Genomic DNA, 225,081 nt, shown 5'->3' on the forward strand with positions numbered 1-225,081 from the left:
CGGCATCCACCTGTTCCGCCGTACGCGGGCAGGGCGGTCGGCTTCGCCCTGCCCGATTCGCCCTGCCTCATTCACCGACGAAAGGCACGCGCATGACCTCGAACCAGCCCTCCACGCCCCTGCGTGACGTCATCGGCCTGGACAACCGGCCGCCCCGGCTGAGCGACTCCGTCCTGATCATGGTCGACTACCAGAACACCTATCACACCGGCGTCATGGCCCTGGAAGGCGCCGAGGAAGCCCTCGCGGCCGGCGCCCGGCTGCTGGAGCGCGCCCGCGCCGCGGGTGCCCCGGTCGTCCACGTCGTCAACGACGACGGCCCGGACACCCTCTACGACATCCGCGCCCACATCGGGGCCATCAGCGACGAAGTCGCCCCGAAGGACGGCGAGCCGGTCGTGGTCAAGCAGTACCCCGACTCCTTCCACCGCACCGCACTGGAGAAGACCCTGGCCGACCTGGGCGCGGCCCCCGGCAGCGGCAAGGCCCTGATCATCGGCGGCTTCATGACCCACATGTGCGTCAGCCACACCGCCCAGGGGGCGTTCAATCTCGGTTACCGGCCCGCCGTCGTCGCCGAGACCACCGCCACCCGCGCCCTCACCGCCCCCGACGGCACGGTCCTGACGGCCGCCGCGCTGCGGGCCGCCGCCCTGACCACCGTCACCGATCTGTTCGGCACCGTCGTCCTCACCGTCGACGCCCTTCCCGCCTGATCCCGGCCCTGTCGGCTGCCGTGTGGTGGGCGGGGTCAGCGTCCTGACGACCGGCCGGTCGACCCGTGAAGGGCAACGGCCGCGCGAACCCGGGGGGGTGGGGTTCGCGCGGCCTCTCCGCGTCGGGCGGCGGGGGGAGGCCGCCTGACTGGGTGCTGTAGTGCTGGTGCCCCGTGGCCGGGATGTCATGCGCGGCAGATTCCTCCACTTGGACACACGCGTGCGGCCGGTGCGCCGAGCCGGATTCGCCGGCCGCTGACGCCCTCGTCGTACCGGCTGCGCGGCGGCGACGCGGGATCCGCGTCCGCTGCGAGGCATTGGGCGGCGGAGACGGTGGAACACGTGCGATGCGCACCCACCGCACCGGCTCGTCGAGGAGGCCCACGTGTCACCCACCACGGATTCCCTGTACGCCCGCGTCAAAGAGGAGGTGGCCGCCCGCGCGGACCGGCTCTGGGACGTGGCCCTCGCGCTGCACCGCGAACCGGAGACGGCCTACGAGGAGCACCGGGCGGCCCATCTGCTGGCGGGCGAGCTCGAACGGGAGGGCTTTCGCGTGGAGCGCGGCGCGGCCGGGCTGCCGACCGCCTTCGTCGCGCGTACGGGGACCGCCGCGTCGGCGGACGAAGGCCCCTGCGTGGCCCTGGTGATGGAGTACGACGCGCTGCCGCTGCTCGGGCACGCGTGCGGCCACAACCTGATCGCGTCGGCCGGCCTCGGTGCGGCGCTCGCCGTGCGGGCCGCGCTCGGCGAGGTCGACGGGACGGTGCTGGCCGTCGGGGCGCCGGCGGAGGAGCGCGGCGGCGGCAAGGTCGTGGAGGTGGAGGCGGGCCTGTTCGACGGGGTGGACGCGGCGCTGATGTTCCATCCGGGCGTCCGCGACTGGTCGTGGGCGCCGCTGACGGCCAGCGCACAGGTGCGGGTGGGGTTCCACGGGCGGGCCGCGCACCCCACCGGCAGCCCGACGGAGGGCATCGACGCGCTGGGGGCGCTGATCCAGCTCTTCAACACGCTCGGCGTCCTGCACCGGCGGCTTCCCGGTGGATCGCACATCCAGGGCATCGTGACGGACGGGGGGCGGGCCACGAACATCGTCCCCGAGTACGCGGAGGGGCTGTTCGGGCTGCGCGGTGGGACCACGGCGGCACTGGAGGACCTGGTGGAGGAGCTGCGCTCGTGCGCCCAGGGCGTGGCGCGGGCCACCCGTACGAAGGTGGAGGTGACCGATGTCGGCGGCCGGTACGAGCACTTCCGTGACAACGAGGTGCTTTCCGGACTGTTCGCCCGCCACCTGGACCGGGCGGGCATCCCGCTGTCGGAGCCCGAGCCCGGCGTGTACCTGGGCTCGTCGGACATGGGCAACGTCAGCACGCGGGTGCCCGCGATCCATCCGTTCGTCGCCATCATGGGTGCGGACGGCGCCGACCACACGCCCCAGTTCGCCGAGGCGGCCGCCGGGCCCCGCGCGCGGCAGGTGATGCTGGCCGCCGCCGAGGCGCTGGCGTGCACGGCGGCCGACGTCCTGCTGCGTACGGACGTACCGGAACGGGCCTGGGCGTCCTTCCGGCAGAAGGCGCGCGCAGGGCTGTGAAGGCCGCGTCGTGAGGCGCCCGACCGTCCGCCGCCCCGGTGGCTCGTGGGGCGGCGTACGTCAGTCCTCCAGGCTCACCCGTACGGACGTGACCGCGGTGTCCGCCGCGTCCGGTACGACCATGCCGGCCTCCACGCCGCTGCGCAGGTACCGCAGGACCTCCGAGTTGAGCTTCTCGCCGGGAAGGGCGGCCTGGATGCCGGGCGGGTAGGGCGTGAGCATCTCGGCGCTGACGCGGCCGACGGCCTTCTCTCACGGCACCTGCTCGGTCCGCCCGAAGAAGGCGTCGCGCGGCAGCAGGACCTGCTCCAGCCGCAGGTCGGCGGGGTCGGGGACGTCCACCTGGGCGGCGGGCCGCAGCTCGTCGACATGGTCGGCGACGTCGCGCAGCGCGGCGATCAGGGCGTCGGCGCTGTCGGCGTCGTCCGCGTGGGTCAGCTGGGCACTGGTGCGCCGGTGGTCGGACAGGTGCAGGTTGATGTGGTGGTGTTCGCGGATCCAGTCGGCGATGCGGTATCCCGTGGTGCCGAGGCGGCTGATGTCGACGATGACCTGGAGGGGGTCGAGGTCGGCGCCGCGTCCGGGGCCGCAGAAGTCCTCGCGCCCGTGGACGTGCATGCCGTCGATCTCGGCGATCCGTGCCCGTACGGTCTTCGCCAGGGTGAGCGCGTCGTCGTAGACGGCGTGGCCGTGCTCCACCATCTGGCGGCGCCATCCGGCGAAGGCGGCGTACACGAGCACGGAGGGGCTGGTGGTGCCCAGCAGGTCCTCATGGTTCTTGAGCACCTCGGGGTCGATCAGGTCGCCCTGGAGGTGAAAGACCGAACTCTGTTCGAGCCCGGAGCCCATCTTGTGGACGGAGGTGACGCACACGTCGGCGCCGGCGTCCATGGCCCAGGTCGGCAGGTCCGGGTGGGCGGGTGGGCGATGTGGCGCTCCGGATCCCACTGGGGGTCCACCCAGATCGGCACGATCCCGGCGAGTACGAGGCCGGACACCACCGCCTTGTGGGCGTCACGCCCCACGAGGAGTTTCTCGTGCGGCCCGGCCACGGACAGCATGGCGGCCTTGACCGACAGGGAGCTGCCTCAGGTCGAGAAGAAGGTGTGCTCGGCGCCGACGGCGTCGGCCATCAGCTCCTGCGCCTTCGCGAGGACCCCCCTGGACGAGGTCCGGTCGTCCAGGCCGCTGGTGGCGAGCACGTCGGAGCGGAACACGGCGTCACCGAGGACCGCGCGCACGCGGGGGTCGGTGCCGCGCCCCTGTCTTGTGGCCGGGCGGGGTGAAAGGAGTCTGCTTCTGAGCGTGGTACGCGGCCAGCGCGTCGAGCACGGGTCGTGTGAGTGGTCCATGGCACTGCGGGTTCCCCGGGAAAACGGGGCAAAAACCCCTGGCGACCACGGACGGGGCCGACACGCTCCCCCACTCGGCCGGGGCCCCGGGACGCGGCCGGGGGCCGGCCGCCGTCGGTGAGGTCGTCCGTCGGGCGGCGCAACCGGCCTGGTGGGGCCGCACCGCCTTCTGCCCGGGCGCCGCGCATGCACGCGGTGTGTCGGGGCATGCGGCCAGGACACCCTCGGACCAAGGAGCCACCCCATGATGATCGCCGGAATCGCAGCGGTCTGTGTCGTACTCGCTGTTCTCGCCTTCTTCGTACCTCGCCTGTCCCGTCACCCCGAGCGCGGTACGCAGCGCACGCTGGGAGCGGGATCGCGCGCCGGCGGCAAGGCGCCCGGAGTGCTGGGCCGGATGTTCAGCAAGCCCTTCCGCAGCAGCTCCAAGGCTGTGGGCCGTAGCGGCTCCGCCGGCCGGCGCGCCCGCGGGCGCCTGCCGTTCTGAGGCGGCACCCCTACCGGCCGCAGATCCCTTCGATGCCCGCTCCGGTCAGCCGGTGCGGGCATCGGTGTGCCCGCGGGGGGTCCGGGACGCCGTACGCAGGGCTGTGCGCCTGCCTCACACCCGGGAGGCCGCCTGGAGCTCGGCGCGCGGCGCGGTGCCCACACCGTCGGCGGTGAGCAGGTCGTACGTCTCGGTCAGACGCAGAAGCCCGGCCGGTTGCTCCCCCAGACCGGACAGCACCAGGTGTCCGGCTTCCTCGCGCATGCGGCGGCGCAGGCGCAGAAGGAGGTTGAGCCCGCTGGAGTCCATGAAGGACACCCCCACGAGGTCCACATGCAGCGCCTTGCCGCCGAGCGGGACGACGACGGTGGCTTCTTCGACCGCGGGGACGGTCGACATGTCCAACTCCCCGGCCACGGTGACGCGTGTCAGGTCGGGACGCTGTTCGACGGTTACGGTGAAATCCTTCACGGTTCGCCCCTCAATCCAGGGGTCGAGCCCATCACGGCGGCCGGCAGAGCGGCGGCGCCGTCAAGCGCGCGGCGTGGGCCGCGCACAGCCGAGTAAGACCACCCGTACCGCGCCCCGGCCACACAGTGACCACAAGGGCGGCGCGGGGCCTCCCACCAGACCAGGCTGGCGTCCCCTCACCCTCGCACACAACCGTTGCCCTCTGTCAACTCTTGCCGGAAGTGGTGGGGGGCCGGGCTCCTGCTGCCCGGTGCTACCAGGGCAGGAAGACGTGCACCGTCTTGCCTTCGGCCTCGGGCACCGAAATGGTCTGTTCGGCGAGCGTGTTGATGAGGTGCCAGCCCACGCCGCCGCGCCCGGCGAGGGAGACGGGGCGCGGCCGCGGTGGCGCCGGATTGGTGTCGGCGAGGGCGACGCGCAGCGTTCCCCCCATCACCATGCCCAGGGTGAGCACGAAGGGGCCGGGCGCGAAGGCGAAGGCGTTGGAGGCAAGTTCCGTGACGACGAGCAGCGCGTCGTCGTGCGCGTCCGGCGCCGCCGGCGGGTGCAGGCGGGCGAGTTCGTAGAGAAAGTCGGAGGCCCGGTCGCGGGCCGCTGTCACATCGCTCAGCACACCGTCGAACCGCCAGCTCTGTTCGACGGTGACAGCGGTCAGCAGTCCCTCTTCCGCATCATCCGGTTCGGCAGCCACATCTGCTCCTTCGTTCCTTGAAACGTGGAGTACTAGCGGCTTCCCGATCTTCCGGCACTCATGCGGCATCACGGCCTTCGTCACCCCAGATCAGCAGCACCGCCTCACCCCTTGCGCCTCCCGCACCCCCGGTAGCGGAATGATGAACACCGCGTGGCCTCGGTGCGACGGAAAGGAAACGGGATCGTAGGCGCAAACCCCCGCCCGTGGACCGACGTTGACACTCTCCGTGTCCGGAAGCTAACTTCACGGCGTCGTCGCCACACCAGGAGCACGAGGCTCCTTTGGGACTAGCGACGCGAAGGACCCCTTCCAGTTGACGACTGAGACCGTCTTCGAAAGCCAGCCCTTCACACCGCCCGCGTCGCCCACCGGGCTGTTCCAGATCCAGCCCTATACCGCCCACTGCCAGGTGATCTGCGCCGAGGGCGCCCACGCGGTCATCGGCGTTTCGCCCGGCAACAGTTACTTCTCCGCCCAGCGCGTCATCGATCTGGCCCGCTGGGGCATCGAGCACTTCCACCGGGTCGACTTCGTCTACACCGATCTCCACGTGGCCGAAATGTACGAGGCGTCCGGCTATCCCGCCGACGACGCCCGGCGCAAGGCCGTGAAGAACCTTCGCGGCGTACGGGCCAAGGTGTCCAACGCCGTGCAGACCGTCGATCCCGACGGCGTCCGGCTGCGCGCCCACCCCATGTCGGTGTTCACCACCAACGCGGCGTACCGCGACATCCACGACCACCTCCAGAACCGCCTGCGGACCGACGCGGACTTCCGCGCCACGTGCGAAGCGCTCGTCGACGCCTTCCTTTCCTCCAAGGTCCTGGACGGGAAAGCCGCCACCGAGCGGCAGCGCGCGGTGTGCCTGGAGTACGTCTGCGCCGAAGCGCCGCTGTTCCTCGACACCCCCGCCATCCTCGGCGTCCCGTCGTCGCTCAACTGCTACCACCAGCTTCTGCCGATGGCCGAGCTGCTCTACTCGCGCGGCTCAGGCCTGCGCGCCTCCCGCAACCAGGGACACGCCATCGTCACCCCCGCACAAGGAGAATCCGATGTCCGTTGAGACGCTGCCCGACGAGCTGATCGACTTCCCGTTCTCCTGGCGCGGCGACCACCTGCCCGACGAGATAGAGGTGTTGCGCAGGGAACCCGTCAAGCGGGTGCGGACGATCGCCGGCGACGAGGCATGGCTGGTCTCGTCCCACGCGCTGTGCAGACAGGTCCTGGAGGACCGGCGGTTCAGCCTGAAGGACACCTCCGCCCCGGGTGTGCCGCGCCAGTACGCCCTGACCATCCCGCCCGAGGTCGTCAACAACATGGGCAACATCACCGGGGCCGGGCTGCGCAAAGCGGTGCTCAAGGCGCTGAACCCGAAGGCCCCGGGCCTGGTCGAGTGGATGCGGTCGCAGGCGGCCGAGCTGGTCGACGGCCTCATGGCCGAGGGCGCGCCGGCCGACCTGCGCGGGCAGTTCGCCGACCCGTACTCGGCGGGCATGCACTGCCACATCCTCGGCATCCCGAAGGCGGACGCCCCGCGCCTGACGCGGAGCCTGGACATCGCGTTCATGAACTCCGCGTGCCCCGTCAGCGGGGCGAAGCTGAACTGGGACCGCGACATCGCGTACATGGTGGAGCGCCTCGACGACCCGGCCACCACCGGGCTGATGGCCGAGCTGGCGGCCCTGCGCGAGGACCCGGAGTACGACCACCTCACCGACGAGATGCTGGCGACGGTCGGCGTCACCATGTTCGGCGCGGGCGTGATCTCCACCTCGGGCTTCCTCACCATGGCCCTCGTATCCCTGATCCAGCACCCGGAGCTGACGGCCGAACTGCTCGCCGACCCGGGCAAGATCCCGGCGGCCGTCGACGAGTTGCTGCGCATCAACCTGTCCATCGGCGACGGCCTTCCGCGCCTCGCGCTGGAGGACGTCACGCTCGGGGAGGTCGAGGTGAAGAAGGGGGAACTGGTCCTGGTCCTGGTCGAGGGCGCCAACTTCGACCCCGACGCGTTCGCCGACCCGCACAAGGTGGACCTGGCGCGGGAGAACAACACCGCGCACCTCTCCTTCGGGGGCGGGCAGCACTACTGCCCGGCGACCGCGCTGGGCAAGAGGCACGCGGAGATCGCCCTGGAGACGCTGCTGGAGAAGATGCCGGACTTCCAGCTGGCGGTCCCCGTCGAACAGCTCGTGTGGCGGACCCGGTTCATGAAGCGGATGCCTGAACGGCTTCCCGTCATGTGGTAGCCGGCCGGAACGGCCCGCGAGTGGCCGCTGCCCCACAAGGGCCGGCGGCCCTCGCCCCGGGACGGGCGCCGTGGTGGCGGGCGGTCGCTCAGTGGGGTTCGCCCTTCCCGGGGCGGTCCTCGGACTTCCCCTTCGCCTTCGCCTTCTCCTGCCGCTTGTCGCCGTCGTCGCGCGGCGCGGAGCCCGGCCGCGTGCCGGTGCGGGCGGCGTGTGTGCCGTCCCCTGCCGGTGTCCGTACGGCGGGCCTGGCGCCCGGCTCGCCCGGCGTCCACCGGGCCTCCCCCACCGGGGCGGCGGGCGCGGGCGAGTCGGAGGTCCGCGGGGCCGGTCCGGAGGGGGCCGCGGCGGGTCGCCGTCCCACCGCGCCGGTGCCCTCGGTGGGCGCGGTGGTGGCGGGCGGACGCTCGGTGGCGACGCGGGGCGGCGTGGAGCTGGAGCGTTCGGCTCGGTCTCCCGGGCCGTCCGACGCCACGAGCGTGGCACCGAGGACCGCCGTGAGCACCGCGGTGCCCGTGGCCGCCATCAGGTGACGGGCCCGGCCCCGCCCGTGAGGTTGCCGCGCGGGGGCCCGGGCCCCGGCGGTCCTCAGCGTGTCGAGGGCGGACGCGCCGCCGACGGGAGCGGGCACGGCGGCAGGGGTCGGCGCCACGAGGTCCGGCTCGTAGCCGAGCGCGGACAACACGTGCGCGCACTCCTCGGCGTCCGGACGGGCTTCCTCCTCCAGGGCGGTCATCGCCCGCAGGAGGCGGGCCAGGCCCTCGGGCACCGAGTCGGGTATCTCCGGCAGGCGGTGCAGACGCGCCAGGGCCGCCTCCAACGGAGCGCCGTGGTACTCGAGTTCTCCCTTGAGGCATTCGAGCAGCAGCAGCCCGAGGGCGTACACGTCGGCGGCCGGTCCCGCTCCCCTGCCCAGGACCTGCTCGGGCGCCAGGTACGCGGCGGTGCCTATCAGCGCGCCGGAGGCGGTGTTCCTGGTGGAGTTGATCAGCCGCGAGATGCCGAAATCGGTCAGATGCGGACGGCCGGCGTCGTCCAGCAGGACGTTCGAGGGCTTCACGTCCCGGTGCACGATGCCGGCGGCGTGCACATGAGCGAGAGCGTGGGCCAGGGCGGCGCCCAGCTCGGCGACGTACGCCGGTTCCAGCGGCCCGGTCGCCGCGCGCCGGCGGAGCGTCTGACCCGTCACCAGCTCCATCACGAGGTACCCGCAGTCCTTGTGCCGGCCCGTGTCGTACACGGTGACCAGCCCCGGGTGCTGCAGCCGGGCGAGCAGGACGGCCTCGTCGGCGAAGCGTTCCTCCATCTCCGGGTCGGCGCCGGGCCGGAAGACCTTGACGGCCACGGGGCGCCTGAGGCGCAGATCCAGCCCTTCGTAGACGTCGGCCACGCCTCCCGTGCCGATCTTCGTACCCAACCGGTAGCGACCGGCCACGACTTCGGCGGACATCCGGAACGCCGGAGGGAAAGGCGATTGGCGGACCCTCATCTGGTCTCCCGTACTGTCACCACGAGCAGGCATGGACATGGACAACGCTGTGGATCGCGTACCCCGTGTGCGGTGCACCATCCACCTCGAATCGTTCGCCCTCCTGCCCGCGCCGCCTCCCGGCCCTCGTCAGGGCGCGGTCGTCGCGTCCCCGGCGGGCGTGCCGGGACCGTCGGCGCGCCGCATGGTGGCGATCGCGGCGAGCACCACGGCCAGGGCCAGCACGAGGAGCCCCCGGAGCCACACCTGGGCCTCGATCTGTGTGGCGAGGACGACACAGGAGAGCGCGCCCAGTACGGGCAGCGCGGTCGGGGCCCGGAAGTGGTCCGCCCGTCCCCGGTCGCGGCGCAGTACGAGAACGGCCGCGTTGACGACGAGGAACACGACGAGCAGGAGCAGGACGAGGGTGGAGGCCAGGGTGGCGACACCGCCCGTGAGGGCGAGGAGGGCCGCCAGGGCGGTGGTGGCCGTGATCGCCACCCATGGGGTGCGGCGTCCCGGGAGCACCCGGGCCAGTGGGGCGGGCAGCAGTCCGTCGCGTGCCATGCCGTAGGCGAGCCGGGAGGACATGATGCCGGTGAGCAGCGCGCCGTTGGCGACGGCGACGAGCGCGATGGCGCTGAAGAGCCACGTCGGCACGCCCCCGGCCGCCCTGACGACTTCGAGCAGCGGTCCGCCGGACGCGGCGAGTCGCGCGGTCGGTACGGCCGCGGAGGCGGCGATGCCCACGAGCACGTACACGGCTCCTGCCGTTGCGAGCGCGCCGAACAGGGCGCGCGGGTAGGAACGCCGGGGGTCGCGGGTCTCCTCGGCGACGTTCACGGACGTCTCGAATCCGACGAAGGAGTAGTAGGCGAGTACGGAACCGCTCAGGACGGCGGCGGCGGCGCCCTTGTCCGGTGTGCCGAGCCGGGTGAGGCGCCCGAGGTCGCCGTCGCCGCGCAGGAGCAGCCACGCGCCGAGGGCGACGATGACGAGGAGGCCGCCGACCTCGATCACGGTGGCGACGACGTTGGCGCGGGTCGACTCCTTGATGCCCCTCGCGTTGATCAGTGCGAGCGCCAGGAGGAAGCCCACCGCGACGAGGCCGACGGGCAGTGTCACGAACTCCGTCAGGTAGTCGCCGGCGAAGCCGCGGGCGAGCGCCGCGACGGAGACGACACCGGCGGCGAGCATGCAGAACCCCGCGACGAAGCCGGCGAACGGCCCGAACGCCCGGGTGGCGTAGTGGGAGGCGCCGCCTGCTCTGGGGTACTTGGTCGCCAGCTCGGCGTAGGACGCGGCGGTCAGCAGGGCCAGCAGGAGGGCGACGAGGAGCGGCACCCAGACGGCCCCGCCCGAGTCGGCGGCGACCTCGCCCACCAGGACGTACACCCCGGCGCCGAGGACATCGCCCAGGATGAAGAAGTAGAGCAGCCCCGTGGTGAGGGTCTGCTTGAGGGCGGGGCCGGACTGGGCGGTGGGCGGCTGTTGCTCGACTGTCGACATGCCGCTTCATGTCCCCGGAATCGTCCCCTCCACGCACGGGTCCGGGTCCGGTGTCCGCGCTCGGCGGTACCGGCCGGCGAACTCCCGCAGCGGCTCCTCGTACCGGCCGCCGAAGTCCGCCCGCGTTACGGCGCGCTGCGGTCCGGGGCGGTCTCGTGCGCTGATCCGCCGCGGCCGCGCGCGGTGGCGGCGGCCGGCGGCCCCGGATTCACCTCCGTGCCATGGCGTGCGGCCACCGTTGCCGGGCAGCAGGGAAGAAAGCCTGTCGGCAGCCGTGCGACGAGGAAGCGGCCGATGTGGGCGGCAGGGCCGGAACGGAGTGTGTTTCATGGCGGTCGGTGTCCCCGCGAGCGGTTCCGCGCACGGTGGCGAGCGGAGCGCGTACGCCAGAGCCCTGGCCCGTACGCCGGTCGCCGTGTGGGAGGACGACCTCACCGACTGGGCGGCCGCGTTGACGTACTACGCGGTGCTGGCGGTCTTCCCGGCCCTCCTGGTGATCGTCTTCGCCATCGCGCTGCTCGGCACGGGCTCGCCCCAGGAGGTCATCGCACAGTTCGGCGCGTTCGTACCGCGCACGGCCCGCCCGGTGCTCGAACAGGCCCTGGGCACCCGGCCGCAGGGGGCTTCGGGTCCCTGGCTCCTGGTCGTGCTCACCGGCGGCGCGGCGCTGTGGTCGTCCTCCAGCTATCTGGCCGTGTTCCGGCGCGCGCTGCACGCGATGTACGGCGTCGCGGACTGCCGCCCGGCGTGGCGGACGCTGCCCGCCACGCTGCTCAGGGCCCTGACCGTCCTGGCGCTGCTGGTGAGCGGCGTGCTGACGCTGACCGCCACCGGACGGATCGCGCGTGCCATCGGCCGGGGGACGGGCACCGACCATCAGGCGGCGCTCGTGTGGGCGGGCTTGAAGTGGCCGCTGCTGTTCCTGGTGGTCGTCGCCCTGGTCCTGCTCCTCTTCCGGTCCGGGCCGTCCGAATCCCGGGGGCTGCGGCAGACCGTGGCGGGCGGGGCGCTGGCGGTGTTGCTGTGGCTGGTGGCCTCGGCGGGCTTCGCGTTCTACGCCTCGCACATCGCGACGTACAACCGCCTCTACGGTTCCCTGGCGGGTGTGGTGGCCTTCCTCGTCTGGCTGTGGGTGTCCCACGTCGTTCTGCTGGGCGGGGCGCAGTTCAACGCCGAACTCTCCCGGGACGGACGCCCGAAGAAGCCCGATCCCTGCTCGCCGCCGATGTGACGCTGTGTGATGCGCACGTCATCACGGTTCACCCGGCCGCGACGGGCAACACGGGGGGCATGACGACGGGTAGCGGCGCGGCCGCCGGACGGACCAGACCCCTGCTGCTGTTGCCACCCCTGTGGGCACTGATGGTGGGAGCGGGGCTGCTGATCACCGGCCCGGCCGCCACCTGGTGGCCCCTGTCGGCGGAGGGCGGTGTCAACGCCTGGTTCGCCGGGCATCGCACCGGAGCGGCCACGGCGGTGTCCGAGTGGCTGACACTCGTCGCCTCCACCGAAAGCGTCATCGGCGTCACTGTCGTCTGCGTCCTCGCGCTGGTCGCGCTGCCGCGTGTGCCCCGGTGGCGGGAGGCGGTGTTCCTCGGCGGGTCGGTAGCGGCGCAGTCGGCGCTCTTCCTGCTCATCACCCTGTGCGTCCAGCGGCCGCGCCCCGTCGTGTCCCACCTCGATCCGGCCCCGCCGACCTCCAGCTTCCCCTCCGGCCACGTGGGAGCGTCGGTCGCCCTCTACGGCGGGCTGGCCGCGCTCGCGGTCACCCGGCTGCGCGGCCCCTGGCGGTACGTCGCCGCGGCGGCGCTGCTGGTGGTTCCGCCGGCCGTGGCCGTGTCCCGCCTGTACCGGGGGATGCACCATCCGAGCGACGTGGTGGGCGGCCTGGTCAACGGCGCGTGCGCCCTGCTCGTCATCGGGGCCGCGCTGCTGGCGTCGCGCGGGCGTCCCGCCCCCGCGCCCACCGTCCGTGAGGGCGGCCGCCTGCCCCTTCCCCGGCCCGCCGAGGGCGCGGTCGCCGATGCCCCGGTCGCCCGCCGCGTCGTCGTGGTGCGCCATCCGCTGGCCTGCACCGAGAAGGTGGCGCACCAGGTGCGCGACATCCTGGTCCGTCACGGCTGCACCGACGTGCGGTGGACGTCGACGACGGCCGAACGCCCCTGCGGCGACCTCGCCGCGTACACGGCGGCCGGACGGGTGGACCTGGTCGTGGTGTGCGGAGGAGACGGCACGGTACGCGCCTGCGCGGACGCGTTGGCCGGCAGCGGCACCGCCCTGGCGGTCGTCCCGTGCGGTACGGGCAATCTGCTCGCACGCAACCTCGGGTTGCCCGTGCGGCCCGCCGCGGCCCTGGAGGAGGCACTGCGCGGGGACCCCGTCCGTATCGACGTGGGGCGGGTGAGCGGCGACGGTCTGGCACCGACCCGTTTCACCGTCATGGCCGGCGCCGGATTCGACGCGGTGATGGTGCGGGACGCCTCACCACGGCTCAAGACATCGCTGGGGTGGCTCGCGTACGTCGTCTCGGCCGTCCGCCACCTCGGGGATCCCCCGATGCGGTTGACGATCCGGCTCGACACCGGCGATGTCCGCCGCCGCCGCGCGCGCATGGTCGTCGTCGGCAACGTCGGCTCCCTGCAGGGCGGCGTACCGCTCCTTCCGGACGCCCGGCCCGACAGCGGGCGGCTGGAGGTCGTCCTGCTCGATCCCCGCGGTGGCGCCGGGTGGCTCGCCGTGGCGGCGCACCTCCTGCGCGGCATGACGCGCGGTCGTTCCGGACGCCCGGCCGTGGTGTCGACGTCAGCCGGGACGCCCCCGGCCGCCGGGACGACGGAACGGCTCAGGGCGCGCGGCGCCCTGGAGTACTTCAGCGCGGCCCGGGTCGACATCCGCTTCGCCGAGCCACAGGCCCGCGAGGTCGACGGCGACTGCGCCGTCGAGGGCACGCGACTGGTCGCGGAGGTGGAACCGGGCGCGCTGCTGGTCCAGTTGCCCCGGAGCAGGCAGCCCGCCCTCGCCCCGGCCTCGGCGCCCGACCGCTCGGGCCCGCGTCCCGGACCGTCACCCGCACCCGCACCCGCCGCCGCACCCGCTGACGACGAGCACGGCGACCGGCACGACGGGCCTGCGGCGCCCGTACGTCCGGGGCGAGCGACACCGGCCGCGCCGGCGCCGCTCGGCCGGACCCGTGACGTTCTCTGAGAGGAGGCGCACCGCGCCATGGCACGACGACCCGAGGACCGGCGCCCCGCCGGCCCGCGACGACGCGTCGCACCGCTGATCTCCCGCCACTGGGGGCCGGACGTCACCTTCGGCATGAGGCTGGTCGGCACCGCCGTCGTCACCGTGGTGGCGGCCATGCCGGCGGCCCTGGCGCTGGTGCTGGTCGAGGCCCAGTGGGCGCCGTTGCGACGGCTCGACCGCGGCGCGGCCGCGGCGCTGCACCGACAGGCGCTCGAACATCCGGGCCTGGTACGCGTCCTCCACTTCCTCACGGACGTCGTGTGGGGGCCCGTGACGATGCGTCTGCTGGTGGCCGCGCTCGTCGTGTGGCTGCTGAGCCGCCGCGCCTGGCGGCTGGCGGCCTGGGCGGCGGTCACCGCGCTGGCCGGCGGTTGCGCCGGTCTGCTGGCGAAGAACGTCGTGGAACGTGCCCGTCCGCACCTGCCGGACCCGGTGGCGCACAGTCCCGGCTTCTCGTTCCCCTCCGGGCACGCGATGACGGCGACGACGTCCTGCGCCGTCCTGCTGCTGGTCCTTCTTCCGCTGGTGCCCCGGCGCCGGCGCCCGGTGGCCTGGACTCTCGCGGTCGTCCCGGTCCTGGGCGTCGGCGGTACGCGGGTGGCGTTGGGGGTCCACTGGGTCAGCGACGTGATCGGCGGCTGGTTCCTCGGACTCGCCGTGGTCACCGCCACGGCCCTCGCCTTCGAGGCCTGGCGTGCGGACACGGGGCGTCCGCTCACGACGCCGGCCCAGGGCTTGGAGCCGGAGATCGCCGACGCGGACCGTCCCGTCGCGCACGAGGCGCGGACCCAGGCGCTGTGATCGCGGCCGGGCGGGGCGGCGCGGCCACTTCATGAAGTCCGTCGGGCCGTGCGAGCTCCTTCGCCTTCAGGCGTGAAACCCGGGCCAAGATTCTTTTCGCGAGCCGGCCCCGCACCGCCGACCACCGCCGACCGTCAATTCGCCGTCCGAGCAGGCGGGTCCCGGACGAGCGAGGGTCGATCCGATGTCGTCGGGCCGCAACAGCGGTGCCCGGTGTACGGATTGACGCACGCGCCACGCGGGGCCGGGAGTGGCAGCGCGGTCGGAGCCAGGTGTCGGCCGCAGCCGCCCCGGACTGCGTACCGCATTCGATTTCCGCTTCCGGCACTGATTTCCGGGGCACAGGACCGACGAATTGCAGAACCCTCGTTCCGCACATGCGATTGCGCCGCGAGAAATGCTCCGCAGGGCGACATCGGCGCACAAACCAAGGGCTTGCCAGGCCGCGAAATGCGGAAGAAACTGTTGTCGCGGTGTTGCTTTTCGATCTACACTGCGCCGGCCCTCACCCCCGAAGGGAAATCCTCCGTGAACGTGAACGCAGAAATGACGATCCAGGGCAGCACGCACCTGAGCTGGGCACGCGTCATCCAGGTCGTCGTCATCACCATCCTGATCGTCCTGGCCCTGGTGAACAAAGGAGTCACGCCTCTGATCTGATCTCACCGATCAGGTGGTTCCATGCGCTTGAGGGGTTGCCCGTTGCAGCGGGCGGCCCCTCAAGTCTTTGTTGTGCGCGCATCGAGCATAGCGCTCGACAAACTTCGGGGAAACCCTCGCTCGGGAATTAGTGTGAAACCGATCGGTAAGCAGCTCCCGCGACTCGCGGCGTCGGTAATTCGAAGGAAGCTTTCATATACATGCCTCCGCCGACAGGGCGTGGGAGCGCGCTCACGATCGGCTTCCGCGCGATATCCGCAGGAACTCGCACCGAAATTGAACAACGAGCGGAACCGGGGAGCAGCTCGGGCCTTCATTCCGCAGAGCCGGGCCCGCCGCGGCGCGCTCAGAGCACCAGAACCCGTCGGAACGAGACGCGGTCGTCGGCTTCGTGACGCGTGACGGTCTCGCCGTCGATCTCCACCCAGGCGTGGAACCGGTACGGATCGTCGGCGCTGCCCAGGCACCAGTCGGCCGCGAGCCCGGCGAGCGCGAGCCCCAGCACCGTGCCGAGCGAGTGCTCCAGGCAGGCGGCCCGCCCGGGATACCCGTCCGCGACCCGGCGGACGACCGCGAGCATCGCCTCGGCCTGGTGCATCGTGGCCGGACGCAGGCGCGACCGCGGCCGCTTCAGTACGTCCACGGCCTGCGCGGGAACGCGGAAGGGGAGCCGCAACAGCACCAGCGCGAGGCACAGCCCGAGCCACCCGGCCGTCCTGAGCCACCGGACGCCGTCGGCCGGCGGCGCGCAGACCGCCTGCCCGTACGCCCTCCCCTCCCCCGCGTCCGGCCCCGCCCCCGCGTCAGGGGCCCGGTGCTTCTCGGTGGCGACGAGGCCGCGTTCGGCCAGGTCGCCGGCGAGCCTTTCGGCGTCCAGCCGTACGTGGTCGTACCGCACTCCGGGGAAGCGGTCGGCGACCGCCTGCACGCCCGTGTCGAAGTCACCGGTACGGCGCCACTCCTCCCAGAGGTCGCGCGCGGTGCCGTTCATCGCGTACCACTGCCCGGAACGGGCGTTGAAGAGCACGGTCCCGCCGTGCGGCGCCTCGCCGGCGTGGACGTGCGGGGGAATCCGGAGCTCGGTCACGAGCTGCCTCCATACTGCGAGTCGCCTGGCCACGACGTGTTCCTCAGCCACAACTCGACGCCGAGGAAGCGGTTCAGGGCGGGGAAGGGGGCGCGCAGCCCCATCAGGGCGCGGTCCAGTGAAGCCGTGACCGCGCGCGGCTCGATGACACCGAGGGCGGCAAGCCGGGACGTACCGATGATGTCCCGCAGCGTCCCGGCGGCACGCCGGGCTCCCTGGTAGTCCTCGTCGGAGTAGTCGCCCTTCGTCCGCCGGGCCAGCACGGGGGCGGGTACGACGCCCGCCAGCGCCGAGCCGAGCAGCGGTTTGAGGGCCGGTGGGCGGCTGCGGCGGTGGGCCGGCAGCAGCAGGCAGGCCCGGACGACGTCGTTGTCGAGGAAGGGGGCTTGTGGCCAGATGCCGAAGGGGGCTGCCAGGTGGGCCAGTTGGCGTTGCGCCGAGGCCGACGCGCGCAGCTCGTGGAGGGTCGTGCGGAGGTCCGGCGGGCCGTCCGTCCGCCGCTCTCGCGCGCGTCGCCCGGAGGCCCGCGTACGGGCCAGTTCGGCGAGTTCCCCGCGCGCGGAGGGTGTGAGCCAAGCCGCCTCGGGGCCCGGAGGCACCCACCAGCTCAGCGTGTCCAGCCAGTGCGGGGCGCGCTCCCCCGGTGATTCCAGCCGTTCGGCCGTCCGCCGCAGGGCGGTTGCCACGGGGGTACGCGCCAGGTGGGCGGCCCTGCCGACGACGTGGAGGGGCGAGGAGTGGCGCGCTCGCGCCAGCTGGTGCCCGTCGCGGAACAGTCTGCGCAGTCCGCCCGGCCGCGCGAGGCCCGCCAGGTAGGAGGGCGGCGGGCTCAGGAGCGCGTCGCCGCCCTCGCCGCCGAGGTGGAGGTCGCCGCCGTGCGCGGCGATGCGCTCCAGGCGGAGCCGTGTACGGGCCGCGCCCACCGCCGCGGGGTTGGGTTCCCCGTCGCATTCCCCGTCGTGCAGGTCTTGGTAGGGCAGGGTGCCGGCGGTCGTCCCCGTGACCACTTCGAGGCGGAGCCGTTCGTCGAGCCGCGCGTAGCCGCGGGCGAACTCCAGGTCGTCGCAGGACGTGTCCGCCCGGTGATAGGTGAAAACGGGCAGCGGGTCGGTCCGGTGGCGCAACGACAGGAACGCCACCGAAGTGGAATCGAGTCCGCCGCTGAAGTCCGCGGTCAGTGTCCGCGCCCGCGCGGCGCGCAGCCCCACGGACTCGTCGAGCGCCGCCCCGAGCGCCTCGGCCGCCGTCGCCGCCGACGCGTCGTCCCGGGGCCGGAGGGTCTCGTACTCCCACTGGACGGCCTCGCCGTCGGCGGTGATGCGCAGGGCGTGTCCGCCGCCCAGCCGCTCGACACCGGCCACCACGGACCGGCTCTCGGGCAGCAGGGGTACGCCGGGGCAGAAGATCTGCGCGGCCAGGACCTGCGGGTCCGGGCGGCAACCGCCGCCGGCCGCGACCGCCGTGTCCATCGGCCGCGAACCGATCCAGGTGCGGCCGGAGCGCCGCCGGTAGTACAGCGGGTACTGCCCGGCCAGGTCGACGAACGCCGTGAGGTCGCCGGGGCGTACGACGACGCAGAGGTAACTGCCCGCCCAGCGGGTCAGGGTGGTGAGCCGGTCCGTGGCGAGCGCCCGCTCGGCGTCCGCCGCGAACTGCCGCTCCCCGGCGAGACACTGCCCGACGGTGATGACAGTGCCGCCCGCGCACCGGTGGCTGCGCAGTTCGCCTTCCCGCCAGTGACCGGTCACCCGCAGGAGAGGAGCGGATGGGCCCGCGGGGAGTGGGAAGCACCCGGTGAAGCCCGGGTGGAGCCGCCGGTCGGTGCTGTGGTCGGCCGCGGTCACGTCGATCACCAGTAGTAGTGGGAGTTGGCGTCGGCGGTGCCACTGCTGGAGCTTCCTAGGGTCACCTCCCGTACGTGACCGAGGTCGACCAGCACCGGCGGGGAGTAGGAGTCGTCGCGGTCGGGATCCGCCGCCGCGCCGTGTTCCTGGGCACCCGTATCGGAAACAGAGGGCCGGACCGCCGACCGGTGGGCGTATTTTCTCAGCAAGGTCATATATCCACCTGATGTTGACTCAAAAGGCGCATGCAATTGCATGAACGAACACGTTTGGACAGAGTCTGCTATTCGACTTTAGCCGCACACCGGGTTTTCGCACCCCTGGCGTGGGCCACCATGGCAGGCGCGAGCGGCCGTTGTCCACGCGCGCCGGCAGGTGTCCGACCAGCGGAGGGGCGCCTCTCAGTGAAGAGCGTTCTGCCCGCGCGAAGTCCCTCGTCGCCAATTCGCAGAGCCGTCAGCCGACGGTACGGGCGGGGAGTTCAGCTCGTCGGTGCACGCCGTGCGGAACAGGAGCCGAGCTTCAATTCCCGCTCAGTCCTTGTCCACGTCCGTCCTCCGCAAGGAGGTCAGACCGAGCACCAGTGCCCCTTGCGCCTCCGACAGCGGATTCATCGCACTCAGCTTCAGGGCGAATTCGCTGTGCGGACCGACCGCACCCCGCAGCCCGAAGCGTGCCAGGGACTCCCGGCAGGGCTCCAGGACCAGGTTCTGCGCGGCGGCGAGCTGCCCGCCCAGGACGATCAGGTCCGGATTCAGGAGGTTGCAGACCAGCGCGAGGGCCTGGCCGAGCACACGCCCGGCGTCCCGCACCACCCGCTCGCACACCGCGTCGCCCGACTGGGCCCGCTCGATCAGGGAGGCGAGGGAGTACGGCACGTCGGCCACGCTGCCGGCCAGTGCCTCGCGGGCCTGACGGACGAGCGCGTCGGCACCGATGATCGTCTCCAGACAGCCACGGCCGCCGCACCGGCAGACCATGCCGTCCGGGTCGAGCACGAGATGCCCGATCTCGCCGGCCATTCCGTGGCCGCGAATGGGGTTGCTGCTGATGACGAGACCGGCGCCGATGCCGGTGGAGCCCTTGACGTAGACGACGATCTCGCAGTGGCCGTCCGTGCCGTACGTCTGCTCCGCCAGCGCGCCGAGGTTGGCGTCGTTGTCGAGCGCGCCCTGGACACGCAGCCACTGCCCCAGGTCGTCCGACGGCGCGTCCCCCTCGCTCCACGGGGGCAGGACGGGCGTACGGAACGTGCCGGTCCGGGGGTCGACCATCCTCGGGACCGCCACCCCGAGGGACACGACGTCCTCCAGTTCGCGGCCGGTCCTGGCGACCGCCTCCCGAACGGCCTGCTTCAGGGAGGGCATGATCTCGCCCAGCCCCCGGTTCGCACCGCTGCCCACGTGCTCCCAGTGCGTCTCGGTGACGGGGCGGTCGACCCGCCGGGCCACGACGGTCGCCTGGTTGAAGCCGAGGTGGACGCCGACCGCGACATTGCGCGTCGGGGCGAGGCAGACTCTCGTCCCGCGCCCGGGCTCCGAAACGAAGACCTTGGCCGTCTGCAACTCGCGGACGATGTTCGAAACGGTGGACTGGGCAAGTCCGGTGCGCCGGGCCAGACCGGCCTGACTGTCGCTCTTAATCATGACGGAGAGCAGGACATGCTTGAAGTTGATCGCTTTGGTTCCCCGGGCCGCGCTCAGGCGATCACGTAACTGGAGCATCGGACCCCCGCAATTCAGCGAATCAGTCCTCCGACATTAGCATGGTGATCTTCAAATTGAACGAGGGGTGTTTTCAAATGAATAGGAGTCAATAATTCCGCCACAGTCGTGAGATGCGCGGGGAAGCCGTTGCCCGTGAGGCCCCGCATTCGGGCCCGCACCCCGTTCACTTGACGAGGACGGCCCGCATGACCTCCCTGGCGATCGGGGAGCCGAGCTTGCCGCCGGAGATGTCGGCGCGTGAGATGTCCATGTCGGTCGGGTCGATGAAGACGGCCACCGCCACGGAGGCTCCGTCGGCGTTCTTCCCGTACGAGACGAACCAGCCGTACGGCACCTCGTCCTCGACGTCGACGCCGCGCTGCGCCGTTCCGGTCTTCCCGCCGACGGTGATCCCGTCGATCAGGGCCCCCTTCGCGCTGCCCTCGCGCGCGGTGAACTCCATCATCTCCCGCACACTCCTCGCGGTGTCCTCGGAGACCGCCCGGCTCTTGAGCTTCGGCTCGTGCTCCTCGACCGGCGAGAGTTCGGGGTCGACCAGCTTGTCGACGATGTACGGCTGCATCAGCTTGCCGTCGTTGGCGATGGCGGCCGTCACCATCGCCATCTGCAGGGGCGTGCTCGTCAGGCTGCCCTGCCCCATTCCGGTCAGCGCGGTCCCCGGCTTGTCGAGCCGGTCGGGGTAGAGGCTCTTGTACGCCAGCATGTCGCCGAAGTCCTCCGAGTAGACATCCGCGTTGAAGCCGAACTTCTCCGCCGTCTCCCGCATCTTGTCCGGGCCGATCCGGGACGCGGCGTCGAGGAAGACGTTGTTGCAGGAGAACTGCATGGCGGTCTTCAGCGAGGCCTTGGCGCACACCGCGTCGCCGGCCTCGCTGCCGATCTTGGAGGTGGAGAGCGGCAGGGGGTACGGGGACGGGGCCCCGGACGCCGCGTCGACGTCGGTGACCACGCCGTGCTCCAGCGCCGCGGCCGCCGTGAGGATCTTGAAGGTGGAGCCGGGCGGGAACGTCTCGCGCAGCGCCCGGTTCGCCAGCGGCTTGCTCTTGTCGGCGAGGAGCGCCTCGAACCTCTTGCTCTCCTTGAACGTCATCCCGGCGAACACGGACGGGTCGTACGAAGGCGCCGACGCCAGGGCGAGCACCTTGCCGGTGCTCGGCTCGAGGGCGACGACCGCGCCCCTGGCCCCGAGATCCGTCAGCCCTTTGTAGGCGGCCTTCTGCGCCTTGGGGTCGATGGTGGTGACGACGGACCCTCCGCGCAGCGGCTCCCCGGTCAGGACGCTCCGGGCCCGCTTGAACGCGAACCGGTCGTCCTGTCCGCTCAGGATCGAGTCGTACGTCTTCTCCAGCAGCGACATCCCTCGGGCCTGCGAGGCGAAGCCGGTGACCGGGGCGTACATCGGCCCGTCCGTGAAGGTCCGCTTGTACGTGAAGTCCTGGCCGGCGACTTCCTTCGAGCCGGTCACCGGCCGCCCCGCGACGATGATGTCCCCACGCGGTTCGGCGAACTGCGCTATCTGCACCCGCCGGTTGTTCTCGTGGTTGGCGAGCGTTTCCCCCTGGACGAACTGCACCCAGTTGATCCGCAGGAGCAGGGCCAGTATCAGCAGCCCACAGAAGATCGCCACGTGCCTCAGCGGCCTGTTCATTCGCTGCCCCACCCCTCCACGCCGCTCCACCGCATGCGTGCCCGACAAGATCCGTCCCCGTAGGGACGGTGTGGAGGGGTCCTCGGTTGCCCACCGGCCGGGTCGGCTTGGTCACGCCGGGCCGTTGGACCGCCGCGCGCCGCCCGGGTGGGGCCTACTTCGCCCGCGCGTCCTCCAGGCCCGGGCGTTCGAACTGGGTGCGGTGCAGCTCCTCGTAGCGGCCCCCCGCCGCCAGCAGCTCGGTGTGCGTCCCGCGTTCGACGATCCGGCCGTCCTCGACGACCAGGATCAGGTCGGCGGCCCGTACGGTCGACAGGCGGTGGGCGATCACCACGGCGGTACGTCCCTCCAGCGCCTCGGCCAGGGCCTCCTGCACGGCGGCCTCCGACGTGGAGTCGAGGTGGGCGGTCGCCTCGTCGAGGATGACGACGCGCTGGCGCGCCAGCAGCAGGCGGGCGATGGTGAGGCGTTGCCGCTCGCCGCCGGAGAGCCGGTAGCCGCGTTCGCCGACGATCGTGTCCAGGCCGTCGGGCAGGGAGGCCACGAGGCCGTCCAGACGGGAGCGGCGCAGGGCGTCCCAGATGTCGTCCTCGGTGGCGTCGGGCCGGGCGAGGAGCAGGTTGGCGCGTACGGATTCGTGGAAGAGGTGCCCGTCCTGGGTCACCATGCCGAGGGTCTCGCGGACCGAGTCGGCGCTCAGGTCGCGTACGTCGACGCCGTTCAGCCGTACGGATCCCGAGTCGGCGTCGTACAACCGCGGCAGGAGCTGCGCGATCGTGGACTTTCCGGCGCCGGAGGAACCGACGAGGGCCACCATGTGGCCGGGTTCGGCCCGGAACGAGATCTCGTGCAGGACCTGGGTGCCGCCGCGCGAGTCGAGCGTCGCGACGTCCTCCAGAGAAGCGAGGGAGACCTTGTCGGCGGACGGGTAGCCGAACGAGACCCGGTCGAACTCCACCGACACCGGCCCGTCCGGCACCCGCCGGGCGTCCGGCTTCTCGGCGATCAGCGGGCGCAGGTCCAGGATCTCGAAGACCCGCTCGAAGCTCACCAGGGCGCTCATCACCTCGACGCGCGCGCCGGCGAGCGCGGTGAGCGGGGCGTAGAGCCGGGTGAGGAGCAGCGCGAGAGCGACGACGGCTCCGGGGTCGAGGCTGCCGCGCAGGGCGTAGAAGCCGCCGAGTCCGTAGACGAGGGCCAGCGCCAGTGCGGAGACCAGGGTGAGCGCGGTGATGAACGTGGACTGCGCCATGGCGGTACGGATGCCGATGTCGCGCACGCGGCGGGCGCGGGCGGCGAATTCGGCGGACTCGTCGGCCGGACGGCCGAAGAGCTTGACGAGGGTCGCGCCGGGGGCGGAGAAACGTTCGGTCATCTGGGTCCCCATGGCCGCGTTGTGGTGGGCTGCCTCGCGCTGGAGCGTCGCCATGCGCACGCCCATCCGGCGGGCGGGCACGACGAACACCGGCAGCAGCGCGAGGGCCAGCAGGGTGATCTGCCAGGAGATGCTGAGCATGACGGCGAGGGTCAGCAGCAGGGTGACGAGGTTGGACACCACGCCGGAGAGGGTGTTGCTGAAGGCGCGCTGGGCGCCGATGACGTCGTTGTTGAGACGGCTGACGAGCGCACCGGTCCTGGTACGGGTGAAGAAGGCGACGGGCATCCGCTGGACGTGGTCGAAGACCGCCGTGCGGAGGTCGAGGATCAGCCCCTCCCCGAGGGTGGCCGACAGCCGGCGGGTCAGCAGGCCCAGCCCAGCCTCCGCGACGGCGATGACCGCGATGAGCAGGGCGAGCCGGGTGACCGTCGTCTCCTCGCGGCCTCGGACGATCGCGTCGACGACGCTTCCGGCGAGCACCGGCGTGGCCACCGCGAGGAGGGCGGTCACCACGCTGAGCAGCAGGAAGCGGTACAGCTGCCGGTGATGCGGCCGGGCGAACCGGCCGATGCGGCGCAGGGTGGTCCGGGAGACGGGCCTGCGGTCCTGACTGGCGTTGATCGCGTTGTGCAGCGATGTCCAAGCGGTGACTTCCATGTCCATGGGCATGACGCTAGGACCTCAAGCGGACTTGAGGTCAATTCGGTCCTCTCGGGCTCCCCCGTACGCGGTGGTGACGGACCGTCCGCGCAGAAGTGCGCACGCGCGATGAGAACAACACGCGTCCCGTGCGTATCAAGAGGCGGACGCGTCCCCCGGGTGCCCATCGGCAACCGGCTCCGTACCCCTACAGGAGGCGGCGAGTTGAGTCACAGGCGAATAACCAAGCGAAAGGCCGTTCTGGCGGGAGCGGGGGCGGTCGGCATTGCCGCGGCCGCCGTCCTGCTTCCGCAGGCCTACGCCGGGCAGGAAGGGGCCCGGTCCGACGCGTCGGCCCCCCGGAAGATGAGCGCGGCCTCCGCGGCGGAGCTGCTCCAGCAACTCGGCGAGCAGCTCGGCGAGTCCTACGGCGGCGCGTACTACGACGCCGGCAAGCAGCAGCTCGTCGTGAACGTCGTGGGCGACAACAACGCCATCGACGTCCAGGTCAAGAAGGCCGGCGCGGTGCCGCGGAGCGTCGACAACAGCGCGAGTGAGCTGAGCGCTGCCAAGAGCACGCTGTCCCGCGAGGCCACCGTTGCGGGCACGTCGTGGGCCATCGACCCGAGAAACAACCAGGTCCTCGTCACGGCCGACCGAACGGTCACCGGTGAGCGCTGGGACAGGCTCGAAGCGGCGGTGAAGGACCTCGGCCCCGGCATGGCGCGGATCCAGAAGTCCGAGGGCGAGTTCAAGACGTTCCTCGAAGGCGGCGACGCCATTTTCGGCGGCGGCGCGCGCTGCTCACTCGGATTCAACGTGACGACGCAGGACGGCAGTCCCGGATTCCTGACCGCCGGGCACTGCGGTGTGGCGGCCGAACAGTGGTCGGAGGAGGCCGGTGGCGCGCCGGTCGGCACCGTCCAGGAAGCGGTGTTCCCCGGCGCGGGCGACTTCGCGCTCGTGACGTACGACGACCCCGCCACCGAGGCCCCGAGCGAGGTCGACACCGGCGACGGGCAGACGGTGGCGATCGCCCGGGCCGCCGACGCGGCGGTGGGTCAGGACGTCATCCGGATGGGCAGTACGACGGGCCTCAGTGACGGCCAGGTCACCGGCCTCGACGCCACGGTGAACTACCCGGAGGGCACGGTGACGGGCCTCGTCCAGACCAACGTCTGCGCCGAGCCCGGTGACAGCGGTGGCGCGCTCTTCACCGCCGACGGCAGCGCGATCGGGCTCACGTCCGGCGGCAGCGGGGACTGCACGGCGGGCGGCGAGACGTTCTTCCAGCCGGTCACCACGGCGCTCGCAGCGGTCGGCGCCCGGATCGGTGACGGCTCGGGCGACGGCGCCGGCGACGACAACGGCGCGAACGGGGCCCAGGAGAACGGCGGAGCCGGGGGCGACGCGGGTGCCGACGACGGTGCCGGTGCGCAGGACGGCGGCGGCGTCGCGGAAGACAACGGCGGCGCGCAGGCCAACGCCGGTGCGAACGCCGGTGCCGACGCCGGTCCGGACGCCGGCAACCAGGGCGGCGCGGACGACACCGGCGCGGGCGGAGCCGGCGAGGCCGGCGGCGACGCGCAGGGCGAAGCGGCCGGCGACGACGGCGGCGCGCACAACTGAGGGAAGCGTCAGCCCAGGTCAGGTACGGTCCGCCGCGACGCCCGGGGGCGTCGCGGCGGACAGCCCGGCGCCCCCGGCAGCGGCGTCATGCGGAGGCCGCGATGACCTTGCGGACGTTCTCCAGGCTTCCGCACCCCTCCTTGAGCAGCCGCTCCCGTTCGCGGGCGAACGCCTCTCCCAGCTCCGCCCGCCGCTCGTCCGCGACGAGCTCCCTGGCGTGGTTGAGGAGCGTGCGTTCCTCCTCGTCCAGATGGTGGGTGATGGCCTCGGACAGCTCCTCCAGCTTCTCGTCCCAGTCCTCCGACCCCACCTCTGAGACCTCCAGCAGCGCCGCCAGAGCCTTGTTGCCCTCGGTGTGTTCCTCCTCGCCGTGGTCGACCTCTTCGTTGTCGACCTTCCGGTATCGACGCAGGGCGGGGTAGACCTCGGCCTCCTCGGCCTCACCGTGTGCGATCAGCAGGTCCGCGAACTCCCTGAGCGCGGCGGCCCGGTCCTCCTCCACGCTGCGCATCGCGCGGAAGAGGTCCTCCATCCGCCGGTGGTCCTGGGTGATCAGCTCTACCACGTCGGTCACGTCGCCTCCTGGGTTGTGCGAGTACGTAGACCCATCCCCTTCCCCGCAATCGGCACGTCACCCAGGGCTCCGCGCGCCTCCCGCGTCCGTACCCGCTCACACCTTCGCGGGGACCGGCCGCCGGAGCAGGTAGAGGGCCGCGGTGGAGACCAGGACGGCCATGCAGGCGATGAACACCAGCCCGGCGCCTTCCAGACCGACCGGGTCCGCCAGTACGCCGACACCGATCACCGGTACGGAGATCCCCGTGTACGCCACCACGAACAGGGTCGAGATCACCGCCGCGCGCCCGTCGGCGGGCGACGCCCCGGCCACCGCCGACAGCGCCCCCCGGAACGCCAGGCCCTGACCGGCCCCGCCCACCACGGCGCTCAGCACGACCAGCGCCAGCAGGTCCCAGTACAACGCCCCCGCCAGCAGCGCCAGCCCGGCGAAGAGTCCCGCGCAGCCCAGCGGCAGCGACCGGCCCGTCCCGACCCGGTCCACCGCCAGCTGCCCGCCGACCGAGGCGAAGAAGGCCAGCGCGACGACGAGCCCGCTCACGGCGTGGTCGGTCACGTGCAGGGACTGCGCGAGGAACGCCGGACTGACCGACGTGAACACCCCGAACAGGGCGAACCCCACGAACGAGGCGATGGCCGCCGGCACGAACACCGCCCGCACCTCGGCGGGCAGGCCCGGCCGCTGGGGCCGTACGGCGCTCAGCGGTCGCCGCTCGCGTACGGTCTCCGGAAGCCGCAGCAGGACGGCGGCCGAGACCGCCACCAGGGCGAGGTGCACGACGAACGGCAGGTGCAGCGGCCAGGGGGCGTACTGCGCGAGGACGCCGGCGAGCAGCGGGCCGCAGCCCAGCCCGCCCATGTTGGCGGCCGTCGCCACGAAGGTGGCGCGGGAGGCGCCCCGGTACGGCGCCGACTCCATCACGTACGCCGAGGCGGCCCCGGTGAACAGGCCGGCGGACAGACCCGACAGCAGCCGCCCCACGTACAGCCATTCCAGCCCGGTGGCGCACAGGAAACAGGCGGCGCTCGCCGCCGCGAAGGCCAGGCCGGCCAGCAGCACCGGTCGCCTGCCCACGGTGTCCGAGGCGTTGCCCGCGAGCAGTAGCACGCCGATGACCCCGAAGGCGTAGACGGCGTAGACGACGGTCACCGTCAGCTCGGAGAACCCGAACTTCTGCTGGTAGAGGCCGTAGAGGGGGGTCGGCAGCGTGGTGCCGGCCATGCACACGGCGAACACCGCCCCGCCGAGCACGCACCGGCGCCACCCTCGGCGCTCTTCGTCCATGTCCCGAAGGTAAGCCCCGCCCGCGCCCCGGTACGGCCGCAAGGTGCCCGGCGCGCCGCCGGGCGCCCGCCGCGTGCGTCCCCCCGTGTGCGGGCCACCGGACGTGCCACCGCGTGGCCGGCCCGCTGAGGAAGCGTGGGCGATCGTTCATACGGAGGAGTGAGGGCGACGATCTCCGGGCCTGCGGACGGGTCCGGCGCACTAGCTTGGGCCGACGGCAGGGCCGACACCGGGGCGGCACGTCGGCTTACCCTGGGGGGCTCGCATGGCGCCGGAGGCGGCTTCCCGCCGGCAGCGTATGCGGTACCGGTTCGACAACCTGGTGGCGCGCGGCACCGCAGCCCTGATCGGCTGGCTCGCCCTGGTCTGCCTGCTCGTCGTCATCCCGGCCAGCGTGGTGCTGGTGTGGGCGGACCGCCATCCGCCCGCCACTCTCTCCGGCCGGCTCGCCGCCGTGTGGGCGAGCGTGGGGCAGACGCTGAAGATCGGCGGCGCGGTCGGTTCGCCGGTCTACGTGCTGGCGTCGGTGTCGCTCGCGCTGGTCGCCCTGCTGTTCGTGTCGACGCTGGTCAGCCTGATCACGACGGGGATCAACCAACGGATCATGGCGCTGCGGCTGGGGCACTCCACCGTCATGGAGGAGGGGCACACCGTCGTACTGGGATGGGGCGACCAGATCTTCCCCGTGGTCACGGAACTGGTGGCGGCCAACGCCAACCAGCGCGGGGCGGCCATCGCCGTCCTCGCCCCCAGGGACAAGGTGGAGATGGAGGAAGAGATCTCCACCCACCTGCCGCGCACCGGCTCCACCCGGATCATCTGCCGAAACGGCCGCACCACCGACCCCGCCGACCTGGCCAGGGTCAGCCCGTGGACGGCGAAGGCCGTGCTGATCCTCCCGCCGAGCGGGGACGACGGTGACTCCCGCGTGGTGAAGACCCTGCTCGCGCTCAACTCCCCCGCCTCCGCCGCGGGCGGCGCCGTGGTGGTCGCGGCGGTCCGCGAGGCCGGCAACCATGTCGCGGCCACACTGGCCGCCCCGCCCGGCGGACACGTGCTGAACATCGACGACATCGTCGCCCGGCTGCTCGTCCAGACCTCCCGCCGGCCCGGCCTCTCCCTCGTGTACCAGGAACTGCTCGACTTCGACGGCGACGAGTTCTACACCGTCGCCGCTCCCGCGCTCACCGGCCTTACGTTCGGCGAGGCGCTCCTGTCGTTCACCGCGTCCTCGGTGGTCGGTCTCCTGAGTGACCAGGGCACCGTCGCTCTCAACCCGGACCCCGGCACCCTCATCGGTGCCACCGACCGGATCGTCGTCATCTCCCGGGACGACGACACCGCCACGGTCGCGGACACCCCGCCGGCCGTCGACGAGGACGCGATCGTCCCGGCCGGCTCCACGGCGGCCCGTCCCGAGCGCCTGCTGCTCCTGGGCTGGAACCGCCGAGCGGCGCTGATCGTCGACCAACTGGACCAGTACGTGAGCCCGGGAACGACCCTGGACGTCGTGGCGCTCGGCGACGGCCCGACCATGCGCGGCGCGTACGACCTCGCGGGAGCGAGGCGGCACCTCGAAGTCACCGTGCACCGCGGTGACATCACCGACCCGCGGACCCTGGCCGCGCTGGACGTGCCGTCGTACGACAGCGTGATCGTCATCGGCGACAAGGGCCCGGGTACGGAGGCGGAGGCGGAGGCGGACGACAGGACGCTGGTCGCACTGCTGCACCTGAGGGCCGTCGAGGAGGCCGCGCGCCGGGAACTCTCCCTCACCACGGAACTGTCCGACGACCGCAACCGGCTGCTCGCGCCCGTCCGGGAGGGCGCCGACTTCATCGTGAGCAGCCGGCTCATCAGCCAGCTGATGACACAGATCTCGGAAAGCCGCCACCTGGCCGACGTCTTCGACGAGCTGTTCAACGCCGAGGGACACGAGATCTACCTCAGAGCCGCCGGGCAGTACGTGCTGCCCGGCCGCCACGTCACGTTCGCCACGGTCGTCGCGTCCGCTCGTCGCCGGCAGGAGTGCGCCATCGGATACCGGGTGCAGGCCCGGTCGGCAATCGGCCCCGACTACGGCGTACGGATCAACCCGGACAAGCACCAGCGGGTGCGGTTCGCCGCCGGAGACCGGGTGATCGTACTGGCGCGATGACCGGCGCGGCGGGCCCGGTCCCCGCCGCGCTCCGGGTGCGCGCCGGGGGACGGCGGATCAGATTCCCGGTATGACCGGCATCAGGAGAACCCCAGGTCCGGAGCGTGCCGGGACGGCGAATCAGTGTCCCTGGCGCTCGCGGCGATGCTGTTCGCCGTGTCGATGACGTTCATCGACCAGACCATTGTGAGCATCGCCGCGCCCAGCATCGTCGACGAGCTGTCCCTGTCGTCGTCCGGCATGCAATGGGTGGTCAACGCCTACCTGCTCTCCCTCGCCGTGGTCATCGCGGTCTTCCCGGTGGACAGGCGCGGCCGGGCCCTCGCTCTGCTCTTCGGGCTGTCCGGAGCCCTCACCGCTGTCGGCCCGCCGGCATGGGGCTGAGCGTGCTCGGCCTGCAACAGGCGTCGGCCTGGGGGTGGAGCAGCCCCGCCACCTGGGGCTGTGTTGTCGGCGGGCTGCTCGTCCTGGCCCTGTTCTGCCGGTACGAGCTCACGGTGCGCCACCCCCTGGTCCAGCTGCGGGTGTTCCGTGACAAGGCGTTCACGGCGGACACCCTCGTGCTGTTCTTCGCGATGACGGCCTTCGTCCCGGTCTTCTTCTTCGCCTCGGTGTACGCCCAGGTGTCGCTGAGCGCGTCGCCCGACCAGGCCGCGCTGTTCCTCCTCTACTTCTTCATCGGGTTCGGTCTGGCGTCCCAGTGGGGCGGGCGGATCCTTGACAGGCGCGGGGCCCGTCCGGCCATGAAGATCGGCACGGCGCTGGGCGCCGCGGGGTTCGCGCTCTGGGCGCACAAGATGACGGACCTCTCGATGCACGACCAGTGGCCGTATGCCGCGATGGCGGGCGCGGGCATCGGGCTCCTGCTGGCGCCCGCCTCCACCGATGCCGTCAACCGGTCCATCGGCGCCTCGTACGGCGAGGTCACCGGCATCACGCAGACCGTCCGCAACTTCGCGGCGAGTGTGGGCCTGGCCGTGTTCGGCACGGTTCTGGCCCACGTCACGACCGAACGGGTGGGGGAAACCCTCCGTTCCAGGGGCGTCCCCGAGGACGCCTCGCGGGACGCGGCCCCGTGACATCGCGGAAGCGGTCTCCGGTAACCCGGACACCCGGCCCGCCACCCTCCCCCGGCACCTTCACCTGAAGGACCGCCCTGGCCGGGGGCGAACCCCGGACGTCAGCCCGCGTCCGGCCGTTCGCCCGGCGGGACGCGACGGACGCGGGCGAGCAGCAGGACCGTGTCGTCGGCGGGCGGGTCGGGCAGGAGGGTCGCGAGGATCCGGTCCGCGATCGCTTCCAGCGGTTCGGGGGCACGCCCCAGTTCGGCGCGCAGGGCGTCCAGGCCGGCTTCGATGTCCCGGCCGCGTGCCTCGACGAGGCCGTCGGTGTACAGGGCCAGGACGGCGTCCTCGGGGAGTTCGACCTCGATCGCCGTGTACGGGAAGCCGCCGACGCCGAGCGGGACGCCCACATTGCCGTCGATGGTCTCGACCCTGCCGTCCGGGTGGAGCAGGAGGGGCGGCGGGTGACCGGCGCAGGCGACGCGGGCGCGGCCGGTCTCCGGGTCGTACACCAGGCACAGGCACGTCGCCAGCTCGATGCCGGCCTCGTGGGCGCACTCGTCGAGCCGGGTCAGCAGCTGGTCCGGTTCGGGGGCGTAGCGGGCCAGCGCCTTGGTGGTGATCCGGAGCCGGCCCATGGACGCGGCGGCCGGGACGCCGTGCCCCATGACGTCTCCCACGACGAGGGCGACCAGGCCGCCGGGCAGGTCGATCACGTCGTACCAGTCGCCCCCGACCTCTGTGATCTTGCTGCCGGGTACGTACCGGTGGGCCGCCTCCACGTACGGGCTGGTCGCCAGCGCGCTGGGGAGCAGGGCGCGCTGGAGCGTGAGCGCGATGTCCGTCACCCGGCTGTAGAGGCGTGCGTTGTCCAGGCAGATCGCGGCGCGTGAGGCGAGCTCACCGGCGAGGCTCAGATCGTCCTGGGTGAAGGCCGGCCGGGCGGCGGACCGGCCGAACATGGCGATGCCCTGGACCGTGTCCCTGGCGATGAGCGGGGCGATGACGATGCAGGCCAGTCCGCTCTCGGCCAGCAGCCGGGCACGCGACTCCAGGGGAACGGTCCTGGCCACGAACTCCGCGTCCACGTCGGCCGAGATGGGGCGGCCCGTGCGCAGCATGTCGTGGATGACGGAGCCGGCGGGGTAGGTCACCGTGTCCACCCCGCCCACGAGCTCCGGCGCCGGGGGCGGCAGGACGGTGCCCGAGGCGATGCGCCGGGTGACCAGCGGCAGGTCCGGGTCGATCCGCTCGGTCTCGTCCCTCCACTCGACGACCTCCACGACCACGCCGTCACAGAAGTCGGGCATCGCCGTGTCGACCAGTTCCCGCGCCGTGCGGCCCACGTCGAGGGTGGTGCCGATCCGGGAGGCCGCCCGGTCGAGCAGGGCGAGCCGCCTGCGCCCCGCGGTGGCTTCCAGGATGGCCTGCTCCCGGTCGGTCACGTCCACCATCAGGCCGCCCACCCCGGGCCGCGTACCGGCCGCCTGGCTCAGCGGGAAGAAGCTCACCGACCGCACCTGGTCGCGGTCCGGATGCCCCGCGGTGCGCAGACCGACCAGCGCCCCCACGACGGGCCGCCCGCCCCCGGCGACGGCGCGGAGCATCCGGGCGTACGCGCCCGCGTCGGACGTGATCATGACCTCGTCGGTACGCCGTCCGAGGTGCGCCTCGATGGGCAGGCCGTCCATGTCGGCGAGCGCCTGGTTGAGGTGGACGTAGCGCAGCTCCGGATCGAGCATGACCAGGCCGATGGGGCAGGTCTCGAAGAGCGCGTCGAGGAAGGCGAGGTTGGTCTTCACACGGTCGAGCTCGTCACTGCGGCTCGCCAGCCCCATCACCACCGAACCGGCTCCGGCCCCGGCGACCGGGAAGACCCGGAAGCCGCACGCGAAGGCCGTACCGTCGCGGTGCCGCGCCGTCAGTCCGGCCCGCCAGTACCCCTCGGCCCGGCCGCGCTCCAGCATCCGCTCGCACGACGCGGAGACGCCGCCCGACTCGTCGGCGAACAGGAGGGCGCCCGGCTTCGACAGGACGGCGGCGGGTTCGTATCCGAACAGGTCCCGTGCGCCGGGCCCCCAGTGGCACACCAGACCGTCGTCGTCGATGCCGAAGACGGCCACGGAAACGTGTTCGAGCAACGTCCCCGGCTCGGACCGGAAGGGACCGTGCGTCCGCTCGCCCCCCGGGCGGTCCGATGGCACGAGACGCCCCCTTCCACCGCCGCGGCCCCCTTGAGGGCGCGCTCGCGGCTCACCCGCGGCCGGTCATCACAAATCTAGGGTCCCCCGCGGGCACCCGCCACTTCGCGACGAGGGCCCTGCGCCGGGCCGCCGGCGCAGCGCCACGCCGGGCGGCACATGCGGGGGCGCGGCTGAAACGTCGTACCCCCGGTGGAGCCATCGGGGGGAAACGCGGTGGCACACGGCTCGCGGAACCGGTGCGGGGCCGAAGTCTGGCCAGGCTCGCACCATGACGACAGACAAGTCCGCACCGCACGCGCGCCACGAGATCCGCCTGGCCCTGGTCATGAACGGTGGGGGTGAGCCTCGCCGTCTGGATGGGCGGAGTGACCCACGAGCTCGATCGGCTGTGTCGCGCGTCCCAACGGGCCGGGCATCCCCGCCCGCGGGCCGGGGAAGAACAGCGGGAGGACGACCCCGTCCAGGAGATCCGGGGCGAGGTGCTCGCCGCGGCCGGTGCCCAGGTGACCATCGACGTCGTATCGGGGACGTCCGCCGGCGGGCTGAACGGGATGCTGCTCGCGACGGCGATCGCGCGGGGCAGGGACCTGCCGTCGCCGCGCGTGACACGTGGGAGGTCCGCCGCGCTGGACCGGCTGCTCGAAGCGCCGTCGAGGACGAGTGTCTTCAACGGTGAGGTGTTCACGCGCGACGCGCTGGAGGCCATCAACGCGATCGAGCGGTCCGACGCACGCCCGTCGACCTGTTCGTGACCGCGACCGCTCTGGACGGCCGCGACCTTCCCCACAGCGACAGTTTCGGCAACCCCTTCGACATCGCGGACCACCGCCGGCTCTACCGGTTCCGCTACGGGACCCGGTTCGGCTACGAACAGCGGGACGACACCAGGTGGGAGTTCACCTCGGAGGAGCCCGACGACTTCTCCGCGGCCTGCACGGACGTACTGGCCCTGGCGGCCCGGGCTTCCGCCGGCTTCCCGGCGAATTGCGTGATGGGCGGGGGCGTGCTCAACAGCGCCCCGTTCGAGCCGGTGCAGGAGGCCATCACCGGCCGGGGGGGGTGGTGGACAGTCCCATCCGGCGCGTACGCGTCTACCGATCAGCGAGGCACTCGACGAGCAGTTGCAGACCCGGGTCGGAACGGCGGGTGACGACAGCAACGAGACACTGGCGACGCTGCTGGACGAGCTGTACGAGGACCTCGACGTGCCCGCGATGCTGGGCACGACGCCATGGGGCCGCTGTTCAACGTGGACAGCTTCGCCGAGCTGGGCGACCGCAAGCTCTACGGTCTGCGTCTCAAGCACTTCGGGGCCTTCTTCGACGCCCAGTGGCGCAGGTCCGACTTCGTCTGGGGGCGCCTCGACGCCGCCCACCACCTGCTGTCCCTCTTCAACCGGCTGACGTCGGAGCAACGGGAGAGCCTCGAGGAGCGGCTCCACTGGGCCATTCTCCGAGCGGAGGCCCCCGCCGAGGGCGGGGAGGCGGACGGGGAAGCCGAGGAGAAGGCCAGGGCACTGCGATGGACGAAACGCCAGCTCGCCCATCTGAAGAAGTCGGACAGCGACATCCTGAACCGTGTCGCCCGGTCCGACGACGGCCAGGGGAGCATGCGCCGCCTGGTGGAGGCGGTACTGCGGCTGCTCTCGGCCACGCCCCCTCCGGGCAAGGACGACGGCCGGGTGAAGCGCGTCTGGCGCACCACCGTGAACGTCGGTCGCACGGTCTTCGCCGGCACGGTCCCCTCCGAGCCGCAGCCCCGTCTCAGGACGAAGCTGTTGCGCGCCGTCACGTTCCATCTGCGTGCGAACGCGCGCAGGGCCCGCGCCGGGGACCCTCGGCAGCTGCCTTCCGCCGTGTGGGCGTCCGCCAAGCGCACGGTGGGCTGCCTCGCCGTCGCGGCGGCGTTGGTCCTGGTGGGCACGAGCGTACTGATCACGTGGCTGGTGGCGTCCTGACGTGCGGTACGTCGCCGAGGAACAGCGACCGGCGGCGTTGGCGGGTCCGCCCCGCCGCGGAGGACGGCGGGGGCGGACCGGTCGGAGTGGACGCAGTACGCGACCTAGCGGACGGTCCGTCACGGGTGGTCGCTCAGGACGCGTGCGGGCCCACGTCCGCCGCCGTGAGGGGGCGGCGCACGGGAGCGAGCGTCCCGTACTCGTCGGCGCCGATGTCGCGGGCGCTGCCGCGCGCGTGGCCGTCGATGTCCTCGGCCACGGACGCGCCGGTGAACGTCGCCGCGCCGATCGCCGGGCTGCCGGCCGCGAGCCGGAACACGCCGTCGGACCTCTGCTGGAGTCGGGGGTCGGTCCTGACGTAGCCGCCTGCGGGCAGGTTGCCGTTGGGCGCCGCCCCCCACAGGATGTTGCTCTGCCAGGTGAAGCCGGTGGTCTTCCCCATCGCGACGAGGCTGCCCGCGTCGCCGACGAGCAGGTTGTCGGCGACGACGACGTCCCGGGGTTCGTGGTCGCGGGTCTCGCCGGACAGGGTACGGGCATTGCCGACCAGGGTGTTGTGCACGATCACCGCACGGTCGCACGCGTCGTTGCCGCGCCTCTGCTCGGCCGTCTCGCCCGCGTGGTGGTCGCGGACGGTGCCGCTGCCGATCGTCAGGGCCCGGCCGGTCAGCCCGCCGAGGTAGTTGTTGACCACGAGGTGGTCGTTGCCGTACAGGCGCAGACCGTCGGTACCGCCGAGCAGGTAATTGCCGTCCACCGTGGAGCGGTTGCCGTGGCGCAGCACGATGCCGCCGAGGCTGTCGCGGATCGTGTTGTACCGGATCGTGTTGTCGGAGGACTTCACCGAGATGGTCTCGGGGTCTCCGTCGCACCGCTCGAACAGGTTGTACTCCACGACCGCGTGGGCGCTGGACAGTGCCCGGCTGCTGACCCCGAGCCGGATCGGCTCGCCGCCGTTGGCGCCGGCGAAGCGGTGGTCGGAGAAGTGGTTCTTGAAGACGTGCAGACGCTGGGCGACGGCGGTCGAGCCGGGGCCGTCGACGACCACGAAGATGCCCTCGGTCGTCTTCTCGTGGAAGTGGTTGCGGTCGATCTTGGCGTCGTCGCCCCGCACGACGACCCAGTCGAGACCGCTGATGTCCGCGAACCGGAAGTCGTTGCGGGTCAGCCGGATGCGGGAGCAACTCGCCGGGATCTCCAGGGTGGTGCGCTGCCGGAAGGAGAAGCCACTGACCGTGATGTCGCTCGACTCGGCGAACACGAAGCCGCGCTCGCCCTGGAGCACCGCGCCGCCGCGGGCTTCCGCCGTGATGGTGATCGGCTGGGTGGTGCTGCCCTTCTTGCCGAAGACGCTGATGGCGCCTCCCGCCGGAACGGTGTACGTGCCGTTGGCGAGCACGATCCGATCGCCCGGCGCCGCCCGGTCGATCGCGTCCTGGAGGCCGTCCAGGGAAGTGACCCTCGCCTCGCCCGCCGACGCGCCGGCCGGCAGCCCGGCGGCGAACGCCGCGCCCAGCAGGGTTCCGGTGAGAAATGTACGTCGTTGCACAGCGCCTCCTGTGAGGAGCGGATGGGGCCCGGTGCCGACGGCCGTAGCGGCACACGCCCGTGTGCGGGTACGGCGTCCCGGACACCGGGCCCGGGGACTGTTGGTTGGCGAGCACGCACACCCGCCCGGTCGGGGCAGGCGTACGCAGCTCTAGAAGTCGTCGGCGCCGTCGCGCAGCTCGTGCGTCCAGTAGCCGGTCTTCGCGGCAGCGTCGTCAACCGCGATGCCGCCCTTGGGCGCGGGGACGGTCTTGCTGCCTTCGGCCGGGCCGTCGGCGGCGAAGAGGTTGACGTAGAAGGAGGTGACGACGCGGTTGTTGTCGTCGACGCCGCCCTGGTTGACGCGTACGGCCGCGTACGCCGGCGCACCGGCGTTCAGCACGACGGGGGCGGCGGGCCTGCTCTTGGCCACGGGCGGGACGTCCTTGGCGGTCTGCGGTACGTCGCCGAACGCGATCACCGGGTACTGGAGCAGCGTGCAGGCGTGGCCCGAGACGTTCACGGCGGTCAGCGTGAGGTGCGTGGTCGGTACGCCGTCCTGCTTGGCCGCGGAGATCCTCACGTCGTCGACGGCGCAGGCCGGGGCTTTGGCGGCGCCCTTGGTCCTGGCCTTGTGCCGGGAACCGGCCTTGGCCTTGCCCCGCGCCTTGTGCCGGGAACCGGCCTGCGTGGCGGAGCCGGTGGAGCCGGACGCGCTCGAACCGGAAGTCCCCGTGCCGGAGGTGCCCGAACCGGACGTGCCGGTGCCGGCAGCGGCCTCGCCTCCGGTGGCCGCGTCCTCCTTCCCCCCATCACTGCCGCCGGCGGACGTGTCGACCGAGACGGACTCGGCGGCACCGTGGTCCTTCGTGCTGTCACCTGCGCCGCACGCGGTGAGCGTCAGGCCGAGGGCGGCCACGGCGGACGCGGCGAGTGTGGCAGGACGGTGGATGAAGGTACGCATGTGGTGCTCCCCGTGATGATGCGGTCGGTGCGGTTGCTGTGGTCGACGCCAGATGCGGGCACCTGGTCTGCTCACAGCTTCGGTTCCCGCGCTGCCGTTCCGCTGACGTACCACTGACGTACCGCTGACGCTCCCTTGCGATCGCCGCGAGCCAGAGTCCCGGGTGTGCGCGGCCAGTTCGCCCCGGGCCCGGACCTGCTCGGCCCTCGGAGGGTCCGGCAGCTCCGGTCTCATCTCCTCGCGTGTGCGGCCTTGTTCCGCCACTGGCGTCACGACCGCGCGAAGTCGTCACGCGGACATGTCTTCCGGACCGCATCCCCCCGATTTGCGCGTTGTAATGAACTTGTAATGCCCACGCTCATCTTTGGTATGCGCGGAGCCCGTACGCTCCGTAAGCCTCGCTCGAAACAGCTGCATCAGCTGCCACGTGAGGCGACACACTCATCACTCCCTGCCCCCCGTGGGGTGGCTCAGCCAGAACGGGCGGCAGGAAGCACAGCAAGCAAGTGGGGAATTTGATGTCCACCGACGTCCGCACGTCCGCGCCCGCCGGCGCTCCTGCCAGCCCGGTTGTCACCTGGCTGCTCACCCTGGTGACCTTCGGCATCTACTGGCTCGTCTGGTACTACAAGGTCAACAAGCAGGTGAAGGCGATCGACCCGACCATCGAGGTCAACCCCGGCATGGCGGTCGTAGCCCTCACGCTCGGCTCGTTCCTGATCGTCCCGCCGTTCGTCTCCATCGTGAAGACCGGCTCCCGCATCGCCCAGGCGCAGCGCGCCGCCGGCGTGACGGCCGACTGCTCCGGCGGTGTCGGCCTGCTGCTCGCCTTCGTCTTCGGTCTGACCCCGCTCTACTACCAGAGCAAGCTCAACACGGTGTGGGCCGACCGCGCCTGATGCACCGCCAGGGAAGGGGGCGGGGAGAGCGACGCGCTCTCCCCGCCCCCTTCCCGCGTTCAGGCACCCAGTGCCCCTGCGACTCCCGCTCCGGTTCCTCGGGGCCGAACTCCTCGCTCAGCCGGTCGAGCCGGCGGAACAACTCCGCCGGTCCTCCCGGCGAGATGAACGCACAGGGGCCGCCGGCACATCGGGCGCCGGCCGCCCGGTCGGCGGGCAGTGGTCACCACTGGGCCGGGACGCCGACCGGCATCAGGACCGCGTGGTGCTCGCGCCAGGCGATCGCGGCGCCCGGTGCCAGCCGCAGGTCCGGCATCCTGGCGAGCACGGCGTGCAGCGCGGCCTCGGTCTGCGCCTGGTTGAGGGCGGCTCCCGGGCAGTAGTGCTTTCCCTGCCCGAAGCGGAGATGGGGCGCGGCGTTGCGGTCGATGTCGAGGCGTTCCGGCTCGGGGTAGACCGCCGGGTCGCGGTTGGCGGCGTCCCTGGAGATCATCACGAGTTCCCCGGCGCGCACGCGGACGTGGCCGAGGGTGACGTCTTCGAGGGCGATGCGTGTGATGGAGTCACCGAGCAGCGGCGCCCACCGGTACATCTCGGCGACCATGCGCGGCACCAGGTCGGGGCTGGTCCGCAGGCGCTGCGCGAGGGCCGGGTCCCGGGCGAGGGCCAAGCAGCAGGCCGCGAGGAACGCCGAGGGGTTGGCGAGGCCGGAGAAGGCCAGCATGTGGGCGATCCCCGTGAGTTCGTCGGGGGCGAGCGGGCGGGAGGAACGCTCGTTGAGCCGCACCAGGTGGGGCAGGAGGCCCGGCGGTTTCAGGTCGTTCATCCATGTCTGGAACACGGCGAGGGACTGCGGCCACGCGGTGGGCAGGTGTGCGTCGGCGAGCGGTCCGACGGCCATCAGCCCGAACCAGCCGCCGAGTTCGGCGACCGCCTCCTCCGGCAGCCCCAGCAGCTCGCCGGTCACGCGTGCGGCCCAGGGCAGCGCGAAGTCCTCGACCAGGTCGCCGCAGTCGCCCCGCCGGATCATGGCGTCGAGGAGGTCGTCGGCGACAGCCCTTACGCGGTCCAGGGACACGTACGGCTGGCGCGGACTCAAGCCCCGGATCACTTCGTCGCGCAGTCCCGCCCGCCGGAGCATCGTCATGGTGCCCACGACGGCCAGGGGCGGCGCTCCGTTCTCCTCCTGGGGCATGGCCGGGTCGCTGACGGCGCTGCGGCTCAGGCGCGGGTCCTTGAGCGCCTCACGCGCCAGGGCGTACCCGGTGACCAGCCATCCGGGGTCGCCGGCGTTGGTCACGACCCGGGTGACGGGCGCCTGGAGCAGGAACCGTTCGAGGGCCGGTGCGAGGGCGTCTCCGCTGAATCCGAAGGGGTAGTGGGGGAGCGATCCGCGCGGGGTGCGGGGTCCAGCCCGAAGCGGTCGAAGGCGGCCTCCACGCGTCGCCGGGCGTGTGTGCTGGAGCGTGCGCGGACGGGGCAGTGGATCACGGCGTCGGTGTGGTGCACGAGCCGGTCCAGCAGGAACGCCCCGACGAAGCCGCTGGCGCCGGTGAGCAGCACGTGCCGGGGCCGGTCGGGCCGGGGGGCGGGTCCGGTGGCCTGCGGAAACGCGAAGCCCAGCTCGGCCTCCCGTGCGAAGTCGGTCCCCGACACCGTGCCGCGAGGAGCCGGGATGCCCTGATGGGCGGTGCGTCCGGCGTCGGTGAAGGCGGCGAAGGTGGGGTCGTCGAGCAGGCAGCGGGTGAGTCCGCTGCTGTGCTCGGCGTCGAGATCGAGGGCGCCGAGGGTCCGGGCGACCGCTTCCGCGGCGAGGAGCGAGTCGCCGCCGAGGTGGAAGAAGCTGTCCTCAGGATGGGGCCGTACACGCAGCACGACACACCAGATCTCCGCGAGCAGCGCCTCGATCGCCGTGGTCGCGGCCGGCGTGCCGGCGGTGGTGTGCGCGCCGGGAAGCGGCCGCCCGGGCGTCGTGCCGGCGGGTACGGTCGGGGCCGCCCGGACCGTCCGCGCTGTGGCGGACTTGAGCAGCGCCTGACGGTCGACCTTGCCGGACGCGGTGACCGGGAGGCGGTCGGGCGCGATCAGGCGGGGTACGGCCTGGGCGGGCAGCCACTGGGCGCAGTACTGCCTGAATTCGTCCAGCGGCAGCGTGTCGCCGGGGCGGAGCGGGGTGACCCAGGCGAGGAGTGTCTCGCCTGCGGCGTCGAGTTCGACGACCGCTTCCCCGACCCGGGGGTGGGTGCGCAGTCTGGCTTCGATCTCGTCCGGTTCGATGCGGTGGCCGCGCAGTTTCACCTGCCGGTCCATACGGCCCAGGCAGTGCAGCACTCCGTCGGCGTCCCGGACGGCGCGGTCGCCGGTGCGGTACAGGCGCTCACCCGAGGGGCACGGTCCCGGGACGAACCGGCGGGCGGTGAGTTCGGGGTCGCCGAGGTACTCCAGCGCGAGCCCGTCCCCGCCCACGGCGAGTTCGCCTTCCTCCCCCGCCGGCGTCTCGGTGCCGTCCCGGCGCAAGACGTAGCAGGTGGAGGCTCCGAGGGGGCGGCCGATCGGGACGGCGGCGGGGCGGCCGGCGGGGGTCAGCCGGTGGTAGGTGGAGGCCACGGAGTTCTCGGTGGGGCCGTAGAAGTTCACCACCGTGGTGGCGGGGCAGGCGCGTTGGACGACGCGGGCCAGGTCCGGGTCCATCGCCTCACCGCCCGCGGACAGGAAGCGCAGGCCACTGAGGGCCTGTGGCCGGGAGCGCGCCATGTGGTGGAAGACGCTGGTGGTCAGGTAGGCGACCGTCACCCCGCCCAGCTTGAGGCGTTGTTCGAGACCGGGGCCGGACAGCAGGTCCTCGCGGTCGACGAGTTCGAGCCGGGCACCGGTGAGCAGGCCGGCCCAGATCTCGATGGTGGAGGCGTCCGACGAGAGTCCGTACGCGTGCAGGACCACGTCGCCGGGTCCGGGCGGGGGCAGGTCCGGCTCGGACAGGATGAGGCGGACGACGCCGCGGTGCGGCAGGGCCACCGGTTTGGGCCGACCGGTCGATCCCGAGGTGAACATCACGTAGGCGCGGTCGGTGGGGCCGCCGGGTAAGCCCCGGGGCGCGGGCAGCCGGGCAGCGGTCGTCCGGCCTCGCACGGTCCCACCGGAGTCGTACGGGAGGCCGAGATCGACCCGGGTCCGGGACGCCCACGTGCACTTCCCCCCGGCGCCTTCCTGCCCCGGTCGGCACGGGACCCGACCACGCGCCGGGGCCGGTCACACCGGCGAGTGAATGACGAAACGCTTTTCCACCTGTTCGACCGAGCGCGCGTCGGTGGCAGACATCAGGCGTGAAACCGGCGCGCGCACCGGCGTTGCACGACTCGACACGGCACGCGTGTCAGCGCCTGGGCACCGCACCGCGCGCGCGAGTGTGCGCCTGGCGGCACGCGGAGCCACGCCAGGCGCACGGCAGGAGCCGACCGTCACCGCAGGTTGGCGCCGTACACGTTGTCGACCGTCATGGTGATCAGAACGCGTCGGTCGGACACCATGACCGACCGGTACTCGTCCCAGTCCGGGTGCTCCCCGGCGGCGATGCGGTAGTAGTCCACCAGCGCCTGCACCTCGGGACCGTCCGGGTCGGTGCCCGGCCCGACGAGCGTGACGGTGCCCTCGGCGGTGGCCCACTCCCGGCCGTCCGGGCCGGTCACCTCCAGCGCGGCGCGCGGGTCGCGCCGCAGGTTGGCCACCTTGGCCGTCCGCACGGTCGTCGACACCCGGATGACACCGGCGTCCCGGTCGTAAGCCGGCAACACCGGGGAAAGCTGGGGCCGGCCGTCGGCCTTGATCGTCGCGAGTACGCCGAGCCGGCTGCGCGCGAGCAGCGCGTGCGGGTCGAAATCCGTGTCTGCCATGTCGGCCCCAACCTCGTTCCTTGCGCCCTGTATTCCGCGCCGGACGGCGCGCCGGGGTGTGACCGGCCGGGCGGCTCCTCAAGGACAGGGCACGATGGTACGGCCGCAACGATTGTCGCAGCGCCTGTGGTTGCCCGCAGGTCCAAGGAGTCCCGTACATGATCAGTGACAGCGCACACGAGAACGCGCCCGGCTCGTCCGTCACGTTCTGACGGACCACCGGGGCGGGCGGCACATGAGGTGGTGCTGTGCGCGTCGTGCGGCAACGAGCCGCGCCACTCCCGGTTTTCGAAAGTGGGTGCGGGTACCGCCGGTAACAGTGGTCGAGCTCCATTTCCGGGCGAATGGAGATCACTCGCGCGCCTTGTTTCCCATGAGTCACTTGTGCGAGGGTGAACTTCCTCACCAGAGGCATTGGTCCAATCCATTCACCCCGCTCAGGAATTCCGCACCGGTCGACCTCATTAGTGCCTCACCGAGGAATTGGCCGGCGCCGGGCTGCCTTTTTCCGAGCGGAAACGCTGCGTTCCCGTCTGGCGCCCTGGAAGGAATTGGTACGTGTACACCCCCCACCCCCCTCGGCCGTCGTACCCCCCTCGCCCCGGTGCGGCTCCCCAGGAGTCCGACGAGAGCCTGGCCGCCCAAGCGGCGGGCCGTGCGCAGGGCGATGCCGCCCGCCCTCTCGCGCTGCTGCTCGCACGGCACTGGCAGCCGACGTACGACTACGCGGCCATCTGCCTCGGCACCTCGGGACATGCCGCCTCGATGGCGGCCGCGGCGACGTTCCGTCAGGTGCTGGAGCGCCTTCGGCAACGGGATGCGGGCGACGCGCTGCGCCCGCGGCTCCTGGTGGCCGTACGGGAAACCGTCACGGCGTGGTCCGGCGACGACCACGTGTCCGGGTTGCTGCCGGAACTGAGGAAGTCGGCCGGGGCACGCGGCATGCGGGCGGCCGCCCAGGCCGATGCGTCGCACCGCGCGCTCGCCGAGCGGTCGTTCCAGGCGCTCCCGGGATCCGCCCAGTGCCTGCTGTGGCACACCGAGGTCGAAGCCGAGCCCATATCCGTACCGGCCGGTCTGCTGGCCATGGACACCGGAAGCGCGACGGCCACACTGGAACAGGCGCGGGAACAGTTCCGGGCGGGCTGCGTACGGGCCCACAGGGACCTCGCGCCGGCCGCCGAATGCCGCTTCTACAACCGCCTGCTCGACATACCGATCCGTCGCGGCGGCGCCTTGCTGCCCGACGTGCGCGAGCACGTCCTGGAGTGCCGCTACTGCCGGCACGCCGCCGAGCAACTCGCGCTCTGCACCACCGGCTTGGGCGTCCTGCTGAGCGAGGCGGTACTGGGGTGGGGCGCCCGGCGCTACCTGGAATCGCGGCCGGGCCGGGGTACGCGGGGGGCGCGACCGGGTCTCGTACCCGGCCAGGCCGGCCGTCGCCCGGAGGGCGGACGCCACCGCCTGCTGTCCCGGACGAACGCGCCGGACGTGCGCCGCACTCCGTCGCGGATGCCTTCGATGTCCGTGATCGCCGGGGCCGGGCTCGCCTCGGCAGCCGTGCTCTCGGCCGTCCTCGTCACCACGCTCTCGTCGGACGAGGGCCGTGGCGCCGGGCCGGCGGCCTCCCCGGGGGCGACCGGCAGCCAAGCGAGCCCCCCGGCCGTGCCGCCACCGGCCACCTCCGCGGGCTTCCCCGGGGTCTTCGGCCACGCCCGGCTCCGGAACGCCGGGACGGACCTGTGCCTCGACGTCCGGGGCGGCGATGCGCGGTCCGGCGCGGGTACGACGATGAGCGGCTGCTCCGCCGGGAAGAACCAGCAGTGGTCGTACGGAACCGACGGTCTGCTGCGGAGCCTCGCGGACCCGCAACTGTGCCTCGACTCCCGAGCGGACGACGGCGCGGTCACCCTCGCCCGGTGCGTGGGCGCCAAGGCGGCGGACTTCCGCGGCCTGCGCTACGACCTGACCGTCCAGGGCCAACTGCTCCCCCAGCGGCGCGAAGGGCTCGCGGTCGTACCCGCGTCCCCGGAGAAGGGGGCGGACGTGGTGGTCAAGATCCGCGACGGCTCCGTGGAGCAGAAGTGGGTTCTCGACGCGTCGACGGCCGCGCCCGAATCCCGGCCGGACACCGGCACAGGCGCTCCGTCGGCGAAGTCCGCGTCGGACGTGCCACCGGAACGTGCGCGTGAGAAGGCCGAGCCGTGGGAGCGGAAAGCCGGGTAAAGGGGGCATGGGCAGCCTCTCTCCTGGCGTGTGACGAGGGAGCTCGGTGGGAAGTGCGGAAAACCAGTGGGAGCGCTCCCAAAGTTGCTCGGTGACAGAGGAGTGTCAAGAGCCGCAGCACGAATCGGCGTCGCCCGAACCAATTCCGCAGCGTGTTTTCAGAAAACTTGCGACCCATTCTGTTGCCCTGAGCAACTCAGTGCTAGCTTCCAGAACACCAGTGGGAGCGATTCCGTCAGTTGATCCCGACCGACAAGGACTCGCTCATGCGACACACCATGACGCGCCGCACCACCCCGCCTTCCGCACGGCACACCGCCCTGATCACGGCCTGCGCCGTGATCGCGGCGGCCGGCGGCACCGCGGCAGCCCTGACCACCCCGGCCGGCGCCGCCGCTGCCGGCTGCACCGTCGACTACAAGGTCACCAACCAGTGGAGCACCGGTTTCGGAGCCGCCGTCACCGTCACCAACACCGGTGACCCGGTGAACGGCTGGAAGCTGGAGTGGTCCTACGCCGGCGGCCAGCGGGTCACTCAGGGCTGGAACGCCGAGATCACCCAGGCCGGCGCCGCCGTCACCGCCAAGAACGTCTCGTACAACGGCACTCTGGCCACCGGAGCCTCCACCGGCTTCGGCTTCAACGCCTCGTACAGCGGCAGCAACGCCTTACCCACGGCGTTCAAGCTGAACGGCGTGACCTGCAACGCCGGTCCGACCGACCCGACCGATCCCACCGACCCCCCGGACCCGACCGACCCGCCCGGTGGCCGTGTGGACAACCCGTACGCCGGCGCCAAGGTGTACGTGAACCCCGAGTGGTCCGCCAAGGCCGCGGCCGAGCCCGGCGGCAGCCGCATCGCCGGGCAGCCGACCGGTGTCTGGCTGGACAGGACGGCCGCCGTCGCGGGTGGCAACGGCACCATGGGGCTGCGCGCTCACCTCGACGAGGCCCTGAGGCAGAAGGGCGCCGGCGAACTCGTGGTCCAGTTGGTCATCTACAACCTGCCCGGCCGCGACTGCGCGGCGCTCGCCTCCAACGGGGAGCTCGGCCCGACCGAGATCGACGCGTACAAGACGCAGTACATCAATCCGATCGCCGCCATACTCGGCGACCCGAAGTACGCCGGCCTGCGGATCGTGACCACCGTCGAGATCGACTCGCTGCCGAACCTGGTCACCAACGTCACGCCCCGGGCGACCGCCACCCCCAACTGCGACACCATGAAGGCCAACGGCAACTACATCAAGGGCGTCGGGTACGCGCTGAACAAGCTGGGAGCGGTCCCCACCGTCTACAACTACGTGGACGCCGGCCACCACGGATGGCTCGGCTGGGACGACAACTTCGGGGCCTCCGCCGAACTCTTCAAGCAGGCCGCGACCGCCGAGGGCTCCAGCCTCGCCAAGGTGCACGGCTTCATCGTCAACACCGCCAACTACAGCGCGCTGAAGGAGGATCACTTCACCATCGACGACAGTGTGAACGGGACGTCCGTGCGGCAGTCGAAGTGGGTGGACTGGAACCGGTACACCGACGAGCTGTCGTACGCCCAGGCCATGCGGGCCAAGCTCGTCTCGCTCGGCTTCGACTCCGGCCTCGGCATGCTGATCGACACCTCCCGCAACGGCTGGGGCGGGACGGCGAGGCCCTCCGCCCCCGGAGCGCGGACCAGCGTCGACACCTTTGTCGACGGCGGCCGCTACGACCGGCGCATCCACCTCGGCAACTGGTGCAACCAGGCGGGCGCGGGCCTCGGTGAGCGGCCCCGCTCGGCACCGGCGGCGGGCATCGACGCGTACGTCTGGATGAAGCCGCCGGGCGAGTCCGACGGGTCGAGCAAGGCGATCCCCAACGACGAGGGCAAGGGCTTCGACCGGATGTGCGACCCGACGTACACCGGCAACCCCCGGAACAACAACAACATGTCGGGCGCGCTGGGGAACGCCCCCGTCTCCGGCCACTGGTTCTCGGCCCAGTTCCAGGAGCTCATGAAGAACGCCCACCCGGCGCTGTAGCCCACGACCGGCGCGGCGCGCGATCCCGCCCGGTGACACGCGCCGCGAGACCGGCGGCAGCTGAGGTACGCCGTGCGTCGAAGGACCCCGGTGCCGTGCGGCACCGGGGTCCCGGGGGTTGCAACACCATCTGCCGGCTACTGCTGGGCCGGATTCATGTGTCCGCATCGCCGCCGAAGTGACGGGCGGGGTGCGGGGATCGCGGATGTGTGACCGGTGACCACCTTTCGTTCCGGGGTCTTCGGTACCCGGGCGGACTCGTCCTCACCCGGGCGATCCTGATGGCGTCTGCCTCCTTCTTCCGTGCGTTCAACCTGTCGTACCGCTGGAACCGCGGAACTTCTCGCGGCCCCTGTGGGCCGCCGGCCCGGCGACCAGCGACAGGACCCCTTGATGCGTCCGGCCCTGCTGCTCCACCGCCGTGCCACTGCTCTTTCCCACCCGCGTGCGCGGCAGTTCATCCCTGCCGCGCCTCACTCGTTGTCCTGGCTACGAGGAAAACCATACCCCAGGAAGCGCCAATGTCTACTACCGCCATGACAGATTTATTCATGGCGCGGAAAGCGGGATTCTGTCGCGCCCATACGGTGGAAACCACGTCGGAGAAGCGTTCGGTGGTGTATCGGCGTACGCCCGCCGCTTCCTCACGACCACCGATGCCGAGCCCGGAGCCGCGCGGCACCACCCGACGGCGGCCCGACCCCCGAGGTTGGCTATGGTCGCGCCTTGGCTGGGCTACGAAGGACGGGGGACGGTACATGCCGACCGGTGACGACAGGATGGCGCTGCGGCCGTGCAGGTGGTGCGGCCGGCCTTTCCGGCCGACGACGGGGCGCAGGTGGTCCCGCGCCTACTGCAGGCGAACGCACCGGTGGCGGCAGCGCGTGTCCGACCTCGTCGAGTTGGTGTCGAGCGCCGTATAGACGCCGTCGCCCCGGCCGGCTGACGGCCGGAGCGCTCTCGGTTCCCTGACGCGCGACCTCCGGCGCTGACAGGGCACGTTGACAGGGCGCCCTACAAATACGTTTAATGGGCACGTGCCGCGTGGCACCGACCAAAGAGCAGTGGGCCGGTCGGTGACCGGGCGAGCACCTTGCAGTCAAAGGGTCCGTCATGAGTCCGTACTCCGCGCCCTGTACGTAACCCCGGGCAGCCGCACCGCGTCTGCGGCTCCTCTCGCCCCGGCACCCGCGCGTGCCGGCTCTCGACGCCCGGACACCGCCCCGCCCTGACGGCTCGCGCACCCGCGTTCACCGCACGGCCCGGTGTCCGGCCGCGTCCCGCGCACCTCACCACCGGCCATGTGCCGCACACTCGCGGACACACCTGCTTTCCGGAGACACCACACCGTCATGCCCACGTCGTTCAACACCTCTGTCATCGAAGAGTTCCGTGCCAACGCGGGAAAGGTGGGCGGCCCCTTCGCGGGCTCGGACCTGCTCCTGCTGACCACCACCGGCGCCAGGTCGGGGGCGGAGCGGACCACGCCGCTCGGCTACGTCCGCCACGGAGACTCGCTCCTGGTCATCGGGTCCAACATGGGGGCCCCGCAGCACCCCGACTGGTACCACAACCTGCTCGCCCACCCGCTGGTCCAGGTGGAACTCGGCACCCGGACCTTCGAAGCCTTGGCGGTCCCGGCCGAGGGGGTGCGACGCGAGGAACTGTTCGCGCACGTCCTGAGCGTGGAGCCCGGGTACGCCGAGTACCAGGCCCGAACCAGCCGCCCTCTCCCCGTCGTCGTCCTGGAACGCGCCGAGCCCGACGCCTGGGACGGACCGCGCCGCATCGACAACCTCGCCGACAAGCTCACGGAGGTGCACACCTGGCTGCGCGCACAGCTCCGCCAGGTGAGCGCCGAGGTGGAGGCACACTTCACCGCGCGGGCCGTGCACGACGGCCCGGGTGAACCTCCCGCCCCGAGCCTGGGGCTCCAGATCCGCCAGCGGTGCCTGGCCTTCTGCCAGACGCTGGAGTTCCACCACACCAGCGAGGACGCGCACCTGTTCCCCGGGATCGCGCACCACCACCCCCACCTGGCCGGCACGTTCGAGCGCCTGCACGCCGAGCACCGTACGGTCGCCCGCATCCAGGGCGAGTTGGCGTCGCTCCTGTCCGGCATCGGCGTCGCCGAGCCCCGGCGCTTCCGCACCGAGCTCGCACGGATGTCGGCGGAACTGAACGCACACCTCGACTACGAGGAGGAAGCACTCCTCCCGCTGCTGGCCGACGTACCGTGGCCACCGGCTCCCCCGGAGGGGACGGCCGAGAACAGCCGCCCCTGAGATCGCGCGAGGCGCGTCGGGCCGGTGCCCGCGTCCGGCCGGGGTCCCGGCCGGACGCGGGCACCGGTGGGTACTTGGCCCGGTGCGACGCTCGGCTCGCGCCGCCGGCCCGGGCCGCCGCTCCCGCCCGCACGGCCGGTCGTCAGTCCGGCGGCGGCCGGTCCTGCAGCCGGCCCAGGCGGGGCCCCAGAGCCGCGGCGCCCACGGCCGCCACCACGACGACGGACAGGGCCACTTGGAAGGTCGAGACCCCCAGCAGGCCGCCCACCAGCAGCGGCGCCGCCAGGAAGCCGATGCGTGAGACGAGCGACACCGTGGCGATCCCCGCGCCCGGGAGGACCCCCGGCACCCGGCCGACCATGCTGAAGGCCACCGGGAACATCGGGCTCGCGCCGAGGCCGGCCAGCGCGAAGCCGATGATCGTCGCGAGCGGCGAGGCGACGAGGAGGGCGATCCCGAAGGCGAGGGCGACGAGCAGCCCTCCGCCCGTGACCACCACCGAGGGGCCGAGGCGCTCGACCATCCGGTCACCGACGAGGCGGCCCGCCGTCATGGACACCGAGAAGGCGACGAAGGCGAGACCGGCCGTCCCCGGCCCCGCTCCGAGGTCGGAGAGATAGACCGCGCTCCAGGACTGCGGGACGTCCTCGATCTGGGCCGCGAACACGACGATCAGACCGAGCAGCAGGAGTGCGGGCGGCGGCCGGGTGATCCCGCGCCGGCGCTTCGTGCCCGTGTCGAGCGCGTCGGCTCTCTCCTCGTCGTCGATCAGGCGGTGTCGTACGACGAGAGCCACCGCGCCCAGGACGGCGCCGGTCGCCAGGAAGTGCGGCGCGGGCGGCACCCGCAGGGCCGCGGCCGCCGTGCCGGCGAGTCCGCCCGCCACCGCCCCGACGCTCCACGAGGCGTGGAAGCCGTTGAGCAGGGGCCGCCCGGACCGCTGCTCCACCAGGACGCCCTGGGCGTTCATCGCGACGTCCATCGCGGCGTCGGCGGCTCCCAGGACGACGAGCGCGAGGCACAGGGCCCACCAGGTGGGGGCCAGGGCGGGCAGGACCAGTCCGGCGCACAGCGCGGCGGTGGCGGCGAGCAGGACCCGTCGGCTTCCGACGCGGTCGACCAGGGTTCCGGCGGTGAGGGTGAAGAGCAGGCCGCCCGCTCCCAGCCCGGTGAGGGCCACACCCAGCAGCGTGGCGTCGATCGCCAACCCGCTCTGGACGGCGGGGATGCGAGGGGCCCAGTTCGCGAACAGGGCGCCGTTGGCGAAGAAGAGGGCGAGGACGGCGGTTCGGGGACGGGTGAGGTCCGCGCTGCTTTTCGTCGGCAGGTTCACCGGCCCTCCCCCGGCGGCCCGTGCGGTGTGCCGCGCCCATCGCCCGGTGGGGCCGCCCGGGCGCCCGGCGGTTCGCCGCCGATCACGGCGCGGGCCTGGGCGTGCAGGTCTGGTGATGCCGCCGCGACGACGGTGGAGGAGCGTGCGGTGACCGGGCCGCCCGCGAAGTCGGTCAGTGTCCCGCCGGCCTCGCGCAGGATGAGCGCGCCTGCCGCGTAGTCCCACCTCTCGCCGTCGACCTCGGCGAAGACGTCCGCGGACCCTTCCGCCACCTGGCAGAGCGCGCCTGCGCCGCAGCCGGTGATCCGGAGGTCCAGGACCGCCCCCCACAGCCCGTCGAGGATTCGGCGGGCCGTGTCCCGCCACGGCGGAGCGGAGGCCGAGCAGATGGCCAGGGACTCGGAGAGGTGCGGCGCGGGCCGCACGAGGAGGCGGTGTCCGTCGCGGTACGCGCCGCCGTCCCGGGTGGCGGCGTACAGGGTGCCGGTGGTCGGGGCGTGGAACACTCCGGTCAGCACCGTGTCGCGGTAGGCGTAGGCGATGCTGACGCCCCAGTCGCGCCGTCCCCGCAGGAAGTTGTGCGTACCGTCGAGGGGGTCGACGATCCAGGTGTGGTCGGACGCGGGTCCGCACGCTCCGGACTCCTCCGCGACGACGCGGTGTCCGGGCAGCGTCGTCAAAATGGTGCCGACGATGTACCGCTCCGCTTCGGTGTCCGCCGCGCTGCCGCGCTGGCCGGGGCTCTTGGTGACGGGGCGGGTGTCGCCGCGGGCGAAGAGGTCGAGCAGGCGGGCGCCGGCCGTCCGGGCCATGTCGGCGGCCAGGGCGAGTGACAGGTCTTCGCCGACGGGGCCGGGACCGGCGCCGGGTTGCCGCCGGGCGGCTCGCGGCCCGATCACGCCAGCCTCCCGGCGTCGAGGTCGCGGAAGAACTCCCGCAGTACGTCGCCGTCCTCGTACCCCAGCGTCAGTCCCCACAGGGACGGCCGGGAGTACAGCCGGACCGCCTGACCCTCCGTGAGCCCGATCCGGGCGACGTCCACGTCCCGGCGCAGCCAGAAGGTGTGCTCGAAGCCGTAGGTGCGCCGGCGCGAGAACAGGTGCCGCACGTCGCCCGGGTCGACGGACCACTGCATTTCCTCGCGGAGTTCGCGGACGACGCAGTCCAGCGGCTCCTCGCCGGGTTCCAGATGCCCGCCGGGGATGCACCAGGTGCCGGGGAAGGGGATGAGCGGATCGTCGTCGCGCAGGTGCAGGAGGACTTCCTCGGACGGGGTGAGGACGATGGCCTGTACGCCGACGGTGCCGTGGGACCACTGCTGTGTGCTCATCGGTCAGGCCCAGGCCTTCCGCAGCGCGTCGAGGACGTCGTCGACGTCGCGGTCGTTCATCAGGGGGAAGAGCGGGAGCGAGAGGATGCGCCCGGAGAGCGAGGTGGCGACGGGGAGGTCGCGGCACGCCTGATCGAGGGTCTCCCGGTAGAACGGCTGGAGGTGCGTGGCGCGGAAGTGGACGCCGGCGCCGATGCCTTCGGAGCGGAGGTGGGCCAGCAGGCGGTCCCGGTCGGATTCGGGTGTGCCTTCCGCCAGGGCGACGACGAACAGGTGCCGTGCGTGCCGGTCCTGCGGGCGCGCGGTCCGCAGTGGCGTGAGCCCGTCGATGCCGGCGAGGCCCTCGGTGTAGAGCGCGGAAAGGTGCTGGCGGCGGTCGATGTACCCGTCGAGTTTGGGCAGTTGGTGCAGTCCGAGAGCGGCCTGGACGTCTGTCATGTTGTATTTGAAGCCCGGCATGTGCAGGTGCCAGTGCGGTGAGCCGGTGGCGCTGTCGCGTTTCCACGCGTCGCTGGAGATGCCGTGGAGGGTCAGCATCCGTGCGGTGCGGGCGAGTGCGTCGTCGTCCAGTACGAGCATGCCTCCCTCGGCGGTCGTCATGTTCTTCGTCGGGTAGAAACTGAACGCCGTCGGGTTGCCGCGCGAGCCGATACGGCTCCCCCGGTACGTGGCGCCGATCGCGTGGGCGGCGTCCTCGACGACCGCCAGGCCGTGCCGGGCCGCGATGCTCTCCAACGCCTCCATGTCGCAGGCCTGTCCCGCCATGTGCACGGGCACGATCGCCTTGGTACGGGGTGTCACGGCCTTCTCGACGAGCGAGGCGTCGATGTTCAGGGTCCCGGGTTCGACGTCGACGAACACCGGGCGGGCGCCGAGGTGCCAAATGACGTTGGACGTGGAGGGCCAGGAGACCGGGGTGGTGATGACCTCGTCTCCCGTCGTCACGCCCACCGCGGCGAGTGCGACGTGCAGGGCTCCGGTGCAGCTGTTGGTGGCGATGGCGTGCCGGCTCCCGACGTACTCGGCCACCATCGACTCGAACCTCGCCGTCTTCGGACCGGTGGTGAGCCATCCCGACCGGAGGGTGTCCAGCACCTCTGCTTCCTCCTCGGGTCCGATGTCGGCCTTCGCGAGGGGCAGGAAGTCGCGACGTACGGGTTCCCCGCCGTGCAGGGCCGGTTTCCTCGCCTGCGTCAGGAGGGTCCGCACGGTGTTGGCGCTCTCGACCTCCTCGGGGGTGAGCCGGCCGGCGACGGCCGAGTCCCGGACCTCGCGGATGCCGTCCGCCGGTTTGCGACGCGGGGCTATGCCGGTGTCGCGGCCGATCGCCGAGGAGTCGGCGGCGTAGTCGCGCGCGTCCAGGCCCTTCGCGGTGGTGGCCAGGTCCGCTTCGGGTACGGCGGCCACCACTTCCTCGGCGACATCGCGAACCGAGGCGTTGATGCTGACGAGGTTGTAGACCGCCGACGCCTTCGGCAGGCGCTCGGCGTCGGTCACCAGCCGCACGTACGCGTCGGCCGCGTCCGCCACGTGCAGGAGCGGCCGGCGCTGCTGCCCGTCCCCGTCGACGCCGACCTCCTTGTGCAGCACGGCGGACGCGGTCATGGCGTTGACCATCAGGTCGTACCGCATGCGCGGAGACGTGCCGAAGAGGGTGCCCATGCGTAACGACACGGTGGTGAACCCGGGGCCCGACTCGGCGGCCACGGCCCGTTCGGCGGCCACCTTCGAGCGGGCGTACGCGGTGAGGGGGCGCACCTCGGCGTCCTCCCGCAGCGAGCGTTCCTCGCCCGCGCCGTACACGCTGCAGGACGACGCGAAGAGGAACGCCCTCGCCCCCGCCTCCTTGGCGATCCGGGCGAAGTGGACCGTGGCGTCGACGTTGATGGACTCGGTCCACGACTCGTCGATGTCACCGGCCGGGTCGTTGCTCAGCGCGGCGAGGCAGATCGCCGTGTCGATGCCGTGGACCACTTCGGGCGACAGGCCCCGGACGTCCTCGACGACCACCCGTAACCGAGGATGGTCCTCGCTGCCCTCCAAGGTCTTCCTGCCGAAGTAGAACGTGTCCACGGCGGTGACGTGGTGCCCCGCCGCGAGCAGTTTCGGTACGAGTACGGAACCGAGGTAGCCGCCGGCACCGGTCACCACGACGCGTCGGCGGAGAGGGTGTGCTGTCGTCCTGTCTGGGGCCGAGCCCCATGATGCGGCCACGGAGTGCTCCTGACGGTTGGGTTGCCGGTACCTTCGCGGGGGTCATCGGCGGCCCCGCCCCCGGGGGTGGGTTACGGGCCGGTTCTGAGGGGAATGCCGCCCCGGGCCGCCGAATCGGCGATGAGTTGGCACAGGTGCAGGTCGAGGATCGCGTCCTCGGGAGGGTTCGCCACGCTCTCGTGGCCCCTGACGGCGCCCACGAAGGCCCGGGCCTGCGCGTGGAAGGCGGTGTTGTGGTCGAAGGTGTGGGCGCGGGGGCCGCCCCGCCGGGGGTAGTGCAGCAGATGGCCCGGGTCGTCGTCGCCCGGCATCATGTCGAGGGCTCCGGCCGAGCCGAGGATCCGTACGCTCCAGGCCGACAGGGCGGTGGGTTTGACGTAACCGGCCGTGGCGGTGCAGAGCACGTCACCGGCGAAGGTGAGGGTGGCGACGCAGGTCTCGTGTGCCACGGCCCCCGGATGGGTCCGCACCTTGCGGTTGGTCACCGCGGCCACCGTCGACGGCATGCCGAACAGCCACCGCAGGGGGTTGAGGAAGGCGTAGCTCAGGTGGGTGGCGATCATTCCGCCGCTGGCGGCCTCGTCGTAGTACCAGGAAGCGGGATCCTGATCGACGAGAGCGGTGCTCTGGACGCAGAGCACTTCTCCTACGGCGCCCTCCCCCACCAGCTCGGCAGCCCGGTGCCACACCTCCTTGTACCGGGCCTCATACCCGGCCTCCACGACCAGTCGCCGGGCGGCGGCGAGGCGTCGTACCTCCCGGGCGGCGGGGAGGTCGGCGGCGAGGCAGCCACCCACCAGTACGTGCAGTCCGCTCTCCAGGGCCCAGCGCACCACTTCGTCCTGGACCCGGTGGGGCGCTTCCACGAGTACGGCGTCGGGTGCGGTCGTAGCCAGCTCCTGGTAGCGGTCCGTGCTGAATCCGGCGTCCCATCGGGCGGCGAACGCCCTCGCGCGCTCCGGGCGGCGCGAGGCGGCGCCGCAGATCTCGACCCCCTCGACGTCGGCGAGGGCCCGCGTACGGACGGCGGCCATCCGGCCCGCGCCCACGACTGCCACCCGCATGCTCACCCTCCCGCCGGCGGCGCGGCGCACCACCGTGCTGGGGGCCGCGCGCGTACCGCCGGGGCGGGGGTCCGCCGCGCCGTCACGTCGACGGCCCGTCACCGGCCAGTCGGCGGTAGAGAGCGCGGGATCTTTCGTAGTTGCGGCTCTGGTCGAAGTCCCGCACGACCGCGGCGCGCGCGGAAGTGGAGATCCTGGCCGCCGTCCCGGGTTCGGTGAGAAGCCTGATGACGCACTTCGCGGCAGCGGCGGCGTCACCCGGGGGCGCCAGCAGACCTGTGTCCTCGTCGCGGACGATCTCACCCAGACCACCGGTGTCCGCGGCCACGAGAGGCGCTCCGCACGCCATCGCCTCGACGGCGACGAGCCCGAAGGGTTCGAGGCGCGAGGGCATGACGACCACCGAGGCCCTCCGGTAGAGGGCGCGTACGGTGTCCAGGCCGGAGAACGGGTGCCAGGTCACCCGGTCCCGCAGGTCCAGCTCGCGCAACCGCCGGCGAACCGGCGCTTCGAGCTCTCCCACACCCATGATCTCGAAACGTGCCTCGGGCCGGCCCTCGCGTACGGCGGCGAAGATCTCGGGCAGCAGATCGAAACCCTTCTGCTCGTAGAAGCGGCCGATGTACGCGACGGTCCCGGGCTCGCGCGTCGAACGGTCCGGCGGCGGACGGAAGAAGCCGACATCGGTGCCGTGGTGGATCACGTGCGTCTTGCCGGCGGTGAAGGGGAAGCGGGTGGCCAGTTCCCCTGCCACCGAGGCGCTCACCGCCACCACCGCGTCGGCGTGCGCCAGGGCGGAGAACTCCATTTCCCGCGAGAACGCGCACGGGACGTCGTCGAACTCCCCGATGTCCCAGGTCAGAGGCAGATGGCAGGTGTACACCAGAGGGACGCCGTTCTTCCACAGCTCCTGCGAGACGACGATCCCGGGCCAGTCGTGGCACACGACGACGTCGTAGCGGCGTCCACCCGAGCGGCGCGCCAGTTCCCCGGGGGCGTACGTCAGCGGCTGTTCGCCGTCGAACGCCGGCAGGTGTACGGACTTCGTCGAGAGGGGGGACGGGCCGAGGTAGAAGAGGTCGACGTCGTCGCCCCGGCTCCGCTGATGGGTGATCAGGGCCTCCATGTACGTCCCGAGGCCGCCGGTGGTCTCGGGCGGGTATTCGTTGGAGAAGTGCGCGACGAGCATGTGTACCTACCCCGCGGTGGTCACGGTGTCCGGTGCCTACGGACCCTCCGGAGGCGGGCCGCCGCACCAGGCAAACACCCGTTCGTCCGCAGCGTCAACGCCGCCCCGGTGGGCCGTGGCCGGAACGCGGTGGGTCGGTGCGCGAGGCGGGCGAGCGGGCGGGGGGCGAGGGGGGAAGGAGCGGCCTCGGCCGGTGCCCCGCCCGTCGCCGCCAGCAGGAAGTCCGTGTGCGGGCCGGTCTCTTCCGCGAGGAGACGGCGTGCGGGAGGGGCTGGTCCGACGGACGGGGCCGGCTGGCGGGATCCCGCCCGTACGAGCACCCGGCTCTCCCGGCGGTCGCACGTCGGGGACCGGTGCGGGCAGGTCAGTCTCCGGGCGGGAGCGCGGTGGGCTCTTCCTCGACGGGCGGGAGCGCGGGGGGCTCTTCCTCGACGGGCGGCAGCGCGGGGGGCTCTTCCTCGACGGGCGGCAGCCCCTCGTGCACCCGGGCCAGTTGCCGACGTACCGAACTGATGGCGCCCGACCAGGCTTCCGCCACGCCGTCCACCGCCTGGTCACGGCCGGTCGGCACGGTCGTCGCTTCTTCGCTGCCGACCGGCTCATGGTCCTCGTTCATGAGCGTCGTCTGCCCAGCCTGCCGACCGGCACTCACAGCGACGAAACTTATTTGAGTACCCACCTCGACCTTCACCAGTCATCCCAATTTCGGTGAACCTGATGTAGTCGTACGGTGTGCTCGGAGCAGCACCGCCCGGCCCCGGGAATGGCGGAACAAGCCATGGTGTTACGACGTCCATGACCTTCTCCGTCGACGTGACAGTGCGTGGCTACGAGCTCGACACCCAGGGACACGTGAACCAGGCCGTCTATCTGCAGTACGCCGAGCACGCGCGATGGGAACTGCTACGGGCGGCGGGGCTGCCGCAGGAGAAGCTCCTGGCCGACGGCGTGGGGCCCGTACAGCTGGAAGTCACGGTGAAGTACGCGCGTGAGCTGCGCGGCGGCGAGCGGGTGCGGGTGACCTGCCAGTTCGTCTACGGCACGGGAAAGACCTTCGGGATCGTGCAGCAGATCATCAAGGAGGACGGAACGGTCGCCGCGGAGATCTCCGGCGTGGGCGGCATGCTCGACCTGTCCGCGCGGAAACTGATCGCCGATCCCGGAGGCCGTCTCGGCGCGCTGGCCGACAACCCGGACCTGCTGAGCGGCTGAACGCGAGCGGGTGGGTGGCGACCGCGCTCCTGGACCGCGTCGCGGCCGCCGGTTCGCCGTCGCCTGTGCGTCGCCGCCGGTTCGTACAGACCTTTCCGGGCCAAGTCTCCTCGCGGAGGTGATTCCGGGCCTGAGGGGGTACTCGCCTGTGCAGCCACTGGTGGACGAGATTCCGGGAGCATGCCAAATGAGCGTCAAGGCGAAAGGGTGGGCCCACACCTTTCCGGCGGGCCAAGGGGTGCGGGCGGGGCGGGAGTGGACGCGCCGTCAGCTGAGTTCCCTCCCGTGGGCCGCCGAGGCGCCCGAGACGGTGGACGAGATCGTCCTCGCGGTGTCCGAGCTGCTCACCAACGCGCACGTGCACGCCCACAGTGACGCCCAACTCGTGCTGACGTGGGACAACAGCTGTCTTCATGTGAGCGTCCATGACGAGGCCGCCACCATGCCCGCGCCCAGGACCCCGGACGCGGGCGCCGTGTCGGGCCGGGGTGTCAGCATCGTGCAGTCGCTCGCCGACAGCTGGCAGACCCACGCGCAGCAGCACGGGAAGACCGTCACCGCCTGTTTCAAGCCCCACCTGCCCGAACGGACAGCGCACCCCTGACGACCGGTGGGGGCGCGCTGTCCGTCACGCGGCGTGGGGTCAGTTGGCGAAGCGGTCGCCGAAGTACGACAGACCGGCGGGACCACCCAGGGACGTCGAGCCGAAGCTGGTGGAACCGGTGGCGGTGATCCCGCTCGTACCGGCCTTGAAGAGCCAGACCGCGCCCGCGCCGTCGTTCTCGGCGAAGGCGCCCGCGACCAGTTCGGCGCGGCCGTCGCCGGTGCTGTCCGTGAGGTGCCCGGAGCCGCCGAACTGGTCGTGCGACTCGGCGGCTCCGGGCACCCCGGCCGTGTCCTGGGAGAAGGTTCCGACCGGTGCACAGAGGACCGCTGGAGGTGCGCGAAAGTTGTACGGGTCGCGGAAAAGCCGGGGCACCACTTCTTACCGCCGCAGAAGCGGGACACCGGCCCCCTGGGGGAGGCCGGTGTCGTGGTGCGGTCGGTGTACTGGTGCAGTCGGCGTGTGGTCGGGTCGGTCGGATCCGGTCGGTGCGGCGCGAGCGCGCTAGGGCGCGTTCCGCACCGAGCCGGTGACCACTGGGCCCGGCCGAAGCTCCCAGGCCTGGTCGTAGACCATCATCTGCGCCTTCAGCGCTTCCTTGGGCTCCCTCACGCGGTCCGTGACGGTGGACACGGTCACCTCCGTGCTCAGCTCGCCCGCGGGAATGGTGACCGGCAGGTACGGCCCTTCCACGGCCTTGGACAGGGGCCGGGCCGGGGTCGGCGACGCGCCGAGGGACTCCTCCAGCCAGCTCCTGCCGACGTCCAGGGTGGACAGCTCCTTGCCGTGGTCGACGGGCCGGAACGTGAACTCGCCCATGACGTCCGCGTCGGCGGCCTTCGCCAGCGACACCCGCCAGGTCAGGTTCCGGCCCTCGGTGACTTCACCCGCGACCGGCTTGACCCGGACCGTGGGCACCGGGTCGTCGTTCCGTGCGGTCACGCCGCCGCTGTGGGAGCCGACCGCCGCGCCGCGCACCGCCTTGACGTACACGTGATGTGCGACGTCGTTGCCGTACCGGGTGTTGCCGGGCACCAGCACCGGTACGTTGATGGCGTTGCTGCCCGGGCTCACCGTCACCGTCCGGTGCGTGACCTCGTCCGTACCCGCCCTGGCGACGAACACCCGGACCTGGCCGCTGCCCTGGCCGGATATCCGTACCGGAACGCGGTAGGTCCGTACGCCGGAGTTCCCTTCCTTGACCGACAGCCGGCCGATGTCGACGCGCGGCAGTTCGGCCGGGCGCACGTCCGGTGTGCCGGGGCTCCAGCCCCACGCGTCCATCAGCCAGGCCCGGCCGGACCGGTTGCGCGGGGTCAGTTCCAGGGCCTTCACCTGCTTCAGGTCGAGTCCGGACCGGACGGCGGCGGACAGGGGTACGCGTATCTCGCGCCCCCAGTGGGAAGCCGTACGCTCGCTGCCCGGCAGTCCGTCGACGCGTGCCCGGCCGAGCGTGGCCCGCCGACCTGAGGCGTCGACGAGGGTGATGTCCAGCTGGGTGCCGGTGGTGTTGGGCGGGACGATCACCCGCAGCGCCAGCGCTTCGGCGCCCTCCAGGGAGACCGGGTCCGCGGGGCGCACCGAGACGGCGGATCCCGGGCTCGACCAGCGCATGGCGACCGCGTCGCGGCCCGGTTCCGGCGATGTCTCCCAGGAGGCGAAGTGCGGTGACCGGCCGCCCGCGCCGTTGGGCGGCAGGCAGGAGCGGGCCGGATCGGGATCGACCTGCCCGCAGAGCCGGCCTCCGGAGACGACCGCCGAGGGTCCCGGCAGGAAGGCCGTCGTACGGTTCGCGCCGACGGCGTGGGTGAGGACGCGGGCGGGGTCCGCCGAGGGCGCGCGGCGCTCGCTCCCGTCCAGCAGGGGGCGCACCCGGTCGTCGGCCTCGACGAACAGCCGGGCGGCCGCGGCGATGTACGTGGCGCCCGCGGTCTGCTGCCGGGTGGCGGTCAGGCGGGTCGCCGTGCCGGGGGAACAGACCGGGTCGGGTGTCTCCCCGGACCAGAAGTCGTCGTCGGCGGGTGCCTTGGCCTGCCCCGGGGTCCATTCGCTGTTGAAGAAGTTGTGGTTGGCGCCCACCATGTACACGGCGCTGTGCAGTGCCGCGCCGCGGCTGACGCCGCGCGTTCCGTCGACGTAGATCTCGCCCTGGAGGTCGGAGACGTCGCCGTCGCAGCCGGGCAGGATCGTCATGGACGGCACCTCGGGGGCGGGGTTCTGCCCGAAGACGGTGGGCCCTATCAGGACGGTGCCGCGGATGTTCCACCGCGCTTCGCCCTGGTGTCCGTCCTGGTCGGCGGGCGGCCGGTAGAGGCTGTCGAGCGCGGCCCGGTTGACGCCCTCTCCGCCCCGCGAGTGGCCGACCAGCAGCACGCGGGACAGGTCCGCCGGGGAGGCCGCCCGCACGGCGGCCGGTGCGGCGGCCGGGTCGGCGGCCCAGTCCGCCCAACGGGCCAGGTGCTGCCGCACCAGGGACGAGCGGGCCTGCGCGCCGCCGTCCTCCGCGAGGTGGTCCTGACCGTTGATGCCGTTGGCCGCGATGGACAACGTCACGTAGCCCTGCGAGGCGAGGAGTTTCTGCGCCCGCAGATAGCCCTGGTGGCTCGGCACCGGGCGGGTGCCGGCCTTGCAGGGCCAGTCGCCGCCCTGGTCGTCGCTGCCGGCCTTGAAGCACGTGTAGTGGCGGCCGTGCAGGAACAGCGCCACCGGCCGCTTCCCCGGGGCGTCGGCCGGTCCCACCACCGCGGCGCGCATCTCCACCGGGGCGGGGAAGCCGGGCAACCGCACCGGGTTCAGGGCGTATTCGCCGCTCACGGTCCGGTAGGGGCCCGGCACTCCCGGGTCGACCTCGTTGGCGGGGAGGGGCGCGGCTGCCCGCCGCGCCGGGGGCGGGGAGACGGTCCCACGGGCCGGGTCGGGGCCGGCCGCGTCCAGGCGGCGTCCGCCGGCCATCACGCGTAGCTCCTTCGCCGGGCCGATCCGTGCGCCGGCGGAGTCCAGCCGGAACGAGCGCCCGTCCTTCGCGGCGACCGGCCGGCCGAGCAGCCGGTCGCCCGCGTAGAACTCGACCCGGGCGTCGCCCATGGGCACGTGTCCGCGCGACGTCCAGACGAGTTGTCTTCCGGCACCCGTGCCGGTGAGTTCCCAGTTCGGCGGGAGCTCTCCGCCGGTCCTTCCCGGTGGCGCGTCCGACAGGGAAGCGGCGGACGGCAGCGCGTGCGCCGTCCCCGGTGCCGCCGCCGCCAGCGCGAGCAGCGCCGTGGCAGCGGTCACCACGCGTGTGACACGTATCAAGGTGGCCTTCCTCAGCATCGGTCTCGTCGGGACGCCCCGGGAATCCCCGGTGCCTCCCTCGCCCCGGGAGGACGACAACTGACGGCCGTGGGTTGCCTCGTGGGACGCACGGGATGGCGGGCGGACCGGGCGTCGCTCCCCGGGAAGACCGTTCCGGGGGCCGCCGGTCCCTCACTGCCGTGCGGCGGCCACGGGACGGAGGGTCAGGAACAGCACGTCCTCGGCACCACAAGCGCGTTGTCGACGTACAGGCGCGACGCTCCGTCGAGCGGACACCGCAGGCCGACCGACAGACGGCGGACCCGGCCGTCGTCGGCGAGCGTGTACGTGACGCCGACCTGGAACAGGTCGTGTCCGGCGGGGCACCTCACCATGTCCGCCGCTGTGAGCGAGTCCCCTTCCGCGTGCGGGAGCGGAGCGCCGGACGGCACGAGCTGCCACATCGGGGCGCCGGGGACCACGTCGCCGTCCGCGATGCCGAGTGGCAGGCAGCAGCCCTCGCAGAAGCATTCACCGGCGGCCACTTCGTACTGGTGCCAGTCGCAGTGCCGGCACACGACCGGGGCGGTCACCACCCGCTCGCCAGGCTGCTCCGCGCCGCCCGCCCGGCGCAGCAGCGACACGAGGCCGCCGTCCGATGTCACCGCTTCGCCCGCCGGTCCTGTGCTCCACATGTCCGCGCCTGCCACGGCGGAATCCTCGCACGGCCCGGGCGTCCGCCGGCTCCAGGGAGCCGGGCCGCTCACGCCCCGCTGACCAGGCGGTCCACCGCCGCGGTCCCCGAGGTGTAGCCCTGCGGCCGCACCGGCCCGAGGTCCCGCGCGGACGTCGTCTCCTGGTAGCCCCGGGTGAGCATCGCCGTGGGGGCATGCCGAGGTCGCTCCGCGGTGAGTGCGGGAGGCGCCGCCGGTACGGGCTCCGGTGCGAACTGCCGCGGCGCCTGCGTCCACGACGCCGCCTCCGGCGCCGCCTCGTACAACACCTGCTCCAGCGCCCCGATCAGGCGGTTCACATCCTGCTGGGGGCGCACCACGAGGCGCAGGAAGCGGCTGGAGCTGCCGACCTTGTTGGCGCAGTCGCGCACCAGCACGCCGTGCTCGGACAGCAGCCGGTCGCGCAGCACGATCCCGTCCGCGCCCTGCGGCAGCCGTACGTACACGAAATTGCCCTGCGACGGATACACGGTGAGGCCCGGCAGCCGGGACAGGCGCCAGGTCATCTCCTCCCGGTCGCGGCGCGAGCGCGCGATGCTGTCCGCGTACTCCTCGCGGTGTGCCTTGAGCATGAACACCACGGTTTCGGCGAAGGAGTTGAGGTTCCACTTCGGCAGGGCGGCGCGTACTCTCCCCGCGAGTCCGGGATTCGCCACCAGGTAGCCGAAGCGGACGCCGTGCAGCCCGAAGTTCTTGCCGAGGCTGCGCAGCACGATGACGTTCGTCCGCAGGACCGCCTCGGCCGCGACGCTCGGTTCCGGTTCCGCGTCGGCGAACTCCAGGAAGGACTCGTCGACGACCACCAGGTCGAGGTCCTGCAGGGCGTCGAGGAGCGCCAGGACCCGCTGCTTGGGCAGGAAGCCGCCGTCGGGGTTGTTCGGGTTGCAGATGACGGCCGCGCGGGAGCCTCTGGAGCGGATGAACCGTACGAACGCTTCCGGATCCAGCCCGAAGCCGTGGGCCTCGGGCAGCAGGAGCATGTCCACGCGCTTCCCGGTCTCCATCGGCTGGTCGGTCCACCGCCCGAAGGTGGGAACGGGCACGGCCAGGGACTCGTGGACGAGCAAGTGGTCGATCCAGGTGATGAGTTCGGTGGAGCCGTTCCCCATGGCGACGGTCTGCGGGTTGAGCCCGAGCACCTGGCACAGCTCGGCGGTGATGGTGTCGGCGCCGCTCGGGTAGTACGTCAGGATGTCGCGCAGCCGGCTGCCCAGCTCGTCGAACATGGCGGGGGTGGGGAAGTAGGGGTTGCAGGGGATGCAGAAGTCGGTGATCCCGCCGGCCGCGCCGGCCCCCGCCCGGTCGAGGGTGAAGTACGAGGGGCTGTGCGCGGTGGACGCGTTGAAGAGCTGCGTGACGTTGCTGCCGGCCATGAGTGCCTCCCCTGCCTGCGAGGGCCCGTATCCGTACTGATCGGGCCGCCCCGGTATACGGACGGCGGTGAGGTGGCGTTCATCGCGTGGGGCGCGTGGGTGGTGTGCGGTGGGTGCGGCGTACCGGATGAGCGGAGCGCGTGCAGGTGGGTGAACGTGCCCGGTCGGCGGGCCGTATGGAAGGGGGACCGCTCCCTGCGGCCCGACGTTGTGACGTCGTGTCGGAACTGCTGTGAGGTACGGATGAGGCACGCGCGACGCAGACTGCAGAGGCTGGCGCAGGTGGCCGCCACGGGCGGCATACTCTGCGGCGGCCTGATGATCACGACCGCGACGGCCGGCGAGCCGTCCGCCCCGGCCGGCCGCGAAGCGGGCGGGGGCAGCGCCACCGCCCGGCCCGACGAACTGGGCGCGAGCCTGGTGGCGCGGCTCGGCGCCGCCCGTACGGCGGGCACCTGGATCGGTTCCGACGGGCTTCCGGTCGTCGCGGTGACCGACGCGCAAGCGGCGGCGGAGGTCGGGCGGGCCGGAGCCCGCGCCAAGGTCGTCCGCCACAGCATGCGGCAACTACGCTCGGCCACGGACGCGCTGCGCTCCGCGCCCCGGGTGCCCGGCACCGCGTGGGTGATGGACTACGCGTCCAACAAGGTCGTGGTGCACGCCGACAGCACCGTCTCGTCCGACGACTGGTCGCGCATGTCCGGGCTCGCCGAAGAGATCGGCGGGTTCGTGGAGATGCAGCGTACGAAGGGGTCCTTCACCACCAGAGTGAGCGGCGGCGCCCCGGTCTTCGCCGGCAACGGACGCTGCTCGGCGGGCTTCGACGTCACCGACGGCCGGAGGAACTTCATCCTGACGGCGGGGCACTGCGGTCCCGTCGGCACCACCTGGTTCCAGGATCCGCAGGCCGCGGGGCGGGTCGGCACGACGACCGCGAGCAACTTTCCCGGCAGTGACTTCTCCCTGGTCGAGTACGAGGACGGCGCCGCGTCCAGGGGTGGCAGCGTGGTGGGGATCGGCGGTGGCCGCGAGATACGCATCACCGGTGCCGCCGATCCGTTCGTCGGCCAGCAGGTCTTCCGCAGCGGCAGTACGACGGGCGTGCACGCGGGCCGGGTGACCGCGCTGAACGCGACGGTGAACTTCCCCGAGGGCACGGTGACCGGGCTGATCGAGACGACGGTCTGCGCCGAGCCCGGCGACAGCGGCGGCCCGCTGTTCGCGCGGGGAGTGGCGCTCGGCGTGACGTCGGGCGGCAACGGTGACTGCACCACCGGGGGCCTCACGTACTTCCAGCCGGTGACCACGGCTACGGCGGCGCTCGGAGTGCGTGTCATCGGCGCCACCACGGCGGCCGAGGACGGCCCGGGCGTCGCCGTGCCGCCGCCGGGCGCCGGCGGGACCACCGTGCCGGAGGCGGCGGGAGGTGTACGGCTGCCTGCCTGGATCGGCGTCCCGCGCGGCTACGTTCCGGGGTTGCTCGTCGCGGCCGTGAGCCTCGTGGGCCTGGTGGCGACCCGGTGGATCCGGTCGGCTCACGACCGCAGGAGCTACCGTCGGCAGTACTCCCAAGTCTGGGGCTGACCTTCGGCGGGGGCGGGTGGGCGGCGGTCCGCCGGTCCCCCGTCACCAGCGACACAGGGCTACTGGCAGGCCGTTCCCGCCAGTACCCCTGTGTCGCTGTACCGCCCGCCCGCGCCGGGCCGCCTTCTCAGCCGAGCGCTGTCGCGGCCCCTCTGAGCAGCAGTCCGCATCCCAGCACGAACACCACGGCAGCCGTGCCGAGCGGGGCGGCGCGCTGAACCCGTGCGAGCAACCGGCCTCGCGGCCGCCGCGTCAGCCTGCGCGTCGTCGTCTCCCTCAGCCGGACAGCCAGGAACCCGGCGCCCGTCAGGGTGAGGGCCAGACCGGCTCCGTACGCCAGGACGAGCAGGAACCCGAACCAGGCCTGGCCGAGGGCGGCCGCGCCGACCAGGACGACGACGGCCGAGGGGCTCGGGACCAGCCCGCCCGCGAAGCCGAGGAGCACGACTCCGCGCAGGCCGGGGGCGGGAGGGGGGTGGGAGTGCGTGTGGGGATGGCGCGGGTGGCTGTCTCCGGGGGGCGCCTCGTGACCGGCGTGTGCACTCCCCCGGTCGTGCGCGTGACGGGGCTTCGCCGGCGGCTGAAGGTCGGCGGCGTGGCCGGTCGCACCGTGCGCGGACGCGGAGGAAGCCACTGACGTGAGCGCCCGTTCCTCGACGTGGACCGTGTCGGCGTCGGCGGTGTGGCTGTGCGCCGGGCTGTGGGCGTGCCCGTGCGCATGACCGTCGCTGTGCCCACGCGCATGGTCGTGCCCGTGCGCATGACCATGACCGTGGCTGTGGCCGTGCGCATGGTCATGGCTGTGGCTGTGGCCGTGCGGGCTGTGGCGGCGGCGCCACGCCCTGCGCAGCAGCAGTGCGCCCGCCACCGCGACCAGGGCGCCGCTCGCGATGCCCAGCCACGAGACGACGGTGGGCGCCGCGGCCGACCCCGCCGTGATCAGGGCGCCCAGCGCGAAGACGCCCAGGGTGTGGGTCATCGTCACCGACAGCCCCAGGCCGACCATGTCGCGCACCGAGCTGCGGCCGCCCGCCGCGGCCGCCGCCGCCATCATCGTCTTGCCGTGCCCCGGTGCCAGCGCGTGCATGGCCCCCAGGAACAGCGACATGCCGAGTGCGAGTGCCGCGAAGCCCGCGGTCAGTTCGTGCCGGGCCACGAGGCCGGTCAGCGCCTGCGCCCAGCGGTCCGCCCCACGCGGCAGCACGCCCGCTGCCGGGGAAGGGCCGCCGTCGTTTCCGCCCGGCACCAGCGCCGGTCCCCCTGCTCGTACCGTGAGGGCGGCCGACCGCACTTCGGGCGGCGTGGAGAGCACGTCGCCGGGGTACGCGGTCAGCCGGCGCGAGAGGGACTTCCCCGGCACGTCCGACGCGGAAAGCGTCATGCGGTCGCCCCGGGCGGTGATCTCCCGCCACCCCGCCGTCGTCGTGACACCTCCCGGGCGGTACGCCAGGCGTACGCTCTCCGCACGCGGCAGCGGGGCCGTCAGCGCGCACGTCACGCGCAGCGTCTCCAACCCGGCTTGCCCCGGCCGCACTTGAGCCTTCGCGCTGTCCGCAGAAAGGGGTACGGTTTCGCCGCCCGCCGAGCCGCCACCCGCGACCGCGAGCGTCAGCCGGGCGTCCCGTGCCGCCGCGCCGCACCGCGTCCCGGCCCACGCGGACAGTTCGGCCGGCCCGAGTGTGTCGTCTCCGTCGGCGTCGATGCGGCGGCGTTCCCGGGCGGCCGGGATCTCCGCCAGATCCTCGACGTGGTCCACCGCGAGCTTGCCCGGGGTCACGACGAGGCCGTCGTACTGACTGACGGTGAAGTTCCCCAGCGGGTGTGCCTGAGCCGCCCCGGCGGGCAGGACGGCGAGTGCCGCGCCCGCCGCCAGCGTGGCGAGGGCGCAGGCGGCGGTGCGGCGCTTCACGACGTCCCCCCGATCCGGTTCAGCACGGATCTCGCCTCGCGTGCCCCCGTGGGTGAGAAGCCGGCGTTCAGGTCGAGCGCGGCGCGCAAGTGCCGCCGGGCGGCCCTGGCGTCTCCGAGGGCGTGCTCGATCATGCCCCGGTGAAAGAGGAACGAAGCATTCCGGTATCCGGGTTCCGGGGCCGTCGCCTTCTTGGCGTACTTCAGCGCCTGCCGGTCCTCGCCGTTCGCGTGCAGGGCCCAGGCCAGCGCGTCCGCCGTGTGGACGCTCTCCCGGCGCGACCATTCGGCGCGCGCCGCCTTCAGCGCCCCGGCGGCGTCGCCGTGGTCCGCCTCCACGAGCGCGGACTCCAAGTCGGTGGCGACGCCGTGGGCGCGGGCGAGCCGGGTCCAGGTTCGGACGAGTCCGTACTGTTCCTCGGCGCGCTCGCGCCGCCCGGCCGCCTCGTGCAGTTCGCCGAGGGCGGCCAGTTGCCCGGGCAGCGGGTATCGACGTACGACCTCTTCGAGATCACCGAGGGCCCGCTTCGTATCGCCCTCGGCGGCGTACGCGCGTCCCCGCCCCTCCCGCGCCGGTACGTACCCCGGGTCGGCGCGCAGCGCCGTCGCGTAGTGGGACCGTGCTCGCCCGTACTGGCCCTGGGACCAGGCCAGGTGCCCGAGCGACGTGGCCACGTACGCCACATCGGGCGGAGCGGACGCGGACTCCAGCGCGCGCAGCAGCACCCGGCGCGCGCCCTTCGCGTCGCCGCGCAGCTCCCGTACGTACGCGTACCGGGTGAAGGCCGGGATGCCCGGCCGGCGCCGGTCGGCGAGCTCGACCGCCCGCCACGCCTCGTCGTACCGGCCGAGCTCCACCAGGGCGTCGACCCGGCTGCACAACGCCCTTTCGCTGTACGGGTTGACGCGCAGCGCCCGGTCCGCCTGGCTCAGCGCGGCGGCGAAGTCGTGCCGGGCGGCGGCGAGCGCCGCCCGGCCGGAGAGGGCGGCGTCGTTCTCGGCGGCCGGGCGCAGTCGCAGCGACCGGCCGAACGCCTTCTCCGCCCGTGGGTAGAGCGTCGGGTCGCCGCTGGTGCGGGCCTGTTCGACGTACGCCGCGCCCAGGCCGGCCCAGCCGGTGGCGTCCTTGGGCTGCTCGCGCAGGTGCCGGTGGAGGGCGTCGATCCCGCGCCCGAGGTCACCGGCCGCCAGCCGTTCGGCGGACATGTCCGCCGCGAGGACCGGCGCGTCCCGGCCGGTCCGGTCCGGGCCGCCGTCGGCTCCGATCGCCACCGAGGTGGCGGTGAGGCCCACGGCCATCGCCAGGAGCGCCGCGATCCGCCACCGCCGTGGCCCACGCGGCCCGTCGGCCGGTCGCTCCCGCCCTCGCTCGTGCCGTCGCGGCACGAACCGCAGGTTCCCTACGGGCATCTGTCTCGCCTTCCTCGGCCTTCAGGGGGTGTTCTCCGCGGGGCGGCCCCGGACGGTTCCGCTGCCGCCCCGCGGACGGGGTTCAGCCGAGCCAGGACCGGCGTGCGGGCCGGCGCCGGGAGCGCGCGTACGACATGCCGAAGCCGACGAGCAGCACCCCCACGGCACCCGCCAGGGCCGAGGCGAGCATCACCGTGTTCTCGCCCCACGACGACGTGAGGGCGGCCGCACCGCCGGTCAGCCCGGTGGCGTCGGTCTTGGTACCGACGTCGGCGCCCTTGCGGGTGTCGGAGCCGGCGGTGGGCAGGGCGACGTACGGGAAGGTGTCGCCGAACTTCTTGTCGTTGGCGTCGACCGCGTCGCCCAGGTCGTTCTTGGCACCGACGAGTTCGCCCTCGACGGTCTGCAGCGCGATGTCCAGCACGTCGTCCGTGAGCCGGCGCCCGTTCGGGAAGCCCGCGTTGTCGCCGTCCAGTACGCCGAGCCGCTTGGGCTCCGCCACCGGCTTGACGGAGGTGTTGAGGCGCAGCATCTCCGACGGGGTGACGTTGGGCGGCTGGTTGAGGTCCTTGACTCCGGTCAGGAACACCGAGACGAGGTCGTCGCGGGGCTCCTGGGGAGCCTTGATCTTGTGGATGGCCTCGACGAGCTTCGGCAGCTCCGGTTCGGTCACGTTCTTGAGGAAGTCGCCGTCGTTCTCCGGCGAGGAGGCGTTGAACTTGTCCTTGTCCTTGACCGGGTTGACGACCTCGTTGACCAGCGGCATGCCGAGCCGCGACACGCGCGTCCAGTGGCCGGAGGCGCTCCTGCGTTCGGTCGTCGCGTAGATGCCGACGACCGGCTGCTCCTCGGACTCGCGGATGTACGAGGTCGGCACCTGGAGGGCGATGGTGTTGACGTTGTAGCCCTTGAGCGTGTCGTTGCCGACCTCCGACAGGTCACCGCCGTACAGCAGGTCGAAGACCCGCAGGTCGAGGAAGAACGGGTCGTCGGCCTGGCCCGCGAAGGCCTTCAGGCCGCCGGGCACCTTGCGGACCGCCTCGTCGCGCAGCTTCTGGTAGTCGGGCATCGACGCCTTGCCGACGTTCGAGGGGGCGACGGGGAGGTTCTTCGCGACCTTGTGGCGCGAGACCGTCTTGCCGCCCTCCTTGCGGAGCAGCTCGATGTCGTACGTCTGCGTGAAGTTGAGGTCCGGATCGTCCAGGCTCTCCACGGCGCCCGTGTTGTAGAGGAAGGTGTTCTCGTTCTTCCGATGGTCCTTGAACGTGAACCGGTACAGCAGTTCGTCCTGCGCGTCACCGTCGCTGTCGATGTGCAGGTCGTAGCGCGCGTCGGTGGCGAAGGGGTAGAAGTTCGGTCCGCCCGCCGGTTCCTGGAACGGCAGCAGGTTCGCCACCAGAGTCGTCGAGTCGGGGTGGTCGGGGCTCACGAACGCGTACACGTCCGTGGTGTCGAACTGTGGCTGCCCCGAGATCAGCGGCGCCTCCCGGTGGCTGGAGGCGTTCGCCGTCCGTGGCTCCAGTACGGCCACACCGGCCGCCGCGAGACCTCCGCCGGCCAGTGCGCCGCAGGCGAGCAGAGCGATGCTCCCGCGCCTGCGCCACGTCCACACGCTTCTCCTGATTACGCCCATCTCGCCCGTCCTTCATCCGTCGTCTCGTCCGTCCCGGCTTGCTTGTACGTCCAGTACGTGCGGGGCGGCCGTCTTGTTCGGCTCGACGGCTGAAAGATCGGCGGGTTTCTCCGCCGGCACGCCGCGGGAGGGCCGCCCGGGCGCCCCGGGGGCCCTCCCGCGACCCCCGCGGACCAGGCGGTTTCCGCCTCCGGCCGTGCGCGGTGCTCACTTCACGGCGTAGTCGCCGAGCGAGCCCTCCAGCAGGTCGAAGACGCGGTGGGCGGCGACGGACACGGTCGCCGCGATCCGTTCGGTGCTCTGCCCGTCGAGGGTCAGGTCCAGGATGCGCTGGAACAGGACCCGGTGCGCGCCGCCCAGTTGGGCGGCGGCGGCCCGGGGGGTGATGTCGTCGGGGGCGGCGGCGGTCTCGGCGGCGAGGAGGCCGGCGAGCGCGTCCTCGCGCCGGTCGTGCAGATCGCGCAGCCGGCCCAGCAGCGTGGGGCTGTCGGCGATCATCCGGGCGAACACCTCTCCGGAGAACCCGATCACCGGGTCGTGCCGTTCGACCCCACCGAGGAACTCGCGCCGCAGGGCCGCGAGCGCCGACTCGCCCTCGGCGCGGGACGCGACGGTACGGGCCAGGCCCGCGGCGAATTCGTCCTGGTGGTCGAAGGCCATGTCCTCCTTGCGCGCGAAGTAGTTGGTGACCGTCTTCTTCGCGACCCGGGCGGCCGCGGCGATCTCGGCGATCGTCGTGGCCTCGAAGCCGTTCTCGATGAACAGCCTGGTCGCCTGGTCCGAGATGAGCTGCCTGGTCTCCTGCTTCTTGGACTCACGAAGTCCCATCGGTTCGATACCCATGCGGCAACCTTACACTCGTCGCAAGTTTCGCTTGACGCGCTTCGCACAATGAGGCTAAGTTTACGTCCGTCGCAAATTTCAACTCGCGGCGCACTCTCCTTCACCGCCTGCAGAAAGGCACCCGTGCAGCACTCCCGCAAGGCCGATCTCGCCGCAGCCCTCGACCGGAAGAACGCCGTACAGAACCGCGGGACCCAGCGTCCCATCCGCGACCTGTTGCCCGCCCCGGCACGACGCGGGGGCAACTTCCGCGCCGCCAACGCCCCGCGCAGGGGGTCCTACTGACCCCGCACAGCTCGTCCGCTCCCCGACCGCCGTACGCAGGAAGGCTTCACATGACCGACTTCGACGCCGCCACCGAGTTCGACCGCCAGGTCACGACGCTCGTCGGCCTGGGGTACCCGGCCCTCGCCGGGATGACGGAAAGCGCGTTCCGCGACCTCGTCGAACCGCTGCGCGCCGCCGTCCTCGGCCGCCGGGCCACCATGGAGCCGCCGGCCGAGGGCCGCGTGCCCTTCCTGCTCGTGGTCACCAGGTCGCTCGTACCGCTGGAGGAGTCGGTGCCCCTCACCACGCTCGCCGGCAAGACGAAACCGGGCGTGATCGAACGCTTCTACGCCGAGGGCGAGCTGGAGCGGTTCGTGTCACTGAAGGAACTCGCCCTTCCCGAGGGCGAGGTGTACGTGGCCTTCGACATCGACCGGGGCGAGGAGTTCTGCGACGTCGTGCCGCTGAACGCCCTGGCGACGATCGCGGAGCGGGACCGTACGCCGCTCACCATCGAGGAGGGCCTGGCGTTCGTCACCCAGTACCCCGGTGCCCTGGCCAAGAACAAGTGCTTCTCCCTCGGCGGCAGCCGCTTCGGGGACCGCAGGGTGCCGGCGCTGTGGATCAGCAAGGGCGCCCCGAAGCTGGGCTGGTGCTGGGAGGGCAACCCGCACACCTGGCTCGGCTTCGCCTCGGCCGGCGACCGCGACGCCTGAGGCCCCCGCCTCGACCGCTGGGACCTGCCTCGTCACGACCGTGGCTCCCCACGGCCACCGCCGGTCAGGCCGTCCGTACCACCGCCTTGTGGACGGCGCCCAGTTGGCCCGGGGCGATGCGCAGGCTCAGCGAGGAGCCCGTCGACACCACCTGCACGGAGGGGTCCTTGGACGTCACGGAGGAGACGGGCCGCCTCCACACCACGTCGATCACGGCGCCGTCGCGCAGCGGCCCCGAGACGCACACCGTGGCCGAGCCCGCGCTCTCACGGATCAGCACGCTCGCGGGCGCGGACGCGGAGACGGCGCCCACGGTCCCGGCCAGCCAGAAGTTGATCGCGGTGAAGCCGAGCGAGGGAACACCGACGCCCTGCTGGCCGGTGGTGTTGGCGAGCACGTCGAGCCAGGAGGTGTCGGCGGCGCGGGCGGAGGTCTGCTGCGCGGTGGCGCCCGGCATCAGGACGTACGCGTACGTCGCCGAGGTCGGGTCGGTGCCGTGGTCGAACCACAGCGTCAGATAGCGGCGGGTGACGGGGGCGGTCGACCCGCCGCCGTTGATGTCCGACCAGGCCCCGGTACGGGCCTGACGCAGCGCCTGGACGGTCGCGCCGCCGGGAAAGACGTAGCCGGCGTGACCGGCGAGGTGGGCCCAGCGGGTGCCGGTGAGGGTGGCGCTCCAGCCCGGCGTGGTGGGGCGGGCCGAGCCGTCGACGGTGAACGCGTGCACACCGGCCGCCCCGAGGTTGCGGTTCTCGACGACCGTTTCGACCCCCGCGCCGTCGCGTCCGTGGATCCCGCCGCCGAGGCAGATCACGGCGTCGTCGAGGAAGAACCACGACTTCTTGGCCATGAGGGTGGAGGACAGGCCCTTGAGGTACTGGCCGGCCACGCCGAACGTGCCGTCCGTCGCCCCGCCGACCCAGCGCACGTCGGGCCGGGTCACTCCCCAGGCCTCGCCCTCGCCGTCGGCGAGCGGCTTGCGGGAGGCGGTGGTGCCGGGCAGCCGCCCGGGGTCGACGGTCGGCCAGAAGTCGTCGCTGTACTGGCCGTTGGCGAAGTCCTTGCCCCACCAGTAGAGCATTCCCGAGCCGGTGTGCCAGCCCCGGAGGTTCTCGCCGTTCCCGTTCTCGTAGTACGTGATCCGCCGGGAGGCCATGGACAGCCCGGCCGCCCAGCCTGGCCTGCGGTGCACGGCCCGGTCCATGCAGGGGAAGAGCCGGTGGCCGACGGGTTCGGCGGCCGGGGCCGTTGACGAGCTGTCGATCGCGTGCAGCCGCGCCAGTTGGGCGACACCGAGTGCGGGGCTGGTGAGCACCGGGCTGAAGTCGTCGCGGGCGATCCAGCCCTTGACCATCGCGTCCCAGCGGGCCTTCTCGGCGGCCGACGCGCTCCGCGCGAGCAGGGCCACGCAGGCGATGATCGTGTGGCCGCGCAGGTGGTCGTCCTGGCGCAGCCCGCGGGTGTCGGACTTCTGCACGCCGCGGCTGATCGCGCGTCCCGCGACGCCGTCCATCACCAGCCCGTTGAAGAGGAACGGCGCGTACGCCGTGTCGACGGAGTCGAGGACCACGTGCCGGCCGCTGTCGGTCACTTCCCATGCGGACCCCTTGAGCAGGGCGAAGAGCAGCGACAGGCCGCCGAGCATGACCTGGCCGTACGAACCGGCGTAGGGCACGTAGGTGTGCTGGACGAAGCTGCCGTCGGCGTAGAGGCCGTCGCCGGAGGTGACGTACGGGAAGACGGGCGAGAGGGCGTCGCGGGCGAGGGCGAGCTTGCCGGCGCTCCTGCCGATGACACCGCGCAGGGCGAGCACGCGGCACAGGTCGACGCGGTTGGCGCCGGTGGAGGTGCCGGTGTAGGAGGCGACCACGCTGTCGGGGACGAAGTGGTCGACCGCCGCGCAGTGGTCGACGACGCGGGCGGCGCCGAGGTCGGCGTACAGCAGGGCGTCGATGTCCAGGAGGGCCTGCGGGATGCCGATCTGCCAGCTGTACCAGTTGCCGTAGCGGGTCTGGCCGGCGTGGTACGCCTGGTCGTGCAGGTGGTCGAGGCCGCTGAGGATCCCGGAGCGCAGGGCGGGGTCGCCGGTGAGGCCGGTGCCCGGCTGGGCGTACGCCTCGGCGAGGGTGCGCAGCCGGTGGTAACTGGTGGTGAGGTTGCCGGAGTACGTGTACGACTCGGCGTCGGTGTCGGGTTCCGGGTCGGCGTACGGAAGGTCGGGCCACAGGGAGCCGGCCGCCGGCGCCATGGTCGAGCGGAGGCCGGCCGCGGTGGAGCCGAGGGCGGCCAGCTTGCCGGCGAAGGGCTCGGCGTCCGGTGCGAAGCCCGTGCCGAGGAGGAGGTCGCGCCAGGCGAGGCGCAGGGTGTCGTAGGCGTCGGCGGCGTGGGCCTGCGGCGCGGACGTCCCCACCGGGGCTCCCGCCGCGAGGACGGCGGCGGCGCGCAGGAGCGTGCGGCGGGAGATGAGGAGGGCAGGGGGCGGGGAGTCCATGCGGAGAGACCTCCGGTTTCGGGACGCGAGTGACCCAGAACCACGCTCGGGGTAAGCGGTTTCTCCCACAGGGCCGAACACGGCGTCAAGAGACCTGACGTACGGACCGGATCGGCCCGACGGCACAGCCCGCGAGCTCCGGAAGCAGCGCCCCGGCCGGCGGCCGGTCGTGCGGCGTCGGCGCGGGCGCGCAGCGCGAAGCCCCCCGGAGCGTGTGCTCCGGGGGGCCCGGTGTCCCTGGCGTCGGGTCAGGCGACGGTGATGTTCTCCGCCTGCGGGCCCTTCTGGCCCTGGGTGACGTCGAAGGTGACGGTCTGGCCTTCCTGCAGCTCACGGAAGCCGGAGGAGTTGATGTTGGAGTAGTGAGCGAAGACGTCCGGGCCGCCGCCGTCCTGGGAGATGAAGCCGAAGCCCTTTTCGGAGTTGAACCACTTGACGGTTCCGCTGGCCATGCTGGTGCCTTTCAGTCGATATCGGATCCGCACCGCGCGAATCCGGAGGTGATCGCCCTGGTTCTTTGGCACTGCACAGCAAAGCGCCCACGCCATAGCGCGGGCAGGAACTGCGAACCACGACATCTGCGAGCGACGTTACACGGCGGAACCGCCTCTCACCAGAGAGCAACGTCCAATCGGCGACATGACAACCACCGGTCGGCGGCCTGTCCGGGGCCGCCCTGCGGCCCCGGACGGGCGAGGTGGGCCCCGGTGCCGGGTGAATCGGGCCGAGGCGGCGTCGTACCGCTAGGTGTCGATGCCGGTCACCGCTGTCGGGCCGAGCGGGGCGTCCTTCTCGGTGAGCCCCGCGTTGCGCAGCGCGGTGGCCGCCACCTCCTTGGCGTGCGCCTCCGCGCTGCGGCTGTCGTCCGCGTCGACCTCCAGGTGGATGCTGAACGTGCCGTTGTCATTGACGGTGAGGATGTCCAGGTCCTCCGACTGGCCGAGCGAGGTGTGCTGGGGGTCGGCCGGGCGCAGGTGCCGCACGAGGGCGGTGCGCGCCTCGTCGGGCACGTCGCGCAGGAACGTGCCCGGGATCGAGATGACGTAGGTGGTCATGCGGACTCCTCTGTCGGAACGGGTACGTCACGAGTACCCAAAGCCGGCCCGATTCTTCCGGCGCCGCCGAACGGGCGGGGCGGACTCGGCCGACCGGGGGACCCGTACGGTCTCGCGACCGGACGGGCTGACGACCGGTCAGCAGCCCGCCGCGCCGTCGCCGTACGGGAGCCGCCCCCGGCCGGGCCGCGCCGTCAGGGCACCGCCGGTGCGCGCGTCGGGTTCGTCGCAGTCCGGGTTCAAGGGTGCGTCGGGTTCAGGTACTCGGCGATGCGGTGCCCCCAGGTGCCGACGTCGGCGCGCGTCCGGGACACGTGCAGGTCGGCCTGCGGCAGGGCGTCGGCCAGGGCTTCGGCCGTCGACAGCGGGTGGCCCGGGTCGTCCGCCCACGCCAGGATCAGGGCCGGCCGGCGCAGCGCGGCGAGCGCCGCGGGGGCGGGCAGGTCGGACGCGGCGAGGCCCCGCAGTACGGACGGCAGTACGCGCTCGGGGGGTGTCGGCGGGAACGCGGGGACGTCGGCCACCACCGCGGGGCGCGGCCGGTCCTGCCGGGCGGCGATCCAGGCGTCCGCCCCGTCCCGTTCGACGACGCCGGCGGATGCCAGGGAGGTCCGCGCGTACGCCTCCCGCGTCGCCCAGGCGGTGGGCGGGACGAGCAGCACCAGCCGGGAGAAGCGGCCGGGCGCGCGGACGGCCGCGTGCAGCACGGTGCCGCATCCCATCGACGCGCCGACGGCGTCGGCGGGACGCGTGGCGCCCAGGTGGCCGAGCAGGCCCAGCAGGTCGTCGGCGAGCGAGGGATACGTGTAGTCGGTGTCCACGGGGTCGCCGGTGGACCGGCCGTGGGCCCGGGCGTCGTAGCGGACCAGGCGATGACCGCTGTCCAGGACGGGCGTCCAGTCGAACAGGCCCATGCGGTCCTCGACGGCCCGGCTGACGAAACCGCCGTGCGCGTGGACGACGAGCGGCCCCTCACCGGCGTCCTCGTAGACCAGGTCCGCCCCTCGATGACGGAAGCGGCCTTCCGTGACCGCGCGCCTTCCCACAGCCGTCGCACCCCGTCCCGGCTCTGCCTGTTCCGGCTCGGCCCGTTCCGATCGCGCGGGCCGCGTGGGCCGCGTACGCCGTGTGTCCGCACCCCACGATCCGGCCGCCGGACCGGACCCGCCGGCGAACGCGCCCCGCTCCCCCGCCGCTCTCCGGTACGCCTCTTTCTCCAGTACGCCACCGGGGCCCGTGCCGCGCGCGTCGACCGACCCGAACCCGGTCCGGAGCGCCGTTCGGCGCTTTCTCCAAGGAGGCTCGCATCTGCCATGGAGCTTCGCACCGAACCTTGCAGATGCCAGGCAATCAGCTCTATCTTGACGCGCATGCAGTCCTACACCATCGGACAGGCGGCGCGTCTGCTCGGCGTGAGCCCCGACACCGCGCGCCGCTGGGCAGACGCCGGCCGGGTCGCGACCCATCGCGACGAGAGCGGTCGTCGCCTCATCGACGGCCGTGACCTGGCGGCGTTCTCCGTCGAGGTCGGCCAGGCCGGCGCCGGCGAGGAAGAACCCGGCTACACCTCCGCCCGCAACGCCTTTCCCGGCATCGTCACAGCCGTGAAGCTCGGCGACGTGGCGGCGCAGGTGGAGATCCAGGCCGGTCCGCACCGGCTCGTCTCCCTGCTCACCCGCGAAGCCGTCGAAGAGCTGGGGCTGGAGGTCGGCATGCAGGCCACCGCCCGCGTGAAGTCGACCAGCGTGCACATCGACCGCACCTGACCCCGCCGCCCGCCCCGGTTCCTTGCTCGTCACACCGGCGTCGCCCGTCCTCGGCGCGGCTCGTCACCATCCGCCCGGACGGCGTCCGCCGACCGTGTCCCCAAGGAGTTCCGCCCATGTCCCTCGCTCTGCCGATCAGCGGGCGCCGCGCCGCCGCCGCGCTCGCCACCACCGCCCTCCTCCTGCCGCTCGCCGCCTGCGGCAGCGGCGACGACAGCGAGAAGAGCTCGACGGCGGTCCAGTCCGGCAAGGCCGCGACCGGCGCCGATCTGACCGTGCTGGCCGCCGCCTCGCTGACCGACGTCTTCAAGACGGCGGGCGCCGCGTACGAGAAGGCCCACCCGGGCACGGAGATCACCTTCTCCTTCGCCGGCTCCCAGGAACTCGCCGCCCAGGTCGACCAGGGCGCCCCCGCGGACGCCCTCGTCACCGCCGACACCAAGACCATGGACGCGCTCGGCGGTGAGACCGGGACCCCGACCGTCATCGCCAGGAACCGCCTGGTCATCGCCACCGGCGAGGGCAACCCCCGTGACGTCCGGGGCCTCAAGGACCTCGCGGACAGCGACCTCAAGGTGGTGCTGGCGGCGCCCGAGGTGCCGGTGGGCCGCTACAGCCAGAAGATCCTCGACGCCCAGAAGATCACCGTGAAGCCGGTGTCGCAGGAGCCGAACGTCCGCGCCGTACTCAGCAAGGTCGAACTGGGCGAGGCCGACGCCGGTCTCGTCTACAAGACGGACGCCGCCACCGCGACCGACAAGGTCGACGCGATCGAGATCCCCGACGCGCAGAACGCGATCGCCGCGTACCCGGCCGCGACACTGAAGACCTCCGAGAACCCGGCGGCGGCCGAGGCGTTCGTGAAGTGGCTGTCGTCGCCCGAGGCCCGGAAGATCTTCAAGGACGCGGACTTCCAGCAGCCGTAATCACCAGCCGTACGCACGCGTACGGGGCTGCCCGGCCCGCGCCGGGCAGCCCCGCCTCCGCACGACGCGCCCCAGGGACCTGACGATGAACCCACTCCGCAACCGCGCGGCCGGCCCGCGCACCCCCGTCCTCCTGGGGATTCCCGCCCTGCTGGCCGTCGTGTTCCTGCTGCTCCCGCTGATCGGGGTACTCGTACGCACCCCGTGGAACGACCTCGGGCAGCATCTGGGCGAGCCGGCGACCACCGAGGCGCTCAGGCTGTCGCTCGTCGTGTCGTTCTGGGCGCTGGGACTGTCCCTGCTGCTCGGCGTCCCGCTGGCCTGGCTGCTCGCCCGGGTCGCCTTCCCCGGCAAGGCGTTCGTACGTTCCCTCGTCCTGCTGCCCATGGTGCTGCCGCCCACCGTCGGCGGCGTGGCGCTCCTCCTCGCCTTCGGCAGGCGCGGGCTCCTGGGCGGGTGGCTGGAGGACACGTTCGGCGTCACCCTGCCGTTCCACACCTCCGGCGCGGTGCTGGCGGCGACGTTCGTCGCCATGCCGTTCCTCGTCATCAGCCTCGAAGGAGCCCTCGGCGGGCTGCGGCCCCGGTACGAGGAGACCGCCGCCTCCCTGGGAGCGTCCCCGGTGCGCGTCTTCTTCACCGTGACCCTGCCGATGGTCGCCCCGGGGCTCGTCGCCGGGGCCGCTCTGACCTGGGCGCGCGCGCTGGGCGAGTTCGGGGCGACGATCACCTTCGCCGGGAACCTGCCCGGCACGACGCAGACCCTGCCCCTCCAGGTGTACCTGCTCCTCCAGGACGAGCCGGCGGCCGCGACCTCCGTCTCCCTGCTGCTGCTCGCCATCGCCATGGTGGTGCTCATCGCGCTGCGGGGCCGCTGGACGGGCACCCCGGCCGGCCGTTCGCACACGTCCGCGCCGCCGGCGGACGAGCCGGAGCCGGCCGGCGCCCCCCTGCCCGCCGTCCCCGAGCCGGCCGGCCCGAAGGAGCACTGGGCGCTGCACGCCGAGGTCACGGGCTTCAACCGCCTCACGCTCGACGCCGCGCCCGGCACCACCATCGCCGTGGTGGGCCCCAACGGCGCCGGCAAGACCACCCTCCTGCGCGCGCTCCTGGGACTGACCCCGCGCGCCCACGCGGATCTGCGCCTCGGCGACACCGACGTGACCCGGCTGCCGCCGCACCGGCGCGGTGTCGCCTGGGTGCCCCAGGACGGGGCGCTCTTCCCGCACCTCACCGCCCTCGCCAACACGGCGTACGGCCTGCGCGCCCACGGGGTCGCGCGCGCCGAGGCCCGCCGCAGTGCCCAGGATTGGCTCGACCGCCTCGGCGTCGGCCACCTCGCGCACCGCAGACCGGCGCAGCTCTCCGGCGGCCAGGCGCAGCGGGTCGCCCTGGCCCGCGCACTGGCGGCCCGGCCGCGCCTGCTGCTCCTCGACGAACCCCTCGCGGCCCTCGACCAGACCACCCGCGCCCATGTCCGCCACACGCTGCGCAACCACCTCGACGGCTTCGGCGGCGTCTGCCTGATCGTCACCCACGACCCCGTCGAGGCCGTGTCGTTGGCGGACCGCGTCCTCGTGCTCGACGACGGCCGCGCCCTCCAGGACGCCCCGCCGGCCGAGGTCACTCGCCACCCCCGCTCGCCCTGGGTCGCCCGGATGCTCGGCCGCAACGCCTGGCCCGGCACCGCCACCGCCAAGGGCCTCCTCCTGGCCGGCGGGCAGACGCTGGTGGTCGCGGACCCGTTGCCCGCCGGCGCGGACGCGCTGGCGATCATCGCGCCGGAGGCCGTCTCCGTACACCGTGAGAAGCCCGGCGGCAGCCCCCGCAACGTCTGGCCCGGAACCGTCCGCGAGATCACCGCGTCGGGCAGCCGGCTGCGCGTACTGATCACTTCGGAGCACGCGCCGGACCTCGTGGCCGAGATCACTCCGCAGGCGGCCGCCGAACTCGGGCTCGCCGACGGGACGTCCGTGTGGACCAGCGTCAAGGCGACCGAGACGACCGTCGTGGCCCTGTAGCGCCGAGCTGGTCCGCGTCTCCACGGGTGCCCCCCGGCGACGCGGCGCACCGGGGACCCGGTGGGCCGCCGACCCGCGCTTCGCGGTCGACGGGCGGCACATGGAGCGGCCGCGGGCCGGGGGACGACACCTCCCCGGTCCGCGGCCCGTTCAGGGACCGGCCGGCCTCAGCAGTAGAGGTTCGAGCCGGTGGGGACACCCAGGATCTGGGTGAACTGCTGGTACTTGGTGACCCGGCTCTGAACCTGCGCCGGGTTCTTGCCGTCGCATTCGAGCGAGCCGTTGATCGATCGGATCGTGTGCCCGAATCCCGCCTGGTTGACCATGGCGTTGTGGCCGGTCATCGTGCCGGGGCCGTTCTGGGTGTTCCAGTACCACAGGCCCGTCTTCCAGGCGACGGCCGCCTCGTTCTGGACCCGCCACGGGTTGTTCAGCAGATCGATGCCGAGCGCGTCGCCCGCGGCCTTGTAGTTGAAGTTCCAGCTGAGCTGGATCGGGCCACGCCCGTAGTAGGCGGCCTGGCCGGCCGGGCAGCCGTACGGCTGGCTCCAGTCGCAGTAGTGGGGGTAGTTGGCCTGGTTCTGCTCCACCACGTGGACCAGACCGCCGGTCTCGTGGCTCACGTTGGCGAGGAAAGCCGCCGCCTCCTGCTTCTTCACCGTGTCGCTGCCGGTGTTGGCGAAGCCCGGGTAGGCGCTCAGGGCGGCGGTGAGGCCGCTGTAGGTGTAGAAGGAATTCCGGTTCGGGAACATCTGGTTGAACTGCGCCTCGCTCACCACGAAGCCGGACGGTGACGGGGTGCCGCCGCCGCTACAGGTGTGCGGATTCCAGTACCAGGTACTGATCGTCGGGTCGTAGCCCGGGTTGTCGTGCTCGGCGATGTAGTAGGCGCCGTTGTATCTGACAACGTTGCCAGCCGTGTACCAGGCGCCCTGCTGCCAGTTCGGCGCGGTGTCGCAGACGGTCGCGGCGGGCGCGGCCGACACCGAGGGCGTCAGCGTCACGACGAGACCGGTGGCGACGAGGAAGGCCGCGAGCAGGGCCATGAGGCGTGTTCTCAGCACTCGATCACTCCTTTTGAGCGCAACGGCCCGTCCGGAGCGCGCACTTGGCCTCCGGCGAACGGCCGTGGTGGGGGGCTGCCCACACTCAAGCGCGATGTCATGATCAAGTCAAGGTATAGACCAATGCGAAGCGGGAGCGGAACGGAAGTCCCGGCACCGCGGCGGCGTGCGGCCGAGGCCGCCGGAGCGCGGTGGGCTGATCGCGTACGCTCGCCGGATGGCGAAGTATTTCGACGTGCACCCCGAGAACCCTCAGCGGCGCACCATCAGCACCGTGGCCGACAGCATCCGATCCGGCGCGCTCGTCGCGTACCCGACGGACTCCTGTTACGCCCTCGGATGTCAGCTGGGCAACCGGGACGGCCTCAGCCGGATCCGGTCGATCCGGAACCTCGACGACCGGCATCACTTCACCCTGGTGTGCCAGGACTTCGCGCAGCTGGGCCAGTTCGTCCACGTCGACAACGACGTGTTCCGCGCGATCAAGGCGGCGACGCCCGGCAGCTACACCTTCATCCTCCCCGCGACGAAGGAGGTGCCCCGCCAGCTGCTCCACCAGAAGAAGAAGACCGTCGGCGTACGGATCCCCGACCACGCCGTCACCCAGGCCCTGCTCGCGGACCTCGGCGAGCCGCTGCTGTCCAGCACCCTGCTCCTGCCCGACGAGGAGGAGCCGCTGACCCAGGGCTGGGAGATCAAGGAACGGCTCGACCACGTGGTGGACGCCGTGATCGACTCGGGCGACTGCGGCACCGAGCCGACCACGGTCATCGACTTCTCCAGCGGCGAGGCCGAGATCGTACGCCGGGGAGCGGGCGACACGGCGCGGTTCGAGTAGCCGGGCCGGAGGCCGGAGACCCCGCCGGGCGCTCTAGATGATTGATCCCAAGGGATAGCTGCGCGGATGCAGGCTCCTGTTCCTGGTGGCGGAAGCCCCATTGGGGCGACGCGATGGCAGCCGTCGAAGCGGGATGCGAGGCGGTTGCCCTCAGCAGTGCAGCGTGAACGAGGCTTCCCCGTGGGATCGGCCGTTGACCTGGAGCTGCACCAGATGGACACCCGGGTGGTAGCGCCGCGTGCTGATCGGCTTGAAGGAATGTCTACGGGTCGCGCGCCACGTCTCGCCGGGAGCCAGGGACCGCGTGGTGAGTTTGAAGACCTTGGAGGTGCGGGTCCCGTTGGCCTTCATATGGAGGACGACGTAGTCGACGACGAGGTGAGCGGTCTGATCGTGAGTGTTGGTCACCGAGTAGTCGAACAGCAGATAGTCGCCCACCCGGATCTCCGGGGTGTGCACGTGCGGGCCCTCGACAGCGACGGGACTGTCCGGAGAGTGACCGAGCAGCGTAAGGGCCCCCGCGTGGCCGGACTTGATCAGGGTCCGCAGGCCGTGCCGTACCAACCGGGTCGTCGTCGGCGCCGGGTCGCTCAGCCAGCGCGCCGCCACACCAGCGGCGAGGTCGGGGTGGTCACGGCTGATGTCGTTGAGGTGGTTGGCCACTGATCTGCGGACGTACTCGGAGTCATCCCGGTACAGCGCGTCGAGCAGGGGCAGCGCGGGTGCCGGATCCGCGATCAGCTCCGGAAGCTGGGGCGCCCAGGGCAGTCTTGGCCGCGTGCCCTCACTGGCCAGTCGGCGGACGTGGAGGTCGGGATGCGCGGTCCACGGCGTCACGACCCGCAGCGCGCGTTCCAGGTCAGCACGGAGGAAGGGCCGGACGGCGATCTCCGCGGTCAGGCGCGGGGTGAGTTCTGCCAGCAGGGCGAGCGCCGGTTCGAAGGCGTCCCGGCCCCGTACGGCGACGGCCTCGGCGACAGGGAAGATCATCCATCCGGTGAAATCCCTGTCCCGCAGTGCGGCGCGCAACACCGTCGCGAAGACCGGGTAATCCGCCGGAAGATCAACCAGGACAGCATCTCTGATCAGGGCGACACGCTCGGTGAAGCTCAGCCCGGCCAGGAGGGCGCCGCACCCCCGGGTCTCAAGCGCCGTGATCCCGCCACCGGCTCGCGTAAGGCATCGGGCGAGGTCGGCGACGGTGTCCGCGCTGAGCAGTTCGTCTGCCGAGGGCACAGCGTCATTCTCCTTGATCTCGGGGGCTACGCGGTATGCAGTACCTGAGCGTGCCGCATCTCGTGCACCGTGCCGATCCGGCTGAAGAAGCCCTGGGCCCGGGGGTCGGACGGCATCTCCTTGGCCGCGCGCTCAGCGACGGCGGCGGACGACCAGACGATGAAGTCCAGGACGGTGCCGTCGTCGAACTGGGCGAGGTGGGCGCCCTGGAAGCCGTCACCGTACTGCTCCTTGAGCAGCTCGACGAGCTGCTCCCGGTGGGCGGTGAGGGCGGCGAGGTCGTCGGTGTCGAACCTTACGTACTCGATGGTTGCACTCATGGCATCACCCTTCGTCGATTACGTGACTCACGGAGTTAGTGGATCAAACACGTGAGATGAAGTTATCACGGGTTCGCTGCCCTGAATCCAGTAGATTGAGGGGCATGACCATCCGGGACCTGCAGGAAATGCCGTGGATCGGCGAGGACCTGGTCCTCGACCTGGCCAACACCGTCGTCGTCGGCGCAGGCCCGGGGCGCGGCGACGTCGACTTCCTCGCCGACCGGGAACTCACCAGGCGATGGCGCGCCCGCGCCGCCGACCGCAGACTGGCCGCCCTCTCCTTGGAGGAGCTGGAACGGCTGCGTGGGTTGGTCCGCGACGCGCTGGACGCCACGGCCGGACAGCGGCCGCTCACCGACAGCCTCCGGAGCCGCCTGAACGAACTCGCCTCGTCCGCCCCCGTCGTCTTCCGGATAACCGGCGACGGCCTGCTCGCACAGCAGGAACAGGGTGGCGGCGCCGACGCCGTCGTCGCCCGCGAGACGCTCGTCCTGGCCGCGGGTCCAGACCGTCAGCGGGTGCGGCGCTGCCACGCCCCCAGTTGCGGCATGTTCTTCCTGGCCAGGCGCCGTGACCAGGCATGGTGTTCCCTCGGCTGCGGCAACCGGGCGAGGTCCACCCGGCGCCCGCCACGAGAAGCGGGAACCCACAGCTGATGAGACAAGGGAACCCAAAGTCAGGTTGTGACAACAGACTTGGACTCCCTCGCGACCGCACTCTATGCGGAGACCGACGACCTGCTGAAGGGTTCGCCGCAGCTTGCTCCGTGGCAGCCGGCGGTGGGTACCGCCCCGAAGCTCACCGACGCCGAGCTGGTCACGCTCGCGATGATGCAGGCCATGCTCGGCTTCACCTCCGAGGCCCGGTGGCTCCGCCATGCCCGCTCCCACCTGCGGCATCTATCCAGCCGACCCGGCCAGACACTGCTCGGCGACAAGAGCTCCTTCGGCCGTGACTTCGAACATCACCTGGCTGAGCAGGACATCCGGCTACTGCGGCCGGCCCGCAAGGGCGAGCCGGAACGGCCCGGCGCACCCCTGTTCAAGCCGTTGCGGCAGGTCGTCGAGTCAGTCAACGAAACCTTCAAGGGACAGCTCGATCTCGAACAGCATCGAGGACGCACGCCCGGCGGGGTCATCGCCCGCGTCATGCAGCGCCTCCTCGCGCTGACCGCAGCGATCTGGCACAACGACTACACGGGACAGCCCGTCCTGCGCTCACTGACCGCCTATGACCACTGACCCCTTGGAATCGATCATCTAGACGTCCAGGGGGCCGGGAGGCGGGGCGGGGTCCCGGGCCGTCGACGCGGCGGCGGGGCCCTCGTCGTCCTCCCGGCCGCCCGGGAACATCAGCCAGGCGCTCGCGGTGATCAGGCCCATGGAGGCCAGCCCCAGACCGAAGCGCAGCAGCCGCAGGCCGCCCCTCCATCCGAAAGGATCGCCGTAGACGATCCACAGGCCGAGGGACACCCCGGCGAGGAGGACGGCCACGGCGCAGATCCGACGCATCACCACGTTCATGACCCCATGTTCGCAGGGGACTTGACGGGCGCCGTCAGCGGGATGCGCCGAAGACCTGCGTCCACCAGGGACCGCCGGACGCGTCGTGCATGCCGACGCCGATCTCCTTGAAGGAGCAGTTGAGTATGTTGGCGCGGTGTCCGGAGCTGTTCATCCAGGACTCCATCACCTGGGCCGGGGTCCGCTGCCCCATGGCTATGTTCTCGCCGTACGTGCTCCACGCGTAACCGGCGTCGGTGACGCGCTCGCCGGGGCCCGCGCCGTCGGGGTTGGTGTGGTCGAAGAAGTCACGGGCGGCCATGTCCGCGGAGTGGCGCTGGGCGGCTGTGTCCAGTCGGCTGTTCTGGCTGACCGGGCCGCAGCCGTTCTTGCTCCGCTCGGTGTTGACCAGAGCGGTGACCTGCTGCGCGAAGGACGAAGGGGCCGCCACCGGCCGGGCGGGCGAGCTGGGCTTCGGCGGTACGGGGCGCGGAGACGGCTTGGCGGCGGTCCTGCTCGGGGTCGCCCGGGGTGTCTTCTTGGACGCCTTCTTGGACGGCGAGGCCGAGGCGCGGGGGGAGGCGGAGCGTGTCCTGGGCGGCGCCGACGTCGGCGAGGCCGGTGGCGTCGGGGCGACCACGGGCGGCAGGGCCGCCTCGGCCGCCGCCTGGGAACGCGTCGTTTCTCGTGCCTCCCCGGGCTCCAGCAGCGTGAGGACGGTGTATCCCCCTCCGCCCACCAGCAGCACCGCCGCCGACGCCGCGACAGCGCGCCGGCGCCGCATCCGCCGGCTGTGCCGCTCCTGGCGGCGTCCGGCGGGCCCGAGCCGGACGGGAGCGTCGCCCGGGAACGAGGCGGCGGCGCCCTGCGAGGAGGAGTCACCGTGCGCGGCGGCGAGGCCGACGGTGTGATGCTCGCCCGAGAGGGCCGCTCCGGCCAGCGCGGCGCTCACCGGAATCAGCGCCAGGCCGACCAGGAGTTTCTCCGCCGGCACCAGTTCCGCGCCGTACCCGGAGCAGATCGTGCAGTCGCGGGCGTGGCGGGCCAGCCGCTTGCGCCACAGCGTGGACGGCACCCCGTCCCAGGCGGCCAGGGCGTCGTCCAGCAGGACGCAGCGGGGCGCCGCCGCCAGGGCCCGTACGACCACCCGGGCCGTCTCCAACTGGGCCTTCATCCGCTGGACCCGCACCGCCGTGTGCTGCGGCGAGAGTCGCATCGCGTCGGCCACCTCGGCCCTGGTCAGCTCGCCCGCCGCCTCCAGCCACCACAGCGACAGCAGGGCCCGGTCGTCGGTGTCCAGCCAGCGCGTCGCCTCCGCCACCTCCCGGCGCTGCCCCGAAAGACCCAGGCGCACGATCGTCAGGTCCACGAAGTCAGCGCCGGGATCGGCCAGTTCGTAGGCCTCGTCCAGCTCGCCCCCGGTCCGGTCCGCCTGCCGGGCCTGCCAGCGGTCGCGTATCTGGTTCATCGTGATGGCCACCAGCCACGACCGGAAGTTCCCGGGATCACGCAGGGACCCCAGGCCGCCCAGCGCGCGGATCAACGTCTCCTGCACCACGTCGTCGACGTCGGCGTGCCCGCTCAGCGCCCGGCCCACGATGTTGTAGACGAGGGGCAGGTACGCGGTGACCAGCTCGTCCTGGGCCCGTTGGTCACCGCCCTGCGCCGCCCGGACCGTCGCGGCTTCGCGTTCGCTGCCCACACTCGGCTCACTTCCTCGGGCTGCGCCCGTTGCTCGTCTGTCCTGTCCGACACCAGGGAGACCTGGGCTGCGGGCAGCGGATAACAGAAAAGCAGACGCGATCCGGGACGGTTTACCGGGCCCGACCCGTGCCCCGGGGGGGGTCAGTCGTCGATACGGTCCATGACCCGGCCGAGGTCGACGAACTTGAACCCGGTCGCCTCGCGCCCCTCGGGGACCGACGGGGTGTCGTGGCCGTCCTGGACGACGAGCAGGCCACGCGGGTACCTGCTGCCGAGCGGGGCGTTGAGCACGGCCGCGCCGTCGCACTCCTCGGAGCCGTCGGCGGTGCGTCCCGCGGTGACGCGGAAGCCTCCCTCGTACTCGTTGTCGTCCTCGGGCTCCCGGTCGTACAGGGCGAAGGTGTCGTCCCCCTGGCTGGAGGCGAGGACGTACCCGTCGCCGTCGGGCTCGGTGAGCAGGGTCAGCCCCTCGACGTCGGCCGCCAGGCGCGTGCCGCCGAAGCCGGGGTCGGCGCCGGGGGCGCACTCCTCGGTCTCCTCGTCGTACACGCCCGGGACGCCGTACTCACGGACCTTGTCGACGAGCTTCGGCGTGCCGCTGAGATCGGCGCGCACGCGCCAGACGCCGACGTCCTCCTGGCCCGCGTAGAGCATGCCGTTGGCCGGGTCGACCACCATGCCCTCCACCTGGGGCAGCTCGCCCGGTTCGGCGCACGGCGTCCACGAGGTGCCGTCGGGGAGGCGGAAGGCGGACGGCAGGGTGAGGCTGCGGACCTTCCGGTAGGTGACCGTGCCGCCGGGGGTGGCGAGGAGCTCCAGGAGGGCCACCTCGGTGCGGTTGCGCCGGCTGGCCAGGGCGTAGGAGCGGCCGGTCGCCGGGTCGGTCCAGGTCGCCAGGCCGTACGCCGTGTGCTGGTCGTTGACCTCGTCCTGGCCGGCCGAGAAGACGCGGGGGGCGGCGGCGTCGGTGACGTCGGTGAGCGGGCCGCCGGGTCGGCGGCGGTCGATGCGGTAGACCCGCAGCCGGTCGTGGCCGCGGTCGCTGACCACCGCCAGGTCGGCGCGTCCGGCCGGCAGCCGCAGGCCGTGGACGAGGTCGACGTTGTTGAACCGGCCGGGCGCGTCGTCGGGGCCCGGCGCGGCGGGCGCGGGCACCGACTGCACCTGCCGGGCGTCGAGGTCGTAGACCCGCAGGCCGCCTTCCTTGGCGGTGGCGATCACCAGGCTGCTGTCCGGGTCCGCCGCGTCGCGCCAGATGGCGGGGTCGTCCGCGTTGGCGCTGCCGCCCGCCTCGTCGTCGTACAGCGTGGGCGTCTCGGCCTTCGGAGTGACGGCGGGCAGCGGCTCGGCGGCGTGCGTGCGGGCCTGGGCGGGCGCGAGCGCGGCGACCAGCGCCAGCGCCGTACCCACCGCAAGGGCCGCCGAACGGGCGGGACGGTTCGTGGTCACGAAGAGCTCCTCACTGTCGGGTACATGACGATCGCGGCGTGAGCATCCAACCACCGGGTGACCGCGAGCGGTACGGCGCACGGTGCCCGCGTGTGCGGGCGGTGAACTCGTCACGCCGCCGGCACGGGCCCGCGGTCCGGCCGGTCGGCTCGTCGCGGAAGACAACCGCCCGCGAACTGGTACATGTGAGATCTCGCCGATCGATATGACCCTTGTGTGGGGAGATGACGACTTGTCAGGGAGTTCCGTGAGTCCTCCGCGTCCGGCCCGGCGTGCGGAGCCCTTGCAGCGGCTGCTGTTCGGCGGTGTGTACGGAACGGTTCTGGCCAGTGCGCTGGCCGCCGCCCTGGAGAACGACAGCGGCCCGCCCAATCCGGGGTACGACGCCGCGTGGATCCTCGTCGCCGCCGTGGCCGCCGCCGCGTCGCACGGTTACGCCCACGCCCTCGCCCACCGGGTGGCCCACGACCCGGCGGTCACCAGCACGCTCCGGTCCGTCCTGGCGGAGTGGCCCCTGATGGTCGCCGTCCTGCCCACGGTCCTGATGCTGCTCACCGCGCAGGCGCGGTGGTGGAGCGAGAGTTCCGCCCTGGCTGCGGCGCTGGTGATCAACACCCTGGCGCTGTTCTGCTGGGGGCTGTGGGCCACCCGCGTGGCCGGGCGCGGCTGGGCGGCGGCGTGCCGGTCGGGCTGCGTGGACATGCTGTTCGGCCTGTTCATCATCGGCGCGAACACGCTGAGCAAGTGACGGCGGCACCCGGCCTTCCGGCGTCATGATGAACGCCCCATTGCGCGGGTGTGACAGGAGATTCGGAATGTGAGACGCCGGCGGAAGACGTACCGGCCGGGGTCGACGGCACGCTCAGCCGCACCGTGGAGGGCGACGACGCCTCGCACTACACACCCGCCGCTGCCTGATCCCGGCCGCCGGGGGCGGGCGCCGGACGTCCGGCGCCCGCCCCCGGCCGGTCCGCCGCGGTGCGCTGCGATGCCCCCGTGATGGGATGTACCGCATGATCGAGACGTCCCCGCGCGACCGCGTGGAGCGGTACTACGCCACCGTGCCGCTGCTGTTCGCCGAAGCCGAGGACTTCGGCTCCCTGCGCCTGTTCGTACGGAGGAAGCCGGGCGCCCCGTACTACGGCGGCCCGTCGCACGCCCGCCCCGCGCCGGCCGGCGCCCCGGACATCACCGACGCCGACATCGCCCGGGTGCGGGCCCGCCAGCGTGAACTCGGTGTGCCCGAGTCCTTCGAGTGGCTCGCGGAGGTCAACCCGGCGCTGCGGGCCCGTATCGAGGCGGCCGGCCTCCCGGTGGCGGAGCGCCCGCTGATGGTCCTCGACCCGCACCTTCCGCTGCCCGCGCCGACGCTGCCCGAAGGGGTCACGGTCCGCGTGGTCGACGCCGACGACCCGGCCCTGCCCGCCGTACTGGCCATCCCCCACCTCGCCTTCGCCGCCGAAGGCACCGCTGCGGGCACGGCGGGCCGGGCGGAGCTGACGGCGGTCGCCGCGCGGCTCACGGCGGACGGCACGGTGGCGACGGCCCTTCCCTCGCTGTACGCCGGCCACAAGACGCTCGTCGCCGCCTTCGACGGGGACGGCACCCCGCTCGCCGCCGGCCACTACCACCCGGCGGGCGGCGCCACCGAGATCGGCGGCATCGGCACCCTCCCGGCCGCCCGCCGCCAGGGTCTCGGCGCCGCCGTCATGGCGGCCGCGGCCGCCCACGCCCGGGACAACGGCGTGCACACCGTCTTCCTCGCCTACGCCGACGAGGCGGTCGCCCGCATCTACGCCCGTCTGGGCTTCCGCCGCGCCGGTGTCACCCTGCTGATCGCCGACCAGCCGGCCCGCGGCCAGTAACGGCGCCCCGGCCGCGCCCCGCGACGCGCACGCGGTGCGGTGGGCGTTCAGCCGGCCACCGGTCGCTGCTGGGTGGCGCAGTGGATGCCGCCGCCGCCCTCGGCGAGCATGTCGATGCCCACCTGGACGACGGTCCGCCCCGGGTGGAGGTCGCGGACGATCGACGCGGCACGGTCGTCCGCCCGGCGGTCGCCGAAGCGCGGGAGGATCACCGCGTCGTTGACCACGTAGTAGTTGACGTATGAGCTCAGGAACTCCGGTCCCCGCCGGCCGAGTCCGGCCGGCTCCGGCTCGGGCAGCTCGACGATCTCCAGACGCCTGCCGCGCGCGTCCGTCGCCGACTCCAGGACCGTGCGCGCCTGTGCGTGGACCCGCGTCCACACGTCCGGCCCGCTGCCGGAGGCAGGCCGGCCGAGCACGACGACGCCGGGCGCGGCGAACCGTGCCAGCGCGTCGACGTGGCAGTCGGTGATGTCCTCTCCGCGTACCCCCTTGAGCCAGATGACCTTGTCGACGCCGAGCAGTTCCCGCAGCGCGGCCTCGACGTCGGCGCGGGAACGGCCGGGGTTGCGGTTGGGGTTGACCAGCGAGCTCTCGGTGACGAGCAGCGTGCCCGCCCCGTCGGTTTCCAGCGAGCCGCCTTCCGCGGTGATCGGCGCGTCGGTGCGGGTGACGTGCTCCCGGGCGAGGAGGCGCCGCGCCACCCGGCCGTCGCGCCGGTGCTCCTGCTTGCCGCCCCAGCCGTTGAAGTGGAAGTCCACCCCGGCGAGGGCTCCGTCCTTCCCGGTGACGAAGGTCGGGCCGGTGTCGCGCATCCACAGGTCGTCCACCGCGACGGGCACGACTTCGACGGACGCCCCGCAGGCCCGCGCGGCCCGCGCCACGTCGCCGGGGGCCGCGAGCAGGGTGACCGGCTCGTACTCCGCCACGGCCCGTGCGATCCGGGCGACGTCCCGCCGGACGGCCGGGACGTCGTCCCGCCACGGCGAGTCCGACGGCGGCCACGCCATGTACGTGCGCGCGTGGCGCCGCCACTCGGCCGGCATCCGGTGCCCCGCCGGACCGGGGGCCGGTGCGGTGCGCCGCCCGTCCGGACCGTGGCCCGGCGGCGGCGCGCAGGCCGGTGTCAGGAAGCCGGCTCCCGCGAGTGCGGCGGCCGTACCGGACCTGAGCAGGGCCCTTCGCGAGCGCTCCGTCACCATGGTCTCCCACCCCAAGAGGTATTCCCGGTTCGTCGCCGGGGCGATTCCTGACTGAAATTTCAGTCAGGACGGTCAGGCTAGCACTCCCCTGCCGGTACGGTGAGGGACTGTGCCAGACCGCCGAACCTTGATCCTTCAGGCCGCCACCCGCGTCATCGCCCGGCGCGGCGTGCGTGGCCTGCGCGTGGAAGAACTGGCGGCGGAGGCCGAGGTCTCGACCGCGCTCATCTACTACCACTTCGGCGACCGCGCCGGGCTGATGCGCCGCACGCTGGAGTTCATCAGCGGGCGCGCCGAGCGCTACACCGAGCCCTCCGCGTCCGTGGACCGCGATCCGCGCGCGCGTCTGAAGCAGATGCTGCTGCTCGAACTGCAGGAAGTTCCCGCCGTGGTGGAGAACAGCATCGCCTGGGGCGAGCTGCGGGCCACCGCCGTCTTCGAGTCCGAACTGCGCGAGCAGATCCGGGACTCGACGCAGGAGTGGAACGCGTACGCCGCCGAGCTCATCGGCCGGGCGCAGGAGGCCGGCACCGTAGACCGCGAGGTGAGCGCCGCCGACGCGGCCGAGCGCCTGACGACCCTCGTGGAGGGCCTCAGCGAACGCTGGCTCAGCGGCTCGCTCTCCCTGGAACGCGCCCGCGCACTGCTGCGGGGCGCCTTCGCCGCCGAGCTCCGCCCGCCGGTACGACCGGATCCGGCCACCGCCGACGGCTAGGACACGACCCCCGCGCTCAGGTCTCCGCCAGCGGTACGTCGTCCACGGCGGCCGCACCGGGAGCCGGCCCGGCCGCCGGGTGCGTGACCCGGATCTTGGACTGGCCGTGCGGCAGCCGCTCCCAGTCGTCCATGAAGCGGGCGTCGAGGCCGTGTTTCGCCGCCAGCCGGACCAGCGTCCCGGTGCGGTAGTAGAAGTCCTCGCGCAGCACCTGGTGTTCGGCTCCCTCCGTACGGTCGAAGGTGAAGTCGAAGAAGCCGCCGGGCGCCAGCACGCGGCCGACGTGCGCCAGGCATTCGTCGATGACCTGCGGCGGGGAGTGCGAGAAGACGCTGTGGGCGTGCACCACCGTGAACCAGCCGTCGGGCAGGAAGTCCAGCTTCAGGTCCGCGACCGGCGTCAGGTACGGCAGCTTCGCCTGGAGCCCGTAGGCGACCAGGGTCTTCTTGGCCTCCATGAGGATGTCGGGCGAGATGTCGATCCCGTAGTAGTGGCCGGGCTCCAGGTACTCGATGAACCGCCATCCGGCGCGCAGGTTGCCGCAGCCGATCTCCAGCATCCGGTCCCGCGGCTTCAGTCCGTGCCCCACCAGGTAGTCGTACTGCATCTGCCCGATGGCCAGCCAGCGGTCGCGCGAGGGACCGCCGCCGACGGCCGCCTCCGGGCTGCGCGCCGTGTCGGACGCCATCACCGCCCGGTAGTACGCCACATGGCTCCCCCGATGCCGCAGCCGCAGCCAGCCGTCCCGCCCCGCCCGGCGCAGATGGGGAACGACGCGCTCCGGGTGCCTCAGGGCGTACCGCACCTGGTGGGCGAGACGTGAGCGGTTCGCCGACAGACGTGAAGCGGGTGTCTGCTGCATGACGGCCTCCGTGCCATCGATGGGCCTGCCCCCTGTCGGATGCTAACCACGGCCGCCGGACCGCGCCGCCTCACTCGTTCGGGAGAACCGCTGCGCCGAGTGCCTCCCCCGCGTGGTGGCCCGGGTGCGACCGCCCGCAGCGTGAGGGAGACGGGGCCGGGGAACCGTCAGCCGCCGTACCCCCGAGCGAGGCCAGGTCATGTACGAGAGACGCTTCGTCACCGGCACGCCGGTCCGTGTGCCGGTCGAAACGCACGAGCGCCGCTCCCCGGACGGCGCGTCCGCGCGGCCGCTCCCCCTGCTCGCCGCCGTCGCCACCGCCTTCGCCCTCGTCCACCTCGCCCTGGTCGCCCCCGGGCTGGGACTCGGCTGGGACGAGACCGTGTACGTCAGCCAGGTGAGCCCGCAGGCACCGGCGGCGTTCTTCAGCGCGCCCCGGGCCCGGGGCATCACCTACCTCGTCGCGCCGGTCGCGGCGGTGACCACCTCGGTCGCGGCGCTGCGCCTGTACCTGGCCGTACTGGCCGGCGGCGGCCTGTTCCTGGCGCTGTGGGTGTGGCGACGGCTGCTGCCCGCTCCGGTGCTCGCGGTGGCGGGGGCGCTGTTCGCGAGCCTGTGGGTCACGATGTTCTACGCCGCGCAGGCGATGCCGAACCTCTGGGTCGCTTACGGGGCCCTCGCCGCCACGGGGTGCTTCCTGCGGGCGGCCCGCGACCCCGGCGACCGCCGGGCGCTGCTCGGCACGGGCGCCGGGGTGGCGTTCGCCGCGCTGATGCGGCCGACCGACGCGGTGTGGCTGGTGCTGGCCCTCGCCGTGGCCGCCCTGGTGCTGCCGCGTGCGCGGCGCAGGGTCTTGCCGGTCGTGGTGGCGGCCGCGGGCGTGGCGCTCGGCTGCGCCGAGTGGGTGGTGGAGGCGTACGTCCACTACGGCGGTCTCGGCGCCCGGCTGCGGCGGGCCAGTGAGATCCAGGGGCACCTCGGCTGGTACTTCGCCGTCGACGACCATGTGCGGGCCCTGGGCGGCCGGGCGCTGTGCCGGCCCTGCGACGTGCCCTGGCGCCACCCTCCGTCCGCGCTCTGGTTCTTCGCGCTGCCGCTCCTGGTGGCCGGCGGTGTGCGGGCCGCCGGGCGCGCCGGGCGGCGGGTGCCGATCGTGCTGGCCACGGGGGTGGGCGCGGCCCTCGCCGCGCCTTACCTGTTCACCGTCGGGTACGCGGCTCCGCGCTTCCTGCTCCCGGCGTACGCCCTGCTGGCCCTGCCCGTGGCGCAGTGCCTGGCCGACGCCTGCAGGCCCCGGGCGCGGTGGCGGCGTACCGCGGCCGGGGTCGTCGCCGTGGCCGTCGCCGCCCATCTGGCGGTCCAGTACGCGGTGGTCGACTCGGTGGCGGACCGGGTACGCCGCGACACCCGCGACCTCACCCGGATCGCCGCGGAGCTGCGGGCTCTGGGGGTGCGTCCGCCGTGCGTGGTCAGCGGCGAGGAGGCGGTCCGGGTCGCGTTCCGGACGGGGTGCGCCTCCCGCCAGCCCGGCGGTCACGACGGGAGCACCACCCCGCGCGCCCTGGCCGCCACGGCGCTGCGCCGGCCCGTCGCGGTCCTGGTCTCCGCCGGGGCCCGGCCCCCGGCGTACGCCCGCGACTGGCGCGTCCACCCGCTCCCCGACCTGGGGCGGCGGACCGGCTTTCGCGCGTACGTGGCGGGCGCGACGCCGCCGGCCCCGGGGTGGCGCCCGGCCGGTGCCACGCGCTGAGCGCTGCCGGCCTCGGCGGCGTCCGTCCCCCCGCTTCCGGGCGGGCCAGGACTCAGGACACATCCATTGCCCGGTGCCGGCCGTTGTACGAGCGACCGGATTCCTCACCTGGCCGCCCCCTGGGGCGTTTGGAGTATCCATTGAAAACCGACATCGGGGCCGTTCTGCGCGTCGCGGGAGTGGCGGTCACCGCCGGAGCCGTCCTGACGGCCGGGCCGCTCTCCGCCGCGGCGCAGGCCGACACGCCCGGGCCTCCGACGATCGCCGCGAAGGGCGGCTTCGTGATGAACAACGGCACGGGCAGGACGCTCTTCGCCAAGTCCGCCGACAAGCGCCTTCCGACCGGGTCCACCGCGAAGATCATGACGGCCCGGGTGGTCCTCGCGCAGCGGAACCTCAACCTGGATGCCAAGGTCACGGTCCAGAAGGCGTACAGCGACTACATCGTCGCGAAGACCGCCTCCTCGGCCCGGCTGATCGTCGGCGACAAGGTCACCGTCCGTCAGCTGCTGTACGGCCTCATGCTCCCGTCGGGCTGCGACGCGGCGTACGCCTTGGCCGACAAGTTCGGCAGCGGCCCCACGCGAGCGAAACGGGTGCAGTCGTTCATCGGCCGGATGAACGCGACCGCCCGGACCCTGGGGCTGCGCAACACGCACTTCGATTCGTTCGACGGCATCGGGAACAAGGCGAACTACTCGACGCCGCGCGACCTCACGAAGCTCGCCTCCGACGCGATGAGGTACCCGCTGTTCCGCACGGTGGTGAAGACGCGGTCGACCAAGCAGAAGGTCACCACCCGCAACAACGGCTACCGCTACATGGCGTGGACCAACACCAACCCCCTCCTCGGCACCTACGCGGGCACCATCGGCATCAAGACCGGCTCGGGCCCCGAGGCCAAGTACTGCTTGGTGTACGCCGCCACCCGGGGCGGCAGGACGGTCATCGGCACGGTCCTCGCCTCCACCTCCCAGGCCAACCGCGCGGCGGACGCGAGGAAGACACTGGACCACGGCTTCAAGAAGTAGCCGGGGCGGCGGGGGCGGCAGCTGCGCCCCCGCCGCTTCCGACGTCCCGGTTCCGCGCCCGGCTGCGTACCCTGGGAGCAGGACGTCCTGCTCCGCCCGGGGAGGTTCGCATGGCCGGCGGTCACCGCTTTCACCTCGATCGGGACGGGCATTCGATCACCGTCCAGGTCGGGCGGCCCCACGAGGGCATCGAGCTCCTGGTGGACGGCAAGGTCGTCGCGTACCAACGGGGCCGCGTCAAGAGCGTCATGATCCTGAGCGCCGAGCTGCCGGAGGACCCGCCGCGGCCCTTCCGCATCTTCCTGGAGGACATGGGCGGCGAGCTGTTCTGCGCGATGGAGGTCTCCGGCTCCCGGATCCTCATGCCGCAGGTACCCCTGTGGCAGCCGGGCGCCCCCCGCTCGGCGGGCCCACCGCCGCCGGCCCGCGCACCACGTCCGCTGCGGCGCCTGCGGAGGTTGCTGCGGCGCCTGTGACCGGTCCGGGGGCGCGTGTACGGCGGGAATGCCGGCGGGCGCGGTGCGCCCGCGCCCTTTACGGAGCCGTGGATTCCAGCAGGGCGACGAGGCCGCGGGCCGCCGGGCTCGTGGCCTCATCGTGCGGGAGCGCGGTCACGCTGCTGTACGTCAGCCGTCGCGCGCCGGCCAGCGGAACGGCCCGCAGTCCCGCCGCCTCCGGCTTGCGGGTGAAGTGCTGGGGGACGAGCGCGACGCCCAGCGACTCCCGGACCAGTTCCAGCAGGCTGTGGACGTCGTTGACCTCCAGCGACACCTGCCGCCCGACCCCGGCGGCGGCGAACGCCGCGTCACCGACCCTGCGCGGTCCCCAGTCGGAGTGGAAGTCGATGAAGGGCTCGTCGCGCAGCTCGTGCCAGGAGACCTCCTCGGCCCCGCCCAGCACGTGCTCCGGGTGGCAGAGCAGCAGCATCGGCTCGTCCGTGAGCGGCAGGGTCCGTACGTTCCGGGGCGTGTCCCCGCAGTCGATGGCGAAGGCCAGGTCGAGCCGCCCGCTGCCGACCTCCTCGATGAGCTGCGCCGAGCCCGCCTGCCGCAGCCGGATCTCGACCTGCGGATGCCGCTGGTGGAAGCGCGCGAGGAGCCCCGGGACGTGCACCCCCGCGATGCACTGCTCGGTGCCGACGGTGAGCGTGCCGCGCAGCAGGCCCTGGACCGCGGCCACCGCGTCCCTGGCGGCGCGGGCCGCCGCGAGGGTGCGGCGCGCCTCGGACAGCAGGGCGCGCCCCGCGTCCGTCAGGCCGACCGAGCGGGTGGTGCGGGCGAACAGCGCGGTGCCGAGCTCCCGCTCCAGCTCCCGCACGGACGCCGAAAGGCCGGACTGCGACACCATGAGCCGTTGCGCGGCCCGGGTGAAGTGGCACTCCTCGGCCACGGTGACGAAGTGCTCCAGGTGTCTCAGCTCCATATTCAGAAGAGTAGCTTCTCAAAGTGTTCGGATTCTTCTGTTGGACGGGATGGCGGGGGCCCGGCAGGCTGGGAGGGCGCACGCGCGCCGCGCGGCGTTCCCCCGCCGAAACCGCACTCCTCAGAGGAGACCCTTCGTGTACTCCGCACACTCCGGCCGCTACGACGCCATGCCGTACCGCCGGGTCGGCCGCAGCGGCCTGAAGCTGCCGGCGCTGTCGCTCGGCCTGTGGCACAACTTCGGCAGCGACCGCACCCTGGACACCCAGCGCGAGATCCTGCGGTGCGCCTTCGACCTCGGAGTCACCCACTTCGACCTCGCCAACAACTACGGGCCGCCGCCCGGTGAGGCCGAGCGCGTCTTCGGCCGGCTCTTCGCGGAGGACTTCGCGCGCCACCGGGACGAGGTCGTCGTCTCCACGAAGGCCGGGTACCTGATGTGGCCCGGCCCGTACGGCGAGTGGGGATCGCGCAAGTACCTGCTCGCGTCCCTCGACCAGAGCCTGCGCCGGACGGGTCTCGACCACGTCGACATCTTCTACTCGCACCGGTACGACCCCGACACCCCGCTCGAAGAGACCATGGGCGCACTGCACTCCGCCGTCCAGCAGGGCAAGGCGCTGTACGCGGGCGTCTCCAACTACCCGGCCGAGCAGACCCGTGCGGCCGCGACGATCCTGCGGCAGCTCGGCACGCCCCTGCTGATCCACCAGCCCCGCTACTCGATGCTGGACCGCGCTCCCGAGGACGGCGTGCTCGACGCGCTGCGGGAGGTGGGGGCCGGCGCCGTCGCCTACTCGCCCCTCGCCCAGGGCCTGCTCACCGACCGCTACCTGGAAGGGGTCCCCGAAGGCTCCCGCGCCGCCGGTACGAGCCCGTTCCTGACGGCGGACGCGGTGACCGCTCCGCTGGTGTCGCGCCTGAGGTCGCTGAACGAACTCGCGGCAGAGCGGGGCCAGTCGCTGGCCCAGCTCGCGCTCGCCTGGACGCTGCGCGACGAGACGGTGGCGTCCGCGATCGTCGGGGCGAGCAGCGCCCGGCAGCTGCGCGACAGCGTCGAGGCCGCCGGCCGGCTGAAGTTCGGCGACGACGAGCTGCTGCGGATCGAGGCGATTCTCGCCGAGGACTGAGCCGTCGCGGGCGACGAGGGCGCGGGTCAGCTCCCTCAGCCGCTCCCGGGCGCCGGGGCCGTACGCCTGCTCGTGCGCCCGGCGGGCCCCGTGACCCGGTCGGCGCGGCTTCGTAACGCTCACCGGGTGCGTTCGTTGACCGTCGGGAACGTTCCTGCAACAGAGGTGGGCACATGAAACTCCGGTCAGCCGCCGCGGCCGCGGCACTCAATCTCCTGGTATTCGGCAGCGCCGCCTCGTCGGCCCAGGCCGCGGGCCCCGAGCAGGCCGCTCTGGGGGCTTCGGAGGCGCTCACCAAGGCCTCGCTCGACCTCGGGTTCTGGGCGGACCGGCAGACGTCGGCGGTGCTGGGCCCGGGGCCGATCATCGACGAGAAGACGTCCAGGAACACCGCGTCGGCCCTCGGCCTGGACCGGCGGAAGGTGGAGTAGGAGCGTGGCCTCGGCGGCCGCGCCCCTCCGGGGGGAGCCGCGACCGACGGCGCCACCGGTCGCCTGCCTGCGCTGCGCCGCTCGCACCCGCCGGCGCGGCCCGGCGGTCGCGGGGACGGGACTACCCTGGGTGCAGGGGTCCTGCGGCACGGGAGCAGCCGATGCGCGAGAACACACGGGGCCAGGACGAACGGCAGCGTCCCGGGGCCGCCCCTCCCTCGCCGCAGGCCCGGCGCCGCGCGTACCGGCTGAGGCATCTGCTGGCGTCGGTCCACATGCCGCTGTACCTGGCCCTCGCCGTGCTGTTCGGCGTATGGGCGTGGGGCTCCCAGGCAGGCTTCGCACCGAGCCCGTGGGCGCTGGGAGCCATCGCGCTGCTGTTCGCCGTGCTGGCCCTGCTGGCGCTCGCCGACGCCGCTGTCATCAGGGACCACCGCCGTCGCCGGGGCGTGCGCCGCTGACGCGTCCGGGGCGGCGCGGCCGATGCGTCCGCGAGGCGCCGTAACCTGCGGCGGATCGGCGCGCCTCGGCCATGGAATGTTCAAGACCGCGCCAACAGATCACAAGCGTGAACCTCGGGCCAGAGGTTGACCGTTACGTTCCCCCTCGTGACCTTCAATCGACACGCACCCTCCGCGCCGGTGAGCACCGTGCGCCGCTCATTCCTGCGAGCCGCGGTAGCCGCAACCGCCCTCGTCGGCACGGGACTTGGGGCAGGCGCCGCGTCCGCCGCCGACGCGTCCCCGGCCAGGACGACGAGCACGCCGCGCACCCCCGACGAGGTGCTGCGCGCGCTGGCCGCCGGCAACCGCCGGTGGCGGACGTTCCAGCAGCGGCATCCGCACGAGACGCCCGCCGTGCGCCGGTCGCTCGCGTCGGGTCAGAGCCCGTTCGCCGTGGTCCTGGGGTGCGTCGACAGCCGTGTGCCGCCGGAACTCGTCTTCGACCAGGGGCTCGGCGACCTCATGACGGTGCGCTCGGCGGGCGAGGTCCTCGACGAGGCCGTCCTGGGCAGCATCGCGTACGGCGCTCTGGAACTGGACATACCGCTGATCCTGGTGCTCGGCCACCAGTCGTGCGGCGCCGTGTCCGCCGCCGTGCACGCGGACGAGACGGGAGAGGAACTACCCGCGCACATCCAGTACTTGGCCGATCAGATACGTCCGGCCATAGACCACGGGCAGCACGGCGCCGCCCGTATCGACTCCACCATCACCCGCCACGTAGGCATGGTCCGCTCGCGGCTCGCGGCCGACCGCGACCTGGCGGAGCGGGTCGCCACCGGCAGGCTCGCCATCGCCGGGGCGCGGTACGAACTGACCACACAGCGCGTCCACGTCCTCACCTGACAGCGGTCGCCCGCGCGCTCACCGGTACGGTGAGAGCTTCCCCGCAGGGAGGTTCGAGCCGTGTCCCCCGACAGCGTGTTGAGCATCGGCGAGCTGGCCGAGCGTGCGGGCGTCACCGTCAAGACGGTCCGCTTCTACTCCGATCGCGGTCTGCTGCCCGAAACCGCCCGCAGCTCCGGGGGGCACCGCCGTTACGGCCCCGAAGCCCTCGACCGGCTGCACCTGATCCGCTCCCTGCGCTCCCTCGACGTGCCGGTCACGGACGTGGGCCGGATCCTCGGCCAGGAGGGCGCGCTGGAGGACGTCATCGCGGGCCGGCTCAGCGAAGTCGGCTCGCAGTTGACCGCGCTGCGCTGGCGGGAAGCCGCGCTCCAGCTGCTGCGGGACTGCGCCGCCGAGGAACGCGCCGACCGGCTGCGTCTCGTCGGCTCCATGGCCTCGCCGCCCAGCACGGCCGCCCTCGTGCGCTTCTGGCGGCGCTGGCTGCCGCCGCGCCTCCCGGCGCGCCTGGTCTCCGCCATCCTCGAACAGGCCGTTCCGCAGCCGCCGGCCGACCCGGCCCCGGCCCAGGTGCTCGCCTTCGCGCGGCTGCACGCCTTCGCCTCCGGCGTCCATCCCGGCGCCGGCCACTGCCAGCCGGCGGCGCACCGGTCCGGCCCGGGCTCGCGCCCCGCCGTGCTCTACGACGGCCTCCGGGAGGCGTACGCGCTGGCGGCGCCGCACGTGCGGGCACGGCGCCCGGCGCGGGAGGGCGAGGCGCTCGACTGCTTCGTGGCCTCCTACGCCCGGTCGAGCGGTGCGCGGGACACCCCGGCGTTCCGTCGCGGCCTCGCCCGGCAGCTCGCCGCCGAGGCCCGCATCGACCGTTACTGGCAGCTCACGGCCGAAGTCTCCGGCTCGCCGGAACCGACCCCCGGCGCCGCCGACGACTGGCTCCGTACCGCGCTGTACGCCGAAGTCTCCCGTACGGACCTCTGATCGGGCGTCCGGGGGGCCCTCACGCGTCCACCGAGGGCGGTCGGTCACGGCAGTCGGCCGCCCCGTATCTTCGCTGTACCACAACTGGCGCACCGAGCGGCGAGAGCGACCTGCAACGGCTGGAACTGGGCGCCCAAGGGCTGTTTTCGGACAACGATGTGAGTCTCACGCGTCCCGAGACAACCCGTGCGGCCCTCCACCGACTCTCACCGACCGGAGCCAGTTCGCAGCACGCACGCGGAAAACGAGGGACGATGACCAGATTCCACCAAGCCCGCCCATGGCGTTCACTGATCGCCGCCGCGGCGGCGATCACCGTGACCGCCGGCGCCGTGGCGGCCGCACCCGAGGACGAGAAGGCCGCCGAGAGCACGCCGAAGCTCAGCCTGATCGCCGCCTCGAAGTCGGTGACGCTCGACTCGTACAAGGAGAACCCGGGTGTCTACCTGGACCTCGGTACGTACGTCACGGCCGAGAACGGGCCGCTCGAACTCAGGGTGTCCCGCAAGTCCTACAAGGACCCGGTCGTGGCCACGCAGGTCATCCGCGAGGGCGCACAGACGCGGAGCAAGACCCTTCCCGCGGGCTTGGTGAAGGACTTCTCGGGGCTGCCGGGCTTCGCCCACGTCACCCTCACCGACGCGAACGGCAGGAAGGTGATGGACAAGACGGAGTCGTTCTGTCCGAACAACGCCTCCGGCCGGATACGTCCCGACGCACCGGCGAAGTCGAAGTACCCGGAGAGCTGCCCCGTCAACCCGTTCACGCTCGGGTCGGTGTGGGGCGTGGAGGACGGCTGGGCGTCCAACACCTACGCGGGCTACTACTCCGAGCCGGTCCGCGTGCCGGCCGGCAAGTACACCGCCAAGGTGTCCGTCGCCAAGCGCTACCGCCTGGCGTTCGGCATCGAGAACAAGCCGCAGACCATCAAGGTGACCATCCGCGAGCGCAGTTACGACGACATGGGCGCGGGCGCGGCGAGCGCCATGAAGCACGGGTCGCACGCGGCCGGGCACGCCGGTCACGGCGCGATGCGCGCACCCGCGCCGGCCGCGCCGACGAGCGGGGCCGGCCCCTCGTACAACGTGGGTCACGGGCCGCACACGCCCGCACCGCCCGCCCTCCCGTGGGCGCTCAAGAGGGCCGCGCTGAAGGCGGGTGCGGCCGGTGACGAGCCCGGGCAGACCGACGGTTCGCGCAAGGCTCCCGCCGTGGATCCCGCCGCGAAGCGGCCGACCGGCGCGCCGAACGTCCCGGACGTGCCGAAGCCGGACCTGCGTTCCCTCCCGGCCTACGGCATCCAGGCCACCAAGGGGCAGGGCAGCACGCGGGGCAAGGACTACCTGGCCTTCAGCGCCAACGTGTGGAACGCGGGACCCGCGCAGCTGGTGGTCGACGGCTTCCGCTCCCCCGGCAAGAAGCTGATGGACGCCTACCAGTACTTCTACGACGCCGACGGCAAGCAGGTCGGGTACACCCCGACGGGCACCATGGAGTGGGACCCGCGCGCGGGCCACGAGCACTGGCACTTCACGGACTTCGCCAGCTACCGGCTGCTGAAGGCCGACAAGAAGGAGACGGTCCGCAGCGGCAAGGAGGCCTTCTGCCTGGCCAACACGGACGCGGTCGACTACACGGTGGAGAACGCCAACTGGCACCCCGACAACACCGACCTGTCCACCGCGTGCGGCCAGGAGAACTCGATCTCCGTCCGCGAGGTGCTCGACGTCGGCTCCGGCGACACGTACACCCAGGACCTTCCCGGGCAGTCGTTCGACATCAGCAACCTGCCGAACGGCACGTACTACATCCAGGTGCTGGCCAACCCCGAGAAGCGCCTCAAGGAGACCAGCCTGACGAACAACAGCGCCCTGCGGAAGGTCGTGCTCGGCGGCCGGGCCGGCGCCCGTACGGTGAGCGTGCCGGCGCACGACCTGGTCGACGCCAACTGACGCCCCTCGTGTGATCACGGCATCCGCTGCCGCTCGCTGTGCCCCGGGACGGGTTCCCGGGGCACAGTGCTGTGCGGACCGGCCCGCCAAGGCCCTCGGTCGGCGACGCGGGCGTGATCGTCCTCTACGATCCGGTCCGTACGCCGCGACATCACCGCCGAACAGGGGCTCGCTGTGCTGATCGATCTCACCGGGAAGACGGCCCTCGTCACGGGGTCGACGCAGGGAATCGGCGCCGCCATCGCCACGGGACTCGCCCGTGCGGGGGCGCGGGTCGCGGTCAACGGTCGTACCCGGGAGTCCGTCGACGCGGCGCTGGACCGGTTGCGCGGCGAGTCCCCCGAGGGCTCGTTCCTGGCCGCGCCGGGTGACATCGCCGACGACGGCGGCGCCCGGCAGGTGCTCGGCGCGCTGCCCGAGGCGCGCGAGCACCGCCCGCAGTCGCTCCTCCAGCGCCTGATCGAGCCGGAGGAGATCGCCCACATGGTCGTCTACCTCAGCTCGTCCTTCGCCTCGGCCACCACGGGCGGCGCGCTGCGGGTCGACGGCGGTTACGTCGACTCGATCCTCCCGTGACCCGACCGGGCGCGGCCCGCCGGCCTCCCCGGCGTGACCCCTACGGCGCGAGGCGCAGCAGGAACAGCGCCGTGTCGTCCGTGCGGTCGGCCGACCGGCGCGACGCGCGCCGCGTGAGCGTGGCGGCTCATCACGGCCGACCGGTAGCGGTCCTCGAACACGGGGTCGTCCAGCCAGGGCAGCGCCTCCCAGGGCCTGGTCCCCAGCAGCGCCGGGACGCTGCTGCCGACCAGGTCCGCCCCGTTGGGGGTGATGAAAGTGATCCGTCCGTCGAGATCGAGCGCGCAGCAGCCCTCGGGGAGCCTCTCGGTGAAGTCGACCGCCGCCAGCGACTCGGCCTGCGTGACCATACGCCGTCGCGGCACCGGCATGATGCGCGGTTCGGGGGTGGCCACGATCGGACGGCCGCTCTCCTCCGCCCGGCGCAGGGCCGCGCCGACGTATCCGGAGGCCTTCTCGATCGCCCGTTGCCACTGCGGCTCGATCACCAGCGGATGGGAGCCCGGCCACAGCAGCAGCCCGCCCCAGGTCCGCTGCGCGCTGACCACCGGAGCCGCCGCGAGCGCGAACGAGTACGGCAGCGCGAGACCGATCCGGGGATAGCGGCGGGCGAGCTCCCCCTCGGCTCCGACCCACACCAGGCGTCCTTCGCGCACCGCCTCCGCCAGGGGCCCCGAGGCCGAGATGCCCACCCTGGCCCACGGCATCGCGAGGGTGGACGGCACACCGGCGAGCACCATGGCGGACAGCACCTGGCCGCCCGCCGTCAGTACGTAGATCCCGCCGCCGTAGGCGTCGGACTCGCGCAGCACGCGGGACAGCAGCCGGTCCAGTACCTCCGGCTGCCCGGACTCCTCCGTCGGCGGGACCATGGCTAACGGCTTCTCGTCCGACGCATCACCAGACACATCATCTCTGGACGTTACGCCCGGGACAGGCGGGCGCGCACCCGCGGCGCGGGGCGCTAGATCCCGGCCAGCAGCATCCCGCCCATAGTGACCATGGTGGCGGCGACCAGGCCGTCGAGGACCCGCCAGGCGGCCGGCCGGGCCAGCAGACCGCTGAGCAGGCGGGCGCCGTACCCGAGGGTGACGAACCAGGTCAGGCTGGCGAGCACGGCGCCGGTTCCGAAGGCCCAGCGCTGGGAGCCGTGGTCGGCGGCGACGGAGCCGATCAGCAGGACGGTGTCCAGGTAGACGTGCGGGTTGAGCCAGGTCATGGCGAGGCAGGTCAGCACCGCCTTGCGGGCGGACCCGGTGGTGGCGCCCTGCGCGCTGAGGGCCGCGCCGGGCTCGGGCCGCAGTACGCGCCGGGCGGCGAGGACGCCGTAACAGATGAGGAACCCGCCGCCGGCCAGACCGACCACGGTCAGGGCGGCGGGCCACGCGGTGACCACGGCTCCCACGCCCGAGACGCCGAGCGCGATGAGGACGGCGTCGGACACGGCGCAGATGGCGACCACCGCGAGGACGGCGTGCCGCCGGACCCCCTGGCGCAGGACGAACGCGTTCTGCGCGCCGATGGCGACGATGAGGGAGAGTCCGGTGCCGAAGCCGACGAGGGCCGCCGTGATGATTCCGTGGTTCATGCCCCTGACGTTATGGATCAACAAGTCTTCAGTACAGCTAAAGGTTCTAACGTACCCTTAGCGTTCGTGATGGACGAGCTTCCTCTTGACCAGGTACGGACCCTGCTCGCGGCGGTGGACGAGGGCACGTTCGACGCCGCCGCGGCCGCCCTGCACGTGACGCCGTCGGCCGTCAGCCAGCGCATCAAGGCGCTGGAGCAGCGCACCGGCCGGGTGCTGCTGACGCGTACGAAGCCGGTGCGCCCCACCGAGTCCGGGCAGGTGGTGGTGCGCTTCGCGCGCCAGCTCGCCCGGCTGGAACTGGACGCCCGGGCCGAGCTGGGCATCGCCGACGGGCGGGGGCCGGCCCGGCTGCCCATCGCCGTCAACGCGGACTCGCTCGCCACCTGGTTCCTGCCGGCGCTGACCCGGGTGCCGCAGGACCCGCCGGTCTGCTTCGAACTGCGCCGCGAGGACGAGGCCCACACCACGGCGCTGCTGCGCGAGGGCCAGGTGATGGCGGCCGTCACGTCGTCGCCCGATCCGGTCGCCGGCTGCACCGTACGCCGTCTGGGTCTGGCCCGGTACCTGCCGGTGGCCACCGCCGCCTTCGCCGCCCGCCACCTGAGCGGCCCCCTGGAGAGGGATCTGCGGGCCGCCCCGGTGATCATCTTCGACCGCAGGGACGACCACCAGGACGCCTTCGTACGGTCGCTCACCCACGGCGGGTCGGGCGCGGGCCCTGTACGTCACTACGTGCCGACCTCGGAGGGGTTCTGCGACGCGGTGGCCGCCGGCCTCGGGTGGGGCCTGGTGCCGGAACCGCAGGCCGAACCGCTGCTGCGGGCCGGCGCCTTCACCCTGCTCGCGCCCGGCCGGCCCGTGGACGTACCGCTGTTCTGGCAGCAGTGGAAGCTGGACTCGCCCGCGCTGTCGGCCCTGGCGGAGGCGGTCGCCGCCACGGCCGCCGAGGCACTTCTGGCCCCGGCCTGAGCGCCGGGCCCCGGCGGCCCCCCGGGCACGTACCGGATGGACGACCGCGCGGGCGGACTTCCGGCCGTGACCTGATGCTGAGTCATGGGCGCCCGGCACCGACGGGGCCCCGGCCCACGTCACCAGGAGGAACCCGCCATGCTGCCCACACGTCCCGCACCGTCCCGCTCCCGCCGGCTCCGGCTGTCCACCGTCGCGCTCGTGGCCGGCGCGTGTGTCGCCGGCCTGGTGTCGGCGCCCGCACAGGCGAAGGAACCGAGCCCCGGCGAGCGGGAACTGCGGCAGCGGCTGTGGGGGCTGGTGCGCGCGGAGGGCGGGCCGCCCGGGGCCATCGCCGTGCTGCGGCGCGGTGACGACGTGCGGGTCGTGCGCGCGGGGGTCGCCGAGCTCGGGACCGACCGGTCGCCGCAGCCCACCGATCACATGCGGATCGCCAGTACGGCCAAGGCGTTCACCGGGGCCGTCGCGCTCCAGCTCGTCGACCGGGGGAAGCTCCGGCTCGACGACACCATCGGCAAGCGGCTGCCCGCGCTGCCCGCCGCCTGGCGGCGGGTGACGCTGCGCCAGCTGCTCCAGCACACCAGCGGACTGCCGGACTACACCACCGCTCCGCAGTTCGTGCGCCTGCTGTCCGAGGACCCGCGCCGCCGGTTCGACTCTCGCCGGCTGCTCGACTTCGTCGCGGGCGAACCGCTCGCCTTCCGTCCCGGCTCGCGCTACCGCTACTCGAACTCCGACAACATCGCGGTGGCTCTCATGGCGGAGGCGGTGACGGGCCGGCCGTACGAGGAGCTGCTGCGGACGACCGTCTACCGTCCGCTGAATCTGCGCGACACCAGCCTCCCGCAGGGCTTCCGGTTGCCGGAGCCCTATCTGCACGGCTACGAGGTCGCTCCGCAGGAGCCCCCGGAGGACGTCAGCACCGTACTGAGCGCGTCGGGTGTGTGGGCGTCCGGTGGGATCGTCTCCACCCCGAAGGACCTGACGTCGTTCATCCGCGCGTACGCGGGCGGCCGCCTGATCTCCAAGGAGACCCGCCGGCAGCAGCTGAAGTGGGTCGCCGGCGGTTCGGAACCGGCGGGACCGGGCCGCAACGCCGCCGGGCTGGCCCTCTTCCGCTACACCACCCGCTGCGGCGTCGTGTACGGGCACACCGGCAACTTCCCCGGCTACACCCAGCTCGCCGCCGCCACGGCGGACGGCAGCCGTTCGCTCACCTTCTCCCTCACGGCTCAGGTGAACAAGGAGAACAAGCCGGAACTCCTGGAACGGGTGCGCGACGTACAGGAGGACTTCGTCTGCGACCTGCTCAAGCGCTGAGCGCTCAGCGGCTCGTGATCCAGCGGTGCTCGGTGGCCGAGTACGCGTAGCGCGGCATTCCCTTGGCTCCGCTGGTGCGGAAGGGGCGCCCATTGTCACTGATGCGGACCGTGCCGGAGCGCGCACCGCTGCTCCACACCAGCTCCAGGTACCAGCGGCAGTCGCAGCCGGCTGTCCTCGCGTTCACCAGCAGGACCTCCGGGTCCGTGACCGACACGGTGTACGGGAACGCGACCGCCGGGATCGGGGTTTCCGCCACGCCGTCGAAGCCGGCGACGGAGCGGGCGACGGGACGCGGGGCGTCGAGGTCGACGGCGATGTGGCGCGGACTGAGCGCGCCTCCGCACCCGTCGCTCATCCCGTAGACGTTTCCCCGGGCGGGCGCGTCGCGTTGGGTGACGCGCACCCGCAGCGCTTCCAGTACGACCGCCCGCTCGGACGTGCCCCGGAGCGTGACGCGCACGTTGGTGTCCCCGGCGTGCAGCGCGTCGAGGGAGCGGGCCCAGGGCCCGGCGTCCTGTTCGACCGGCGGCGGAGGGACGCGGTCCGGGCCGCGGGCGACGAGATAGCCGTGGTCGCATCCGCTCTGCCAGACGTCGGAATCGACGGTCCAGCCGAACGGGACACCGGCGGGCGCGCCGCCCGGCCTCCGGGCCGGGCGCGGGGCGCGGGTGGTGGGCGTGCCGCTCCTCTTCGGCTCCGCGGTCGCTGAGGGCGTACGGGAGGCGGAGGGGCCGGACGTGCCCGGGCGCGCGCCCGGGGCGCCGGCCGGCGACTGCCGCGTACGGTCCTCGCCGGCTCCCCGGGTCGCGTCGGCTCCGTCGGACCTGCCCGCCGAGGCGGTGGGGCCCCGGCCCTCCGCGCTCCGTGCCGTCGGCGTCCCCGGCCCGGCGAAGGCCAGCGCGGCCACCCCGGCGGCCAGCACGGCGACGGCGGCCGCCGCGAGCACCACCCGGCGCGGGCGAGGCGGGCGCGGCGCCGGGACGGTGGCGGCCGGCCCGGGAGAGGTGAGCGGCGTCGGGGCGGTGAGCGGCGTCGGGGAGTACGCCCTCCGGGGCCGCACCGCACAGCCGAGCCAGGCGCTCGACCGGCGCGAAGTGGGCCGGTACGGCCTCCCCCGAGCAGTAGCGGTGCAGGGTCGAGGCGCTGACGCCCAGGCGGCGGGCCAGAGCGCCGTAGCTGCGGCCGGAGCCGTCCTTGAGCGCGCGCAACCGCCCGGCGAACCGCTCGACTTCGGCTTCCCTCGACGCACTCATCCGTTCCCGCCCCTCCACCCGTCCCGGGCGGCGTACCACCCACCCGCAAGTCCCCACGTCAGCGGGGGTGGAATGGTTCCACCGTCCCGCACCGCCGCGTCCTGCTTGTGCCGCGGGGCGTCACCCGCCCAAGCTGATCGGTGTCTTCGTCAACCACCGCAACGGGGGATGTTCCGTCCATGCCTGCTCTGCGCACCGCACTCGCCGCCTCCTGCACCGCCGCCGCCCTGGTGCTGGCCGCCGCCCCGCTCGCTCCGGCTGGCGCGGCCTCCGCGCCCGCCGCCCCGGCGTTCCTCGACGCCCGGCAGATGCCGGCGTCGTCCACCCCGTGGTCGGCGGGGAAGGTCACCAAGGGCCTGCCGGAAGGGAGCGCGTTCTGCGCACCGGGCGCCCTGCCGGCCAAGGGCACCAGCCACCGCGTGTTCCGCACCGAGCTGGACACCGGCGGTCTGCAGATCAACACGGTCGCCCCCACCGCCTCCCGGGCCGCCGAACTCGTCACCAAGCTGCGCCGGGGGTTCGCCGCCTGCGCCGAGCGCGTCGAGCGGCGGTACCCCGGCACGGAGGCGAGCAGCGCCTACCACGGCAGGCTGGCCGTCGAGGAGGGGGCGTACGTCTACAGCCTGGACACCCGGGACCAGGAGGTCGGCAGCACCGACATCCACCTGTTCTCGGCCGGCCGCGACGGACGCACCGTCACCTACGTCCAGTGGGGCCGGCTCGGCGACCTGCCGGACGCCCCGGTGCAGGGCTTCAGGACCACCACCCGCACCGCGGTGAACAAGCTCCACCGCTGACCCGCCCGGGGCGGCGCGCCGGAGGGAGCGGCGCGCCGCCCCGGCGAACGCGACCTTTGGGGTGATCCCGCGCAACCGGCGGGGGCGGTCCGCGTTGATCAGCCCGCGTGATCAGCCTCCGCCCCACTGCCAGGAGTCCACCCCATGCTGTACGGCAACGCCCTGCGCGACGAGATCGCCTCCGCCGGGACCACCCCGCTCATCGGCGTGTACGACATGTACTCCGCGTCGCTCGCCGCCGGGCACTACAACGGTCTGTTCGTGTCCGGCTTCGGCTTCGCCGCCTCGTACTACGGGCTTCCCGACATCGGGTTCATCGCCTGGCCGGACATGGTGGCCTTCGCGGAGCGCCTGCGCGGCGCGTTTCCCCGGCACCACCTGCTCGTGGACATCGACGACGGCTACGTGGACACGGAGCTGGCCTGCCACGTGGTGCGGCGCCTGGAGCGGTCGGGCATCTCGGGAGTGGTCCTGGAGGACCAGCAGCGGCCGCGCCGCTGCGGCCACGCCGACGGGAAACAGGTCCTGCCGCTGGAGGACTACCTCGTGAAGCTCGACCGGGTGCTCGCGAGCCGCACCGACCTGCTGGTCGTCGCCCGGACCGATGCCACCGACGACGAGGACATCATGATCCGCGCGAAGGCCCTGGCGGCTACCGACGCCGACGTGGTGCTCGTCGACGGGGTGCGCGACGTCGGGGCGATCCGACGGATCCGGGAGGCCGTCGGAACCAAGCCGCTGCTGTTCAACCAGATCGCCGGCGGCAAGTCACCTCGGCTGTCGCTGACCGAACTCGCCGCGCTCGGCGTCGACGTGGCCGTCTACAGCACGCCCTGCCTGTTCGCCGCGCACCGGGCGGTGGAGGACGCCCTGACCCGGCTCAAGACCTCGGACGGGCTCCTGCCGGACACCGGCGCCACGGGCGGCGCCGGTGTCGCCGAATCGACCGCCCTGCTCGTGGACAACCTGCGCCGCCACAGCACGCGCTGAACCACGGGGCACCGGCGGCGGCCCGTCGCGGCCGGGCGCGTACGGTCAACCCGGCTCCCCCGCGACGGAATCCAGCCTGCGCCGCACCTGCCCCTCGTGGACGAGCCGTCCGACCAGCGCGCCGCCGTACACCACGAACCCCACGCCCACCAGCCAGGACTGCAGGACCAGTACGGTGCCGAACGGCCCGTACGTCACCGCGTTCGACGCGATCAGCGGCGAGAAGACGAACTGCGAGAAGATCCGCAGCCCGAGCAGGCCGACGGCCGTCAGGGCGGCCCCGGGCGCCAGCGCGCGCCAGCGGATCCGGCCGCAGAGCAGCACGCGCTGCGACCACCAGAAGAAGAAGAACAAGCCGATGACGTCACCGGCGGCGACGAGCATCGTCACGATCGCCGGGGACTCCGCGGGGGTGGGCGTCTTGACGAAGAGGAGGAGGGCGGCGATCAGCACGGCGAGCCACACGACGTGCCGCCACATCGTGTGCCAGCGCGCGGTCGGCAGGTCCCACACGCGTTCGTAGCCGGTCTGCACGGCGGATCCGAAGGTCACACCGAACGTGGCGAGCGCGGCGAGACCGAACGCGGTGGTCCGCTGCAGTGCCTGGCCCGGCCGGCCGAACAGCTCCTCGACCTCGGCCTGCGACACCTCGGAGACCCCGAGCCCCGCGACCAGCCACCGGGCGAAGCCCTGTCCGCTCGCGAGGTCGGCCGCGGCGACGACGACGAGCAGCGGCACCAGGGTGAGGAAGCTGAGCGCCGCGAAGCCCATGGCGCGGTGCATCAGCTCGATCGCGCGACCGCGTTCCCAGGTCAGTACGACGACCGAGCTCCGCAGCCGGTGCAGCCGGTGTCCGTGCTGTGGGCGGCCTTCGTGCGGCGCACCGGATTTCAGGGGCATGTCCCGTCGAGTACCCGCAAGCGCTCCTGTCCCCTCCGGCGTGGGGCCGAACGGGTGCGCCGGGCGTCAGGCGCCCGGCGCACCCGTCCGGGTGGTGCTCTCACCAGTAATGCTTGCGTCCACCCACCGCGCGCCCCACCGATCCCAGGATCCAGAGGACGGCGCCAATGGCGACCAAGACGATCCCAATGGTCCACAGGATGGAGATGCCGGCCACGAAACCGATGATGAGCAGGATGATTCCGAGGACGATCATGGAGTCCTCCGATCTCGCTGAGAACGATCCTTCACTCAGCCTGTCCCCACCCGTCATCAGGTCAAACCTGCGGACGCCGGCACGTCGCCACGCGGGCGTGAGGGCACGTTTCCGGACCGCCTACCGCATCCACCACGCGGCGGAGGCGTCGCGCAGGGTGTTGGTGCCGCAGTGCACCTCGCCGGCGCCGAGGTGGTAGGTGTACCAGTCGTCGAGGTACGACACCTTCATGCCGGCCCCGGCGTACGCGGCGTCGACGGCGGAGGTGAAGATGTCCTTGCCGCCGATGACCGGCCCCCACTGGCGGGGGGCCAGGTAGCGGTTCCCGCCCAGGACGATCCCGTTCACCGCGCCCGGGACATAGGCGCTGGTCATGACCGTTTCCGGCGGCGCCCCGGCGCGGTCGGCGTGTCGCGCCAGCTCCTTGTGCTGTCCGTACTCGCGGACCACGTCGGGCACCTGGCCGGCGCCCATCCGCGACAGCCGCGGCATGCGCTCGCCGCTCTCGCCCTGTTCCGTACCCCGCGTGTAGAGCGCGGGCACCCGTACGACCTCGGCGTCGGTCGCACCCGTCTCGCGCTTGAGGACCTCCAGGTTGGCCTTGATCCGCTGCGCGGCCATGGTGTTGTCGGCCACCAGCCACTTCGACGCGAGCGCCTGGTCGATGGTCTCCTTGGGGGCCGGCATGCCCGGGGCGCCCGGCACCGAGAACATCCGGGTCCCGCCGTGGCCCGCCTCCTGCGCCTCGCGCAGCAGCCGCAGGCCCGCCTCGGGATCGGCGATGCCGATCTTCCAGCCGCGCGGTGTGTCGGCGGGGAGGAACTGGACGAACTCGTCCACGTGGCCGACGTGCAGCCACGAGGTGTCGAGGAGGAGCGGGTCCTGCAGACCCTGGGACTTCAGCAGGGTCCGCATCACCCTGGCGGGCTTCGAACCGTTGTCCTTGCGCTCGCCCATGATGATGCGTCCGGCCGGGAAGGACCGGCCGCCGTGGGTGTACGGAGGGATGGTCTCCAGGTTGCCCATGGAGTTGAGCGTCCACTCCTCCGTGTCGCGGACCCCGGAGACCTGCACGACGCCCACGCCGTTGCCACGCAGTTTCTCGAACAGTTCCCGCCCGGCCTCGCGGTCGGCCTGAGCCGACCGCAGCATCACGCGCATGGTCCGGCGGCTTCCGGCGGGGCCGGCCATGCTCACGTAGCCGGGTTCGACGAAGTCCTGGGCCCAGATGTCGCCGTACTTGTCGAAGGTGACCAGCGGCTTGTCGATCCCGGCCGCCTTGACCTCGGTGGCGAGGCCCTTGACGAACGCCTGCTGCCGGCGCGCGTAGTCGTCCCTGCCCGGCACCTTGCTGACCATCATCTGCTGGGCCTTCTGCAGGTGGTGGTGGGTGAGCAGCGGTGCGACGCGCAGGGTGACGTCGTCGGAGGTGCTCCTGCCGCCGGAGGTCACGGTCAGGCGGACGACGGCGCGGCCGTCCCACACCGCGCTGTCGCGTATGACGTCGGTGCCCTCGACGCCGAGCTCCGCTCCGGCGCGCAGTTCGGCGGCGGTCAGGCGCGTTCCGGCCGTGACCACCGCCCAGCCGGAGGAGCGCTTGACGAAGACGCGCGCCTTCTTTCCGCCGGTGACGACCTTCAGGGTGCCGGTCGCCGTGGCGGGCAGGTGCGTCATCGGTACGGACCGCACCCGGGCCAGGTCGGCCGCGTCACCGGCGCCGTTGACCTTGGCGTCGGACGCGTCGTTGCAGGCGGCGAGCTTGGCGTCCGACAGGCGCCGGCCGTCGGGTCCCTTGACGGGGCAACGCCTGGTGTCGTCGTCGATGTTGGGGAGGAAGACCGCTCCCCGGCGGGCGGACCAGCTGTCCTCGCCCTCGGTGTCCGTGGCTCCGGTGACGTCCGCCCGCCCGTCCCGGTTCACGTCGGCCCGCAGGTCGGCCCGCGGCGGATCGGCGGCGAACGCCGGTGACACGGGCGCCAGTACGGCACCTATGACGGTCAGGGCCACTGCCCCGTGTCTCGCATGGCTCGTACCCAAGATACGTCGTCCCTTCCTGATGATCGGCTCTCAGGGCGGAAGAGGACGGGAGCGGGCGGTGCGTTGCCTGGCGGCGCCGGGATCATCCCGCAGGCGGGGCGGCGTGCGACCGGTGGAGGAGGCGGTGTCAGTCCGGGGCATGACGAAACGCGGGGCTTGGTCGGGTATCGGCGGAGCGGGTGGCTGCCCCGCCGCAGGGGCAGCCCTCATGGCCGGTCCGCGAAGGTCACACCGCTGGGGCCTCCTGCGCCGCCGGGGTGGTGTGACGCGGCCTCAGGACGCCGGCCGTGCAGGCGGCGACGACGCAGAAGGCCACGGGCAGGAAGAACGTGAGGTTGAGCGGGACGAGGTGGGTGAGGGGCCCGATGACGGCGGGCCCGGCCAGCATGCCGAGGTAGCCGAGGCCGGCGACCCGGGAGACGTTGGCCCCGGCGGCGTCCGGGTCGGCGTGTCCGGCGGCGCTGAAGAGCTGCGGAACGCAACCGGACAACCCGGCTCCGAACAGGGTCCAGCCGACCAGCGCCAGGGGGATCCAGGGGGAGAGCGCGGCCGTGGTGAGGCCGAGGGCGGCCAGGGACGCGCCGTACCGGACGACGGCGACCGGGCCGCAGCGCGCGGCCACCCGGTCGGCGAGCAGGCGCCCGACGGTCATGGCGGTGGCGAAGGCGCCGTACGCGAGCGCGGCGGTGGCGGCCGGTGCGTCCAGGACGTCTTCGAGGTGGAGCACGCTCCAGTCGTTGGCCACCCCTTCACAGAGCATGAGCATCAACGCGAGCGCGGCCAGCAGCCGGATGCGCCGGGGCGTCCCGCGGCCTGTCCGCACGGCGGCGGTGAGGTCGTCGGCGGTGCGCGTCGGCTCGGCCCGCAGCAGTGCCGGCGCGGCCGCCACGGCGGCGACGAGGCCGAGGAGCGCCACCGCGCCCAAGGTCGCGGCCGGACTCAGGCCCCAGCTGAGCGTACGGGCGCCGACGAGTGCGGCGAGTACGCCGCCGATGGAGAACGTGGCGTGGAAGGCGGACATGACGGGCCGTCCGTAACCGCGCTCCACCTGTACGGCATGGGCGTTCATCGCCACGTCGAGGCAGCCGTTGCCGAAGCCGAGGACCAGCAGCGCGGCGCCCAGCGTCCAGGTGTTCGTGGCCAGGCCGGGCAGTACCAGGGCCGCGCTGCACAGCGCCGCGCCCAGCGGTACGACGGTCCGGGCGCCGGCGCGGTCGGTGAGCGGACCCGCGAGCCGCATGCCCGCGAAGGCTCCCGCACCGAGCAGCAGCAGGAGCCAGCCGAGCACGGCATGGCTCGTCCCGGCACGGTGTTCGACGGCGGGGATGTGGACGATCCACATCCCCATGAGGAAGCCGTTCAGGGCGAAGTACACGAAGGTGGCCGACCGGCCGGCCCGCAGGGATCTTTCCATGCCTATGAACATAACGAACATCTGTCATGTTCGAAAGATTGTGTTCCGGACTTTACTCGTGTTCAATTGCGCGCATGGGAAGCACAGACCGCTGGCGGCAGATCACCGACGCCGTACGCGAGGCGGGCCGCATGGGCGTCGCGGAACTGGCAGCGCTCACCGGCGCCTCGGAGATGACCGTCCGCCGGGACCTGGAGGTCCTGGCCGAGCAGGGCGTTCTGGAGCGCTACCGGGGCGGAGCGAGAAGCCTGCTGCTCCAGGGCGAGGAACCACCGTTCGCCCTGCGGGCCCAGGAGGGGTCGGAGACCAAGCGGCGGATCGCCGCCGAGGTCGCCGCCCTGATCGCCGACGGTGAGTCCGTCGTCGTCGACAGCGGCACCACCTGCCTGGAAGTGGCCCGCGCCTTGGAGCACCGCCGCCTGACCGTGATGCCGCTGTCCCTCCACGCCGTGAACGCGCTGACCTCGGCAGCCGGCCTGACGCTCCTGGTGCCCGGCGGGCGGCCGCGGCCGGGCGAGCTGGCACTGACCGGTCCGCTGACGGCGGCCTCGCTGGCCGCCCTGCGCTTCGACACCGCCGTGATCGGCTGCTGCGGACTCACCCCCGCCGACGGCCTGACGGCGTACGACCTCGAAGACGCCGCCGTCAAGCGCGCCGCGATCGCCTCGGCCCGCCGCGTCGTCGCCGTCGCGGAGTCCGCCAAGCTGTCCCGTACCGCCCTCGCCTTCGTCGCGCCCGCCTCCGCGCTGCACGTCGTCGTCACCGACGACGGCGCGTCCGAGGAACAGACCGCGGCGCTGGTCGCGGCGGGCGTGACCGTACGCACGGTCTGAGCGCGACACCGGGGGTCTCCTGCCGCGCCGAGCATCGTCGGCCGGACGGGCCTAACGTGGAAGGAGGGTGGCAACCTCCTCTCCTTGGGAAGGAACGACCGGCCATGACCGAGACCGGACAGAATCTCAGCGGGAAGCACGGCGACCCCGGAGGCCGCGGACGGACCACCATCGCCGACAGTGTGGTCGAGAAGATCGTCGGGATGGCGGCCCGGGACGTGTCGGGCGTCCACGCCATGGGCAGCGGGATCTCCCGGGCCTTCGGGGCGGCACGCGAGCGCGTGCCCGGCGCCGCGAAGTCCGTTTCGCGGGGGGTCAACGTCGAAGTGGGCGAGAAGCAGACGGCGGTCGACCTCGAGATCGTCGTCGACTACGGCGTCTCGATCACGGAGGTCGCGGGCTCCGTGCGCGAGAGCGTGATCTCGGCGGTCGAGTGGATGACAGGGCTCGAAGTCGTCGAGGTCAACATCACGGTCAGCGACGTGAAGCTGCCGGACGAAGAGGACGAGGAGCCGGAGGAGCAGCCACGGCTCCGTTAGTCCGGACCCGCAGCACGGTCCCGGGACGGACGCTCGATGACGGACCAATCCGCCCGGTGACCGGCTGCGAATAGGGGGCGTGAGGATCTCCCGTACGGCCCTGGTCCGCGGCGGGCTCGCCGCCCTTTCCGGCCTGCTCTCCGGTTACACCGCGCTGGCGGCGGCCGAACTCGTGTCGGCGACCGTCCGGCCCGCGGCCGGGCCCGTCACCGCCGTGGGCGGTGCGGCCGTCGACCGCACTCCCGCGCCCGTCAAGGACTGGGCGATCCGCACCTTCGGCGAGAGCGACAAGCTCGTTCTGCAACTGGGCATCGTGGCGACGCTCGCCGCCCTGGCGCTCGCCCTGGGCGTACTGGCCCTGCGCCACCGGCGCGCCGGGTCGGCCGGTGTGCTGGCCTTCGGCGCGGTGCTCACCGCCGCGGCGGTGAGCCGTCCGGACGGCGACCGGCCCGGCGGACGGGCTGCCGTCGCTGCTCGGCGCGGTGGCCGGCGCGATCGTCCTGTACGTGCTCATCGGCACGCTGGACCGGCCAAGGGCCCTGGCCTCCCGGGGCCGGGAAAGCGGCTGGAACCGGCGCGGGTTCCTGATCGCGGCGACGGCCGCGGGGATCGCCGCGACCGGCGCGGGCGCTCTCGGCCGGACCCTGGGCAGCCGGCGCGGCCAAAGCGCCGTCGCCTCACGCGCCGCGGTGCGGCTGCCCCGGCCCGCTTCTCCCGCGGCCCCGGTCCCGCCCGGCGCGCGGTTGCGCGTCCCGGGCATCAGCGCCTTCACCACGCCGAGCGAGAAGTTCTACCGGGTCGACACGCGCTGGATCGGCGTACCGCTGACGACCTCCTGCGGGAGGCCGGTGTGAAGCCGCCGTCACGCGGTGGTCCCGCCGACCAGCTGGTGGCCCGCTCGGTGGACGGCATGACGCTCGGCACACCGGTCGAGGACGTGATGGACGGCCGCGACGCGATGCTCCCCGTCGGCATGAACGGCGAACCGCTCTCCTTCGCGCACGGTTTCCCGGTCCGCATGCTCGTCCCGGGGCTGTACGGCCATGTCTCGGCCTGCAAGTGGATCGAGGACATCGAGCTGACCACGTGCGCCGACTACGACCCGTACTGGGTGAAGCGGAAATGGGCCCGCAAGGCCCCGGTCAAGACGCAGTCCCGTATCGACACTCCCAAGCCGTTCGCCCGGCCCAAGGCCGGCACCGTCATGGTCGCCGGCGTCGCGTGGGCCCACCACCGGGGCATCGAACGCGTCGAGGTCCGGGTAGACGACGGGCCGTGGCGGCCGGCGGACCTGGCCGACCAGGACACGGTCGACACCGGGCGGCAGTGGTCCTTCCCCCGGAAGGCCACGCTCGGCGGCCACACCCTCACGGTGCGCGCCACCGGCCGTACGGGAACCGTCCAGACCGGGAAGCGGACGCGCACCGTTGCCGACGGGGCGAGCGGACGGCACTCGGTGGTGGTCACCGTGGACTGACCGGCCCCGCCCCCTGTTCAGGAATGCTTCGCCGAGAATGCGGTGACGAGTGATGAGTACGAGAGCTGCCGTGTCCCTCGCGCCCGGCTGCGCCACCGGGGCGCGGGAGGCGATCCGCCGGCAGCTGGCGTGGTGGCGCCTGGAGGACCTCGGCGACGACGCCACGCTCATCGTGAGCGAGCTGCTGTCGAACGCCGTCCGCCACGGGCGGCCGCCGTGGCGGGCCCGCATGTGGCTCAAGGGCGGGGAGAGCGGGCGCCGTGGGGTCCGGCTCGAAGTGCACGACGCGGGGGCGGGCGTCGACATCGAGCGGATACGCGCCCGCTGGCGTCACCCCTCGGGCTCGCTGCTGGGCGGCGGGCGCGGCCTGTTCATCGTCGACACACTCGCTTCCGCGTTGGGCAACGAGCGGTCCGGTCACGGGCACACGGTGTGGGCGGAACTGGAGTCGGCGCGCACGTCGGCGGAGCCGGACCCGGACGCGGCATGACGGCTGTGAGCGCCGTCGCCCCTCGTAGCGGCGTTGACGGGGGCTTCGACACCGGGGCCGCGCCACAGAGGCGGAGCGACCGCTCCCCGGCCCTGTGGCGCGGGTGTCTGCCGTCGGCTCAGCCGCTAGCCCATCTCGGGAACCAGCCCCGTGAGGGGCGCTGCCAGGCCGGTGACCTGCTGGAGCTCACGGAGCTCGTGCAGCTGGCCGAGGCCCTTGAGCTGATCGGTCACGGTGGGCACCTCGCCCCGGCGGTCGACCGGGACGGCGCTCGAACCGAGCTTGTCGAGCTCGTCGGGAACGGACAGCAGGTAGCCGGAGGAGTCGGCGGCACTCGCGGTCGGCGCGGCGAGGGCTGAGACGCCGGCGGCGAGGGCCGCGACGGCGAGGACACGCTTAGCTTTGATCATGACTTGAGCAACGGCCGGACCGCCCGCGCGGACACGGCCGCACGGCGCCCGTCACCCGCAAGCCACATCGCGTGCGCCGGTGTTCGACGGCCCACCGTGCGGCCGTGCTACTCACTCGGGGCGGCCCGGGTCGAGACCAGCACACCGACCTTGTCGATGCGGTGCTCGGGGTTGCCCTTGGCGTCGCGCCAGAAGTTCCCGGCGGCGTCGTCCTCGGGCGTCGCGCAGGTGGAGAGCGTGATCATCGCCCTGGTGGGCTTCTCCCCCGGCGCTCCCGGAACCGCGGCCCGCTGTTCGGCCAGTGACCGCTCCGAGCGGAACGACGTCGTGCGGGTCTCGGTGATCTCGTACTCGTACACCTTGCCGCCCGCGGTGACGAAGACGGAGTCGCCCTTGTCGACGGACGGAAGCGCGCGCAGGGGGCCGCCGGCGGAGAGGCGGTGCGCCGTGACGAGGTAGTTGCCCACCTCGCCGGGGCCGACACCGCCCTCGTCACCGTACGGGCTGGCGGCCACACCGCGGTCCTGGATCCGGGTGCCGGCCCAGTCGTCCGTCGTCCCCTCGTAGGGCACGACGCGCAGGTCCACCACGCCGATCGACGGGATGGCCAGCAGCGCGGTCTGCTGCCGCGTGCCGCTCTCGCGCACCGCCGGCTCGGCGGACGGGGAGGCGGACACGGGCCCCGCCGGGGCGGTGTCCGAGGCGGCCACCGAGACGGGAGCGGCCGGTGGCTTCGCGTCCGGTCCGGCGGCACCGGCGCCCGCGCAGCCCACCAGCGCGACGACGAGCGCGCCCGCCGGGGCGAGGGAAACGATACGGAGACTGATCATGGGCACTCCGGATCGGTGAGAGGACGGACGGCTCGCCCGCGAGGACGGCGTGCCGCCTTTTCCACCAGAACACGGCGGACCGACGACGTGTTCCCGGCCCCGGCAGACCGGATCAGGGACTGGTGATCCACCGCAGGACGGACCGGACCGTGGTGTCGTCGAGCCGGCTGAGGGCGTCGATCGCCTCCAGATCGCCGGGGAGGGGCGCCACACCGGTCGTGGTCAGGGCCGCGTGGAGGTCCAGGCGGCGCCGGTCCGTGGCCGCCAGGGTGAAGGACGGCCGCCGCTCGGCGCGCGGGGCGAGCAGCGCGTAGTCGTCGGCGTCGTCGACGGCCGGCGCCGCGCTCTGCCGGTCGAGGTCGTCCACGCCGTGGAAGCGGTACGGGTCGAGCGCCCACCGGGGCGTCCTCGCCGCGAACGCGGGAATCGGTGTGCCGGTCATCAAAGCCTCCAGGGGTCGGGTCGTCACTGACCCACAGGAGTCCCGCGGGACGCGGTCCAGTTGCACGCCGGGCCGGCAACCACCCGAACGCCCCCAACAGCATCTCGTCACACCACAGGGAAATCGGGTGGGAGGCCGGACGGGGATCCGGCCTCCTGGCGTCAGTACAGGACGGACGGCAGGTACGCCCCGGCGGGCTCGCTGTAGAGCCCTGTGGTCATCAGGCTCATCAGCTGTTGCACCTTGAGTCCGTTGCGCAGGCACCACCGCAGCAGCACGCTGTTGGACGCCGGGACGAGGATGCCCGGACCGCCGAACGCCGGCGCGCCCGCGATGAGCGCCCTGATGTCCTCGGTGCTCTCGCCCACCGCGTGTGCGAAGAAGGAGAGGTCGGTGGCATAACCGGTGATCCGCCCGCCGTGTTCGCTCACCCGGGCCGTGCCCGCCTGGAGGGCGTCGGCCAGTTCCCCGCCGCGGTCGGTCCCGTGCACCCTGCGGCACACCTCGTTGCAGGCGGCGAGGTCGGCGTCGGTCGCGGGCCGCACCTCGTACCCGTCCACCGTCCCTCCGATCGGTGGTCCCTGCACGCAGGCCACCGTCTCGCGGAACTCGAACCCGAGGCCGGCGTAGAGGGCGAACGACCGCGCGTGGTATCCGCTCTGCAGCAGACGGACGCCGGGCACCCGCCGCTCGGCCGCCCGGCGCATGACGTCGTCCATGAGCCGCCGCCCCACGCCGCCGTTCTGGACGGCCGGGTCCACCGTGATCGGTCCGACGCCGACTACGGGCGACCGCTCGTCCAGGAAGTTGCTGCCGACGATCCGGCCGTCGAGCTCGGCGACGACGCTGTAGAAGCCCGGGTGGTCCAGGACCGTGAGGAACATGCCGGCGGCGACCTCCGCCCCTGGGATGTCGGAGGGGAAACCGTGTTCCAGGGCGATGCCGGAGAACGCGGCGTAACAGATCCGGCCGCACTCCGCGGCGTCCTCCGGCCTTCCGGTGCGCAGTACGAGCTCCACGATCCGTTCCCTCTCCCGGTGCCGTTCCCGCTTCGTCGTCGGGGCAGCGGGCTGTCCGGGCAGGAAGGTCCGCCGGGGCCCTGCCTCCATCAAAAGCGCGGGCCGCACGTGCGGCAACCGGCAGCAGCTCTCGTTACGCCGGGCGCACCTGGACCGCGACCGCCGGGTCCTGGTGCCCGCCGCTGGCGATCATCCGTACCTCGTCGCGGTCGCTTATCTCGGCCAGGACGATGCCCGTGTCGTCCGCGTACACCGGGTGGCCGCCGGGCCCACTGCGGTCCGTGCGGTGCACCTGCACGACGTCCGCCGCGTCCGGGACGGCTGCCGGTTCGCCCGGACGTACGAAGACCAGTTCGTAGCGATCAGACCTGCCCATGTCGCCTCCTCGGTGAGAAGCCGTTGCGCCGCGCCCCTGAGTCCATACACCCATAGTCCCGCACTACGGGTTCCGGGGCCGCCGGGTCGCCCGTCGGCCGGCCGGTTTCAGACGCGCAGTTCCGGCGGGAAACCGGTCCAGCGCAGTTCCGGGGGCAGGTGACGGGTGTCGTTGTGGCACAGCACGGCGGACGGCCTGCCGGGCGCGTACCGGATCACCGTCAGCGCGGCGTTGCCGTGGTTGAGGCCCATCCAGCGCCACTCGGGTGCGTCGAGGGCGGCCCGGACCAGCCAGCCGACGAGGAAGTTGTGGGTGACGAGCAGTTCGTGCCGGGTCACGTCGCCCTCGACCGGCCCGGTGAAGCGCGCCAGGGCCTGGGCGGCGAGTGCGGGACCGCGCTCGCGCTCCTCGGCCGGAAACTGGCCGAGGAAGCCCAGCAGGGCGTCGGCCGAGTCCGGCGGAAGCTCCTCGCGGCGCGGCAGGTGGGGGAGGTAGTCGCCGGCCGGCTCCGACGCGCGCAGCGGTACGCCGTCGAGCTGGTCGGCGATCAGGCGTGCGGTCCGGGCGGCGCGGGGCAGAGGGCCGTGGTGGACGACGGACAGCGGCGTCCCGCGCAGTCGCTCTCCGAGCAGAACGGCTTGACGGCGTCCGGCCTCGGTCAGTTCGGTCTCGTCCGCCGACGCCTCGCCGTGCCGGGCGAGATAGAGGTACCGCGTGGCTGTGTCCGTCATGTCGCCGCCCCCGGAGAAGGTGAGAGATCCCGTGTGTCGATCTTGTACATCGGACCGGGGGACGCCCCGGGCGGCGCCTGCGGTTCCGCCCGGCGCCCGGCGCCCGGCGGTCCGGTGCGGGGTAATCCCGTCGACGGCGCACCGGCCGCCGCCTACGCTCACGGTATGAGCGACAACGGCACCGCGCGGCGTCCGCTGGTCGCCGTCCTCAGCGGAGCCGGGATCTCCACCGACTCCGGCATCCCCGACTACCGGGGGCCGAACGGCCTGTGGCGGCGCGATCCGGAGGCCGAGAAGCTCGTCACGTACGGCTTCTACATGGCAGACCCGGACATCCGGCGCCGCGCCTGGCGCATGCGGCTGGAGAGCCCCGCGCGGCGGGCCCGGCCGAACGACGCCCACCGTGCGATCGCGGAGCTCGAACAGTCCGGGGTGCCGGTGCGGGTCCTCACCCAGAACGTCGACGGGCTGCACCAGATGGCCGGCCTGCCCGCCCGCAAGGTGCTCGAACTGCACGGGACGGCGCGCTCGACGGTGTGCACCGGCTGCCGGGACCGCTCTCCGATGGAGGAGGCGCTGGCGCGGGTGGCGGCGGGCGAGGAGGACCCGCCGTGCCGTGCGTGCGGGGGCATCCTCAAGTCGGCCACCGTGATGTTCGGACAGCGGCTCGACCCGGAGGTGGTGGCCGCGGCCCTGGCGATCGCCAGGGCGAGCGACGTGTTCGTGGCGGTGGGCACCAGTCTCAAGGTGCAGCCGGCCGCCTCACTCGCCGGGATCGCGGCGGAGCACGGCGCCCGCCTCGTCGTCGTCAACGCCGAACCGACGCCCTACGACGCGCTGGCCGACGAGGTCGTGCGCGAGCCGATCGGGACGGCGCTGCCCGCCCTCCTGAGGCGCCTGACGGCCTGAGGGGCGCGCCCGGCGGTCCTGGAGGGGCGTGCGACCAGGGCGCCTACCAGCGCGGGCCGGCCGCCCGAACGGCGCTGAAGTCCATGGCCTGCTCGACCTCCCGCAGAGTCTCCTCTGCGATCTGGCGCACCTCGGCAGGTACGTCGCCCCGCTCCTCCACGAGGCCTGCATAGATCGGTGCCTCGGCACGGTTCGCGGAACTCACGTCGGAGAGGGCCCTTCAAGTCGGAGAACGTGCGGATTCCGGCGTCAGCCGGAACGGAGGACGAGTGTAGGTGGTCCACAAGACGGGGCTCAGGCCGCCCCCGTGCCTGCTCACCTCCCCGGCCCGAACTGATGCCCGGGTGTCCGGCCCGTGGACACCACCCTCCACCGCTTCCAAGATACGGAATACACTTTCCATTATCAGCGTCCCGATGCGGGGGAGGACCACAGCATGGGCATCGACAGGGCACTGCCGCGCCGAGCGGCCGCCGAACTGGTGGGCACCGCCGCCCTGGTGACCGTCGTCGTCGGTTCCGGCATCCAGGCCGCCGGCCTCAGCCAGGACACCGGGGTGCAGCTGCTCGCCAACGCCCTGGCCTCGGCGATCGGGCTCGGCCTGCTCATCGTGCTGCTCGGCCCCGTCTCGGGGGCCCACCTGAATCCGGTGATCACGCTCTTCGCCTGGTGGTCCCAGCGGCGCGCCGCGGCCCGCTTCAGCGGCCGGGAGGCCGCCCTCTACATCACGGCGCAGCTCGCGGGGGCGGTCGCCGGGGGCCTGCTGGCCGAGGCGATGTTCGGCCGGACGCCCGGTGTCTGGTCCACGCGGGTGCGGTCGGACGGGCATCTGCTGCTCGGCGAGGCGGTCGCCACGGCGGGACTGGTGCTGGTGGTGTACGGACTGGAGCGCATCGGCCGCGCACGGCTGATGCCGGTCGCGGTCGCCTCGTACATCGCGGCGGCGATCTGGTTCACCTCGTCGGGCTCCTTCGCGAACCCGGCGGCGACGGCCGGCCGGGCCCTCACCGACTCCCTCACCGGCATCGCGCCGGCGTCGCTCCCGGGCTTCGTCACCGCCCAGCTCCTCGGCGGGCTCCTGGGCGCCGGGCTGGCGACCGTCCTCTACGGTCCGCGGGTGACGCCCGCTCAGCCCGCCGGGCCGGCGGCGGGCGCCCGCGCGTGGTGGCGACCCCTCTCTCGCCGGGCGTAACACGCCCTGGGAGACTGCTTGTTCATGAGCGAACGCGGGGGCGGTCGGACACGGGGCGGCGTCGGAGCCGGAGTCACCTTCGGCCTGCTGGTGGCGTGGGCGGCGCACGACGCGGAGGAAGTGGCCACGGTGCCCCGGTGGGCCCGTACGCACGTACCGGAGCTGCGCGAGCGCTTCCCCCAGGTGCCGGAGCCGGTGTGGCGGCGGCTGGAGTCCGTCGACGGCCGGGAGTTCGCGGCCGCCGTGGGCGGGATGGCCCTGGTGGTCGCCGCCGCCGCTGTCCAGGGGCACCGCACGGGCGGGCGCTCCGCCTTCTACCAGCAGGCCGTCCGTCCTGCTTCCCGCGCGGCCCGGCGACGCCGCGCGGAGCCTGGCGTTCGCCACCGTGGCCACGGTTGCCGGGGCGCACGCCGTGGCCCGCCGGGTCGTGGGCCGGTCCGCGGGCCCGCGCCGGCCCTGACCGCTCCGCTTCCGGCGGTGTGCACCGGCCCCGGAACCCGGGGCGCGTCCGGCGTCAACTTCCGTGCCCGGTACGCGCTGAGAGCCCTCGGGCCAGACACTCGGTGAGGCGGAGCGCGAGCGTCCCGTCGGGGTCGAGGCGGGGGTTGAAGATGGTGACGTCGAACCCCCGGGCCCCTTCGCCGGCGAGCGCCGTCCGCAGTACGGTCTCCAGCTCCGCCCAGGTCAAGCCGCCGGGAAGGCGGTAGTCGACGGCCGGCATGACCGCGTCGTCCAGGACGTCCACGTCGAGGTGCACCCAGTAACCGGCGCTCCGGCCGGAGCCGAGCCGGCCGACCGCCCGGCGCGCGGCCGTTGCCGCGCCGTCCGCGCGCACGGCGTCGAGGCCGACCGCGTGCAGCAGCGGTGGCAGGGGCTGCATCCCCGCCTCGGCGGACTCGGCGCCGTCGCGGAAGCCGAGGGCGACGACGTCCTCGTCCCGTACGAGAGGTCCCCGGCCCTCCAGGTCGGCCAGCGGCAGCGGACCCCGCCCCGTGGCCAGGGCGAGTACCATCGACGCCACCTCGCCCGTCGGCTCCGCCGACGGCTGGTAGAAGTCGGTGTGACCGTCGAGGAACAGCAGCCCGTGGCGCCCGCGGCGGCGCAGGGCGAGGAGTGTGCCCAGCAGAACGCTGCAGTCACCGCCGAGGACCACGGGGAAGAAGCCGCGACCGAGGACACCGCCGACCCTGTCGGCCAGGTGTGCCGAGTACCGCGCGATGCCGACCGGATTGAGGACACCGGTCTCGCGGTCCCGCACGGGGTCGTACGCCGGCGCCTCGACCCGGCCCGCCCACGCCGCCCCCAGCCGCGTCAGCAGCCCGGCGCCGAGCAGAGCGGCCGGCAGGTCCTGTACGCCGGAGGGCCGCAGCCCGAGTACGGACGGCGCCTCGACGACGGCTGGTTGCTGCACGTCCGGGCCCTTCTGCCGGCCGCTGCCGTCCCGCGCCACGGCCGCCACGAGCCGCAGGGCCGCGAGCCCCGGGGGCGGCCGCGGGTCAGTACTGCTCCGCCGGCTCGATGTTCTGGTTGACGTGGAAGAAGTTGTGCGGGTCGTACGTCCGCTTGATGTCCGCCAGCTTGTCGTAGTGGTCGCGGTACGCGGCCCTGACCCGGTCCTGCCGCTCGCCGGAGCCCATGAAGTTGACGTAACCGCCGCCCATGGACTGCGGACGCAGTTCCTCCCAGTAGTCCACGCACCACTGCTTCAGCATCTCGGCTTTGTCGGGATCCGGGTCGATGCCGCCGATGATGCCGGACCACACGGCGTCCCGGTACGCCCACGCGGTGGCGTCCGGGCCGACGCGGCCCGCGGCTCCGTCCACCGGGTAGAGGTGCATGGTGGACAGGTCGGTGGGGAGGTTCTCGGCGTACTTGGCGTGCACGTCGACGGCGTCGTCCGTGATCCGGTCGAAGAAGTGCCCCCGCCAGTACCACTGGAGTCCGGCGGGGATCAGTTCGTCGAACATGGTCTGCAGCGCCGGATAGGGCATCGGCGCCGCGAAGTGGAAGGCCGGCGGGCCGGGTTCGCCGACGACCGCGAGAGCCTCGTCGAGGCGGTCCAGGTCCCCTGTCCAGCACCACACGACACCGCACATCTTCTGCCCGTGGATCTCCTCCGGGAACGGCGGGCCGGGCGGCACGGTGAGCGACGCGAAGAAGCCGTTCAGGTCCTCGGGCGCCTGCGGCAGGAACTCGCGGTACCAGCGCAGCACCTCGCGGGTGCTGTCGACCGGCCACACGGTGATGCCGGCGCCCACGGTGCTCACCGGGTGCAGCCGGAAGCTGAACGAGGTGACGATGCCGAAGTTGCCGCCTCCGCCGCGCAACGCCCAGAAGAGGTCCGGGTTCTCGGTCTCGCTCGCGGTGACGAAGCTGCCGTCGGCGAGTACGACGTCCGCCGCCAGCAGGTTGTCGGCCGTCAGCCCGTACTTGCGGGTGAGGTGGCCGTGCCCGCCGCCGAGGGTGAGGCCGCCGACGCCCGTGGTGGACATGATGCCGGCGGGGGTGGCCAGGCCGAAGCCGTGGGCGGCGTGGTCGAGGTCGCCGAGCTGACTGCCGCCGCCGACGCGCGCGGTCCGCGCGGCCGGGTCGACGTGCGCCCAGCGCATGGGTGACAGGTCGATGGTGACGCCGTCCTCCGTCAGGGCCAGGCCGGGGCCGCTGTGCCCACCGCCCCTGACGGCGACTTCGCACCCGTTGTCGCGCAGGAAGTCGACCGCCGCCATGACGTCGGCGGCGTCCGCGCACCGCACGACGGCGGCCGGGCGCCGGTCGATCATGGCGTTGTAGATCGTGCGGCTCTCGTCGTACTCCGGGTCCTGCGGGCCGATGACCGGGCCGCGCAGCGCGGTCCGCATCGCTTCCAGAGTTCTGCCGTCCATGACCATCTCCTTGCCGAGACGCGGAACCGCTGCTTCCCACCCGGCCCCCACCCCTTGCCGGGCCCGCCGGTGAGCGGTTGCGTACGCCGACGCCGCGGGCGCCCCCGTTCGGCCGCGCACGGGCGGCGGACAGCACGCCGGAGGGCTGATGTGTCCAGCATCCCGCCGGCCGGGAACCCGCGCAATTCCGTCGCGAGGTGCCCGGGACCTGGGAAAAGCGCACCATGAGGGCATGGACGGACACAGGGGCGCACCCGCCGGCGCACGGCTGGAGGACATCGGCCCGCAACCACGGCCTGCCGCTGGAGGCGCTGCGCCACGACGTCACCCCGCCCGGACCGCACTACGTACTCGTCCACTACGGCATCCCCGTGACCGCGTCCGAGGACTGGCGGCTCACGGCGGGCGGCCGGGTCCGCAAGCCGCTGACGCTCGGCCTGCGGACGCTGCGGTCCTTCCCGGCCGTCACCCTGCGCGGAACCATGAAGTGCGCGGGGTGACGGCCGGGCACGGCTCACACCCCGGCCCGTGAGCCAGCCCTGGCTGGTGGAGGCGGTCGGAACAGCCGAGTGGACCGGGGTGCCGCTGCGCCTGCTGCTCGACGAGGCGGGAGTCGGCGCGGACGCCGTCGAGGCGGCCTTCGGCGGGCCGATCACGGCGTCGAGCGCGGAGTCGAGCAGGACCACCGGCGGAGTCTGCCACTGGCGGTGGCCCTGGGCGACGATCCGCACGTGCTGGTGGCGTACGGCATGAACGGCCGCCCCCCTGCCGCCGCAGCACGGCCATCCGCCGCGTCTCGTCGTGCCCGGCTGGTACGGCATGGCGCACGTGAAGTGGCTGCGCTAGATCACCCTCACCGACACCCCGTTCACCGGCTTCCAGCAGGCCGTGGCGTACCGCTACCGGCAGGAGGCCGGCGATCCCGGTGAGCCGGTCACACGCATCGCGCCGAGGGCGCTGATGGTCCCGCCGGGCTTCCCGGACTTCATGTCACGGACCCGCGTCGTACGGCCCGGCCGGGTGCCGCTGGAGGGCCGGGCCTGGTCCGGGTACGGCGAGGTCGCGCGGGTCGAGGTGAGTACGGACGACGGCCGCTCGTGGGGCGAGGCCGAACTCGCCCCGCCGGACGGGAACGTCTGGGCCTGGCGACGGTGGCGGACGTCCTCGGCCGCCGAGCCGGGCCGCCAGGTGCCGAGCGCCCGCGCCACCGATGCGACGGGCCGCACCCAGCCCGTGGAGCAGCCGTGGAACCGGGGCGGCTTCGGCAACAACCTCGTGCAGCGGATCCCCGTCGGGTGCGTGCCCGGCACGTGACACGGGCCGCCGCTGTTCAGTGGGGCAGTTCGCCCGCCGTCTTCTCCAGACGCAGCAGGTCGTGCGGGGTGAGTCCACAAGCGTCGCAGACGGCTTCGACCGGCGCGCCCTCGCGGACGGCGGCGACGGCCTCCGTCTCCACGTCGGCGCGGGCGGCGTCCAGAGCGGCTTCGGCTTCACGCAGGCGGTTGACGGCGAGTTCGAGGGGGGCGAGATCCATGGCCGGATGGTCGCACACCGCGCCCGCCCGGCGTCACCCCGCCCCGGCGGAGGCCGGCGGCGGGCCGGGATGCGGACCGTCACCGGGCACCCGACGATGGGAAGCCGGGGCGCCGCAGGGCGCCACAGCGCCGAAGTGGACGGACGTCGTCAATGGAAGACCTCGGTTACGGCACCACGACCGGTGCCGCCCCCGGCCCGGTCAGCACGGCCTCGGTCGAGGCCGCCCGGCGGGCCCTGGCCTCGACCGGCGTACATCTGATGCCGCCTGACACCCTGACGGCGTGCACCGGCACGGACAGCGGGGCCTGGGACCGGTTCCGAGCGCACTGGGAGGACCTGTCGCCCGACCGGTACGCCGCCGAGAGCGGCACCTGCCGGCTGCGGCGCTTCGGGCACTTCTCCCTCGCGGCGGACACCGGGAAAGTGACCCCGCTGCCCCATGTGCCGTTCGTTCAGCCGCAGGACACCAACCCGCTCTACGTCCAGGTGGACCGCCACTTCGACCCGCTCACCGACGCCTTCGCGGCCGACCCCGTGCTGCTGGCCGTGATCAGGCTCCTGGGACAGCTCGCAGGCGGTCTCGACCGGGCGGCGGAATGGAACGTGAAGGTCCATCCGTTCCGGGTCGTCGCGGCGGCCGACGGGCGGGGGGAGCCCACCCCCGAGGGGCTGCACCGGGACGGCGTCACCCTCGTCTCCTCGCTCCTGATCGCCCGGCGCAACGCCGAGGGCGGCGAGAGCACGGTGTTCGACCCGGACGGGAAGCGGGTACTGGCGACGACGCTGGACGAGCCGGGCACGCTGCTCCTCGGCGACGACCGCCGCACCCTGCACCAGGTCTCGCCGATCCGGCCGCTCGACCCCGGCCGGCTCGCCTGCCGCGACGTCCTGGTGACCACCCTCACCGCCCGCTAGGCGGGCAGCCGCCCGGGTCGCGGCACCCCCTCACCGGGGCAGGGCCCACCGCCCGGCGGCGGTGGCCGCGATCACCTCGTCCACGGCCGCACCGGGTCCCGCCCCCATGGCGGCCGCGGCACGCTGGAGCCGGGCGCCGCAGCCCCGTTCCGTCAGCCGCCGCAAGAACGCCGCCACCTCCTCCAGGTCGCCGTACTCCTCCAGGGCGGGGCGTACGTACGCGACGAGCCGCTCCGCCTGCACGGGGGCGGGCAGGATCCGGCCGCTCAGCGCGTCGACGCCGGCGCCGGACCAGCCGTCCCGCGCCGCACGCCAGTACGCGGCGCGCAGCAGCTCACCGCCCGTCCGGGGGCCCGGGTCGCCGTCGCGCAGTACCTTCGCCTCCGCCGTCACCACGAGCGCCCTGATGAGCGCGGTGAGCGCCACCGTGTCGTCGATGTCCGGCAGGACGTCCATGGTGCGGATCTCCAGCGTCGGCAGCCGGGGGTTGAGCCGGACGTCCCAGAAGGGCATGTCCGGCTCCAGCATGGCCTCAGAGGCCGCCATCTCCTCGGCGATCCGCTGGTGCTCCGCCGGCGACGCGGCGTACGGAGGCGGTCCGAGGCAGGGGAAGCCGCTCCGCATGACGGCTCGCCAGCTCGCGTAACCGGTGTCGCGCCCCTGGTGGAAGGGCGAGTTGGCGCTCATCGCCACGAGAAGCGGCAGCCATGGCCTGAGGTGGTTGGTGACCAGAACGGCCACCTCCCGGTCGGGCAGGTGCACATGGGCGTGGAACGCGCTGATCGCGAAGTCGTCGAGGAGGGCGCGGTACTGGTCCGCGCCCGCCCGGTACCGGGGGTGGTCGCCGATGTCGTCCGGTACGCCGCCTCCGACGGCCGGTGTACCGGAGGCGCACAGGCGCAGCCCCGCGTCGCGTGCGGCTGCCACGGTCGCGGCCCGCACCCGGGTGAGTTCCGCACGCAGTTCGCCGGACGTGGCGCAGACGGGCGTCCTGCCCTCGATCTGGTACTGGGTGAACTCGCCGGTGACGAGGTCGCCCAGGACCGCGCCGGCCCGCGCGACGACCTCGGCGCCCGCGGGCTCCATTCGCCGGGTGGCGGGGTGGACGAGGAAGTACTCCTCCTCGACGCCCACCGTGGGCGGCCGGGCGGGCACATGGGTTGCCGGGCGGGGGTGTGCCGGGTCCTGAACGTTCACGGCATCAGCATCACGCGGTCGGGCGGTTCTGTCGCCGCGCACCGCCGCCGGAGCGGCGAACCGGCCCGATCGCCGGCCCCCGGGCGTGCCGGTGGGACGGCCGTGCTCGCGGGGGGCCGGACCGTTCACGGTGCGACACATGACCGGCCGGTGGCCTCGCGCGCGCCCGGGGCGCGGGGGCAGCCACCGGCCGGTGCCGTGGGCACGGGCTACTGCGGGGGGTAGATGTCCCCGCCGCCCATGCTGCTTGCCTGCTCGCTCTGTTCCCTGAGGCGGCGAGCCTTGTCCTCCAGCCGCTTGCGCTGTTCCGGGTCGGCGGCACGTTCCGCGGCCTGGTCCATCTCCCGCGCCATCTGGCGCAACTCCTGGGCACGGCCGCCGGACTCATCTGCAGCGCTCATGATCACTCCTCGGGTGACAGGACAGAGCGGGCGCAACCAGCGAAGCAGCGCCGGCGCGTCCGCGCACGCCGAACGGTCACCCACCGCTATCGGGCCTGGCCGAAGGCGCGCCCGCGGGTACCGGCCGGGTCCTCGGCGGGCGGGCCGGGTGCGTACGGTGTCCGTGTGCGCCTGCTCCTGATGTCCGACACCCATCTGCCCCGACGCGCCAGGGAACTGCCCGCCGAGCTCCTCGCGCGGGTACGGGAGGCCGACGCGGTCGTCCATGCCGGCGACTGGGTGGACGCGGCCACGCTCGACCTCCTCGAAGCGCGCGCACGGCTCCTGGTCGGCGTGTACGGGAACAACGACGGGCCGCAGTTGCGGGCGCGCCTGCCGGAGGTGGCCCGGGCCGAGTTCGGCGGGGTGCGGTTCGGCGTCGTACACGAGACCGGAGGGGCTCAGGGGCGCGAGCGCCGGTGCGAGGAGCGGTTCCCGGACCTGGACGTGCTGGTGTTCGGCCACAGTCACATTCCGTGGGACAGCACCGCTCCCGGCGGGCTGCGGCTGCTGAACCCCGGGTCGCCGACGGACCGGCGCCGGGAGCCGTACTGCACGTACATGACCGCCGTCGCGGAAGACGGGCGGCTGGGCGAGGTGCGGCTGCACCGGCTTCCGCCCCGGCGCGTCACGCCCGGCCGGTGACGCCGGCCGCCCGACTCGGTTCCCGGCCGTCCGATCCCCGGCGCGGGCGTGGCGCGCGCCGGGGCAGGCGCTTTCTGTCGTTATGTTCCATCCGGACAGAGGCGCCGGACCTGCGCGCCCTGCCGAGCCTCCGCTGACGCAGCACCGGACGAGAGACGCGATGAGACTTCGTGCCACTGCCACCCGGCGACTGACCCTCCTGCTGACCCTGATCGCCGGGCTGGGGGCGGCCCTTGCTCCGGCCGCCCCCGCCGCGCACGGCAGGACGGCGTACGACCACAACCCTCCCTGCCCGGCCTCCGTGCCGTACCGGTCGGGCGATTCGGGCTACAACACCTTCCGCATCCCGGCCGCGCTCCACGTGCCCGGCGGCGCGCTCCTCGCCTTCGCCGAGGGCCGGCGCGACTCCTCGGCGGACGACGGTGACATCGACCTGGTCCTGCGGCGCTCGTTCGACGGCGGTTGCACCTGGCAGCCCCTCCAGCTGGTCGCGGACGCCGGTACGGACACGGTCGGCAACCCCGTGCCGGTGATCGACCCCCGCAGCGGGGACATCGTGCTGGTGACCTGCCGGACCCTCGGCGGCGCCACGAAACGGCAGATCACGTCGGGCAGCGTCGCCGCATCGGTCCGCCGCGTGTACGTGCAGCGCAGCACCGACGGCGGCCGGACCTGGTCGCCGCAGCGGGACATCACCGAGGCGGTCAAGCCGGCCGACTGGCGCTGGTACGCCGTCGGCCCCGGCCACGCCGTCGCCCTGCGCCAGGGGAGCCACCGGGGCAGGCTGCTCGTACCGGCGAACCACAGCTCGGGCGCCACCGGGCGCAGCGGCGCGCACTCCCTCTACAGCGACGACGGCGGGCACACCTGGCGCCTCGGGTACGTGAGCGGATCCGTCGACGGCGACGGCCCCCTCGCGCTCAACGAGAGCACGCTCGCCGAACTCCCCGACGGCACCGTCTACATCAACTCCCGGGATCACGACCGGACCGTCGGGGGCTCCCGCGCGGACGCGTACAGCGCCGACGGCGGGGTGTCCCTGTCCGTGCCCTTCCGGGCGCAGCCGGGGCTGACGGGCCCCATGGTGCAGGGCAGCGTGCTGCAGGTCGCCGGGCCGCCGTCGCGCAGTCCGCTCCTGTACTCCGGCCCGTCGGACCCGGACAGCCGCCGGCGGATGCAGGTGCGGGCCAGCGACGACGGCGGGCGTTCGTGGCGGCCGGCCTGGTCCGTGTCGCGGGACCTGGCCGGTTACTCGGACCTGGTGCAGACGGGCGTGGGCCGGGTGGGGCTGCTGTACGAGACGGGACCGCGGGCCACGCACGAGACCATCCGCTTCGCCCGTCTCCCCCATGACGCACTGTCAGCCGCCTGGTGACCGCGCTCACGCGTGCGACAGCGCGAAGGACACCAGGAAGCCGCTGACCGTGATCAGGCCGACCGCCAGGTGGGCGTCCTCGAACGCTTCCGGGATCATCGTGTCGGCGATCATCGCGAGGATCGCCCCGGCCGCCACCGCCGTCACCGCGGCGATCACGGCGGTGGGCAGCGCGCCGACGACGGCGTAGCCGAGCACCGCCGACACCGTGCTCGCGGCGGCGACACCGCCCCAGATGCCGAAGACGTACTTCTTGCCTCGCCCGGCCTGCCGCATGCCGGCGGAGCTCGACAGGCCCTCCGGGACGTTGCTGATGAACACCGCGACCACCGTCACCGTGCTGACCGCCCCGCCGTCGACGAGGCTGACGCCGATCACCGCCGACTCCGGCACCCCGTCCAGCAGCGCGCCGAGCGCCAACGCCAGGCCGGACCCGGCCTGCTGGGCCTCCGACGGCTGGGCCTGCCGGTGGCCGGAACGCTTGCGGTGGCGGGCCCCGCGCCGCGCCAGCCACAGGTTGCCCACCGTGTAGGCCGCCGCCCCGCCCACGGTCCCGATCGCCGCAGGACCCAGCCCGGCCTGGTCGTACGCCTCCTCGACCAGTTCGAAGGAGACCGCGGACAGCAGTACGCCGGCTCCGAACGCCATCACCGACGCCACCACCCACTGCGGGACGCGCACTCCGTAACCGAGCACGGCTCCCAGCAGCAGGGCCGAACCGGCCACCAGCCCCCACATCCCCGCAAGCACCACGTGATCCATGGCCTCCCTGTACCCCGGAACCGCGCCCCGACAGCAGGAACGCGCCACCTCGCACACCAACGGGGCGTGCGGCGGCCCGCGTGTGCCTGGGCCCGTGGGCGCCGCGATGGCCGGCTCTCGGGTCGGGTGGCGCCCGCGACGGCGTCCGGCGGGGCGACACGGCCGCGCACGATGGTGTCCGGCCTCCCGGGCGAGCAGACTTGACGGTATGTCGGGTAAACGAAGCGCGGGTCTCCTCCTGTTCCGCAACGCGGACGACGGCAGCACCGAGGTACTCATCGGGCACATGGGCGGTCCGTTCTGGGCCGGCCGCGACGCCGCCGCCTGGTCGATCCCCAAAGGCGAGTACGAGCCGGACGAGACGCCGGAGGCGGCCGCGCGCCGGGAGTTCACGGAGGAGCTCGGGCTGCCGGTGCCCGACGGAGAGCTCGTCCCCCTCGGCGAGTCCCGTCAGCCCAGCGGAAAGATCGTCACGGTCTGGGCGATCGAGGCCGATCTCGACCCGGCGCTGGCGGAGTTCGGCACCTTCACGATGGAGTGGCCGAGGGGCTCCGGCGTACAGCAGGACTTTCCCGAGATCGACGAGGCCGCGTGGTGCACGCCCGAGAGCGCGCACAAGCGGCTCGTCACGGGCCAGCGTGTCTTCCTCGACCGGCTCGCCCGGCACTTGGCGGAGCGGCGGGGGTGATCCCCGCCCCCGGCCGCCCGCCCGCGGGGATGTCCCGGGCAGGGGCGTCCGGGCCACAGTGGAGCCACCGGACGGGAACGCGCCCGGGGGCTGCCGGCCGTACGGGGAGACGTGTTCACGCGTCGCAGGTTCACGCGTCTCAGGCGTTCATCGGGCCGTGTTGCCGGGGCGGTCGCGGCGATCGTCCGCAGCCCCGGCCTTCCGCCGCCGCTGAGCGAGCCGGTCCGCGCGGACGAGGAATGCGCCGGCGACCGCGCGGTGGAAGTGCGGCGCACCCCACGCCGAGCGGGGCCGCCGACGCCCGCCGGGGCGTCGTATCCGGCCGGGCGGGTACCGGACCGCAGTGATTCACGCCACAAGGGGCGCGGGCCGTGTCCCCTAGGGCGGGCGGGGCGGCAGGGGCTCCGGGGAGATCCGGAAGGCCCTGCGCCGGAGGGTCGCCGGTCGCGGGTGGACTACCGTGGGCAGAGAACGGCCGTCGCCCGCGCCGCCGACGGCCGGGTCGCCGAGATCACGAAGCCGGGACGCCCCTGTCGGCAGCCCCCTGCCGGGCTCACTCCGCCGCCCCGGCCGCCCCCCGGTCCCGCCGCCGCCTCCGCCCACCTCAGATCCGCACATGGCCGTCGTGAGTCCCGCCGCGGCCCACAGGACCACCCGCCCGCGCGGGACCCCACAGCCCCCCGCGTGTCCGGCCCCGTATACGCCCCCGCCCCCGCCCCCGTCAGAAGGACTCGTCACATGCCAGTGCAGACCTCCGTACGCCCCCCGCCCCCGCCCGCGCCGTACCAGAAGCCGGGCAGTGACTTCGCGCGGCTGTACAAGAAGATCGCCGCCGCCGGACTGATGGGGCGCCGCCCCGGTTACTACACGGCCCGCATCGCGGCGGTGGCCGCCCTGTACGCCGGTGGCTGGGCCGCCTTCGTCCTCGTCGGGGACAGCTGGTGGACACTGGCGGTGGCCGGCTTCCTCGCCTTCGTCTTCGGCCAGGTCGCGCTGGTGACCCACGACACCGCCCACCGCCAGGTCTTCCGGCTGCGCAAGGCCAGCGAGCGCGCGGGCCGCCTCGCCGGGAACCTCGGCATCGGCATGGGGTACGGATGGTGGCAGGACAAGCACACCCGTCACCACGCCAACCCCAACCACGCCGAGCTCGACCCGGACGTGCTCCCCGACGTCCTCGTGTGGTCCCAGGACCAGGCGCGCGTCGCCAAGGGGCTCCCCCGGCTGCTCGGCCGCTCGCAGGCGTTCCTGTTCTTCCCGCTGCTCACGCTGGAGGGCTTCAACCTGCACGTCGCCGGTGTCCGGGCGCTGGCCAACCGCTCGCTCAAGCACCGGACCCTCGAAGGCACCCTCCTCTTCGCCCACTTCGCGGTGTACCTGACCGCGCTGTTCCTGGTCCTGCCGCCGGGCATGGCGATAGCATTCCTGGCCGTCCACCAGTGCCTGTTCGGCGTCTACCTGGGATCGATCTTCGCCCCGAACCACAAGGGCATGCCGATCCTGACCGGCGACGAGCGCCCCGACTTCCTGCGCCGCCAGGTGCTCACCTCGCGCAACGTGCACGGCGGCCGGTTCACCGACCTGATGCTCGGCGGGCTGAACTACCAGATCGAGCACCACCTGTTCCCCAGCATGCCCACCCCGCACCTGCGGCGTGCCCAGGTCATCGTCCGGGACTACTGCCGGGACCTCGGCATCAGCTACCTGGAGACCAGCCTGATCACGTCGTACCGTCAGGCGCTCACCAGCCTGCACCGGGCGGGAGCCCCGATCCGCGAGGCCCGCAGGGCCGCCGCCCCGGCCGAGGCCTAGGACGGCGGCGCACGCGCCGGACGGGCGTCAGCGCGGCGGCTGAGCCCACTGGGCGCGGGCGGCGTCCAGAGCGCGGCGGTAGGCGGCGTAGCCGTCCTCGTAGACCGCGCGGGACTCCTGGCGCGGCTCCACCGTGCGGAACCGCTGCGGCATGGTCTCCGGTGCCTCGCCGAGGAAGCGCCGCGCCACCCGCACCGCGCCGAGCGCGCCCACCTCGTTCTCCAGCGGGATGCGGACCGGGCGCCCCAGGACATCGGCGAACAACTGCGCCCACGGCCCGGAACGGGTGCCGCCGCCGCAGGCCGCGAGGGTGCCGGTGAGGCCGGCGGCCTCCAGGCAGTGCCGGGCGGCGTAACCGATCGCCTCGCACATGGCCCGTACCGCGTCGGCACGGGTGTGGGCGAGGGTGAGGCCGTCGAGGCGGCCGCGGGCGGCCGGGTCCACGAACGGGGCGCGCTCCCCCGCGTCGGAGAGGAAGGGCAGCGCGGTGACGCCGTTCGCGCCCGGGGGGCTCTCGGCGAGCAGCGTGTCGAGGTCGGCCGTGCCGGCGCCGGTGAACGCGAGGAACCATTCGAGGGCGGCGGTGCCGACCATCGCGGGCATCGCGCGCAGCCAGCGGCCGGGATCGGGGGTGCACAGCCACATGCCGGCCGGTTCGGTGGAGGCGTCCGACCGGGCGCGGTCGGTCAGGACCTGGCAGGCGAGGGTGGTGCCGACGATCAGCAGTCCGTCGCCGACATCGCGTACGCCACTGCCTATCGCGCAGGCCGGCAGGTCGTACGGACCCGCCGTGAGCGCGAGCCCCACGGGCAGCCCGAGGAGTGCGGCGCCGTGGGCGTCGAGCGTGAGGACGGTTCCGGGCGGCGCCGGGGCGGGCAGCAGGCGCGCCAGGTCCTCGATCCCGCAGGCGGCGAGCGCCTCGGTCGCGTACGTGCGGCTCACCGGGTCGAGGAACGGCAGGGTGGCGTCCGACGCGTCCACGCCGGCCCGGCCGGTGAGGCGCTGGGCGACCGCGTCGACGCAGTAGCCCGCGGTGGCGGCGCGGAGCAGGGTCTGCGGCTCGTGCTCCCGAAGGTGCGCGAGGAGCGGGGCGTGGCAGCCGGGGAACATGCCGGATCCGGTGTGCTTGTACACCTCCTGGGCCGTGCCGTCCGCCAGCCAGCGGGCGACGAGGTCCGAGGCGCGGCCGTCCATCCAGGAGATGGCGGGGCGCACCGCGCGGCCGTCCGCGTCGCGCAGCCACAGGCCGTCGCCCTGGCCGGTGAGGGCGAGCGCGGTGGGGGGAACCGGAAGGGCGGCGGCGGTCTCCCGTACGACCTCGGCGACCGTACGGACGACGTCGTCGAGGTCCTGTTCGACGCGGCCGCCGGACAGCCGCACCACACTGCTGCGGCGGGTGGCCGAGGCCAGCGGGTTCGCTTCGCCGTCGAAGGCGACGGCCTTGGTCACGGAGGTGCCGATGTCGACGCCGATGATCACGCTCATGGCCGTGCGGCCTCCTGGACCTCGGGGTTGGCGGGGTGCGCGAGCGCCTCGCCGCGTACGAAACGGCCCGCCTCACCGGCGGTGATGGCGGCGGCGCGGTGGGCGGTCTGCCGGGTGGCGCCGGCCAGGTGGGGCGCGGTGACGACGTTCGGGGCGTCGTGCAGCGGCCAGTCGGCGGGCGGGGGTTCGACGTCGTACACGTCGAGGGCGAGGGCGCCCAGGCGGCCGCTCCGGAGCAGGCCGGGCAGCGGGGCGTAGTCGAGGAGGCCGCCGCGGGCGGAGTTGACCAGCACCGCGCCCTCGGGGAGCAGGTCCAGTTTGGCGGCGTCGATGAGGTGGTGCGTCTCGGGGGTGAGGCGGGCGTGCAGGCTCACCACGCCGCTGCGGCGCAGGAGTTCGTCGAGTGCGACCGGTTCCACGCCGTCGGCGCGGGCGGCGTGCGGGTCGGTGTAGGGGTCGGCGACCAGGACGTGGGCGCCGAAGGCCCGCAGGACGCGGGCGACGATGCGGCCGATGGCGCCGTAGCCGACGAGTCCGACGGTGGCGCCGTCGAGTTCGATGCCGCCCTCTTCGTACGCGTAGAAGTCGCCGCGCCACTTCCCGCGCTTGAGTTCGGCGTCGGCGGTGGTGATGCGCCGCATGGCGGCGAGCATCAGACCGATGGCGAACTCGGCGGCCGCGGGGGCGTTGCGGCCGGGCGCGAAGGAGACGGCGACGCCGTGCCGGGTGGCCGCGGCAAGGTCGACGTTGACGGGCCCGCCCCGGGATACGGCGACCATCCGCAGGTCCGGACAGGCGGTGAAGACCTTCTCGGTGAAGGGCGCCATCTGGGTCACGCAGATCTCGGCGCCGTCGAGCGCCTCGACGAGTTCTTCCTCGGAGCCGCTCGCCTCGTGGACGTCGCCGACCGGGCCGAACGGCTCGTGGGGCCAGGGCAGGGTGAGTTCGGTGATCTCGTGGGCGGCGCCGAGCTCCTCGCGCAGCGCGGCGCGCAGGAGGTCGGGGCGTACGAAATGATCGCCGGCAGCGAGGATGCGCATGGGGCGGGGCCCTTCTCGGGGGTCGCGGTGGCGGTGCGCGTCTGGCGTTGCCGCAGCGCCACTAACACTGGCGCTGATAGATTTAACATCATTGTTTTGAAGAATCAATGGACCGGCGCTGCCTCCGGGGGCCGCGCCGCCGCGGCTCAGGGGAGAGATCGTCCATGGCAGCACGCCTGTTGCTCGTACGGCACGGAGAGACCGAGTGGCACGCGGAGAACCGGTACGCCGGCGTCTCCGACGTCGCGCTGACCTCGAAGGGGCTGCGCCAGGCCGAGGAGCTCGGGCAATGGGCGCGGGACCGGGGGGTCGACGCCGTGGCCTGCTCGCCGGTCAGCCGCGCCCGGCTGACCGCCCGGCCCGCGGCGGACGTGCTCGGCGTGCGGCCCGAGGTCGTCGAGGGGCTGCGCGAAGTGGACTTCGGCTGGGGCGAGGGCCGCACCATCGCGGAGATGTCCGCCGAGGACCCTGAGGCCGTACGACGCTTCATGGAGGACGCCGAGCTGGGCGCCTTCCCGGGATCGGAGCCGGCGTCCGAGGCGGCGGCCCGCGCCTCCACCGCGCTGCGCGGCATCGCGCGCGAGCACGCGGGCGGCACGGTGCTGGTGGTGGCCCACAACACCCTGCTGCGCATGGCGCTGTGCGCGATGCTCTCCATCCCGGTCGGCCGCTACCGCCTGGTGTTCCCCCGGCTCGACAACGCGGCGGTGACCGAGATCGAGGTGAGCGACGCGGACACCGCCCTGCGCTCGCTCAACGTCCCCACCTGGGCACCTCTCCACGGCGGTACGCGAAACTTGGGCACATGACGACGACCGGCGCCCAGGCCCGCAGGCAGATCATCACCGAGCACGTCCTCAAGCACGGCACGGCGAGCGGGGCCGAACTCGCCGAGCTGACCCGCGTCAGTCTGATGACGGTGCACCGGGACCTGGACGAACTGGCCAGGCGCGGGGTGCTGCGCCGGTTCCGGGGCGGGGTCTCGGCGCTGCCCTCCACCGTCTTCGAGTCGAATCTCGACTACCGCCTCGGCGTCAACAGGGCCGAGAAGGAGGCGATCGCCCGGACCGCGTCCGAGCTGGTCGAGCCGGGCATGTCGGTGATGCTGGACGACTCCACGACCGCGCTCGCGCTGGCCGCGCTGCTGGCGGACCAGGCCCCGCTGACGGTGGTGACCAACGCCCGGCGGGTCGTCGACGTGTTCGCCGGCCACGAGGAGATACGGCTCATCTCCCTCGGCGGGGAGTACTCGCGCACCCACGACTCCTTCCTCGGCGTGCCGTGCCTGGAGGCCATCGAGGCGCTCTCAGTCGACATGGTGCTGGTCTCCACCTCGGCCATGGACGCCCGGATGACGTACCACCAGGAGCAGGACGTGGTGCTGGTCAAGCGGGCGATGCTGGCCTCCGGCACGCGCAAGGTGCTGCTGATGGACCGTACGAAGCTGGCCAGGACCGCGCTGCACCGGCTCGCCCCCCTGGAGGACTTCGACCACCTGGTGGTGGACGCCGGGGTGGACGGGGAGCTGCTGGCGGCCCTGGGGGAGCGTACGGACGTCCGCGTCGCACCCGCCGTGTGACAACAAGGTTCTTAAACTCTTGCGTGTTAATTTCACAGAGGTCATGATGCATTCCGGCGCGGCCGTAGGTCCGCGGGCCAGGGCACGTCACTGTGGAGGCACGAGCAATGAGCAGCACCGCCACATCCGCCGCGCGCGCGGGAGAGACCGTCTGGGATCGCGTGGGAATTCCGAGGCCCCTCCTCTTCGGGTTCATCGGCGTCCTGATCTTCATGATCGGCGACGGGGTCGAGTCCGGCTTCATCGCGCCGTTCATCGAGGGCAACGGCGCGGGCAGCGAGGTCCGCGCGAGCTACGTGATCACCGCGTACGGCGTCACGGTCATGCTCGCCTCCTGGCTGTCGGGCGCGTTGTCCGAACTGTGGGGACCGCGGCGGGTGATGCAGCTCGGCCTCGCCATCTGGATCGTCTTCGACATCCTCTTCCTCGCGTTCGGCGCGGCCCAGGACAACTACGCCCTGATGCTGCTCTTCTACGGGCTGCGCGGCTTCGGCTATCCGCTCTTCGCGTTCTCCTTCCTGGTGTGGGTCACGGCCACCGCTCCGGTCGCCCGGCTCGGCGCCGCCGTCGGCTGGTTCTACTTCGCCTTCACCGGCGGCCTGCCCACCCTCGGCTCGCTCACCGCGTCCGTCACCAACCCCCTCTTCGGGAAGTTCGGCACGCTCTGGGTGGCGCTCGCCCTGATCGCGATCGGCGGCGCCTTCTGCCTGCTCGGCGTACGGGAGCGGACCGGGTACTCCCGGCTCGCGCCGCCCGGGGTGAAGCCGGTGCAGTCGCTGGCCCGCAGCCTGTCCATCGCCTGGACCCACCCGAAGGTCGCCGTCGGCTGCGTGGTGCGCGTCATCAACACGGCTCCGCAGTTCGGCCTGTGGGTGATCCTCCCGGCCTTCTTCACCGACGAGATGGGCTTCAGTGACGGCGACTGGCTGCGACTGCTGTCGATCATGTTCGCCACCAACATCTTCTTCAACCTGCTCTTCGGGCTGGTCAGCGACCGGATCGGCTGGCGTACCACCATCGGCTGGTTCGGTGCGGTGGGCTGCGCGGTGAGCGTCCTCGCCCTGTACTTCGTACCGAAGCTGATGACCGACAACTACTGGGTCGCGGTCGGTGTCGGCATGGTCTACGGCGCCACGCTCGCCGGTTTCGTCCCGATCTCCGCGCTGATGCCGTCGCTGGCCCCGGAGAACAAGGGCGGCGCGATGGCGCTGCTGAACCTCGGCGCGGGCGGCGCGGCCTTCGTGGGGCCCGCGATCGTCTCGCTGTTCCTCGGGCCGCTTGGCCGGGACGGCGTCGTCCTGATCTTCGCCGGCCTGTACGTCGTCGCCGCCGTCCTCACGCTCTTCCTGCGGCTGCCGCGAGCGTCGGAGGAGGCCATCGCGCAGGGCAAGTCCCTCCACGAGGCCGCCGTGCCGGTCGCCGCCCGCGCCACCACCTGACCCGAAGCCCCCGTCTCCCGCACCCGGAAGGACCCGTCCCGCGATGAGCCCCACCGCCGACGCCCCCCGCTCCCCCGTCCCCGTCGTGGCCGGCATCGACGTGGCCACCGCCGCGGTGCGAGTGGTGTGCGCCGACGCCCGCGGGCGGGTGCTCGCCGAGGGCCGGGCGGCGCTCCCCCCGCCGGTGCGCGGCGCGGGCGGGCGCAGCGAGCAGGACGCCCGCGCGTGGTGGCCGGCCACCGCCGCGGCCCTGCGGCAGGCCACCGGGGCGCTGCCGGGCGGCGGCGCCGAGGTGGTGGCGGTCGCTGTCTGCGCCACCTCCGGGACCCTGGTCCCGGCTGCCCCGGACGGGGAGCCCGTGGGCCCGGCGCTGATGTACGACGACCGGCGGGCCGCCGACCTCAACGCCAAGGCGCAGGAGCTGGGCGCGCGGCGCTGGCGGGCACTGGGCCTGACCGTCGGCCCGACGGCCGCGCTCGGGAAGCTCGTCTGGTGCGCGAACCGGGCGCTCCCCGGCCACCTCGTGCTGCACACCCCGGACCTGCTCGGCCGCAGACTCACCGGGCACCCGGTCGCCACCGACTGGAGCCACGCCCTGAAGACCGGGTACGACCCGCGCGCGGGCGAGTGGGCCGGCGAGGTCTTCGACGCCTTCGGTGTCTCCCCCGGTCTGCTGCCCGCCGTGCACGCGCCCGGCTCCGAGGCGGGGACGGTCTCGGCGGAGGCGGCGGCGGAGACCGGCCTGCCCGTCGGCTGCCGGGTCCGGCTGGGCATGACGGACGGCTGCGCGGGCCAGATCGCCACGGGCGCCGTGGAACCGGGCCAGTTCGTCGGCGTACTGGGTACGACGTACGTACTGAAGGGCGTCACCCGTGAGCTGGTCACCGATCCGTCCGGCGCCCTCTACAGCCACCGCCACCCGGACGGCTGGTGGCTGCCCGGCGGCGCGTCGAACACCGGCGGCGAGGCGCTTTCGGCCGTGGACCCGGCCCGGCTGCCCGGCCTGGACGCGGCGGCGGACGCCCGGGGTCCGGCGTCGTGCCTGAACTATCCGCTGCGGCGCGACGGCGAGCGGTTCCCCTTCGTCTCGGGCGACGCCCGGGGCTTTGTGGCCGGAACGCCGCGCGACGAGGCCGACGGGCACCGGGCCGCGCTGGAGGGCGTCGCCTTCCTGGAGCGGCTCGCCCTGGAGCGCGTGCGGGCGCTGGGCGTCGAGGTGCGCGGACCGCTGCACGCGGCGGGCGGCGGCAGCCGCAGCGATCTGTGGACGCGGATCCGCGCCACCGTGCTGGGCCGGCCGCTGCGGGTGGCCGAGCGGGCCCAGACGGCGTTCGGGGCGGCCCTGCTCGCCGCCGCCGGCACCCTCCATCCGGACCTGACCGCGAGCGCGGCGGCCATGACGGCGGCCGGGCGGGCGGTGGAGCCGGTGGAGCGGGAGCGGGCGGCGCTGGACGAGTCGTACGAGCGCTTCGTCGCGCAGCTGCGCGCGCGGGGCTGGCTGGACGCGGGGTGAGCGGCCTCGCTCACCGTCTGGCGTAACGGACGAGGAGTACGCCGTTGCCGAACGTCCGGGTCTCCACCAGCCGCAGACCGACCCGTGCGTCCGCCACGGGGAACAGAGGTCGGCCCTTACCGATGAGCACCGGATGGATGCACAGGTGGTACTCGTCGATCAGGTCGTGGCGCATGAACGATTCGGCGAGGTCGGCGCCGCCGATCGCCATGTCCCCGCCGGGCCGCGCCTTGAGCTCGTTGATCGCGTCGGGGTCGACGTCCCGCACGACCGTGGTGTTCCAGTCGGCCCGCTCCAGCGTCCTGGAGAACACGAACTTCGGCATGTCCCGCCAGATGCCGGCGAACTCGGCCGTGGGGCCGGCGTTCGCGGGATCGGCGTCGGCGGTCGGCCAGACGTCGGCCATGAGCTCGTACGTGCGTCGCCCGTGCAGGAAGGCACCCATGGCGCTGAGGCGTTCGTTGAAGTAGCCGTGCAGTTCGTCGTCGACCAGGTGCCAGTCGATCTGCCCTTCGGGGCCCTCGAAGAAGCCCTCGAGGGACACCGACATCATCAGAATGATCTTTCGCATCGCAGTCCTCGCCGGGTCGTCAGGGCTCGCGGATGCGGACAGCGTGAGGTGCGGGGACCCTGTAGGGGTGGGGGCGACCAGCTAGGAGGCTAGCTCATGTCCATGATGGACAAGCTCAAGCAGATGATGAAGGGCCACGAGTCCCAGGCCGGGAAGGGCACCGACAAGGCGGGCGACGCCGTCGACGACCGGACCAAGGGCAAGTACAGCGGCCAGGTCGACACCGGCCAGGAGCGGCTGCGCAACGAGTTCGGCGGGGACCAGGGCACCGGCCAGGACCGGCCGCCCCAGCCCTGACCTCAGCATTGCTCCGGTGAGGGCGCGACAGACTCTGTCCCGCCCTCACCGCGTGCTGTCTCCGGGCGCCCGCCGCCCGTCCTCCCCCGCCGGCAGATGGACGACCACCAGGGCGAGCCCCGCGACGAGGAAGTTCCGGGTGGCGGCCTCCAGCCCGTTCCAGTCCTCCGACTGCCACATGGCGAACCACTCGCCACCGACGGCGATGAAGCCCGCGCCGAAGAGCAGCAGCACCATGAGCAGGCCGAGGCTCGCCGTACGCCTCGCCCGGGCGAAGCCGCCGCCGCGCAGGGCGACGGCCCACCGCACGCTCGCCGCGATCAGGACGAGCGCGGCCACGGTCTCCCACACGATGATCGCGACGTACGCGACGTCCTGCACCGTCCTCGACTCGACGGCACGCCACATCAGGTCCTCGTCCTTGAACGTGGTCTCCATCGCCAGGACGTGCCGTACGAACTCCTGGTTCGTACCGAAGTCCGTGATGTTCCCGAAGGCCACGAGCGCCATGTAGAGCGCGACTGTGGCGACGAGCCCGGTGGCCGCGACCGCGAGAGGCCGCGCGGCTGAACCTGGGTTTCTGGCAGTCATGTGCACCTCTCCATAGGGGAGTTGAGGGACCGGGCGTCGTCCGGCCCTCCTTCAAGTGTCCCGGATCCGGGGCGGCTGTGAAGGCGTCGGCACTCTGGTAGATGTGACCTGTGCACGTCATACTTCACGGGCCGGTCGGGCGGTCGGCGATCACTGGCCGACCGAGGGAGAGCAGGCACATGAGCGTGGACCGGCGCACTTTCCTCACCGGAGCGGCGGCGGTCTCCGCGACCGCCCTGCTCGGATCGACGGGAGCCGTCGCGGCGCCGCGGACCCTGTCCGTACAGGACTGGATGGCGGGCCTGGGTGATTCCACTCCGATCCAGCGGCTGACGATCCCCGGCACCCACGACTCGGGCGCCCGGGTCGGCGGCCCGTGGGTGGCCTGCCAGAACACGGCCGTCGCCGATCAGTTGCGCGCCGGCATCCGCTTCCTGGACGTACGGTGCCGGGTCACCGGGGACTCGTTCGCCATCCACCACGGCGCGTACTACCAGAACCTGATGTTCGGTGACGTGCTCATCGCCTGCCGGGACTTCCTGCGCGAGCGCCCCTCGGAGACGGTCCTGATGCGCGTCAAGCAGGAGTACTCGGAGGCCGCCGACGCGGAGTTCCGCCGGATCTTCGACCTCTACCTGGACGGCAAGGGGTGGCGGCCGCTCTTCCGGATCGACGCGGGACTGCCGGCGCTCGGACAGGCGCGGGGCAGGGTCGTCCTGCTGGCCGACAACGGCGGACTGCCCGGTGTGCGGTACGGCGACCCGGCGCTCTTCGACATCCAGGACGACTACATGGCCGAGCCGGGCGCCAAGTACCCCAAGATCGAGGCCCACTTCCGCAAAGCCGCCCAGCAGCCGGGCAAGCTGTTCCTGAACTACGTCAGCACGTCGGCGCTGCTGCCGCCCCGCTGGAACTCCGACCGGCTCAACCCGAGAGTGCACGGCTTCCTCGACGGCGCGGAGGCCGGCGGCTGGACGGGGCTGGGCGTGGTGCCGATGGACTTCCCGAACACCCGCCCGGGCTTGGTGGAGTCCCTGATCCGGCACAACGCCGGGTCCGCCCGGCGGAGCCACACGGGTGAGAAAAGGCGTCAGGTCCTGGACTGGGCGCGCTGAGCCCGCTAGACCAGCGGCGATGACCATGCCTCTTCCGTGTGGCGGCGCCGCGGCCACGCTCACCGATCCGAGCGTCCCCCTGACGCGTGCCGCCACGACCGCCCGGTTCGGAGCGTCACGATGTACCTGACTCGCAGCACGCCCGCCCGGCGGACACCGTCCGTACGGCCCGTGGAACCCGGACGGCCCGGGCGGCGGGCCGACGGACGGCGCGGAGCGGCGGCAGTCGCGCTGGCCGGCGCGGCGCTCCTGTACAACGGCTGGCTGCTGGAGCTGTCCCTGCCGACGGGCCTGGATGCCCGGCACTCGTACGTGAGCGAACTCTTCGCCGCCGACCAGCCCTTCAGGGCGCTGTTCGGCGGCATGGAGATCGCGTGCGCCGTACTCGTCATGGCGGGAGCACTGCTGGCCCGTGACCTGCTGCCGGGGGCGGCCGCGCGCGGCGGCTGGTGGGCGCTGTGCGGATTCGGGGCGTCCTCGCTCGCCGACGTCATGCTGCCCATGGGCTGCGCGCCCTCCCTGGAGCCGGCCTGCCGCGCCGTGCATCCGTGGCACACGGTCACCAGCGGGCTGGTGCACTTCTTCCTCTTCGTCTCCATGGTGCTGTTCTGCGTGGCGGCGGCGTCCGCACCCTCCCGGACGCCGCTGATCCGGCGCTGGGCCCCCCTCCTGCTGGCCGGCGCGCTCGTCTCCGCCGTCAGCACCGTCGGCCCGCTGATCGGCAGTCCCGGCTGGCACGGGCTGCCGCAGCGGGCGCATCTGCTGCTGGTGGGGCTGTGGTTCGCCCTCCTGGCCCGCGCACTGCGCGTGTCCGGCGGCGGTCGGGCGCAGGGAGCCGCGACCGGACCGCTGCCGGGGATCGCACCGCCGCAGCACCCGGAGAACCGGCCGGCCGGCCGTACCTCCTGAGTTCCCGCGAACCGGAGGAAGCGCCGCGTGGCATCCGTACTCTCCGTGCTGTTCGCCGTGCTCACTGCGGTCGGCAACGCCACCGGCACGGTGCTCCAGCGGGTCGCCGCGCGGCGAGTGCCCCCGGGTGACGCGTTCAGTTTCCGGCTGATCCCGCACCTGGTGCACAGCGCGGCATGGCTCGGTGGCATCGCCGTCATCGTCGTGGCCGCGGCGTGCCAGGCGCTGGCCCTGACCCTGGGCTCGATGTCGCTCGTACAGCCCATCCTGGTGAGCGAGCTGCCCTTCACCCTCCTGATCGCCTGCATGGTCTCCCGCCGTCCCCTTCCGGCGGCCGGCTGGACGGCGGCCGGAATGATCGCCGTCGGTCTCGGTGTCGCCCTGGCCGCCGCGTCTCCGTACGAACGCCACTCCGCGGTCTCGCCGGCCGTGTGGGCGCTGACCCTGGTGACGACCGGGGGCGCCATGACGGCCTGCGTACTGGCCGCCCTGCCGCGGCCGCGGGGCATGGCGCGCGCGGCCCTGTTCAGCTCGGCCTCCGCGATCGGCTACGCCCTGACGGCGACGTTGATGAAGTTCTCCACCACGACGTTCGAACAGCACGGCTTCGGCGCCTTCTTGGCCTGCTGGCAGACGTACGGCTTCGTGGTGGCGGGCGCCTGCGCGCTCTTCCTGCTGGCCAATGCCATGGAGTCCGGCCCGCTGGTGGCCTCCCAGCCCGCGCTGACGCTGGGAGAGGCACTGGTCAGCGTGGCTCTCGGGATGCTGGTGTACGGCGACGAGGTGCGCACGGGGTGGTGGCTCGTCCCCGAGGGCATCGGCGCGGTGATGGTCACCTGGGGCGTACTGCTGCTGCCGCGGGTCAGGACGGAGGAGCAGGACACCCCCGCGACCTGACGACGGCGGTGCCCGCGCGGCACGGCGGGCCGCCGTCGTGGGCCGGCCGGAACCCCCCTTCTGCCCTGCCCGGATGGCGCAACAGCCGCACATGCCCCTTTGATGGTGCAAAGCGTGCGTCCAGGTGGCGCACGACAACCGAACGGTGTGTGCCACCGGAAGTACGGCGAACGGAGCCGCGCCATGACAACCGACCCGACCAAGCCCCCCACGCCCAGCAACGACGACCGCTCGCAGCCGCCCGACGACGCGGCGGCGTACGTGGCCGCCGCCTACGCGGCCGCCAGGGACGAGGCCGCCGCCCGGAGCGCCCGCGCGAACGAGGCCGCCCCGCGCGCGACCCCGGCGGACGGGGCCGCCGGGCACGTGACCCCGGCGGACGACACCGCCGCGCGCGTACCCCCGAGGGACGAGACCGCCGCGCGCGTCGCCGTGGCGAACGAGGACGCCGCCCGGGTGGCCGCCGCGAAGGCCAAGGCCGCCGACGGGAGTGCGGCGGACGCCGGGCCGCAGGACCCGGACCTGGACCCGGGCGAGGAACCCATACGGACTCTGCTCTGGACGGCGGCCACCTGTAGGCCACTGGAGGAGGTCGCCGCGCTGGTGAGCCTGCTCAGGCACACCGGAGAGGTTCCCAGCCCCGGCGACGAGGCCCTGCGCGCGGCCGCCGTGGCCCGCCCGCTGGACGAGGTCCGGCAGCTGGTCGCCATGCTCAACGAGGCGCCGCACGAGGTGGACGAGGCCGACACCACGCTGCGCGCCGCGGCCGTGGGCAGGCCGATCGAGGACGTGGCGCAACTGGTGAGCATCCTGGGTCACGAGGAGAGCGACCACGCGCACTCCCCCGCCGCCGAGCCCGCCGCCGCGCGGAAGAGCCCGGTGAAGACCGAGGCCGTGACGACGCCGCTCGCCGGCAGCCGCGACGCCGCCGCCGAGCCGGCCGCCGGCGCGGAGCGGCCGGGCGGCCGCACCCCGTGGCCTACCGTCGGCACCCGGGGCACGGTCCCGTCCGTCGGCGACGCGCTCGGCGACGACACCCCCTCGCCGGCCCTGCGTTCCGTACTGCGATGGCCCGCGGCGGTGCTCCTCTTCGCCTGCGGTGTGATCCACCTGCCTACGGACTTCGCGCACCTGCGCTCCGGCGGCTACGCGGACGCGCTGTCCATCGCCGTCACCGTGCTCTGCCTGGTGTTCGGCGTGTGGCTGGCCGTACGGGACACCGTGCGCGTCTGGGCGGCGAGCGCCGCGACCGCCATCGGCATCGTGGCCCTGCACGCGCTGGCGAGCGTCGGCACGGTGGACCTGCTGGAGAGCAGTCTGGGTGAGTCCTTCGCGTGGGCGGACGCCGCGGCGGTGTCCTGCGCCGCGGTCGGCGCGGTCCTCGCCGGTTCGGCCCTGCTGCGCCGTCAGAAGGAGCCCGACACGGCGAACGGCGCCTGACGGTCCGGCAGGGACGGGCCGAGGCACCAGCGGCATCGGTACGGAGGGCGGCCGGGTCCCGGCCGCCCTCGCCGGCGTTCACGGTCGGCGCGCCGGCGTCGCACAGCCGGGACCTGTGACGGCCCGCGTCCCGGGGTACGTCGCCCGTGAACGCCGCACCACTCGAATGCGGTGATCAAGAAAGCCGCGAAGCGGGCATATGACGCGGCATATGAACAGTCATCAGCCTGAGCTCCGCGCCGCCGCCCGGCGGCTGAGACGCCGCCATTTCCTCACCCTCACCGCGGCCGCCGCCGCGCTCGCCTTCGCGACCGACCTGCCGGCCGCCGGTGCGGCCAGTGCGGCCGAGCTGGACCCGAGGAAGATCACGGAGAACCCGTTCACGCTGGGCGTCGCCTCCGGGGACCCGCTGCCCGACAGCGTGCTGCTGTGGACCCGGCTGGCCCCTCGCCCCCTCGAACCCGACAGCGGCCTGCCCGACAAACGGGTGCTGGTCACCTGGGAACTCGCGCACGACGAGGCGTTCCTGCGCCGGGTCACGGGCGGAACCGTCACGGCGCACCCCGAGTTCGACCACACCCTGCACGTCGAGGCCACCGGCCTCGCCCCGGACCGCCGCTACTACTACCGCTTCCGCACCGGGACCTGGGCCAGTCCGACCGGCCGTACCCGCACCGCGCCCGCGCGCGACGCCGTGAAGTCGCGGCTGCGCCTGGCCGCCGTGGCCTGCCAGGCGTACCACCACGGCTACTACACCGCGCACCGGCACCTGGCGGGCGAGGACGTGGACCTGGTCGTCCACCTCGGCGACTACCTCTACGAGTACGCCGTCGACGGCGCCGGCGGCTCCCGCGCCTACACCGACCGCCATCTGCCCGCGCACTTCGACCGCGAGACGACGACGCTCGCCGACTACCGGCTGCGGTACGCCCTCTACAAGTCCGACCCGGACCTGATGGCGGCGCACGCCGCGCACCCGTTCGCCGTCACGTGGGACGACCACGAGACCGAGAACAACTACGCGGACGAGACCTCCGAGGACAACGTCCCGCCCGAGGAGTTCCTGCTCCGGCGCGCCGGCGCCTACCGGGCGTACTGGGAGAACCAGCCGCTGCGCTCTCCGCAACGGCCCGACGGCGCGGACATGCGGCTCTACCGGCGGCTTCGTTTCGGCCGGCTCGCGCAGTTCGACATCCTCGACACCCGCCAGTACCGCTCGCAACGGGCGTACGGGGGCGGCTGGCACAAGCCCGGCCCGGAGTCGGAGGCCGCGTCGCGCACCATGACCGGCGAGACGCAGGAGCGCTGGCTGCTCGACGGCTGGAAGGATTCGGGCCCGACCTGGAACGTCGTACCGCAGCAGGTCACCTTCGCGCGGCGGCGTGATCTGCCGACCGCCGACTACAAGCTGTCCATGGACGCCTGGGACGGCTACCCCGCCGCGCGCAAACGGTTCCTCGACGGAGCCGAGGCGGCCGGCGTGCAGAACCTGATGGTGCTGGCGGGCGACGCCCACGTCGGATACGGCTTCGATTTGAAGAAGGACTTCGACGACCCGGCCTCGCGCACCGTCGGCACGGAGATCGCCACCACCTCGGTCTCCAGCGGCAAGGACGGCTCCGACAGGCCCGCCAACTTCGACAACCTCGTCGCAGCCAACCCGCACCTGAAGTTCTACAACGGCCGTCGCGGCTACACCGTCATCACCCTGGAGACGGAGCGGGCCCGCGCGGACTTCAAGACCGTCTCGGAGGTCACCAGGCCGGGCGGGACGCTCACCGCGGCGGCCTCCTTCGTCACCGAAGCCGGCCGGCCCGGTCTCACCCCTGCCTGACCCCCGCAGGGGTTGTCACACGTACCGTGCGGGTACCCCTAAGGCGCGAAGACTCCGCAGGTCAGCGGGGTTGTGGACACCCAGGAACGAGGTGTGTGCGATGAGTGAGAAGCAAGCGCGCGATCCGGACCGCGGGCCCCGCCCGCGCACGGAGAAGGGCCCCGGCGCGCACTCCGGCGCCGAGCGCCAGGCACGAAAGAGTCGTACCCGGCACGGCGAGCGCCCGCGAGGGCTACCCGGCCGAGGGCGGCACGGCGGACGGCGAAAGCCTGGCCGGGGTGGAGTCCTCCGGCGAGGACCCGGGCGCGCGGCGCTCCGGCGAGGGCGAGGTCACCGACACCCCCGCCCGCCGCAAGCGGCACAGGTGACGCCGCTGTCACCCGTACTCCCCGCACACCACCGTCCCGGGCCCCATCACCCGTGTGGAGTGCCTGGGACGGCCCCCGGCGCGCCCCCGCGTTCCACTGGAGGCGGCAGCGCATGTACCGGGAACCGTGCATGGAGTGATATGACCATGGTCCAGATGTCGATCGTCGTGCCGTGCTTCAACGAGAGCGAGGTGCTCGCGGCCTTTCATGACGCCCTGGTCGCCGCTCTCGAACCGACCGGCTCGGCCTTCGAGATCTGTTACGTCGACGACGGCAGCCGCGACGCGACCATAACGATCCTGAAGGACCTCGCGGCGGCGGACCCGCGGGTGCGCTACACGTCCTTCAGCCGGAACTTCGGCAAGGAATCGGCGATGCTCGCCGGCCTGCGCATGTCCCGGGGCGCGGCGGTCGTCCTCATGGACGCCGACCTGCAGCACCCTCCCGAGTTCATCCCCCGCATGCTGGAACTGCACCAGCACGGGTACGACCAGGTCGTCGCCCAGCGCGACCGGGCCAACGAGGGCGTCCTGCGCACCGCCCTGTGCCGCGCCTACTACCGCCTCGTACGCCGCTGCATGAACGTCGAGGTCGTGAACGGGGCGGGTGACTTCCGGCTCCTGTCGCGCCGGGCCGTCGATGCCCTGCTGGCGCTCCCGGAGAACAACCGCTTCTCCAAGGGGCTGTTCTCCTGGATCGGCTTCGACACGGTCAGCTTCACGTACGAGAACGTCCAGCGGGCCGCCGGGAAGTCCAAGTGGAGCGGCCGCCACCTGCTGAACTACGGCATCGACGGGCTCATCTCGTTCAACAGCCGCCCGCTGCGCCTCGCCATCCACACCGGCCTGTGGCTCTTCCTCTCCGCCCTGGTGTACGCGCTGTGGATCATCGCGAACGTCCTGCTGGACGGTGTCGACACCCCCGGCTACGCCACGCTGATCACCGCCGTCGTCGCCCTCAGCGGGATCCAGCTCGCCACGCTCGGCGTCATCGGCGAGTACGTGGGGCGGATCTACGACGAGTCGAAGCGCCGCCCGCACTACGTGGTCCGGGAAACCGACGAGACCGCCACGGTGCTGGGACCGGGTCTCTCGCTGGAGCCCGCGGGACAGGCCCGGCCGGAGGGATGAACGCCCGGGGCCTGCGCCAGTTCGCCGCCTTCGCCGCGATCGGCGTCGTCAACACGGCCGTCTACTACGCGGTGTACGCCTCACTGAACATCTGGCTGCCCTACCTGGTCGCCCATGGGGTGGGCTACGCGGTGAGCGTCGTCGGATCGTTTCTCCTGAACTCGTACGTCACCCTCCGCACCAAGCCGACCTGGCGCGCCTTCGTCCGCTACCCCCTGTCGGGCGCGGCCAATGTCGTGGGCAGCGGAATCCTGCTGTACGTGGCCGTGAGCCGGCTGCACCTGCCGGAGAACATCTCCGCGCTCGCCGCCGGTGTGCTCGTCACGCCGCTGTCCTTCCTGCTGGCGCGGTGGGCCATCGTCTCCGGCGCGGCCGCCACCCGGGCCTCGGGCACGGCGCAGCCGCCGGGTGCGGAGCCGGTCACGGAAGCCGAGTCGAGTAAGTGACCCGGTCCAGGCGGTAGTAGTCCGCGACGCAGCCGGCCGGCCATGACTTGCGTCCCTTGCCCCCGAACGGCTCAAGCGTCCCGGCGACGGACAGCGGTGTGTAGGGCGCCGACTTCGCGCCCGCGGCCGCCTGTGCGCGCAGGAACCGGTCCTGGCGGTCCCACTTCTGGGCCCGTACCCGCATGTCCTGGCCGAGGTCGTGGAGCGGAACGGCCAGCCCGCCGACGGCCACCGCGCACACCACCGCGGCGACCGCCGTCGCCACGCCGGTACGCCGCTCGCGCCGGCGCGCCGCACGTCCCAGGAACGCGCCGGCGCCCACCAGGAGCAGGACGTACAGCAGCAGGTAGTCGTTCCAGGTGCGCTGGGCGGTCATCACCCGCGCGCCGAAGACCGGGTACGTGATGACGGTGCAGAGGTAGCCCGAGACCAGGAAGGCGAGGGTGCCGAAACCGGTCCACAGCAGCGGGCGGACGGGGAGCAGGACCGGTGCGCCCGCTGCCCGGCCGCGCGCCAGCAGGCCGAGCAGCACCCCCGCCGCGAGCGCGCCGGCGTACTGCCAGGTGGTGAGGACGGTCTCCAGGATGTGCGCGTACCCGCGCAGCGACGCGACGAGGGACTCCGGGGCCAGCATGGAGGTGCTTTCGAGGCCGAACCGCTCGCGCCGCCTGCGCCCGCCGGGGGACGTCATCAGGACGAGCGTTCCGATGCCGATTCCGGCCATGCCGGCCAGGGACCACCAGCGGGCGGCGGCGCGGGCCCGCTCGGTGAGGATCCAGCGGCCGAGGAGCACGATGCCCGCCAGTACCACCAGGCAGACCACCGACGCCTCCTCCGAGAGGGTGCCCATGAAGACGCCGGAGGCGAACACGACGGCCAGGGCGATCTCCCTGCCCCGGCGGCCGCGGGCCAGCAGGAGCGGGAGGGCGGCCGCGCACGCCAGTACGGGGGCCAGGGTGTGCGAGACGGAGGCGGCGGGCCAGTAGAACGTCTTGTAGGTGTTGGGCGTGGCGAAGAGGAAGACCGCCGTGATCATGGAGGCCACGAGCAGCGGCATGCCGCGTGGCGCCGTCCGGCCGGACCTGCGCAGCACCAGGACCGTCAGGGCCCACAGCACGCCGAGCATGACGACACCGCTGATCAGGGCGAACCACTGGTGGCCGGCGACGGGGAACTGCGCGTACAGGCCGACGAGCAGGCCGTTGCCGATCCGGCCGTTGTCGGTGACGTAGAACTTCTCGACCATTCCCCAGACGCCGAGGTCGCGCACCTTGGGCAGGAAGCACCACTCGTCCGCGCTGGGGCGGACATGGCGGCCCAGCCACGCGCCCGCCACGAGCAGTCCGAGCGGCAGCAGGCACAGGACCGCCGTCAGGACGCCCGTCCATGACCGGTGGAGACCCCGGCTCCTTCCGCTCCCCCGCCCCGGGCCGCCTCCGGCCGGTACCGGTTCGCGCGGAATGGCAACGCCCGGTGCAGCCGTCACAAGGCCTCCTCTTCTCCGCCGGGTCCCGATCCGAAAGCGGAACCTTGTCCACCGTTCGGCATCGTGACCCGGCGACGGTTCGTCCAGGCGGCAGCCCACGCCGCTCGGAGCCCCGTTTGCGCCCAATGGAGCAACCGGCGATGCCGCGTACGCGTGTGCGAAGGGGGGCCGGTCGGGGAAGATGTGGCTGTCCCGTGTCACCCGTCCGCCGGAGCGACTCCACCGCCGGAGTCACTCGTCCGCAGAAGCAGCGAGGAGCGTCAGCGCAGATGCCCACTTCCGGTCCCGGTGCACGACCGCCGACGATCGCCGATGTCGCCGCGGCCGCCGGGGTGTCGCGGACGACTGTCTCGCACGCGCTCAACGGCCTCGGCAAGGTCGACCCCCGGACCCGCGAACGCATCAAGAAGGTCGCCGCCGAGCTGGGTTACCGCCCGAACCTGCGGGCCCAGCGACTGCGCCGGGGGCAGGCGAAGGCCATCGCGCTCGCCTCGTCGATGCCCTTCGCGGTGGCCGGCGGGCCGTCCCGGCTCGGCTTCTACATGGAGGTCGCCGCGGCCGCCGCCGAGCGGGCGCTCGTCCACGACTACGCACTCGTCCTCGTGCCGCCCGTGCAGTCGGGGTCGGCGCTGTACTCGTTGGACATCGACGGCGCGATCGTCGTGGAGCCCGACGAGGACGACCGCGCCGTGGCGCAGTTGCGCGAGCGCCATCTGCCGTACGTCGCGCTCGGCCGGCCCATGTCGCCGGGCGACGACGCCCCGTACGTCGATCTGCGCGGCGGCCTGGTCGCCGAGCTGCTCCTGGCGCACCTGCGGGAGCAGGGAGCGCGCCGGCCCGCGTTGCTCATCGGCGCCGGCGCCCGCCACTCCGCGGTCGACGCCCGGGCCGCGTACGAACGCGTCGCCGCCGAGCAGGGCTGGGCACCTGTCGTGGTGACGGCCCCGGAGGAGGGCGGCGAGCAGGCCGGGTACGACCGCTGCGCCGCCCTGCTGGCCGAGTACCCGCGGACCGACGCGGTCTGCGCGCTCGTGGACGCGTTCGCGGTCGGCGCCGTACGGGCGATCCGGGACAGCGGCCGCGGGATCCCCGACGACGTCATGGTCGTCACGCGGTACGACGGTCTGCGGGCCCGGACCTGCGACCCCCCGCTGACCGCCGTCGACCTGCACCTCGACCGGGCCGCCGCCGAGGCGGTGGAGCTGCTGCTCGGCCGCCTCGGCGGCGTGCCGGGCGCCGGGGGGCCGGCCGCCGAGATGCCCGAGCCCCGGGTCGTGCCCCGCGCTTCGTCGCTGCGCGTCACGGCGCCAGCATGAGCACCGCCCCGGAGACGAGGGCGAAGGCCAGTACGAACTGGCGGGTCCTGCGGGCGTCGAGGCGGTGGTGCACCAGACGGCTCAGCCAGGCTCCCACCGCGAGCGCCGGCAACAGCAGTGCCACCCAGCCCAGTTGGGCCGGGCTGCCCTGACCGGTGGCGAACAGCAGCGCCAGCGAGGCGACTTCGCCGACTAGGAAGCACACCGCCACCGTGGAGCGCAGCTCGGCGGGCGGGCGGTGCTGGTAGACCAGCGCCAGGGGCGGCCCGCCGACCCCGGTCGCGGTCTCGGTCAGTCCGGTGACGGCCCCGGCGGCGACGTAGGCCCCGCGCCCGGGTGTGAACGCCGGGGCGGCGAGGCTCACCACCGCCGCCAGCACGGTCGCCGCCCCGACGAACAGGCCGAGGCTGCGGTCCGGGATGACCCACAGCAGCATGAGCCCGCCGGGGGTGGCGGCCAGCCGCGCCGCGGTGATCCAGCCCGCGCCGCGCAGGTCCAGGGAGTCCCGCTCGCGCCAGGCGACGTACGCATTGAGCGGGATCATCGACGCGAGCACGAAGACGGGGACCAGTCCCGGATCGAGGAGCCCCGCGACCGGCGCGACGATCAGCGCGAACCCCAGACCGCTGGAGCCCTGGACGAACGCCGCGACGGCCACGGTCACCGCGAGGACCGCCATCGTCTCCGTACTCACTGCGCCGCGCTCCCCTGGGCCCGGGCGCGCCGCGCGGCCGTGGACGTGGGGTGCACCCGGGTCACGGGGGCACGCAGCAGCACGTCACGGCTGAGCTCGGCGGCCCGCCGCACCAGCGCCGGGCCGTCCCAGTCGACCGGCCAGCCGCGCCACAGACGCAGCCGGCCCGCGACGAAGACGGCGGTGATCTGGTCGCGGTTGCCGCGTCGTACCAGCTCCCACGGCAGGTCCCAGGACAGCCGCATCTCGGGACCACTGACGTCGACGAGCAGGAAGTCGGCGGCGGCTGCCTCGGCTATTCGGCCGGTACGGGCGCCGAGCCCCACGGCGTCGGCGCCGCCCCGGGCCGCGTGCTCCAGCCAGGTCCAGCCGGCGCCGCAGGAGGAGTCTCCGGTGGCCAGCCCGTACGCGAGCCGCTGCGCGAACTCGGCGGCCTCGGCCAGGCGGAAGGCGTCTCCCCGGGTGCCGTCGGTGCCGAGACCGAACCGGATGCCGCGCTCGGCCATGGTGGTCGCCGGGGCCACCGCGTTGCCCTTCCAGGCGCTGGCGACGGGGTTGTAGCTCACGGCGGCGCCGGAGTCGGCGAGCAGGGTCAGTTCGCGCGGGGTGAGCAGGGTGGCGTGCGCGGCCAGCAACTGCGGCCCGAGCGCGCCCACTTCGTGGAGGTATTCCAGGGGGCGCAGCCCGTGCTCGACGAGGGAGCGTTCCACGGCGGCGAGATGCTCGTTGACGTGGATCTGGACGACGGCTCCCGCCGACGCGGCCAGCCGGGCGGTGTCGCGCAGGGTGCGGGCCGTCGCCGCCTCCGGGACGGAGACGGCGAGGGACGGGTGGATCAACTCCTCGGTGCAGTAACGGACGAGGTGCTTCTCGGCGCGGGCCAGGCTCGTCGCGGTGTCGGTGGCGTTGTCGGCGTCGTTGCACACGAGGCCGAGTACGCACCGGATTCCCGCGTCCCGGGCCGCCGCGGCCACCAGTTCCACGTCCACGTCGGCCCGGGTGCCCGCTTCGGCGACGGTGGTGAACCCGCCGCGCAGCGACTCGAGCGCGGCGAGCTTCGCCGCGACGTACACCGCCTCCTCGTCGAGGGCGCCCTCCAGGGGCACCCAGACCCGGCGGAAGATCTCGGAGGGCTCTCCGAAGGCCAGGGCGGCCCCGAAGGTCTGGGTGAGGTGGTGGTGGGCGTCGACGAAGCCGGGCATCAGGATCTGTCCGCGCAGCCTCACGGGCGTCAGGTGCGGGTGGGCGCGCTCCAGTTGCTCGGCCGGTCCGACGGCGAGGAACGTGCCGCCGCTGACGACGGCCGCGTAGTGGTCCATCGGTCCGTCGGGGGTCAGCACCACGTCGGGGGCGAGGAGCAGGGCGTCGCCGTCGGTGCGCAGTCGGTCGGGGGGCGGGCCCGGGAGGCCGGGCAGGTCGAACGGGTGGTTCATCGGGCTCTTTCCGCTGGGACGGGTCAGGAGTGCGGGGTGGGGGCGGGTGCGCCGCTGTCCGCCGGGGCCGGTGTGCGCGTGAGGCGGGGGCGCACGTGGTGGAAGAGGATGTTGAGTACGGCGGCGACGAACGCCCCGACGGCGACACCGCTTTCGAGCAGGATCCTCAGGCCCGGCGCGAAGCCGCCGTACACCCCGGGGATGAGGATCGGCAGCAGGCCGAGGGCGATCGCGACGGCGCAGATGAAGGTGTTGGTGTGCTGGTCCACGTCGGCGCGCCCCAGCATCTGTATGCCGAGCACCGTGATGACGGCGAAGACGACCATGGCGGTGCCCCCGACGACGGCCGACGGGACGACGCTGATGGCGCGGGTGGCGGGGGCCAGGAAGCCGATGGCGATGAGTACGACGCCGGCGGCCGCGGTGACGTAACGGCTGCGTACGCCGGTGACGCGGACGATGCCGATGTTCTCGCCGCTGGTCACCATCAGCGGCAGGCCGAAGAAGCCGCCGAAGAGGGAGGTCAGCGCGTCGCCGCGGATGGTCTTGGGCACGTCCGCGCGCTTGTCGATCTCCTTGCCGACGGCTTCCGCGTTGATCACGGTCTGGCCGGTGGCCTCCGCCATGGAGGCGAGGCTGTAGAGCATCAGCGGCAGGGCGGCGAGCAGGTTGAACTCGGGTGAGCCGAAGGGCAGGAGCTGCGGGACGCTCAGCAGGCCGCCTTCGGCCGCCCGGCCGGCGTCGACGGAGCCGAGCGCGAAGGCCAGGGCCGTACCCGCGATCAGGCCGAGCATGACGGCGAGCTGCCGCAGCACACCGGTGAACAGCCAGTAGAAGGCGACGGTGAAGCCGATGGTCGCCAGCCCGAGGAGGAGGTTGGTGGTGTCGGCGAAACCGGGCTGCCCGGGACGGCCGGTGACGAGCAGCGCGCCGACCTTCACCAGGTTCACACCGACGATGACGATCATCGTGCCGATGACGAGGGCGGGGAAGAACGCCAGCAGCCGGGAGAAGACGGGCAGTACGACGAAGTAGAAGGCGGCGGTGATGATCACCGCGCCGCTCGCGGTGGGCAGGCCGTGCTGTTCGGCGATCGCCAGGAAGAGGATCAGCGGGGCGCCGCCGGGCAGCATGACGAACGGCAGTTTGGGACCGAACTTCCACGGCCCGAGCGACTGGATCAGGCTTCCGACGCCGGAGAGCAGGAAGGCCGCCGAGAGCAGGTCGACGGTCAGGCCGGCGTCGAGCCGCAGGGTCGCGCTCATCAGGAAGATCGCCGAGATGGGGGTCGCGGCCATGACGAGTACGTGCTGGATGCCGAACAGCAGGATTCTGCCGAACGGGCGGGATTCGTCCACAGGATGGATCGGTTCGCGGGGGTCCGGCCCGGGGTGGGCCGGCTGGGGGTGAAGGGACGCGGGGCGGGGACTGGGCACGTTCGAGCTCCGTTCGGCTCGCTCCGGTTTCGACCGTGATCCGGCCCGGGACGGGGGCCACATCGACTCGGCCAAATCGATTTGGCCGCCAGTATGTGAGGGCCCGCGAGGCGCGTCAAGGGGTGGCGCGGGCGACGTCGGCACCGTCTCGGCATCTGGATGCGCGACCTGCGGCGAACGGGTGGTTGTGCGGGCGCGCGGCTTCATGTCCGACGAGTCGGGCAAGCGTTCGTCGGACGGTTTCGAGCCGAGGAATGGTGTGGTGATGACCGAATACGAGCGTTCACGCACGATGCCCGCACTGCCCGAGCAGGTCTTCGACCAGGCGGCCGACGTGGACCGACTGGACGCGTGGCTGCCGCGGGCACTGCACGTGCGCGCCGGGGAACTGCCCGCCGTCACCGTCCACGAGGACCGCACCGACCAGGACACCGCTGCCCTGTTGCGCGCCCACAAGGAGCAGATGCGGCTGGAGTGGGGAACGAGGGACCAGGGCGGCTACGCCGGGTGGCTCCAGGTGGCCGGCATCGGCAGCGGGGCCACCGAGGTGACCGTGCACCTGTCCTTCTTCGACGAGGAGCACGACCCCGGCGAGAAGGCCGTGCACGCCGCCCTCGACGACAGCCTCGAACGGCTGGAGCAGCACGTACGACTGCGTGTCGACGGCGGGAGCGGCGGCTGATCCATCGTGCGGCATGCCTGAATATCTGTTGCGGCGGCGATAGACATCCACGCCCCGCGTCGCTAAGGTTTGCGATACTGCCCACAGATCAGCGCATCGCGCGGAAACCGGCCCAGCTCGGAGCCGGTGGATGGCGCAAGAACCTCGGGGCCCCGGTGCCGTTACGGCGCCGGGGCCCCTCGACGCGTCCCAGAAGAGGTGCAAATGACGCAAGAAGCCCACCCGCTCACCCCGAGAACACCCGCCACCACCGACCGGCTCGACGACGACGACTATCCGGCCTACACGATGGGCCGCGCCGCCGAGATGATCGGCACGACGCCCGGCTTCCTGCGCGCCATCGGCGAGGCCCGGCTCATCACCCCTCTGCGGTCCGCCGGCGGCCACCGCCGGTACTCCCGCTACCAGTTGCGCGTCGCGGCCCGGGCACGCGAGCTCGTCGACGCCGGTACGCCGATCGAAGCCGCCTGCCGCATCGTCATCCTGGAAGACCAGCTCGAAGAAGCCCTGCGTCTCAACGAGGAACTGCGCAAGCCGCCCACCGCATGACACCGTCCTGGTGGGCGGACCTCCGCCGCGCCCGCTGGACGGGTCCGCCGGATCGCAGGAAAGGTGCCGTGCGGCGAAAATTGGTGTGTGCAGGGCCGCGCCCTTCGACGGCCACCGGCCACACCAACGGCTCCCGGCAGTGAGGATCCAGCGATGACCGAACAGTCACCTTCCCAGGCAGAGGGCGAGCGCGAGGGCGAGAAGCACGAGGACGTACGGCAGACGACGCCGTCCCAGGCGGAGGGAGAGCGGGACGACAACGACGAGGGCACACCGGAACCCGGCCCCGCGTAGGCACCCCGCCCCGGCCGTCGACGTCACCCGGCCCGGCGCGACCGGCAGGTGCGGCGTCAGAGGGTCATGACGTCACGAGGTGTGCGACTTGATCAAGTCTTCCAATGACGTGTCGTGCGGAAGCTGTCCCCCGGGCGTCAGCCTGTCCACCGCCTCCGGCAGGACCTGCGCCAGCTGGTCGGCCGCCTCGGCCGCGCTCAGCCCGGCTCGCCGGCCGACCTCGTCGAGCGTGTCCGGCGGCAGCGCTCCCACGAGCTGCGTGCCGTCGATGGGCTCGTTGGGGCCCGCCGCCACCCAGGAGTGCGCCTGGTGGCCCAGACCTCCTTCGCCGAGCGCCGCCAGCAGCCCGTCGAGCGGGTTGCCGGTTCCCGCCGTACTGCCGCCCAGCTCGTCAAGCAGCGAACCGAGCAGGTCGGCCCTTGCGTCGTCGCTCCCCAGCAGCCCCCGGAACAGACGCCCCAGATCCTCTCCCGCCACGGCCAGCCCTCTCCTCGTCGGTACCCGTACACGCCGGTGGGGCGTCAGCGACCCCGCGGCCGATCGTGCCATCCGCCTTCCCCGTCGGCGTTCCGCTACGCGGGAAGTCACCCGTATACCGGGGCGCGCTAGGCCGATCGCGACCGCCGGATCGCCGCTTCGCGCCCGGTCGGACGGATGATGGGAGCGGGTGAGAGGGAGAACCGTGGACCTGGAGAGCGTCACCGACGAGCTGTACGGCCTGCACCCGGCCGACTTCACGCCCGCCAGGAACGAGCGGGTGGCGGCGGCCCGCACGGCGGGCGACCGCGAGCTGGCGGGGCGGATCCAGGCCCTGCGCCGCCCGACGCTGTCCGCCTGGGCGAGCAATCTGCTCGTACGCCGACTGCCCGAGCAGGTGCGGCCGCTGCTGAGTCTCGGCGAAGGCATGCGCCAGGCCCACCGGGAGCTCGACGGGGAGCAGTTGCGGGAGCTGGGCCGGCGCCAGCACGACCTGGTCGGCGCACTGGCCCGGCAGGCGCGGCAACTGGCCGCCGACGCCGGGCATCCGGTCGGCGAGGACGTGCGGCACGAGGTGGAGAGCACCCTGCACGCCGTTCTCGCCGACCCGGAAGCGGCGCGGGAGTGGGCTGCGGGATGCCTCACCACATCGCTCAGCCCGCCGGTCGGATTCACCGCTGCCACCGCCCCGGAGGCCGTGGTGCGCGAGGCTTCCCGTCCCGCCGTCACCGACAGCGGGACGAGAGAGAAGACAGGGAAGAGGGATGAGCGACAGGACGAGCGGGAGCAGAGGGCGCGTGCGGAGCGGCGTGCCCGGGCCGAGAAGGCCGAGAAGGACGCGAGAGCCGCGGAAGAGCGGGCGCCGGCCCGCGAGGAGGAACGCAAGCGGGCGGAGAGCCGGCTGCGGGAGGCCGAGGACGAGGTGTCCTCGCTGGCCGAGCGACTGAAGGCCGCCAAGGAGCGGCAGCGGGCGGCCCGCGACGAGGTCGCCGAGGCGCGGAGCCGCGCCCGGGAGGCCGCCGCCGAGGCGCGCGCGGCCCGTCGCCGGGCCGAGGAGGCCGCGCGCCAAGCGCAGTGACGGCGGAGCCGACCGGCCGGCCGGTTACGGCAGCTCGACCGTCTCGATGCCCGGGTGCATCTTGTGCAGCTCGGCCGGGCGGTCGGTGATGACCGGCCAGCCCGGTCGCCGCAGGGCGAGGTGGCCGGCGTGGGCGGTGGCCAGGTCGACCTGCGCCATGGTGGCGAGTTCCGCGACGGCGAGCGCGGCCGGGCGGTCGAGACGGTGGAACTCGAAGACCGGAGCCGCCAGCGCGAGGTCGACCTGCTCCCGCCGCCGGGGTGAGATGTCGTGGCCGATCAGGCCCGCGGCCAGGGCCGTGGTGGGGACGTACAGGACCTGGATCTGCTCGACCGAGACGACCAGCCGGGCCACCATGAAGGGCCGGCCGAGGACGAGTTGCCTTATGGCGCCGGCGTCGAGGATGTATCCGCCGATCACGCGGCAGCGCCCCCCGCGTCGTCTCCCCGCCGGTCGGAGGCCCGCGCCCACTCCACCGCCTCGGCCCACTCCTCGACGCCGGCCCGTTCGACCTCGGCGGCCCAGCCCTCGATGATGCGCTGGGCGCGTTCCTCGCGGCCGAGGCGCTCCTCGACCGCCTCGGTCACGTACGCCGACACGGACTCGATGCGCTTCTCCTTGGCGAGCCGCCGCAGCGCGGCCGCGCTCTCCGCCGGGATCGTGATGGTCACGCGTTCCTTGTCCGCCATACGGCAAGCGTACGGCCGTATGCACCGAACCGGCAGCGGGCGGGAGGCGGGAAGCACACAGAAGGGGGAACGCTCGGCGAGCGTTCCCCCTGTCGGCAGGCGGCGTTCCGCAGCGGGCTCAGGCGGCTGCCGGGGCCAGTTCGGCGCGGCCGAAGAGCAGGGCGTAACCCCTCGGCAGTACGGCGGTGATGCGGCGGGTGAGGTCGTCGCCCACGCAGTCGGCCACCACGCCGAGCACGGAACTCACTCCCCATCGCGCGGCCGGGTGCGTGAGTCCCCCGAGTCGCGCGGCGACGGCTTCGACGAACTCCGGTGCGGTCAGGGACCGGGCCGCCGGGGCCTGGCGGGCGAGGATGACGGCCGCTTCCACGGGCAGCAGGCGCACCAGTTCGCGGCGCTCTTCACCACTGGTATGTGTGCCCAGCACAGTCAGTACGGTGCGCAGGACGCGCTCCGCCTCGGCGTCGGTGGCGTACTGCCCTGAGGCGCGGACCTGCTGTACGAGTTCGTTCCACCGCATCACTGTGGCTACCTGCCTCTCTGCTGTTTTCGTGATGACCGGAGGTATCCGGTTGTTACTCATGTGGTGCTTGTGTGCGCTTTCTGTTGTTCTGCGAGGTGTCCCACATCAGCATGCCCCCACTTCAGGAAGGCAGCACCTTATGCGCGGGCCCGCCCGGCCGCCGTGCCGACTCCGCCGAACGCCCCACGGCTCACGACGGCTGGGGGCGGCCGAAGAGGAGGTCGTAGCCGGGAGGCAGCTGGAGCAGGACGCGGCGCATCAGTTCGTCGTCGGCCGCGTCGGCGACGGCGCTGAGAACGGCGCTGACGTCCCAGTTCGCCGTCTCCTCCGTGGCGCCCTCGATCCACGCCGCCGTCGCCCGTACGAACCGCTCGGGCCCGAGCGGCTCGGCGGCGGGCAACGGGTTGAGCAACAGCAGGGCGCAGCCTTCCGGCAGCCGGGCGGCCAGTTCGGACCGCTCGGAGCCCACCACGTGCGCGCCCAGGAGGGCGATCACCACCCTGGTCGCCCGCTCGGCCTCCTGCCGTGAGGGGTACTGGCCCCGTTCCTGCACGGCGGACAGGAACGCGTCCCATTTCATGACCATGCCGCCGGCCTCCCTCGTACGTACGGGTGCTGTGGGGCTCGCGCCCGCTCGGGGCGGGGCGCGGGATGGGGCGGGACCGGGAACGCGGTCGCCGGTCCCGCCCCGCCGGAGTCAGCCGTTGATCTCCTTGGGGCCGCTGCCCCCGGAGATCGAGATCTTGCGCGGCTTGGCCTGTTCCGCGACGGGAATGGTCAGGCGCAGCACTCCGGCGTCGTACGACGCGTCGATGCGTTCGGTGTCCAGCGTCTCGCCCAGGAACATCTGGCGGCTGAAGGACCCGGTCGGCCGTTCCGCGATCAGGACCTCCGCGTCCTGTCCCGCGCGGGAGCGGCGCTCGGCCCGTACGGTCAGCACGTTCCGCTCGACGTCCAGGTCGATCGACTCGGGGTCCACGCCGGGGAGGTCCAGTTCGACGACGAACGTGTCGCCCTGCCGGAAGGCGTCCATCGGCATGGCGGCGGGCCTCGCGCCGGTACCCACCAGCTGCTGGGTGAGGCGGTCGAGTTCACGGAAGGGGTCGGTACGCATGAGCATCATCGGTCACTCCTTTCCCGGATACGGGATGCACATGGCGACAACATCTATATAGCTCGCCGCAGCAAACTTGACAAGCCCCCGCTCAATCCGGCGAGGTCGTGTCGGTACCCCCCAGCACAGCGGCGACGGCCCCGACGCCGCGGAGCGTCAGAGCCGTCGGTTCGCCGCCGGCCGGGGTCAGCCGGGCGTGATGCGGCCGCGCCAGGAGCCGGATTCGCCGTCGCGGTGCTCGATGAACTCCTTGAACCGCCGCATGTCACCCTTCACGCGCCGGTCGATCATGCCGGTCATGTCCGCGGCCTTCTCCGCCGCGCCGCTCGCGTCGATGTCCATCACGAGTTCCACGCGCGTGTGCGTGTCGTCCAGCCGCTGGAACCGGACCATGCCCTTCTGGTGCGTGTCACCGCCGGTGGTACGCCAGGTGATCCGCTCGTCGGGGAGCTGGTCGACGATCTCGGTGTCGAACTCGCGCGTGACGCCGCCGATCTTCGTGGTCCAGTGGTTGTGGCGGTCGTCGATCTGCCTGACTTCCTCCACCCCCTCCATGAAGTTCGGGAACTCCTCGAACTGCGTCCACTGGTTGTAGGCGGTGCGAACGGGGACCTCGACCTCTACCGTCTCCTTCACCGTGCTCATCTGCGCCTCCTCTTGGGTGACGCGCGGCAGCGTGTCTGCCGCGCGGATCTTGGCACGAGCACCGGGTACCCGGTCGTCGCGTCCCTAGTCGAGGGTTTCCTCGGGAGCCTCACGGGACCGGCCGAGGCGCAGCCTGCCGCGGAGCTTGTCCACCACGGGGTACTTCTCCCGCTGTTCCCGCGACTGCCGGTCCAGTTCCTCCACCAGCCGCATGGACCGCTTCTCCACGTCCAGCTCGTCCAGGATCCGGTCGATCTCGGCCAGCAGCGCGCCGTGCAGCTGCCACTGGCGCGGGTGCTCCTGCACGCCGTCGAGCAGCAGGTGCGCCACGATCTCGCGGCTGGCGCGGCTCGCGGCGAGCTCGCTGACGAGCCGCTCCTCCGCCTCCTCGGCGTTCACGCTGACCTGCGTGGTGATGAGTACGGCGAAGCTCTCGACCGCACGGGCCATGTGGACGAACAGCTCCGAAAGGCCGGTCGCGATCTCCTGCGGGAAGAGCGGCTCGTCCGTACGCGCCTTGGCGAGGTCGGTCAGGGTGCGGCACGCCGTACGGAGCACCACGGCGCAGATCTCCAGGGTGTCCAGGCCGGTGCGCAGGACGACCCGGAAGAGCAGACCCTCCTTGACCCGGGGATTCAGGCGGAGGCTGTCCTCCGCCTGCCGCAGGGAGGCGTCGACCTCGACGATGTCGTGGTCCAGCCGGCGCGCGTCGTGCAGCACCTCGGCGGCGTCCGCCACGGTCGTGTGGCCGCGCACCTGGTCCCCGAGCCGGACGAACAGGTCGCGCATCCGGCCGGCGAGGCCCTCGATGGCGGCGCTGGCGGGCTGCACCCAAACCGGCGGGGCGAACAGGACGTTGAAGAGAAGTCCGACGACCGCCCCGATCAGCGTCTCCAGTACCCGGTCCCAGGCTGTCGCGGCAACCCGCGTCACCCCGAGCACCAGCATGGCGCTGATCGCCACCTCGGGCACGAACTCACCGGCCTTCACGAACCGGCCGATGGTCAACGAGGCGAGGATGATGAGCCCGAGGCTCCACCAGCTCAACCCGACCAGGGAGCTGAATCCGATGGCGATGACCACCCCGGCCACCACCGAGTTCATGCGGCGCATGCTGGTGGTGAGGGTCGCGTACAGGGTGACCTGGACGACGAGCAGTGCGGTCAGCGGGGCGGTCAGCGGCGCCGGTTCGCTGCTCAGCGCCAGGGCGACGACGTAGGAGATCACTGCGGCAACCGTGGACCTGACGGTCTGTACGACCACGGGTTCTTTGTGCCGCTTGACGAGGTTCAGCAGCGGGTCGGTAACTTCAGGCACCCTAGGCTTGTTCCCCCTCTCCCCCCACACAGGCACCATCCGCCGTCAATCACCCGACCGCCCGCCCCGGTGGCGGGGCGGGCGGTCGGCGTACCACTCGTCAGTCGTCGAGGCTGATGCGCAGCTTGGCGTAGTCACCGTGGAAGACGGCCTCGACCTGACCCTCGGCGTCCTCGTACTTGCCGGTGCCACCGGTGATCGCGGCGTCGCCGCCGTACGGGCCGTGGCCGCGGTAGTCCACGGTGCCGCTGACGGTGATGCTGCCGTGGTCGGTGCGCAGCACGCTGTGGCACTGCGCGATGACGCTGTGGGGCGTCACCTCGACGGCGCTGCAGTGGGCGGTGGCGTCACCGATCTTCTTGCCGACCTTGCCCTTCTTGATGTCGTACAGGTACGCGTACGACGTCCAGTCGCCGCCCTTGCGCAGCTTGTGCGGCATGCTGTCCGAGTGCTTGTGCGCCAGCCAGTTGAGCACCTTCGCCTTGGACTCGGCCTTCGGCGCCGGGGCCGCCTGGGCGGTGAGGGCGAAGGCGCCCGTGACCGTCATCGCCATGGCGGCGGTGGTCACGGCGGCGGACAGCTGTCGGGCACGGAAGCGGAGCATGGAACCTCCAGAGGATGAGAGGGATCGCCAGGCTGGGACCACGGGCGAGATCGCGAGCCCACCTCAACGCACGGAAGCGGCCGGAGGTGATCGCCACGGGCGTGGAGTCACTCACCTGGTTGCGTACTGTCACCCCTTCGGCCTTGCGGGGCCCGCGCGCGGAAGCGGTCGGACGCGGCGGCCGGCGCAGACGCGAGCCCTGCACACGGGTATATGACTGGATACCGTTATGAATACGGACCAATCACCGAGCAGGAGAGAGCGAAACGATGGCCGCGCAACCAGAGGGCGTTCCGTGCTGGGCCGACGCGATGTTCACCGATGTGGAAGGTGCCAAGAGCTTCTACGGCGACGTGCTGGGCTGGACCTTCGCCGAGAGTTCGACCGAGTACGGCGACTACACCCAGGCGTACTCCGACGGCAAGGCGGTGGCCGCCGTCGTCCCGCCGATGCCCGGCCAGGACGCCCCGTCGTCCTGGTGTCTGTACCTCGCGTCGCCGGACGTCGCCGCCACCGCGCGGAAGATCACTGACAACGGCGGCGAGGTGCTGATGGAGCCGATGCAGGTCGGCGACTTCGGCTCCATGCTGCTGGCGAAGGACCCGGGCGGCGCCGTGTTCGGCGTGTGGCAGGCGGGCCGGCACGAGGGTTTCGAGAAGCGCGGCGAGCCCGGAGCGTACGCCTGGGCCCAGGTCTTCACGCGCGCCCCGGAGAAGTCGGACGCCTTCTTCCCCGCCGTCTTCCCGTACACCGCGCAGCGGATGGAGGACGACGCGATCGACTTCAAGGTCTTCAACGTCGGCGACGACGCCGTCCTGGGGCGGATGACGATGACGGACGACTTCCCGCCGGAGATCCCGCCGTACATCCAGGTGTACTTCACCGTCGAGGACTGCGACGCGGCGGTGGCGAAGGCCACCGAGCGCGGCGGCACGCTGCACTTCGGGCCGATGGACAGCCCGTTCGGCCGGTTCGCGGCGCTGGCGGACCCGCAGGGCGCGGCGTTCGCCGTGATCGACCTGACGACGACGAGCGGCGAGATGCCGAAGATGTCGGCCGCCTGACGCGGTACGGCCGGGCGCGCGGGCCGCGGGGAGCGTGACTCACCCGCGGCCCGCGGCGCGGCGGCGGTGACTACTTGTTGAAGCAGCGGTTGCCGAGGGCCGGGTTGAGCAGCCCGATGACGTTGACGGTGTTGCCGCAGACGTTGATCGGGGCGTGGATCGGGATCTGGACGAGGTTGCCCGAGAGGAAACCGGGCGAGCGCTTCACCTTGCCCTCGGCGTAGGCGTCGGCGCTGGCGGTGCCCGCGCCGGCGAGGACGGCGGATGCGGCCAGGGTGGCGCATCACTTCGCGGCGCCACCCGGACGGACGCGGATGTTCACACCCCTGCGGGCGGATCGCCCGGACGAGCCCCGGGTGTGCCGCTTCCTCTCCGAAGCCTCGGACCACCTGCCTAGAGTGGACGCGTGAGCGAGAAGTGGGGTCCGTCCGACGCCGGGGTGATGAGGCTGCCCTCCGGCCTGCTCGTACGCGGCCGGGGCCTGCGCCGTCCGCTGCCCGCGGGTCCGGCGCCGTCCTTCGCGGTCCACCTGCTGGGCAAGGAACCGCCGCCGGTGGCGTGGGAGGCCCGTTTTCTGCGCTGGCCGGACTTCCGGCTGCCGAGCGACCGCCGCCAGGCCCGGGACGTACTGGCAGAAGCCCTGGAGCGGGCGGCCGGCGAGCGGGTGGAGATCGCCTGCGGCGGCGGGCGCGGACGCACCGGTACGGCGCTGGCGTGCCTGGCCGTCCTGGACGGGGCGCCGCCGGACGAGGCCGTGGCGTACACCCGTCGGCACTACCACCCGCGCGCCGTGGAGACTCCCTGGCAGAAGCGCTTCGTGCTGCGCTTCGGGGACGAGGCGTGACCCGGCGGGTCCCCCGCCGCCCGCGCGCGTGCTTCCCGCCGGCTCGGCGTCGCACCCGCGCCGGCCGTCCCCCCGGTCCACTCAGTCCGCCTGGACGGCGAGCAGGCAGGCGTCGTCGTCGTGGGCGCTGCGCCTGTACTCGGCGATGATCCGGTCGAGGGTCTCGCCGGGCGAGAGTCCGGGGTTGTCCGAGAGGCTGCGGCTGAGGTTGCCGATGCCCTCGGCGATGTCCTCACCCCGGCGTTCGACCACACCGTCGGTGTAGAGGAGCAGCAGGTCACCGCTGCGCAGCGGCACCTCCGCGGTCTCGTACGCGTACCCGGGCGTCAGGCCGAGCAGCGGGCCGAGGTGGTCGGAGGGGAGCGGTGACACCTCATTGCCCCGCCGCAGCAGCGGAGGCGGATGACCCGCGCACGCCCAGCGCAGGACACGGTCGTGGTCGACATGCCCGGTGATCATGGTCGCGGTCATCGCGGACGCGTCACTGCACAGCAACTCGTTCAGCCACGTCGTCATCTCGCCCGCCGAAGCGCCCGTCTGGGCGAGGCCGGCGAGGGCGTGGCGCTGCTGCGCCATCCGGGCCACGGCGTCCAGCCCGTGGCCGACGGCGTCTCCGATGGCGAGGAGCGCCCGCCCGTCCCGCAGTCGCCGGCACTTGTACCAGTCACCGCCCACCGCCGCGTCGTGCTCGGCCGGCAGGTAGGCGGCGGCCACGGTGAGTCCCAGCTCGGCCAGTTCCGCGGAGTGCGCCGGCAGGAGGGTCGTAGGTTCCGCCCCCGAGCCGCGCGAACGCTCAGCGCCACCCGGCCGGCTGTGGCGGGAGCCCGGGGGCGCCGGTCAGGTGGTGCCGAAGGCCCCTGCCGGTCGGGACCTTGGTCCCGTGTGGGGCGCTTTCAGGGCGGACACACCCGCATCACGAAGAGCGCCAGGGAAGGAAGACAATGCGCTGGATCGCGCTGGCCAGAGCTCGACTGAAGCGGGTGACCGACGCCGTTCTCCCGCCCCGCCCCGCCCCCTGCGAACCGGCGTCGGACGCGTTGCTCGTACAGGCGCCCATGGGAGGGGAGTGCTGGAACTGCGTCGAGCGGCGGCAGATCAGCTGGCGGATCACCGGGGGCCTGGACCACCCGTGCTGCGTCCTCCTGGAACGCAGGACCGAAGAAGGGGAGTGGTCCGAGGCGGCGGTACTCGCCTCCCAGGTGGACCCGCGTGCGCTGCGGGCCTCGGTCGTGGTGCCGGAGCTGCCCGAGGGCCCGTACCGCGTGCGCATCACGTCCCCCGAGCTGCTGTACGACGCCTGCAGCCCGCCCCTGACCATCAGCCGCGGCGGCACCGCCCACGCCCCGGCGCGCACCCGGTGAAGGAAACACAAGCCATGACCCCCGCTGTCGCCGCGACCGCCGCCGCGCCGGCACCCTCCGAGGCCGGACGGCCTGCCGGCCCGGACCTTGCTGTGGGCCGGCGTATCGCCCACTGCCGCGCGGAGGCCGGCCGCCGCCGCCCTCGGTGTGCCGCTCGGCGACCCGCGAGGGCCGACCCGGCTGAGCGGCCGGCGGATCCGTACGTGAGGACGGGGGCCGCGCGGGCCGCACCACGCGGGATCTGACGGGCGGGCACCGGCCCGGCGGAGAACGCCCGGCTGCGGGAAGGAGTTGTCGCCAAAGGCCCCGGAGGCACTGGCCGTGCCGGCGGGCTGTGCCCGGAAAGCCCGGCGGGGGGCGGCCGGAGAAAACACAGCGGGCGTGAGCAACCCCGCGCGCGCTGCAGCCGTCTTGATCCACAACAGGACGGTCCGCCGCGAGAGCGTCGGCGGTCCCCGGATCCCCGAGCACCAGGGTTCGAGAACCGGCCATCTATACACAGTGCGTATACATGCTGTGCATAGTCGCCGCGCCGCCGCCCTGGCCGCGCACGAAAGGCACCCATGCACAGCAAGGCATTCGCCCCGGAGTACCAAGGCGCCCTCACCGCGCTGTCAGTGAACTCCTCCCTTACGGACGTACTGGAAGAGGGCACGCGCCACTTGCGGGCGGCCGAGGCCTCCGGTGAGCAGCGGGAGGTGGCACGTTCCGGGCTGGCCGTGGCCGAGGCGCACCGCAGGCTGGGCAACGTCGAGGAGGCCGACCGGGCGTGGAAGGCCAGTTACCGGGCGGCCCGTTCGGCCGGTGACCTGGGGGCCATGGCCTGGGCCTTGTGGAGCGGCGGGACGCTGGCCCGGCAGCGGGGCGCGCTTGCGCTGGCGTTCCGGCTGCTGAGGCTCGCGGCCGACCTGGGCAAGCGGGGCGGGGACGTCGTCGCCAGGGGGTACTCCCTGGCCGGCCTGGCGGAGACCGGACGCATCCAGGGCGACTACCAGGCCGTCGCCGTACTGCACGAGCAACTGCTCGCCGAGGCGCGGCAGCGCGGCGAGGCCCGCCACACCGTGTGGGCCCTGGAGGGCATCGCGCAGATCCACCGCAACACCGGCTCCTACGACACGGCGCTCGCGATGTTCGAGGAGGCGGCCGACATCGCCGGGAAGGCCGACGACCGGCGGGGCAGGGCGTGGGCCTTGCGCGGCATGGCTGACATCGTTTCCCTGCGGGACGACCCGGAGCGCGCCCTGGCTCTGCTCGGCGAGGCCGAACTGACCTGCCGCGAGATGAACCTGTCCAGCGCGCTCGCCTACAACCACAAGATGCGCGCCAACGTGCTCTACCGGGCCCGCCGTTACGAGGAGGCCCGCCAGGTGTACGAGCAGGCGCTCGCCGAGTTCCGCGCCATGAGCGAGCCGCGGGGCGAGGCACTGGCGCGTCTGGGGCTGGCCAAAGCGCGCGCCCGTCTCGGCCGGGGCCACGCCGAGACCGCCGCCGAGCTGGGCGAGTTGCGCCGTACCCTCGACCGGATCGGCCTGCGCCACGCCCGGGAGATGGTCGACAAGGCCCACGCCGAGCTCGGCGTGCTCCCCCTCGCCACCGCCGGCGACGACGCCGAGGGCGGCCGACGATGACGCCGCCGGTGACGACCCGGGCCACCGCGCCGCAGATCCTCGACCGCTGCCGCGCACTCGTGCGGCCCGCCCTCACGCAGGCGGTGCGGCGCCTCCATCCGTGGCCGGCCGAGATGGCCGCGTTCTCGCTCGGCTGGAGCGAGGTGGGCGGCAGGCCGGTGCCGGACCCCGGCACGGGCTCGCACGGCAAGGGGGTACGCCAGGCACTCACCGTGCTCGGCGCCGAGGCGGCGGGCGGGTCCGGCGCCGACGCGGTCGCCGGCGCGGTCGCCGTCGAGCTGATCCACACCTTCTCGCTCCTGCACGACGACATCATGGACGGCGACGAGACCCGGCGGCAGCGCCCGAGCGTGTGGAAGGCGTACGGCACGGGCCCGGCGGTGCTCGCGGGAGACGCGTTGTTCGCCCTGGCCGTGGAGACCCTGGCCGACTCGCGGAACGTACACAGCGGGGCGGCCGTGCGGCATCTGGCGGGGACGCTGAGCGACCTGGTGCGCGGGCAGGCCGAGGACCTGCTCTTCGAGGCCCGGCCGTGGACGGGCCCCGAGGCGGTGTCCCCCGGGGAGTACCGGACCATGGCCGGCCACAAGACCGGCGCGCTGCTGGGCTGCGCGGCGGGGCTGGGCGCCGTACTGGCCGGAGCTCCGGCGGCCACGGCCGACGTCCTCACCCGGGCGGGACGGCACCTGGGGGTGGCTTTCCAGGCCGTGGACGACCTGCTGGGGATCTGGGGCGACCCGCGGGTCACCGGGAAGCCGGTGCACAGCGATCTGCGCCGGGGGAAGAAGACGTACCCCGTCCTCGCGGCGGTGTCGGCGCGGGGCCCGGCCGCGCGGGAACTCGTGGCGCTCCTCGCGTCGGACGGCTCCCTCGACGACGCGGACGCCCGCCGGGCCGCCGCGCTCGTCGAGGAGGCGGGCGGGCGCCGCGCCGCGCTGGCCGAGGCGCACCGCCACCTGGACCGTGCGCGCGGCTGCCTGGAGAGCGTCCCGCTGGAGCCGGCGGCGGTCGGGGACCTCCTCACGCTCGTGCCGTTCCTCGTCGACCGCAGGTTGTGACGGCGGGGCGTCGTGGGGCGCGGCGCGGACGGCGCCGGGAGCGTCAGCCGGCGCCGCTGATGCGGGCGGACTCCAGCTCCAGCAGCCCGCGCGCCGTCTCCCTGGCGTCGTCGGCCGCGCCGGCGTCCCCGGAGACGGCGGCCGTGGAGATCGCGCCCTCGACCAGGAGGAGGAGCGAGCGGGCCAGCCGGGCGGAGTGGCCCGCCTCGGTGACGAGGCCGGCGAGATGGTCCCTGAGGGCGTCGACGTGGTCCCGGGCGGCCCGCGCGACGGCGTCCGACGTGGCGCCCAGCTCCCCGAAGGAGTTGACGAAGGCACAGCCGCGGAAGGCCGGCTCCGCGAACCACTCCCGCAGCCAGTCGAAGACCGCCAGGATCCGCTCCTCCCCCGGGCGCCGGGCCTCGACGTACGCCGCCAGGGACGCCCGCCACCGCACGTCACGGCGGCGCAGGTAGGCCTCCACCAGGTGGTCCTTGGAGGGGAAGAGCTGGTAGAGGCGCTTGAGGGAGGCTCCCGACGCGTCGCGGATCTCGGCCATGCCGACCGCCTGCAGGCCGCGCCCGTAGAAGAGCTCCTCGGCGGCGTCGAGGATGCGGGTCTCTTGTGTCGCGGCTTCCATGCCCACTTCCCCTTGCGAGAGAATCACCGTTCTCCTAGGCTATCGAAGACAAGGGAGAACGTCCGTTCTCCCTTGTTGGAGGGGAGAGCCATGACCGACAAGAGGCCGCCGTTCCCACCGTTCACCGAGGAGACCGCCCGGCAGAAGGTAAGGGCCGCCGAGGAGGCGTGGAACACCCGGGACCCCGAACGGGTGGCCCTCGCGTACACCGAGGACTCCGAGTGGCGGAACCGCGACACCTTCCTGCGGGGGCGCGCCCAGATCGTGGAGTTCCTGCGCGACAAGTGGCGGCGCGAGCTCGACTACCGCCTGCGCAAGGAGCTGTGGGCCTGCACGGACGACCGGATCGCCGTCCGCTTCGAGTACGAGTGGCACGACGAACAGGGCCAGTGGTTCCGCAGCTACGGCAACGAGAACTGGGAATTCGCCGCGAACGGTCTGATGCGGCGCCGGTACGCGAGCATCAACGACCTCCCGATCACGGCCGACGAGCGACGCGTCGCGCTCTGAACCGGCAGGGCTCACCGAGCACGCCGCGCGCCGCTCGGGCGGCGTACGCACCGCGGCTCAGCCGGGCCACGTTCCGGTCAGGCGGCGCACGGTGGTGGCCCCGCTGCGGTCCACCGCCGCCTTGACCGCGGCGAAGATGGCGCCCTGCACGGCGGCCGCGATGAGGATTTCCCGCCAGCCACGTTCCTCGTCGGTGGCGTCGGGGGCGTCCTCGTCGTGGCCGACGACCTTCCACACCTGCTTGAAGGCCGCACCGGCCAGGGCGCCGCTCAGGGCGCCCAACACCATGCCGACCGGCTTGTAGGCAACCTTGGACGCCTTCATCAGCACTTCCCGTCGCGTCGCGTCACGACGACGGCCACGGCGATCGCCGCAGCCACCAGCCCGGCCAGTACGAGCACATTGCGGTGGGTGTGCGTGCCCGCGCCGTGCGTCGCGCCGGCCTCGGGACCGCGGGGGTGCATCTTGCGGCCCAGCACGTGGGCGGTCCCCGAGAGCTGCTCGTTGGCGGAGGCGGCCTTGTCGTGCACCATGCCCTTCACCTTGGCCGCCTTCTGCTGCGCCTGCGCCTTCACGTCGGCCTTGGCGGCCAGTGCCTCGACCGTCCGGCCGAGCTCCGCGCGGGTCCGCTCCACCTGCGCCCGCAGCTCGTCGGGGTCGGGCGAGGAACCATCACCCTTTGCCTTGTCCGTCATCGCCGTGCCCTCTCCTTGATCTCGGCCACGTCGGCCTTGACGCTGCTGATGGCCCGCTCGGGGGCGGCCGGCGTGGCCCGGCCGACCTGCTTCTTGCCCATCAGGGCGAGGACCGCGGCCAGGACGAGGAGCGCGCCCGTGACGACCAGCGCGGCGAGCCACAGCGGCCATACGAGGTCCAGCGCGACGATCGCCGTGGCCACCGCGGCCTGCAGCGCGAGGATGCCCACCAGGCCGGCTCCACCCAGCAGACCGCCGCCGACCCCGAACCGTTTCCCCTTCTGCTGCATCTCGGCCTGCGCCAGGCGCAGTTCCTGCCGCATCAGCTGGGAGATCTGCTCCGACGCGTGCTTGACCAAGTCCCCCACCGACCGATCGGCGTCCCTGCGGGGCGGTTGGTCCACTGACGTGCTCATCCTCGTGACCTGCCTTTCCTTGCCGCTCTCGCCCGCGCCCGACAGGGCGCCGACGCTGACCCGCTCGCTGGTGGCTGTCGTTTCAAGTCGTAACCGCTCGCTCGGGTGCCCGCCAGCCGACACCCCACGCGGCGCGGACCGACGGACACGCCCGATGGCCGCATCCGCGGCGCCGGTCCGCTCCCGCGTCCGGCGCGCCCTACAGCAGGAGGCGCAGCAGCAGGCGCGGCGCGTGACGTACCAGCAGGGCGCTCCCCACACCGATCGCGGCACCGGCCGCGACGTCGCTGGGGTAGTGCGCACCTGCCTGGACGCGCTGCACGGCGACCATCCCGGCCGGAACCGCGGCCGCCGCGCCCACCCAGGGCGAGGTGAAGGCCACCGAGACGGTGAACCCCACGGCGGCGGCGGTGTGTCCGGACGGGAAGGACGAGCTGTCGGGCCGCTCCTCCGCGCCGTTGTGCGGAAGCATGTCGGCGGGGGGCCTGCGCCGCTCGTACAGCGGCTTGCACACCCCGTTGGCGATCAGCTGCGCGGCGAGCATGCTCGCCACCCCCTCGACCGCGGCCCGGCGTTGCGAGGCGCCTCCGAGGGCGGCCAGGGCGAGGGCCGCGCCCCACCAGAGCTTGGTCCGCTCGGCCGCGGACTCCACGGCCGGCAGCACCTGTAGGGCCCACGGCGACTCCCAGGAGGCCGCCCGGTGGGTGAGTCGCCTCTCGAAGCGGTGCAGGTCGTGGAGGAAGCGCGTCACGGCTTCCTTGGACCGTGCGACGCCGACGCCGTCGACACCCCTGCCCTGGTGTTCCGGCACGGTCAGTCGCTGCCCATCTCTTTGCGGTCCTGATCGGTCCACTTGCGCGTGTCGCGCGGTTCGACGTAGGGCTCCTCGTCGCTGGGATGACCGCCGACGATGGCACGTTCACGGGTCATCTCCGCGTCGAACTCCAGCCCCAGCAGGATCGCCAGGTTCGTGATCCACAGCCACACCAGGAAGATGATCACACCGGCCAGGGCACCGTACGTCTTGTTGTACGAGGCGAAGTTCGCCACGTACAGCGCGAATAGGGCGGAGGCGATCATCCAGATCACCAGCGCCAGGAAGCTGCCGGGCGTGACCCACTTGAAGCCCCGGCCCCGCGCGTTCGGCGAAGCCCAGTACAGCAGCGCGATCATGATGGTGACCAGCACGACGAGGACCGGCCACTTCGCGATCGACCAGACGTTGAGAGCGGTGTCGCCGATCCCCAGCGTCTGGCCCAGCTGCCGGGCCAGACTGCCCGAGAACACCACGATCAGCGCGCTGACGCACGCGATGATCATCAGGGCCAGTGTCAGGACCAGCCGCAGCGGCGTGATCTTCCAGACGGGCCGGCCTTCGGGGATGTCGTAGACGGCGTTGGAGGTGCGGATGAACGCCGCCACATAGCCGGAGGCCGACCAGAGCGCGCCGAGGAGACCGACGATCGCGATGATCGATCCCGTTCCGCTGCCGCTCGCCTGCAGTTGTTCCACCGCTCCGGTGATGACGGTGCGGGCGGAGCCGGGCGTCAGCTTGGCGATGTTGTCCAGGACGGCCTTCGTCGCCGACTCGCCCACGATGCCCAGGATCGACACCAGCACCAGCAGGGCCGGGAAGAGCGCGAGGATGCCGTAGTACGTCAGCGCGGCGGCCCGGTCGGTCAGCTCGTCGTCCTTGAACTCCGCCATCGTGCGCTTGAGCACCGACCCCCACGACTGCTTGCCCAGCTGGGTGGGCGTGTCGGGAGCGTCCCGTTCCACTTGCGGGTCCGGACCCGCACGGCTGCCGGACTCCGCGTCCGGCCCGGCGTCCGGCGGACGCTGGTCGCGGTCGGGATCGTCGTCTCCGTGCTCTTGCTGCCACTTCGATGCCATGTCCTACGAGTAGCCGCAAAGCGCCGGCCCCGCACGCGGAGACGGCCGTGCATCCCGGCGGTTGGGCTGGGATTCGTAGTCCGTTCGAGTGAACCGCCCGTTCGTGCCGCTCGTCCGGGTGTATGGCCCCGACCTGGCCGGTCACCCCGGGGCGAACGTGCCCTGGAGGAGGAGGTGAAGGGCGAAGGCGATGATCAGAGCACTTGACGCCATGGCGGTGACGAGCCGTCCGCGGCTCCCGGTCAGCGCTCGGCCCAGCAGCGCCCCGCCCCCCGCCAGAAGGAGCTGCCAGCTGGCGGACGCCACGAAGGCGGCGAGTACGAACACGGCCTGTTCCGCGTGGTCCGGCGGGCCCGTACTCCGGCTGCCGAGCACCAGCGCGGCGAAGTAGATGACGGTGGTGGGGTTCATCATCGTCATGCCGAGCAGGGCCAGATAGGCCCGGGCCGCACCGGCCTGCTCCTCGTCGCCGCCGGTCGCCGTGCGGTGCTCGCGGTACTGGCTGAGCGCCTCGAGCCCGCCGCGGACCGCGAGGCCGATCAGCACGCAGGCCGAGACCCAGCGCAGGGGCAGCACGATCGGCTGGATGACGGGGCTGAGCGCGGACCCTCCGACGGCGGCGATCAGGGCGCACAGACCGTCGGCGGTCGCGACGCCGAGCGCGGCGCAGGCGCCGGTCTTCAGGGACGTACGAGCCGTGAGCGACACCAGGTACGCCGCGACCGCGCCCACGGGCATGGCGATGCCATAGCCGACGAGGAGCCCCGCGACGAGGGCGGCGATCACGGGCGGACGAGCATCGGCCTTCGCGATGGGCCGGTCCGCTGCTGGACTCGCGTCGGCAGGGGGCGGAGGTCAGCAGCGGGAAGGCGATGGTCGTGGTGTCCCTGGGCAGATCCTGACGGCCGCGCGGCCGGCCGGGCTCGGATTTCGTACGGAAGCGGTTCGGATGGTCCGACGGCGTGCGGGTGGAGGCGTTCGCACGTCCACGTCGAAGCCGCCGTGCGGGCGCAAGGTATGCGCACGTCCCGTCGGAAGCCCGCCTGCAGGCGCAAGGTATGCACGTCCCCGTCGGAGGCGGCGTCGGCCGCCCGGGTCAGGGCGACCACCCCGGGCCGCGGCGCACGCGCATGCCCGGCGCCCGGTCAACGGCCTCGGCGACGGCCTCACGGGCGTACGGCCGGGCATGGCGCGGTCATGGCCGGCGGGCCTCCTGCCAGCGGGAACGCAGGGAAATCGCTTTGCTTCGCTCCCGTTCCGGGGTGATCATCCGGGTATGTCACGCACCTTTGACGAACTGGTGGCCGAGGCGCGAGCCGTCTCGGTCGACGGCTGGGACTTCTCCTGGCTGGACGGCCGGGCCACCGAACAGCGCCCCTCGTGGGGGTACCAGCGCACGATGGCCGAGCACTTGGCCCGTGCGTCGGCCGCGCTGGACATTCAGACGGGTGGCGGGGAGGTCCTGGCGGGCGCGCCGAAGCTGCCGCCGACCATGGTGGCCACGGAGTCGTGGCCGCCCAACGTCGCCAAGGCGACGCGGCTGCTGCACCCGCTCGGCGCCGTCCTGGTCGCGGACTCGGACGAACCGCCGCTTCCGTTCGCCGACGGCGCCTTCGACCTGGTGACCAGCCGTCACCCGGCGACGGTGTGGTGGGAGGAGATCGCCCGCGTGCTGCGGCGCGGCGGCACGTACCTCTCCCAGCACGTCGGTCATTCCAGCGTCTTCGAACTTGTCGAGTACTTCCTCGGTCCGCAGCCCGAGGAGGTACGCCGCGCGCGTCATCCGGACGACGAGCGCCGGGACGCCGAGGCGGCGGGCCTGGAAGTGGCCGACCTGCGCTTCGAACGGCTGCGGATCGAGTTCTTCGACATCGGCGCGGTGATCTACTTCCTGCGGAAGGTGATCTGGATGGTCCCCGGCTTCACCGTCGACGAGTACCGCGACAGGCTGCGGGAACTGCACGAGAAGATCGAGAACGAAGGACCGTTCGTCGCCCACTCGACCCGATTCCTCATCGAGGCCCGCAAGCGGGGCTGAGCGGGCGCGCTTTCCGCTACCTGCCCAACACGCCGGCGCTGTAGAGGTAGAGAGCGACGACGCCGGCCACGCAGACCAGGACCACGAACGAGCCGAAGCTCGTGTGTCTCCCCCGCCGTCGGGGCGTGGCAGAGCCTGTGGAGCGGCCGGCCCCACGGGAGTTCCGGGTGCGGCCGGGGCGGACGGAGCGGCCCGCGCGCGAGGGGACGGGCACGCGTGGGGCGGCGTCGACCGCGGCCTCGGCGAGCAGGCGGCGGCAGGTCGCGGCGAGTTCCCCGGTTCCGGCAGCCAGCGGCACGATCGCCTCCGAGCGGGCCGGGGCCGTCGTACCGCCGTCGAGGATGCGGCCGGCGCGGACGAGGATCTCGCCCCGGCCGCCCGCCGGTGCGAGGCTTATCCAGCGCCGCACGTGCTCGCCCCTGATGACCACTCCCCCGGCGCGGTCGCGGTACACGGTGTGCTCCCGCCACAGCACGTCGGCCAACTCGCTGGCGATGTCCCTCAGTTGCCCACTCATGCGTCCCCCTTCGCGGTACAGCGCGTCGATCGAAGAACGCACTCTAGCGGCAGGTACACACCAACTCGGCGCGGGGGCCTCGGCCTCTGGGCGGCCGGCGACCCCGGGTGCTTCTAGCGGTAGTCGAGCTCGATGTAGTCGATGTCGTTCAGTTCCACCTGGAGGCCGGGCGCCCGGCGCCCCCGGTCCTTGAAGTACTCCTCCTGGAGCCCTTCGGCGGCGATGCGCTGGAGCTGCTGCTCGGTCGCGCCCGCCGCCTGGGCGTCGAAGAGGCGGCTCGCGTACGCGGGCGGCAGATGCTGGGTGATCAGCCGCAGCCTGCTGTCGTCCGTGGAGCCCGGGGCCGCCGTGAATCCGAACCGCGCGCGGGTCTCGATCACGATGCCGGTGGTGCTCGCGGCCTGCTTCTTGGCCCGCTCCCGGACCTTCGGCTGCCAGTTCTTGGCCACCTCCGTGGCCAGGCGGGCGGCGAGGTCCCTGCGCGGCCGCTTGAACTGACCCGTGAGGTAACGCTCCACGGTCCGCTGCGAGGTGCCCAGCCGCTCGGCCACAGCCTTGGTGGAGCCCCTCTCGTGCTTCACCAGGAACCGCATCTGCGCCTGCGCCGACTTCGGGAGAGGCCGGGTGAACGTGTTCGCCTCGGCCTTGTCGAGGCTGTCGCCCAGGATGCCCATCGCTGACCCCTACTTCTCTATTCGCCGTCGGCCGACGCGTCGCCGCCCTTGATGTGCCGGGCGGGGTTGTGACCTTGGTCGAGCATCTGCACGGCCCACATCATCGGCCGGCTGCCCTCGCACTTGACCATCCCGGGTGAGACGCCGAGCCGGAACCCACCGGGCAGCGGTTTGTCGTCGGGCGTGCGCGGAAGGAAGTCCAGCGGCGAGGGGCCGTCGGACAGGTACACGGCGCAGTCGGAGAGGACCGCGATCGGGAACCGTCCGACGCCTGCGAGTTTGAGCATCTTGCGGTGCATGTTGATACGGGCGGCGGAGATCACGGCGGCACGGATGTCGGGGCGCCACGTCGGGCGTTCCAGGGCCGGCCAGCGGTCACCGGGCCGGTATCCGAGACCCTGGGGGCGTTCGCGGAGCTTGCCGATGCCGCCTTTGACCGTGGCCTTCACCGCGGACAGGACAGCCGCCTGCCCGGTGTCGACGTGCTTGTGCTTGTCCATCGCCTCGAGGAAGTCGGCCTCGCTCATGCCGGAGACGACACCGAGCCGCTCCATGGTGGCCATGTACGCGTCGCGCAGCCGCGTGTACCAGGCGTCGAGGTAGGCGGCGTGCTCCCGACGGACGTACGCCTCGGCCGGCCGTACCTGGTGCCCGAGTTCCACGGCGTAGGCCACGGTCGGCGTCGCGTACCAGGCCGGACCGGCCGGGCGTTCGCCGTGCGGGGTGAACGGGTTGGGGAGGCGCGGATCGATGTCGACGTGGGACAGGTCGACGAGCCAGCTGCCGGGCAGCTTCGGGTCGAACGCCGGGTGGTGGAGGTGCGTCGCGGGTCCTACGCCGACGTTGAGCCGGTTCGCGGCGGCGGCGAACGCCATGTTGACGTCGATGCCGACCGCGTACGGCTTCGCGCACTCCTCGTCGGTGAGCAGCTCCGGGTCGCGGATCCACTCGTACGCCTCCTCGTCGAGGACTTCGGCGGGGGTGCGCCGGTGGCCTCGTGGGTACAGGGCGGCGACGACCGGGTGTTCGTCCGGGGCTTCCGGCGGCGCGGGGTCCACCGGAGCGGTGAGCGCACCGGGGTTCGGGCCGGACGACCACGTGCCGGTCGTCGCGTCCTTGACCGCACGGGTGGGCGGGCGCAGCGCGGTCATCAGTTCCAGGCCGGAGACGGCGCAGGAGCCGCGGGGGGTGATGACCCTCGTCGCGTACGTGCCGAGAACCTGCGCGAGATCCGCCGCCGGGAGGTGCGCGGCGTCGCCCCAGGCGCGGGGGTCGAGCGCGCCCCAGGGCACCACGGCGAACTGGACGCACTGGCGCCGGCCTGCCTGCGCCGGGCGGTAGACCCTGGCCCAGGGGCCGAAGCCGCGCTGGGTCGTCTTCCATTGGGCCCGCGTGATCTGCTGGTTGACCTTGTGGTCGGCGGGAAGGCGCAGCGCTCGCCGGTCCTCCAGGACGGCGGGGAGGCCGAGCCGCTCGGCGGCCGCCGCGGTGATGACGATCAGCGGGTCGGCGTCCTTGCCGTGGCGGTGCAGCCGGGGCGCTCCCAGCCGGGCCTCGGTGAGGGTCCAGTCGACCAGGGCCGGCACCGTTGTGGCCGGGCAGTCGAGCACCAGGCCGCCGACGCAGTACGCCGATCCGTCACCGTCGAGTACCGCGAGCGGGCCGTTGGCGAAGTTCGGATCGGCGGCGGCCCGCGCGGAGGCGGGCGCGTGCGCCGTCGGCTGCCCGGCCGGCGGCCGGCGTGATGCCGAGGAACCAGGGGCGGTGGGCGCCTTGGACGGGGTGCGGGCCGGGGGCGGCCCGGCATCCCCGGGTCCTACCGGCGGCGGGCTTTGCGGTCCCGGCGCGGTGGGAGCGGCCTGCGGTGCCCGGGTGGCGGCAGGCGCCGGCTGTTCTGCCGTTGCCGGAGCACTCCGGGGAGGTGACGCGGTGGCCAGTTGGGTGGCGATGCCTTCGAGGAGCTTGGCGTAGGCGGCGCGGGTGACGCCCTGCGGTTCGCTGCGGCCGGCCTCCCACCCGGCCACGGTGGTGCGGGTGACGTCGAGCGCGGCGGCGATCTCGGCCTGGGTGAGGCCGTAGTCGGTGCGCAGCCTGGCACGCTCGGCCGGCTCGGGCAGGTGGGTGCGGCGCGGCCCGGACTTCAGGAGGGCGTCGACGGGGTCGGGCTTGCTCGCCATGCGGCGCTCGCTCCTTCGGTGTCAGTCGTTGTCGGTCGCGGATGTGCGGTGCGGGGCGGCGTCGAGGAACTCGCGCAGGTGCCGGCCGGTGAGGATGCGGGCGGGGTTGCGGCCCGGGGGCAGCGGAAGCCGGCGCCCCAGGGCCCACTGGAAGCGGGCGGCCGGGGCCAGGTCGAAGGCGTACTTGCCGCCCGCGGTGTCGTCCGGCTCGGATCCGACGATCCGGAAAGCGCCCACACAGACCCCGCCGTCGACGAAGGCGAGCAGGAAGTCCCCGTGCTTCCCGACGGTCTGCGTGGAGAAGCGCCACCACCGGGCCGCGCCTTCCGCGACGGTCTGGCCGTTGCGAAGCGACTGCCTCACGTCCACCGCGAGCATCCGTCCCCGTCCCGTTCGATTCCTTGTTATCCCACGGATGCGATCCTAGCCCAGATCAACCTTGTTTATAGGCCGATAAAGCTGTGTCGCAGCAGCCGTCGCAGACGCCCCGCGCGGTCAGCGGGTCAGCGGGTCAGAGGCCCCTGGGCTCCTCCCGCCCCCGGCGGCGCAGCCACGCCCGAAGCCCCCGGGAGGTTTCCGGCGCAGGGGCGCAGGCAGGGGCGGTGGCGGGGAGTGGCCGGCGCGTCTCCGGGCGCGGTGCGGGGCGGTGCTCGCGTGCCTCGTCCAGGCACAGCGCGAGACTCACCCGCTGCCAGAGGATCTCGTCCGGGTCGTCGGCCAGCACCAGCCGGTCCATGGCCTCGCGCGCGGCGGGCGATTCGCCGTGACGCTCCACAAGTCCCGGCCGGAGCTTGGTGAGGTACGCGCGCTCGTACGGGTCGTCGACGACCTCCGCGAGCTGGACGGGGTCGAGCACGGAACTCATGATCGCCGCCTGCTCCCACGGGTCCTCCGTCTGCCGCGTCAGCAGACTCAGGCGCCGGCTCCGCCAGTTGCGGGCCCGGCGGTCCTCCCGCGCGTCGAGCACGGCGCGCATCTTCTGCGGAGACCTGCCGGTGAGCAGCGCGGGGTGACCGTCCGCGAACTCCGTCAGTTCTTCGGCGAGATACAGCCAGACGACGGCCCGGTAGCGATTCAGGTAGAACTTGACGGGGGTGATGTACCCGGCGCGGGCCAGCTTGCCGAACCGTACGGGGCTGATGCCCATCAGCTGCGAGCCCTCGGTGGTGCCCACGGTCCGGACACGCTCACGCAGCGTCTCCAGACGCGGGTCGGCCGCCCGGAGCCGGTCGACTTCCTCGCGAGCGACCCTGCGGTGGCCGCCGTCACTGTCCACCGACGTACGGATGTGTCCCAGCAGGACGGCGAGGTCGAACTCGCTGCGCTTCAGGCCCAGTTCCTGGATGGCGCGGGACGCGGCGAGCGGCTTTCCCGTCGGCGCGGCTTCGGCGGTGCGGTGTGCTGCCTGTACGGCCATGATCGTCTCCCCGTGAGATCCGAATACTCTCGGTGACGACCGTAGCCTGGATGGCGCGTCGCCCGCCCGGCCTGTGGAAAACTCCACGGCCGGGCGAGAACGCACAGGTCAGAACTCGTGCGTCGAGCCGAGCCCCGGCTGCCTCGCGGCCACGCCGAGGTGTTCACCGACGCGGTTCACCAGCAGGGTCATCTCGTACGCGATCTGCCCGATGTCGGCTTCGGCGGCGCTCAGTACGCACAGACAGCTGCCGTCGCCGGCCGCCGTGACGAACAGAACCCCCTCGTCGAACTCGACCATCGTCTGGCGGACCTTGCCGGCCCGGAAGTGCCGGCCCGACCCTTTGGCGAGGCTGTGCAGGCCCGACGACACGGCGGCCAGGTGCTCGGCGTCCTCCCGTGCCAGACCCGTGCTGGCCCCGGTCACGAGGCCGTCGTTGGACAGCACCAGCGCGTGCCGCACGCGTTCGACACGACTGGTCAGGTCGTCAAGAAGCCAGTCGAGTCCTTTGTCCAAAGCCATGTTTGGGCCTCCCCGTTCATTTGTTCCCCGTTGCCCTGGTCGTCGACCAGCCTTCCCCACTGTCGTCGTCGCGGCAAGCACGTGTTTCCACTGGTGCTCCTGGGCGCGGTGGGGCACTGGGTGTACGGGCGCCTCAGCCGACCGTGTCGAGCAGCCGGGCGGTGTGCATCCTTCCGGCGTACTCGACGAGACGCACGAGAACCTCCTTGCCCGAATCGCGGTCCCTCGCGTCGCACAGGACCACCGGTGTCCCCCGGTCGAGGTCGAGAGCGCGGGAGACGTCGTGCGCCCCGTAGGCCCGCGACCCGGCGAAGCAGTTGACCGCGACGACGAAGGGGATGTGGCGGTGCTCGAAGTAGTCCACGGCCGGGAAGCAGTCCTCGAGGCGGCGGGTGTCCGCCAGGACGACGGCTCCCAGGGCTCCCTGGGACAGTTCGTCCCACAGGAACCAGAACCGGTCCTGCCCCGGCGTCCCGAAGAGGTACAGCGAGAGCCCGGACCGGATGGTGATGCGTCCGAAGTCCATGGCGACGGTCGTGGTGGTCTTCCGGTCGACGCCTCCGGTGTCGTCGACCGTGCGGCCGGCCTGGCTGAGCTGCTCCTCGGTGCGCAGCGGCCGGATCTCGCTGACGGCGCCGACGAGGGTGGTCTTGCCGACCCCGAAGCCACCGGCGACCAGGATTTTCAACGCGAGGGCGGATGTCTGACCGGCCTTGTCGTCGGAGTATTCGGAGCCCATCGATCACTTCTCTCAGGAGAACGGTCGGCATCGGTGCGTCCCCGTCGCGCGTCGCGCCGAGCAGGCGTGCCGCGGCGGGGGTTCGGCGGCGTGGTGGGGACGGGGTGGGGTGGGTGCGGTGGGACAGGGCGGTGGCGTGAGCCGGTGTCAGAGGGCACGCAGGCCCTCGATCACCTCCTTCAGGATCCGTTCGTCCGGCAGCTGCGCGGGCGGTACCGGCCGGCTGACCTTGACGTAGCCGGATTCGAGGAGGTCGCCGAGGAGTACGCGGACCACGCCGACGGGCAGGTCGGCGCCCGCCGACAGTTCGGCGACGGACTGCGTCTCCAGGCGGCACAACGCCACCAGGGCACGGTGTTCGGGTCCGAGCAGCGATTCCTCGGCGCTGCCCGGCGCGTCCTCGGCGAGGTCGACGAGCGCGATGAAGTCGAAACGCGCGCCGCCGGGGCCCGGTTCGGTCCTGCCGCCGGTCATCGCGTACGGGCGTACCAGGGGGCCCGCCTCGGCGTCGTACCAGTGGCTTCCCTGGAGGGTGGGGTCGGTGGCTCTGTCCTCGGTCATGTGCGGTGCCGCCTTCTGTGCGGTCGTACGGTCAGCCCGCGGCCGGCGGCTGGGCGGTGAAGCGCGGTGGCGTGTACAGGTGCTCGCCGACTCGCTTGACCAGCCGGGCCATCTCGTAGGCGATGAGACCGATGTCGGCCGTGGCGGAGCTCAGCACGGCGAGGCACGAGCCGTCACCGGCTGCCGCGACGAACAGCAGGCCGTCGTCCATCTCCACCAGCGTCTGGCGTACGTCACCGACGCGGAAGTGACGCCCCGCCCCCTTGGCGAGGCTGTTGAAGCCGGACGCCACAGCCGCCAGGTGTTCGGCGTCCTCGCGGTTCAGCGCGCTCGACGCGCCGACGGCCAGGCCGTCGTTGGACAGCACGACCGCGTGCCGTACCTCGCTCACCCTGGTCACCAGATCGTCAAGCAGCCAGTCGAGTTCACCGGAACCCTGGGCGGTTCGGGTCGTCCTCTCGTGCTCGATCATTTCTGATCTCCTTCTCTGCCGCGGGTCCATCCGCTGCGGTATGCCGTCATTCGGTCCCTCACCTGTTCCGGTGTGCGTTCCTTGGCGGCGTCGTCGGAGGAGGGGTCCGAGGACGGCGGTCCGGGCGGCGGGGGCGCTTCGCGCAGTTGGGGGACGAGGCTGGCCTGCCGGACCCTTCTCGGGAGCCCGCTTTCGTCGTTCCCGGGAACGTCCGGTCGCGGGGTGCGGTGGTGCGGGCGCAGCGCGGTGACTCCGGCCGGCTGCCGTGGCGGGGGCTCGGGCGACGGCTGCACGGCGAGTACGGGGCGGGCGGCCTGTGCGGTGGAGACGCCCGCGTTCGTACGGGCAGGGCGGGGCTCCGGGGCGAGGGCGGGCCCGAACCGGGGCTCGCCCTCGGCGTTCCCTGGAACGCCGTCCCGCCGCTGCGCGCGAACGGCGGCCGGCTGCGCGCCTTCTCCCTCGGTGACGAGGCTCTGGAGCAGCGCGATCGGCAGGAGGACGACCGCCGTCGTCCCGCCGAATGGCGAGGTGCGCAGGTGGACCTTGATGCCGTGCCGGGCGGCGAGTCTGCTGACGACGAAGAGGCCGAGCCGGTCGCTGTCGAAGAGGTCGAGCGCTTCGGACTGTTCGATCCTCCGGTTCGCCCGGGACAGCGATTCCTTTCCCATGCCGAGTCCGCGGTCCTCGATCTCCAGGGCGTAACCGTTGCCCACGGGTTCGCCGGTGACGCGCACCTTGGTGTGCGGCGGGGAGAACTGGGCCGCGTTCTCGACGAGTTCCGCCAGGAGGTGGGTCAGGTCGGCGACGGCGGTGCCCGCGACGGCTGCCTCGGGCAGCGGGCGTACCTCCACGCGCGCGTAGTCCTCGATCTCGGACACCGCGGCGCGTACGACGTTGGTGAGCGGTACGGGCATGCGCCAGGCGCGGCCGGGAGCCGCACCGGACAGGATGATCAGACTCTCGGCGTGCCTGCGCATGCGGGTCGTGAGGTGGTCGAGGCGGAAGAGGTCGCCGAGTTCGCCCGGGTCGTCCGCGCGGCGTTCCATGCTGTCGAGCAGGTTGAGCTGGCGGTGGACGAGGACCTGGCTGCGCCGGGCGAGGTTGACGAAGATGCCCGATACACCGCTGGCGAGTTCGGCGCGTTCCACGGCGGCGCCGACGGCCGCGCGGTGCACAGTGGCGAGGGCTTCGCCGACCTGACCGATCTCGTCGTCGGCGGGCGGTCCCTGGGGGGCTTCCGCCTGGATGTCGATCTCTTCGCCGGCGCGGAGCCTGTCCATGGCGTGCGGCAGTTTGCGCCGGGCGATCTCCAGGGCGCTGTTGCGCAGGCTGACGAGCTCGACGACGAGCCGGCGGCCGATGCGCACGGAGATGACGAGCGAGGCCGCGACAGCCGCTAGCCCGAGGAGTACGGCCGCTCCGGACGGGGTGAGGGCGCGGGCGAGTGGGCCGACGCGCCCGGCCGCGTTGCGTTCGGCCCGCGCCCCGATGTCGCGCACGGAGCGCTGGACCGCGCTGTGGGCGGCTTCCCAGGTCGCCGCGGGGACGGCCTGTGCGGCCTTGCGACCGGGCGGCGCCGCGCTGATCTTGTCCTCGGCTGCGAGCACGTCGGCGTACGCGCTCTCGCCGGTGAGTGCGCGCCAGGCCGCGCGCTCCGTGGGCGGCAGGTCGGCGACGGCGGACTCGGTGAGGTGTCTGCGGGTCTCGGCCGCTCCCGCGAACCGGCGCTGGCGCCGCGCGTCGAAGGTGCGGGTGAGCTGCGCGGAGGAGAGCAGAGCGTCCTCACGCGCGAGCATCTCGCCTGCCCGTGCGAACTCGAGCCGTACGCGTGCGTCGGCGCCGAACCGGGCCTCCTGGACACCGGTGAGCGCGCCGCTGACGCCGAACGCGTCCTGGATGGTCCGCGTGTACTGCTCGTACGTCTCGTCCCAGTCGGCGCCCCGGTCGAGGACGCGGGTGCGCAGTGTGCGCAGCCGTTCCGTGCCGGAGACGAAGGTGGTGAGTCGGGCCGCGACCTCGCCGGGGAGGTCCGCGCCGTCGGCGACGGTGTGTTCGTCGTCGAGGCGCAGGACGTCCACCGCGCTGTCGGTGCGTTTCGCCTGCTGTTCCAGATCCTCCGCGCGGTCGTCGTCCGGCGACGCGAGGTAGCGCACGGCGGCGCGGCGCTCGGCCTGGAGTTCGGCCACGGTGGCGGTGACCGGTGTGCGCACCTCTTCGTCGACGCGTACCAGCCGCTGTTGCACGGCGACGTCCTGGGCCGTCGTCACGGTGGCGAAGGCCCAGAGAGCGAGCAGGGAGACGACGGGCACCATGAGCAGGGAGACGATCTTCGCCCGTACCGTTCTCGGGCGCAGTCGCCACCGTTCCCGGGAAGCCGCCGGGGGACGCGCCCGTGTACGGGTGCCGCCGCCGGCAGCTGCGGTGTTCTCGTCGGCGGGGGGACCCGCGTGCGCCCGCCGTCCACGCGCGGGGGGCGCGGATCGGGATGGTGTCTCGGCGCCCGGGGTCCTGCGGGGTCTGCGCATGGCCTCCTCGTTCCGGATACGGGGTCGTGCTGCGTAAGGGACGGTGCTGCGAGCGCCGGCGCCGTTCTAGGGAACGGCCTCTTCGGTCGACCGCTCCGCGGAGGCGTAGGCGGCGCGTTCGCGTGCTGTGGGCGACAGTGCGACGAAGGCGGCGGTGAGGAAGAGGTACGACCCGAGCCCCACGGCCAGGGGGAAGACGAACTGCATGGCCGTGGCCCCGGGAAGGTCCCTGGCGGAGGGGCTGACCTGGACGCTGACCGCGGCCATGCCCGTGTAGTGCATGCTGCTGACGGCCGCTCCCATGACCAGCGAGGCGACGGCGACCGCGACCGGCGACTGGATGTTCAGGGCGGCCCACAGGGCGGCGGTCGCGGCGACGACCGCGATGGCGACGGAGAGGCCGACGACCAGCGGGTCGTAGGAGACGGCGCCGTTGAGGCGCAGCGCGGCCATGCCGAGGTAGTGCATGCTCGCCACGCCGAGGCCGGTGGTGAGACCGCCCAGGAGCAGCGCCCTGCCCCGGTCGCGGCCGTAGCCGACGGCGAACACGCCGACGCCGACGACGAGCATGGCGACGATCAGGCTGAGGACGGTCAGGGGAACGTTGTAGTGGATCTCGGTGCCGGTGACGCCGAAGCCGAGCATGGCGACGAAGTGCATCGTCCAGATGCCGGTGCCGAGGGCGGACGCGGCGGTGATCAGCCAGTTGCGCCGGGAGCGTCCGCTCGCTCCCAGCGCGCGGACGGTGCACCGCAGGGCAAGAGCGGCGCCGATGACGGCCATCGCGTACGACAGCACGGGTGTCAGCCAGCCGAAGGTGGCGTGGTCCAGGTGTCCCATGGCCCAGAGACGCTAGCCCCGCGAGGGGCGCATGGTGGGAGCGCATTTCGAAAGCTGCCCGAATATGACAGAGATACGTTCCCGAACGATCGGCCTGCGGTCGAACATGCGCGCCGCATCTGCGGTGCAGCGGCCGGAGCGCGCAGACTTCGAGGCAGGATGTGCGTATGGCCAATGACTGCACGCACGACGACCACACCCACGTACAGGAGTTCTTCACGGCCCGCGCCGCGGACTGGGACTCCCGTTTCCCGGACGACGGACCGGCGTACGCCGCCGCAGTGGCCGGCCTGGGGCTGCGGGCGGGCGACGCCGTGCTGGACGCGGGCTGCGGCACCGGCCGCGCGCTGCCTTTCCTGCGCGACGCCGTCGGTCCCGGGGGCTCGGTGCTGGGCGCCGATCTGACGCCCGCGATGCTCGAGGCGGCCGTCGGCGCGGGCCGCCATCGCGCCGCTCAGTTGCTGGTCGCCGACGTCGCCCGGCTGCCGGTCCGGACGGGCGCGCTGGACGCCGTCTTCGGGGCCGGTCTGATCTCGCATCTCGCCCGGCCCTCGGAAGATCTGCGCGAGCTGGCCAGAACGGTACGGCCCGGCGGCCTCCTGGCGCTGTTCCACCCCGTGGGACGTGCGGCCCTCGCGGCCCGTCAGGGGCGTCAGATCACACCGGACGACCTGAGGGCCGAGCCCAACCTCCGCCCGCTGCTCGCGGGTTCGGGGTGGCTCATGACGTCGTACACCGACGAGGACGACCGGTTCCTGGTGCTGGCCGTGCGCAAGGACTGAACCGGGAACCGTGCCGTCCGCGCCCGGCGGTCACTCGGCGGCGGCCGCCGGGCGCGCGATGTGCGGGACCGGGCAGCCCCCGGCGCCGGGAGCCGGGAACGTCCCCAGGTCCGCGACGGTGTAGCCGTCGGGGTACCCCTTGATCTCGGGGTTCTGCCGGGCGTAGTGCGGCTTGGTACGCGGCGGGAGCAGCCGCACAGCGCGGGCACGCAGCCGCAGGGCGCCCCTGACCACCGCGCGGACGGCGGGCGCCGGAGGGTCGTAACGGAAGGCCTCCAGGAGCGTGTCGTCGAGGAGTGCGAGGGCGGCGCGGCGCACCAGCGGCGCGAGCGGGCGCGGATACCAGGACGCCATGAGCGCGAGCGTCGCGTCCGAGACCTCGCGTGCCCCCTCGTCCCAGCCGAAGTGCTCCGCCTCGTAGGTGTCGAGGCAGCGCTCGAACTCCTCGAAGGACCGCGGGATGTCCTTGATACCCAAGTGCCGGCCGAGCGCGCCGTAGTAGGCGGCAGAGGCCCGCAGTTCGTGGTCGCTGAGGCGTCGCCAGCCGTAGAAGTCGAGCCAGCGCTTCGGCATGACGACGAACGTGCACAGCACGTAGCGCATGTCGTCGTCGCTGATGTCGTAGCCGCGGTGCATCTGGTTGACGCGCCGGAGGGCGGTGCGGCCTTCCTCGGTGTCGAATCCGTGCTCCACGACGGTGTCGAGGAGCAGCGCGGTGTCGTCGTAGCGCTTCTGGGAACGGTCGGTCAGCTCGGCCGTCCGGGCGAGGAGGCGACCGATGGAGGGGACCGCGTACGTGCGGTACAGCGCCAGCTCCAGTGCGCGCGAGTGGTCCCAGGGGAACTCGTGTGTCCAGGTGAGCCGGTAGATCGTCAGGAAGTCCTTGTCCGGGTCGAGACGCTGGATCTCCTTGAGCCGGTCGTAGCGCTTCAACGCTCCGTCCCCCTTCTGTCGCCCGGTGTCCAACTCTACGTTGGGAGAGCACACATGGGAGTTCCGTGAACGCATCACGCAGAGGGAAGGCGGTCCACGTGTTCGACGGCGCATGGGACAGACTCCGCAAGCTCTTCGGACCGCGTACGGGCGGTACGGCCGGCGCGCCGCGGGCGCGCCGGGAGACGCGTCAGCACAACATCTTCGAGGCCGCCGCGGTGTACGTGGCGGCGTGCGCGGAGGACGACGAGCGCCGTATCGAGGAAGCGGCCGGCTGGGTGTCGCCGGAAGCCCTCTCCTTCGGTGTCAACGAACTGGCCTGCCGGGCGGTGATCGCGCTCGCGCGGGAGCGCGGCGAGTCGCCGCAGAGCGTGGCACGTACCCTCCTCGGCCTCCCCGCCGCCTGATCCGCTCGTTACCTCGTGGACCTCGACGACGGGGTTACTCACTGGTTAGGGTGCGCCGACGACCGATCCGAAGGAGGGTGCCGTGACCGGGCCGGACACCGCCAGCAGTGCAGAGGACGCCGAGGACGCACTGTTCGTGCTGACCGCGGTGCTGCTGACCCCCGCGCAGTTCCCCAGCGTCCTCGGGGACGACTACCCGCAGGCCTGCGCGGCGCTCGGTCTCGAACCGTACGCCGAGGGGTACGGCCTGGTGCTCGGCCAGGACGGCACGGGCGCGCGGTGGACCGTCGTGATCGACGACGTGTCGCTGGTGGCGGTCGCCATCGCGTCCTGGGACTGCGGGATGGAGTACGACCTGTCGCCCGACGAGCGCACGGTCGTCGCCGGGCTGCCCGGCTGGCCGCTCCCCCTGGCGGTGGCCGCTCCGGGCATACCGGACCCGCACGACCCCGTTCCCGGGAACGGCCCGGACGGCGCGTACGAGCCGTCCCTCCTGTCGCCGCCGGACACCGACACGTGGGGGCCCGCCCAGCGGCGGCTCGGCGCCGACGAGATCGCGCTCCAGTGGGCGGCCTGGCGCGAGCAGATCGACGACGAGGAGACGTTCGCCGGTGCCGGTGGGACGCCGGCGCACTCCGGGGTGCGGCGGGTGATCGAGGAACTGCACGGGTACGTCGAAGCTCCGCCGCCGCCGGGACGGGTGCGCTCGACGTTCGCGTCCGGCGAGGCCCGCACCCTGCGGGCCGACGGCCCCGGCTGGTCCGTGGTCGCCAGGACCGACGACATCGCCTTCGTGCTGCTGGACGACGAACCGGGCGAGGTGCTTCCGGTCGGCCGGGGGCCCGAACTCCCCGGCCTGCTGGAGGCGCTCGACAAGATCGCCGTACGGCCTGCCTGACGGCCGCCCCCGCGGTCAGTGAGCGTTCCCCGGAACGACGAGGAGCGCTTCCACGGACGTGTCGGGGTCCGGGTGCTCGCGCAGGGCCGCCAGTTCCCCGGGCCAGGGATCCTGCCAGCCCGTCGCACGGCCGACGGCGCTCACCAGGGCGAGCGCGAGCCTGCCCGCGGCTGGTGAGCCCTGGCCGCGCAGCGAACGCGACGCGTCGAGGGCGGCGGCCACGGGGCCGGCGCGGCCTGCTTCGAGGTGGAGCGAACCGTTCGGCGACAGCCTCTCGGGGCGCTTTCCGATCAGCTCCAGCAGCCGGTCCCAGAGCGCGGGCGCCGCGTCTGCTCGCCGTATCGCGCACAGAGCCGCTTCCTGGGCCAGGGCGACCGCCCGGCGGAGCAGCCCCGCCGTCACGAGGGCGTCGATCGCCGAGTCGGTGACGGCCCGCAGGTCCGCGTCGTCCTGCCGGGCGGCCAGCGTCTCGGCGCAGGCGTCCAGGCGACGCAGCGCGTCGGCTCTGATCTCCGTGTCGTCGGAGCCCGCTCTGTGCAGGAGCGTGCGGAACGCGCTCGCCATGAGGGGCGGGGTGTCCGGCGTCAGGGGCAGGGACACGAGCTGCCGTACAGCCTCGTTCCACACCTTGCAGGCCCGGGCGGGATCGACGGCGATCTCGGCGAGACGGCGGGCGAGGTCCGGGGCGCCCTCGGGTCCGGCCTGCGCGGGCAGGGCGCGGCAGGCGTCCACCACGGTGTCGTCGTCCCCGTCCCGCAGGAGGCCGACGAGGAAGGCGGTGTACGCGGCGCGGTTCCCGGGAGGCACCGTGGGAGCCCGCCTGCCGAGCACCGCCTCCCTGACCGCCGGTTCCCGCATCGCGGCGGACAGCCTGTCCGCGACCTCCGCGCGGTCGACGGCGCGCGTGAGGATCGGCGCGATGACGGCCCGTACGTCCCGGTGCTGGGCCGGTTCGTCCCAGGCGGCGAGGAGCGCTTCGAGGACGGCTGTTCCGGTGAGCGCGCCGAGCGCCCTGGCTGCCTCCTTCCTCGTGCCGACCGGGTTGGCCGGGTTCCGCACGAGGGGTGCGAGCAGTGGGACGGCGTGGCCGTCCGGTACGGCGTCGAGCAGCCGGCGCACGGCGGTCATGGCGGCGCGCCCGCGGACGCCGCCCGTGCCCGCGTGCCGCAGGAGGGTTTCCAGCAGTTCCGCGGTGACGGGACCCGCCGCGCAAAATGTGCCGAGACTGCCGAGCGCGGCCGCCGCCACCGGGTGGGGCGCGCTCCCCGCCAGGGCGATGAGCTCTTCGGGCGAGCCGACGAGCGCGGCGGCGTCGGCCCGCTCCCGCAGGGGGACCTGTTCGTCGGACGCGACGGAAGCGAGATACGCCGCCCACTGGCGGCGCTGGCGCGGCAGCCAGCGGCCGGTGTCGGCGGGTCGCAGCCGGGGCGCCCAGGGCTTGGCGCCGGGACGGACGCGCCCGTGCAGGCCGTCGCGGGCCGCGGCCCGGAGGACGTCGTCGAGCAGGTCGGTGCGGCGGGTGGCGAGCGTACGCAGCACCTCGGGCACGGCGGCGAAGGACGGGTCGAGGCGTACGAGTTCGGCGCAGCGCCGCTCTCTGGTCGCCGGCGGTCCGATCCACACCGCCGCCGCACGGGAAGCGACCTCGGGGTCGTCGAGCTCTTCCGCGGTACGCCGCATCTGCGCTTCAGGGCGGGGAGGTGCGGCAGGTGGGGAGCGAGGAGTTCGGCGAGGGACACGAGCGTTCCCGGGAGCGTTCGTTCTCCGGCCGCCACCGAGGACCACACGGAGCGTGCCGTACGGGCGTCGACGCGCAGGGGTGTGCGGGGTCCCTTTCGCCTGGGGTCGGCGAGGACGTGGCAGAGCAGCCGGGCGGCGAAGGCGGCCCGGCGGTCGTCGCCGCGCGAGGCGGCGCTCCCCGCGGTGCGGCGCAGCCATCTCTCCGCGGCGGCGAGGGTGGGGCCGGTGGAGTCGCGCGACTGGACGGCGGTCATGACCGCGTCCCGCAGGACCCGGTCCTCGACCGCCGCGAGGAGGTGTGGCGGTGCTTCGGCCAGCTGGGCCAGAGCGCCGTGGCGTACCTCGTCCCGGTCGTGCCAGGCGCGTTCGCAGGACGCCGCGATCCGGGCGTACTCCTGCGGGTCGCCGTCGAGTTCGGCGCTGGCGAGCAGAGCGGGCCAGGCGAACAGCCTCAGGTGCAGCCGATGGTTTGCTGTCTGCTCGCGCAGGATGGGTTCGGCGACCGCGAGCGGCAGACCGGCGGCGGCCCGCCGGACGGTCCGGCCGCTGCGCCGCGGCTGATCGGTCCAGGGCGCCAGGAAGGCGGCCCTGTCGTCGGGCCGCAGCGCGGCGACGGCGGCGAGGTCGGACAGGAACGTGCGGCGTGTGCACGTGCTCGCCGTGCGTTCCTCGACGGCCCGGCGGCGCGCGTCGGGTGGCAGCAGCTGGAGCAGCGCGTCGGGGGACACCTGGCCCGGTCCCCCGTGGCGCCTGAGCGGTGCGGCGGCGTGGCAGTGGCGCACGAGTTCCGTTCGGTCGCGGAGCGGCAGCGCCAGAACGGCGCGTTTGACCGAGGGAGGGAGCCGGCCCGGCGTGAACCGCAGTGTGCGCGGCGTGCCGTCGGGTTCGGGTGGGGCGGCCCGGAGGACGCCGAGCACCCCGGCGGGGTGGCGCAGCAGGGCCACCGCCGCCCGTGCGCCGATCAGACCGGGGGCTTCGCGGAGCAGCGACAGCCCGGCGTGTGCGTCGCGATCGGCGACCGTGGTGGCGATCGACAGGTGGATGCGTACGTAGCGTTGGCGCTCGGGGCCGGTGTGGGCCGCGTACCCGTCGGCGAGGCGGGCGGCGACGGCGGCGGGGGCGGTGCGTGCCAGGGAGGTGAGGACGCCGGCCAGGGGTTCCAGGCGCGGGAGCCAGGTCGCGGCTGTCCGGGCCGAACAGGCGGTGAGCAACCGCGCCGCCTCCCGGGGGGCCGTGCCGTTCGTGGACGCGCGGCAGCAGGGCGTCGGCGAGTGCGGTGCGGCGCCCCGCTCTCAGTACCCGGAACGTCTCGTGGCGCACGGCACCGGTGCCGTGCAGCGCGAGCGCCGTGAGGGCCTGTTCGGGCAGGGGCAGGCGGAGAGCGCACGGCGGCGCAGGAGCGGATCTCCGAGAGCCGTGCAGACGGCGTCCGTGTCCCGGCGCACCACGGCGAGGAAGAGGGCCATGTGGCGTTCCTCGGCGTCCCCGGCGTCGAGGACGGCGTGCAGCGCGGCGTAGGCGTCCGGGGCGAGTGCTCTGCCGTACCGGGCGAGTGCGGCCCTTCGGGCGGGGAAGGGCAGGGGGGCGAAGTGGGCCCTGAGCCATGCGGGAGTCAGCGGCTGGGGCCGGGCGTGCGGGGCGTCGAATGTGGCCATCAGCGATCACCGAAGGATCGTGAGGCCCCCTTTCCGGTCTTCATGCGCTGATCCTCCAGCGAACTGATCAACGGGCAAACACTTTTCGTGGACGGCACCCATGTCCGCGCCGCGCGGCGTGTGGGCCGGGCCCATGGCCGTACCGGGCCGAACGGCAGCACGATGTGGCGCTGCGCCCCTCTTCTTTCCGCACTCCCGAAGTGAACCGGAGGCTTCCCATGCGCCCGTCCAGAGGCGTCCCGCTCGTCGCCGCACTGCTCATGGTGCTGACCACCACCGCCTCCGCGGGCGCCGCGGCCCGCGCCCCCGGGGCCGGTGCGTGCGTTCGGCAGGACCGTCCGTACGTCCCGGGGGCGGAGCATCAACGCGTCGCCTGCCTGCCGGACCTGACGACGGCAGGGCTCGCCGGCACGGCGTACACCGACATGGCCGACCAGGCGGGACTGTCCGCGAAGGGAACGAGGAACCCTTCGGGCGTGCCCGGCACGCAGGTCGACGGTTACTTCCCCGACGACTCACGCTTCAACACCACCCACGGGTGGCGGCACGACGCGCAGTTCGTCATCCGGATGCCCGATCGCTGGAACGGCGGTCTCGTCGTCACGGGTGCGCCCGGAACGCGCAAGCAGTACGCGACCGACACCCTCATCTCCGACCAGGTGCTGGCGCAGGGGTACGCGTACGCGGCGACCGACAAGGGGAACAGCGGTCCGGACTTCTACAACGACGGCCGGCGGCCCGGGGACGCCGTGGCGGAGTGGAACCGGCGCACCACGGAACTGACGCGCGCGGCCCGCAGGACCGTCGAGCGGTGGTACGGACACGCGCCCCGGCGTACGTACATGACGGGCATCTCCAACGGCGGCTACCTGACCCGCTGGCAGTTGGAGAACCATCCGGAGCTCTACGACGGCGGGGTGGACTGGGAGGGCGCCCTGTGGACCGCCGACGGCGGAGGTCTCCTCGGGTCGCTGCCGGTCACCGTGGCCCGCACCCTCGGCCGGGCCGACGACGAGGACCTCCTGAAGGCCGGATTCGCGCCGGGCTCGCGTTTCCTGTGGCCGTACCACGAGAAGGCGTACTGGGGCCTGACGCAGAAGGCCTACCGCGCGGAGTTCGACCCGTCGTACGACCCGTCCTGTCCCGGGTCCTCGGCCGGTACGACGCTGCCGGAGATCCTCGCGCCCTGCGCCTCGGACGCGGAGTACGACTACGCCGCGCGCCCCGGCTCCGTACACCGCGCGGTGGGGCGGGTCGCGCTGACGGGACGGATCGGGCGGCCGCTGATCACTCTGCACGGCGACCTCGACACGCTGCTGCCGATCGCCACCGACTCGGATGTGTACGAGCGGATGGTGACGCGCCGGGGCCGCTCCGGGCTGCACCGCTACTACACGGTCGAAGGGGGCACCCATGTCGACTCGCTCTACGACACCCATCCCGACCGGCTGCGGCCCATCCTGCCCTGCTACCGCTCGGCGTTCGGGGCGCTCGCCGCGTGGGTGGAGGAGGGCAGCGCTCCGCCCGCGGACCGGACGATCGCCAGGCCCGCGGGCGGTGATGTGGTCAACTCCTGCGCGCTGAGCTGAGCCGGAGGCTCAGACACGCTCCAGGGGACGGTGCGGTTCGGCGGGCAGGACGATCTCGAGCCGGTCGCCGGGCCGCACCACGCCGCCCGCCTTGACGACGCCCATGATCCCGGCCTTGCGCACGATGTTGCCTTGCGCGTCCCGCCCGACGACCTGCTTCAGGAGGCCGTCCTGGAACGCGTCGATCTGCCGGCAGGGGTTGCGCAGGCCGGTGACCTCGATGACGGCTTCGTCACCGATGTGAAGCAGGGTGCCCTCCGGCAGTCCGAGCAGGTCGATGCCGCTGGTGGTGATGTTCTCGCCGAGCTCCCCCGGCTGGACGGTGAAGCCCTCGCGGCGCAGCTCGTCGAAGAGTTCCCCGTGGATGAGGTGGACCTGGCGCAGGTTCGGTTGGGTGGGGTCCTGTGCGACCCGTGAACGGTGCTTGACGGTCGTTCCGGCGTGCACGTCGCCTTCCACACCGAGACCCGTCAGGAGCGTGACGCTCCCACGGTTCGGCTTGGTGAACGTGTACTCGCCGTTGCTGCTGACCGCCGTTACTGTGCCGCCCATGGTGCACAAGCCCCCGTCCGTGCCGGTACTCGATCTGCGACAGACCCTATAACCGGCACGGTTCCGGTCCGGCTCAGCGGCCGATCTGCTTGCGGGAGACCCCGCGCAGCCTGCGGCGCTGCGAGTTGTCCAGCAGCAGGTACGCCGCGACGGGGACACCGATCATGACCAGCAGGGCGGGCCAGAACCCGACGAGCCAGATCAGGGCGACCCCGACCACAACGCCACCGGCGGCGACCTTCGCGCTCTTCGACATCTTCGACGCCTCCTTCGCGGCTGTTGCCGCTTCATGCTCCACCAACGTGCGCGCCCGCGCCACAGTTCCGCCGCTCGGGCCGCTGCCTGCTGCAGCCGTCCCCGCCGGCCGGCGGCGGTCAGGCCGGCCAGCCCCGGTCGCTCCTGCCGGTCCCGTCGGCCCTGAGCGGCGCACCGACGTCGTGCATGTGCGTGAGGGCCTGCCGGTACGAGTCGATCAGTCCGGTCTCCGTGTACGGCAGCCCCTGCTCCTCGCAGTGGGCGCGCACCAGCGGCTGGACGAGGCGGAGGTTCGGACGCGCCATGCTGGGGAAGAGGTGGTGCTCTATCTGGTAGTTCAGACCGCCGAGGAACCAGTCGGTCAGTAGCCCGCCGCGTACGTTGCGTGAGGTCACGACCTGCCGGCGCAGGTGGCCCCAGCGCTCCCCGTCCGGGTCGGGCATCTCCATCCCCTTGTGGTTGGGCGCGAACGCCATTCCGAGGTGGAGGCCGAACAGCGCGTGGTGCACGAGGGCGAAGACGGCGGCCTTGCCCGGCGACATGACGGCGAGCAGGAAGGCGAAGTACCCGACGAGGTGGACCACGAGCAGGGAGCCCTCCGCCACGCGGGCGCGGACCGGCTGGCGGCGCAGGTACTGGAAGCCGGAGATCTTCAGGGCGATGCCTTCGAGCAGCAGCATCGGGAAGAAGAGGCGTGCCTGGTTGCGCGTCAGCCAGCGGGCGAAGCCCTCGCGCTGTTCGGCCTGCTTCCGCGTCCAGACCAGGGCCCCCACGCCGACGTCCGGGTCCTTGTCGATGTGATTCGGGTTCGCGTGGTGGCGTACGTGCTTGTCGTTCCACCACGCCTGGTTCATGCCGAGCAGCAGGTTGCTGTGGACGAGGCTGATCACCAGGCTCACCCTGCGGTCGCCGGTTATCTGCGCGTGGCCCGCGTCGTGGCCGACGAAGGCGGTGCGGGCCCAGAGCACGGTCAGCGGCAGGGCGAGCGCGAGGGCCCACCAGGAGTCGCCGACGAGCACCAGGCCTGCCACAACAGCCGCCAGGGCGAGCAGATTGGCGGCGATGCCCAGCGCGTACCGGCCGGTGCGTCGCTCCAGCAGTCCTTGGTCCCTGGCGCTGCGCAGAAGCGGGGCGAAATCGCTCCCCGGGGTGGCTGTCGTGGGTTCCGCGACAGCGGCGGCCTGGGGCATCTGGTTCTCCGGTCTGTAGGACCTGGCTGAAACGTGCTCTGAGCTGACGAAACTACGCGCCGGGTCCCTTGATGACCATGGTGTCAGCACCCGGGTTCCGGTGGTGCCTGCACCAGATGCCGGGGGTGGGGCCAGCCGCACCCCCGGCCGCCCCCACAGGACCTCGACCGGACCGCCCCAGGCCTCCCCCCGCGCGTGGTTGCCGGGCCGCTTCTCCTCCGTCACGATGGCCCGGGGAGGCCGGAGTGAGCGATTCATGGGTGGCCCTGGAAGCCGGCGCCGACCCCGGGGAGCGGATCGGTGAACTGCGCCGGGCCCACGAGGTGTTCACCGGCGAGGGACGGCTGGGGCGGCGCGTACGGTCGGTCGTCGGCGAGTCCTGGCGGCGTTCCGCGCGGGCCCGCGTCAGCCCCGACACGACGGCCTGTGTGGAGCTGACGGAGAGCGACCTCGGCGCGTACCGGGACGAGCACCCGCTCGCCCGGGTGATGCCCCTGTTCCGCGAACTGATGGGCGGCTTCGCGAGCGACGGCGAGCATCTGCTCGCGGTGTGCGACGCGCAGAGCCGGCTGCTGTGGGTCGAGGGCCATCCGCGGACCAGGCGGCGCGCCGGGCGGCTGAACTTCGTGCCGGGCGCCCGCTGGGCCGAGTGCGCCGTGGGCACGAACGCGCCGGGTACCGCCGTCGCGCTCGACCGGCCCGTCCAGGTCTTCGCCGCCGAGCACTTCAGCAGGCCGGTGCAGCCCTGGACGTGCGCGGCGGCTCCCGTGCACGACCCGCACACCGGGCGGCTCCTGGGAGCCGTCGACATCACGGGCGGGAACGGCCTCGCGCACCCGCACAGTCTGGCGTTCGTCCAGGCGGTCGCGTGCGCGGCCGAGTCGCGGCTCGCGCTCCTGGCGCCCCCTTCGCGCACCCGCCTGCGGCTCGGGGCGCTGGGCCGGGACGAGGCGCTGCTCGTCGTGGAGGGCCGCACGGTACGTCTCAGCCGCCGCCACAGCGAGATCCTGGTGCTGCTCGCGCGTCACCCGGAGGGCATCACCGGCGACGAGCTGCTTGTCGCCCTGTACGAGAACGAGTCGGTCACCCCGGTCACCCTGCGCGCCGAGTTGGCCCGGCTCCGCCGTCTGGTGGGTCCGGCGCTGGTCCTGTCCCGGCCGTACCGGCTCGCCGTACCCGTCGACACGGACTTCGCGGCCGTGGAGCGGCGCCTGGCGTCCGGTGCGACGACTGCCGCCATGAGCGCGTACGCCGGCCCGCTGCTGCCCGCCTCACGGGCACCTGCGGTGGTACGCGTGCGGGAGCGCCTGGCGGACCAGTTGCGGCACGCGCTGATCGCCCGTGCGGACCCGGCGCTGCTCGCGGACTGGGCGTACAGCTCCTGGGGCCAGGAGGACCTGCCCGTCTGGCGGTCCCTCGCGTCCGTACTGCCCGCGCCGCAGCGTCCCCCGGCGCTCGCCCGGGTGCGCGAGCTGGACGCCTGGCAGGGCGCGTGAGGGGGCGCCGGACGCGGTGCGCGGCGCGGTGTCCGGGCGGCCCCCCTTGCGCCGGATGAGGGCTTCCGTACTGCGAACCCCGCCGCGTCTCCTTAGTGTCGTACACGGACATGTCGTACACGCCGCGCACGGAGCGCTGCCTGCCGGTGGAGCACCGCACGGCGTGACCCGACGGGGCGCCGCCCGGGCGTCCGACGGCCGAACCCGGAGGAGCCCCCCATGCCGGAGCTGTTCATCGGTGGCACATGGACCGCCGCCGCCGACGGAGGGGTTCGCGAGATCCGTTGCCCCGCCGACGGTTCCCTGGTGGCCACCGTCGACGAGGCGGGCCCGAAGGACGTGGCGGCGGCGATCGCCGCGGCCCGCGACGCGTTCGACAGCGGCCCCTGGCCGACGTCCCCCGCTTCCGAACGGGGGGCGTTGCTGCTGCGCGTCGCCGCGCTGCTGGAACGCGACAAGGACGCCTTCGCCCGAGCCGAGTCCCTGGACACCGGGAAGCGGCTCGTCGAGAGCGAGTACGACATGGACGACATCGCGAACTGCTTCCGCTACTTCGGCAACCTGACGGCCTCCGGCGGCTCCGACCGGATCGTCGACACGGGCGACACCGGCGTGGACAGCAGGGTGGTGCACGAACCGGTGGGCGTGTGCGCGCTGATCACACCGTGGAACTATCCGCTCCTGCAGACCGCCTGGAAGGTCGCTCCGGCGCTCGGCGCGGGCAACACGTTCGTGCTCAAGCCCAGCGAGCTGACCCCGCACACCGCCGTCATGCTGATGAAGCTGCTGGCCGAGGCGGGACTGCCCGACGGGGTCGCGAACCTCGTCCTGGGCGCCGGGCCGACCGCGGGCGCGCCGCTGAGCGAGGACCCGCGGGTCGACATGGTGTCGTTCACCGGCGGGCTCGTCACCGGGCGCCGCATCATGGCGGCCGCCGCCCCGACGGTGAAGAAGGTCGCCCTGGAGCTGGGCGGCAAGAACCCCAACATCGTCTTCGCCGACGCCGACTTCGAAGCCGCCGTCGACTACGCGCTCATGGCGATCTTCCTGCACTCCGGCCAGGTCTGTTCGGCCGGGGCGCGGCTGCTGGTGCAGGACGAACTGCACGGCGCGTTCACCGGCGAGCTGGTGAAGCGCGCGCGGGAGATCCCGATCGGCGGCCCCTTCGACGAGAACGCCCGTACCGGCCCGCTGATCTCCGCCGCCCACCGCGACAAGGTCGAGGCGTACGTCGCGGCCGGCCTGGCGGAGGGCGCGGTGCTGCGCTGCGGCGGAGCCCGGCCCGACGACCCGGCGCTGCGGGACGGCTTCTACTACCTGCCGACCGTGCTGGACGACTGCACCCCCGACATGTCGGTGGTACGGGACGAGTCCTTCGGCCCCGTGCTCACCGTCGAGCGGTTCCGGGACGAGGCCGAGGCCGTCGCGCTCGCCAACGACACCGTCTACGGGCTCACCGGCGCCGTCTGGACGCAGGACGTGGCGCGGGGCCAGCGGGTGGCGTCCCGGGTGCGGGCAGGAACGGTGTGGATCAACGACTTCCACCCGTACGTGCCCCAGGCCGAGTGGGGCGGCATGAAGCAGTCCGGCTTCGGCCGCGAACTCGGCCCGGCCGGACTGGCGGAGTACCAGGAGGCCAAACACATCTGGCGCAATCTCGCCCCGACCCCGCAGAGGTGGTTCGCGTGAGTACGACCGCCGCCGGCAAGGGGCCGGAGGGCCCCGGGCCCGAGGGTGCCGCCCGTACCCAGACGCAGCACGACGACGACGCCCTGGGCGAGCTCGGCTACCGGCCGGAGCTCAAGCGCACCCTGGGCAACTTCCACACCTTCGCCGCCGGGGTCAGCTACATCTCGATCCTCACCGGCACCTTCCAGCTCTTCTACTTCGGCGTGTCCTTCGGCGGCCCCGCCTACTGGTGGTCCTGGCCGATGGTGTTCGTCGGCCAGTTCATGGTGGCCCTGTGCTTCTGCGAGCTGGCCGCCCGCTACCCCGTCGCCGGATCGGTCTACAACTGGGCCAAGGCCATGGGCGGCCCGCACGTCGGCTGGCTCGGCGGCTGGATGATGATGACGGCCACCATGGTGACGCTGTCGGCCGTGGCGCTCGCGTACCAGATCACGCTGCCGCAGATCGACGACTGGTTCCAGTTCGTCGGCGACGGCAGCGGGAAGACAGACGCGGCGGCCAACGCGGTGCTGCTCGGCTCGGTCCTGGTGCTGTTCTCGACCCTCGTCAACGCCTTCGGCGTCAAGCTCATGGCCCGGATCAACTCCGCCGGCGTGTTCATCGAGCTGATCGCGGCCGTCGCCCTGATCGTATTCCTCGCGGCGCACATCACCCGGGGCCCCAGCAGCGTCCTGACGGAGACGTACGGCCTCGGCAGCGGGCAGAGCCTCGGCTATCTGGGCGCGTTCCTGACCGCCTCGCTCGCCTCCGCCTACGTCATGTACGGCTTCGACACGGCGTCGTCGCTCGGGGAGGAGTCGCACAACCCCGGCAGGAACGCGCCGCGCGCCATCCTGCGCGCGCTCGTCGCGTCCTTCATCATCGGCGGTCTCATTCTGCTCTTCGCCCTGATGTCCGTACCGGACCTGGAGGCGGAGGAGCTGTCCACGGGCGGTCTCCAGTACGTCGTTCTGGAGACCCTCGGCTCGACCATCGGCGAGATCTTCCTGTGGGCCGTGGTCATCGCGATCACCGTCTGTGTGCTGGCCGTGCAGGCCGCCGGCATCCGGCTGATGTTCGCCATGGCCCGGGACAACAACCTGCCGGCGGGCTCGCGGCTCGCCCGGGTCAGCCCCCGGTTCAGGACACCCGTGGTGCCCGCCGTGCTGATCGGCGTGGTGGCCGTCGTCATCCTGGTGATCAACATCGACCAGCCGCAGATCTTCTCGGTGATCACGAGCATCGCGATCATCATGATCTACCTGGCGTACCTCCTGGTCACCGCTCCCATGCTGCTCAAGCGGCTGCGCGGCGAGTGGCACCCTGCGGAGGGCAGCTTCTCGCTCGGCAGGTTCGGGCTGCCGGTCAACATCCTCGCCGTGCTGTGGGGCGCGGCCATGGCGATCAACCTCGCCTGGCCGCGCGCCGAGGTGTACAACGCGACCGGGCCGCAGCACTGGTACCTGCGCTGGGGCGCGTTCCTCTTCATCGGCATCGTCGCCCTCGGCGGTTTCGCGTACTACTGGTTCGTGCAGCGGCACAAGACCGGCGTACTGGACGAGCACCGCTTCGAGGCCGGGGACTCCGCTCCCCCGCCGTCGGCCGCCCCGTGATCCGCTGACTCTGGAGACGCAATGCCCTCAGGAATCCCGTCGGACTCGTTCGACTACGTCGTGGTCGGAGGCGGTACGGCCGGAGCCGTCGTCGCGGCGCGGCTGACCGAGGACCCCGACGTCACCGTCTGCGTGGTGGAGGCCGGCCCGTCGGACGTCGGCGACGACAACATCCTGCGGCTGGACCGGTGGATGGCGCTGCTTGAGTCCGGCTACGACTGGGACTACCCGGTCGAACCCCAGGTCAACGGCAACAGCTTCATGCGGCACGCCCGTGCCAAGGTGCTCGGCGGCTGCTCCTCGCACAACTCCTGCATCGCCTTCTGGGCTCCGGCCGAGGACCTCGACGAGTGGGGCGCGCTGGGCTGCACGGGCTGGAGCGCCGCGGACTGCTTCCCGCTCTACCAGCGGCTGGAGACCAACGACGCGCCCGGTGACCACCACGGCCGCTCGGGTCCGGTGACCATCCGTACCGTGCCGCCGAAGGACCCGTGCGGAGCGGCGCTGCTGGAAGCGTGCACGGCCGCGGGCATTCCCACGACGCCGTTCAACACCGGGACCACCGTCGTGCGCGGCGCCCACTGGTTCCAGATCAACTCCCGCCCCGACGGCACCCGTTCGTCCGCCTCGGTCTCGTACCTCCACCCGGTCCTCGGCAGGCGGCCGAACCTGGAGGTCCGTACGGGACTGCAGGCCAGGCGGCTCCTCTTCGACGACGACGGCGACAGCGGGTCGGGCCCCACCGGCCGGCGCTGCACGGGTGTCGAGTACCTGCGACCCGACACCGTTCACACCGGCACCGTCACGGCCCGGCGCGAGGTGATCGTCGCCTGCGGCGCGATCGACTCGCCGAAGCTGCTGATGCTGTCGGGCATCGGGCCGGCCGGGCATCTGCGCGACTGCGGCGTGGGGGTACGGGTCGACTCCCCCGGCGTCGGGTCGCACCTCCAGGACCACCCCGAGGGCGTGATCATGTGGGAGGCGAAGCAGCCCATGGTCACCTCCTCCACCCAGTGGTGGGAGATCGGCATCTTCGCGGACACCGAACCGGGCCTGGACCGGCCGGACCTGATGTTCCACTACGGCTCGGTGCCCTTCGACATGAACACCTACCGGCGCGGCTACCCGACGACGGACAACGCCTTCTGCCTGACGCCGAACGTCACCCGGGCGCGCTCCATGGGAACGGTCCGGCTGCGCAGCCGCGACTACCGGGACAAGCCGAAGGTCGACCCCCGGTACTTCACGCACGAGCACGACATCCGGGTGATGACGTACGGTCTGCGGCTCGCCCGCGAGATCGCCGCCCAGGCTCCGATGGCCGAGTGGGCGGGGGCGGAGCTCGCGCCGGGCCCGGACGCGACGACCGACGAGGAGCTGTTCGCGTACATCCGCGAGACGCACAACACCGTCTACCACCCGGCGGGGACCGTGCGGATGGGCGCGGCCGACGACGCCGGATCGCCTCTCGATCCGCAGTTGCGGGTCAAGGGCGTGACGGGGCTGCGGGTGGCCGACGCCTCGGTGATGCCGTTCCTGCCCGCGGTCAATCCGTGCATCACGACGATGATGATCGGCGAGAAGTGCGCCGACATGATCAGGGCGACCTGAGCGGCCGGGTCCGCGCTCCGGCCGCCGCAACGCGGTCGCAACGTACAACCTCCTAACCTCGCGCCGAGTGCCGCCCGACGGCGGGCGGCGCCGGAGGGAGGCCACCGCGATGACCCGATACACCGCGCCCGGCAGCGAGGGCGCGATCGTCTCGTACGAGGCCCGGTACGACAACTGGATCGGCGGCGAGTACGTCGCACCCGTCCGCGGCCAGTACTTCGAGAACCCGAGCCCCGTGAACGGCCGCCCGTTCACGGAGATCGCCCGCAGCACCGCCGAGGACGTCGATCTCGCCCTCGACGCGGCGCACGCGGCCGCGCCGGCGTGGGGGCGTACGGCGGCGGGCGACCGCGCGAACGTGCTGCTGAGGATCGCCGACCGCATGGAGGCGCGCCTGGAGGAGCTGGCCGTCGCGGAGACCTGGGAGAACGGGAAGCCGGTCAGGGAGACGCTGGCGGCCGACATCCCGCTGGCCATCGACCACTTCCGGTACTTCGCGGGCGTGCTGAGGGCCCAGGAGGGGTCGATCAGCGAAGTCGACGACGACACCGTCGCGTACCACTTCCACGAGCCCCTCGGCGTGGTCGCGCAGATCATCCCCTGGAACTTCCCCCTGCTGATGGCGACCTGGAAGCTGGCTCCGGCGCTGGCGGCGGGGAACGCGGTCGTACTGAAACCTGCCGAGCAGACGCCCGCGTCCATCCACTACTGGATGAGCCTGGTCGCCGACCTGCTGCCACCGGGCGTCGTCAACATCGTGAACGGCTTCGGCGAGGAAGCCGGGAAGCCGCTGGCGTCCAGCCCGCGCGTCGCGAAGATCGCCTTCACCGGCGAGACCACGACGGGGCGGCTGATCATGCGGTACGCCTCCGAGAACTTGGTGCCGGTGACGCTGGAACTGGGCGGCAAGAGCCCCAACATCTTCTTCGACGACGTCTGGGGCGTCGACGACGACCTGCGCGACAAGGCCCTCGAAGGGTTCACGATGTTCGCGCTCAACCAGGGCGAGGTGTGCACCTGCCCGTCGCGCGCCCTGATCCAGGGCGGCCACTACGGCGACTTCCTGGAGGCGGCGGTCGCCCGTACGCAGCAGATCACGGCGGGCCACCCGCTCGACACCACCACGATGATCGGCGCCCAGGCCTCCAGCGAGCAGCTCCGGAAGATCCTCTCGTACATCGACATCGGGCAGCAGGAGGGGGCGAAAGTACTGACGGGCGGGCAGCGGCTGGAGCTGGGCGGGGACATGGCCGGCGGCTACTACGTGCAGCCGACCGTCTTCGAGGGCGACAACCGGATGCGCGTCTTCCAGGAGGAGATCTTCGGCCCCGTCGTCGCGGTGACGTCGTTCTCCGACTTCGAGGACGCGATGAGCACGGCGAACGACACGCTGTACGGCCTCGGGGCCGGCGTGTGGACGCGGGACATCAACACGGCCTACCGCGCGGGCCGCGCGATCCAGGCGGGACGCGTCTGGACGAACTGCTACCACGCGTACCCGGCGCATGCCGCCTTCGGCGGATACAAGCAGTCCGGCATCGGCCGCGAGAACCACAAGATGATGCTGGAGCACTACCAGCAGACGAAGAACCTGCTGGTGTCGTACGCGCCGAAGAAGCTGGGGTTCTTCTAGGAACAGCTTCTGGGAACAGAAGGAGGGCCTTCCCCTCAGCATCAGTCATCGTCGGGTGCGGGCCCGGTGTCGGAAGGTGAGCGTTCCGTGCGTGGCGAGGCCCAGAACGAGACCCCAGCACGCCGAGCCGATGCCGCCGAGTGTGACGCCCGACGCCGTGGTCAGGAACGCGACCACGGCCGCGTCCCGGCCGGACTCGTCGGCGACGGCTTGGGCGAGACTCGTGGAGAACGCGCCCAGGAGAGCCACCCCGGCAACGACCGCGACCAAGTCGGCCGGCAGTGCGGTGAACAGACCCACGAGGGCGGCCCCGCACACCCCGGTCACCAGGTAGAAGAAGCCGCATGCCACCCCCGCGACATAGCGGCGCCGCGGGTCGGGGTGCGCCTCCTCGCCGGTGCAGATCGCCGCGGTGATGGCCGCCAGATTGATCCCGTGCCCGCCGAACGGTGAGAGTGCCGCCGTGGTGAGTCCGGTGACGCCGATCAGCGTGCGATCGTCCGGGCGGTACCCGAAGGCGGTGAGGACGGCCAGACCCGGGGCGTTCTGTGAAGCCATGGTGACGACGGTCAGAGGGAGGGCGATGCCCACCATCGCCTGAAGCGAGAAGTCGGGAGCGGTGAACACAGGGACGGCCGGGGTGATGTCGCCCGCCGCGACATGAATGCCCGGTCCCGCGGCTGTCGCGAGCACAGCGGCGAACAGGGCACAGGCCACCGCGTATCTCGGTGACCACCGCTTGACCGCGAAGTACGTGACGAGCGAGGCGAGTACGGGGACGGGGATGCTGTCCAGTGCGGAGAACACACCGGCCCCGAAGGAGAACAGCACGCCCGCGAGCATGCCGGCCACCACCCCGGGCGGCACGCGCCGCATGGCCCACCCGAAGGCGCCGGTCATCCCGACCAGCGCCATGACCAGGCCAGTGACCAGGAACGCCCCGATCGCCTCGGCGTACGGATACGCCCCGAGGCTGCCGACCAGGACCGCTGCGCCCGGTGTCGAGAAGGCCGTGATCACCGGCATACGGGTCCGCCAGCTCAAGGCCGCGCACGTCACACCGCTGCCGACGCACGCCGCCCAGACCCACGACGCCGTCTGCTCGTTGCTGAGCCGGCCGGTGTCCGCCGCGGCCAGCACGATCATCAACGGGCCGGAACAGGAGACCACGACCGCGACCAGCCCGGCGAGGACCGCGGAGAGCGAAGCGTCGCGGACGACGCCGCGTCGTTCCGGCCCGCCGTCCCGGCCGGGCCGGCCGGCGGCGCCCGCCCCTGCGGGCACCGCCCCGTGTTCCTTACGCCGCTCGTCGAGCGGCAGCGGCGAGTCGCCGGACACCTTCCGCGAACTCCTCGGGATCGAGTGCCTGGAACGGCAGCCGCAGGAACGCGGTGCCGGAAGGAGGTGCGGAGTCCGCCGGGTAGAAGGCCGAACCACGTGTGAGGGCAAGGCCGTCGTTCCGCGCCGACGTCAGGAAGGACTCCTCGTCGGTACGGATCGGAAGGTGGACACTGATGTAGTAGCCGCCTTCCGGTACGCACAGATGGACCTCGCCGAGGGTCTGCCGTACCGCCTCGACGGCAGCGTCATGGCGGGGGCGCAGCAACTGCCGTACGTGCTCCAGGTTCTCCTGGACGAGACCGTTCGCAAGGGCCCGCGCGGCGACCGCCTGGAGCAACGGAGCCGGGGACAGATAGATGCTCTCGGCCAGGGCCGCGAGGGCTTGGGGTGCCCCGGGCGGGCCGATGACGTACCCGACGCGCAGGCCGGGACTGAGCACCTTGCTCAGCGAGCCGATGGTCAGCACCCGCGCGCCGTCGGTGGATTCGGCCAGTTCGCCCAGAGGTGTGGGGGCAGTGCCGCTGAAGCGGAGTTCCCGGTACGGAATGTCCTCCAGGATGGTGAAGCCGTACTCGGCGGACAGACGCACCAGTTCGCGGCGCTTGTCCTCACTCGTGGTGACACCGCTCGGGTTCTGGAAGTCCGGGATGACATAGACGAAGGCGGGGACCTTGGTCCGCAGGCGCTCCCTGAGGACGTCCAGGTCGAGACCGTCGTGCCGCAGGGGCACCCCGGACACCTGGGCCCCGTGCCGCTCGAAGATCTGCACCGCGCGGTCGTAGGTCGGTGCCTCGACCAGGACTTCGGGTGCGACGGTGTCGCGCAGCTCATGGGCCGCGAGCAGGTCGAGGGCCTGCAGAGAACCGTTGGTGACGAACACCCGGTCGGGATCGACCGAGTGGAACTTGCCGAGCTGTTCCCGGAGCTCCTGGTCACCGGTGTGGCGGCCGATGGGCGCGTACTGGAAGACCCGGTCGGGCTCCGCGGCCAGTACCGCGGAGGTGTGCTCGGCGATGGCGGCGGAGGGTATCGCGTCGAGTGGGGGGATGCCGCGAGAGAAGTGGACGGTCTGGACGGTCACAGGTCGTCTCCTTGGAGCGAGTGGGTCGAAAGGGCCGGAGGCAGCGTCAGGCCCGGGTGGCGAAGTCGGGACCGATGTCGGCGACCGAGGCCGCGCCGAGTTGGAGGAGCGTGTCCTTGATCTCGTCCTTGAGGAGGCGCAGGACCGCTTCGACGCCCTCCTGACCGGCGAGTCCGAGGCCCCACAGGTAGGGCCGGCCGATGCACACGGCGTCCGCTCCGAGGGCGAGAGCCTTGACCACGTGGACCCCGGAGCGTATGCCGCCGTCCATCAGGACCAGGCCGCGGCCGGACACGGCCGCCGCGACCTGTTCGAGCGCGACCAGACTCGGTATCGCGCCGTCGAGCTGGCGGCCGCCGTGGTTGGAGACGATGACCCCGTCCGCCCCGAGGTCGAGGCACCGCTCGGCGTCCTCGGCGCGCAGGATGCCCTTGACCACCAGGCGCATGCCGGTGAGGCTCCGGATCCATGCGAGGTCTTCCCATGTCAGGGGGAGGCGTTCGATGCGCGCACCGTCCGGGATCGCGCCGGTGAGGATGCCCAGGGCGCGCAGATTGCCGAAGTCGACATGGGCGGGTGTACGGAAGCCCGCTCGCCGGGTGGTGATCCGGCGGGCCGCGTGGCTGGCGTCGACGGTGACCACCAGAGCGGTCGCGCCGGCCTCCTCCGCCAGGGCGATCGTCGCGGCGACATCCTCCCGGGACCGGTAGGCGTAGAGCTGGAACCAGCTGTCGCTCTTGACCGACCCGGTCACCTCGGGGAAGGCATGGTGACTGTCGGTGCTGACGATGGAGACCGTTCCCAGGGCCTGTGCCGCCCGGGCTGTGGCGATCTCCGCGTCGTCGTGCAGCAGCCGCTGTGGGCTGGTCGGAGCGAGCAGCACCGGCAGGGCGAGCCGCTGCCCGAACACATCCACCGAGGTGTCCGGGTCCTCGCTCGCGCTTCCGAGAGCCCGGGGCCGCAGCCAGACCTGGTCGAACGCTTCGACATTGGCACGCACCGTGACCTGCGTATCGGCGCCGCCGGCGACGTACGCCCAGGAAGCGGAGTCGAGCACGGAGTCAGCTGCACGCTCGAAGTCGGGCAGGGTCAATAAAGCGGACAGTTCCCTTGCCATTAACTCTCCTGTCTGAGATCTCACCCGTCGCCGTCGCGGAGAATTTGCCCCAGCGACGCGGGGAGTTCACTTAAGCGAACTGATCGAATCCCATCTTGATCACCATTCCGGTGACCACAAGCACCAGTACCACCCGCACGAAGCCGGAGCCCTTTTTCATCGCGGTACGTGAGCCGATCATCGCGCCCGCTATATTCCCCACAGCCATTCCGAGACCGATGGCCCACAGAACGTTCCCCTGCCACGCGAAAACCGCCAGGGCGCCCAAATTGGAAGAGGCGTTGATGACTTTCGCCATGGCAGCGCTCTCCAGGAACTGCGTGGCAAGGAGGGTGGTGAAGGAAATAATGAGGAAGGTGCCGACTCCGGGGCCGAATACGCCGTCGTAGAAACCGATCCCGACGCCCGCCAGAACAATGGCCGTAATACGGCGGCGCCGGGTCACGACGGTAGCCGTCTGCTGCACTCCGAAACTCGGCCTGAAGGCTACGAAAAGTGCCACCGCGACCAGCAGAGCCATGATGACGGGCCGGAAGTAACTGGTGGGCACGCTTGCCGCGGACAACGCCCCCAGCGCGCCGAACGGGACCGCGAGCACCGCTGCCGGCACGAGGACCGAGCGGTCCAGGCGGGTACGCCGCTGGTACATGTACGCGGCGGTCGCGGTGCCCATGACGGCGGCGATCTTGTTGGTGCCGAGCGCCGTCGCGGGCGGGTACTGCGGGAAGGTCAGCAGCAGCACAGGGATGAGGAGCACCCCGCCCCCGCCCACGACGGCATCCACCCACCCGGCTGCCGTCGCGGCGACGAGCAGCCCGAGTACCTCGTACAGATCCACTCTTCCTCATTCGTGTCACATGGGTCACCCTCGGGCCGCGTGGCACGACGTCAGGCGCATGGGCATGGCTGTGGGCGCGGGTCAGACGACGCCGCGGATGTCCGCCATCGCGGGCAGCACACGGGGGTGCCGCATCATCCGCTGAGCCCACAGCGGGGTGGAACGCAAGGAGTAGAACCGGCGCAGCCACCGGTCCCGCCCGTCGTAGCGGGGCTGGAACGCGCTGCGCCCGTGCACCACCACGTGGTTGTCCAGGACGACGAGGTCGCCCGGCGCGAGTACCAGATCGCGGCAGACGCTCTCCAACGCCTCGGTCAGCGCACGCAACACGCGTTCCCCGCCGGCGTCGGCAGCCCGTGTGTTGTGCGAGTTGAAGCGGATGAACGGCCGGCCCGCGGGCCCGAAGACCACCGGGTGAGGCCCCGCCGAGGGGCGCGGGCCCTCGGTGTTCCGGGTGAAGGAGGTCGGGTACAGGCTGTGGAACTGTGGCTTCCGCAGCTCTGCCACCTGGTCTTCGGTGAGGAGCGGCAGCGCGTCGCGCACGGACGACAGGCGGGTCGCGGCGACCGCCTCGTGGTCCTGACGCAGACAGAGCAGCCCGAGGAAGTCCGGCCGCAGGGGATGGTGCACGTTCTCCGTGTGGAAGTCGAAAGCGACCGACCCGCTGTTCTCGATGTGGTGCTCTTCGCCGCGGACCGGGTGCACATCGTGGAACAGCGCTCCCGACTTCTCATCCTGGTATCCGACGAGGGAGCCGAGGAGGTCCGCCACGAGCATGAGAGTGCCGTTCGTGAAATGGTGGTCGAGAACCCCGATTCCATGAACCGCAGGTGTTTCCGGGGGATCGCCCACCATCAGGCCGCGAAGCAGAAAGTGTCCATCTTCCCCGCCCCCCGCCCCGAAGTCGAGCAGAGACTTCCGCATTCCTTCGGGGAGGTCGAGTAGAAGTCCCGAAAGGACGATGGGAGGTGAGTCGGAGAGTCGGCCCGCGAGCGCAGACAACTCTCGCGTCTTGATGGCCTCGGGTTCGGTTAAGTGATAGCTCGTCACACCTTCAGCGGTGATGGTCACAATCCCCCTCCTAGCTTCGCGTTTGCACTCATCGAAGACGTTGACGAACCTAACCCGCGCAAATTCGCTCCGTCAACAAAAGATTTCGGACGGCGACCGGGCTTGTTAAAGAGAGCGGCAACTAGTGGAAAGATGAACTAATTCCACTCAAAAGGGATGACCTATCAGATACGGCGGATACGGCGGATACGGCCCGCACCGTAAGGTGTGATCACCGCGGTTGTCCCTGACCTGCACCCGGCCTGAGCTGCCCTGATGATCTCTACGTAAAGAGGCTGCGGGACTGCGGAGGGTAGGGGCGGCCGCTCCGAAGATCGTCGACGGCCGGGAGAACGGGGTCGGTGCCGGGTGCCGCCTGTGCGCGCTTTCACGCCATCCGTCATCCGATGGGACAGGCCTCAAAGGACGTGTCCCTCCTCACACCACCAGAGGAAATTTTCCGCGCGCACCCCGGCGACCAGGGGATTCACCCCGACCCGAAGGCCGTCCGCGCTGTGGTCCCGGACGTACCGGCCGGCCGTGCTTGAGCCTCCGCTGCCGCGTGTCCGTCGAAGACGCCGCCGGCGCCGGGCCACGGAGTTGGAGGTCGCTCAGGGGCGGGGCCTGAGCCGGACCCTGGCCGTCGGTGCCGTCACCGCGATGCTCTGGGTCGCCGTGACCGCGCAGCGGTTCCGCCGCAGCCACCAGCCACCCGTGCCGGCAGGGGCTTGTGCCCCGGTGGCGGCTAGCGTCTCCCTCCGCGTCGCAGCCGCGCCGACAGGTGGTGCTGCAGGGGCTGCCCGACCGCCGCCAGGTCGTGGACGAAGGTGAGGGTGTCCTCGTCCGTCAGGGTGTAACGGCGGCGGGTGGCGTCGACCTGCTTGGCGGTGGGGGCGAGCGCCACCTGATGGGTGGCGAGGTCGACAGCGCCGTCGGCCGCGCGGCCGACCGAGATCTCCGCGACGCCGGTGGGCTGGGTGATCAGTGCCTCCACCCGCCCGTCGGGCTGAAGCCGCCACCAGCCGCTCTCGCGGGCCGACGGCCGCAGCGGCTCGCCGTCGGCGTCGAGCAGCCAGGCCCGTGCCTCGTAGTGGAGGAAGGGCCTCCCGTCGTGACTGAAGGTGACCTCCTGTGCGTACGAGAAGTCCTCGGCCAGCGTCGGATACTCGCCGCGGCCCCGGCCGGCCCACGTGCCCAGGAATCCGAGCAGCGGCGCGAGCAGGGGGTGCGGCGCGGGTGACGCGTCCGGTCGAAGGGCGTCGGGATACGGGTGCTTCTGATCCGGGTCGAACATGCGGTGCGCTCCTGGGTCGAGGCGGGTGCCGGGTGCAGCCTAGGGCGTCGGTCCGCGCGCCGCCGTCCGCGACAGGACCGGGCGCACCCGACCTCGGGGGAGGCTCCGTCACCGTGCCGAACCGGCCAACTTGTCACAACCCGGCTCCCCGGGGGCCGGCCACGGGAAAGTCTCGGCCCGGTGAGGGTCCGGCCCGCCGCAGGCGGTGTGAGGCCCTCGCGGTCATGTGAGCCGCCGTCTTCACCGCGGCTGCTCCGGTCGCTCCCCGACAGACAGGAAGCACGCATGCTCGGACAACTGCGCACCCTCGCAGCCGCCCTGGCGGTCACCGCGGTCATGGGCGCCGGCACCGCCCACGCCCAGGAGCCGGCCGAGCGGCCTGCGAAGCGCGTGTACAACTCCATGCAGTTCGCCCACCCCTCCTCCCCCGACGCCTTCTGCACGATCGGCGCTGTGGGCCTGGACGACTACGGGCGCAAGACAGCCATCTCCGCCGGCCACTGCGGCCCGGGCGCCGCCTACGCGGACCGCGAGATCCACGAGAACGTCCTGCCCGTGTACGACCGTCAGGACTTCGCGTACGGCCCGATCGGGTACATGCGGTACTTCAAGAGCGCCGAGGGCTCGATGACCGGGCACCCGACCAAGGACTACATGGTCATCGAGCTGGTCCCCGAGGTGACGCTCTCCTCCCAGGGCCCGCACCTGAAGCAGACCGGCATGGTGGAGGTCCCCGGCGGCGCGGCGTCCCCGAACGCCCCGACGCCCGCGCGCGACAACGAGCGCCTGCTCGGGGCGGGGCTCTTCGACAACAACGAGCTGGTGGTGTCGGGCCAGTTGGGTGTCTGGTACGGACGCGTCACGAACAACGCGGGCGGCATCTACCAGTCCCACGCGCCGCACCAGGCGGGCGACTCGGGCGGCCCGGCCATCCGTCACGTGCCGGGAAGCGCGTACCCGTCCGAGGCCAACGGCTGGCAGGCACAGGGGCCTTGGGCCGGGATCACCAAGGCGCGCATCCTCGGGTTCCCGCCGTACGTCTACACCAGCTCGGCCAACATCCTCGGCGACCTCCGTGCCCGGGACGCCGCCGATCCCGCCGACGTCCACGGCGCGGGCTTCGAGGTGACCACCCAGCCGTAGGCGGCGGCTCGTGCAGCTGATGCCAGGGGAAGCGTCGCGGCACGGGGTGGTCAGTGCGGCAGCACCGTCTTCAGCCACCTCAGGACATCGGTCGTCACCGGATCGGTGATGTCGGCGAACTCGTCGTGCTTCGTGAGGAACTTCGCCACGTACGGGCAGACCGGCACGATCCGCTTGCCGGAGGCCCGCACGTCGCTCAGCGCCTGCTGTACGAGGACGGCGGCCAGGCCCTGTCCCGCGAAGGCGTCGTCGATCCCGGTGTGGTGGAACACGCGCTGGCGGTCGCGGTACGCGGTGTGGCCGGCGGTCTCGCCGCCGGGGCGGGCAGACGCCCTGCCGTCGTGGCCGTCGACCGCGCCGAAACGTTCGGACGCGTTCTCCCACGCTTCCCTGGCTGCGACGACGTCCTGGTGGCTGCGGCCCACGGAATTCCACCACATGACGATCTGTTCCTCGAACGGTGTTCCACCGAGCAGGACCACCCGGGCGGTGGCGTCCGTGTCGTTCGACAGGGTCAGCGTGTCGTGCCCTGTGCCGAGGTAGCCCAACTCGGCGCGCGGCACGGTCGTTCCGGCCGTGCGGACCTGCCCCTCGTCGACGAGGAGGCCGTGCTCGAAGCCGGCGTCCACCGGAGCGTGACGGCCGCGCGCGGCCCGAGGAGGAGTTCGGCGCCGAGCAGGGGCGTGAAGGTGGGGACCGGAGAGGTGTCACCCGCCAACGTGCCGAGGAACACCCTGATCTCAGCCCCGTCCACCCGCACCGGACGGGGTACACAGTGCTTGAAGTCCCGCCCGGTGCGGCGGTGTTCGCCGCGCAGCGCCACCCACAGCTGGACCCCGTGCAGGACGGTGGTGCGGGAGGAGGAAACCTCCGAGTGGCTGATGCCGTACCCGCCCGTCATGAGGTTGAGCTCACCCGGCCGTACGAAGGCGTGGCTGCCCAGGCTGTCCTGGTGCTCGATCTCCCCGCTGAACAGCCGGCTCAAGGTCTGCAGGCCGGTGTGCGGGTGGGGGCCACGTCCGTGCCCCCGGACTCGGCGACGTCGTCGGGCCCGTAATGGTCGATGAAGCACCAGGCGCCGATGAGGGTCCGCGCCCCCGCTGCGGCAGTGTGCGCCGTACCGACCGCCCGGGGAGCCGTCCGGCTTGGCGGCAGTCCTTCGCCTAGGCTGTCATAGCTGACATTTCCGGATGAATGGAGCGTTTCATGTCTTCCCGCCTGAATCCTTACATCAGCTTCGACGGCGAAGCCCGGTCGGCCATGGAGTTCTACAGGGAGGTCTTCGGCGGCACCCTCTCCCTGAACACCTTCGGGGAATTCGGCGAGGAGAAGGCCGGGGACGCCGCCGACAAGATCATGCACGCCATGCTGGAGACGGACAGCGGCTTCACCCTCATGGGCGCGGACATCCCGCCGGGGATGGAGCACCAGCCCGGGAACAACATCGCGGTGAGCGTGAGCGGCGAGGACGCCGGGGAACTGCGCGGGTACTGGGACAAGCTCTCCGCCGACGGCACGGTCTCGGTGCCGCTGGAGAAGCAGATGTGGGGCGACGTCTTCGGCATGTGCACGGACCGTTTCGGCATCACGTGGCTGGTCAACATCAACCAGCGGCCGGCCTGAGCCGAGCCCGGCGCACCTTCCGCGAGGCCATGGAGCCGACGCTGTACGCGTCCCGGCTCGGTGACGCGCGCCACGGGGCGGCGGGGATCGGCGCCGAGCGGACCGGCGCCCTCGTGGCCGGCCTGCTGCGGTACGCCGGCCGGCCACGGACCGGCGCGGAGATCGCGGGCTGGCTGGAGGAGCGCCTGGGTGCCCCGATGGACCCGGCGGCGCAGCGGATACTGCGGGGCAGTACGCCCCGCTGTGGCACGCGCCCACCGGAGGGCCCTGATCGTTCGAGACCCGGCCCTCGTACGTCGCGGCGGCCACGCGGCCTGCGCCGGCGGATTCCGAGGCCGCTGCCGGGCTGCGGACCCTGATCCGCCGCTACCCGGAGGGCTTCGGCCCGGCGTCGGTGGCGGACATGCCCGAACTCCTTGGCCAGCGCCTGGGTGAGGCCGATGATCCCGGCCCTCGACGTCGAGTAGTTCGTCTGTCCCAGGTTGCCGACGACGCCGCCCACGGAGGAGAGTGCGACGACCGTGCCCGTACGGCGCCGGATCATGGAGCGGACCACCGAGCGCAGCAGGTTGTACGTGCCGTCGAGATTGGTGCTCAGTACGGAGTCCCACTCGTGACCCTCCGGTGACCAGGGCCACCTGTGTCTCCTGATCCGCCTGTGCCTTGTGATCCGCCTGTGCTTCGTGATCCGCCATGCCGCCCCCATCCGTGCGAATGAGTCGAGCGTGGGTTCACTGGCTGTATCCGGCCTGTACGGCATCCGGCACGGCCCCCGGGGCCCGTGGTGGCTCCCGGTAGCGTTACCGCCCATGACCCTGCTTCCGACCGGTGGCCCGGTTCCGGCCGGCGTGCTGACCTCGCTGCTCCCCCCGCAGGTCACCGCCGTCGACACCTTCCACGACAGCGCCGGACCCCACGACGGCGGCGCACGCCTGCTGTTTCCGGAAGAGGAGGCGCTGGTCGCGGCGGCCGTCGCCAAGCGGCGGCACGAATTCACCACCGTCCGCCACTGCGCGCGCACGGCCCTGGCCAGTTTCGGCTTGCCTCCGGCGCCGGTCCTCCCCGGCCCCAGAGGTGCGCCCCGGTGGCCGGACGGGATGGTCGGCAGCCTGACGCACTGCGCCGGTTACCGGGCGGCGGCCGTGGCCCGGGACACGACGGTCGCCGCCCTCGGGATCGACGCCGAACCGGCCGAGCCGCTGCGCGACGAGGGCGTGCTGAAGCTCGTCACCCTCGCCGACGAGCGCACCGCGCTGCGCGCGCTCGCCGCACACCGCCCCGGCGTGCCCTGGGACCGGCTGCTGTTCAGCGCGAAGGAGTCCGTCTACAAGGCGTGGTCGCCGCTCACCGGCCGGTGGCTCGGCTTCCACGACGCCCGGGTCACCCTGCGCCCGGACGGCACCTTCACGGCCGACCTGCTGGTGCCGGGGACCACCCGGGCGGGCACCACCCTCACCGGGTTCGACGGCCGCTGGCAGGTCCGCGACGGCCTCGCCGTCACGGCCGTGACGGTGCCGCCGGAACACGGGGCGCGTACGGCGTGAAGGGCCCCCCGCGGCCGGCCCGTTCCGGCCCCGCGGCCCGCTCCGGTGGCACCGGCTGAAAGATCAAAACAGCGGCGGGTTAGCATATGAGCGCCGCCTAGCTCGAAAGATAAACCTGTGACTGTCAATGACGACTCGTTCACCAGCTGGAAAACTCGCGAGGAGATCGCGGAGTCGATGATCCCGATCATCGGGAAGCTGCACCGGGAGCAGGACGTCAACGTCCTGCTTCACAGCCGCTCCCTGGTGAACAAGTCGGTGGTCAGCATCCTCAAGACCCACCGCTTCGCCCGGCAGATAGCCGGCGCGGAACTGTCGGTCACCGAGACGCTCCCGTTCCTGAAGGCGCTCACCACGCTCGACCTGGGCCCGTCCCAGATCGACATCGGGATGCTCGCCGCGACGTACCGGACCGACGGCCGGGGTCTGTCCGTCGAGGAGTTCACCGCCGAGGCCGTCGCCGGCGCCACCGGCGCGAACAAGATCGAGCGCAGCGAGGGACGCGACGTCGTCCTCTACGGCTTCGGCCGCATCGGCCGCCTCGTCGCCCGCCTGCTCATCGAGAAGGCCGGCTCCGGCAACGGCCTGCGCCTGCGCGCCATCGTCGTCCGCGGGGGCGGCCGGGCCGAGGACCTCGTCAAGCGCGCCTCACTGCTGCGGCGCGACTCGATCCACGGCCAGTTCCAGGGCACGATCACCGTCGACGAGGCGAACAGCACGATCGTCGCCAACGGCAACGAGATCAAGGTGATCTACGCCAACGACCCGTCCGAGGTCGACTACACGGCGTACGGCATCAACGACGCCATCCTCATCGACAACACCGGCAAGTGGCGCGACCGCGAGGGCCTGTCGAAGCACCTGCGCCCCGGCATCGACAAGGTCGTCCTGACCGCTCCGGGCAAGGGCGACGTCCCGAACATCGTGCACGGCGTCAACCACGACACGATCAAGCCGGACGAGCAGATCCTGTCCTGCGCGTCCTGCACCACGAACGCGATCGTCCCGCCGCTGAAGGCGATGGAGGACGAGTACGGCGTCCTGCGCGGCCACGTGGAGACCGTCCACTCGTTCACCAACGACCAGAACCTGCTGGACAACTACCACAGCTCCGACCGCCGCGGCCGTTCGGCGGCGCTCAACATGGTCATCACCGAGACCGGCGCCGCCTCCGCCGTCGCGAAGGCGCTGCCCGAGCTGAAGGCGAAGATCACCGGCAGCTCGATCCGCGTACCGGTGCCGGACGTCTCGATCGCGATCCTCAACCTCCAGCTGTCGCGCGAGACCACCCGCGAGGAGGTCCTCGACCACCTCCGCGACGTCTCGCTGACCTCGCCGCTCAAGCGTCAGATCGACTTCATCAACGCCCCCGACGCGGTCTCCAGCGACTTCATCGGTTCGCGCCACGCCTCGATCGTCGACGCGGGCGCCACCAAGGTCGAGGGCGACAACGCGATCCTCTACCTCTGGTACGACAACGAGTTCGGCTACTCCTGCCAGGTCATCCGCGTCGTGCAGCACGTCTCCGGCGTCGAGTACCCGACGTACCCGGCCCCGGCGGCCTGACCCGGACGCACCGCACCGACCGGCCCGGCCCCCGTCGACGGGGGCCGGGCCGGCGGCTTTCCCGCCCGCACGGCCGCCCCGGTCGAGGGGGACAGCACGGACGGCGCCTACTGGCGGTTCAGGGACCGCGTGATGCCGGCCGCGACCGTCGTCACCAGGACCCACCCGGTGGCGATCAGCAGGTACGACAGCCACTGGTACCAGCCCTGCGGCGCGAACGCCCCCTCCTGCCCGAAGCCGATGATGGGCAGCAGGAGGTCGAGGGTGTAGAAGACGGGGTTGAAGTCCGGAGCCTCTCCGGGCTTCAACGGGCGCGGATGCTCCAGCGCGAACGCGCAGGCGCCGGTGAGCAGTAGAACCAGCAGCCACCCGGCGGCGCGCATGGGGCGAAATCCGTAGCCGACGGTCGTGTCCTGGAGGTGCCCCCAGGCCCTGGCGTACCGGGGCAGGGTGCGCCGGTGGCGGCGGAGCTTGGCCAGTTGGACGGTGCGGGCGGCGGCTTCGTCCCCCACGGCGCGGTACGCGGTGGTGAGCTGCTCGTAGGCGTGCGGGAGATAGCCGCTCTCCTCGCGTTCCAGCAGCGGCAGCCGCTGCTCGGCGGGGAGGTGCGGGGCGAGGCTCCGGTAGGTGAGGCCGTCGAGGCGGACCTGGTCCGGCCACGCCTGAGGCGGGACGTGCAGCAGGTCGAGCTGGGAGCGGCGGAGATTGACGGTGCCCCGGATCGGGGGGACCTCGCGCAGCCACAGCTCGCCGATGACGCAGCTGCTGGCGCGCAGCGCCTGCCCTCCGGGGTTGCTCAGCCGTGCGTAGGCGAAGTTGAGCTGGCGCGGGACGCGGGCACCGCTCAGGTCGACCCGGCCGTGGGCACGCAGCCGCACGGCCCGCAGGTCGGTGCCGACCGACAGGGTCTCGGCGTGCAGGGCGGTACCACCGGAGGCGTGCAGCTCGGCGTCGTCGAGGTTGATCTGGCCTCCGACGGTGGCGCCGTTCAGCCGGACCTCGCCGTGGGCGTGGAGGCCGACGGCCCACACGTCGGCGCCGATCACCGCGTGGTTGAGCTGCAGGACCGGTTCCCCGGTCGCCTCGTCCGACGGGTCGGGCGCGTCCGGGCCGCCAGGTGCGGCGGGGGTGCCCAGCCGGGCCCCGTTGAGGAAGAAGGCACCGGCGACCTGTGCCCCGGCGAGCCGCACAGGACCCGCTATGCGGCAGCAGGTGATGCGGAGGACCACGTCGACCCGGAGTGTGCCGGCGGTGAGCCCCGGGAGCACCGATTCGCTCAGCACGAGGGCGCGGACCTGCGCGCCGTACAGGTTCGGTGACTGCTCGAAGTAGCAGGACCGCAGCCGTACGGCGTGATCGACGGTCCCGTACATGAGGTGCAGCTGTCCGGTGACGCGCGCACCCGTCAGTTTCAGGCCCGCCGTCTCACCGTCGCGGGTCGGCCCGTTGAGCAGCAGCGCCCGCAGGACTTCGGCGCGCACGGTCCGCTCCGGTCCCCAGAGGGCGCCGGCGGCGGGGTCCTCGTCGTCGCTCTCCCGGAAGTCGACACCACCGTCGACGGCGAACGCCTGCCAGACGCGGTGCTCCGCCGGTGTCAGGTCGGTGATCTCCATCGACCGGATGCTGTCGCGCGGCAGTTCGACCTGTCAACCGCACGCGCCCGGGCCCCGGCTCGGCACCGGTGAGGTGGCGTGCCGGGGCCCGCGCGGCTGTCGGGGTATCGAGAGTCAGTGGTCCGAGTAGCTGAAGTCACCCACCGTCCACGCGCTCACGTCCTTGATCGCGATGCGGTACATCCCACCGGTCTCGGGAATCCCCACGCTGCCCTGGAGGATCCTCGCGACGTGGAAGTGCAGATGAGTGGGGGGCTCGGCACCGTCGGGGTGCGCGGGGGCGCTGGACGCCATGAAGATGCCGGAGAACGGGCCCAGGCGATCGGAGTCCTTGAGTACCTCGGCAACTCGCTGCCGCCACACCGCTTCGGGAGCCAGGCGTCCGGTGATCACGGCGCCGCCCGTGACGACGGTGAGGGACATCTGATTGCAGTGCTCGGACTCAACCATGGCGGCGACATCGACGAGCAGACCATCAGGGTTCGACATGGCACGTGATTTTACTACCGTCCGGACCGGCCGGTAGTCCGGGTACCGCCCCCGTGGCGGAGGCGGCGAACTCACCAGGACGCAGCGGTGGCGGCGGTCGCGACGGCGACCGACGCCAGGCGGCCGTAGTCGAGGGTGTCCGGCGTGTCGGTCGGCCGGTGGTAGTGGGGATTGCGGAAGTTCGCCGTACTGGTGAGCATCAGGGCCGGGATCCCGGCGTTCCAGAAGGACGCGTGGTCGCTGCGGTCCAGGTGGAGCAGCGGGGGCACCACGAGGCCGGCGAGCGCGCCGAGCAGGCCGTTCGGTCGCGGGTCGCGCAGGGTGAGCGCGGGCAGGCTCGGCTCCGCCGCCTGTGCCGCCCGCCGCCACGCCGAGGCCGCGCGCGCGGTCGCACGCCGGTGGACGACGAGGGTGAAGTCACCCCGTCGCCCGCCCGCTCGGACCTGGGCGGCCGCGTGGGGGAAGGCCGCCCGGAAGCCCGCGGGCATGCGCTGGGTTCCGGGCGCGGTCGCGAAGCAACCGACGGACTCCAGGCAGATCATGCCCGCCACCTGGCGGCCGAGCTCCCGGGCCGCGAAGCGGGAACCGATCATGCCGAGCTCCTCCATGTCGAAGAACAGGAGGGTGACGGCGGGCGGGCGGCGCAGCCCGCCCAGCAGGCGGGCGATTTCCAGCAGCGCGGCCACGCCCGAGGCGTTGTCGTCGGCGCCGGGGCTCGCGTCGACGGTGTCCAGGTGCGCGCCGACGACCACGGTGGGCCGGTCGTCGGCCTCCGGCAGGCGGGCCACGAGGTTCGCGCCGGTCAGTCGTCTGTGCAGGCGCAGTTGGAGCGCTACGGCCCGTTCGCCCCCGCCGTCGGTGCCGCCCAGCCGCCACCGTACGTCGAACGGCTGCCGTTCGGTCCGCCAGCCCGCGGCGGCCAGTTCGCGCGCCACGTGCGCCTCGGCGCGCCGCATGGCCTCGGGGGCCCGGTTGCGGCTGCGCGGGCGGTCGGCCAGGAACTCCACGTCGCGCCGCAGGCGCAGCGGGTCGACCCGCCGGTTCAGTTCGTCCACGAGCGTCGGCACCCCGGTTCCACCACCTTCCTCTCGCCGTGCGAAGCGGCTGCCTGCCCTCTCGATGATGGTGCATTCCGTCCGCCCGCGCGTCCCGGAGCCGAGCGGGCACGGCCCGGCGCCGGGCGGGCGGGCCGTGGACTTCGCGACCCGTTCCTCTTCGGCCGGTGCCCGGGTACGTGGCCCCCTGGGTCCCGTACCTCGCAGCGCCGCGTAGCAGCCGGTCGGCGCGCCAACCGGGGAGAGCACCCGGCAGGCAATTCAGGCCAGGCAGGCCGAGTTCGGGTCGCCACAGGTGTAGACCACTGCTACCTTGGTCGCGCTTCCCGCACGCTTCGTAGCAGCCTGTGACGTGAGAGGTCCTCATGCCCCGTTCATCGCGCCCCGAGCTTCCCGCCACCCCCGTGTACCTGCGCATCGCGGCAGCGCTCGCCCGGGACATCGAGCAGGGCACGATCCCCGTCAACTCCAGACTGCCCGCCGAACGCGCGCTGGCCGCGCGGTTCGACGTCAACCGCCAGACCGTACGGGCGGCCCTCCAGCACCTGCGCGACCAACGGCTGGTGCTGACGGACCGCCGGGGCACCTACGCCGTCGACCGGGCCTCCCACGACACTCCGCCCGTTCCCGCGCCGCGGTCGGCGGCACGGGACCTGCCGCCCTTTCCGGCTCCGTCGGCCGGAGGGCCCACCTCCGGCCGGCTGTTCAGCGCGTCGGTGTCACCGTCACTGGCGCAGCAACTCGGCCTGGCCGCAGGGCGGACGACGCTGATCCACCACCATCGCGTCCTCAACGCGGCGGGCAAGGCCGTCGAGGACGCCGTCACCTACTTCTCGCCCACGGCGGTGGCCGAGGTCCCCGAACTGGCCCGCTATCTGACGCGTGTCCCGGTCAGCGATCCCGATCTGAGCCTGCTCTACCTGTGGTTGGAGCGGGCCGGGCTCCGTACGGTCGTGCGGGAGGCCATCACCCTCACGCGGCACGACAGGCGAGGTCCCGCCGCCCCCGGCCTGACCATGCGGCGGCGCGTCCACGACCAGCACGCCCGCCTGCTCGCCCTGACGGACCTCGGGTTCACGCAGCCCTGGCAGGAGATCACGCTGGAGTACACGAACCCATCCGCCAGCACCCACATGCTTCGCCCCCTGCCGCCCCTATCAGTCGGCACGTAGGCGGCGTAAGGACGCGTGGACGCCCCGGCCCGCTCGGCGTCGATTTCCGCGCGTTCTCACCGCCCTCGCGCACCCGCCGGTGATGCGGCGGCGCCGGGCCCCTCTCCTGCGGCGACGCCCGCGGGGCCGCGCCGGACCGCCGCACGTCTCCGCGACCCGTACGCCGCCCGCCGGGACACCCCACCCACCACCACGTGTCGGCCGAGCTGGGCTTCACGTCCCGTACGCGCCTCGACGACGCGGCGTCCGGCGGCACGGCGAGAGCTTGCGCAAGATGGCGGAATCTCTTTCAAGCGGTCGGCCGCCGTCTCTACTCTCACTTCGTACCGTTCGAGAAGTGAAGGGTTGATCACCAATGCAGCGCACCTCGCGTTCAACCGCACGTATTGTTTCAGCAGGTTTGACCGCCGTGGCCGCATGCCTCACCCAGGTGAGCGGGGCCGAAGCGGCCAACCGTAGCGAAACCGCGCCCACTTGTGTTCACTATTCGACGAGTTGGCGCTACACGTTCGTCACCAACACCTGCGACACCACGCAGCACGTGACGGTCGAGTACAACGACGGCAGCACCGTCCCCTGCCGGACAGCCGGGCCCGGCGACACGGTGACCTTCCCCGGATACGGCACCGGGGACAACGGCGTCCGGGCCGTGCTCCTGTGCGCCGCCGCGCCCCTGTAGGACATGACCGCGCGAGGCGGCGGCAAATGGTGCGCCCGGGACCTGTCCCCCGCAGGCAGGCCCGGGCGACGGGCGGGACCGTCAGGTGCCCCCCGTTCTGGGGCGGCGCCGGTCACAGGGACAGTCCGTGGCCGTACGGGAAGACCGGGTCCCGCGTGTCGTTCGGCAGCCGGACTGGCGGGACCGGCGCGGCTCGGTGGCCAGGTCGGCCCGCGGGTGGAGGGCCACACGGAAGCCGACGGCGAGGTACTCGCGACGTACGGTCGCGCCGAACTCCTCGACGAGGGCGGCGCC

The 225,081-nt window shown here is 72.6% G+C and carries 218 protein-coding genes and 8 pseudogenes; 103 read left to right on the forward strand and 123 right to left on the reverse strand.

Going from position 1 to position 225,081, the window contains the following annotated elements:
- The first annotated feature begins 92 nt into the window (after positions 1–92).
- Both IE185_RS09200 and IE185_RS09205 read left to right on the forward strand, forming a co-directional pair.
- Entirely contained in the window at positions 93–716 is a 624-nt protein-coding gene (locus IE185_RS09200) for an isochorismatase family protein (RefSeq protein WP_189714968.1), read from the forward strand.
- Between the two features lie 385 nt (positions 717–1,101).
- On the forward strand, positions 1,102–2,307 hold the full coding sequence (locus tag IE185_RS09205) for an amidohydrolase (protein WP_138909228.1): 1,206 nt from the start codon (positions 1,102–1,104) through the stop codon (positions 2,305–2,307).
- A 60-nt stretch (positions 2,308–2,367) separates the two neighbouring features.
- Here the strand turns inward: IE185_RS09205 and IE185_RS09210 are convergent.
- A pseudogene (locus tag IE185_RS09210) lies at positions 2,368–3,659 on the reverse strand (aminotransferase class I/II-fold pyridoxal phosphate-dependent enzyme).
- A gap of 244 nt (positions 3,660–3,903) precedes the next feature.
- Here IE185_RS09210 and IE185_RS09215 point away from each other — a divergent pair.
- On the forward strand, positions 3,904–4,146 hold the full coding sequence (locus IE185_RS09215) for a DUF6411 family protein (protein WP_138898486.1): 243 nt from the start codon (positions 3,904–3,906) through the stop codon (positions 4,144–4,146).
- A 114-nt stretch (positions 4,147–4,260) separates the two neighbouring features.
- Here IE185_RS09215 and IE185_RS09220 read toward each other — a convergent pair whose 3' ends face one another.
- Complete coding sequence (locus IE185_RS09220) at positions 4,261–4,617, reverse strand: STAS domain-containing protein (protein ID WP_138898485.1); 357 nt, start codon at positions 4,615–4,617, stop codon at positions 4,261–4,263.
- Between the two features lie 253 nt (positions 4,618–4,870).
- Positions 4,871–5,308 carry an ATP-binding protein gene (locus tag IE185_RS09225; protein ID WP_229843414.1) on the reverse strand — a complete coding sequence of 146 codons (438 nt, stop codon included), beginning with the start codon at positions 5,306–5,308 and terminating at the stop codon, positions 4,871–4,873.
- 316 nt (positions 5,309–5,624) lie between these two features.
- Here IE185_RS09225 and IE185_RS09230 point away from each other — a divergent pair, with 316 nt between their 5' ends.
- Positions 5,625–6,374 (forward strand): cyclodityrosine synthase, encoded by a 750-nt coding sequence (locus IE185_RS09230; protein ID WP_138898484.1) that lies wholly within the window; start codon positions 5,625–5,627, stop codon positions 6,372–6,374.
- A complete protein-coding gene (locus tag IE185_RS09235; protein WP_138898483.1) occupies positions 6,364–7,560 on the forward strand; it encodes a cytochrome P450 in 1,197 nt (398 codons plus the stop codon). The genes IE185_RS09230 and IE185_RS09235 overlap by 11 nt, the downstream gene beginning before the upstream one ends.
- Positions 7,561–7,648: 88 nt before the next feature.
- Here the strand turns inward: IE185_RS09235 and IE185_RS09240 are convergent, their stop codons facing one another.
- Together IE185_RS09240 and IE185_RS09245 are read right to left on the reverse strand one after the other, a co-directional pair.
- Positions 7,649–9,007, reverse strand: a complete 1,359-nt coding sequence (locus IE185_RS09240) for a serine/threonine protein kinase (protein WP_229843415.1) — start codon at positions 9,005–9,007, stop codon at positions 7,649–7,651.
- A 168-nt stretch (positions 9,008–9,175) separates the two neighbouring features.
- Positions 9,176–10,534: an APC family permease gene (locus tag IE185_RS09245; protein WP_138898433.1), complete on the reverse strand. Its 1,359-nt coding sequence runs from the start codon at positions 10,532–10,534 to the stop codon at positions 9,176–9,178.
- Positions 10,535–10,862: 328 nt separating this feature from the next.
- Between IE185_RS09245 and IE185_RS09250 the strand changes: the two genes are divergently transcribed.
- The 4 genes from IE185_RS09250 (at position 10,863) to IE185_RS33630 (ending at position 15,241) form a co-directional block, all read left to right on the forward strand.
- Positions 10,863–11,765: a YihY/virulence factor BrkB family protein gene (locus IE185_RS09250; protein ID WP_138898432.1), complete on the forward strand. Its 903-nt coding sequence runs from the start codon at positions 10,863–10,865 to the stop codon at positions 11,763–11,765.
- Between the two features lie 59 nt (positions 11,766–11,824).
- Complete coding sequence (locus IE185_RS09255; RefSeq protein WP_229843416.1) at positions 11,825–13,738, forward strand: bifunctional phosphatase PAP2/diacylglycerol kinase family protein; 1,914 nt, start codon at positions 11,825–11,827, stop codon at positions 13,736–13,738.
- Positions 13,739–13,852: 114 nt separating this feature from the next.
- On the forward strand, positions 13,853–14,581 hold the full coding sequence (locus IE185_RS09260) for a phosphatase PAP2 family protein (RefSeq protein WP_229843437.1): 729 nt from the start codon (positions 13,853–13,855) through the stop codon (positions 14,579–14,581).
- Between the two features lie 528 nt (positions 14,582–15,109).
- Positions 15,110–15,241: a hypothetical protein gene (locus IE185_RS33630; RefSeq protein WP_268246659.1), complete on the forward strand. Its 132-nt coding sequence runs from the start codon at positions 15,110–15,112 to the stop codon at positions 15,239–15,241.
- Between the two features lie 346 nt (positions 15,242–15,587).
- On the opposite strand, the gene IE185_RS09265 is transcribed toward IE185_RS33630, so the two are convergent.
- From IE185_RS09265 to IE185_RS09290, 6 genes are all read right to left on the reverse strand, one after another.
- On the reverse strand, positions 15,588–16,328 hold the full coding sequence (locus IE185_RS09265) for a lasso peptide biosynthesis B2 protein (protein WP_189714972.1): 741 nt from the start codon (positions 16,326–16,328) through the stop codon (positions 15,588–15,590).
- Positions 16,325–18,181 carry an albusnodin/ikarugamycin family macrolactam cyclase gene (locus IE185_RS09270; RefSeq protein WP_170198336.1) on the reverse strand — a complete coding sequence of 619 codons (1,857 nt, stop codon included), beginning with the start codon at positions 18,179–18,181 and terminating at the stop codon, positions 16,325–16,327. Before IE185_RS09270 ends, IE185_RS09265 begins: the two co-directional genes overlap by 4 nt.
- Positions 18,178–18,387, reverse strand: a complete 210-nt coding sequence (locus IE185_RS09275) for a lasso RiPP family leader peptide-containing protein (RefSeq protein ID WP_138896567.1) — start codon at positions 18,385–18,387, stop codon at positions 18,178–18,180. The genes IE185_RS09270 and IE185_RS09275 overlap by 4 nt, the downstream gene beginning before the upstream one ends.
- A gap of 318 nt (positions 18,388–18,705) precedes the next feature.
- On the reverse strand, positions 18,706–19,818 hold the full coding sequence (locus tag IE185_RS09280; protein ID WP_211362573.1) for an ROK family protein: 1,113 nt from the start codon (positions 19,816–19,818) through the stop codon (positions 18,706–18,708).
- Between the two features lie 244 nt (positions 19,819–20,062).
- Positions 20,063–21,547 carry a peptidoglycan D,D-transpeptidase FtsI family protein gene (locus IE185_RS09285; RefSeq protein ID WP_138896569.1) on the reverse strand — a complete coding sequence of 495 codons (1,485 nt, stop codon included), beginning with the start codon at positions 21,545–21,547 and terminating at the stop codon, positions 20,063–20,065.
- Positions 21,548–21,701: 154 nt separating this feature from the next.
- Positions 21,702–23,588, reverse strand: a complete 1,887-nt coding sequence (locus tag IE185_RS09290; RefSeq protein ID WP_138896570.1) for an ABC transporter ATP-binding protein — start codon at positions 23,586–23,588, stop codon at positions 21,702–21,704.
- A gap of 201 nt (positions 23,589–23,789) precedes the next feature.
- On the opposite strand from IE185_RS09290, the gene IE185_RS09295 reads away from it, so the two are divergent.
- Positions 23,790–25,193: a S1 family peptidase gene (locus IE185_RS09295; RefSeq protein ID WP_189714974.1), complete on the forward strand. Its 1,404-nt coding sequence runs from the start codon at positions 23,790–23,792 to the stop codon at positions 25,191–25,193.
- An 85-nt stretch (positions 25,194–25,278) separates the two neighbouring features.
- On the opposite strand, the gene IE185_RS09300 is transcribed toward IE185_RS09295, so the two are convergent.
- Positions 25,279–25,758: a hemerythrin domain-containing protein gene (locus IE185_RS09300; RefSeq protein ID WP_373303705.1), complete on the reverse strand. Its 480-nt coding sequence runs from the start codon at positions 25,756–25,758 to the stop codon at positions 25,279–25,281.
- Positions 25,759–25,863: 105 nt separating this feature from the next.
- Positions 25,864–27,054 (reverse strand): MFS transporter, encoded by a 1,191-nt coding sequence (locus IE185_RS09305; protein ID WP_189714976.1) that lies wholly within the window; start codon positions 27,052–27,054, stop codon positions 25,864–25,866.
- A 265-nt stretch (positions 27,055–27,319) separates the two neighbouring features.
- Between IE185_RS09305 and IE185_RS09310 the strand changes: the two genes are divergently transcribed.
- Positions 27,320–29,212 (forward strand): CASTOR/POLLUX-related putative ion channel, encoded by a 1,893-nt coding sequence (locus IE185_RS09310; RefSeq protein ID WP_138898648.1) that lies wholly within the window; start codon positions 27,320–27,322, stop codon positions 29,210–29,212.
- A gap of 144 nt (positions 29,213–29,356) precedes the next feature.
- Positions 29,357–30,328: pseudogene (locus tag IE185_RS09315) on the forward strand (MFS transporter); the annotation flags it as partial.
- A 64-nt stretch (positions 30,329–30,392) separates the two neighbouring features.
- Here IE185_RS09315 and IE185_RS09320 read toward each other — a convergent pair.
- Positions 30,393–32,480, reverse strand: coding sequence for a SpoIIE family protein phosphatase (locus tag IE185_RS09320; protein WP_138897015.1), 2,088 nt, complete (start codon positions 32,478–32,480; stop codon positions 30,393–30,395).
- Between the two features lie 338 nt (positions 32,481–32,818).
- On the opposite strand from IE185_RS09320, the gene IE185_RS09325 reads away from it, so the two are divergent.
- The 3 genes from IE185_RS09325 (at position 32,819) to IE185_RS09335 (ending at position 34,437) form a co-directional block, all read left to right on the forward strand.
- Positions 32,819–33,232, forward strand: a complete 414-nt coding sequence (locus tag IE185_RS09325; protein ID WP_138897016.1) for a patatin-like phospholipase family protein — start codon at positions 32,819–32,821, stop codon at positions 33,230–33,232.
- Positions 33,229–33,630: a hypothetical protein gene (locus tag IE185_RS09330; protein WP_138897017.1), complete on the forward strand. Its 402-nt coding sequence runs from the start codon at positions 33,229–33,231 to the stop codon at positions 33,628–33,630. The genes IE185_RS09325 and IE185_RS09330 overlap by 4 nt, the downstream gene beginning before the upstream one ends.
- Before the next feature lie 81 nt (positions 33,631–33,711).
- Complete coding sequence (locus IE185_RS09335; RefSeq protein WP_138897018.1) at positions 33,712–34,437, forward strand: DUF3376 domain-containing protein; 726 nt, start codon at positions 33,712–33,714, stop codon at positions 34,435–34,437.
- A gap of 133 nt (positions 34,438–34,570) precedes the next feature.
- Here the strand turns inward: IE185_RS09335 and IE185_RS09340 are convergent, their stop codons facing one another.
- A complete protein-coding gene (locus IE185_RS09340; protein WP_138897019.1) occupies positions 34,571–35,986 on the reverse strand; it encodes a polysaccharide lyase 6 family protein in 1,416 nt (471 codons plus the stop codon).
- Between the two features lie 150 nt (positions 35,987–36,136).
- Positions 36,137–36,928 carry a DUF4232 domain-containing protein gene (locus tag IE185_RS09345; RefSeq protein WP_138897020.1) on the reverse strand — a complete coding sequence of 264 codons (792 nt, stop codon included), beginning with the start codon at positions 36,926–36,928 and terminating at the stop codon, positions 36,137–36,139.
- Positions 36,929–37,446: 518 nt separating this feature from the next.
- On the opposite strand from IE185_RS09345, the gene IE185_RS09350 reads away from it, so the two are divergent.
- On the forward strand, positions 37,447–37,827 hold the full coding sequence (locus IE185_RS09350; protein ID WP_138897021.1) for a DUF4234 domain-containing protein: 381 nt from the start codon (positions 37,447–37,449) through the stop codon (positions 37,825–37,827).
- 223 nt (positions 37,828–38,050) lie between these two features.
- Here the strand turns inward: IE185_RS09350 and IE185_RS09355 are convergent, their stop codons facing one another.
- The 3 genes from IE185_RS09355 to IE185_RS09365 form a co-directional block, all read right to left on the reverse strand.
- A complete protein-coding gene (locus tag IE185_RS09355; RefSeq protein WP_189714978.1) occupies positions 38,051–39,127 on the reverse strand; it encodes a cytochrome P450 in 1,077 nt (358 codons plus the stop codon).
- Positions 39,124–40,956 carry a non-ribosomal peptide synthetase gene (locus IE185_RS09360; protein WP_229843417.1) on the reverse strand — a complete coding sequence of 611 codons (1,833 nt, stop codon included), beginning with the start codon at positions 40,954–40,956 and terminating at the stop codon, positions 39,124–39,126. The genes IE185_RS09355 and IE185_RS09360 overlap by 4 nt, the downstream gene beginning before the upstream one ends.
- A 329-nt stretch (positions 40,957–41,285) precedes the next feature.
- On the reverse strand, positions 41,286–41,717 hold the full coding sequence (locus tag IE185_RS09365) for a PPOX class F420-dependent oxidoreductase (protein ID WP_138899418.1): 432 nt from the start codon (positions 41,715–41,717) through the stop codon (positions 41,286–41,288).
- A gap of 558 nt (positions 41,718–42,275) precedes the next feature.
- Here IE185_RS09365 and IE185_RS09370 point away from each other — a divergent pair.
- From IE185_RS09370 to IE185_RS09380, 3 genes are all read left to right on the forward strand, one after another.
- Positions 42,276–43,943 (forward strand): RICIN domain-containing protein, encoded by a 1,668-nt coding sequence (locus IE185_RS09370; protein WP_189714980.1) that lies wholly within the window; start codon positions 42,276–42,278, stop codon positions 43,941–43,943.
- Between the two features lie 278 nt (positions 43,944–44,221).
- Positions 44,222–45,961: a glycoside hydrolase family 6 protein gene (locus IE185_RS09375; protein WP_189715039.1), complete on the forward strand. Its 1,740-nt coding sequence runs from the start codon at positions 44,222–44,224 to the stop codon at positions 45,959–45,961.
- 1,352 nt (positions 45,962–47,313) lie between these two features.
- Positions 47,314–48,246, forward strand: coding sequence for a nitroreductase/quinone reductase family protein (locus IE185_RS09380; RefSeq protein ID WP_138896513.1), 933 nt, complete (start codon positions 47,314–47,316; stop codon positions 48,244–48,246).
- A gap of 142 nt (positions 48,247–48,388) precedes the next feature.
- Here the strand turns inward: IE185_RS09380 and IE185_RS09385 are convergent, their stop codons facing one another.
- From IE185_RS09385 to IE185_RS09415, 7 genes are all read right to left on the reverse strand, one after another.
- Positions 48,389–49,579 carry an MFS transporter gene (locus tag IE185_RS09385; protein WP_170198330.1) on the reverse strand — a complete coding sequence of 397 codons (1,191 nt, stop codon included), beginning with the start codon at positions 49,577–49,579 and terminating at the stop codon, positions 48,389–48,391.
- A complete protein-coding gene (locus IE185_RS09390; protein ID WP_138896511.1) occupies positions 49,576–50,478 on the reverse strand; it encodes an inositol monophosphatase family protein in 903 nt (300 codons plus the stop codon). The genes IE185_RS09385 and IE185_RS09390 overlap by 4 nt, the downstream gene beginning before the upstream one ends.
- Positions 50,475–50,909 (reverse strand): NUDIX hydrolase, encoded by a 435-nt coding sequence (locus IE185_RS09395; RefSeq protein ID WP_138896510.1) that lies wholly within the window; start codon positions 50,907–50,909, stop codon positions 50,475–50,477. The genes IE185_RS09390 and IE185_RS09395 overlap by 4 nt, the downstream gene beginning before the upstream one ends.
- Before the next feature lie 3 nt (positions 50,910–50,912).
- Positions 50,913–53,123 (reverse strand): aminotransferase class I/II-fold pyridoxal phosphate-dependent enzyme, encoded by a 2,211-nt coding sequence (locus IE185_RS09400; protein ID WP_189714982.1) that lies wholly within the window; start codon positions 53,121–53,123, stop codon positions 50,913–50,915.
- Positions 53,124–53,194: 71 nt separating this feature from the next.
- Entirely contained in the window at positions 53,195–54,187 is a 993-nt protein-coding gene (locus IE185_RS09405; RefSeq protein ID WP_138896508.1) for a Gfo/Idh/MocA family protein, read from the reverse strand.
- Positions 54,188–54,269: 82 nt separating this feature from the next.
- Positions 54,270–55,376, reverse strand: a complete 1,107-nt coding sequence (locus IE185_RS09410) for a glycosyltransferase family 4 protein (protein WP_138896507.1) — start codon at positions 55,374–55,376, stop codon at positions 54,270–54,272.
- A gap of 364 nt (positions 55,377–55,740) precedes the next feature.
- Positions 55,741–55,992, reverse strand: coding sequence for a hypothetical protein (locus IE185_RS09415; protein WP_189714983.1), 252 nt, complete (start codon positions 55,990–55,992; stop codon positions 55,741–55,743).
- A gap of 179 nt (positions 55,993–56,171) precedes the next feature.
- Between IE185_RS09415 and IE185_RS09420 the strand changes: the two genes are divergently transcribed.
- Together IE185_RS09420 and IE185_RS09425 are read left to right on the forward strand one after the other, a co-directional pair.
- Positions 56,172–56,588 (forward strand): acyl-CoA thioesterase, encoded by a 417-nt coding sequence (locus IE185_RS09420; protein ID WP_138899683.1) that lies wholly within the window; start codon positions 56,172–56,174, stop codon positions 56,586–56,588.
- A gap of 187 nt (positions 56,589–56,775) precedes the next feature.
- Positions 56,776–57,192, forward strand: coding sequence for an ATP-binding protein (locus tag IE185_RS09425; RefSeq protein ID WP_138909620.1), 417 nt, complete (start codon positions 56,776–56,778; stop codon positions 57,190–57,192).
- Positions 57,193–57,231: 39 nt separating this feature from the next.
- Here the strand turns inward: IE185_RS09425 and IE185_RS09430 are convergent, their stop codons facing one another.
- The 4 genes from IE185_RS09430 to IE185_RS09445 form a co-directional block, all read right to left on the reverse strand.
- A complete protein-coding gene (locus IE185_RS09430; RefSeq protein WP_138898970.1) occupies positions 57,232–57,474 on the reverse strand; it encodes an FG-GAP repeat protein in 243 nt (80 codons plus the stop codon).
- Positions 57,475–57,696: 222 nt separating this feature from the next.
- Positions 57,697–60,486, reverse strand: coding sequence for an alpha/beta hydrolase (locus tag IE185_RS09435; protein WP_189714985.1), 2,790 nt, complete (start codon positions 60,484–60,486; stop codon positions 57,697–57,699).
- A 203-nt stretch (positions 60,487–60,689) separates the two neighbouring features.
- A complete protein-coding gene (locus IE185_RS09440; protein WP_138898828.1) occupies positions 60,690–61,175 on the reverse strand; it encodes a hypothetical protein in 486 nt (161 codons plus the stop codon).
- A 53-nt stretch (positions 61,176–61,228) separates the two neighbouring features.
- On the reverse strand, positions 61,229–62,572 hold the full coding sequence (locus IE185_RS09445) for a pyridoxal phosphate-dependent aminotransferase (protein WP_138898827.1): 1,344 nt from the start codon (positions 62,570–62,572) through the stop codon (positions 61,229–61,231).
- A gap of 243 nt (positions 62,573–62,815) precedes the next feature.
- Between IE185_RS09445 and IE185_RS09450 the strand changes: the two genes are divergently transcribed.
- A complete protein-coding gene (locus tag IE185_RS09450; RefSeq protein ID WP_189714987.1) occupies positions 62,816–64,156 on the forward strand; it encodes a S1 family peptidase in 1,341 nt (446 codons plus the stop codon).
- A 127-nt stretch (positions 64,157–64,283) separates the two neighbouring features.
- On the opposite strand, the gene IE185_RS09455 is transcribed toward IE185_RS09450, so the two are convergent.
- The 4 genes from IE185_RS09455 to IE185_RS09470 all read right to left on the reverse strand — a co-directional run bounded on the left by IE185_RS09455 (position 64,284) and on the right by IE185_RS09470 (position 69,950).
- Positions 64,284–66,065, reverse strand: coding sequence for a sulfite exporter TauE/SafE family protein (locus tag IE185_RS09455; protein WP_189714989.1), 1,782 nt, complete (start codon positions 66,063–66,065; stop codon positions 64,284–64,286).
- A complete protein-coding gene (locus IE185_RS09460; RefSeq protein WP_138893839.1) occupies positions 66,062–67,474 on the reverse strand; it encodes a tetratricopeptide repeat protein in 1,413 nt (470 codons plus the stop codon). The genes IE185_RS09455 and IE185_RS09460 overlap by 4 nt, the downstream gene beginning before the upstream one ends.
- An 82-nt stretch (positions 67,475–67,556) precedes the next feature.
- Entirely contained in the window at positions 67,557–69,107 is a 1,551-nt protein-coding gene (locus tag IE185_RS09465) for a DUF4331 domain-containing protein (RefSeq protein WP_138893838.1), read from the reverse strand.
- A gap of 207 nt (positions 69,108–69,314) precedes the next feature.
- A complete protein-coding gene (locus IE185_RS09470; RefSeq protein ID WP_138893837.1) occupies positions 69,315–69,950 on the reverse strand; it encodes a TetR/AcrR family transcriptional regulator in 636 nt (211 codons plus the stop codon).
- Positions 69,951–70,073: 123 nt separating this feature from the next.
- On the opposite strand from IE185_RS09470, the gene IE185_RS09475 reads away from it, so the two are divergent.
- The gene (locus IE185_RS09475; protein ID WP_167519074.1) at positions 70,074–70,235 is read left to right on the forward strand and encodes a hypothetical protein; all 162 of its coding nucleotides are present in this window, start codon (positions 70,074–70,076) and stop codon (positions 70,233–70,235) included.
- Between the two features lie 50 nt (positions 70,236–70,285).
- Positions 70,286–70,933, forward strand: a complete 648-nt coding sequence (locus IE185_RS09480) for a DUF5701 family protein (RefSeq protein ID WP_138893836.1) — start codon at positions 70,286–70,288, stop codon at positions 70,931–70,933.
- Positions 70,934–70,997: 64 nt separating this feature from the next.
- Here IE185_RS09480 and IE185_RS09485 read toward each other — a convergent pair whose 3' ends face one another.
- The 4 genes from IE185_RS09485 to IE185_RS09500 form a co-directional block, all read right to left on the reverse strand.
- The gene (locus IE185_RS09485) at positions 70,998–73,424 is read right to left on the reverse strand and encodes a polysaccharide lyase 8 family protein (protein WP_138893835.1); all 2,427 of its coding nucleotides are present in this window, start codon (positions 73,422–73,424) and stop codon (positions 70,998–71,000) included.
- Positions 73,425–73,672: 248 nt separating this feature from the next.
- Positions 73,673–73,876 (reverse strand): cold-shock protein, encoded by a 204-nt coding sequence (locus IE185_RS09490; RefSeq protein ID WP_028812747.1) that lies wholly within the window; start codon positions 73,874–73,876, stop codon positions 73,673–73,675.
- Positions 73,877–74,167: 291 nt separating this feature from the next.
- A complete protein-coding gene (locus IE185_RS09495; RefSeq protein ID WP_138893834.1) occupies positions 74,168–74,479 on the reverse strand; it encodes a hypothetical protein in 312 nt (103 codons plus the stop codon).
- A 239-nt stretch (positions 74,480–74,718) separates the two neighbouring features.
- Entirely contained in the window at positions 74,719–75,525 is an 807-nt protein-coding gene (locus tag IE185_RS09500) for an alpha/beta fold hydrolase (protein ID WP_208766416.1), read from the reverse strand.
- A 324-nt stretch (positions 75,526–75,849) separates the two neighbouring features.
- On the opposite strand from IE185_RS09500, the gene IE185_RS09505 reads away from it, so the two are divergent.
- The 3 genes from IE185_RS09505 (at position 75,850) to IE185_RS09515 (ending at position 79,191) form a co-directional block, all read left to right on the forward strand.
- Complete coding sequence (locus IE185_RS09505) at positions 75,850–76,245, forward strand: TOBE domain-containing protein (RefSeq protein WP_138893832.1); 396 nt, start codon at positions 75,850–75,852, stop codon at positions 76,243–76,245.
- A 116-nt stretch (positions 76,246–76,361) separates the two neighbouring features.
- On the forward strand, positions 76,362–77,171 hold the full coding sequence (modA, locus tag IE185_RS09510; protein ID WP_138893831.1) for a molybdate ABC transporter substrate-binding protein: 810 nt from the start codon (positions 76,362–76,364) through the stop codon (positions 77,169–77,171).
- Between the two features lie 85 nt (positions 77,172–77,256).
- Entirely contained in the window at positions 77,257–79,191 is a 1,935-nt protein-coding gene (locus IE185_RS09515) for an ABC transporter permease (protein ID WP_138893830.1), read from the forward strand.
- A 167-nt stretch (positions 79,192–79,358) separates the two neighbouring features.
- On the opposite strand, the gene IE185_RS09520 is transcribed toward IE185_RS09515, so the two are convergent.
- Complete coding sequence (locus IE185_RS09520) at positions 79,359–80,237, reverse strand: glycoside hydrolase family 19 protein (RefSeq protein WP_189715041.1); 879 nt, start codon at positions 80,235–80,237, stop codon at positions 79,359–79,361.
- 235 nt (positions 80,238–80,472) lie between these two features.
- Here IE185_RS09520 and IE185_RS09525 point away from each other — a divergent pair, with 235 nt between their 5' ends.
- The gene (locus tag IE185_RS09525; protein ID WP_138893828.1) at positions 80,473–81,093 is read left to right on the forward strand and encodes an L-threonylcarbamoyladenylate synthase; all 621 of its coding nucleotides are present in this window, start codon (positions 80,473–80,475) and stop codon (positions 81,091–81,093) included.
- A gap of 150 nt (positions 81,094–81,243) precedes the next feature.
- On the opposite strand, the gene IE185_RS09530 is transcribed toward IE185_RS09525, so the two are convergent.
- Positions 81,244–82,329, reverse strand: coding sequence for a DNA alkylation repair protein (locus IE185_RS09530; RefSeq protein ID WP_138893827.1), 1,086 nt, complete (start codon positions 82,327–82,329; stop codon positions 81,244–81,246).
- Positions 82,330–82,355: 26 nt separating this feature from the next.
- Positions 82,356–82,649, reverse strand: coding sequence for a DUF1428 family protein (locus IE185_RS09535; RefSeq protein ID WP_138893826.1), 294 nt, complete (start codon positions 82,647–82,649; stop codon positions 82,356–82,358).
- A 104-nt stretch (positions 82,650–82,753) separates the two neighbouring features.
- Between IE185_RS09535 and IE185_RS09540 the strand changes: the two genes are divergently transcribed.
- Together IE185_RS09540 and IE185_RS09545 are read left to right on the forward strand one after the other, a co-directional pair.
- Complete coding sequence (locus IE185_RS09540; RefSeq protein ID WP_138893825.1) at positions 82,754–83,308, forward strand: ABATE domain-containing protein; 555 nt, start codon at positions 82,754–82,756, stop codon at positions 83,306–83,308.
- Between the two features lie 27 nt (positions 83,309–83,335).
- Positions 83,336–83,893: a hypothetical protein gene (locus tag IE185_RS09545; protein WP_138893824.1), complete on the forward strand. Its 558-nt coding sequence runs from the start codon at positions 83,336–83,338 to the stop codon at positions 83,891–83,893.
- A gap of 18 nt (positions 83,894–83,911) precedes the next feature.
- Here the strand turns inward: IE185_RS09545 and IE185_RS09550 are convergent, their stop codons facing one another.
- The 3 genes from IE185_RS09550 to IE185_RS09560 form a co-directional block, all read right to left on the reverse strand.
- Complete coding sequence (locus IE185_RS09550; protein ID WP_138893823.1) at positions 83,912–84,175, reverse strand: hypothetical protein; 264 nt, start codon at positions 84,173–84,175, stop codon at positions 83,912–83,914.
- A gap of 34 nt (positions 84,176–84,209) precedes the next feature.
- Positions 84,210–85,856, reverse strand: a complete 1,647-nt coding sequence (locus IE185_RS09555) for a sigma-70 family RNA polymerase sigma factor (protein WP_138893822.1) — start codon at positions 85,854–85,856, stop codon at positions 84,210–84,212.
- Between the two features lie 143 nt (positions 85,857–85,999).
- On the reverse strand, positions 86,000–87,307 hold the full coding sequence (locus tag IE185_RS09560) for a phytase (protein WP_138893821.1): 1,308 nt from the start codon (positions 87,305–87,307) through the stop codon (positions 86,000–86,002).
- A gap of 247 nt (positions 87,308–87,554) precedes the next feature.
- On the opposite strand from IE185_RS09560, the gene IE185_RS09565 reads away from it, so the two are divergent.
- Both IE185_RS09565 and IE185_RS09570 read left to right on the forward strand, forming a co-directional pair.
- A complete protein-coding gene (locus tag IE185_RS09565; RefSeq protein WP_229843418.1) occupies positions 87,555–88,055 on the forward strand; it encodes a hypothetical protein in 501 nt (166 codons plus the stop codon).
- Between the two features lie 265 nt (positions 88,056–88,320).
- Complete coding sequence (locus tag IE185_RS09570; protein WP_138893819.1) at positions 88,321–89,172, forward strand: GNAT family N-acetyltransferase; 852 nt, start codon at positions 88,321–88,323, stop codon at positions 89,170–89,172.
- Positions 89,173–89,219: 47 nt separating this feature from the next.
- Here the strand turns inward: IE185_RS09570 and IE185_RS09575 are convergent, their stop codons facing one another.
- The gene (locus IE185_RS09575) at positions 89,220–90,374 is read right to left on the reverse strand and encodes an agmatine deiminase family protein (RefSeq protein ID WP_138893818.1); all 1,155 of its coding nucleotides are present in this window, start codon (positions 90,372–90,374) and stop codon (positions 89,220–89,222) included.
- 109 nt (positions 90,375–90,483) lie between these two features.
- On the opposite strand from IE185_RS09575, the gene IE185_RS09580 reads away from it, so the two are divergent.
- A complete protein-coding gene (locus IE185_RS09580; RefSeq protein WP_138893817.1) occupies positions 90,484–91,089 on the forward strand; it encodes a TetR/AcrR family transcriptional regulator in 606 nt (201 codons plus the stop codon).
- Positions 91,090–91,105: 16 nt separating this feature from the next.
- Here the strand turns inward: IE185_RS09580 and IE185_RS09585 are convergent, their stop codons facing one another.
- A complete protein-coding gene (locus IE185_RS09585) occupies positions 91,106–91,951 on the reverse strand; it encodes a class I SAM-dependent methyltransferase (protein ID WP_138893816.1) in 846 nt (281 codons plus the stop codon).
- 199 nt (positions 91,952–92,150) lie between these two features.
- Between IE185_RS09585 and IE185_RS09590 the strand changes: the two genes are divergently transcribed.
- The 3 genes from IE185_RS09590 to IE185_RS09600 all read left to right on the forward strand — a co-directional run bounded on the left by IE185_RS09590 (position 92,151) and on the right by IE185_RS09600 (position 95,208).
- Positions 92,151–93,701 carry a glycosyltransferase family protein gene (locus IE185_RS09590; RefSeq protein WP_229843419.1) on the forward strand — a complete coding sequence of 517 codons (1,551 nt, stop codon included), beginning with the start codon at positions 92,151–92,153 and terminating at the stop codon, positions 93,699–93,701.
- Positions 93,702–93,841: 140 nt separating this feature from the next.
- Entirely contained in the window at positions 93,842–94,732 is an 891-nt protein-coding gene (locus tag IE185_RS09595; protein WP_189714992.1) for a D-alanyl-D-alanine carboxypeptidase family protein, read from the forward strand.
- 110 nt (positions 94,733–94,842) lie between these two features.
- A complete protein-coding gene (locus tag IE185_RS09600) occupies positions 94,843–95,208 on the forward strand; it encodes a hypothetical protein (protein ID WP_138893815.1) in 366 nt (121 codons plus the stop codon).
- Positions 95,209–95,266: 58 nt separating this feature from the next.
- On the opposite strand, the gene IE185_RS09605 is transcribed toward IE185_RS09600, so the two are convergent.
- Positions 95,267–96,154, reverse strand: a complete 888-nt coding sequence (locus IE185_RS09605; RefSeq protein ID WP_138893814.1) for a LysR family transcriptional regulator — start codon at positions 96,152–96,154, stop codon at positions 95,267–95,269.
- A 136-nt stretch (positions 96,155–96,290) separates the two neighbouring features.
- Between IE185_RS09605 and IE185_RS09610 the strand changes: the two genes are divergently transcribed.
- The 7 genes from IE185_RS09610 to IE185_RS09640 all read left to right on the forward strand — a co-directional run bounded on the left by IE185_RS09610 (position 96,291) and on the right by IE185_RS09640 (position 102,569).
- Positions 96,291–97,283, forward strand: coding sequence for an aldo/keto reductase (locus IE185_RS09610; RefSeq protein WP_138893813.1), 993 nt, complete (start codon positions 96,291–96,293; stop codon positions 97,281–97,283).
- A 173-nt stretch (positions 97,284–97,456) separates the two neighbouring features.
- Positions 97,457–97,714 (forward strand): hypothetical protein, encoded by a 258-nt coding sequence (locus IE185_RS09615; RefSeq protein ID WP_138893812.1) that lies wholly within the window; start codon positions 97,457–97,459, stop codon positions 97,712–97,714.
- A 161-nt stretch (positions 97,715–97,875) separates the two neighbouring features.
- Positions 97,876–98,175, forward strand: a complete 300-nt coding sequence (locus tag IE185_RS09620) for a hypothetical protein (RefSeq protein WP_138893811.1) — start codon at positions 97,876–97,878, stop codon at positions 98,173–98,175.
- A 147-nt stretch (positions 98,176–98,322) separates the two neighbouring features.
- Complete coding sequence (locus tag IE185_RS09625) at positions 98,323–99,063, forward strand: carbonic anhydrase (protein ID WP_138893810.1); 741 nt, start codon at positions 98,323–98,325, stop codon at positions 99,061–99,063.
- Positions 99,064–99,123: 60 nt separating this feature from the next.
- Positions 99,124–100,041, forward strand: a complete 918-nt coding sequence (locus IE185_RS09630) for a helix-turn-helix domain-containing protein (protein ID WP_138893809.1) — start codon at positions 99,124–99,126, stop codon at positions 100,039–100,041.
- Positions 100,042–100,295: 254 nt separating this feature from the next.
- Positions 100,296–101,993 carry a lysyl oxidase family protein gene (locus tag IE185_RS09635; RefSeq protein WP_138893808.1) on the forward strand — a complete coding sequence of 566 codons (1,698 nt, stop codon included), beginning with the start codon at positions 100,296–100,298 and terminating at the stop codon, positions 101,991–101,993.
- Between the two features lie 174 nt (positions 101,994–102,167).
- The gene (locus IE185_RS09640) at positions 102,168–102,569 is read left to right on the forward strand and encodes an SDR family oxidoreductase (RefSeq protein WP_138893807.1); all 402 of its coding nucleotides are present in this window, start codon (positions 102,168–102,170) and stop codon (positions 102,567–102,569) included.
- Here the strand turns inward: IE185_RS09640 and IE185_RS09645 are convergent.
- Together IE185_RS09645 and IE185_RS09650 are read right to left on the reverse strand one after the other, a co-directional pair.
- Positions 102,545–103,441 (reverse strand): PAS domain-containing protein, encoded by an 897-nt coding sequence (locus tag IE185_RS09645; RefSeq protein ID WP_138893806.1) that lies wholly within the window; start codon positions 103,439–103,441, stop codon positions 102,545–102,547. The two genes, IE185_RS09640 and IE185_RS09645, sit on opposite strands and share 25 nt — an antisense overlap.
- 92 nt (positions 103,442–103,533) lie before the next feature.
- On the reverse strand, positions 103,534–104,157 hold the full coding sequence (locus IE185_RS09650; RefSeq protein ID WP_138893805.1) for a LysE/ArgO family amino acid transporter: 624 nt from the start codon (positions 104,155–104,157) through the stop codon (positions 103,534–103,536).
- A gap of 69 nt (positions 104,158–104,226) precedes the next feature.
- Here IE185_RS09650 and IE185_RS09655 point away from each other — a divergent pair, with 69 nt between their 5' ends.
- Both IE185_RS09655 and IE185_RS09660 read left to right on the forward strand, forming a co-directional pair.
- A complete protein-coding gene (locus IE185_RS09655; protein WP_138893842.1) occupies positions 104,227–105,129 on the forward strand; it encodes a LysR family transcriptional regulator ArgP in 903 nt (300 codons plus the stop codon).
- Between the two features lie 138 nt (positions 105,130–105,267).
- Positions 105,268–106,449, forward strand: coding sequence for a serine hydrolase domain-containing protein (locus tag IE185_RS09660; protein ID WP_138893804.1), 1,182 nt, complete (start codon positions 105,268–105,270; stop codon positions 106,447–106,449).
- 4 nt (positions 106,450–106,453) lie between these two features.
- On the opposite strand, the gene IE185_RS09665 is transcribed toward IE185_RS09660, so the two are convergent.
- Together IE185_RS09665 and IE185_RS33040 are read right to left on the reverse strand one after the other, a co-directional pair.
- Positions 106,454–107,401 (reverse strand): hypothetical protein, encoded by a 948-nt coding sequence (locus IE185_RS09665; RefSeq protein ID WP_229843420.1) that lies wholly within the window; start codon positions 107,399–107,401, stop codon positions 106,454–106,456.
- 157 nt (positions 107,402–107,558) lie between these two features.
- Positions 107,559–107,705: pseudogene (locus IE185_RS33040) on the reverse strand (helix-turn-helix domain-containing protein); the annotation flags it as partial.
- 179 nt (positions 107,706–107,884) lie between these two features.
- On the opposite strand from IE185_RS33040, the gene IE185_RS09670 reads away from it, so the two are divergent.
- Complete coding sequence (locus IE185_RS09670) at positions 107,885–108,502, forward strand: hypothetical protein (RefSeq protein ID WP_138893802.1); 618 nt, start codon at positions 107,885–107,887, stop codon at positions 108,500–108,502.
- 144 nt (positions 108,503–108,646) lie between these two features.
- Positions 108,647–109,492: an isocitrate lyase/PEP mutase family protein gene (locus IE185_RS09675; RefSeq protein ID WP_138893801.1), complete on the forward strand. Its 846-nt coding sequence runs from the start codon at positions 108,647–108,649 to the stop codon at positions 109,490–109,492.
- 45 nt (positions 109,493–109,537) lie between these two features.
- Here IE185_RS09675 and IE185_RS09680 read toward each other — a convergent pair whose 3' ends face one another.
- The 4 genes from IE185_RS09680 to IE185_RS09695 all read right to left on the reverse strand — a co-directional run bounded on the left by IE185_RS09680 (position 109,538) and on the right by IE185_RS09695 (position 114,099).
- Positions 109,538–110,392, reverse strand: a complete 855-nt coding sequence (locus IE185_RS09680) for a YhjD/YihY/BrkB family envelope integrity protein (protein WP_138893800.1) — start codon at positions 110,390–110,392, stop codon at positions 109,538–109,540.
- Positions 110,393–110,492: 100 nt separating this feature from the next.
- Complete coding sequence (locus IE185_RS09685) at positions 110,493–110,648, reverse strand: DUF6131 family protein (protein ID WP_167518857.1); 156 nt, start codon at positions 110,646–110,648, stop codon at positions 110,493–110,495.
- A gap of 120 nt (positions 110,649–110,768) precedes the next feature.
- A complete protein-coding gene (locus IE185_RS09690; protein WP_229843421.1) occupies positions 110,769–112,655 on the reverse strand; it encodes a protein-arginine deiminase domain-containing protein in 1,887 nt (628 codons plus the stop codon).
- 256 nt (positions 112,656–112,911) lie between these two features.
- Positions 112,912–114,099, reverse strand: a complete 1,188-nt coding sequence (locus IE185_RS09695) for an MFS transporter (RefSeq protein ID WP_138893798.1) — start codon at positions 114,097–114,099, stop codon at positions 112,912–112,914.
- A 74-nt stretch (positions 114,100–114,173) separates the two neighbouring features.
- Between IE185_RS09695 and IE185_RS09700 the strand changes: the two genes are divergently transcribed.
- The 4 genes and pseudogenes from IE185_RS09700 to IE185_RS09715 all read left to right on the forward strand — a co-directional run bounded on the left by IE185_RS09700 (position 114,174) and on the right by IE185_RS09715 (position 117,438).
- On the forward strand, positions 114,174–114,932 hold the full coding sequence (locus IE185_RS09700) for a DeoR/GlpR family DNA-binding transcription regulator (RefSeq protein WP_138893797.1): 759 nt from the start codon (positions 114,174–114,176) through the stop codon (positions 114,930–114,932).
- Between the two features lie 104 nt (positions 114,933–115,036).
- Positions 115,037–115,471: an Asp23/Gls24 family envelope stress response protein gene (locus IE185_RS09705; RefSeq protein ID WP_138893796.1), complete on the forward strand. Its 435-nt coding sequence runs from the start codon at positions 115,037–115,039 to the stop codon at positions 115,469–115,471.
- A gap of 70 nt (positions 115,472–115,541) precedes the next feature.
- Positions 115,542–116,948, forward strand: a pseudogene (locus IE185_RS09710) (molybdopterin-dependent oxidoreductase).
- 52 nt (positions 116,949–117,000) lie between these two features.
- Positions 117,001–117,438 (forward strand): ATP-binding protein, encoded by a 438-nt coding sequence (locus IE185_RS09715; protein WP_138893795.1) that lies wholly within the window; start codon positions 117,001–117,003, stop codon positions 117,436–117,438.
- Between the two features lie 125 nt (positions 117,439–117,563).
- Here the strand turns inward: IE185_RS09715 and IE185_RS09720 are convergent, their stop codons facing one another.
- The 6 genes from IE185_RS09720 to IE185_RS09745 form a co-directional block, all read right to left on the reverse strand.
- Positions 117,564–117,848, reverse strand: coding sequence for a hypothetical protein (locus tag IE185_RS09720; RefSeq protein WP_138893794.1), 285 nt, complete (start codon positions 117,846–117,848; stop codon positions 117,564–117,566).
- A gap of 107 nt (positions 117,849–117,955) precedes the next feature.
- Positions 117,956–118,678, reverse strand: coding sequence for a class E sortase (locus tag IE185_RS09725; protein ID WP_138893793.1), 723 nt, complete (start codon positions 118,676–118,678; stop codon positions 117,956–117,958).
- A 112-nt stretch (positions 118,679–118,790) separates the two neighbouring features.
- Positions 118,791–119,120, reverse strand: coding sequence for a hypothetical protein (locus IE185_RS09730; RefSeq protein ID WP_138893792.1), 330 nt, complete (start codon positions 119,118–119,120; stop codon positions 118,791–118,793).
- 161 nt (positions 119,121–119,281) lie between these two features.
- Positions 119,282–120,139: a GNAT family N-acetyltransferase gene (locus tag IE185_RS09735; RefSeq protein ID WP_208766349.1), complete on the reverse strand. Its 858-nt coding sequence runs from the start codon at positions 120,137–120,139 to the stop codon at positions 119,282–119,284.
- A 133-nt stretch (positions 120,140–120,272) separates the two neighbouring features.
- Positions 120,273–120,515: a DUF6296 family protein gene (locus tag IE185_RS09740; protein WP_138893790.1), complete on the reverse strand. Its 243-nt coding sequence runs from the start codon at positions 120,513–120,515 to the stop codon at positions 120,273–120,275.
- A gap of 107 nt (positions 120,516–120,622) precedes the next feature.
- Positions 120,623–121,246: a histidine phosphatase family protein gene (locus IE185_RS09745; RefSeq protein WP_138893789.1), complete on the reverse strand. Its 624-nt coding sequence runs from the start codon at positions 121,244–121,246 to the stop codon at positions 120,623–120,625.
- Between the two features lie 165 nt (positions 121,247–121,411).
- Between IE185_RS09745 and IE185_RS09750 the strand changes: the two genes are divergently transcribed.
- Positions 121,412–122,155 carry an SIR2 family NAD-dependent protein deacylase gene (locus IE185_RS09750; protein ID WP_138893788.1) on the forward strand — a complete coding sequence of 248 codons (744 nt, stop codon included), beginning with the start codon at positions 121,412–121,414 and terminating at the stop codon, positions 122,153–122,155.
- Positions 122,156–122,198: 43 nt separating this feature from the next.
- Here the strand turns inward: IE185_RS09750 and IE185_RS09755 are convergent, their stop codons facing one another.
- Complete coding sequence (locus IE185_RS09755) at positions 122,199–122,360, reverse strand: hypothetical protein (RefSeq protein ID WP_167518858.1); 162 nt, start codon at positions 122,358–122,360, stop codon at positions 122,199–122,201.
- A 231-nt stretch (positions 122,361–122,591) separates the two neighbouring features.
- On the opposite strand from IE185_RS09755, the gene IE185_RS09760 reads away from it, so the two are divergent.
- Positions 122,592–123,347, forward strand: a complete 756-nt coding sequence (locus IE185_RS09760; protein ID WP_138893787.1) for an aquaporin — start codon at positions 122,592–122,594, stop codon at positions 123,345–123,347.
- A gap of 24 nt (positions 123,348–123,371) precedes the next feature.
- Positions 123,372–123,914: an HXXEE domain-containing protein gene (locus IE185_RS09765; protein ID WP_229843422.1), complete on the forward strand. Its 543-nt coding sequence runs from the start codon at positions 123,372–123,374 to the stop codon at positions 123,912–123,914.
- On the opposite strand, the gene IE185_RS09770 is transcribed toward IE185_RS09765, so the two are convergent.
- The gene (locus IE185_RS09770) at positions 123,862–124,806 is read right to left on the reverse strand and encodes an arginase family protein (RefSeq protein WP_229843423.1); all 945 of its coding nucleotides are present in this window, start codon (positions 124,804–124,806) and stop codon (positions 123,862–123,864) included. The genes IE185_RS09765 and IE185_RS09770 overlap by 53 nt on opposite strands.
- A 37-nt stretch (positions 124,807–124,843) precedes the next feature.
- Positions 124,844–126,229, reverse strand: a complete 1,386-nt coding sequence (locus IE185_RS09775) for an FAD-binding oxidoreductase (RefSeq protein WP_138893786.1) — start codon at positions 126,227–126,229, stop codon at positions 124,844–124,846.
- Between the two features lie 224 nt (positions 126,230–126,453).
- On the opposite strand from IE185_RS09775, the gene IE185_RS33635 reads away from it, so the two are divergent.
- The 3 genes and pseudogenes from IE185_RS33635 to IE185_RS33050 all read left to right on the forward strand — a co-directional run bounded on the left by IE185_RS33635 (position 126,454) and on the right by IE185_RS33050 (position 127,543).
- Positions 126,454–126,729 (forward strand): molybdopterin-dependent oxidoreductase, encoded by a 276-nt coding sequence (locus tag IE185_RS33635; RefSeq protein WP_249040274.1) that lies wholly within the window; start codon positions 126,454–126,456, stop codon positions 126,727–126,729.
- 46 nt (positions 126,730–126,775) lie between these two features.
- Positions 126,776–127,075 (forward strand): annotated as a pseudogene (locus IE185_RS33640) (molybdopterin-dependent oxidoreductase).
- Positions 127,076–127,117: 42 nt separating this feature from the next.
- Positions 127,118–127,543 carry a molybdopterin-binding protein gene (locus IE185_RS33050; protein WP_229843424.1) on the forward strand — a complete coding sequence of 142 codons (426 nt, stop codon included), beginning with the start codon at positions 127,118–127,120 and terminating at the stop codon, positions 127,541–127,543.
- Between the two features lie 16 nt (positions 127,544–127,559).
- Here the strand turns inward: IE185_RS33050 and IE185_RS09785 are convergent, their stop codons facing one another.
- On the reverse strand, positions 127,560–127,763 hold the full coding sequence (locus tag IE185_RS09785; RefSeq protein WP_138898850.1) for a hypothetical protein: 204 nt from the start codon (positions 127,761–127,763) through the stop codon (positions 127,560–127,562).
- A gap of 152 nt (positions 127,764–127,915) precedes the next feature.
- On the opposite strand from IE185_RS09785, the gene IE185_RS09790 reads away from it, so the two are divergent.
- A complete protein-coding gene (locus tag IE185_RS09790) occupies positions 127,916–128,680 on the forward strand; it encodes a 2OG-Fe dioxygenase family protein (protein ID WP_138898849.1) in 765 nt (254 codons plus the stop codon).
- Between the two features lie 30 nt (positions 128,681–128,710).
- Here IE185_RS09790 and IE185_RS09795 read toward each other — a convergent pair whose 3' ends face one another.
- Together IE185_RS09795 and IE185_RS09800 are read right to left on the reverse strand one after the other, a co-directional pair.
- Entirely contained in the window at positions 128,711–129,877 is a 1,167-nt protein-coding gene (locus tag IE185_RS09795; RefSeq protein WP_229843425.1) for a carboxylate-amine ligase, read from the reverse strand.
- A gap of 209 nt (positions 129,878–130,086) precedes the next feature.
- On the reverse strand, positions 130,087–130,278 hold the full coding sequence (locus tag IE185_RS09800) for a DUF6381 family protein (RefSeq protein WP_138898515.1): 192 nt from the start codon (positions 130,276–130,278) through the stop codon (positions 130,087–130,089).
- A gap of 165 nt (positions 130,279–130,443) precedes the next feature.
- On the opposite strand from IE185_RS09800, the gene IE185_RS09805 reads away from it, so the two are divergent.
- Together IE185_RS09805 and IE185_RS09810 are read left to right on the forward strand one after the other, a co-directional pair.
- Positions 130,444–130,962, forward strand: a complete 519-nt coding sequence (locus tag IE185_RS09805) for a metallophosphoesterase family protein (protein ID WP_138898516.1) — start codon at positions 130,444–130,446, stop codon at positions 130,960–130,962.
- A gap of 160 nt (positions 130,963–131,122) precedes the next feature.
- The gene (locus IE185_RS09810; protein ID WP_138898517.1) at positions 131,123–132,337 is read left to right on the forward strand and encodes a sialidase family protein; all 1,215 of its coding nucleotides are present in this window, start codon (positions 131,123–131,125) and stop codon (positions 132,335–132,337) included.
- A 6-nt stretch (positions 132,338–132,343) separates the two neighbouring features.
- Here the strand turns inward: IE185_RS09810 and IE185_RS09815 are convergent, their stop codons facing one another.
- On the reverse strand, positions 132,344–133,099 hold the full coding sequence (locus IE185_RS09815; protein WP_138898518.1) for a ZIP family metal transporter: 756 nt from the start codon (positions 133,097–133,099) through the stop codon (positions 132,344–132,346).
- Between the two features lie 208 nt (positions 133,100–133,307).
- Between IE185_RS09815 and IE185_RS09820 the strand changes: the two genes are divergently transcribed.
- Both IE185_RS09820 and IE185_RS09825 read left to right on the forward strand, forming a co-directional pair.
- Positions 133,308–133,787: an NUDIX hydrolase gene (locus IE185_RS09820; RefSeq protein WP_138898519.1), complete on the forward strand. Its 480-nt coding sequence runs from the start codon at positions 133,308–133,310 to the stop codon at positions 133,785–133,787.
- A 738-nt stretch (positions 133,788–134,525) separates the two neighbouring features.
- On the forward strand, positions 134,526–135,599 hold the full coding sequence (locus tag IE185_RS09825) for a fatty acid desaturase family protein (RefSeq protein ID WP_189714998.1): 1,074 nt from the start codon (positions 134,526–134,528) through the stop codon (positions 135,597–135,599).
- A 27-nt stretch (positions 135,600–135,626) separates the two neighbouring features.
- Here the strand turns inward: IE185_RS09825 and IE185_RS09830 are convergent, their stop codons facing one another.
- A complete protein-coding gene (locus tag IE185_RS09830; RefSeq protein WP_138897750.1) occupies positions 135,627–137,084 on the reverse strand; it encodes an FGGY-family carbohydrate kinase in 1,458 nt (485 codons plus the stop codon).
- A complete protein-coding gene (locus tag IE185_RS09835) occupies positions 137,081–138,124 on the reverse strand; it encodes a 2-hydroxyacid dehydrogenase (protein WP_138897749.1) in 1,044 nt (347 codons plus the stop codon). Before IE185_RS09835 ends, IE185_RS09830 begins: the two co-directional genes overlap by 4 nt.
- A gap of 164 nt (positions 138,125–138,288) precedes the next feature.
- On the opposite strand from IE185_RS09835, the gene IE185_RS09840 reads away from it, so the two are divergent.
- The 4 genes from IE185_RS09840 (at position 138,289) to IE185_RS09855 (ending at position 142,655) form a co-directional block, all read left to right on the forward strand.
- Positions 138,289–138,933, forward strand: coding sequence for a histidine phosphatase family protein (locus IE185_RS09840; protein ID WP_138897748.1), 645 nt, complete (start codon positions 138,289–138,291; stop codon positions 138,931–138,933).
- On the forward strand, positions 138,930–139,703 hold the full coding sequence (locus IE185_RS09845) for a DeoR/GlpR family DNA-binding transcription regulator (protein ID WP_138897747.1): 774 nt from the start codon (positions 138,930–138,932) through the stop codon (positions 139,701–139,703). The genes IE185_RS09840 and IE185_RS09845 overlap by 4 nt, the downstream gene beginning before the upstream one ends.
- 107 nt (positions 139,704–139,810) lie before the next feature.
- A complete protein-coding gene (locus IE185_RS09850; protein ID WP_138897746.1) occupies positions 139,811–141,142 on the forward strand; it encodes an MFS transporter in 1,332 nt (443 codons plus the stop codon).
- Positions 141,143–141,185: 43 nt separating this feature from the next.
- Complete coding sequence (locus IE185_RS09855) at positions 141,186–142,655, forward strand: FGGY-family carbohydrate kinase (protein ID WP_189715000.1); 1,470 nt, start codon at positions 141,186–141,188, stop codon at positions 142,653–142,655.
- A 10-nt stretch (positions 142,656–142,665) separates the two neighbouring features.
- Here IE185_RS09855 and IE185_RS09860 read toward each other — a convergent pair whose 3' ends face one another.
- Positions 142,666–143,226 (reverse strand): dihydrofolate reductase family protein, encoded by a 561-nt coding sequence (locus IE185_RS09860; RefSeq protein WP_138895545.1) that lies wholly within the window; start codon positions 143,224–143,226, stop codon positions 142,666–142,668.
- 96 nt (positions 143,227–143,322) lie between these two features.
- Between IE185_RS09860 and IE185_RS09865 the strand changes: the two genes are divergently transcribed.
- The gene (locus IE185_RS09865) at positions 143,323–143,523 is read left to right on the forward strand and encodes an antitoxin (RefSeq protein WP_138895544.1); all 201 of its coding nucleotides are present in this window, start codon (positions 143,323–143,325) and stop codon (positions 143,521–143,523) included.
- Positions 143,524–143,568: 45 nt separating this feature from the next.
- Here IE185_RS09865 and IE185_RS09870 read toward each other — a convergent pair whose 3' ends face one another.
- Positions 143,569–144,114 (reverse strand): DUF2165 domain-containing protein, encoded by a 546-nt coding sequence (locus IE185_RS09870; protein WP_138895543.1) that lies wholly within the window; start codon positions 144,112–144,114, stop codon positions 143,569–143,571.
- Between the two features lie 179 nt (positions 144,115–144,293).
- Between IE185_RS09870 and IE185_RS09875 the strand changes: the two genes are divergently transcribed.
- The 8 genes from IE185_RS09875 (at position 144,294) to IE185_RS09910 (ending at position 152,253) form a co-directional block, all read left to right on the forward strand.
- Positions 144,294–145,229: a phosphatidylinositol-specific phospholipase C gene (locus tag IE185_RS09875; protein ID WP_138895542.1), complete on the forward strand. Its 936-nt coding sequence runs from the start codon at positions 144,294–144,296 to the stop codon at positions 145,227–145,229.
- Between the two features lie 120 nt (positions 145,230–145,349).
- Positions 145,350–146,138, forward strand: coding sequence for a DUF998 domain-containing protein (locus tag IE185_RS09880; RefSeq protein WP_138895541.1), 789 nt, complete (start codon positions 145,350–145,352; stop codon positions 146,136–146,138).
- 27 nt (positions 146,139–146,165) lie between these two features.
- Positions 146,166–147,035 carry a DMT family transporter gene (locus IE185_RS09885; RefSeq protein WP_138895540.1) on the forward strand — a complete coding sequence of 290 codons (870 nt, stop codon included), beginning with the start codon at positions 146,166–146,168 and terminating at the stop codon, positions 147,033–147,035.
- A 183-nt stretch (positions 147,036–147,218) separates the two neighbouring features.
- Entirely contained in the window at positions 147,219–148,475 is a 1,257-nt protein-coding gene (locus tag IE185_RS09890) for a hypothetical protein (RefSeq protein WP_229843426.1), read from the forward strand.
- A 211-nt stretch (positions 148,476–148,686) separates the two neighbouring features.
- Positions 148,687–150,309 carry an alkaline phosphatase D family protein gene (locus tag IE185_RS09895; RefSeq protein WP_373303701.1) on the forward strand — a complete coding sequence of 541 codons (1,623 nt, stop codon included), beginning with the start codon at positions 148,687–148,689 and terminating at the stop codon, positions 150,307–150,309.
- Positions 150,310–150,413: 104 nt separating this feature from the next.
- Positions 150,414–150,677, forward strand: a complete 264-nt coding sequence (locus IE185_RS09900) for a hypothetical protein (RefSeq protein WP_229843427.1) — start codon at positions 150,414–150,416, stop codon at positions 150,675–150,677.
- A 146-nt stretch (positions 150,678–150,823) separates the two neighbouring features.
- The gene (locus IE185_RS09905; protein WP_138895547.1) at positions 150,824–151,807 is read left to right on the forward strand and encodes a glycosyltransferase family 2 protein; all 984 of its coding nucleotides are present in this window, start codon (positions 150,824–150,826) and stop codon (positions 151,805–151,807) included.
- Positions 151,804–152,253, forward strand: coding sequence for a GtrA family protein (locus IE185_RS09910; protein WP_138895538.1), 450 nt, complete (start codon positions 151,804–151,806; stop codon positions 152,251–152,253). The genes IE185_RS09905 and IE185_RS09910 overlap by 4 nt, the downstream gene beginning before the upstream one ends.
- Here IE185_RS09910 and IE185_RS09915 read toward each other — a convergent pair.
- Positions 152,228–153,739 (reverse strand): DUF6056 family protein, encoded by a 1,512-nt coding sequence (locus tag IE185_RS09915; protein ID WP_373303702.1) that lies wholly within the window; start codon positions 153,737–153,739, stop codon positions 152,228–152,230. The two genes, IE185_RS09910 and IE185_RS09915, sit on opposite strands and share 26 nt — an antisense overlap.
- 269 nt (positions 153,740–154,008) lie before the next feature.
- On the opposite strand from IE185_RS09915, the gene IE185_RS09920 reads away from it, so the two are divergent.
- Positions 154,009–155,055: a LacI family DNA-binding transcriptional regulator gene (locus IE185_RS09920; RefSeq protein WP_138895537.1), complete on the forward strand. Its 1,047-nt coding sequence runs from the start codon at positions 154,009–154,011 to the stop codon at positions 155,053–155,055.
- Here the strand turns inward: IE185_RS09920 and IE185_RS09925 are convergent.
- The 3 genes from IE185_RS09925 to IE185_RS09935 are packed head-to-tail and all read right to left on the reverse strand — an operon-like array spanning position 155,039 to position 158,549.
- A complete protein-coding gene (locus IE185_RS09925) occupies positions 155,039–155,749 on the reverse strand; it encodes a sulfite exporter TauE/SafE family protein (RefSeq protein ID WP_138895536.1) in 711 nt (236 codons plus the stop codon). The two genes, IE185_RS09920 and IE185_RS09925, sit on opposite strands and share 17 nt — an antisense overlap.
- Positions 155,746–157,182 (reverse strand): amidohydrolase family protein, encoded by a 1,437-nt coding sequence (locus IE185_RS09930; RefSeq protein WP_138895535.1) that lies wholly within the window; start codon positions 157,180–157,182, stop codon positions 155,746–155,748. Before IE185_RS09930 ends, IE185_RS09925 begins: the two co-directional genes overlap by 4 nt.
- Positions 157,183–157,205: 23 nt before the next feature.
- Positions 157,206–158,549: a uracil-xanthine permease family protein gene (locus tag IE185_RS09935; RefSeq protein ID WP_373303706.1), complete on the reverse strand. Its 1,344-nt coding sequence runs from the start codon at positions 158,547–158,549 to the stop codon at positions 157,206–157,208.
- A 334-nt stretch (positions 158,550–158,883) separates the two neighbouring features.
- On the opposite strand from IE185_RS09935, the gene IE185_RS09940 reads away from it, so the two are divergent.
- The 3 genes from IE185_RS09940 to IE185_RS09950 all read left to right on the forward strand — a co-directional run bounded on the left by IE185_RS09940 (position 158,884) and on the right by IE185_RS09950 (position 160,143).
- Positions 158,884–159,300 (forward strand): SRPBCC family protein, encoded by a 417-nt coding sequence (locus IE185_RS09940; protein ID WP_138898279.1) that lies wholly within the window; start codon positions 158,884–158,886, stop codon positions 159,298–159,300.
- A gap of 204 nt (positions 159,301–159,504) precedes the next feature.
- A complete protein-coding gene (locus tag IE185_RS09945) occupies positions 159,505–159,849 on the forward strand; it encodes a MerR family transcriptional regulator (RefSeq protein WP_138898272.1) in 345 nt (114 codons plus the stop codon).
- 153 nt (positions 159,850–160,002) lie between these two features.
- Positions 160,003–160,143 carry a hypothetical protein gene (locus IE185_RS09950; RefSeq protein WP_167518923.1) on the forward strand — a complete coding sequence of 47 codons (141 nt, stop codon included), beginning with the start codon at positions 160,003–160,005 and terminating at the stop codon, positions 160,141–160,143.
- A gap of 72 nt (positions 160,144–160,215) precedes the next feature.
- Here IE185_RS09950 and IE185_RS09955 read toward each other — a convergent pair whose 3' ends face one another.
- Positions 160,216–160,620, reverse strand: coding sequence for a YidB family protein (locus IE185_RS09955; protein ID WP_138898273.1), 405 nt, complete (start codon positions 160,618–160,620; stop codon positions 160,216–160,218).
- A 205-nt stretch (positions 160,621–160,825) separates the two neighbouring features.
- Between IE185_RS09955 and IE185_RS09960 the strand changes: the two genes are divergently transcribed.
- Positions 160,826–161,698 carry a hypothetical protein gene (locus IE185_RS09960; protein WP_138898274.1) on the forward strand — a complete coding sequence of 291 codons (873 nt, stop codon included), beginning with the start codon at positions 160,826–160,828 and terminating at the stop codon, positions 161,696–161,698.
- 24 nt (positions 161,699–161,722) lie between these two features.
- Here IE185_RS09960 and IE185_RS09965 read toward each other — a convergent pair whose 3' ends face one another.
- From IE185_RS09965 to IE185_RS10000, 8 genes are all read right to left on the reverse strand, one after another.
- The gene (locus IE185_RS09965) at positions 161,723–162,118 is read right to left on the reverse strand and encodes a hypothetical protein (protein ID WP_138898275.1); all 396 of its coding nucleotides are present in this window, start codon (positions 162,116–162,118) and stop codon (positions 161,723–161,725) included.
- Complete coding sequence (locus tag IE185_RS09970; protein WP_138898276.1) at positions 162,115–162,387, reverse strand: ribbon-helix-helix domain-containing protein; 273 nt, start codon at positions 162,385–162,387, stop codon at positions 162,115–162,117. Before IE185_RS09970 ends, IE185_RS09965 begins: the two co-directional genes overlap by 4 nt.
- A 118-nt stretch (positions 162,388–162,505) precedes the next feature.
- Positions 162,506–162,907, reverse strand: coding sequence for a DUF2267 domain-containing protein (locus IE185_RS09975; protein ID WP_138898277.1), 402 nt, complete (start codon positions 162,905–162,907; stop codon positions 162,506–162,508).
- Positions 162,908–163,100: 193 nt separating this feature from the next.
- The gene (locus IE185_RS09980; RefSeq protein WP_138898278.1) at positions 163,101–163,496 is read right to left on the reverse strand and encodes a DUF2267 domain-containing protein; all 396 of its coding nucleotides are present in this window, start codon (positions 163,494–163,496) and stop codon (positions 163,101–163,103) included.
- 111 nt (positions 163,497–163,607) lie between these two features.
- Positions 163,608–164,033 carry an Hsp20/alpha crystallin family protein gene (locus IE185_RS09985; protein ID WP_138895129.1) on the reverse strand — a complete coding sequence of 142 codons (426 nt, stop codon included), beginning with the start codon at positions 164,031–164,033 and terminating at the stop codon, positions 163,608–163,610.
- A 177-nt stretch (positions 164,034–164,210) separates the two neighbouring features.
- On the reverse strand, positions 164,211–164,669 hold the full coding sequence (locus IE185_RS09990; protein ID WP_138895128.1) for an SRPBCC family protein: 459 nt from the start codon (positions 164,667–164,669) through the stop codon (positions 164,211–164,213).
- Positions 164,670–164,753: 84 nt separating this feature from the next.
- Complete coding sequence (locus IE185_RS09995; RefSeq protein ID WP_138895127.1) at positions 164,754–165,986, reverse strand: FUSC family protein; 1,233 nt, start codon at positions 165,984–165,986, stop codon at positions 164,754–164,756.
- 100 nt (positions 165,987–166,086) lie between these two features.
- The gene (locus tag IE185_RS10000; RefSeq protein WP_138895126.1) at positions 166,087–166,590 is read right to left on the reverse strand and encodes an allene oxide cyclase barrel-like domain-containing protein; all 504 of its coding nucleotides are present in this window, start codon (positions 166,588–166,590) and stop codon (positions 166,087–166,089) included.
- Between the two features lie 269 nt (positions 166,591–166,859).
- Between IE185_RS10000 and IE185_RS10005 the strand changes: the two genes are divergently transcribed.
- Complete coding sequence (locus tag IE185_RS10005) at positions 166,860–167,654, forward strand: VOC family protein (protein WP_138895125.1); 795 nt, start codon at positions 166,860–166,862, stop codon at positions 167,652–167,654.
- A gap of 70 nt (positions 167,655–167,724) precedes the next feature.
- On the opposite strand, the gene IE185_RS10010 is transcribed toward IE185_RS10005, so the two are convergent.
- Positions 167,725–167,928 carry a chaplin gene (locus IE185_RS10010; protein ID WP_138895124.1) on the reverse strand — a complete coding sequence of 68 codons (204 nt, stop codon included), beginning with the start codon at positions 167,926–167,928 and terminating at the stop codon, positions 167,725–167,727.
- 168 nt (positions 167,929–168,096) lie between these two features.
- Here IE185_RS10010 and IE185_RS10015 point away from each other — a divergent pair, with 168 nt between their 5' ends.
- Positions 168,097–168,498: a protein-tyrosine phosphatase family protein gene (locus tag IE185_RS10015; protein WP_373303707.1), complete on the forward strand. Its 402-nt coding sequence runs from the start codon at positions 168,097–168,099 to the stop codon at positions 168,496–168,498.
- Between the two features lie 81 nt (positions 168,499–168,579).
- On the opposite strand, the gene IE185_RS10020 is transcribed toward IE185_RS10015, so the two are convergent.
- Positions 168,580–169,212, reverse strand: a complete 633-nt coding sequence (locus tag IE185_RS10020; RefSeq protein WP_229843429.1) for a PP2C family protein-serine/threonine phosphatase — start codon at positions 169,210–169,212, stop codon at positions 168,580–168,582.
- A 266-nt stretch (positions 169,213–169,478) separates the two neighbouring features.
- Here IE185_RS10020 and IE185_RS10025 point away from each other — a divergent pair, with 266 nt between their 5' ends.
- The 3 genes from IE185_RS10025 (at position 169,479) to IE185_RS10035 (ending at position 172,545) form a co-directional block, all read left to right on the forward strand.
- Complete coding sequence (locus IE185_RS10025; protein WP_189715004.1) at positions 169,479–169,859, forward strand: hypothetical protein; 381 nt, start codon at positions 169,479–169,481, stop codon at positions 169,857–169,859.
- A gap of 563 nt (positions 169,860–170,422) precedes the next feature.
- Positions 170,423–171,487 carry a tetratricopeptide repeat protein gene (locus IE185_RS10030; RefSeq protein WP_138895120.1) on the forward strand — a complete coding sequence of 355 codons (1,065 nt, stop codon included), beginning with the start codon at positions 170,423–170,425 and terminating at the stop codon, positions 171,485–171,487.
- Complete coding sequence (locus IE185_RS10035) at positions 171,484–172,545, forward strand: polyprenyl synthetase family protein (protein WP_138895119.1); 1,062 nt, start codon at positions 171,484–171,486, stop codon at positions 172,543–172,545. Before IE185_RS10030 ends, IE185_RS10035 begins: the two co-directional genes overlap by 4 nt.
- Positions 172,546–172,588: 43 nt before the next feature.
- Here the strand turns inward: IE185_RS10035 and IE185_RS10040 are convergent, their stop codons facing one another.
- On the reverse strand, positions 172,589–173,164 hold the full coding sequence (locus IE185_RS10040; RefSeq protein WP_138895118.1) for a TetR/AcrR family transcriptional regulator: 576 nt from the start codon (positions 173,162–173,164) through the stop codon (positions 172,589–172,591).
- A 90-nt stretch (positions 173,165–173,254) separates the two neighbouring features.
- Here IE185_RS10040 and IE185_RS10045 point away from each other — a divergent pair, with 90 nt between their 5' ends.
- Complete coding sequence (locus IE185_RS10045; RefSeq protein ID WP_138895117.1) at positions 173,255–173,674, forward strand: nuclear transport factor 2 family protein; 420 nt, start codon at positions 173,255–173,257, stop codon at positions 173,672–173,674.
- A gap of 57 nt (positions 173,675–173,731) precedes the next feature.
- On the opposite strand, the gene IE185_RS10050 is transcribed toward IE185_RS10045, so the two are convergent.
- The 6 genes from IE185_RS10050 to IE185_RS10075 all read right to left on the reverse strand — a co-directional run bounded on the left by IE185_RS10050 (position 173,732) and on the right by IE185_RS10075 (position 177,464).
- The gene (locus IE185_RS10050) at positions 173,732–173,998 is read right to left on the reverse strand and encodes a DUF4235 domain-containing protein (RefSeq protein WP_138895116.1); all 267 of its coding nucleotides are present in this window, start codon (positions 173,996–173,998) and stop codon (positions 173,732–173,734) included.
- Complete coding sequence (locus tag IE185_RS10055) at positions 173,998–174,369, reverse strand: DUF3618 domain-containing protein (protein ID WP_138895115.1); 372 nt, start codon at positions 174,367–174,369, stop codon at positions 173,998–174,000. Before IE185_RS10055 ends, IE185_RS10050 begins: the two co-directional genes overlap by 1 nt.
- The gene (locus IE185_RS10060; protein ID WP_138895114.1) at positions 174,366–174,785 is read right to left on the reverse strand and encodes a phage holin family protein; all 420 of its coding nucleotides are present in this window, start codon (positions 174,783–174,785) and stop codon (positions 174,366–174,368) included. Before IE185_RS10060 ends, IE185_RS10055 begins: the two co-directional genes overlap by 4 nt.
- Positions 174,786–174,984: 199 nt before the next feature.
- Complete coding sequence (locus IE185_RS10065; protein ID WP_229843430.1) at positions 174,985–175,596, reverse strand: phosphatase PAP2 family protein; 612 nt, start codon at positions 175,594–175,596, stop codon at positions 174,985–174,987.
- A 2-nt stretch (positions 175,597–175,598) separates the two neighbouring features.
- Positions 175,599–176,678 carry a YihY/virulence factor BrkB family protein gene (locus IE185_RS10070; protein ID WP_138895113.1) on the reverse strand — a complete coding sequence of 360 codons (1,080 nt, stop codon included), beginning with the start codon at positions 176,676–176,678 and terminating at the stop codon, positions 175,599–175,601.
- Between the two features lie 141 nt (positions 176,679–176,819).
- Positions 176,820–177,464, reverse strand: a complete 645-nt coding sequence (locus tag IE185_RS10075; RefSeq protein WP_229843431.1) for a LysE family transporter — start codon at positions 177,462–177,464, stop codon at positions 176,820–176,822.
- A 490-nt stretch (positions 177,465–177,954) separates the two neighbouring features.
- Between IE185_RS10075 and IE185_RS10080 the strand changes: the two genes are divergently transcribed.
- On the forward strand, positions 177,955–178,716 hold the full coding sequence (locus IE185_RS10080) for a class I SAM-dependent methyltransferase (protein ID WP_138895112.1): 762 nt from the start codon (positions 177,955–177,957) through the stop codon (positions 178,714–178,716).
- Positions 178,717–178,732: 16 nt separating this feature from the next.
- Here the strand turns inward: IE185_RS10080 and IE185_RS10085 are convergent, their stop codons facing one another.
- From IE185_RS10085 to IE185_RS10135, 11 genes are all read right to left on the reverse strand, one after another.
- Positions 178,733–179,233: a hypothetical protein gene (locus IE185_RS10085; RefSeq protein WP_138895111.1), complete on the reverse strand. Its 501-nt coding sequence runs from the start codon at positions 179,231–179,233 to the stop codon at positions 178,733–178,735.
- A gap of 113 nt (positions 179,234–179,346) precedes the next feature.
- On the reverse strand, positions 179,347–179,907 hold the full coding sequence (tpg, locus tag IE185_RS10090; protein WP_138895110.1) for a telomere-protecting terminal protein Tpg: 561 nt from the start codon (positions 179,905–179,907) through the stop codon (positions 179,347–179,349).
- 17 nt (positions 179,908–179,924) lie between these two features.
- The gene (tap, locus tag IE185_RS10095) at positions 179,925–182,084 is read right to left on the reverse strand and encodes a telomere-associated protein Tap (RefSeq protein WP_189715006.1); all 2,160 of its coding nucleotides are present in this window, start codon (positions 182,082–182,084) and stop codon (positions 179,925–179,927) included.
- Positions 182,085–182,105: 21 nt separating this feature from the next.
- Entirely contained in the window at positions 182,106–182,447 is a 342-nt protein-coding gene (locus tag IE185_RS10100) for a hypothetical protein (RefSeq protein WP_229843432.1), read from the reverse strand.
- A gap of 148 nt (positions 182,448–182,595) precedes the next feature.
- Entirely contained in the window at positions 182,596–183,501 is a 906-nt protein-coding gene (locus IE185_RS10105) for a DUF6397 family protein (RefSeq protein WP_229843433.1), read from the reverse strand.
- Between the two features lie 108 nt (positions 183,502–183,609).
- Positions 183,610–184,023, reverse strand: a complete 414-nt coding sequence (locus IE185_RS10110) for a roadblock/LC7 domain-containing protein (protein ID WP_138899354.1) — start codon at positions 184,021–184,023, stop codon at positions 183,610–183,612.
- Positions 184,024–184,156: 133 nt separating this feature from the next.
- A complete protein-coding gene (locus IE185_RS10115) occupies positions 184,157–184,762 on the reverse strand; it encodes a GTP-binding protein (RefSeq protein WP_138899353.1) in 606 nt (201 codons plus the stop codon).
- Positions 184,763–184,909: 147 nt separating this feature from the next.
- Positions 184,910–185,323 (reverse strand): DUF742 domain-containing protein, encoded by a 414-nt coding sequence (locus IE185_RS10120; RefSeq protein WP_138899647.1) that lies wholly within the window; start codon positions 185,321–185,323, stop codon positions 184,910–184,912.
- Between the two features lie 31 nt (positions 185,324–185,354).
- A complete protein-coding gene (locus IE185_RS10125; protein WP_138899646.1) occupies positions 185,355–185,795 on the reverse strand; it encodes a roadblock/LC7 domain-containing protein in 441 nt (146 codons plus the stop codon).
- Positions 185,792–188,320: a sensor histidine kinase gene (locus IE185_RS10130; RefSeq protein ID WP_189715008.1), complete on the reverse strand. Its 2,529-nt coding sequence runs from the start codon at positions 188,318–188,320 to the stop codon at positions 185,792–185,794. Before IE185_RS10130 ends, IE185_RS10125 begins: the two co-directional genes overlap by 4 nt.
- Before the next feature lie 66 nt (positions 188,321–188,386).
- A complete protein-coding gene (locus IE185_RS10135) occupies positions 188,387–189,160 on the reverse strand; it encodes an MHYT domain-containing protein (protein WP_138896870.1) in 774 nt (257 codons plus the stop codon).
- 167 nt (positions 189,161–189,327) lie between these two features.
- Here IE185_RS10135 and IE185_RS10140 point away from each other — a divergent pair, with 167 nt between their 5' ends.
- On the forward strand, positions 189,328–189,942 hold the full coding sequence (locus tag IE185_RS10140; protein ID WP_138896869.1) for a class I SAM-dependent methyltransferase: 615 nt from the start codon (positions 189,328–189,330) through the stop codon (positions 189,940–189,942).
- Positions 189,943–189,972: 30 nt separating this feature from the next.
- Here the strand turns inward: IE185_RS10140 and IE185_RS10145 are convergent, their stop codons facing one another.
- Positions 189,973–190,875: an oxygenase MpaB family protein gene (locus IE185_RS10145; RefSeq protein WP_138896868.1), complete on the reverse strand. Its 903-nt coding sequence runs from the start codon at positions 190,873–190,875 to the stop codon at positions 189,973–189,975.
- A gap of 98 nt (positions 190,876–190,973) precedes the next feature.
- On the opposite strand from IE185_RS10145, the gene IE185_RS10150 reads away from it, so the two are divergent.
- Positions 190,974–191,282: a hypothetical protein gene (locus IE185_RS10150; RefSeq protein WP_138896867.1), complete on the forward strand. Its 309-nt coding sequence runs from the start codon at positions 190,974–190,976 to the stop codon at positions 191,280–191,282.
- 82 nt (positions 191,283–191,364) lie between these two features.
- Complete coding sequence (locus IE185_RS10155; RefSeq protein ID WP_138896866.1) at positions 191,365–192,180, forward strand: hypothetical protein; 816 nt, start codon at positions 191,365–191,367, stop codon at positions 192,178–192,180.
- 15 nt (positions 192,181–192,195) lie between these two features.
- On the opposite strand, the gene IE185_RS10160 is transcribed toward IE185_RS10155, so the two are convergent.
- A complete protein-coding gene (locus IE185_RS10160; RefSeq protein WP_138896865.1) occupies positions 192,196–193,860 on the reverse strand; it encodes a hypothetical protein in 1,665 nt (554 codons plus the stop codon).
- Positions 193,861–195,212: 1,352 nt separating this feature from the next.
- Positions 195,213–195,575 carry a hypothetical protein gene (locus IE185_RS10165; RefSeq protein ID WP_189715012.1) on the reverse strand — a complete coding sequence of 121 codons (363 nt, stop codon included), beginning with the start codon at positions 195,573–195,575 and terminating at the stop codon, positions 195,213–195,215.
- Positions 195,576–195,793: 218 nt separating this feature from the next.
- Between IE185_RS10165 and IE185_RS10170 the strand changes: the two genes are divergently transcribed.
- A complete protein-coding gene (locus IE185_RS10170) occupies positions 195,794–197,164 on the forward strand; it encodes a tannase/feruloyl esterase family alpha/beta hydrolase (RefSeq protein WP_138898757.1) in 1,371 nt (456 codons plus the stop codon).
- A 9-nt stretch (positions 197,165–197,173) separates the two neighbouring features.
- Here IE185_RS10170 and IE185_RS10175 read toward each other — a convergent pair whose 3' ends face one another.
- The 3 genes from IE185_RS10175 to IE185_RS10185 form a co-directional block, all read right to left on the reverse strand.
- Positions 197,174–197,716 carry an MOSC domain-containing protein gene (locus IE185_RS10175; protein WP_138898758.1) on the reverse strand — a complete coding sequence of 181 codons (543 nt, stop codon included), beginning with the start codon at positions 197,714–197,716 and terminating at the stop codon, positions 197,174–197,176.
- 73 nt (positions 197,717–197,789) lie between these two features.
- Positions 197,790–197,972 (reverse strand): tail-anchor membrane protein, encoded by a 183-nt coding sequence (locus IE185_RS10180; protein ID WP_138898759.1) that lies wholly within the window; start codon positions 197,970–197,972, stop codon positions 197,790–197,792.
- Between the two features lie 118 nt (positions 197,973–198,090).
- A complete protein-coding gene (locus tag IE185_RS10185; RefSeq protein WP_138898760.1) occupies positions 198,091–199,161 on the reverse strand; it encodes a fatty acid desaturase family protein in 1,071 nt (356 codons plus the stop codon).
- A 245-nt stretch (positions 199,162–199,406) separates the two neighbouring features.
- On the opposite strand from IE185_RS10185, the gene IE185_RS10190 reads away from it, so the two are divergent.
- The 5 genes from IE185_RS10190 (at position 199,407) to adh (ending at position 207,182) form a co-directional block, all read left to right on the forward strand.
- Positions 199,407–200,657 (forward strand): GAF domain-containing protein, encoded by a 1,251-nt coding sequence (locus tag IE185_RS10190; protein ID WP_138897482.1) that lies wholly within the window; start codon positions 199,407–199,409, stop codon positions 200,655–200,657.
- Between the two features lie 219 nt (positions 200,658–200,876).
- Entirely contained in the window at positions 200,877–202,346 is a 1,470-nt protein-coding gene (locus IE185_RS10195) for an aldehyde dehydrogenase family protein (protein ID WP_138897483.1), read from the forward strand.
- Positions 202,334–203,938, forward strand: coding sequence for an APC family permease (locus IE185_RS10200; RefSeq protein WP_138897484.1), 1,605 nt, complete (start codon positions 202,334–202,336; stop codon positions 203,936–203,938). Before IE185_RS10195 ends, IE185_RS10200 begins: the two co-directional genes overlap by 13 nt.
- 21 nt (positions 203,939–203,959) lie before the next feature.
- On the forward strand, positions 203,960–205,549 hold the full coding sequence (locus IE185_RS10205) for a GMC family oxidoreductase (RefSeq protein WP_138897485.1): 1,590 nt from the start codon (positions 203,960–203,962) through the stop codon (positions 205,547–205,549).
- 109 nt (positions 205,550–205,658) lie between these two features.
- Positions 205,659–207,182: an aldehyde dehydrogenase gene (adh, locus tag IE185_RS10210; RefSeq protein ID WP_189715014.1), complete on the forward strand. Its 1,524-nt coding sequence runs from the start codon at positions 205,659–205,661 to the stop codon at positions 207,180–207,182.
- Positions 207,183–207,227: 45 nt separating this feature from the next.
- On the opposite strand, the gene IE185_RS10215 is transcribed toward adh, so the two are convergent.
- The 6 genes from IE185_RS10215 to IE185_RS10240 all read right to left on the reverse strand — a co-directional run bounded on the left by IE185_RS10215 (position 207,228) and on the right by IE185_RS10240 (position 213,903).
- Positions 207,228–208,520: a benzoate/H(+) symporter BenE family transporter gene (locus tag IE185_RS10215; RefSeq protein WP_138894806.1), complete on the reverse strand. Its 1,293-nt coding sequence runs from the start codon at positions 208,518–208,520 to the stop codon at positions 207,228–207,230.
- Positions 208,480–209,604 carry an aminotransferase-like domain-containing protein gene (locus IE185_RS10220; RefSeq protein ID WP_138894805.1) on the reverse strand — a complete coding sequence of 375 codons (1,125 nt, stop codon included), beginning with the start codon at positions 209,602–209,604 and terminating at the stop codon, positions 208,480–208,482. The genes IE185_RS10215 and IE185_RS10220 overlap by 41 nt, the downstream gene beginning before the upstream one ends.
- Positions 209,605–209,650: 46 nt before the next feature.
- Entirely contained in the window at positions 209,651–210,721 is a 1,071-nt protein-coding gene (locus IE185_RS10225) for an alpha-hydroxy acid oxidase (RefSeq protein ID WP_229843434.1), read from the reverse strand.
- 70 nt (positions 210,722–210,791) lie between these two features.
- A complete protein-coding gene (locus IE185_RS10230; protein ID WP_138894804.1) occupies positions 210,792–211,559 on the reverse strand; it encodes a TSUP family transporter in 768 nt (255 codons plus the stop codon).
- 81 nt (positions 211,560–211,640) lie between these two features.
- A complete protein-coding gene (locus tag IE185_RS10235) occupies positions 211,641–212,483 on the reverse strand; it encodes a TauD/TfdA family dioxygenase (RefSeq protein WP_138894803.1) in 843 nt (280 codons plus the stop codon).
- Between the two features lie 871 nt (positions 212,484–213,354).
- The gene (locus IE185_RS10240) at positions 213,355–213,903 is read right to left on the reverse strand and encodes a nitrobindin family protein (RefSeq protein ID WP_138894802.1); all 549 of its coding nucleotides are present in this window, start codon (positions 213,901–213,903) and stop codon (positions 213,355–213,357) included.
- Between the two features lie 285 nt (positions 213,904–214,188).
- Here IE185_RS10240 and IE185_RS10245 point away from each other — a divergent pair, with 285 nt between their 5' ends.
- Positions 214,189–215,046, forward strand: coding sequence for a hypothetical protein (locus IE185_RS10245; protein WP_208766350.1), 858 nt, complete (start codon positions 214,189–214,191; stop codon positions 215,044–215,046).
- A gap of 50 nt (positions 215,047–215,096) precedes the next feature.
- On the opposite strand, the pseudogene IE185_RS33055 reads toward IE185_RS10245, so the two are convergent.
- Positions 215,097–215,363 (reverse strand): annotated as a pseudogene (locus IE185_RS33055) (GNAT family N-acetyltransferase); the annotation flags it as partial.
- Positions 215,342–216,155: pseudogene (locus IE185_RS10250) on the reverse strand (pirin family protein); the annotation flags it as partial. The pseudogenes IE185_RS33055 and IE185_RS10250, both read right to left, overlap by 22 nt.
- 97 nt (positions 216,156–216,252) lie before the next feature.
- On the opposite strand from IE185_RS10250, the gene IE185_RS10255 reads away from it, so the two are divergent.
- Complete coding sequence (locus IE185_RS10255) at positions 216,253–216,669, forward strand: VOC family protein (protein WP_138894801.1); 417 nt, start codon at positions 216,253–216,255, stop codon at positions 216,667–216,669.
- 29 nt (positions 216,670–216,698) lie between these two features.
- Entirely contained in the window at positions 216,699–217,028 is a 330-nt protein-coding gene (locus IE185_RS33060) for a hypothetical protein (RefSeq protein WP_229843442.1), read from the forward strand.
- Between the two features lie 101 nt (positions 217,029–217,129).
- Here the strand turns inward: IE185_RS33060 and IE185_RS33065 are convergent.
- A pseudogene (locus tag IE185_RS33065) lies at positions 217,130–217,480 on the reverse strand (SDR family NAD(P)-dependent oxidoreductase); the annotation flags it as partial.
- A gap of 37 nt (positions 217,481–217,517) precedes the next feature.
- Between IE185_RS33065 and IE185_RS10265 the strand changes: the two are divergent.
- Positions 217,518–218,213 carry a 4'-phosphopantetheinyl transferase family protein gene (locus tag IE185_RS10265; protein ID WP_138894810.1) on the forward strand — a complete coding sequence of 232 codons (696 nt, stop codon included), beginning with the start codon at positions 217,518–217,520 and terminating at the stop codon, positions 218,211–218,213.
- Positions 218,214–218,330: 117 nt separating this feature from the next.
- A complete protein-coding gene (locus IE185_RS10270; protein ID WP_138894799.1) occupies positions 218,331–219,779 on the forward strand; it encodes a glyceraldehyde-3-phosphate dehydrogenase in 1,449 nt (482 codons plus the stop codon).
- 107 nt (positions 219,780–219,886) lie between these two features.
- On the opposite strand, the gene IE185_RS10275 is transcribed toward IE185_RS10270, so the two are convergent.
- From IE185_RS10275 to IE185_RS10285, 3 genes are all read right to left on the reverse strand, one after another.
- Positions 219,887–221,392 carry a membrane-associated oxidoreductase gene (locus IE185_RS10275; RefSeq protein ID WP_138894798.1) on the reverse strand — a complete coding sequence of 502 codons (1,506 nt, stop codon included), beginning with the start codon at positions 221,390–221,392 and terminating at the stop codon, positions 219,887–219,889.
- 114 nt (positions 221,393–221,506) lie between these two features.
- The gene (locus IE185_RS10280; RefSeq protein ID WP_138894797.1) at positions 221,507–221,881 is read right to left on the reverse strand and encodes a GvpU-like protein; all 375 of its coding nucleotides are present in this window, start codon (positions 221,879–221,881) and stop codon (positions 221,507–221,509) included.
- A gap of 71 nt (positions 221,882–221,952) precedes the next feature.
- Entirely contained in the window at positions 221,953–222,948 is a 996-nt protein-coding gene (locus IE185_RS10285) for a M28 family peptidase (RefSeq protein WP_282960768.1), read from the reverse strand.
- Positions 222,949–223,301: 353 nt separating this feature from the next.
- On the opposite strand from IE185_RS10285, the gene IE185_RS10290 reads away from it, so the two are divergent.
- Both IE185_RS10290 and IE185_RS10295 read left to right on the forward strand, forming a co-directional pair.
- Positions 223,302–224,108: a GntR family transcriptional regulator gene (locus IE185_RS10290; RefSeq protein ID WP_138894796.1), complete on the forward strand. Its 807-nt coding sequence runs from the start codon at positions 223,302–223,304 to the stop codon at positions 224,106–224,108.
- Between the two features lie 355 nt (positions 224,109–224,463).
- The gene (locus IE185_RS10295) at positions 224,464–224,787 is read left to right on the forward strand and encodes an alpha-amylase inhibitor (RefSeq protein WP_138894795.1); all 324 of its coding nucleotides are present in this window, start codon (positions 224,464–224,466) and stop codon (positions 224,785–224,787) included.
- The last annotated feature ends 294 nt before the right edge of the window (positions 224,788–225,081 follow it).

The organism is Streptomyces chryseus (assembly GCF_014650755.1).
Classification (GTDB): domain Bacteria; phylum Actinomycetota; class Actinomycetes; order Streptomycetales; family Streptomycetaceae; genus Streptomyces; species Streptomyces chryseus.

Bases quoted from the DNA above. Each gene is read 5' to 3' on its own strand.
- IE185_RS10235 (WP_138894803.1), bottom strand. From the start codon at position 212,483: ATGCGGAAGTCTCTGCTCGACTTCGGGGCGGGGGGCGGGGAAGATGGA.
- IE185_RS09720 (WP_138893794.1), bottom strand. From the start codon at position 117,848: ATGATCAAAGCTAAGCGTGTCCTCGCCGTCGCGGCCCTCGCCGCCGGC.
- IE185_RS10160 (WP_138896865.1), bottom strand. From the start codon at position 193,860: ATGCGGCGTACCGCGGAAGAGCTCGACGACCCCGAGGTCGCTTCCCGT.
- IE185_RS09655 (WP_138893842.1), top strand. From the start codon at position 104,227: ATGGACGAGCTTCCTCTTGACCAGGTACGGACCCTGCTCGCGGCGGTG.
- IE185_RS09840 (WP_138897748.1), top strand. From the start codon at position 138,289: ATGGCAGCACGCCTGTTGCTCGTACGGCACGGAGAGACCGAGTGGCAC.
- IE185_RS09990 (WP_138895128.1), bottom strand. From the start codon at position 164,669: ATGAGCACGGTGAAGGAGACGGTAGAGGTCGAGGTCCCCGTTCGCACC.
- IE185_RS09395 (WP_138896510.1), bottom strand. From the start codon at position 50,909: ATGAGCACACAGCAGTGGTCCCACGGCACCGTCGGCGTACAGGCCATC.
- IE185_RS09895 (WP_373303701.1), top strand. From the start codon at position 148,687: ATGAACAGTCATCAGCCTGAGCTCCGCGCCGCCGCCCGGCGGCTGAGA.
- tpg (WP_138895110.1), bottom strand. From the start codon at position 179,907: ATGGGCATCCTGGGCGACAGCCTCGACAAGGCCGAGGCGAACACGTTC.
- IE185_RS09775 (WP_138893786.1), bottom strand. From the start codon at position 126,229: ATGGACGGCAGAACTCTGGAAGCGATGCGGACCGCGCTGCGCGGCCCG.
- IE185_RS09310 (WP_138898648.1), top strand. From the start codon at position 27,320: ATGGCGCCGGAGGCGGCTTCCCGCCGGCAGCGTATGCGGTACCGGTTC.
- IE185_RS10105 (WP_229843433.1), bottom strand. From the start codon at position 183,501: ATGGCCGTACAGGCAGCACACCGCACCGCCGAAGCCGCGCCGACGGGA.
- IE185_RS09420 (WP_138899683.1), top strand. From the start codon at position 56,172: ATGACCTTCTCCGTCGACGTGACAGTGCGTGGCTACGAGCTCGACACC.
- IE185_RS10280 (WP_138894797.1), bottom strand. From the start codon at position 221,881: ATGTCGAACCCTGATGGTCTGCTCGTCGATGTCGCCGCCATGGTTGAG.
- IE185_RS10030 (WP_138895120.1), top strand. From the start codon at position 170,423: ATGCACAGCAAGGCATTCGCCCCGGAGTACCAAGGCGCCCTCACCGCG.
- IE185_RS09480 (WP_138893836.1), top strand. From the start codon at position 70,286: ATGACCGACTTCGACGCCGCCACCGAGTTCGACCGCCAGGTCACGACG.
- IE185_RS09550 (WP_138893823.1), bottom strand. From the start codon at position 84,175: ATGAACGTGGTGATGCGTCGGATCTGCGCCGTGGCCGTCCTCCTCGCC.
- IE185_RS09850 (WP_138897746.1), top strand. From the start codon at position 139,811: ATGAGCAGCACCGCCACATCCGCCGCGCGCGCGGGAGAGACCGTCTGG.
- IE185_RS10225 (WP_229843434.1), bottom strand. From the start codon at position 210,721: ATGGCAAGGGAACTGTCCGCTTTATTGACCCTGCCCGACTTCGAGCGT.
- IE185_RS10180 (WP_138898759.1), bottom strand. From the start codon at position 197,972: ATGTCGAAGAGCGCGAAGGTCGCCGCCGGTGGCGTTGTGGTCGGGGTC.
- IE185_RS09940 (WP_138898279.1), top strand. From the start codon at position 158,884: ATGACCGAATACGAGCGTTCACGCACGATGCCCGCACTGCCCGAGCAG.
- IE185_RS09645 (WP_138893806.1), bottom strand. From the start codon at position 103,441: ATGGTCCCGCCGACGGAGGAGTCCGGGCAGCCGGAGGTACTGGACCGG.
- IE185_RS09250 (WP_138898432.1), top strand. From the start codon at position 10,863: ATGGCGGTCGGTGTCCCCGCGAGCGGTTCCGCGCACGGTGGCGAGCGG.
- IE185_RS10070 (WP_138895113.1), bottom strand. From the start codon at position 176,678: ATGGCATCGAAGTGGCAGCAAGAGCACGGAGACGACGATCCCGACCGC.
- IE185_RS09520 (WP_189715041.1), bottom strand. From the start codon at position 80,237: ATGGCCCTGCTCGCGGCCTTCCTCGTCGCCACCGGTCTCGTCGTGACG.
- IE185_RS09215 (WP_138898486.1), top strand. From the start codon at position 3,904: ATGATGATCGCCGGAATCGCAGCGGTCTGTGTCGTACTCGCTGTTCTC.
- IE185_RS09485 (WP_138893835.1), bottom strand. From the start codon at position 73,424: ATGGACTCCCCGCCCCCTGCCCTCCTCATCTCCCGCCGCACGCTCCTG.
- IE185_RS09495 (WP_138893834.1), bottom strand. From the start codon at position 74,479: ATGACCACCTACGTCATCTCGATCCCGGGCACGTTCCTGCGCGACGTG.
- IE185_RS10255 (WP_138894801.1), top strand. From the start codon at position 216,253: ATGTCTTCCCGCCTGAATCCTTACATCAGCTTCGACGGCGAAGCCCGG.
- IE185_RS09505 (WP_138893832.1), top strand. From the start codon at position 75,850: ATGCAGTCCTACACCATCGGACAGGCGGCGCGTCTGCTCGGCGTGAGC.
- IE185_RS10035 (WP_138895119.1), top strand. From the start codon at position 171,484: ATGACGCCGCCGGTGACGACCCGGGCCACCGCGCCGCAGATCCTCGAC.
- IE185_RS09865 (WP_138895544.1), top strand. From the start codon at position 143,323: ATGTCCATGATGGACAAGCTCAAGCAGATGATGAAGGGCCACGAGTCC.
- IE185_RS10130 (WP_189715008.1), bottom strand. From the start codon at position 188,320: ATGCGCAGACCCCGCAGGACCCCGGGCGCCGAGACACCATCCCGATCC.
- IE185_RS09255 (WP_229843416.1), top strand. From the start codon at position 11,825: ATGACGACGGGTAGCGGCGCGGCCGCCGGACGGACCAGACCCCTGCTG.
- IE185_RS09920 (WP_138895537.1), top strand. From the start codon at position 154,009: ATGCCCACTTCCGGTCCCGGTGCACGACCGCCGACGATCGCCGATGTC.
- IE185_RS09860 (WP_138895545.1), bottom strand. From the start codon at position 143,226: ATGCGAAAGATCATTCTGATGATGTCGGTGTCCCTCGAGGGCTTCTTC.
- IE185_RS09945 (WP_138898272.1), top strand. From the start codon at position 159,505: ATGACGCAAGAAGCCCACCCGCTCACCCCGAGAACACCCGCCACCACC.
- IE185_RS09705 (WP_138893796.1), top strand. From the start codon at position 115,037: ATGACCGAGACCGGACAGAATCTCAGCGGGAAGCACGGCGACCCCGGA.
- IE185_RS09335 (WP_138897018.1), top strand. From the start codon at position 33,712: ATGGGGCCGCTGTTCAACGTGGACAGCTTCGCCGAGCTGGGCGACCGC.
- IE185_RS09425 (WP_138909620.1), top strand. From the start codon at position 56,776: ATGAGCGTCAAGGCGAAAGGGTGGGCCCACACCTTTCCGGCGGGCCAA.
- IE185_RS09525 (WP_138893828.1), top strand. From the start codon at position 80,473: ATGGCGAAGTATTTCGACGTGCACCCCGAGAACCCTCAGCGGCGCACC.
- IE185_RS09515 (WP_138893830.1), top strand. From the start codon at position 77,257: ATGAACCCACTCCGCAACCGCGCGGCCGGCCCGCGCACCCCCGTCCTC.
- IE185_RS09450 (WP_189714987.1), top strand. From the start codon at position 62,816: ATGAGGCACGCGCGACGCAGACTGCAGAGGCTGGCGCAGGTGGCCGCC.
- IE185_RS10245 (WP_208766350.1), top strand. From the start codon at position 214,189: ATGCTCGGACAACTGCGCACCCTCGCAGCCGCCCTGGCGGTCACCGCG.
- IE185_RS10170 (WP_138898757.1), top strand. From the start codon at position 195,794: ATGCGCCCGTCCAGAGGCGTCCCGCTCGTCGCCGCACTGCTCATGGTG.
- adh (WP_189715014.1), top strand. From the start codon at position 205,659: ATGACCCGATACACCGCGCCCGGCAGCGAGGGCGCGATCGTCTCGTAC.
- IE185_RS10135 (WP_138896870.1), bottom strand. From the start codon at position 189,160: ATGGGACACCTGGACCACGCCACCTTCGGCTGGCTGACACCCGTGCTG.
- IE185_RS09730 (WP_138893792.1), bottom strand. From the start codon at position 119,120: ATGACCGGCACACCGATTCCCGCGTTCGCGGCGAGGACGCCCCGGTGG.
- IE185_RS09235 (WP_138898483.1), top strand. From the start codon at position 6,364: ATGTCCGTTGAGACGCTGCCCGACGAGCTGATCGACTTCCCGTTCTCC.
- IE185_RS09675 (WP_138893801.1), top strand. From the start codon at position 108,647: ATGCTGTACGGCAACGCCCTGCGCGACGAGATCGCCTCCGCCGGGACC.
- IE185_RS09350 (WP_138897021.1), top strand. From the start codon at position 37,447: ATGTCCACCGACGTCCGCACGTCCGCGCCCGCCGGCGCTCCTGCCAGC.
- IE185_RS10295 (WP_138894795.1), top strand. From the start codon at position 224,464: ATGCAGCGCACCTCGCGTTCAACCGCACGTATTGTTTCAGCAGGTTTG.
- IE185_RS10015 (WP_373303707.1), top strand. From the start codon at position 168,097: ATGAGGCTGCCCTCCGGCCTGCTCGTACGCGGCCGGGGCCTGCGCCGT.
- IE185_RS09745 (WP_138893789.1), bottom strand. From the start codon at position 121,246: ATGACGGACACAGCCACGCGGTACCTCTATCTCGCCCGGCACGGCGAG.
- IE185_RS33060 (WP_229843442.1), top strand. From the start codon at position 216,699: ATGGAGCCGACGCTGTACGCGTCCCGGCTCGGTGACGCGCGCCACGGG.
- IE185_RS09650 (WP_138893805.1), bottom strand. From the start codon at position 104,157: ATGAACCACGGAATCATCACGGCGGCCCTCGTCGGCTTCGGCACCGGA.
- IE185_RS10275 (WP_138894798.1), bottom strand. From the start codon at position 221,392: ATGGAGATCACCGACCTGACACCGGCGGAGCACCGCGTCTGGCAGGCG.
- IE185_RS09825 (WP_189714998.1), top strand. From the start codon at position 134,526: ATGCCAGTGCAGACCTCCGTACGCCCCCCGCCCCCGCCCGCGCCGTAC.
- IE185_RS09285 (WP_138896569.1), bottom strand. From the start codon at position 21,547: ATGAACAGGCCGCTGAGGCACGTGGCGATCTTCTGTGGGCTGCTGATA.
- IE185_RS09200 (WP_189714968.1), top strand. From the start codon at position 93: ATGACCTCGAACCAGCCCTCCACGCCCCTGCGTGACGTCATCGGCCTG.
- IE185_RS10195 (WP_138897483.1), top strand. From the start codon at position 200,877: ATGCCGGAGCTGTTCATCGGTGGCACATGGACCGCCGCCGCCGACGGA.
- IE185_RS09930 (WP_138895535.1), bottom strand. From the start codon at position 157,182: ATGAACCACCCGTTCGACCTGCCCGGCCTCCCGGGCCCGCCCCCCGAC.
- IE185_RS09275 (WP_138896567.1), bottom strand. From the start codon at position 18,387: ATGACCTTGCTGAGAAAATACGCCCACCGGTCGGCGGTCCGGCCCTCT.
- IE185_RS09800 (WP_138898515.1), bottom strand. From the start codon at position 130,278: ATGAGCGCTGCAGATGAGTCCGGCGGCCGTGCCCAGGAGTTGCGCCAG.
- IE185_RS09880 (WP_138895541.1), top strand. From the start codon at position 145,350: ATGTACCTGACTCGCAGCACGCCCGCCCGGCGGACACCGTCCGTACGG.
- IE185_RS09365 (WP_138899418.1), bottom strand. From the start codon at position 41,717: ATGGCAGACACGGATTTCGACCCGCACGCGCTGCTCGCGCGCAGCCGG.
- IE185_RS09980 (WP_138898278.1), bottom strand. From the start codon at position 163,496: ATGGTCATGAAATGGGACGCGTTCCTGTCCGCCGTGCAGGAACGGGGC.
- IE185_RS09240 (WP_229843415.1), bottom strand. From the start codon at position 9,007: ATGTCCGCCGAAGTCGTGGCCGGTCGCTACCGGTTGGGTACGAAGATC.
- IE185_RS09380 (WP_138896513.1), top strand. From the start codon at position 47,314: ATGCCCACGTCGTTCAACACCTCTGTCATCGAAGAGTTCCGTGCCAAC.
- IE185_RS09975 (WP_138898277.1), bottom strand. From the start codon at position 162,907: ATGCGGTGGAACGAACTCGTACAGCAGGTCCGCGCCTCAGGGCAGTAC.
- IE185_RS09460 (WP_138893839.1), bottom strand. From the start codon at position 67,474: ATGCCCGTAGGGAACCTGCGGTTCGTGCCGCGACGGCACGAGCGAGGG.
- IE185_RS09835 (WP_138897749.1), bottom strand. From the start codon at position 138,124: ATGCGCATCCTCGCTGCCGGCGATCATTTCGTACGCCCCGACCTCCTG.
- IE185_RS09870 (WP_138895543.1), bottom strand. From the start codon at position 144,114: ATGACTGCCAGAAACCCAGGTTCAGCCGCGCGGCCTCTCGCGGTCGCG.
- IE185_RS10175 (WP_138898758.1), bottom strand. From the start codon at position 197,716: ATGGGCGGCACAGTAACGGCGGTCAGCAGCAACGGCGAGTACACGTTC.
- IE185_RS09740 (WP_138893790.1), bottom strand. From the start codon at position 120,515: ATGGGCAGGTCTGATCGCTACGAACTGGTCTTCGTACGTCCGGGCGAA.
- IE185_RS09985 (WP_138895129.1), bottom strand. From the start codon at position 164,033: ATGATGCTCATGCGTACCGACCCCTTCCGTGAACTCGACCGCCTCACC.
- IE185_RS09585 (WP_138893816.1), bottom strand. From the start codon at position 91,951: ATGCAGCAGACACCCGCTTCACGTCTGTCGGCGAACCGCTCACGTCTC.
- IE185_RS09615 (WP_138893812.1), top strand. From the start codon at position 97,457: ATGAAACTCCGGTCAGCCGCCGCGGCCGCGGCACTCAATCTCCTGGTA.
- IE185_RS10205 (WP_138897485.1), top strand. From the start codon at position 203,960: ATGCCCTCAGGAATCCCGTCGGACTCGTTCGACTACGTCGTGGTCGGA.
- IE185_RS10055 (WP_138895115.1), bottom strand. From the start codon at position 174,369: ATGACGGACAAGGCAAAGGGTGATGGTTCCTCGCCCGACCCCGACGAG.
- modA (WP_138893831.1), top strand. From the start codon at position 76,362: ATGTCCCTCGCTCTGCCGATCAGCGGGCGCCGCGCCGCCGCCGCGCTC.
- IE185_RS09820 (WP_138898519.1), top strand. From the start codon at position 133,308: ATGTCGGGTAAACGAAGCGCGGGTCTCCTCCTGTTCCGCAACGCGGAC.
- IE185_RS09760 (WP_138893787.1), top strand. From the start codon at position 122,592: ATGGGCATCGACAGGGCACTGCCGCGCCGAGCGGCCGCCGAACTGGTG.
- IE185_RS09725 (WP_138893793.1), bottom strand. From the start codon at position 118,678: ATGATCAGTCTCCGTATCGTTTCCCTCGCCCCGGCGGGCGCGCTCGTC.
- IE185_RS09375 (WP_189715039.1), top strand. From the start codon at position 44,222: ATGACGCGCCGCACCACCCCGCCTTCCGCACGGCACACCGCCCTGATC.
- IE185_RS09305 (WP_189714976.1), bottom strand. From the start codon at position 27,054: ATGGACGAAGAGCGCCGAGGGTGGCGCCGGTGCGTGCTCGGCGGGGCG.
- IE185_RS09445 (WP_138898827.1), bottom strand. From the start codon at position 62,572: ATGGCCGGCAGCAACGTCACGCAGCTCTTCAACGCGTCCACCGCGCAC.
- IE185_RS09830 (WP_138897750.1), bottom strand. From the start codon at position 137,084: ATGAGCGTGATCATCGGCGTCGACATCGGCACCTCCGTGACCAAGGCC.
- IE185_RS09605 (WP_138893814.1), bottom strand. From the start codon at position 96,154: ATGGAGCTGAGACACCTGGAGCACTTCGTCACCGTGGCCGAGGAGTGC.
- IE185_RS09680 (WP_138893800.1), bottom strand. From the start codon at position 110,392: ATGCCCCTGAAATCCGGTGCGCCGCACGAAGGCCGCCCACAGCACGGA.
- IE185_RS33635 (WP_249040274.1), top strand. From the start codon at position 126,454: ATGAGGGCATGGACGGACACAGGGGCGCACCCGCCGGCGCACGGCTGG.
- IE185_RS10085 (WP_138895111.1), bottom strand. From the start codon at position 179,233: ATGAGTGGGCAACTGAGGGACATCGCCAGCGAGTTGGCCGACGTGCTG.
- IE185_RS10060 (WP_138895114.1), bottom strand. From the start codon at position 174,785: ATGAGCACGTCAGTGGACCAACCGCCCCGCAGGGACGCCGATCGGTCG.
- IE185_RS09635 (WP_138893808.1), top strand. From the start codon at position 100,296: ATGACCAGATTCCACCAAGCCCGCCCATGGCGTTCACTGATCGCCGCC.
- IE185_RS10000 (WP_138895126.1), bottom strand. From the start codon at position 166,590: ATGCTCCGCTTCCGTGCCCGACAGCTGTCCGCCGCCGTGACCACCGCC.
- IE185_RS09715 (WP_138893795.1), top strand. From the start codon at position 117,001: ATGAGTACGAGAGCTGCCGTGTCCCTCGCGCCCGGCTGCGCCACCGGG.
- IE185_RS09855 (WP_189715000.1), top strand. From the start codon at position 141,186: ATGAGCCCCACCGCCGACGCCCCCCGCTCCCCCGTCCCCGTCGTGGCC.
- IE185_RS09280 (WP_211362573.1), bottom strand. From the start codon at position 19,818: ATGATTAAGAGCGACAGTCAGGCCGGTCTGGCCCGGCGCACCGGACTT.
- IE185_RS09575 (WP_138893818.1), bottom strand. From the start codon at position 90,374: ATGGTGACGGAGCGCTCGCGAAGGGCCCTGCTCAGGTCCGGTACGGCC.
- IE185_RS10140 (WP_138896869.1), top strand. From the start codon at position 189,328: ATGGCCAATGACTGCACGCACGACGACCACACCCACGTACAGGAGTTC.
- IE185_RS10120 (WP_138899647.1), bottom strand. From the start codon at position 185,323: ATGACCGAGGACAGAGCCACCGACCCCACCCTCCAGGGAAGCCACTGG.
- IE185_RS09685 (WP_167518857.1), bottom strand. From the start codon at position 110,648: ATGATCGTCCTCGGAATCATCCTGCTCATCATCGGTTTCGTGGCCGGC.
- IE185_RS09620 (WP_138893811.1), top strand. From the start codon at position 97,876: ATGCGCGAGAACACACGGGGCCAGGACGAACGGCAGCGTCCCGGGGCC.
- IE185_RS09890 (WP_229843426.1), top strand. From the start codon at position 147,219: ATGACAACCGACCCGACCAAGCCCCCCACGCCCAGCAACGACGACCGC.
- IE185_RS09570 (WP_138893819.1), top strand. From the start codon at position 88,321: ATGATCGAGACGTCCCCGCGCGACCGCGTGGAGCGGTACTACGCCACC.
- IE185_RS09590 (WP_229843419.1), top strand. From the start codon at position 92,151: ATGTACGAGAGACGCTTCGTCACCGGCACGCCGGTCCGTGTGCCGGTC.
- IE185_RS09910 (WP_138895538.1), top strand. From the start codon at position 151,804: ATGAACGCCCGGGGCCTGCGCCAGTTCGCCGCCTTCGCCGCGATCGGC.
- IE185_RS09490 (WP_028812747.1), bottom strand. From the start codon at position 73,876: ATGGCCAGCGGAACCGTCAAGTGGTTCAACTCCGAAAAGGGCTTCGGC.
- IE185_RS10125 (WP_138899646.1), bottom strand. From the start codon at position 185,795: ATGATCGAGCACGAGAGGACGACCCGAACCGCCCAGGGTTCCGGTGAA.
- IE185_RS10115 (WP_138899353.1), bottom strand. From the start codon at position 184,762: ATGGGCTCCGAATACTCCGACGACAAGGCCGGTCAGACATCCGCCCTC.
- IE185_RS09245 (WP_138898433.1), bottom strand. From the start codon at position 10,534: ATGTCGACAGTCGAGCAACAGCCGCCCACCGCCCAGTCCGGCCCCGCC.
- IE185_RS10240 (WP_138894802.1), bottom strand. From the start codon at position 213,903: ATGTTCGACCCGGATCAGAAGCACCCGTATCCCGACGCCCTTCGACCG.
- IE185_RS09875 (WP_138895542.1), top strand. From the start codon at position 144,294: ATGAGCGTGGACCGGCGCACTTTCCTCACCGGAGCGGCGGCGGTCTCC.
- IE185_RS10290 (WP_138894796.1), top strand. From the start codon at position 223,302: ATGCCCCGTTCATCGCGCCCCGAGCTTCCCGCCACCCCCGTGTACCTG.
- IE185_RS09810 (WP_138898517.1), top strand. From the start codon at position 131,123: ATGAGACTTCGTGCCACTGCCACCCGGCGACTGACCCTCCTGCTGACC.
- IE185_RS10050 (WP_138895116.1), bottom strand. From the start codon at position 173,998: ATGAAGGCGTCCAAGGTTGCCTACAAGCCGGTCGGCATGGTGTTGGGC.
- IE185_RS10080 (WP_138895112.1), top strand. From the start codon at position 177,955: ATGTCACGCACCTTTGACGAACTGGTGGCCGAGGCGCGAGCCGTCTCG.
- IE185_RS09260 (WP_229843437.1), top strand. From the start codon at position 13,853: ATGAGGCTGGTCGGCACCGCCGTCGTCACCGTGGTGGCGGCCATGCCG.
- IE185_RS09970 (WP_138898276.1), bottom strand. From the start codon at position 162,387: ATGGCGGACAAGGAACGCGTGACCATCACGATCCCGGCGGAGAGCGCG.
- IE185_RS09540 (WP_138893825.1), top strand. From the start codon at position 82,754: ATGACCATCCGGGACCTGCAGGAAATGCCGTGGATCGGCGAGGACCTG.
- IE185_RS09845 (WP_138897747.1), top strand. From the start codon at position 138,930: ATGACGACGACCGGCGCCCAGGCCCGCAGGCAGATCATCACCGAGCAC.
- IE185_RS10005 (WP_138895125.1), top strand. From the start codon at position 166,860: ATGGCCGCGCAACCAGAGGGCGTTCCGTGCTGGGCCGACGCGATGTTC.
- IE185_RS09790 (WP_138898849.1), top strand. From the start codon at position 127,916: ATGGAAGACCTCGGTTACGGCACCACGACCGGTGCCGCCCCCGGCCCG.
- IE185_RS09345 (WP_138897020.1), bottom strand. From the start codon at position 36,928: ATGCGTACCTTCATCCACCGTCCTGCCACACTCGCCGCGTCCGCCGTG.
- IE185_RS09815 (WP_138898518.1), bottom strand. From the start codon at position 133,099: ATGGATCACGTGGTGCTTGCGGGGATGTGGGGGCTGGTGGCCGGTTCG.
- IE185_RS09415 (WP_189714983.1), bottom strand. From the start codon at position 55,992: ATGAACGAGGACCATGAGCCGGTCGGCAGCGAAGAAGCGACGACCGTG.
- IE185_RS09670 (WP_138893802.1), top strand. From the start codon at position 107,885: ATGCCTGCTCTGCGCACCGCACTCGCCGCCTCCTGCACCGCCGCCGCC.
- IE185_RS10110 (WP_138899354.1), bottom strand. From the start codon at position 184,023: ATGGCTTTGGACAAAGGACTCGACTGGCTTCTTGACGACCTGACCAGT.
- IE185_RS09465 (WP_138893838.1), bottom strand. From the start codon at position 69,107: ATGGGCGTAATCAGGAGAAGCGTGTGGACGTGGCGCAGGCGCGGGAGC.
- IE185_RS09535 (WP_138893826.1), bottom strand. From the start codon at position 82,649: ATGAGTGCAACCATCGAGTACGTAAGGTTCGACACCGACGACCTCGCC.
- IE185_RS09405 (WP_138896508.1), bottom strand. From the start codon at position 54,187: ATGCGGGTGGCAGTCGTGGGCGCGGGCCGGATGGCCGCCGTCCGTACG.
- IE185_RS09600 (WP_138893815.1), top strand. From the start codon at position 94,843: ATGGCCGGCGGTCACCGCTTTCACCTCGATCGGGACGGGCATTCGATC.
- IE185_RS09700 (WP_138893797.1), top strand. From the start codon at position 114,174: ATGGGAAGCACAGACCGCTGGCGGCAGATCACCGACGCCGTACGCGAG.
- tap (WP_189715006.1), bottom strand. From the start codon at position 182,084: ATGGCGAGCAAGCCCGACCCCGTCGACGCCCTCCTGAAGTCCGGGCCG.
- IE185_RS10185 (WP_138898760.1), bottom strand. From the start codon at position 199,161: ATGCCCCAGGCCGCCGCTGTCGCGGAACCCACGACAGCCACCCCGGGG.
- IE185_RS09290 (WP_138896570.1), bottom strand. From the start codon at position 23,588: ATGGACATGGAAGTCACCGCTTGGACATCGCTGCACAACGCGATCAAC.
- IE185_RS09470 (WP_138893837.1), bottom strand. From the start codon at position 69,950: ATGGGTATCGAACCGATGGGACTTCGTGAGTCCAAGAAGCAGGAGACC.
- IE185_RS09950 (WP_167518923.1), top strand. From the start codon at position 160,003: ATGACCGAACAGTCACCTTCCCAGGCAGAGGGCGAGCGCGAGGGCGAG.
- IE185_RS09695 (WP_138893798.1), bottom strand. From the start codon at position 114,099: ATGGAAAGATCCCTGCGGGCCGGCCGGTCGGCCACCTTCGTGTACTTC.
- IE185_RS09785 (WP_138898850.1), bottom strand. From the start codon at position 127,763: ATGGATCTCGCCCCCCTCGAACTCGCCGTCAACCGCCTGCGTGAAGCC.
- IE185_RS09905 (WP_138895547.1), top strand. From the start codon at position 150,824: ATGGTCCAGATGTCGATCGTCGTGCCGTGCTTCAACGAGAGCGAGGTG.
- IE185_RS10165 (WP_189715012.1), bottom strand. From the start codon at position 195,575: ATGGCCACATTCGACGCCCCGCACGCCCGGCCCCAGCCGCTGACTCCC.
- IE185_RS09750 (WP_138893788.1), top strand. From the start codon at position 121,412: ATGAGCGACAACGGCACCGCGCGGCGTCCGCTGGTCGCCGTCCTCAGC.
- IE185_RS09660 (WP_138893804.1), top strand. From the start codon at position 105,268: ATGCTGCCCACACGTCCCGCACCGTCCCGCTCCCGCCGGCTCCGGCTG.
- IE185_RS09410 (WP_138896507.1), bottom strand. From the start codon at position 55,376: ATGCTCGTCGCGCACTTCTCCAACGAATACCCGCCCGAGACCACCGGC.
- IE185_RS10040 (WP_138895118.1), bottom strand. From the start codon at position 173,164: ATGGAAGCCGCGACACAAGAGACCCGCATCCTCGACGCCGCCGAGGAG.
- IE185_RS09765 (WP_229843422.1), top strand. From the start codon at position 123,372: ATGAGCGAACGCGGGGGCGGTCGGACACGGGGCGGCGTCGGAGCCGGA.
- IE185_RS10045 (WP_138895117.1), top strand. From the start codon at position 173,255: ATGACCGACAAGAGGCCGCCGTTCCCACCGTTCACCGAGGAGACCGCC.